Here is a 230686-nt window from a genome sequence, read left to right as displayed (position 1 = left end):
TATTACAAATGGCTACAACGCAAACCTAGTGCTCGTGAACTGGCAAACCAACAACTCACAGAAGCGATGCTCTTGTTGCACGAAAAGGTTGGCGGCATCTATGGATACCGTCGACTAACCCTTCATTTACGCCGACAAACGCAGCAACAGATCAACCATAAACGCATCCAGCGTCTTATGGGACTTAAGGGAATTCAATCGGTGATTCGCAGAAAGCGAAAGAAATATGCACCGTCATCTCCTCAGCACATCGCAGAGAATCTGTTAAACCGTAAGTTCCACGCCGAAACACCAAATGAGAAATGGTTAACTGATGTCACGGAATTCAAATATGGACATGGTCAAAAGGCGTAATTAAGTGCCATTAGACCTGTATGATAATACAATTGTCTCCTACGTACTGGGGAAATCCAATAACAACAGTCTCGTGTTCCAAACCTTAAAATTGGCGATGCAAACGGCCCCAAACAGCACGCCTATGCTTCATAGTGACCGTGGTTTTCAGTATAGTTTTCCGTTAGCTCAATGAACCAGGTTAACTTATTTATCAGATGTGCCTGGCTTCCAACCCACTTCTTGAGACCAGTTATGCGCTTTTTGTATGATATCCCAAACGATCGGACCTTTCCCTTCAACATATTTTGGGCGTTCATTTTTAAATAGTTCCATTAATCGATGTTTCTCCTCAGCGTACCTTAAGCAATCTTGAGGGTGCTCACGCAAATAATCTCTAAAGAGCAAAGTCATTTGCTCAGAAAAACTACCGACTTGTCTAACATGAATATGAGTTCTTCGAGTGCCCGGTAATTCTCGAAAATATCTCTTAGTTTTGTCCGGATTTTCTTCGCGAAATACAAAACCAACGCTCTCAATTTTGGTCTTATAGGATGTAATGTCATCGTAATTTAGAACAGATATTTGGATATCAATGATTGGTTTTGCATCCAGACCTACGATCGATGTAGAACCAACATGATCAATACGAATGGCCAAATCTCCTAATGAATTTCTCAATTTTAAAGCAATATCATTGAACAGAACCTTCCAACCACTATCGTGTTTGGATATCCTCCATTGATCTTCCATTTAATCTAATCCCCTTCAATTTATTGTTTTTATTTATCCTAATTTTACCATAACTAGATTTCCAATCTGATATAAATAATTGCCTCCTTTAAACATAACTGCCATTACTTTAATTAAAAAGCAGCCGATCGTTCTGGTCGGCTGCAGTCGTATCTTGATTCAGCTATCGTTCTCCGTCAGAGCGTAATAAGTTTATTAAACCACTTTAATGTAAATATTAACCGAAATCTTTTAGCCTATTGTCCAGAAGGAATAAATAACTTGGACATGGGGTGGGTATAATAACAATACTATTTGATTTTGACAATTAAGGGGTTGTTATCAATGGTCGGTTCTCATGTTGTTGGATTGTCTTCAACGGAACTATCCGCATTGTGGTCATCTTATATTAGTGACAGTTTAGCGATATGTATCTCCAAGTATTTATTGAAAATAACTGAAGACGACGAAGTAAAGCCACTTGTTGAATTATCGTTGACCTTAGCGCAATCACACATAGAAACCATTCAGCATCTTTTTGAAAAAGAAAAATTCCCTATCCCCATTGGGTTTACTGATGCAGATGTCAATGTTACAGTACCCCCGCTATTTTTCGATACATTCCCTCTGAGTTATGTGTATGCCATGAGCCGAATTGGTCTGACCAAGTATGCCTTGTTTTTATCTAACACAGCTCGAGAGGATGTAAGAAACTATTTTACTCAGTGTTTGCAGTCCACAACTGATTTGTACAACAAATCCGTCACACTTATGTTAACCAAGGGGATCTACGATCGACCTCCAATGATTCCTTATCCGGAGCATGCTACCTTTGTTAAAAAGAAAGAAAACTTTTTGTCTAAATGGTTTGGGCCGCAGAGAACGCTGAATGTAATGGAAGTATCCGAAATGTTCTTCAACATAGAGCGGAATTATTTCGGACTAATCCTTCTTACAGCATTTATGCAGGTAGTTAAGGACGAACATATTAAGCGTTTACTGGCAAGGGGAAAACAACTGTCTATGAATCAAATCAAATTCATCAATGATAAGTTGGTTCAAGATGATTTGCTCGGGACAATCATGGTCAATACAGAAGTCACCACATCAACGGTATCCCCTTTTTCAGATAAATTGATCCTAAATCTACTTAACTTACTTAATTCTTCAGCTCTCACCTATCTTGGAAATGCGCTATCCGTGACGACACGACTTGATTTGGCTGGTGAGTATTCCAAGCTTATGGCTGAAGTAATGAGTTTCGGTAAAGATGTAACTGATTTGCTGATTGAAAGGGAATGGCTAGAAGAGCCTCCGGTTACACCTGACCGGAAGAAACTTGCCGGCGTCTAACTAGCTAAAAGTAGCATCAATGGACAAATCCAACCATCTTTTTTTCCTTACTTTACCACAAAAATTGGGTTTAGTTACGCAATTCTGCCCGTTACTTCAACAGGCTGCCGAGTAAGCCGGCAGCCTGTCATTATTGTGCTATCGTTCTCCGTTAAACCTAATGGAGACTATTTGGCAGCCTCCATATTTGTTTATTTAATCTTTAAGGATGACTTTGTAAAAAAATACGCTGCTGTAAATATTATTACTCCACCAACTGTGTTAATTATTAGATAAGGTTCTATATAGCTGGAACAATAAAAAGGTAGTTCCTCACACAATATGTTATAACCGGATGACGGAAATGCACGTCCGTACCAAGGGAAGCCTTGAGCTAGCAAAGTTGCTAAGAAAGCAATACCTAGCTTATCCACTATTTGAGTTACAAAAAATGTATGTAACAAAATAATGTGATTTTTAGAATTATACCGAACATGATTTATATCAGCTAAGGCAATAACTAATGAACCTAAGTAAGGAATAATTGTAAACAGCACTCCATAATACAACCAAGAGATGGATCTACTTTGATCTGCTGGAACGTTTACCACTGCTGAGTAACTAATTGCTGCAAACATATATGTTAAAAAGTAAAACACAGTATAACCAATAGCTATAAGTAAAGTACGTGATATGACAGGGTATCTAATATTATTCATAGATCTCCTTAGTAGAGTTAAAATATTTCGTTGTTACCATATTTTACCACATTTAAATACGTATTCATATAGTAAATTACCACACAATCCTGCCAGTTAACGTAATGAAGGCCACCGATCATACCGGCAGCCTCGTCCTGGGTGTTCATTCCACTATCGTTATCCGTTAGTTGAATCGTGTTAGACTCCATAGAAATCTTTTAACTTTAGCCATGTCTCGAACCAAAAGGTTTTCACTTTATTGGGTTTCGAAATCTCTATCTCAACATCTTTTTTAATTATATAAACTGTACCATCTCTAGTATTTAAAGTATCGCCAAATCGAAAAGCGATATCTAGGCTGTCTTTTCTAAACTGTTCTTCTCTTGTATCTGACCACTCCGCCTTGCCAACCGAAAATCTCTTTTTCAATATTCCTTATCTCTCCCGTTTCCGATTTGTCTACACCCAGCCTGCTCATTAATTGCTACCGGTAATCTGTTATTTTTTGCGCTATCGTTTCCCGGTAGTTAATAAGGTACTCGAACACACTTACTTAGCAAAAATAACTACACTACTATATAGAAAAGCTACAAAAAAACCGAAGTAGTGAATATGAGAATATCACTTTTATCTTTGTTAAGAATTGCTCGAATTGTAATTAAGAAAAACAACATAAAGAAAAAGGATACCAATAAAGCTAAGGCGACATCCACTTATTTCATCCCTCCATTCTAAGCAAAGATTCTTATAAATATCATAGAGTATATTATTCAAAAAAGCAGCGGACAAGGGGGTTAGCCCCGTAGCCTGACACGGTGTTATCTGAAGTAACCTGACATCCTTGAGTACAATCTAATTCTTGCTCTTGTACGGCACTTCGAACAGGATTTTATTGTTCTTGTCATAAGCATTAATTCTCAATTCATTCATTTCAACTAATCCGTAATATACTCTCTTCCAATTAGTTTGGATAATGTTCGCCTCGATAACCTGATTGTACTTATCGATTATTTCAATTTTATTTATTTCGGGATCATTAATAAAACCATATATTAAATACCTTCTAACATTATCTTTAAAGTTAATTCCTGATTGATCTATTAACAATTTAGTTTCATTATACATTGCATTTGATGAACTCAGTTTCCATCCTTTAACTTCATCACCCTCAAACACTGCCAAGCCAATACCAATATTTCCATTATCAAAAGGGGCTCTAAATAAAATGAACGGTCTTGTCATTATGGAGCCTTGATAAATTATTTCCTGTCCTTCTTTTTTATGTGTTTTATAAAACTCTTCTTCAATTGTCTTGCTTTTACATCCAGAAATAACAAGAGAAATAAATAATAGGATTAAAATAATTCTATAAACTCTCATGTTCCCTCCATAATCTCAGGTTATTTCAGATACCGTCTTTTTGGCGAAATTCGGTTAATAGCCGTGTTAGACAGGTTTGCTTCATAGATAACAAAAGATATTCAATTATTAGCGAACCAATGACAATTCCCTTTAACGCTATACAAGTATTCTGCCCTTAGCGTAACAAGGCTGCCCATCGTTCCCGCGGCAGCCTTATTGATGTTCGTTATTCAACTATCGTCTTCCGTTAGTTTAATCACATACTGGGTTATATTTCTTTATCCTGTCTAAATATTACTTTCTGTCACCTATCCCAATAAGGTTAACATCGGCATTTATTTTTATTTTTATATTCGGATACTGTTCCTCCCATATATTTTCGTCCCAATGTCTAGTTCTGCTTCGTACAAAGTTACCAAGACCCAGTGGATCGATTCCTAGTTTTTGAAATCTATGGATTAAATTCTCTCCTTCATTAACAATTTCTTTACTAAATGTAGCTTCAAGGTGTTGTCTGTCATTATCTGTTATTTCGAAACCTGTACTTTCCAAAATGCTCCCTTCCATTTTAAGTTGAATGTCAATTTCAGGATTAACGGTATTAAATGACACTTTATATCGAAAACTGGATTGTTCGTTCTGTACAGAAACGTATACATCTTTCTTTAATTTCGTTTCATATGTACCGTGATTCTTTTTTTCAACAAGCAATTTAAAAAATTTTAATTCCTTATTGTTTAAGGAATCAACATACTTGTCCTTTTGAAATAAAGCTAGACCCGTTATTTTAAATTTACCCTCTTCTAATTTTACAAGCGGCAGATACGGATCGATCCCTTTACCCAACAAGGCATATTCAAAAGTATGCAAATTTGTCCTTGGTAAATGTCCTTCTTTAAGATTACTATTGAATTGTTGAATCAAATAATTGCCTTTTTCCACAGAATGATTATATTTAGCCTCTAATAACTCTTTAGCTTGTCCATCTACCACTGCTATTTGCAAACGTTTAGATACTCTTGGATTTCTCAAGGTCATATCTATAGCTTTTTCAAGTCCTTCTTTAGCAAGCTGACGACTACAAAGTAGGACGGATAGCTTTCCACTTAATATGGGCATGTTCTCCTCTTCCAGAAGTATTCCTCCTGCATTTATAATGGTTTGACTAACGGCGGTTGCCTCGACATTTGTAATCGTGTCCTTACCCTTGTACTGAGGTTTTGAAATCGTTAATATCATTGTCGTCTCCGGCCCTTTATCCAAACCTATAACAAGAGGGATTGATACTCGATCAATTATTGATTTATTTACGCAACCTATCAGAGCAACGATAGTAATAAAAATAACAATTACAATCAGAGCAAATCGTTTCATCCAGGTTTCACCTTCTTTATCATCACAAGTAAAAACATAATGGGAATATAAGCGTAAACAATCGTCATGCCGGAATAAGACAGCAAAAGATGCGCATAGTCTGTAATTTTAGGATGAGACAGTAAGGTCACAAAAATAAACAACAGCACTACATAAATAGGAACCGTGGTAGTTAATCTGATATTGGTGATTATTTTAGTGATTCGGCTCACGGACCATAAACTTAAACATAGAACAGGTAGAACGCGCATCAACTGAGAAGCAACACCCACAAATTCAAAACGTTCAACATACGGAAGCTGTACGAATTGGAATTGAGATAATGTTGGCCATATTAGTTTAATTAATTGGTCTTTACTAAAAAATGCTAATGATGTTAGTATTTCGCTCAGGTAAAATAAGGTAACGGTTAAATTAGCTAAGTGCACCCAACGTTCAGATTTTTGAGGCTGTTTAAAAAATGGATAACAAATCAATATGACTTCCACGCCAAGGAAAATAAAGGTTGTTTCCCCTAAGCCTTTTGCTATTTCAACTACTTTATGATCCATAATGGGTAAGAAATTGCTAAAATGAAAATAGGGTGCAAGAAATACATAAATAAAAAGTAGCAGATATTGAAATAAACTAAAGAAGCAAACTCCGATAACTATTCTTAAACCGCCATATACGGCATAGCAGGCAAGAGAAAGTAACACCAGATTAAGAATCCATCTCTCCAGATCAGGAAACATCCATACCTGAACGATCTCTATAAATGTTCCAAGCACAGTGCCACCGAAAAGAAGCAGATATCCGATAAGCACCAGGTTCAATAAATTACCAATCCACCTCCCGAAAAAAACTTGGTTGATGGATATAATGTCTTTTTTTTCTGAATTTAATATCCGATACATCATCCAAATGACGAAGTGAAAAATAAGACCGTTTAATATGACAACAATCCACGCATCCTGTCCAGCTATCTTTGTAAGCGCACTTTGGAATGTCAGGAAGCCTACTCCTAATTGCATACAGTGTGCTGCAAAAAATGCCATATAAGGTGAAAGTAAGTATTTTTCACTGATGTTATTGCCCATAATTTACAACCTCATTCTTCATCTAGATCTGAACTTATTCTGGAAGGATTTTGTGTACGTAGGGAGCTTGGTCTCTTAGAAAAACTCGAAAAGGGAAGACGAACCAACGAATCATTTAAATCAGAACGTCGAAACGGGTAAATGGGTGCCAAATAAGGTGATCCCAACGTCTTTAACCTCAAAAGATGTATGAGAATGAAAGCAGAAATGATAAATATACCGAGCAATCCCAGCCATTGTGCAGCTAAAATCAGTGGGTATCGAAGTAACCGAATCGTCGTGCTCATTCTGAAAATCGGAGTAGTGAAAGAGGCCAAAGCAGATAATCCAACAATAATTAACAATATATTGCTGGTGAGTGATGCTTGGACAGCTGCAGTCCCAATTACAATACCTCCTACTATTCCTATGGTTTGTCCAACTCTAGCCGGTAATCTCGCACCTGCTTCTCTCAAAAGTTCAATGGTCAATTCCATAATAATTGCTTCGATAACAGGCGGCAATGGAATCGTTGCCCTTGACGAAATCAGCGTGCTTAATAAAGTAGTAGAAACTACTTCGTAATGATAAGTGGTTACGGCTACATAAAGTGATGAAGCACTTATGGAAAAAATAATTGCAAAAATCCTTATTAGCCTAAAGAAAGATGCGATATTCCAAGGCAAATAATAATCTTCATATGACACAAAAAACCAATTTAACGATACTGGACCGAGCAATGCATCAGGAGAACCATCCATTAAGATAGCAACCTGTCCTAATCCTAAACCTGAACATATACGATCCGGTCTTTCCGTTTCCAACAGCTGAGGGAAAATCGATTTCGTGTTTCCTTCAATCATTTGTGACAACATAGTGGTGTCAAATAGAAAATCATAATCTATACCCTCAATTCTCTCTGTAACAGTTCTCACGTAATCCTCATTAGTTATCCCTTCCAAATAACAAACAACCACTTTTGATTTCGATAAGCTACCTACAGAGAGTTCCTTCATTTTAAGGTTTGGAACAGGCAATCTTCTACGTATCAAATTCAAATTAACTTCTAAGGATTCTACAAGTGCTTCTTTTGGCCCAACTACACTAAATTCAATTTCAGGTTGTTGAACGGATCTACCTTTATTTTCTGCTCCATCTACTAATACAACTTGTTTATCCTTTCCTTTGAAATAAATAACAACGTATCCTCTAAGCAATTTTCCCTCAATTATTTCCCACTCTGCTGTCATCAATTTTTCAGTAAATGGTAATAAAGCATAGAATTCGACTAACGATTGATCCCCGTTTAAATTGATGAGAGGCAAGATTGATTCATGTAAAATAGTTGGATTAATTAAGGTTTTAAAATAGCTAATAGTAAAGGGAAGGATAGATGTACAATTCTCATAAATTATAAAATCAGATGAATTCGCCATTTTTTTTAGGTTATTTATATGTTCATCATTCTTTTCCAGGTTCATTGGTAGAATTTCCTTTCTTAAATTTATAGTGATATTGTTTCAAAATTTGACGGAATTTATCCAACAAGTACTAGTTGTCTCGATTGATCCCGATTGTGAAACATCACCAAGGAAATAGAAATCCTAGAGTGAATAAGAAAAGTAAAAAAGACCAAAGGTAACTTAAAAGTAACTATCTTATTAAATAGTGCCTCCTTGAAGGACCAATCACCTTATTCTATACTTGGTTTCATAACCAGGACGAAAAAATATTGAGGAGGAATAAACATGAAATACAAATCATTCGGTTCACAGAGTTCTTCGGTTTCCGCAATCGGTCTCGGCTTAATGGGAATGTCCGATCTTTATGGTCAGTCAGACAGAGTGGAGAGTATAGCAACTATTCACGAGGCACTTGAACAAGGAATTACATTGTTTGATACTGGTGATTTCTATGGCTCTGGTCATAATGAGCTGCTGCTAGGCGAGGCATTGCAAGGTAAAAAGAGGGATCAAGCTTATATAGCTGTTAAGTTCGGAGCATTGCGTACTCCTGATGGAGGATGGGGAGGATTTGATGCCCGTCCGGAATCCGTTAAAAATTTTCTAGCTTATTCATTAAAAAGGCTAAATGTCGAATATATCGATTTGTATCAGCCTGCACGTGTCGATCCAAACGTACCTATCGAAGAAGTTGTAGGTGCTATTGCGGACATGGTCAAAGCGGGATACGTTCGACATATTGGCCTCTCGGAAGCCGGTGCGGATACCATAAGACGCGCTCATGCTGTACATCCCATTACTTCACTACAAATTGAGTATTCCTTGTTTAGCCGTGGAATTGAAGAAAAGATTCTTCCGACTTTAAGGGAGCTCGGCATATCCTTAACCGCTTATGGTGTTCTTTCCCGAGGACTTTTAAGCGGTAGTTGGTCTAAAGAACGCGCCTTAAGTCCTTATGATTTCCGCGGCTATGTTCCAAGATTTCAAGGCGAGAATCTGGATAAAAATCTGTCTCTTGTTGAAGCTTTACGTGAAATTGCTGAAGAGAAGCAAATAACTGTCGCTCAGCTCGCCATAGCCTGGATCCTCTCACAAGGGGAAGACATTGTTCCAATTATTGGCGCAAGGCGCCGCACATATCTCAAAGATGTCCTGGGAGCGTTAAATGTGAATTTGGCTCCCAAGGACCTGGAAGCTATACAAGCAGCCATTCCTCCGACTGCTGTATCTGGGGATCGATATTATGCTGAGGAGATGGCACATCTCGACAGCGAGAAATAAATACCACAACGAAAAGATCTCAGGGATTTAATCCTGAGATCTTTTCGACTTCATTTCCTTGTAGGTGCTGGCTCATTATTTTTCGGTGATGTCCTCCCCATTCATACATAGCATCAAATAATGAATCCAGCGTTTTACCGTATTTTGTTAATGAATATTCAACTTTTGGAGGCTTATCAGGAATAACCTTTCGCTGCAGCAAACCGTCCTCTTCCAATTCACGCAGTTGCTGTGTCAACATTTTTTGAGAAATTCCCGGCAATGCTCGACGCAACTCGTTAAATCGTTTACTTTCCTCGCTAATTTGCCATAGTAAGGATAACTTCCATTTTCCACCAATAACTCTCAGCGTTTCCATGACGTTAATATCGCAATCATCATCCAGCTGACCAGAAACAACATTACTGCAAGAAAAATCTTGATCCATATAAATGATCTCTCCCTTCAGATAGTACAATACCAGTCTTAGATTATCAGATATTCATTCTTCCAATGCCCTTACCAGTGAAACCTATAATCGAATGCTGCTCTTGAAGCTCTTTTAGTTCATCTTATATTTTTCTTTGTTGTGCCATTCGTCTCCGCTAAAAAGCTTTTCCATACATTTAACCTGGCTTGAAGTACGGAATCGTCGCGGTTTCCGTACGCGCTTACGAGAACGAAAGGGGCTCTCGGCTTCAGTTTATCCTTTATGGATCCAAGCAGCTTCAATTCTCTTGAACATCGTGAAGTGAAGAACCAAAATACAGTTTGCCGCGTCAATCCTAGTTCAACTACTTTATGTTTAGCGATCTTGAGCATCTCTTCCGAAGCATCGACTCCAGTAAATGTCCATCTCGGGTTAGATGGTCCCCACGCAGAAAGTTCATTGCCGCCACCATTTTGGAATTGGATGTAAGATCTTCAGTCATTGTTATGCCCCCCATCGTCTTAAACCAATTTGGTATTTGATGCCCGAAGTATATAACGAAACTTTCATTCGCCCTTGCATCGAATTTTGCCGTTCGCCTGTAAGTTTGATTAACTTCTGCAGCTCGTTTCTTCCTACCATTATTGCACCACCAGTTACCTAAAGAATACCATGAACCTACAGTATTCCACTAATCTGCCCGTTATTTGAATAGGCTGCCCAATAGCCCGCAGCCAGTTTTTATTATTTTCGTTATCGTTCTCCGCTCGCACTTACTGAGCAAAAACAACTACACTAATAAAGAGAATAGCAGCAAAAAAAACTGAAGTCGTGAATATGAGTACGTCACTTTTATCTTTGTTTAGAATTGCTCGAATTGTACTTAAGAAAAACAACATAAAGAAAAAGGATAATAAAGCTAAGGCAATATCCACTTATTTCATCCCTCCGTTCTAAGTATTCCTTCTACGAATTATATAAGGAACTGCTTCCATGTCACTCTTGAACTCTCGTTTCTCGTTAGCTCAATAACTTAATTTATGAACTAATTAACGGCAACAAGTTGACCCTTTTCATATTTATAATGATTATATAACGGCTTCTCTTCCCTGGCTTTACCAATCACAATAAAGTTACCCGCATCTTGCTTCTCTAGTAAGGCAACTTTCGGATTTGCCGCGTCAGTCTTGTCTATTACTCGGGCTGATTCCAGTTTCCCTTCTTCGAATCGGATGATTTCTACATTGGGCGGGTGTAGATGCCCCCCTTCAAAAGAAGCCACAAGTTCACCTCTTCCATCTTTGTCCAAATCAATCCATTCGGGTAGCCCCAACACTTCAAAGGTAACAATCTTGCCACTCTCATAAGCCACAACAGTCCAGGCTGTGAGGTCTGTGCCGATACCAAACAATAACTTAACGCTACCTAACGAACCCTCCAACTTTACATTCTTCACTGTACCCAAATTCCCATAATCGGCTCCGAGATTATAAGATTTACCACCATGTTCGATAAACGCATGAGCATTTGCTATTTGACCATCGGAATACAAGTGTATTGAAGTTCTCTTGCCATCTACTGTACCAAGATCTATGTTTTTGGTTTCCGACCATTCTTGCTTTGACTGCGATATTGAAATTTCGTTAGTGGAAATTGTCTTAAATGAGATTGGAACAGGATTATGTTGAACAGCAGTCACAGGACCACTTTGCTTTTGTTTTGCCGAACATCCTATCATCATAAATACTAAAACCACTAATAATGCAACTGCTGTTTTTGTTCTCATAAATCTTAATGGCCTCCATGGTGTAAACGCAATTTCTGTTAGATTAATTATAGTTTATACACGAGCTGTTTGTTGCAATTCTTAATGGTAGTTAAAAGGAATTCTGTGTATGAGATAATCCCTCTCACTGGAGATTTGAATATTAGACGTAATAAAACTAATCATAGTAGCATTATCCTGCCCGTTGCTTCAATAAGAAAAAAGCTGCATACGAGGCAGCTCATCCGTTTTCAAAGTAAAACTCCATTTACCAGGAATCATCACTCTGGGACTTCTATATAGTCCGATACTCTAGCTTTTAGTATTTCAATTAGCTCTTCATCCATATAACCATAATCGTCAGGTATATCTAGGTTCCAAATTGACTTATCATTAAGCATTGATCCAAATTTATGTTTAAGTCGGCTAAAATGCTTTTTTTCCATTACAAATATGAGATCTGCCCAACCAATGTGTCCACTGGTTACCTTAATCCTAGCACCCTCTTCAGTCCCAGCAGACCTTACATCATAACCATTATATTTATGAAATATTTTTTCGGCCGTTGGGCTTCTCCATTTGTTTCTGCTGCATACAAATAGAATTTTTATGTTATCATCCCCTTATCAAATCCACTGTTTTTTTAATCTATGGTTTATAATACACGATAATTAAACTTTAAGTTAGCATCAACGGTTACGCTAGCCTTCCTGTTAACGGAATAGGCTGCCGATCCATTGCTGTCGGCAGCCTGTTTTATGGTGCTATCGGTTTGCAATAGGTAAGCATTTGATGTGATCTCCAGCTTTTCCCCTGCTCCGCACGGAGCGTGCCTGTTTCCAAGCACTCCGCGTTCCATCTAACTGAATTTATTAAATCATAAGTTCCTCGTTACTCATTGATTTGGGATATGCTAAACTGGTTCTAAATCATATTTTTCACGGTAGTTGTTGATCTTGATCATCATCAATTCCGTTAAACCCAGTTTATTCTTGAGTACGTCAATCGTCTCTTTTTGTGTTTGGAGAATAAGTTTCCCGACCTCTTTGTGGAGGATGCGCAAGTTATTAAACTTGTCGTTTCCACCTAAGACCAACGGGATGTAGTGGTGACAGTGAACATCCGATGCGAAGAGATACATGCCTGTAACTTCGCATATTCCCATCTTCATGCTGTACCGACTAGTCCGATTATCCATGTATTCAACACTTTTATTCGGGATACTAGATTTCGTTAGCAAATGAATTTCCTGACGCAAATCTGGTCGAAGCTTTTTGTATATTTGTTCTCTGCCAACTGTGGTAAAGAGAGATAGCCCTTGACTAAAGCCCATCACATTCTTCGTTTTCACGTTGGCTAGTGGATATAAATAAACATCTGCTACTTTGAACGTCTTGTAACCCAAGCTGTAAAATTTACTGTATGTTGGCGGTGGGTTTGCAGGATGCTCATATTTCCCGATTTGTTTGAGACGATTGTACATGAAAGCTCGCAGATCGTAGGCAAGACGTGAGAACGCAACACTAACATGTGTTGCCCGATTAAAATAATTGTGAATTCCTAAAACAAAACTGTTGAACCGCGCAGCGTTTAAAGCCGTTGGCGAAGTCCTTAATTTGAGAATGTGTTTCTTGGCTTCGCTTTTGATTTTCTGCTTTATGCCCGCTTTAATGCCCGTATGCGCTACTCGTTTTTGACCCTTTTTGTTTGCTCGGATTGTAAATCCAAGAAATTCGGACTCTCGTTTTCGCAGGTTGATAAATTGCGATTTCTCTGGTGAGACGTCGAGTTTCAGACGGTCTTTGAGATACAGAACTACCGCGTGATACCATCTCTGAGCCGATCTCCAATCTCTGCAAATGATTTTAAAATCATCGGCGTAGCGCACCAGATAGCCTTCTTTCAGACTAGACCGTATTTTTGCAGACCTTTCGCCAGTTCTTGATTTGAAAGGTTTCCTCAGCGGAAAGAGTTCCCATTGACCTGCAACCCAGTGATCTAGGTCATTTAGTACAATATTCGAGAGCAGTGTTGACAGTAAACCGCCTTGTGGTACACCTTTTGAAGGTATTCCTTCCCCCTCGATTTCAGCTTTTAGCATTTTTGAGATGCATGCTAGAACCTTTCTATCTTGAATGCCCATGTTCCAAAGTTGCTTCACGAGCAAGGTATGGTTGACGTTGTCGAAGAAACCCAATATGTCGATGTCGACTACATAATGCATCGACGCTTGATTGAGAAGAAATTGGACTCTTGCCATGGCATGATGTGTAGATCGAAGGGGTCTGAACCCGTAGCTATGGTTGTAAAAATGGGCTTCTGCTATGGGCTCAAGGACTTGTTTGAAGCACTGTTGAATGATCCGGTCGAGGATACACGGGATGCCAAGTGGTCTCATTTTGCCGTTGTCTTTTTCGATAAGCTTCCGTCTGACCTTCTCAGGGTGGCAATTTTCAAGTCTGTTTTGGATTTCACTCACTAATTCGTATTCGGGTCGTTGTTCGATGTCTTTGATGGTCAATCCATCTGTTCCTGGTGTCTTTGATCCTTTATTGGACTTCATCGTACGGTATGCCAGCAATATATTTTCTCTGGATGTGACGATCTCGTAGAGATGTGAGAAAGTCTCCTTGTTTGTCGCTCTTGCGTGCAAATCCGTAAAAGATTCCGTCATGCCGTAATACTCCCAATTTCGTAAAGTTTGCACTGTGGCACCCCTCCTAAATGAAGCGATGTCCCCACGTTCCTACCTGATCGGTGCAATTCACGCATGGAAAATGATCGTTCTTTTCAATTAGACTTGGGGCTGTTCCTCCACCTCCATTACAGAGGTTTCTTCGGTCGTGCCCCTACCCTCACAAGGATAAATTCATTTCGGCAAGTGCCTTATTGCAACCGTTTCGGGTAACAGCCCTTGTAGCAACGTCCCTTGTTTTCCAAGTCCCTTACAGCCTAGCTATCTTTTCTGAACTTAGGTGCTTCCTCTGAGCCTGTGAGACCAATGCCACCATTGTTCGGCATAGCGTATTTCAGAGCAGAAAGTTTTACTTTACGCCACTCACCCCATCGTTTGATGGTACATACGTTTCCGCATGCTCTAACTTTAGACCTGTACATTCGGAAGTTCGTCAGATCGCTTCTATGCGAACATTCTCACCATATCCAGTTTTTCAGCCGCGCGACATATCCGCCCGCATACCTTTTCTATTCGAATGGCTACAGCCTTCGTTCTGTCGAATCTACCTGTACTTCACACCTCATTGTTCTGTTAAACATTGACGCGTGCAGGAGTATTGGCGGGATGGTTTCAGGATACATGGTTCCGTCATTCCCATCCTTGGTTGTAAAGTTAAAATTACTGCTGTAATTTCCTGCTTTTCGCACTGTTTGGTGCTTATAGCAGAACTTGTCGTACTTCTGCGTTAGTTCAATAATCCCTGTATGGATACAAATGAAGCAAACAAAGAATCAATAAAGCTCATATACCTCAAATTCCTTTTCTGTCCACTGATAACCAATCCAACACCTGACAGGTATCGGGATTGAATATATTGAATATTTGTTAAAGTGCTACTTATTCTTACGATAATAAAAAAAATAGTATGTTAGTTGTGAAAGTATAAAGATAGTTAAGAAAGTTGTAATATATTTTAAAAAGGTTGCATCCGAGTTAGAACTATAGGTTGAAAAGATAACAACAGGCAGAATCACAAGAAAGTCGAAATAGTATCTCTTCTTTGTTATATATACACGGAAGTATTTGCTCATTTTTCTTATTTCACCTCAATAAAAAATGATGTTCTTATTTTATTGTAACAGTTATTTCCAAATGAGTTTAGGGTATTATTCAAGTAACCTGCCAGTTAGTTTGGCCACCTGCAAAAAGAGGAGGGTGTCCCAAAAGTCATAAAATGACTGAGGGGCATCCTCTCATTTTGTAAACAAAAAGAAACCGTTCTTTGGTAAAATGGAGGTACCACCCAACCACTTACAAAAGGAGACGGTTTCTTTGTACATTCAATATACCATGGATCAACTTTGCCTGCCAATGGACTTGGAGGAAGATATTCCTCAAAATCACCTCGTTCGCATTGTAAACGCCGCCGTGAATCAACTGGATGACGTCATTTTCGAGGCAGCTTACCCTGGAGGCGGAAGAGATAGCTATCACCCTAAGATGCTAACAAAAGTGATCATTTATGCCTACACCCAGCGTATTTACTCCTCCCGACAGATCGCCAAGGCTGTCCGCGAAAACGTCATGTTCATGTGGATTGCAGGCAGACAACGACCCGACTTCCGCACCATTAACCGTTTTCGTTCTGAACGGATGAAAGCCCTGCTGGAGACCGTATTTACCGCGGTTCTTCAATTTTTGGCCGACGAGAAGTACGTTCAACTAGAGCACTATTTTGTTGACGGTACTAAAATTGAAGCGAATGCCAATCGGTATACCTTTGTTTGGGGTAAAGCGGTTGTGAAGCATAAGGCCAAGCTTCAGGAGAAAGTGCAGACGCTGTTTGCCACGATCGAAGAATCTGAGAAGCAAGAAGAGCAGATGCATGTTGGCCAAGACCTAAGCGAACTGGGCGGAGCGTCTGAGATCACAAGTGAAAAATTAGAGATCGCTGTCAAACAATTGGAAGAAAGACTGCAGGAAAACCCGAAGGACAAGTCGCTAAAGAAAGCCGTGCGCACACTTCGAAAAGATCTTCTTCCTCGACTTCAAAAGTATGAAACACATGAAGAAATTTTAGGGAGTCGGAATAGCTACAGTAAGACCGACAAAGATGCTACGTTCATGCGGATGAAAGAAGATCATATGCGAAACGGCCAACTTAAGCCGGGTTACAATGTACAGATCGGCACTGAAAATCAATTTATCCTCGGCTACAGCGTACACCAACGGCCTACCGATACACGCTGCCTCATCCCTCATCTTGAAAAAGTAAAATCGCAACTAGGCAAGCTGCCGAGCACGATCATCGCTGATGCGGGATATGGCGGCGAAGAGAACTACGACTATTTAGAGCAAAATGAAGTCGAAGCCATCGTCAAATATAGCACCTATCACCGTGAGAAAAACAAAGCGTGGCAAAAGGATATTAGTAAAATCGACAACTGGACCTATGACGAAGAACAAGATACGTGGACATGTGCGACAGGACAACCCCTCATTTTCCGCAGAGCAAGCAAAGAGAAAACGGAGAGTGGATATGAAATCGAGTACCGCCATTACCGGAGTGCAAGCTGTGAAGGTTGCCCGCTGAAACCACAGTGTACGAAAGCCCAAGGTAATCGCGAAGTTAAAGTAAGCATGAACTACTTGCGATTAAAGAACCAAGCGCGCAACAAACTCCGTAGCGAAGAAGGTTACGCGCTAGCAGTACGGCGTATGATTGAGCCAGAGCCTGTGTTTGGTGACATCAAGAACAACCGCGGATTCAAAAGATTCCTGCTTCGAGGCTTACCCAAAGTAAGTCTAGAGGTCGGGTGGCTTTCGCTTGCCCATAACTTGCTGAAGAAAGCAGCGATGGACGCTAAAAATAAAGGAGCTAAGCACGTACAAGCCGCTTAGCTCCTTTTTCATTCAAATATTCACTTTTTCTAACGATCTGGAGTGTCCTACACACCAAGACTATCATGGCTTTTGGGACACCCTCCTAAGTTTTATATTTTAAAGGGGGGTCAGGTTTATTAAAGGCTCGATTCATTAATGCTGTTTTCAATTATATTACATTTACTTAACTATCGTTTTCCGTTAGCGTAAGGTAGCTAGGGTTCGATATTTGCAAACATTATCTTTGTTACAGGATTATAAAACAACATTAGATGAGACATATCCCCAAAGATTAGGATATTGTCTGTTACAGTTGCATCCTCGTTGTTAACAACCCTAATTTGTTTATCAGACTTTATAGAGCAAATAAAACGCATAGGTGAATTTGATATTGGGCACTTCGGAACGTGTGGAAATTGATACCATAGAGGTACTCCACATACTAGAGCATCTCCCTTTTTATATTTATTAACGTCAAGTACAGGTGTTGTTTTAAAATTAACTTGCGAATATTCTACTTGGAAATCTTTATATGACTCTGCGAAAAAGTCTACAGTTTCTATAATTGTGGGGTTCAATGGATTACTATAGTCAAGATAAATCCCCGCATTCGGTTCATATAAAGGGAAAACGATATGTAGCTTGTCTATGTTAATCCATTTGAAATAAGGGTCTGTACAATCTAATGTACCAATGTATTGAAAAGGAGAAGTAAGGTCAGGGTGTGTTGGAAGCTGTAAATCTTTAGGTATAGAACCTCCAACTCGGTGAATTCCATTAGGGTCTTTTTCCAATAAGAAAACTTTGTGATCTTCCCAATCTTCTATTGGTAATTCAATGTTTTCCCATTTTAACTCTCTCTCGTCTTTACGGTGCTTGTACCCTTTAATCAACTTCTTTCCCTCAATTTCGAATTCCAGTGCAGATTGGACTTCCTTAAAAAACTTAAACCCGATCAAATCAACACCATGTGTAGATAAAAAATCTATGGTCAGTTCTTTTTTTTCAAAATAAACTTCCCATCCGCCTAAATACCGTATTTTGCTTATGGTCAACTATACCACTCCTGACTATTCCATAATGCAAAGATATTCCCGATTACATTGTAAAATCCTTCCGATTTCCAAATGTAAAAAAAGGATGATAATAGCAACTATACTGCCCGTTAGTTCAGCAAACGAAAAAGGAGCAGCCACGAAGCATGCTCCTCAACTTTAGTTACCGTTAGCTTAATGATATATCTTACCGAAAAGCCTGCCTAGAATTGTCTTCCAAACTGTTCCTTAAATAAGGCTCTGATTGGTTCTCTGAAATCTTTATTGGTCTTGTAATATACATTGTTTACATTCCCTGATAGAAACCCAAATTTTTTAACTTCGCCTTCATATAAAGTAATTCCAAATACGTCCCCAGCCCTTACACCTTGATCCTTTTCAGGTATTAATTAATATCTTTAATTTGGTTAAGCCAGTTTTGAATTATTGTCCGATCTGCTACTATTTTTCTTTCCCCTGAAGAACCATCAAACAATTCGACTCTATTTACATTTGTTAAATTCCCAGGATAAGCTTCTGTTAATGTAATTGATATTAATTGAGTAGGTTTAGTTTGTTCAGAATATTTTTGTTGAGATGAACATGCACTCAGCAAAAACAAGCTTAAAATCGCAACTATTAAAAATTTTCTCATGAAATCCCCTCTTCCTTAATTACTACTAATCATTTAGACGTTAACGTAATAACGGCTGCTTAGCGGCAGCTGTTTCAAGTATCGTTTAATTGTATAATTATAGGTTATACCCGCAAGAAGTTATTGCTCGTAAAGAGTAATTGAAAGACCCAATTCCCCCATTAATCCTTCACCATATTCAACAATAATATTTCTATTTGGAAAGAGTTCTTTCGCCCTTCTTAACCAGTTATATACCAAAATGTTCCCAAACTGTTTCAAAATCTTTTCATTGTCCATAGACTCGCAGTCTTTTCCCAAGAAAAAGTCGCCAAAACTCCAACTATTTACCCATTGTTCAATGTGTTTTTTATCAGAGTTGAATTGTGTCTCTAATCTCAATAACTTATTTATTGCTTCATCCTCTTGAGCCTCAAAGAAATCAGCGATAAAAATATAACCATTAACTTCAATAATATTGGGGCATAGAACATATGCCGCTGAAATAAAGTCCTCAATGTAATTACTATTCGTTGAGTGGTTAAATAACGTAACGCCTCTTTGTTCTTTGAACTCATGAAATATCTGTTCATTTACGATACTTTTGTATAAATTGACATTTTTCATCTTATCACCATCCCTTAAATGGTTTTTTTAAACAAATCTGCCCTTTAATAAACAAGGAGCAAGCTGCCGTGGCAAAACTGCTCCTTGTTTTGTTTCAACTATAGTTTCCGTTAGCTCAATGGCTCATACGTCCTCCGTCAGAACAAACTCCTACATTAAGAGCCAATTAACGGCATCCATTAAATCTTCTGCGATGTAATCTGGGGCAGCATCAAGCCACTCTCCATAAAATTGATTATTTCTAAATTTGGCTAGTTCCCTTTCACCGGAACCAGTTTTCACTAACACTTTTATACATCCTACTCTTTGGGCAGCAATCATAACTGTCCACCTATCACCGATTACAGCACAATTTTTCAGCACTAGTTTATAATCTTGTGCAGCCTGATTAAGCATACCTGAGGACGGCTTTCTGCATAAACACCCCTCGCCATTTTGATGTGGACATATGTAAATTTTATCAAAACCAAATGAGCTAAGTTCATCTACAAAATCTTGAAATTGTGCTTCTCCACGAGATATCCCTGGTTGATTAGTAAACGAAAAGATTGGTATCTGAGCATTCTTTAACATTTCCAAAGACTTGGTTGAGAACTTGAATAATTTAAATTCTCCTGGAATAACCACCTCATCAGACCCACCAATTGTACCATCCCTATCAATAAAAACAGCCTGTATTCTTTTCCAATTTGTCATTTAATCACCCTCCCAGAGGTAATATCCGTTATGGAAAATTGTGTCAGATGTTATTCACATTGTACCATATATTGGGAGTAAACTGCCGTTAACGTAACGAAGCTGCCGATCGTGCCGGCAGCTTCGTCCATTGATGTTTATTCAACTATCGTTCCTCGTTAGCACAATCAATAACACCGTTATAGCAATTGGGGTTCTTGTATTTCTTTAGGCATATAGTTTTTCTTTCAATTTACCAACAGCATTATTAATGGTTAATTCAAGTTCTTGAAGTGTGCTACCAACATCTTTATTTTCTAAAACCATTTTAATAAACGAATCCTTTACATAACCAACCACTTCTTGTTCGAAGATGCTTTTTCCGACTACAGGTGTAGCACCCACATTTACAAACAATGCTTTAATATTCTTATCTTTAAAATGAGGTAGTTCAGAAGCATACGCATCATTAATGACACTTTGATTTAACGAGGAAACCTCTCCTTTTTTAGAGTTATACAATTGATGTTCTTCCGAAACCAAATAAGAAATGATTTCAAACGCTACTTTTTTATTATTGCTAAAAGGGCTTAGTATTAAAAAGGAACTATTAGGTGCTGTTGGTTTTATCAATGGATATTGCCTGAACGTCGGATACGACACTATATCCCAATTTATCTCAGGTTCGTTTAAACAATTCGCACATATTACAGCCATTGCGACATTTTTATCTCTGGAAAAACCACTATTAAATTTAAATAACTTTTGGGGATCGGGAAGGTTTCCATGAATCGTATAGATATCCTTTATAGTTTCCGCAAGCAATTTCCATTTTTCATTATTTACTATGGCGTAATCTGTTACAGGGTCGAGACATGTCAATGATAATTGTTCTCTTAGTAGAACATAGTCAGCTATATCTAGTCCCCTATAAAAGACACCGTCAATTTCACCAGTCACTTTTTTTGTTAATTCAATAGTTTCATCCCAATTCATGCCATTATGTGGGTAAGAAACTCCGAATTTATCAAAAATATCCTTGTTGTAAAATAGTGGATGATCTGTTTTGTTATATGGTAATGCGAAAACCTCTCCATTATTTCCGAAACATAAAATTTGATTGAAGGCTGTTGAATCAAATTGACTTAAATCAAATTGATTTTCTCTTATCAAATCATTTAAATCGTATTGAAAGTTATTTTTAATTATTTGCGGCATTTCAAATCTTGGACCAAACATCAACAGAATATCTGGTGAAGTATTGGTTGAACGCCATTTCTCAATGTTGTTATTGAAAAATGGTTCTTCACTCGCATAAATAAGTTTAACCCATGGGAATTTCATTTGAACTGGTTGTGCGATTCTTTCTTCGAAATACTGTTCTGGATAAAAAGTATTTATTGTAATCGTGATTTGGCTTATACTTTCCATCAATATTCTCCCTTCTTTTATTAAGTGTTTGGTTCCGAGTTAAATAATTCTACTAGTATCTATATTATTCCTACTAAAAAAGAAAATATGTTCGCGTTTTTTAAAAGAAGTACGAACGGTACATATAGAAATTTGTAAAATATACAAATTTTGTTAACTAAAGTTTACTGCCCGTTTACTTTAATAAACAAAAGAGGAGTTGCCGTGAAGCAAGCCTCTCAACTATAGTTCACCGTTAGCTCAACTTCAGGTACGCCTGAAACGGTAGATAAGATAGAAAAGAATTACAATCAGCACGAGCGGCGCAGCGATCCACCACAGATATCCGGCATCCCCAGTCACCCCAGTGGATTGCTTAGGCATTGTATGTACCGTAGAGTCGATAAACGCCTGGAAAGCCTCACGCTCTTTTTCATCATGATGCTGTACTTTTCCGTCTTTGATTCGGACCATCCCGTTCGGCCCAGCGATAGGCGTCGGGTAACGTACTTGCTCCGCTTTCTCCAGTAACAACAGAAATTTTCCGTTTTCCCGTTGATACTCATCCGCCCACCCGGTATCGAACCCGTCAATCCCTGCCACCAAACTAGTCGCAACGTCCCCTCGGTAGACTTTGCTCACTTTGAAGTCGTAACCTACCCACATCATCTTAGGTTCGCCGCGTCTCTTGGAAAAATCGTACGTGCCTTCCACGACGATCGACGCCTTCGAGATAACATCCTCGGCTGGCAAGTCGACCCAACTTGTCGCATAAACGGGTGCAGCAGCGTTTAAACCTAACAACAGAAAAAGTAATACATTACGCATTCCACGTTTTATATGGATACGCATTGTATTAGTTATATCAGTCATTTTATATGCATTCACGTTTTTCAACTCCGTTGACTTTTATTCTCTCTTCAGATATAGACAAAACAAAGTTTGAATTGTTTCCGCTTTGCTGCCCGATAGCTTAATGAGGCTACCACTCGTCTTCGCGGAGGCAGCCTCATTTTGTAGTTTATTGAAGTAACGTATCCGTTAGCTTAGTTGTGCGGAGAAAAATAAACTATTGTACAGGAAGATCGAGTTCTTTACGGAGTTGATTTACGGTCTTCTCATTTTTTTGGTATTCTTCTTTTTTTTCATAACAACAGCGTTGCATCACCAACAGCAATTTCACCAGATGTTTCAACCGTTGCCCACACGCCAAATGTTGCGTCATGATTTTGAGTCAATGCACGGAGAATCCGAGAATCATCACTCAAGGCTTCTTGGGCATTGTTCACCATCACACACCTCTGTAGAGGTGCAACAACCTTTAGGCTAACAGTATTACCAATCTTGATAGTGCGCCCCAACCAGTCATCTTCGATGTACCCTGTTGAATGGATATCTATCAATATGTTTGCTCGAAAACGTCGAGGATCCACAAAATCCCCCAACTGCTTGCTTAACATTCGTAATGATGATGTTGTAATGATACTTACTGGACCCTCGTCAAAATGAGATATTGACTCTTCTCGTGCCAGCGTTACAGGAAATCCGAGCCATTTACTCAATACCTCGTCAACATCTTCACTATTGCCTCGATACTCCACTCCATCAGGTGTCGTTACAATCGGAATAGAACCATCGTATCGTGCTTTATACTTGAACAGCCCGTCCATCTTCTGAAATCGTCTGGTTGTTTTCCCGCTCCCAAACTTCCCACTACTGTTTCGGATTGCCCACATGCGGTCGCCGTAAAGACCACGACGATCAATTAACACATTTGATAATGATTCGCCTAAAACAGATTTTATTGGATACCTACGAATTTCCTTGATTCTCCCTTCAAGGTTGGACCTCACAACTTCACCTCTTTTATATGGGTATCGTTTGTGGCTTCCTGATAAGTTAGCCTGGAAAAGTGGTTTTCCCTCTTATTAACATCGATCCCCTAACTCAATAATCTTAAATTACTATTTTCTATTCGTGGATTAGATTTCCTTTTTTATTGCAGATAACTGCCCTTTAGTTTAATGAGCTTATAATTTCGATTGTATCTTTTAGTGTTATGGACTTAGAAGAATATTGTCCCAACTTATTTATAACCTTCCATGACAGAATTGGCGCGGTAGGCATTGCGCACCATGATATCTTCAATTTTCAGATAAACTATGATTCCGATCATAACCGGAACGGAAAAACTTTGAACTTTTCTCATAAAGTTCTCCCTCTCGAAGGTCATTGCTTAGAAAGCTTGAATGTCATTACACCACACCCTCAATTACCTTCCCATTAACCTATTTCAAGATCCATAGAATGCTAAAGCTAGCATGAAGGTATGTGAGTAAATCAATAACCGCCTTAACCCGATAAACAAGGGTTAGGCGGTTATAGGTAAAACTAGATTGCTCAGGATAAATTATTTAGCAGTTATTTAGAAATTTACATATAGCTGTTTAAGAAATTCTTTACTTACAAGAACAGCTTCCGCAAGTCACCTTCGTGCTACTTCTTTTCATTCAACCGCTCAAGCAATGAATCGAGAGTCTCCTCCGTCAGTCCGCCTCCACTGAATGCAGCTAAGCCACGCAGTGGCAGATACTTCAGGAACGCAGCCATCAGTTCGGACATGCCCTCTTCTCCGCCACCGGAAGCGGCAAACGGCGAATGCTTCAGCAAATCCGTTACGGTTGCAGCAGCTTGCGGATTCTCCATCAAGTCTCCTACCGTCGAATTACGCGTATAGGTTTTAGTGATTTGCACTGTTGAGTTCACCAGTAGTGTCCCTTTGAGCAAGATATCTGAAGAAGACTTACCGATCAATATATCAAATTCACCTGTCTCAACATGCCAGTCATTAAGTTCCGTATTAAAGTATGCAAAGGAACGTTTTTCAAGAGTGAAGGTGACTGTTTTCTCTTCCCCCGGATTGAGAGCCACTTTAATAAAACCTTTCAGTTCCTTTTCCGGACGCGTTACGTTTGAGGCTACATCACGCACATATAACTGCACGATCTCTTTTCCTGCGCGGTTACCCACATTCTTAATGCTAACCGTGGCGTTCAAAGTCTCTATATCGTTCATTGCGTTTTTGTCCAAGACAAGTCCGCTGTATTCAAAGTTTGTATAACTCAGCCCGTAGCCAAACGGAAAGAGCGGACGCTGCTTCTTTTTTTCATAATAGCGGTAACCGACGTAAATACCTTCCTTATATTCCACAAGGTCTCCATCACCCGGGAAATTCAAATATGATGGATTATCGCTCAACTGAATAGGGAACGTCTCGGCCAGCTTACCGCAAGGATTGGCATCGCCGAACAGCAGATCCGCAATCGCTCCACCCAGCGCTTGTCCTCCCAAGTAAGCCTCGAGCACAGCCTTTACGCCGCCGATCCAAGGCATTTCCACCGGAGCTCCATTGCTTAGCACGAGCACGGTCCGTTTCTGCACGGCCGTCACCGCTTCGATCAGCTCCGATTGATTGGCTGGGAGATTCATATGTTCACGGTCGAACCCTTCCGATTCATAACGATCCGGCAATCCGACGAAGAGAATAACGACCGATGCATCTTCTGCAAGCTTGAGCGCTTCCTTCAAAAGCTGTGGATCAGTTTGATCTCCGCTCAACACATAGCCCTGGGCGTACTCAATCTCCGCACCGCTTCCAGCCGATTTGGCAAGCTCCTCGCTGATATCCTCGAGCTTGGTTGGCTTAATATGCGAGCTGCCTCCGCCTTGATATCTCGGCTGCTTGGCAAGTTGCCCGATGACAGCGATTTTGCCGGACTTCGGCAATGGCAAGATTCCGTCCTCGTTTTTAAGTAGCACCATACTTTCACGCGCGACTTCCCGTGCCAGCAGATGATGCGCCTCCTGATCGAAGAAAGCATCCGGCTTCTTGCTGTCGACCGCCTTGAAGACAATGCTCAATATCCGCTCAACAGCCGCGTCGAGCTTTTTCTCTGACAGCCTGCCGCTTTTCACTGCTTCGACGATTTTACAGTCACCGGCGCCGTTACTTGTCGGCATCTCCAGTTCAAGCCCTGCCGACAAACCGTCTGCACGCTCGTTCACTGCGCCCCAGTCAGAAACGACAAAACCCTCATGTCCCCACTCGTCCTTCAAAATGTCCGTAAGCAGACGCTCATTTTCAGCGCAGTACTCTCCGTTAAGCTTGTTATATGCGCACATGACCGTCCACGGCTGACCTTTCTTAACTGCTCCCTCGAAGCTGGCCAAATAAATCTCCCTCAGCGTACGCTCATCCACAACCGCATTGGTCGTCATCCGACGGTGTTCCTGATTATTTACGGCGAAATGCTTTAGCGACGTGCCCACACCCTGGCTCTGTACCCCTTGAATATGAGCAGCAGCCATTTCAGATGACAAATACGGATCCTCCGAAAAATATTCGAAATTGCGCCCGCATAGCGGCGATCTCTTGATATTGGCGCCGGGGCCAAGCAAAATGGCGACGTCTTCAGCCTGGCACTCTTCCCCTAGCGCCACACCGACCTTGCCGATCAGCTCACGATCCCACGAAGAAGCAAGCCCCGCTGCAGATGGGAAGCACGTAGCAGGAACGCTATCGAACAGTCCCAAATTATCTGCCGACGCGCGCTGCTTACGAAGTCCATGAGGCCCATCCGTCATCATGACGGATGGAATGCCGAGCCGCTCAATCCCTTTCGTATGCCAAAAGTCAAGTCCCGAGCAGAGAGATGCTTTCTCTTCCAAAGTCATTTGTGAAATCAATTCTTGAATATTTCTTTTCATGGTTACCCTCCTAATGTAATAAAATTAACCTTTAACAGCACCAATGGTCATACCTTTAACGAAGTATTTCTGGAAGAACGGATATGCGATCAGAACCGGGATCACGGCAATCACCGCAATCGCCATCCGGAACGTTTCGCTGGGCAGCTGCGCAATGCTCTCGCCAGCTTGCGAGCCGATCTCGCTGTTACTAGCCAAGAACTGGATGTCGCTCATAATCCGGTTGAGTACGTTCTGCAGACTAAACAATTTAGGATTGGTAACATAAATTAATCCGTTATTCCAGTCATTCCAGTAAGCCAATCCCTGAAACAAGCCGACGGTGGCCAGAATCGGCAGCGAGAGGGGGAGTACAATTTTGTAATACATTTTAAATTCGCTTGCACCGTCTATGCTGGCCGATTCCAATACCGGAACCGGAATTGTCGTCATAAAGAACGTTCGCATGAGGAGCACGTTAAAGCCATTCATTAAAAGTCCCGGAACAATCAACGCCCACAGCGTATTCTTGATATGGAATAGTTGTGTATAAATCAAGTACGTTGGAACAAGGCCGCCATTGAACAACAAAGTGAAAAACAGCAGAAAGGCGAAGAACGTTCCGCCCGGCAAATCGCGACGCGATAAAGGATAAGCGAGCAACGATGTGATTAATAGACTTACCGTTGTCCCTATTATGGTTATGAGAATTGTAATCCCGTAAGCGTTAAAAACGAGAGACGATTGCTGCCACAAATATTCGTATGCGCTTAAACTGAACTGTTTTGGGAAAAAAGAATACCCATTCTGCAGGATTGTCTTTTCATCCGTTACAGACGACATTGCCAAAAGAACAAACGGGAGCAGGCAACTGAGTGAAAACAAGATCATCACAAGATGTGCGGCCCACTGCCAAACACGATTTTCATTATTCATGTATATCCCCCTTAGAACAGCGCGTTTTCTTTATTGACTTTTCGAACAACATAGTTGGAAACGATAACGAGCACGAATCCGACTATCGATTGATAGAAACCAGCGGCTGATGACATGCCGATGTTACCAAGCTGCAAAAGACCGCGGAACACGTACGTATCGATGACGTTCGTAGTACTGAAGAGGGCTCCTGCATTCATCGGGACTTGATAGAACAGGCCGAAGTCTGAGTAGAAAATGCGCCCGATCGCAAGGAGCGTCAGCATGATGATGACGGGAGTGATCAGCGGTATCGTAATCGTACGGATTTGCTGCCACTTGGATGCCCCGTCCAGCTTCGCCGCTTCGTAATATTCCGGATCAATACCGATGATTGCAGCCAGGTAGATGATACATGCGTACCCTGCACCCTTCCAGGTATGGACCAAGGTCAAAATGGCCGGCCAGTATTTCGGTTCGTTGTACCAGGAAATTGGCTCGATGCCTAGCGCCGGCAGGAGCGTCTTATTCATAAATCCGCTCTCGATGCTTAACATCGAAAATACGAGATAACTGACCAATACCATCGAAATCAAAAAAGGCAAAATAATAATGCTTTGATACAGACGAGAAGCAATCTTGCTCTTGATTTCGTTCAGCAGAATGGCGAAACCAACCGCAACGATAAGGCCGATCAAGATGAATGCCACGTTATAAAGTATCGTATTGCGGGTTATTATATAAGCGTCAGACGTTTGGAACAGAAACTTAAAATTTTGAAAACCGACCCAATCGCTCCCCCATATTCCTTTTGTGAAATTGATGTCCTTGAAAGCAATCGTGAGACCGAACATCGGTAAATAGTTATTGATAATCAAGTATGCTATTCCCGGAATCATCATTAGATAGAGCGGACTGTATTTCCATATTCTCTTCCTGGCATTGCTATGCGTACGTTTTGTCATTCCGAAGTTCCCCTTTCCATTTCTATCGCCTTGTATGGTATCTTGCTGTACTCTCATAGTAATAAAATCCCGTTCGTCCCACTACCGTTTCTACGACTTCTCGTTTGCACTTTGCCGACTAGCCTTCCACCTTTGATTCAAAAAATTGTCCCTGTCAACAGGCAAAGTTGACAGGGACAATACAGTAATCATTTTTTTATCACATTCAGTTCTTTGTTGATGACTACCAACAATTCCGGGACAATGTTAAATTGCACCAGTTGGGACATTTTCTGAATAGACATGACCCCTCTCATCACCTCAAAGAACGGATTATTGGTCATATCTCCGAAATATTTAAGATATACCGCTTTCGCCTCTTCATTGGCATAAAAGTCTTCGATCGTGTCAAATGTAGAATAATACCCGTCTCTCAATTCGATAGGCTCAGCATTGGACAGATCAAACTTTTCGAACCAGTTAACGACATTTTTTGCTTTTTCCGGTTTAACGTGGATATAACTTTGATCTATTTCCGCTGCATAACGAAGCACAATCTCATCCGTATGGATGACGCCATGCTCGTCCGTACCTTCAACTCTTACGCAATTCTCCCCTTCGATAAACGAAACATCCTTCACGATTTTCATCGGTTCGCCGCTGTTTATTTCGGTAAGAAGAGTCTGATTTAGATAAACTTTGACATGAGACACATTAGACAGGATCACGATATCATTGAGCTTTTGGTGTCTATTCACAAATCGGCGGCCGGCTAAATGAACGAAGGGAGCCTTAGACCAGAAAGCTTTGTAAAGATAAAAGGCATCCTTTTTGATTTTCCGGTCAATGGTAACAAGTCCCTTCAAGTTCTTTCCTGTTTCACCGCCTTCATTTCTGTTTGCACTGCCGAAATCAAACATGTTCCATACATAACCGCCTAATACAAACACTCGCTTATCGAAGGTTTCCAGGGCATTATGATGGAATAAGAGCTGGTATTCCTCCGTATAATCTTGGACTTGCGGCGTATAGGAGTGGTACTTTGTATTAGTATCTACACCGTATTCGGATACGAATACAGGAATTTTAGGTTGAGCTTGATGAAACTCATCAAGGCGTACTTGCAAGTCTTTGATTTCACCATAATACCAGCCGTAGTATAAATTGTATCCGATCAGGTCAGTAAAGCTATTTATAATACTTTCATTCTCGACACCGTTAATATTAGCTTGAACTGTTAAGCGACTAGGGTCACACTGTTTGGCCAGAGCCTCCAGTTTTCTGATAGTCTTATAAGTTTGCTCCGTCTCTACGGCAATTGTAATCTCATTTTGGATACCCCAACAATAGATAGAACAATGATTATAGGCCTGCTTAATAAGCTTTTCCAGCTGTTCTTCCGCATTATGATTTTCCGGGTCCTTGGTGGAAGGAATGCTGATAAATGGAATTTCGGCCCATACCAACAGTCCGTAACGGTCGCATAAGCTGTAAAAATAGTCATCATGCTGGTAATGGGCAAGACGAAGGCTGTTCGCTCCGATTTCCCGGATCAAGGCCATATCTTCATCCATATGCTTTTTCGTAATGGCATTGCCCACACCAGCGAAGTCCTGATGTCGGCATACGCCGTTGATCTTGACTGGTTTGCCATTCAAGAGCAAGCCTTGCTCCGTTGTCGCTTCAACCGTTCTAAAGCCGATCGCGACAAGCCGCAAATCGCAGACCTGTCCCTCGATGACGACGGATACCTCTACCGTATACAGATAGGGTTGATCTACGCCGTCCCAAAGAATCGGATTTGCGATTTCACTTCTTATCCTGAAATTTGCTTCATTTCCAAGAGCAAGTTCTGAACTTTCCTCCATGACTGTTTTTCCTACTTCATCCTTGAGCTGTATTTGAAGAATTACCTCTTTGGAGACAGAAGATTCATTCACGATTTGACCATGGACGGCTAATTCAAACGTTTCTGGTGCGATTTTCCGTTGCGTCAAGTAGACACCATCCCGTCCATTGTCCATGACGTCAAAGTGGATATCGTCCATAACAAGAAGTTTCACTTCCCTGTACAATCCGCCATAAAAGGTGAAGTCGGCCATTAGGGGGAACACTGTGTTGTCGTAGCTGTTGTCAACCATAATGGCGATAAGATTTTCCCCCTCCTTCAAGTAGGGGGTTAAAGGGACTCTAAACATGGCATATCCGCACCGGCTGTCCCCGACCGAGCTGCCATTGACATAAACATGACCCATATTCCCGGCAGCGCCGATTTCCAGGTAGATGCGTTTTGTCAAATCCTCTTGGGAAATGTTCAAAATCCGCTGATACCAGCATTGCCCCCGGTAGTACTGTTCACTACCGCCTTGACCGTCGGTATCGTTCCAGGAATGAGGCAGTGTGACAAACTGGCCGTCTTGGATGGACTCAAGTACGTAGGAGGGATTATTATTTTTCGTGAATGTCCATTGATCGTTTAATGGCATGATATTTAGCATCATATTTTACCCCTTTCGGTGTCGATTGAGATGATTGGATCCCAGTCAAAAAATTCCCCGGTCAACTGTGATATTGACCGGGGCAAATGAATAGGAGCCGAACTGATTATTTACTGCTTTTCGCCCACTCGTCGAGCTGCTTTTGCTTCTCAGCGATAATTTTATCAATTCCGGCGGATTTCAGCTTGGAGATAAACTCCGGCAAGACCTTCTCCGGATCGACACTCCCCGTCTCAAGCGGAAGCTTGTACTGTGTAACCACGTTGGTCACCGCGGCATATTCCGCCTTGACCGCATTTGCGTCGAACGTAAAGCCGAGTGCCTTAGATTTCAACGCCGATTTGTTGAATTGGTCCATTTTCTCCCATATTTTCGGATCGTCGCCTTTAAATACATAAGAGAGAAACTGATTGCCGAACATATACCCCATATTCAAGTTGTAGCCCGAAGTTTTGGAGTCAACGCCTTGAGGAAAGTCGATGACATTGTCCGATTTCACATAGTGTTTGCCTTCCACACCCCAATCGAACAGGTTGACGATATCCTTGTCTGAATACATTAGGTTCAGGAAATCCATGGCTTTTTCCGGCGTCTTGGAATTAATCGGAATTCCCCACATGACACCTGTGACGTTCGTTGTTGTAGAAACAGGCTGAAGCAAGTTTGCTGTGACCACCGGAATGCCACTGCTCTTCGTTTCCTGCTGCTCAAACCCTGGCTTCATATTTGAGAAGTAAGCGAATCCTCGATTCGACTTGAGTAAATCGAACTGGGAAGTTTTGTTCGTTGCCGCATCTTTCAGAATCAAGCCAGACGTGTACCAGCCCCTCATCTTCTTAATGAACTCGGCATACTCCTGGGTTTCGTACAAATTGACCACTTTCAGGTTATTGTCGAAATTCGGCAAAACGCCGAGCGAATCCCCGAGCATGTCAAACGTACGGTACGAATCGAGCATCGTTCTGCCGATATTGCCTGGTATCAACGGTGTCACATTCGGTTCTTTGTCCTTAATCGTTTTCAATACCAATTCTACATCATCCAATGTACGGATTTTGTTGACATCGATGTGATATTTGTCAACTAAATCCTTCCGCATTGTCAGACCATTATAGGCAGCAAAGTCGCGGACGGTTGGAATCGCGTAGACCGATCCGGCAATTTTGGCTGCATTCAGATAAGCCGGATCCATCGCTTTTGCTATGTCTTTGCCATGCTGTTCAAGCAGTTTGTTAAGCGCAACAATTTGACCTTTCGCGACATAGCTGCTGTAGCCGTTGCCTCCTACAAACATTAAATCCAGCTTTTCGTTGCTGCTTAGCATCAGGTTCATTTGCTGCTCCCAGCTTCCGAAGCTGATCGGTGTCAATTTCACCGTAGCATTGATTTTCTTCTGTGCGATTTGATTAATGGAATCCTCAACAATGGACAACTCCTTAGGCACTGCACCAAAAATCGGGAAGGCGACATTCAGTTCCGTCGGTTTTTCCTCTGGCTTAACCTCTTTATCCCCGGCCGGTGCCGCTCCTCCGCTACTGCCGCCGCACGCGGATAGAAAGAGCATAGACCCGATGATGAGTGCGCTTGCCGACATGAATCTTTTCTTCATGGTACTCCCCCATTTACAATTTGTTGTTCGCTTATGAAACCGTTTGAGGTAACCTGGAATCTTCAGCGAAGTTATCTTTATTTTACTTTTGCTGCAGATTCGGCTCTGCTCCGCTCACGACTTTTCGCTGTGCATTTGCCGACTACCTTTCACTCTGGACTTGTTGGTGAACCTGTCGGTATTCGACTGGATTCAGATCAGTATGCTTCTTGAACATCCGGGAGAAATGGGAGAAATTCGCATACCCAATATGCGATGCCACAGCGCTGATCGGCATATCGGTTTTCGTGAGCAGTTCCTTTGCAAGCTTAAGACGTTCTTGAAACAGATAATCTGAAACGGCCATCCCGGTTTCCTTTTTAAAGATCCGGGTCAAATAGTCCGGATTCAAAAACACGTGACTCGCAATTTCTTCCCTCGCTAAGTCTTCTGCGATATGCTGCTTAATGTAACTGATAACTCTTTGGACAACACTGAAGGATTGTTCAACTGTATTCGCATACTCCATCGCTTTGTTTACCACGTAATTCATCCATGCGATGAGATCGGTTACAGAGCGGGTCGCGTTTGCAGAAAACTCCAGCGAGATGGTATCGCTAAACAATTGATGAGCTTGAATTCCTTTCGTCTGGAGCATATAGTACATCATTTGTTGAAAATCCTGATAAAACTGTCGAAGCAGTTTCGCATCCAAACCATCCTGCCTCAGCAGCAGGTCCAAAAAAGAGGTTGCTTCCTCTAATACTTTCGCGTATCCCCCCTCCTTCAGCATAATCGACCACGTGCTCATGTCGGGGAGCTGTTTAATCATAGGTTGTTTCTGAAACCTGGTAAGCAGGAAAACCTTATTGTTGTAAGCCACATTGTTATTCTCATAATCACGAAGCCGGGTTACCGTCTCGACCATCTCGTGACCGTGTACTTTTTCTCCGATATAACAGGAAAGATCGCAATAAAAATACTGCCTGCAGGCATCAATGTAACGTTCGCACGATTGCCTCAACGACGATTCGATTTCGGAATAACTTTCGGTAGACAAGACAGCAAGCAATCTTCCGCTGCTCAGCGTGATCAATTGTCCGTTCTGACTGCTGCCCAGTATGATTTCCTCAGCCGAATTTTTTAGTGCATATTCCATGATCTTCTCATCGCGCAGCGTCAGTTGCTTGTGCCATCTCTGAACGCTAATGAGTACCGGAACAAATGTCATTTTATCGGCATAAGGAATGTTGCGTTCTGCCGCGGCTCGACTCACTGACTCCGCTCTGGGAGGAATCGTCTGATTGATGATATCCAGCCAGAATCGCTCAATGAGCATCGGTTGATGCTGGAACCAGAACTGGCCGTATTGGCTGAATTGGGCTAATTCCGATTCTTTATTGATTTTCTCGATCGCTTTTAGGATCGTTTTTTCCAGCTCGCTGAATGGAATTGGCTTAAGAATATAGTCCAAACTGCCCAACTGGAGAGCTTGCTGGGCGTATTTGAAATCGGAATGACAGGTTAAGAATATCGTCGCCGTGCTCGAATATCGCTCCCTAACCCATTCCGCCAGCTCCAGTCCCGTAGCTTGTGGCATCTCGATATCACACAGCATAATATCTATTCGCTCATTTTCGAACAGCTCTTTGGCTTGTTTTACGGTAAAAGCCGAGAATACAGCGGTTATACCAAGCTTCTTCCAATCGACTCCCGACCGGATTCCTTCTACAGCATGAATTTCATCATCTACAATCAATAATTGAAGCATACAAGGGAACCCCTTTCCTATCTTTCCGATTGATATGGAAGTTTGATTTCTATAACAGCGCCGCTAGGGAAACCATTGTAACAGGAAATGTCCGCATGCTCCCCATATAACAGTTGCAATCGCTTACGTACGTTCCAAATACCAATATGCTCGCCTTGTTCGTCGACCACTCGGTTTCCGGAACGAATCTCAGCTAATACATCCTCCGAAAATCCTTTGCCAGTATCGCGAATGATGATTTCGATATAAGGTTCCAATCCGTTTTCCATCAAATCGATAGCAACCGAAATATGCACGGGTTCTTCCAGCGTGACACTATGCTTGATTGAATTTTCCAAAAAGGTTTGAATCACCAAGGGGGGGATCGGAATATTTTCCAGGAAATCGGGTGAATCGATCGTACAAGTTAAGCTGTTTGGAAACCGGAGCTCCTGAATCCGGATATAGTTTCGGACATGCTGCAATTCTTCCCGCAACGTAACGAACGTCAAATTACTTCGAAACATGAATCTGAAATACTGGACAAGACATAACGTCATTTCCTGAATTAATTCGTAGTTTTTCACTTGAGCCAGATTAAACAGGATGTTCAAAGAATTCATGAAAAAATGCGGGTTAATCTGCAACTGCAAGTGCTGAAGCTCCGCTTTGTGCTTGCTAAGCTGTTCTTCGTATACATTGATTTTCAATTGTTCAATTTGCGACATCATTCGGTTAAAGGTTTGGTTGACCAATAGAAACTCATCAGAAGCCGGATATGACTCGATTCGAACGTTAACGTATCCATCATTGATCCTTCTCATAACTGCAATCATCCGTTTAAGCGGTACGAGTAGAATGTGGTGGAGAAAAAATAGACTTATCGGTAAAAGTACAATGGAGGCAAGTGAAATCATTTCTATGACACGTGTCAGAATTGGCAAATTTTGCAAAATTTGTTTGTCCGGAATAACTGCAACCAGGCTAAAGTCGCCTTTCTGAGATGGCTCCCCGACAATTAGCAAGTTATTCTTGCTTCCCGACATATAAAACTGCTGAAAGCTCTTCGTAAAATCAATGTTTTCAACCGGTATTGGATTGGTACTGACCATCAGCTCCCCTTGATTTGTTACGAATAGTGCGCTCCCTTCGCTGCCCAAATCAATCAAATTCAATGGGATGAGAAGCGTTCTAGCGTTCACCCAGGCACCAATATAGAGATCACCCGATTGAATGACGCGCAGCATGTAATAGTCTTGTCCGATTTTTTTAACGAACCAGCCGCTACCGCGGAACTCCGCGAGATTAGTACGTTCGCTCAGCAAACGCTGTAAATATTGCTCAACCTGATCCCTCTCTGGAAATGAAACCGATGCTTTAAAAACGTCTAACAAATCCTTCCTTGACTGTGAATACACAAAAAAAGCATCGACCGATTTATAAAGAACAATATCGTTAGTTAGTTTATCCGAAACGCTATGTTTGGCCAGCTGATATTCGTCCTCCGAATTAGGAGTATTCATGGAACGGACACTATAATCGGAAGTCACCATGCTGATCAAATTGCGATCCGCATCCTTCAGTTGGGTATCGATTTGCCCCTGATACAAAGTGATTAAATTTTTAATTGACGACGCCACCTGATTGTGTACGACATGAATGCTGTAGAAATTATTGTAGATCAGCAGCGTAATGAGAGGAACTATCACAAAGAGCAGCCCGGCTACCAGCTTGAACCGAATGGAATTCCATGATATATGCGGAAGCCGCAGTCCCATCCAATGTTTCTCCCTTCTGGAAGTCTAAAAGGACCGCCGAGAGTCTTCTCTGCAGTCCAACTTCATATTCTTAGTATGCCAACGCAAATCATATAGGATTCCAACCGTCTTCGCTACCGTTTTGACGACATATTGTTATGCATATAACGACTTAAGCCGTCTTTCGCTTCTATGATTAACACCACAAACATATCATAGTAAGCTGCCCTTTCGCTAAATAAAAACCACTGCCAGTAGTTGAGGAAACCAAAAATATGATGCGCAGTTTTCCGAGTTTTACTTCAAGACTTTATTTGTCACTTCAATACTTTATTGTCTACTTCAAAACTTATTTGTAAACCAACAAGGTCTTTGTTGGGAGACAATAAAGTTTTGAAGTGCAAGAAGCCAGCAAATTCAAGGGTTTACTGGCTTTTTTTGTGAAATATAAAGTACAAATAAAGCTCTGAAGTGGTTATGTTGAAAAATTAAGCTAAAATACAATTAAGTTTTGAAGTACTTCTTACAAACATCAATAGATCTCTTTCAACTAACGTTCACCGTTAGAATTCCTGTGGAACGAAAAATTTGGAATTTGAATAAAAAAGAGCGCCTCTATACGATGGGAGTATACAACGGGTCTACAGCCCTTAAAATCCCACATCAGGAGGTCGCTCTACTATGAAATTTTAAGCACAAGCAAAGCAAAATCAACTCATTGAAAACATTACTGCTAATCACCTTGTTATTGGTGTAGATATCGCTCAGGAGACTCATGTTGCCAGAGCTGTTAACTTCCGCGGTATTGCTCTTGGTAATCCATTGGAATTTAGTAATGATGAGTCGGGTTTCACATCTTTCTCTCGCTGGATTAGTGACTTGTTAGCCTCGTACAAGTTAGTTGAGGTAATCGTCGGTATGGAGCCCACAGGACACTACTGGTTCAGCCTCGCCCATTGGCTGAAGGAAAAAGCAATTGAAGCAGTACTCGTTAACCCTCACTTAGTTAAAAAGAACAAGGAAAACCGCGACAATACACCATCTAAAAGTGACAAAAAGGATGCGCTCGTTATCGCAGATATGATGAAAAACGGCTACTATTCCCCTGTCCGCTTCCATTCCACAGAATACGAAGAACTGCGGGTCCTAATGGCAAATCGAGAAACCGTCATTAAACGGCTTGTAAGTGCAGTGAATCAGATCCATCGTTGGGTCGACATTGTGTTTCCTGAACTAAGGCAAGTCTTTAAGATCTTAACTTGTAAGGGTGCTTTGGCAACTCTTCGACTGTTTCCTCTCCCCGAGGATTTATGTAAGCTAAATACGGCTGATGTTATTGCAGGATGGAAGAATTCCATGAAACGGCACTCAGGTGTACGTAGAGCTCAGTCGCTCATCGATCTTGGCAAGCGAACTGTTGGTTCCAAACAAGCAACACACGCTTACAAACTCCACCTTGAACATCTTCTTGAGGAATACGACTTAGCGAATAAACAGCTTCAGAAGATTGAAGATGAGGTCAAAAGCGTTCTCGAACGGATCCCCTATACAGGCAAAATCCTTGCCATTACTGGCATAAGTGCTATTGCTTTAGCAAGCGTTCTAGGAGAGTCAGGTGACCTTAGCGGGTATGCTCACGGGAATTCTCTATCGCGTCACGCAGGTTTAAATTTAGCTGAAGCGAGCTCTGGAAAATGGAAGGGTCAAATGGAACTAAGTAAACGGGGCCGCCCACGTCTTAGGCACTTCCTCTATTTAATCACGATGTGTATGGTTATGACGAACCCTGAGTTTAAGTCGATACATCAACAAAATGTCGAGGTTAAGAAACTTAAAAAAATGAAGTCTATTATGAAGCTAATCGGCAAGCTGGCCCGCCTTTTAGTCGGTTTGACTCGCAGCAACGAAGTCTACAACCCCAATAAAGTCTTTACTTTAGCCGCTTAATCCAAGCACATTCTACGTGATTTGGTGTATTCGCAGGATGACAAAAGAAAGCACGGAGTATCGGGATACGTTACGCAAAAGGGCTCTGACCCGTTCCGTTAGAAAGACCGACCTCCACCCCTTAGATAGGTGTGACGAAGGAATGAAAGGGCTTTGACCCGCCCCGACATGGGAGCGACAATCACTAAGGGCTACGTGGAGAATACGTGCAGCATTTGGAACAATTTGGGTGAGGCTACTTCCACCTCTGTTCCCGCACGCCTTCTAACAGATTAGCCTAGCAATCACGGATGATCCGGTTCTGCATCCGGACACTATTTGTCACCCAAAATTCCCGGTCACTCATTATCGTCCGCAACCTTTGAAAGACGGTAGCCTGTCTTGTGTATTCATAGTAATAGCCTCGACAGACAACGTCTGCGATGACAAGTGCATCCTTAGGATCACTCTTGGAAGGACAATTATCCCGGTTCTCCTTGTTTCGTTTAGTGGTTGCAGGATTCACCATGACAACATTTATTTCCTTGTCTGAAAGCCAATTGGCCAGGTTAAACCAGTAGTGTCCGGTTGGCTCCATACCGATGATTAGGGTCTTCAATTGGTGCTTCTGTTGTAATTCAGCCATCCAACGTTGTAATCTTTCGAATCCTTCTAAGTCGTTTGTAAATGATAGATGTCGCTTGGCAAGAACGATACCCCGAAAGTTAGTGGCTTGCGCTACATGAATTTCCTTCGCCATGTCGATGCCAATTACAAGGTGAGAGGTGGAAATTCGTTCAATACGTTGATTTTGTCCATCGTTTTGTTTAAACTTCATAGTAAGAGCGCCTCCTTGATGGTATTGGGTTTCTAACCCGTGCACAAACCCATCATACCGAGGCGCTCCTTTTTTGACAAAGTCCAAATCTTAGTACTTACAGCATTCCTGTAGATGCTAAGATTTTGGCTTTGAAAAAAGTACAAGCGTCCCTGTATGATGGATCATGTCACCGCCAGTGACTTACAGACCCATATTGAGGAGGACGCTTTACTATGAAGTTTAAACAACGTTACGCGGAAAATCAACGTATTGAGAGAATTACAACTCAGCATCTTGTAATCGGCATCGATATTGCTAAGGAAACACACGTTGCACGTGCGGTCAATTTTCGTGGAATCGAGATTGGACGATACATTTCCTTTAGAAATTCCGATGACGGCTTTACGAAACTGCTACATTGGTATCAGAAACTCCAAGAAAGTCACGGTTACACTTCCGTGCTTATTGGACTTGAACCAACAGGTCACTATTGGTTTAACTTAGCGGATTGGCTGACTGCCAGGCAAATCGAACTGGTGCTGGTGAACCCGCTAACAACGAAGCGAAACAAGGAAAATCGAGATAATTCCCAGTCCAAAAATGATGTGAAAGACGCTCTGGTGATCGCAGATGCCGTATGTCGCGGATTTTACTCTCTCTACGCCCCAAATGAAGCGATATATCAGCGTTTACGCACAATCATGAACAATCGGGAGTCCTGGTCGAAGGACCTTGCCCACATAAAAAATCGAATCTTTCGCTGGATAGACATCAACTTCCCTGAATATGGAAAAATATTTAAGGATTGGACAATTCCGCGTTCGATTGCAACACTCAAGTCTTTTCCCTTACCGATAGATCTCAAGGCTCTATCCGCTGAGGAGATCATTACAGGTTGGCGGAAGCATATGAAACGTGCCGGCGGTTCCAGCAGTCTACAGAAAGCGGCTCTACTTCTTGCTGTATCCCGTCGTTCCATTGGACGTACCACTTGCGAGCAGGAAGAAAGGCAAAACCTGAAGTACCTCCTTGAAGATTACGAGAAGCTTGCAGCAAGGCTGAAAGAGATTGAGCAGGAGATCCTGAAGTTGCTGGATATGATTCCCGACATCACTACTCCTCTACGCTCCATTAAAGGGCTCAGTACGCTCTTCATCGCCGCCATTTTGGCCGGAACCGGAGACCTACGTAACTATACACACGGCAACCAAATACTTTCTCATGCCGGTCTAAATCTTGCAGAGGACAGCTCTGGTAAGCATAAGGGTAAAATCGTTATCTCCAAACGAGGAAGGCGTCAGTTACGCAAGTACCTGTATCTCGCCGTAGTGCATCTAGTTACGAACAATCCGGCTTTCCGGTCATGGCATGACCACAACGTTCAAGTGAAGAAAATGAAGAAGAACCGCTCCATTTTTAAACTCATTGGCAAGCTCGCCCGTATTCTGATTGGGATTTCACGAAGTAAGGATCATTTTGATCCTACAATTGCGATGCCTCTGCAGGAGGCAGCTTAAAGTCGTTTTAATTGCTAAGTCGTCGTAACACATCTTTGTTTTTGCATGTTGGCTCATTCGCAGGATAAACAGCTATAAATAGCGCTGGCAGTACCGAGTGAAACATTCAAAAGGGCACAGACCCGTTGCTTAACAGCATCACCGGCCTCCACCTCTTGGACAGGTATAACGAAGGAATGTAAGGGCATAGACCCGTTGAGACATGGGAGGGTGAACCTCCAAGGGCATCGTGGAGAATAGCGCTCATACTGGATGAATATGGGAGATGGTACTTTCCCTCTGTTCCCGCATGCCTAAATTTCATAGAGTCTAGTAACTATCCTAGAAATTCAATCGGTATCCTCCATAAAAGGGGCAGATATCCTGCGAATGAGCGAGCATTAGCGAGAAAAACCTTTCATACAGAGGGAGGAATGTTTAGCTGAATCATTCAGACTATCTTTGTCAACACCAAATCCTCTGATTCATAATCAAATCTCGGGAAATCTTTGGGGTGAAGTTCTTTCGGAGGGTTGTTTTCTTCCCAGTCAACAGTTCGAGAAACCGCTTCTTCTATAGATACCAGTTCGCTATAGTTTAGTTCATTCCGTATGCACGAAGTGTCCACAACCCAATCTTGTCGTAAATCCAACAACGAATAGATCAGTTGCTCAGGTAAATCGCTTCTGGGAATGCTGTGAACTTTCCCATCCCACTTCATAACCTTTGCAATCAATTGAACCCATTCCTTTTCTGAAAGAGACACTTCTTCACCAACGTTATATATGCGGTTTTTGGCAACTTCATTTGTTGCTGCCAACGCTATAGCATGCGCTACGTTTTCAACATGTCCGCGAGTGCCGCGCCAGTTGGCATATAGATCATCAAGTATAACGGCATTTCGATTATCAAGCATGCGCTTTACGTATTTATATAGTCTATTGGATGAATCACCCTCGCCATATACCATCGGAAGCCTTAGGACAGTACCAGGCAATTGAAGGGGTTTACTTAAGACAGTGTTTTCAACCAATTGCTTTTCATAATCAACGCCGTAGGGATAGAGTTCCGTTCTTAACGGACCGTCTTCATTAAACGGTACTGGAATGGTCGGAACGTTTTCCAGACGAATCAAATTACCATAGGCTTGGTAACATCCATACTGCTGGAAACCACAATCCGATCCGTGATACCCTCAAACGTATTCATTGCCATCCGAGCGTCTTTTTCAGTATAAGCAATCATGTGTACCACGACATGCGGTGCGAAACTTTTAAATTTATCTTTGTAATCCATCAGTTGGCTTGTATCACCAACAAAATAAGTTATCTTGCTCGAGAAAGAAGGATCGAGTTTATTATTTCCGCGACTAAATACAGCAACCTCATGTCCCTTATTAATCAGTTCTTTAATAAGAAAAGGTCCAATAAACCGAGTGCCTCCAATAATCAGAATCCGCATCTTACAATCCCTCCCAACCGAATGTACAGTTTGAGCTCTTGTTCCCGATAGTTCAATGAACGTTCGTTATTTATGATCCTTTAGTGCTGAAGGTTTGAACATACTTATTTAGGTCTTGCCTAAATAATTCCGTGTATCTATCACCCGTGTATTCCCTAATTACATGACGCCAAAATAGAATAGCAGGCTCGTTGGAACTCTTTTGAGCAACTTTCCAATTTGCCTTATATAAATCAAAGGTCCTTACTGCGGCTTCCTTTCCTATTCCGTTTCTTCTAAATTTCCTAAGAACCAGAAAATCATAAATAACGTGTGTAGGATCTGGATCAACATCATAATTTTCAAATAAAACAACAAGGAAACCAACAATTTTGTCTGCACAATAAATAAAGAATGGGTTCCATCTAGGATCTTGCCAGTAGTGTTCCAAACTGATTTCATATAACCCAGAGCCGTTTATGTCTATCGCAGAAAATTGACTAAAATCATAATGATATAACTGATAAAGGTTATAAAGAACTTCCTTATTATCTTCCGAAACAGGGGTTAGTTGAACCACTTATCTTTCCTCCTCGAATTAGATGCCCTGTTATCAATTCGCTAGAACAAGGGATGGTTCCTTGTTTTGCTGAAACCTGCCCATTACTTCAATGAGAAAAGGAGCAGCTGCCGCGATCTGCTCCCCTTGTTTGTTGCGCTATCGTCTCCCGTTAGTTCAACAAATCGTTCCTAATAAGTTAATTGCCCACCGTGAAAAATTTTCAGAATAAATTCCCGTTCAGGAACTTGCAACTGAATATAAGATTGCAGAAACTCCTTATTGTCGTAGGGAACTTCAATTAACTCTTCGCTGATTGCTTTCTCCGTTAACGAAACAATGCCGTATCTAGCGCGCGGTTTATCGTGACAACCTAATGCACCAGGATTAAAATAAGTTCTTTTGCTAGAAACAAAATGGTGAATCATATGATGATGACCAAAGCATACCATCTTATACTTGGTTTCTTTGTAGAGTTGATCTAAATTCTCCGTTGACGGGTTCTTTTCAATAGACAAAAACCAGCCTTCTTGATTGAGATGATAATGAGTGAATAGCAGTACTTTATTGAAATGATTGACGATTAATTGTTTTGGCCATTTACTCATCGCTTCGATGTACTCGGGGTTAATTCTATCTGCCAACCATTGGTGATGGTGCCGTTCATTTTGATGTCCTTTCGGAGCGTCATCTCCATAAAAAGCGGCCAATACCGCTACATCATGATTACCCACGACGAATGAAACATCAGTTCGTGACAATAGTAATTCAAGAACTTCGTTGGAATCGGGTCCAATGCCAACTACATCCCCCAAACAATAAATGTGATCAACACTCTTGGAAGTGATATCCTGAAGCACCGTCATTAATGCAGGGCTATTTCCGTGAATATCGGTTATTACTGCTATTTTTTTCATTAACATACTCCCATTCCATGTCCCTAATAATGAAAATTCGATTGGTGCTCGGCTACTTTCAGGGTTGTTGAATCAGTATCAGCAAGTGATTACACCACAAATTTCTCAAGAGCAACAGCAACACCATCGTTATCATTTGATTCGGTAATGTGTTTTGCAAAATTTTTCAGCTCAATTATTGCGTTTTCCATAGCAATCGGAAATCCGCACTTATGGAATAGTCCTAAATCGTTAAAGTCATCCCCGAATACCATTACATTTTCTGACTTCAACCCGATATCATGAAGCACCCATTGCACGGCTTCTTCCTTTGAGGCTGATTTTTGCATGATTTGAACCAATAATCCTCCATCGGTTGCGATTACGTTCACATGGTCGCCGAATTGCTCGATAACATCCCTCCACGTGCTGTAGCCATGAACCAATATTTTTGTCGGGGATAGTGAACTAATAAAATCCTTATCAACAACTAGGGGTTTAGGATCATTTGAACGGATACCGAAATGACCAAGTTGCGAGTCAGGAATTGGTGTACACGTATACCATGAGTCATTGACCTCGTATGAAATTAACGATTGAGGTGCATGTAACTCGATGAAATTGTTAATTTGTTGGTTAATCTCCATTGGGATACTAATGTGCCGCTGAGTTTGCTTAGACTTGCAAGTTATTAGGGCACCATTGTAATAAACTAAGTAGTCTACAAAAAGAAAACTCTTTACAAATTGATCAGCCGCTCTAGGCGGTCGCGCCGTGGCAACAATAATATGAATTCCAGAATCATAACATCTTTTAACAGCCTGATAATTTCTAGGTGATATGGATTTGTCATTGCCGAGCAAAGTTCCGTCCAAGTCTAAAACAATTGCTTGTATGTCCGACATCTGCATCTCTCCTCACAAGTAATTCTTCCAATATTAACCTAATTTCAGGAGAGATGCTAGACTCACTATTGAATTAATCTGCCCTTTAGCTTAATGACAAAGCGATTATAAAAATGACATATACACACCCTTACCTGGTATTAATTTAAATCCGAGATTTTTATATAAAGTGCTAGTTGGAGTGTTATCATCGTCTGTTTCGAGCTGTAATCGGGTCGCTTTGTTCTCAATAGCTAAGTCAATTGCATACTGCATCAGCTTCCGACCTATACCCTTATTTCTATGTAATGGCGATGCATATAACGCATCTATTCGAAGTACGGGATACCCTTTGGATATTGAAAAGCTCCAGGAAAGCACAATAAATCCCACGTACTCTTGGTCATGCATAGCTAAATAACATTGTGCGAAGTTATTACTTATAAAGCTATTTAGGATTTTTTCACATTTCTCTAACTGCTCGGGCGATGTATCAGCTTCGTCTCACGCATTGGAAGAAAAATTTATGTATCCAGCTATCAAGCCTTTAACATTAGGTACAAGGGACTCATTCAAAGGTAGAATCTCTATATTCATTCACAACGCCCTCCGTACATGATTTCATTCCTCAATTATATTCACGGTATAGAGCGCTATCAGAACGTAAAAATCAAATAGCACAATAATGCACTAAAAAGCCCATTTCAGGGCTTTTTTCAATTTAACGTTGCACTCCAAGGCATATCAACTTCACCAAAGCCTTCTGCACCTTTAATCGGTTTCTGTTTTACAAGCCCGACTTTATTGGCGTAGTAATCCAACATCCCAAAAACAGTAAAACGATGAAACGTAGCGTCGAATGAGGGTTCATTACGGGCATCAGGTCTGATTGGTCTAAGAGAGATTGAAGCCGCACCTACTCCATCTCCATGTTCGTTTACTGGTACAACAAACTTAATGAACTCATTAAACCCATCTGCCACGGTAATAACGGTCACTACGCCCATTTTCTTTGATGGAAAACGCGGATCAATTGGAGGACTAATATTGACGTTCCACTCCCCTTTATTGTCTGTTATTCCATTGGCTACGATATCACCATTACTGTTAATCACAATCAGACGCGCATTAGGTATAGGTTTAACTGATTCATCACTGAAAGGTTTCTCCTTCATTCCGTATCCTTCTAATACATATGAAACTTTAAAATTCATGGTTGCTTCAACCATGCCACTTGCCGGACTTGCTTCAACGTAATCATAAGCAGACAAAATAAGAACTAGCACAATCACGCTGCTTCTAATACAACGAGAAATCAATTTCATCACTCTCCGGTGTTACAAGCTGAAACAGCACCGCTTCTTTCGGATTATCGAGCTTCATATCCACCTTATTTACAGTTAATGCTTGTACGCCATTTATTTGAGGTCTAGCAACAATTACAACTTGATTACCGCTTGTCAGCACCTTTTCAATCTTCGCTTGCATAACAACTACCATGATTTGACCGATAAATCTTTCCCGATCCGCATCTTGAGGTTGAGACTTAACATTAATCAACTCTTCGCTCAAACCAAGATTATGGACGAAATCATAATAATTAGATAACGCGGCTGTCGGAGTAGTAAACAAACGATGTTGAGCGTAGTGCAAACGGTTCGGTACATATGACCATCGACCCGAGACACTACTGTGCCAGTAAGATTTATAAGCCGGACGCTCCCAATCAGGTTTATCAAGCAATACCTTATAAGGAAGCTGTTTTCCGTTTCTGATTAATTCTTGTGGCGACTTTAACTTTGATGGAAACGCTCGTTGCCCAAACGGAGGATCAGCAATATCTTTGGGTTCATCCGGTTCTAAGCGTTTTAAGCGTTCAGCTAACTTATTTGCATCTTGCGTTTGTTCTGGTTTAGCCATGACAACCGTGGGTAGTAACAACAATGTTACAAGCAGCAGAGACAGCAACCGTGACAAAGGATCACCTTCCGTATCTTGGATGCTTTTACTTTTCCTCCAAATCCAATTATTAACCAACAAAAAAGACGATTCATAATGCCATGTAAAACAAAACTAATCTCTTGTTGAAACAGAAAAGCCGTCCAAGAAACTCTCATGAGCATAAGAAAAGCATCATCGAATGATGATGCTTGAATTATTGTACTTTAAGAAGTCTATATATTCCCTTTGAAACGAAGTTAATTAAGGAAATTATTTTCCTAATAACATATCCCAATAATTTAAAGATGCAGTCAATAATGATTTCAAATACTATCCATCCGACGAATCGACCTAATACACCTAGAAAGGTTTCCAATCTACTTCACCAACTTACTTAGGTTCTATTAAAACACGACCTAATTATCACATTATCAGCCTAATCCATGCAATGTGAATTATTGGTTCAAGTTGTAGCTTTCTTCGGTTAATCAAAAAAAGCCGCGTAAACGATGCAGCGGCTTAATCAAACTTCTCTTTCATTTCACTATCGTTCCTCGTTAGTTCAATATCCTACCTTATGTTAACAGAGTCGGATTCACAATTTTTTTAGCATATGGATGTCATAAGGTTCTCTTTCAAATAATTCCTCATCTATTTCTGAGGTAATGGCGGAACCAACTTGAATAAAACTTCACTGCAGATTCAGTTTCAGTTGAAGAAATATATAAGTATTTCGCACCTTTTTCAATCGCTACTTTACTTAGTGAGTCGATAATTTGGCTACCAATTCCTTGTCTTCGATACTTACGTGTCACATACATCAGGTCTATCTGAAGTTGATTATTCTCTCTACCTCTAAACTTATTTGCTAAGACTCCAAACCCAATCAATTTATCTCTATCAAATGCTCCAAAAGCCGTACCGCCGTTAGATAGTTCAAATTCATATCGTGAAATTATCTCCTGATAATTGTCTTCTTTCCAATTTGGACATTCATGCCTTGCTTTTATTTCTTCAAGAACTCCGTCCTTACATTTATAAATCAGCTCGATTGTTTCCGACCGGTCAATATCACGAATTTTATATGAATCATCAAGTTTCATTTGAATTATTGAAACCATTGCTAACCTCCTAAACTATAGTTTCCGATAGCGGAATAAACAATTTTACATTCGCGAAAAGTCCATATCAATATATGGTGTATTATTCAGTAAGTTGAAATAATAGAAGCGTCGAGCTTGTTCATTCCATTCACTCCAATCAGGAGCGTTAAAATCTCTGCTTCTATATAGCGCGGATAAAACTCTGGCTTGTCTTAAATCGATAAATAAAGGTATTTTCTCTAACCATACTTGACTGATAGTATTTTCTTTACAATAGCCGTTCAAGAAGTTGGAAAAAAAGCGCTTTGTTATCTCCTTCCTTATCTCACCATCCACAACCCACGGGATAGGTATTTCGTAAAATAATGGTGTAGCAATATCAGATACAAACCAGCTGTATTCCGCCTCGTCAAAGTCGATAATATGGGCCTTATCCCCATCATTTAGATAATTACCGCAGCTAATATCCCCATGAATAAGGCCGTATGTATATTTATCCTTGGAAAGAGCGCTAACTTCCCCGATTAAACGGTCGAAACTGTTATATAATTCTGACGGACAATATTTCTTGAATGAGGCTAGTAAAGCATTGTTATTCCATTCATAACGTAAATGTTGGGGGGTATAGTGAAGTGAAAGCTTATGTATCTTTCCAACAAATTGACCTATATTCTCATAAAAAGTATTGCTCTCCTCGGCAATTTTTGCATTTCTGCCAGAGACTTTCTCAAAGGCTGTCACAACAAAAGCATCATCAATTGTATGAAGAAGATCACCCGTTAAAGACTGAACCGGTCTAGCTACTTTTACACCGAACTCCGCCAAAAACATGACAAAGTCTAATTCCGCTTTCGTTAATGTTTCATTCCGATGTGTGATATGGGTAATTCTTAGAATAACTTCACGATCTCCGACCAATCCAGAGTAAACGAAGTTTTGAAACCCATTTAATTCGATCATTGAGTCTTCGTGTATACCATAACGTTCCGCGGCTTGTCTCAATATATCTTGATTGAATAGCTGTTTAATCTTCTTATCCATAGTATTCTTCGATCACACTCCAAGAGTAATGTGATCTAATTCTAATCGAAATCAATTAATTGCTGTAAATAAAAAACGTTTTTTAATTAAACTTTCCTGACCATTTCTTCAATGAAAAAGGGAGCAGCGCCGCGATGGTCTGCTCCCTGATCTGGTTGAACTATCGTTCTCCCGTTAGTTCAATCATCCTCAACAAAAGGATGACATTTCTATTCCTGCACTTTAACAATATTTCATGCGCCGGTAACGTCGTGCAGAAGCACTTTCTTTTTATGTTACTTAATATGCCATATTTCAAAAAGAATTTCTCCAGTTTTCATTTGACCATTTTAGAACCACTTTATTTTAAGTGTTGCTTGTTTATCGTTATCAGGTATCCATTGACCACTATCTCTTGTCATTCCATTAGGCTCCATTACTTTTGCCTTAGAATAGAATGATCCTAAATATACTTCAACATTCTCTAATGTAATTTCACTCATATTTATTATACTTAAATCATTTGTCCATTTTTTTACTGATGCATTAAAAACTGGGGTAAATGATATTTTGAAATTAGCTAAATTGGTCTTAGAGACCTCATTTAACTCTATACTTTTTGGTTCATTTTTTTCAGAGCAACTAGTAATAATACTCATGCAAAGTATCAACCACATAAGAACTTTCTTCATTTATTACACCTCCTAATATTTTGAAGCACTCGTTATTTGCCAAAACTAGAAGGTTCATTTTATTTACACAAAAAAGGAAGGACCCTATTCAGCTCGTTGTCCTAACTTCCTCCGAGTACATGGGGTCTAACCATAATTGATACTTAGTACGAGCCATTCCACATTATGCCTCTCACGAAGAAAGCACCTTGAGTGTTTTTTGCGAAAACTACACTATTTATTTTACCATAAATCGGAAATTATTTATTAAGCAAATCTGCCCGTTTAGCGTGGGAAAAGGCCGCCAGTTCAATCCCGCGGCGGCCTCATTATGTTTGCGCTGAACTATCGTTCTCCGTTAGTTCAACAGGCATTAAACCTTATTAACCCTATTACCCCAAAAACTCAAAACTTCCTCCCCCACTGTTGTCTGTCGGCATTGGACCGCAGTGCGTTCGTAAAAATCATGGTCCAGTTCCATCCGCAATCACACGATAACCTAACATATTTTTCTTCACCCAAATAAACGATCGGGATACATCACCTACATAGTACAATTTCGCTCCCCCAAAAGAAGTACTTCCCGTCCCTTTAACTTGAGCACTGAAAACCTTAATCGGATGGAGAGAGAAGAATAAATGCTTCCTAACCGCTAATTCCGCCGTTGGAGTGGGAAAGAAAAACAAATAAATCACTAACAATGTCGTGATAGATATAACCCAATTATGCTTTCTCTTCGACATCGACATTGTATCATCCTCTCGTACATTATTATCCTGGTTTTAAAGTCTGTGCAAGGGTCTGCACGAGACAGCCCTATTGATATTGAACTATTGTTCCCAGTTAGGTTAATGGGTTACCTGAACCGGTTTACTTAACTGCATGTATCGAAAACCATTGAGGAAGGGCTGCCATGGGATTTATTTTCCAGTTACACAAGTCATTTAGTTCTTGTTTTGAGAGCGATTTCCCTTCATCTTTTGACTCATCGATCCAAAATGAGCCATCCTCTGCATACATTTCTTCGATATGCTTAACACATAGACCTGATGAAATAATAGCATTCGCTATATCCTGCATACGCCAATGAAGTCTTGGAACCTCATCTATAAGAAAAGGTCCAATTGAGTCATATGGCTTTACTACAGTTATTTTCTCTTTTTCTATAGCAAAAGGGCGACTAAATGGGTGAATATCAAACATGATATACGCACCATTGCTTTTAAGAGTTCTTCTTATATTGTTGTACATGGAGTTTAAATCATTAATCCAAACATGGACTCCATTCGATGTATATACAAAATCATATTCATCACTTTTAATGTTACTTAGTTGCATAGTATCATCGCATATAAATTCAATGTCCCATCCATTTTTTCGAGCCAACTTCGAGCTGTTTTCTATTTGTCTTTCCGATATGTCGCACGATGTAACCCTTGCCCCCATTAAATGAAAAGCGAAGACTGCATGGTTATCTCCACTTGAAGGAACACATACTTTCTTTCCATCCAAATTCGGCAAGGCCTTATTAATCATTGAATATGTTGTACGATGAAATGCCGATTCAGGGGTTTGTATTATTTTTGCTATCGCCTTATCTGTTCTATACCTTTGATACCATGTTTCAGACCATTCATTCCATATTCCTTTTACATTATCCATTTAGGTACCCACCTTCAATAATTTGTTAATAAGATTATAGCAAGGTCGGAACTTTTTGAATGTTTAATAATCAACTAGAAAATAAATTTTACACAAAAAGTCGCACCGGATCCGATGCGACTTCTAGTATCCATTATTTTTTAGAGTAAATGATTTTTCTTATACTATGGCAAGAAAGACAGAATGTATCTGATAATTCATCAATCGAAGAACCGTTTAAATATCCTTCGCGGATTTCTTCATTTCGATCATCCAAATATTTTCTACTTCCTGAATTTTGCCCCCACTTCTTATGCGTTTCCTCGGGGGAGGGGATATATATTATTCCACCTTTTATATACTTCTGTATTTCCTTTAGTAATTTTTCTGGAAAGACGGTAACTGCATTCGCATATTTCATTTTAGCTCTGCTCCTTAAAAATTTTGGTTTTAAGGGGCAAAGTCTATACTATAAACAAAAGAGAATCATTTCACTATGGCGGCAACTTATTTCCAGCTCCATACAAACAACCGCCGTTGTTCATAGTTTAGACTTTGCACGGAGCCACTTCTTATCGTTTAGATTTTGAACGAAGCCAATCATTATCATCGTACCGCCGTAAACCTCCTTTTACGTGATTAAAAGCTAAACTTCTCTTAACTCTTTATTACTTAATTATTTCGTTAGTATTGATCAACTATCCTGCCCGTTACTTTAACGAAACCAGGGAGCAGCGACGCGTGGCGAGCTGCTCCCTGATTTCTTGCGCTATCGTGTCCCGTTATTCAGGCTATGTAACCAGATGTGACCATCCAGGGTTTGTCTTCATTTCATAGATTTTTTGGAGAGTATGGACATGCTTCGTCTTCTCGTCATCAGCCTGTGTGTGGAGATATCCCTCTACAAGCCTGTACCCGAATACGAGAAGAATTATCTCATAGACACAATGATCGGCGATTTGGGATACATGTGCATACTCCGAAAAGCCTTTGTAATACGCGGGGACGCATCGCTGGTAGTATTCGACCATGTGATCGATATCCGGTTCATCTGCGATCAGGCTTGCGAGATCCTCGCCCAGGTAGCCCCATCCGCTGGTATCCCAGTCGATGAGCGCGATATTCCCTTCAGCATAGATCAGGTTGGTTACCCAAAAGTCCCGGTGGCATAGCACGAGGGGCAATTTTTCGATACGAGCGAATATCTCGTCTGCTTGCTCATCGATGTCGATGAGCATTTGCCGCACGTGCAGCGGGAATTCGCAGTCCTCCGAGCGTATATAATCGTAGACGACCGGCCATGACCGATAATGCAGGTACGTATTCTTCATGAGATCCGCATGGCTCAGGTTGGTCAGGCTCTGCAGCACGGCGGGCTGCTCCGCATACAACTTGCCTTGAAAGCGCCCTAACTCCAGCGCGGCCTTTTCATACATGTCACCGGTCAAGTCTAAACCGGTTACGCCATCGATATATTCCAGCCACAGCTGGTATTCATTTTCTTCGGCATTGAGCTCGGCGTGATAACATGTCGGCCAGCGGAGGGCTTGCGAGAACGTCGCTCCCAAGTCAGACGAATAGAGATCATATTCCCGACGCCATGAGCCCGGATCGCCGTAACGCTCCCATTTATTCTGGATTTTCAGCACTATACGGTACGGCAATTTTTTGCCATCCACGCTTTCGGCGATCCCCGTTACCAGGTACACATTTCCCACAGTTCCGCCCTGTAACGGCATAGTTTGGCAGTCGGCATAGATGATATCCGTCTTGAACCGTTGGTTTAAAGCGTAAATCAGCTTTTCAAGTTCAATATTCATTTATTCCTCCGTTTTCTCCGTTTGCTTACTCCACATGGCGAGAGTTTTGTTTCGAGTTCTCTTGTCGATGAGGTAGCTCGTATTATCCTGGATATACTCGTTATCATGCTGCGGGGCATAGAAACTCATCTATTGAGAAGACGACAGCCGTTAAACCAGCTGCTTAGATGATTATATCAAATGTAATCCCTAATTTTGGGAAGACTTTTGTTATAACTATTCTGCCCGTTAACGTAATGAGGCTGCCAATCTTGCCGGCAGCCTCATCGTTGTAACGCATGCAACTAACGTGTCCCGTTAGCGTAATGACCTCACCTGTCATCTATGGTAAGGATAACCGTAATGTATCTAAGCACAAAGTACAATTTGAAACTTTTCTTAATGAATTAACATTCAAGCGAGAACAAAATACATTGTTAATGATTAGTAAAAAGGGATTATCGACTGCGATGTAGCCATGATCCTTTATGTCTCGTTTTCCAATAGCTGAATCTGAGAAGCGATTGATGTGATCTGCTTTTCTAAAATGCCGCAGGATGCAACTCATTATTTTTGATCTTCAATAACTTAGGATCAAACCTATTGTTCAAGGCATTCATTTGATTATTTGATAGTTTGCCTTCAATCACGATTACTTCCTCTTTTGCATTCCAATAGGCACCGTTTATATCCTTATTGTTCCGTATAGAGAATAAGTAAACACTTATTTCTGTTGCCATATCACGAAGAAATTTCGGTTTATATTTTGCTTTCTTAAAAACTACTTTTTTACCGAATTTTTCTTTTAGCTCTTTGCGAATTTCTATCATTTCTTTTGTATCTTCATTATAAGCAAGGAAGACAATTCTGGGGTTATTTTCGTCTTCATCTTCGTAATAAATCACTGCCTGCTCGGCAAGCGCATCTCCATTCTCATTATTCGGAAATTGTTTGTTTATAGCAGCTTCCAATATTGGCGTAATCTCTCTTTGGAATGCTCCCATTGGACTCTCCTGATACACAGAAGATTCTGTATCAATTTCTCCCCTACAAGCGGTTAGCATCAACACCAACAAGAATATCCATATCGTTCTTTTAAACGTCAATTTTATCTTACCTCATTCCATCCAAATACCTATCAATCGATATTAGACTCAAAACGAATCAATATGTTGCGTAATTACATACTCCAAATAGTGGAAAAGTGTATAAGCATCCTGCCCGTTAGTTGAGCAAAGGCTGCCGATTTTGCCGGCAGCCTTATCTTGATAGTGTATGTAACTAACGTTTCTCGATAGCTCAGTATTCCCCAGAATAGCGTTTCGTGATCTAGGAAGGCTTCATTCAATTCGGATTTCCCTACGATTCCTTATGTTTATAACCGTCAACTATTAAATCCAACTTTCCTGTTTCCGGGTCGATTACAAGGCCATGAACTGGAATGTGTTTTGGCAGGAGGGGATGGTTCTTGACCGTTTGCACGCTTCCTTTGACGGAATCTTCAACACTATCGAAACCGTGTAGCCACTGTTGCAAATTAATTCCGGAGCTTTCGAGGGTGTCGATAGTATCGGAAGATATGCCGTTCTCCTTCATTTTATTAATGGTTTCGCTAGGGTCAATACAGCTCATCCCGCAATCATGATGTCCGACCACAAACACTTCATCGGCATTTAATTCATATACAGCAACAATAACGCTACGCATAACGCTGCCAAATGGATGCAAAACAATCGCTCCAGCATCTTTAATGATTTTGGAATTTCCATCCTTAATATTTAACGCTCGGGGAAGAAGGTCGGTAAGCCTTGAGTCCATACAAGTTACAACAACCATCTTTCTATCTTTGAATCTAGATGCTTTATATTTTTCAAATTCCTTCTTCTCTACAAACTCCGAGTTAAAGTGTAACATATCATAAAGTCGGTCCAAGCTTCTCACCTCAATTTCTCTCTTGATATCTAATAATCTTATCATAACCTACGAAGTACCCTCAACATGCCAAACCTTATTCTTATTAGATGGTTTCGATAAATGAATCTAGTCTTGCAACATCCATGCAAAGCAAAAGAACCATCAGAAGCGCTACCAGTACGCAACTGATGATACTGTCGTAATGATTGGTAATGTATGGTTTTGAAGCCCTGTCCAAGCTGCCAGTTAGCGTAACAATAATGCTCTTACAATGGCTCTGTCGGGAATGAGATCATGTTCTTGTCAAAATCGGGAATGGGATCAAGTTCTTGTCATTGGGTTTTGACAAGAACTTGATCCCATAAAATAAAAAAACCGCGATTTACGCGGTAATTAATGAGATAATGTTCTTGTCACCCGACATCTATTTAGTGTCATACATTATATATCCCTATTTTAATGGGTTGAAAAAATAAGTTATAAAATATTCCCTGCGTTTTTGTTTTTGTGTCGTTGGCGTTTATTTTCTTCGCATTGACGGACGATCTCGTCAACGACGTGCTCGATCGGTGCGGTGGCGTCGATTATAATTCCGTTTTTCGGTATGTCTTCTTTCGTTTGGTGCAATCGCGCAATGAGTTCCCGTTCCGTTTTCTTTCCGCCCCACTCATTTTCCGGTCGCTCGTCAAGCCGCCGATTCAATGTGTCAATGTCGACCTCGAGGACAAACACGCCGTCAAATAGATCTATGAATTTCGAAAAGTTCCTAGAACCACCGCAGAAAAGTGTTACCGCCTCATCCTGGTTGGCGACCAAAGCTTTTACTTTATCTACATGCCAAATGTGGTGCTCGTGCGTGACGCCATCCGTCCGTGTACCAGTTTCCGGATCGCCTTGATAAGCCAATTCACGGTCACCATTAATGGCATAGTAGCCGCGCCGCTGCAATTCTTTGCAGACCGAAGTTTTGCCGGTGCCGGAAACGCCTTCAATCAGATAATTCCTAATGCCCATGGCTAGACCCTCCATTCAACTGGATAAGCACAATATATTGGATATGTCTATCTGTCGCTAAACTCCCGATAGGTGAATGAAAGGCTGCCGATCATACCGGCAGCCACTTCTTGATGTTTATTCAGCTATCCTTTCCGTTAGTCCAACCTTGTTTATATAAATGAATTAACACAAGTTCACTTTATCACACCTATGTGCTTTTCGTACCTTCAAAACGTACGCCTCTCATCGATAGACTATGTAGTCTTATAGACTTCCCGAATAGCATCTTCAATGTTTGGCTCCTTGACGCTCAAGTCCTGAATCGGTAGTTTGCGCGAAAGGTCTGCGATCAACTCAGCGGCAGAGATGCGGTTTTTTTCAAACTGATACCACACCTTCAGCCCTTCTTGATGAATAATGTCCGCAGACGGATGGGCAATGTCTTCCCTAGGCTCCTGCATCTCGATGACGAGCAGCCGACGCGGTGTCAGCTTGCCGATCAACTCATCGATAGGGCCATCCTCGACCACCTTGCCGTGATTGACGATGACCAGCCGGCTGCAAAGCTGCTCCACGTCGTCGAGATCATGTGTAGTCAAGATAACGGTAATCCCGCGCAGACGATTCATCTCTTTGATAAACTTACGAATGGCATGTTTGGCTTCGGCATCAAGGCCTATCGTCGGTTCATCGAGAAACAATATCGAAGGTGCATGCAGCATCGCTGCCGCCAGATCCCCCCTCATCCGCTGACCTAGCGAAAGCTGCCGAACCGGCGTGTCGATGAACTCGCTAAGCTTCAGTACTTCGGTAAGCTCCTTCAAATTTTCCTCGTATGCTGATTTGTCCAATTGATAGATTCGCCTCAGAAGTTCAAATGATTCCCCGAGCCGCAAGTCCCAATACAGCTGTGTCCGCTGCCCAAATACGACACCAAGCTGCTTGACAACCCCTTTGCGGTCCTCTTGCGGTGATACGCCGCATACCCGGATCGAACCGGAAGTCGGGTGCAGTATGCCGGTCAACATTTTGATCGTTGTACTTTTGCCAGCGCCGTTGGGTCCGATATAACCGAGAATCTCGCCGCGCTCAAGTGAAAAACTGATTCCATCTACAGCCCGGACCGTTTTTTTGTCCGGAAAAAGAAGCCCTTTGATCGAGCCCCGTAATCCGCTTTCTTTTTTTGCGACTACGTATTCCTTCACTACATCCTTGACTTCAATTACTGCTGCCATCCCTCATCCCCCATATTCGCTCAGGAGCCCGCGCTCTCGTAATTTTTAAGGCCATATTTGAACAATTGCTGCGATAGAATGAAGCATATAAGACCGATCACCGGTGTCCAGAGTGCCAGATCGAACGGGATTCGAAACCCGCTGCTTTTATCGAGAAATTCAACCGCCGGATAGAAGCTGATAAACCCAATCGGAATGAAGAACGTAAACAAAACCTGAATCGCATAGGGATATATACTCAGCGGGTACATCGTCGCCCGTTCGAGCATCGACAGGGCAAAGCCAACCATGGACGAATTCCGTTTCGTCCAGAATGCAATCGTTCCCAAGCTAATAAATAGCGCCGCACGAATCAGGACGCCTCCGATCAGCACGAGAACGAGCTTGCTGAAATTCGCAATGGACCAGTCAAATCCGACAAGATTGCAGCCATATATGAAGATGATCGTTCCCGGAATGAGATCGATCAGCCCGATGAAGTTGAAGTAGCTGGCTACTAATTGGAAGAACACATTCATCGGCCGAAGTAACAGCCGGTCGAATACACCGTCGATCACCATTCGGTCCATATGCCACGTATTGATGAACAAGACGACAAGAATGCCGTGACTGAGGAGACCCAATCCATAGATGAAGGCAAGATCGGGAAAATCCCAGCCCTTCAGCGGTTGGAATCTATCGACGATAATCTTTAGCATCCAGATGCCGGAGAAGTATTGGATTGGGATCATAATCAGCCAACTGAACAAAAACAGTGGATATTCCAATTGACGTTGAATAGCGAGCCGTGCAAAGCAGACCGCTACCGAGCCGTAATGTTTCAAGGTGGGAATCATCTGTTAGCTTCAGCCTCCTTGGATCAGTGTTTTCTTTTTCGTTACCTTCCAGAAAAGCGCTACTGCCACGATTAAGATGACAACCCAGACGACCTGTACCAGCATTGCCTGCAAAGCCTCGGATGCTCCGCTCTCGCCGATGTATATGCCAATAGGCGTTTGGTAGGTATATTGAAAAGGGAGATACTTCGATACGGACTGCACCGAATCCGGAAAGAACCACAGCGGCACCAAACTGCCCGACAGCACGCGGACGATCGCATCTTTCACCATGCCCATATTGCCTAGCTCCATCACCCAAAAGGCGATCAGTCCCACGAACGCACTAAGCAACCACAAGATGGCGTAACTGAGAAGGCAACTGGGGATAAACAACAGGAGCCCCGTCACGGAATCTGGCAGAGGTACACCGAAAAACAGCGAGGAGAACAGGAAGAGCGGCAGAACTCGGTTGACAAGTGCGCTGAGCATGCTACCGAGGTCATCGGCCAAGTAACTGGCCAGAAGAGGAATCGGACGGTAGAAGTCGGTCACGATCTGGCCTTCGCGAATCTTGGAGTAAATCGTATCCTGAACGCCGCATGCAAAGATGGAGGTCAGCATAATAGATATGACCGTATACGTGATCAGGTCCTGCAGCTCCAACGTGTTCGATTGGACGATTCCGCCACCGTATGCAGCCTTCCATAGAAACACCGAGGTAATCAATAAGATCAGGTTCGTCCCAATCGATGCGAATACCTCGAATCGATAAGCTAGGTTCGTTAGTATTCGCATTTTGGTAATATACAGGTAAGCATGTATCATTCGGCGTCACCTCATCACAAAATCAACTTCTTTAAAGTTATCCGTTAGCTTAACGATGAAAGACTACTACACCTTGATTTCCCACTCACTTTTATTAAGTTTGTAATAATTATATCTCTCCTTATCAATCTCGATAATACTTTGAAAATTTAAATCGCATTTTTGTATTACTCTATTCGACGGTTCGTTACGTAAAAGAGCTATAGCATTAAGCACCTCGACGTTCGTATTCTCAAATAAATACTTGATCATCCCTTGTGCAGCTTGCGTGGTATAACCCTTGCCTCTATGATCCTTTGATATTGCATACATGATCTCTCTATTTGGAGCCGGCAATTTGTCTTTTATTCCCGTACAGCACCAACCGATAAACTCACCCGACTCTTTCGATATAATTCCCATACGAAGACTGAGTTCACCAATGTCCCCACCTTCCGATACAGCGTTTAGAAACTGTTTGTTCCCTTTAATCTCGTAGTTTATAAACCAATCTTTCCGTTGTTCTTTAGATACGTTCCAACCTGGTAAGTATTTATGTATTTCAGGTTGCCAGGTTAGAGAATGAAACCCATCTAAATCATCAATTATGAATTCTCTTAAAATAATATCCTTACAATCAATCGTAAAAATGTTTTCTTCGGAAGTGGAATGTGTATTTGTGTTCTTCATATATCTCCCTTTTACATCTTATCTAACAAATGATCTGGACCACCCATCATCCATTCCAACATATTGACGCTTCTATATACAACGCCTTGAAAATATTGATTTCAACAGTGGTGTATGTAACTCGCTGAATTGGATGATGACGAACATCAACACCAATTGGTATGTTGACCTCAGGAATGGATTTATCATGCGATCGCTTTGCAAAATAATACGTTTGATTAGGGGAGAAACCTTGTTCTACGTAAAATTCTTGGTCGCCATCAAATTCATCCCACCCAACTAACTTCGTTTTCTTTACGGGATTACGAATAGCTTCGCAGATGTCAATTAAAGCAGGATACAAAACCATTCTAATCTCAGAAATTCGATCAAAAGCGTTTTCATTTACTTGCATCAGAATTTCCATTACATCGTAATCATCTGCTATTCCTTGACGCAAATATCCCACAGCGATTAATTTTCCGTCCTCGTTGACTGCGCAAATCATCCTCTGATGCTCATAATCTTTGTTGTGTGCCCTCCCCTGTAAAGGCAAAAAACAATTCCCACATTTAACCAGCATAAGTAATTAATTAAGCCTCAACAAGAGTATTTTCCATTATAACTAATATTCCGTACAGTAATTGAACTATCCTGCTCGTTACTTGAATAATCAAAAAAGTGACCCACAGCAACGGGCTATGGGTCTGAATTTTATATATTTTAAAGGGGGTCAAGTTGTATTATAGGCTAAAATCATTAAAGCCATATGAATATAAGATTTCAATCTTGTTACTTTTACTCAACTAGCGTTTTCCGTTAGCCATCCATGCCCCTATCGGGGCACCACGGAATAATGAAAATTAGATTCTTGGTTGACTACTTTCAGGGTAGTTGAATGTGTTACTTTTCTAATACGACCCAATCATCCAATCGTTGAACTTCAAGCAATAATTGTTCCGTCTTTAACCATTCTATTACTTGAATAACAAGAGGTGAGGAATTACCAGGTGCGATATCATTAATTGACACCCATAAAGCACCTAAAGAATCTTATCCTTCAAATTTCTCTGGATCCTTTGTCAACATTCCATCAATATAGTGAACCAAATAAAAAACAGCTACATGATGAATATGCGTCGTGCCCCTTTTGGGTAGTTCATATGGAATTAAATAATCACAAACACCGACATTCCTTTTAATGTCAACGTTGATTCCTGCTTCTTCAATGAACTCCCTCTTTACAGCATCTGATAACGACTCATTGGCTTCAACTGTACCTCAAGGAAGATCGTACCGCCCAATGTACGGACCACTCCCCTTTTGGATGACTAATAGCTTCTCTTTGTAAAAGCAAATCCCATATGCCCTAAATACCGTAAAACTTTCGTTTCTAATCGAATATCCGATATACCATTCAAATTCCAACTTAATCAGAGGTAAAGTGTAATCAATATCAATTGAGAAAACATCGTTGGTTTCCTTTTCACCGATCTTTATCGTTTCGAGAGTTAATCTTGTCTTACTTCGGCTAAAAGTGAGATAAAGTAATCTCGGGGTTCACTTATGCTATCTCAGTTAGCTTAACGCAAAGCCAACCGAGGTGCTCCTCATAGTGGCTAATTGCCGATCGCTTTGTTCGATTAATAATATTTTAGAAAAAAATGAATGTAATTCCCCATTTGGGGGAAATTGGATATTATAGCTGAGACTACATTTTCCTAGGCGGAGGTTAAGTTAGTGCACTTAGCGATCGCTTTATTCATCATTTATGCCACTTGGAAATGGGCCGACTGGAGAAACTGGAAACAGTATCATGCTTCCATGTTCTTCATCATGGCTGGCGGATTTCTTTATGAATATTTAACAAAAGATTTCCCAATGTGGGTGTTCCACCCAGATTTCCTCTACAATCACGAAATGACAGTAATCGTTTATGCTATTGTTACCATGCCTTTGAATGTGCTTATCTTTCTATCACGTTACCCCCAGCCGTGGAAAAAACAAATTACATTTATAGCCATGTGGATAGCGGTTTATGGCGTGGAGAATGGATATTGGAAATTACAGGAAGAATTTCATATCAAAATGGCTGGTCATTTTGGTATTCTGTCCTCTTTGATGTAATGATGTTTCCCGTGCTGCGCTTACATCAAGTAAAGCCGTTGTTGGCCTATGTACTTTCCGTTGGTATAACCTGCTTGTTGATGTGGTGGTTTAAGGTACCTTTGACTTGATATAAAACGAAGAAAATGCCGTAAAACCAATCGGTTTTACGGCAATATTATGCTTCAAACTTTGGCAAAGAACTGTTTCAAGTTACAGGGATTTACGGTTGGTGCTCTTTTGCTCTATGGAGCTGGGGAAGAGAACTCCGAGGTTCAGTCCGTGTGCAGGAAATGGAGTTCATGTCGAACGGGCACCTCAAGCGTGTCCGTTTTTTCATTTTTCTGTAGGTAGGGTTCCCCATGCAAAGGTTTAGTAGAAGATGCAAAAGCCAATAATATAAATGTGGAATTATAATGACTTTTAAAAAGGGGGGATTACCCTGGTACTTACCATTATGCTTATCCTTGTGTTAGTTATGCTTGTTGTAGTCGTAAAATTTAACCGATTAGATCCGCTTCTCTTCATTTTTCTTTCGCTAATCGCAGCGATTCTTCCAATGGATGCGGTTAGTATCATCTTTTCTAATCTGAATCGAATAAAACTGACTGAGCAACTCCAAATGTTCTGGTGCTCTATGCTGTTCCAAGTAGTATTTGTTCCTGTGATTACTATCGGTTTTATCAATATATATCGCAATGTCACTTTACATGTCAGCAAAGTCGTAGCCAGTGCAAGCGTTATCCTGTTGCTGGCAGGGGCGGAATATGGAGCAGACTGGGCAGGGGTATGGAAGCATGAGCGCTGGGTAATATGGCAAGCACTTCTATTATGGAGTTCTTTTATTGCGGTATGTGTGGCTGCGCAGCATGTATTTGTTAGGTATTTGCCCAGGGAGGTTAAGCATCGATGATTCTCAAACTGCCTGAACATTATAACGCCAACGAATGGTTCGTAAATATCGTTCTCGTTTTTCTGTCCCTAGTTTTTGCCTGCCTTCCTAAAAAGTTGCCGATTCATCAGATCGTGTTGACTATGCTTTTCAACATCATGATTGGAAAAATGGCCGACAAAGTGCTTGGTATAAAATACCCGTATGACCTGTATGATACGATGGATACGCCGAAGTATGATTTGTACGATTTTTTGATCTATACGGTTATTTACGGGATTTACGGGTATATTTTTGCGCATTTTTTTGTGAGATTCGAGCTTAAGCATAAGTCTGCCGCTTTACTTTCATATCTACTAATGTGGGTCGGGATGTCCGTGTTCTTTGAGAGGCTTGCCGTTGTTTTCGAGGTGTTCCAGTATAAGAGTTGGAACCTCGCTTTTTCCGCGCTCGCTTATTTTATTTTCTACTCCCTGCAAACATTTTTTTTTCTCATCGTTGATTACTACACAAAAAAAGGGAGCTCACTTGCCAAACTTGAAGGTCAGCAGTTACGTTCGATTGAAAGAAAAATCCCCCCCCGCTTAATCTGGTGGACGAGACGGGGCGAGCGCTCGGTGACATCAAAACTGTGACTACACCCCGTAGAAGCCTGTGTGGCGGTTTTCGGACAGGTGTTCGCCCCCTCCCCTCCATACTAAAAGCCGCTCAGTGAGCGGGTTTTTGCCTTTCCGAACCTGAAATTGTTTTCCAAATCACCACCGCAAATTTATGCTTCCAAAATGAAAAAGTCCTTGGTATTCAAGGACTTCTTCGCTACAACCATATCTTCTTAAATAAGCTTGATTTGTTCACCCATTGAACTATCGTGTCCCGTTAGCGGAATCACGTAAGTTACGGACTCATCTTAAGGCAATACCTTTAACGGTCTCATCATTTCATTATCCTCATGTTCGAGCATATGGCAATGCCATACATATCCAGGCCCAAGGCTAGGGTCGAATGGAAAGGGACTTCCATCTTGGGACGTAAACCGAACTCTTATCGTCGTTACTTCTCCAGGATTCATTTGTATAGTGTCCTTCCAGCCTTTCTCATTGGGTGGTGGGGCAATAGGCTGACCTTGCAAATACGGGTCAATCGGCGGTACCTTGGGCTTAACAAAATAAGGTGGGGTTCCGGGAGGTGTCGTTTGATTTAGTTTCTGCCAGTCTTTTAAATAATCGTCAGATCGGAATTTCTGGCGGCTAACAAGCAAGAACTGAATGAGATGAAGATGGATGGGATGAGTGTCCGTGGTAAGGTTTGCAACTTGCCAATCTTCTGTGGTTCCTGCCCGAGGCAGTTCAGAAACAGGATTTCCCCACAGTTGGCCATCTAACGTAACTTTCAGGGGACCATTAGGACCCTCCTGTTCGAATAAAGTCAACAATCTCGTTATTGTTGGCTTTAATTGCGGGATGTTGTTCAGAACAGACGGCAATTTTTTTGGCGGTAAGACTGTATCATTTGTGACTGTAAATTGCATAATCTGACCAACCGTTTCCGGGTCCGCCGGTGCTCCATCAGGGAAAGGGGAAGTAGCAGTATTCCTTAAAATAACGGTCGTACCAGGAGCTAAAGATGAGAAATCAATAAGGATATCTGCTCGTTCTGCTGGTGCAATCATGAGTGAGGAAAGTTCTGCAGGTTGAGGCAAATAACCTCCGTCGCTGCCAATCTGGATAAACTTCTGTTGATTGGAAAGCTGTAAATGATAAAAACGTGCGTTTGAACCATTCAGAACACGAAAACGGTATAGTTGAGGCTTGACATTAAGGTTCGGCCACACCTTTCCATTTACCATTATCGTGTTTCCAAAAAACTCTGGTGGCACGTAAGGATGAATACTTGGGTTAGCCCCCACAGGATCATAGAAAAGAGAACCATCAGTATGAAAAGATCGGTCCTGAATGATGAGTGGAATCTCATTTTCTCTTCTAGGAAGAAATGGGGTGATGGGGTCATTCATATCACGGAGCACATATAACCCTGTGAGTCCTGCGTAATTGTTCAAACGAGTGATTCCCATGGTATGGTCATGATACCAAAGTGTTGTAGGCTGTTGTACATTGGGGAAGGTGTAGTTATTCGTTATGAATGCCATGCCAGTTCTTCCATCTGAAGTAAACCAAGCATCAGGATAACCGTCAAAATAAGATGGATTCTCTCCTCCGTGCAAATGAGGGACAATAGGTACAGATTGCTGTGCTAGGGGAAATCCTGGTGGAAATGATGGAAATGGTGGAATAGGAACTGACATGGAATTTGGATTTGCCCAATCGAGTGTCGGATCAACCGGGAGAAAATGGGGACCAGCAATGTTGTTTATCCATTGAACATGTACAGGAATTCCTCGAACGGCTTCAAAAGTGGGGCCTGGAGCGCTTTTATAGTAAACGGTTCTTCCTGTGTGCGGGTCCTGTATCATACCACCGTAACCAAAAACTTTTGTTGAACCGAATCCAGGCGGTAAGATTTGCTGCTGGAATTCACTCGCATTAATTTTATATGCATGCCCTATCACTTGACCAGTTTTAGGCTGTCTTAGGACAGTAGGCATATATACCGGTGTGATAACGAGCTGATTTACGTATTTAGGAATCCTTTTAGGATCTAAAGGTTTTACCATATTCATCGTCTCCTCTCCATGTCATGTATATGAAGGAAAGGAGCATTTCGCGCCCATCTAATTCCACCTTGTTTTATAAGTTGTTTAATAAAAATTAAATTGACCTTATTAAACTAATCTGCCCGTTAGCTGAACGCGCCCTTTTAATCTTGTCGGCAATCGGACAATGTTCTTGTCACAAATCGGCAATCGGATCAAGTTCTTGACATTGCCAATTGACAAGAACTTGATCCGATTAATTAAAAAGCCCGCGATTTACGCGGACTTGATTCGGACTTGTTCTTGTCATCCGACAGGTTACCTTTTTATACGACTCATTTGTTCTATTAGTTGCATGTTCCTGCCTTGGTAATTAAAGGGGACATTTCGTCAAACGTTGTTTAAACTATCCTGCCAGTTAGGTGAACAAAGGCAGCCGAGCGATCTTTGCCGGCTGCCGTTATGTCTTTATTAAGCTATCGTTCCTCGTTAGCGTAATCTATTTTAGGAGACAAAGGTCATCTAACCGACTGGTAAACGAGACCTATGGCTCCAGAATCAAAGGTCTTGTTTTCGATAAGTTTAAGATTGACCTTCTCCTTGAGACCTTGGAATAACGGCAACCCGCTGCCGATCAGGACGGGAGAAACCGTAATTTTATACTCATCGATTAAATCAAGCTGCATAAGGTGGTGTGCGATCCTAGGACTGCCGAGGATGACCATATCCTTGCCTGGCTGCTGTTTGAGGTTCTTGATCTCTTCCTCGACATCTTCTTTCACCAGTCTGGAATTGTTCCATTCGACTTTGTCCAGCGTCGTGGAAAAAACGATTTTGGCTGTCTTATCGATCCACTCGGCATGATTCCGTTCATGCTGCGAAGCTGATGGGTTCGAAGGCACAGATGGCCAATAACCGTGCATTAATTGATAAGTCCCTCGTCCCCAAATGACGGTGTCGGCAGTACTTAGAATTTCTTTCGCGTATTTCTCTAAATCACCATCGTAGGAAATCCAGCCAATGTCCATTGCACCGTTTGGCCCTTCTACAAAACCGTCAAGCGATGCGTGCAAAAATAGAACGAGTTTTCTCATTTTCAGTGCTCCTTTGTTCATGAGGGATGTCTACATTAGTTACATTTTAGCACATTTCAGCTTGGATTGTTTCTTATGGATTGCTAAGCCTGGCCGGGACGTATTATTTTTTTAATTCACCAATGTGGTAACCAGCATTATAGAACCACTGCCACAAGGAAACCAACTCTGACATTATTGATGTAACTATGAGGGTCGATAATATAATCGAAAATAATATAAGTACCCTACGCCTGTCATCAATATTCTTCAATTAAAGCACCTCTTTGTTAAGTGCCAAACGAGCCCTTTTTCTTTACCTTCTCGGCTATCATTCACTTATCATCTTTTTCGTCAAGTTCACTTTCAATCGATGGAGCTAAAAAGAGACATGTCGCTGATAACCGCAGAGAGAATGTATCAATAATTCCTTTCACTTCAATTACGTCTCCACTTAAGTAAACAGTATAGCAACATCATGCTCGGTAATAAATGGAATTATTGCTCTTTTGTGGAGTTTTGTGATTCTAAGCTCTACTGCCAGTTAGCATAACGCGGCTGCCGATCCATGCCGGCAGCCGCTTCTTTGTTGTTTATTAAGCTATAGTCCAAGGATTAATTTTAGTGTTAGCATAGTTGCTTCTTGAGAAGCTATAATATTATCCTTCAACTAATTGATAAATTCTAATGTCTCCTCTTTCTGTTTCAGCTATTAATATGTCATTTCGCTCTTTGACACGAAAGATCTTTGTGCCGACTGCCAGTTCATTTGCTGTTCCGTTATTAAAAGCTTTACCATTATTACTTTGGTTAGTAATTTCAGTTATTTGTATGTCCCTGGTTAATATTAACTCGTCTACCAAACCCGTCAATTAAGTATGAGACGTGGAACTCCTCACGAATGTTGCTGCCTTTTTCAATTATCCTGCCGAATACTTCAAAGTTACGTGGCTGACTTTCCGCCACGCTCTACTGCCCTTTAGTTTTAACAGGCTGTCGATTATGCCGGCAGCCTGCTTACGCTATTAAGTATTGATTATCTATGAGCGGCCCATTTTGAGGTTCTTGCAGCCAAATAAATAGTTGCCGTCTCCACTTATCTAGCTCGTTTAAGTTATATATGCCGCTTAATTCATAAAGTGTTGCAGTTATCACTTGGCTTTCCACAAGATCACGCCATGGAGTTGTTCGTTTTAGGTTGAAATCATACTGATTTTCTTCAATCCATATTTTCTCTAAGATGCTTTTATCTGAACCACTTATTTCACGCTTATATTTAACCCATAGGTCATCTGCAATTATATGACTGATATACCCAAGAAGAAACATTTTATATGTATCATCTCTATAGATATTAACCTTAGCTTTATAAAAGTCGATTAGTCCAGACCAATCGGGGTAATTCCCTCTGCTATTGTGTAAATGTGCTATTGCCTTTGAGGACTTATCGCTCTCCCTGAACTGCACAGCATCAGGAGCAATACTTCCTAGCAGAAAATCTTTGTTAGGATAACCGTCAAACATTCGATAAGCTATCGAGAAATGTATCATGGGCCACAGCATATGAGGAGGCCTCCCTGTTTTGAGTATCATCTAATTTAATTTTACCAGGGCTGCACTTGACAGCCCTTCTGCGTTTAACTATCGTCCCCGTTAGCATTCCTGTAGAGCGTTAATTTTGAGCTTTGCAAAAAAACGAGCGCCTCGGTACGATGGGAGTACGCAACGGGTCATAGCCCTTAAAATCCCATCATCCAGGAGGACGCTCTATTATGAAGTTTAAATCGCAAGCAAGACAAAATCAACTCATTGAAAAAATTACCTCTCAGCATTTGGTCGTAGGGATCGACATTGCTCAGCAAACGCATGTCGCCCGTGCTGTGAACTTTCGCGGCATTATCATTGGAGAACCCTTGTCCTTCTCTAACGACGAAAATGGGTTCGGGAACCTACTTCAATGGATCCAAAGGCTACACTCAGTTCATAACTTAAGTGAGACCATTGTTGGTATGGAACCAACTGGACATTATTGGTTTAACATATCCAGATGGCTTGCAGAACGACAGTTTGAAGTCGTCTTGGTGAATCCTCATCTCGTGAAAAAGAATAAAGAAAACCGTGACAATACGCCCTCAAAGAGCGATAAGAAGGATGCTCTTGTCATTGCTGATATGGTGAAAAATGGGTATTACTCATTTACACATACTACTTCTGAGGCGTTCGAAGAGCTCCGCGTCTTACTTTCGAACCGGGACTTTGTGGTTAAACGAGTCGTAAGTGCGAAAAACCAAATTCATCGCTGGGTTGACGTTGTTTTTCCTGAGCTGCGTCAGGTATTTAATGACTTGATGTGTACCGGTTCCTTGGCCATACTTCGTCTTTTCCCAACACCAGCAGAGTTAGGTAAATTAGAGCCACAAGACCTGATTAGGGGCTGGAAGTCGCTTATGAAACGGCACTGTGGCGAGCGAAGGGCTCGTGCTCTAATCTTGCTGGCTGGATGTTCTGTTGGTTCTAGACAAGCTACGCAGGCTTACAAGCTTCATTTGAAACAACTGCTCGTAGAGTATGATCTTGCTTGTGCACAACTGCAGGACGTAGAACAGGTGATTGTTTCCGTACTAGACCGCATTCCCTTCGCAAAGTCCATGCTTGCCGTCAAAGGTATTAGTGCCATTTCACTAGCTGGTATTCTTGGTGAGGCCGGTGATTTGTGCGGTTTTGTTCACGGAAATGCCCTGTTACGTCATGCCGGACTCAATCTAGCAGAAGCAAGTTCAGGCAAATGGGTTGGGCAAATGAAGATTAGCAAGCGTGGGCGATCTCGCCTTCGTCGCTACATCTTTATGATGACCATGGGTCTCGTGAGGAACAATTCAGAGTTTCAGGCGGTTCATGCACACAATGTACACGTAAGGAAGATGAAGAAAATGAGATCCATCATGAAATTATGTGGCAAACTGGCTCGAATCTTGGTTGGAATGGCACGTACTGGTCAAGCTTACATCCCACATAAAGCTCTGCCCCTTCAGCAAGCGGCTTAACCGTAATACCGTTTCGTTACACGTAGATTGTCATATTCGCAGGATTTGAAAGAAAGCACGGAGTACCGGGTGTATTCAACCAAAGGGCACCGACCCGTACCGTTAGCAAGACCGGCCTCCACCCCTTGGAAAGGCGTAACGAAGGAATGCGAGGGCAATGACCCGTTGAGACATGGGAGTGATAACCTCCAGGGGCGGCGTGGAGAATACGTGCAGTATATGGAAATATATGGGTTGTTTACCTCAGCCTTTATTTCACTGCGTCTTCATGTTGCCAAGGTCTACAGCGGGGGCTTTCTTCCTAACTTTCTTCTCTTCTAACAAGGGTGAAATCCTGCGAATAAGCGAGTATACGTGAGAAAACTGAATCGTACCGAGGGAGTTGAATGCCTTACTTTTTTTCAATATATCTTTGCATCCTGCACTTTGTAGGGCATTATAGGAAGTTCCAATCACTTCTTAGCATGCCATATACAATGTGGTCAATGTAATGGTCATATAACCATTCGGCTTCCCGGATACGACCTTCATTAGTAAACTCTAATTTTTCTGGAATCACCCTGCTTTTTAGGTTTTTAACCCCACATCTTATTTCAACTCTGTTTAATCCTAATTCGTTAAAGCTATACTCAACTAATCTTTTGCAAGATTTTGTCATGATACCATTACCCTGAAATTTTTCACCTAGCCAGTAACCAATACTGGTTTTTTTATTAGCCCAATCAATTGAGTGATAGCCGATACATCCTACGATTTCCCCTTTAAACCATATGCCTGTATTGAATCCATTGTTAGAAGCATGTTGGTTTTGACAGAATTGTATAAAGGAATTCGTATTCTCGACACTTAGAGTCCCATCAACCCAGGGCAACCATTCTCTAAGGTAACCTCTAGAATGACTATAAATACATTTTTCAATTTTAAAAATACCTCCTAACTATCCGATAGTGAATCTGAACACATGTTAGTATAGTTTTACATCATTTCAATATATTTTAAGTAAAATATAATTCCTGCTCTGTCTACATTGGAAAATTGGAGGGGATCCTCATTCATTAGTTGTCTTAATTCATCTACGGTAATCCATCTTGGGTTCTTAGTTTCATCACCTAATTTTAATAACTCACCTTGTACTTTACAACGGAAGTACACACCAACCGAATCAAAGGGTCCACTAATGGTCTGATAAGCCCCGAAGGGTTTTATACATTCCACTTCAAAACTTGGATCGATACCCACTGTATCAATCCTTGTATCCTCACCTTCAATTTCTACTACTTCAAGCCCGGTCTCTTCCTTTACTTCTCTAATAAGTGCTGTTACTAACGATTCGTATTGTTCTATTCTCCCACCAGGAAGTTCAATCCGTTGAGATTCACCAGGTTTATTTCGTGTCTGAACTACAATTTCGATTGTTCCATCCAAAGTTCTTTCAATTATTGCACGAGAATTAACTAAAAACATACGTCATCACAGCACCCTTCCTTTTCTTCCATATAAATTTCTAGATTCTCCCAATAATCCCTCCATAAAAGCTATTAAATCCTCTCGTCATTACAGTAACCTGCCCGTTACTTGAATGAAAGCCAAAAAGAAGCCGCTTCAAGGCAGCTCCTCTTCCACTATCGTTTCTCGTTAGTTGAACGGGCATTTGACAGCAGTTTGTTCGAAAAAATCATGGTCCTCTTCCATCAGCAATCACACGATAACCTAACCAATTTTTCTTCACCCAGATAAATGATTTTGAAACTTCATTAACAAAGAATAATTCAGCTCCACCAAACGATGTGCTTCCTGTCACCTTAACTTGAACACTGAAAGCCTTTACTGGATGAAGAGAGAAGAATAAATGCTTCCTAACCGCTAATTCCGCCGTTGGATTGGGAAAGAAAAACAAATAAATCACTAACAATGTCGTGATGGATATAATCCAAATCTGCTTTCTCTTTGAAATCGACATTGTATCATTCCTCTCGTACATTATTATCCTGGTTACTATAGATATTGAACTTAGTTGAACAACTTATTATTCAATCCACTGTCTTGGTCCCACAGTATGGAAAAGATGCTGTCTTTCATGATTTAATGCATCCTCAATACGCTTACATGTGAAATCACTAATCGGTTTAGGAAGTTCATCTCTTGAGCAGAATCTGCATTCTAAAATTTCAGGCGAGCTTGGCTGAGGTATTTGATTATTATCGTTATTCGCAATGAAAACAAAATGATGCATGTCATAGTTCGGATCGTAATATATACCAGTTAATTGCCCAATTCCGACTTCTAACCCTACTTCTTCATGAACTTCTCTTTTTGCAGTTTCTTCCGCTGACTCATTCTCTTCAGCTTTTCCTCCAGGCAGATCCCAATTATTTTTGCCATAGCTATGTTTTACCAATAATACTCTTCCCTCAGAATCCAAAATAACTGCTGCTGCACCAATTAACTTAGGCAAAGAGACGCTCCCTTATGATTATTGACTACTTAATTATAGACGGAAATAAGTGGAAAAAGTTTATAGTTCACCACGCTAATCTGCCCGTTTGCTGAATTGGGCTGCCGAGTGAATCACCGGCAGCCTAGATATTTCAATATTATGGAGCTATCGTTCTCCGTTAGCGCAATGAACTAAGACTCCTAAACCCATGTATGAGAAAGGAACAATCTAAACTAAGCCTCTATGTAACTCGGTCGTTTAGCAGTTAGACACATCTAAATATTGTTTCTTTATGAGTGTTTGTGTTTCTGAATCAAATATGATAATTCCTTCGGTTGTATCATTAAGCTGATCAACTAAATGTCCTTGATTATTCCATACTGCTGATTGCCCAACACTCTCAAAATTGTCACAAGGCCCTATACAATTTGCCATCAAAACCGTCATTGAATATGTTTTTGCGATGTGCGGGTAATGACTCATTGCTTTGCCGACTCCATTTTGAGACTTAGCTACGCTCGCAAGGTAAACGTCTGCCCTCAGCTTATTTGCTAGTTCTGCATGTTCTATCTGCAGAGACTCATAGCAAATGGCTGGAGCAATCTTTATACCATCAAGAGTCAATATAATTTGTTCATGGCCACCAACGAAGTATGGGAATTCATCGACATGTAATTTTTGCTTCGAATACGTTTGTCTGGATTGGTTCGGTTGAAAGATTATCATGCTGATGAGACTACCTGAGATGGATCTCGTTGGTACGCCGATCCCGATGGTAATAAGATGTTTATCGCTAATGTGCTGGAAATCATCAAATCTAAGATCATGTTGATCTGTTGCTAAATCCTTTGCAAGTTCTGGTTCATAACCCGTCACAGATAGCTCTGGGAAAAAGATTGCAGTTGCTTGGCCAGATATTGCAAGAGAGATAAGTGCTTTATGTTTTTCGATATTATTCAAGATGCTTCCCTTTTGGGGCCTATTTGAGCCACCGCTATTCTCATTGTTATTACCTCCGTAATCACAAAGTACCCATACCAAGGTATTCGCCAGGTGACTACGCTATCCTGCCCATTTAGATCAGAAAAGATAGCCGATCAAACCTGGTAAGCCAGATCGCCAGCAGGCTCTGCGCGCAAGGACGTTGGCTATCGCGCCCGTACATGATACGATAAAAGGGAAAGAGGCAAGAGATCAAGGGACGATAGAGGTCGAAACGTCATGCAAACGATTCAAAACTTGTTCGCTCACATGGATTGGGCGAACCGCCGTCTGCACGATGCGCTGCAAGCCGCGCCAGCAGACGAAGTAGTCAAGGCAGCGACACTGTTCCTGCACTTGCTCCATGCGGAGAGCATCTGGCTGTACCGGCTGCGCGGCGAGAGCAGTGAGGGTCTCGCGCTATGGGTGGATAATGCGGATCTGACCGCCTGTGCTGTGCTGATTGAAGCGAACGGAAACGGTTTCCGTGCTTGGCTTGACGCCCTGCCCGAAGATTGGCTAGACAAACCGATCGCGTATCGTAGTCAGGCCGGAGCACCATTCGAGTCATCCGCGCGGGATATTTTGATACATGTCGCTATGCACGGCCAGTACCACCGCGGCCAGATCAACGCCGCGCTCCGTGAGGGCGGATTCGAGCCAGCCGCCGTGGATTACATCCTATATGCGCGACTCAGCGGATAACAGCTTAATAAAACAAGGGGCAGCTTCCTCGAAGATCTGCTCCTTGTTTTGTTTAAACTATAGTTTCTCGTTAGCCATCCATGCCCCTCACGGGGCACCACGGAATAATGAAAATTCGCATCGTGATTGGCTACTTTCAGGGTAGCTTAGCAATTTAACATTCAAACGATGGGAATGAGAATCTGGATAGTTGAGCATGAAATGTGCTTTCCCATATCTCCCATTGTTCGATTGTTAATTCTCCAACAATTTATCCTCCCGAGCATTTAGCTTATTTTACCTATCTCTTGATGCTTTTCTTAAATATCTTATCATTTCTTGAATTAATAAAACCAACCCGAATACAACCAGTACCATTGCAAGAAAATTGGGTACAACCATTAGTATCCGACTGCCATGATCTGGTCCCCCACTTTCCATCAAAATCGAGTCCCACCAAATGTATACATAACCCCCGAGAATTAAGCATAAAACACCGACCATAATACGTGAAATAGATATAAGCTTTCGCATTATTTTTCCTCACCCCTACCTGTAAAGACGTTTATATGTGAAAAAAGGTAAGCAATTCTGCTCGTAAACGTAACAAAGCTGCCGTTGTCCCCGAGCAGCTTTGTGATGTAATTTATTGAACCATCGTACTCCGTTAGAATTCCTGTGGAACGAATAATTTGGAGTTTGAATAAAAAAGAGCGCCTCTGTAAGATGGGAGTACACAACGGGTCTACAGCCCTTAAAATCCCACATCAGGAGGTCGCTCTACTATGAAGTTTAAGTCACAAGTTAAGCAAAATCAACTCATTGAAAATATTACCGTGGATCACCTAGTTATCGGTGTAGATATCGCACAGGAGATCCCCGTTGCCAGAGCTGTGAACTTCCGCGGTATTGCTCTGGGTAATCCATTGGAATTTAGTAATGATGAAGTAGGCTTCCGATCTTTTGATCGCTGGATCCGTGACTTGCTAGCTTCGTATAAGCTAAACAAGATGATCGTCGGTATGGAGCCGACTGGCCACTATTGGCTCAGCCTTGCTCATTGGCTTAAAGACGAAAAGATTGAAGCCGTGCTCGTTAACCCTCACCTAGTCAAGAAGAACAAAGAAAATCGCGACAATACACGATCTAAAAGTGACAAAAAGGATGCGCTTGTAATTGCAGACATGGTGAAAAATGGCTATTATTCACCTGTCCGTTTCCATTCCGCAGAATATGAAGAGCTACGCGTCCTGATGGCAAATCGAGAAACGGTTGTTAAACGACTTGTAAGTGCAGTGAATCAGATCCACCGCTGGGTAGACACTGTGTTCCCTGAACTTAGACAAGTTTTTAAAATACTAACTTGCAAGGGTGCATTGGTAACCCTTCGCCTGTTTCCCCATGAAGTTATGCGGAAAGTTGGCTCGACTTTTAGTTGGGATTGCACGCAGTCAGGAAGCCTACAACCCAGATAAAATCTTTGCAATGGCAGCTTAAAACTAGACCATATCTCACTTAAGTTGGTGTATTCGCAGGAGGACAAAGAAAGCACGGAGTATCGGGATATGTTACGCAAAAGGGCTCCGACCCGTTCCGTTAGAAAGACCGCCCTCCACCCCTTAGATAGATGTGACGAAGGAATGAAAGGGCGTTTGACCCGTTGAGACATGGGAGTGAAAATCGCTAAGAGCATTGTGGAGAATACGTGCAGCATATGGAATGAATTGGGTGAGGCTACCTCCACCTCTGTTCCCGCACACCTTCTAACGAATAAGCTTACCAAATAAACTCTCTTTCTTTCGTCATCCGATTCTCATGGAGGGTGAAATCCTGCGAATACACGAGCTTGAGTGAGAAAATTAAATCATACCGAGAGAGCTTAACCATGACTATCACATTTCAGCCCTGCTGTCTTCGAAACTATTTCGATTCAAATAAAAATATATTAAATTGTCTCTTGGTTCCAGTGCTCTTTCAAATCCTAATTTCTTCATTAATTTAATGGATTTTTCATTCTCAGGTTCCACAGTCGCATCAATCATAGTTAATCCCATTTTGGTAAAACCAAATTCGATGACTTCTTTTAATACCTGCCGCGGTGGTCTGCTCCCTGTCTGATTGAACTATCGTTTCTCGTTAGCTTAGTATTCTTTTCGATAGAATGACCTTTTAATTATAAGTTGATGCTCAAAAAACTTTTAATTGCATCTTGATAACCGTATGGGTCTCCGTTTCGTATCGTATGTCCACAGCCTGGAAACTGTTTTAACATTGTGTTAGTTCTACACATCGCCATCTTTTGCGCATGTTCCCAGCTTAATATTGGACTTTTTTCACCTTGCATCAGCAATAGAGGACATGATCTGGGCACGCTGAACAAAAAAAATGGAGCTGCCGCGAGGCAAGCTCCTAGTACTCTTTTAGTTCCTATTCCATCCAATGCCGACAACTATTCCAATATTAGTTTGCCATCGAACTTTTTATAATAAGTTTGGGCACTTAAATTCGCTCAAGTTTTTAAATTGGTTATAAAACATGTGATAATAAACCCCTTGCCCGTTCATTAAGGCTTCGTGATCTCCCTTTTCTGCAATTCCACCCCGGTCAATCACCATAATCGTATCTGCATCACGAATGGTATTCAATCTGTGCGCAATGATAAAGCTGGTGCGTCCCTTCATGATATGTAATAAAGCATCCTGGATATGAAGTTCTGTACGTGTATCAATACTGCTTGTTGCTTCATCCAAAATAAGAACGGAAGGTTTAGCGAGGATAACTCTCGCAATTGCCAAAAGCTGTCGTTGTCCTTGACTTAGATTTCCACCGTTCTCAGACAAAAGCGTTTCGTACTGAAGCGGGAGACGCTTAATAAACACATCTGCATTTGCCATAACTGCAGCCTCTTCCACTTCTTCATCCGTTGCGCCGGATTTACCGTATTTAATGTTCTCCATGATTGTACCTGAGAATAAATAAGTATCCTGAAGCACGATACCAAAGCATCTTCTTAAACTGTCTCTTGTATAATTTTTTATATCAATACCGTCAATTAAAATTCTGCCTTCTGTTACATCATAGAATCGTGTCACTAAATTAACGATCGTTGTCTTTCCAGCTCCGGTTGGACCAACGAATGCGGTACTGCTCGCTTTTCTGGATTCAAAGCTTACATCGCTCAGGATAGGAAGGCCGGGTCGATACCCAAAACATACATTTTCAAAAACGACATGACCTTCTGCATTGTCTAATACAATGGCATTAGCTGAATCTTTAGGTTCTTCTTGCTCATCCAGTACTTCAAAAACTCTTTCTGCCCCCGCTAAGCCGGATTGCATCAAATTAAACACGTTGGCCACATCTGTCAAAGGTCTGACAAATTGTCTGGAGTAGCTTAAAAAGCTAGCAATTACTCCAATCGTTATGAGGTTCTTTAGGGCTAGAACCCCACCTATAATAGCCACTGTAGTGAATCCAATATTATTAATTACTCCTAGCAGAGGCATTAGAAATCCTGACCAGATCTGAGCTTTCAATCCAGCCTCACACAATACATCATTCACCTTTTTAAATTCTTGGATTGCCTTTCCCTCATGATTGAAGGCTTTTACCACTAGAATGCCGGAAATTGTTTCCTCGATGTAACCATTAAGCTTGCCAAGCTGCATTTGTTGAGCCTTAAATAAAAGACTGGTTTTCTTGGTAATCGTGCGGGCAAGTAAACCGACCAAAGGTATCGTTATTAGACTTGCCAAAGTAAGCAAAGGACTTAATACAAACATCATAACTATCGAACCGATAATGACGATAGAGCCTGACATTAACTGAGTAATGGACTGAGATAAGGAATTACTTACATTGTCGATATCATTCGTCAGTCGGCTCATGACTTCTCCATGCGGACGAGAATCGAAAAACGCTAATGGCAGCTTTTGCAGCTTTTCAAATAAAGTACGCCTGAGATTCATCACGATGTTTTGCGATGCGCCAGCCATAAGCCAACCCTGCGAAAAAAGGAGAATGCCATTGACGACATAGGAAACGGTTAATGTGATCAAAACAATTTCGAGCAATTTAAAATTAACAGATCCGCTTGCCATGGCGTCAATGGAAATCCCAATTAAATAGGGTCCTGATAACGTAGTAGCTGAATCTATTAAAGCAAATATAAAAATAATCGTTAGCAATTTTTTTTCTTTCCCAATATACATCCATAGTGTCTTTAATGTCCCTTTGAAATTTTTAGGTTTAACGACCGTACCGCCTCTTATTCCCCTGCCCCCAGGTCTTTCTAAACCAGTCATCAAAGGAGCCTTCACTTCAGACATTCTTCTGCAGCTCCCTTCCCATTTGAGACTGAAATATTTCCTGATAAACGGTACATGTCTCCATAAGCACATCATGCTGACCTGTAGCAACGATATAACCCTGATCCATGACCACGATCCTATCAGCATCCATCACAGAGGTAATCCGCTGTGCGATTAGAATACAAGTGAGATTCTTGGCGTATTTTTTTATGGCTCCTTTAATATTAGCTTCCGTTACAACATCAACTGCGCTTGTGCAATCATCTAAAATAAGAATATCAGGTTGTCTGATTAAGGCTCTGGCGATACAGATTCTTTGCTTCTGCCCTCCGGAGACATTGACACCGTCTTGTCCCAACTTCGTTTGATAGCCATCTGGAAAGGAAGAGATAAATTCGTGCGCATCGGCCATTTTTGCCGCTTGTTCAATCTGTTCCATCGTCGCATCTTCTTTTCCCCAGCCTATATTATCTCTGACTGTGCCAGAGAAAAGAACAGTTTTCTGAGGTACGATGGCAATCTTCTCACGCAGATTGCTTGGATTGAATTGTTTAACATCTTCACCGTTCACCTTAACCGTACCAGAAACCGCATCGTAGAAGCGTGGGATTAAACTGATTAAAGTACTTTTTCCAGAGCCCGTTGAACCAATTATTCCTATCGTTTCTCCTGGATTAATGGTTAGCGTAATATCTTTGATCACGGCCCCGTCAGATTGCCCAACATATGAAAAATGTACGTCCTTAAACTCCACTTTCCCGGCAATCTGTGTGTTTTTTCCATGACCCTCTGGCCATTTCATCGCGTTTTCTAATGCGAGCACCTCGCCGATCCGTCCTGTCGAAGCTCTTGCCCTCACAAACATATTGAATACCATGGATATTGTCATAAGCGAAAAAAGAATCTGTGTCATATAATTCGTAAACGCAATAATGTGGCCGACTTGCATTTGACCATTATTGACCCTTATCCCGCCAAGCCAAATGACGGCTATGATCCCAAAATTTACGGTCAACGTAATCGTAGGCCCAAACACAGCCATTGCTCGCATAGCATTCATGGATCTTTCTTGATATTCTTTATTGGCTTTACCGAATTTCTCCACTTCATAGTCAAATTGATTGAAAGCCTTCACAACTCGAACACCGGATAAATACTCCCTCATGATGCTATTAACTCGATCCATTGCCTTCTGCATGTTTAGAAATAAAGGATAGCCTACCTTCATATTCAGTATGATTAACAAACATACAATCGGAACGATCACGGCTAATATAACGGCCAAGTTTGGATTAAGGCGAATGGCCATAATTAAGCTTCCTATACATAAAAGAGGAGCTTTCATAAAAACCCGCATGAGTCCATTTACAAAGTTTTGTACTTGGATAACATCATTAGTTAAACGGGTCACTAAGGAAGCTTTATCAAATTTATCAAGATTCTCAAAAGAAAGAAACTGAATTTTACTAAACAGGTCCGCTCTTAACTCAGCTCCAAACTGTTGGGATACCCGACTTGAAAGAATATTCCGACCCGAAGCTGACACTGCTCCTACTGTTGTAATGAGCAGCATAAGTCCGCCCATCCTTACTACATAATCCATTTGATTGCCTGCCACGCCAACATCCACGATTTTAGCCATTATCGTAGGCAGCATTAGGTCACACATGGCTTCTAACATTAAAAATACAACGGCAAATGAAAAGAGCTTCCAGTATTTTTTTCTATATTTTTTGAAAAATCGCATATGGCTCCCCCCTGTAGTGCTTCCCAAAACCAGGAAACATTATGACGGCTTTTCTGTGGGTTTCGGATCTATACCTATTGTTTTTAACTGCCATTTCATAGAGGTAAACAATGAAAATATTAGCATGGAGACCACTAGAAATCCACCTCCAGTGTAAAAAGCCATGGATAAACCCATTGTTTGTCCCATTACCCCGAACATCGTTGGGCTTATAATTTGTGAGAATCGGTTCACAATCAAGCGCAGCCCCATAAGCTTACCTCGATCGGAATCCTTCGTATCGTTAACAACAATCATGATACTGACGGGCAGATTGATCCCAACTGCTCCACCCAAAACGATAACCAGAACTAACATTCCCACTATATGCGGCCCTGCAAACGGCGTTAATACAACACAAATTGAAGCAATGAAACCTGCCGAAAGGAGGATGCGTTCCATATGGGTTCGCTTCATCAGCCAACTAAGCCCGTATCTGGACAGCATGCCGGACAACCCATTCACGGATATGATGATTGAAACGATGAGAGTCGAATAACCCAGCTGTTTTAAGAATAGCGGCATAAAGCTCATGTACATCGATTGTATATACATAATCAGAAATGTCGCTATCAAACCAAACTGAACAGAACGGGTTCTTGTCAAGTGAATACCACTCATATAGCTATCCGCAATTCCTCTTATCTTAAAAAGATCCCTTGGTTTTACAAGATCTGCATCCCCCTTAAATTGATACCCTTTGGAAATAACAAGCAGCGTTATAAAAAATAAAACGGAAGCTGCAAAAGCTATACCGAAGGTAAATTTATAACCCAAGAGTTGGTTTAGAAATAACGAAGTGATCGCACCGCCAATCAAGGGACCCAGCATCCCTCCACCAGACATCCACATGGAGTATTTCTTTATATTTTCATTCCGTTCGTTTTTAGGACCATCGGAAACCAATACCTGAAATGAAGACGCCATGATGATGATACACACACCCATAAATACTTGAGACAGCGACATTAACCATAAATTCGTCGCTATCATATTGCTGAACAATGACAATATGAGGAATATACTTCCATATTTAAGCATTTTAATCGGACCGACGGAATCAATTAATTGCCCGACTGGCATCGCAATAAAGATAGGAAGTAAAGAACGCATGGTTACCATAAAGCCAATCGCAGCCGTTGAAGCGCCGATTTCTTCTGCGTATAGCGTGAAAAATGGCTGCGCCATTCCAGTTATGGTAAAAAAAAGACCGCCGCCAAAAATGCCGAACTTCCGATAAAATTCAGGAGTAAACATGACAGGAAACCTTTCTAAAACCTAAATAGTTGTTAAGCTTAGGCTTTTCTTGTAAACATCTTTCCTCTGAAAGCGGACAACGCGAGCTAAAAGCACAGCCTGAAGGAGGATTAGCCGGGCTTGGCAATTCGCCTTTAAGTAGTTTGATGTCACGCCTTTCTTCCAACTGTGGATCTGGTATCGGAACTGCAGCAAGCAGCGCTTTGGTATAGGGGTGTGCTGGATCCATGAAAATTTCTGCGGCTGGTCCATATTCGACGATTTCTCCCAGATACATGACGGCAATCGTATCTGAGATATAGCGAACGGTGGATAAATCGTGTGAAATGAAGACAAAGCTGAGTCCCATTTCATCCTTCAAATCACACAGCAAATTTATGATTTGCGCTCGAACAGAGACATCTAGCGCTGAAGTAGGCTCATCTGCTACAACGATGGAAGGATTTAAAGCAAGCGACCTGGCAACACCGACACGTTGGCGTTGTCCGCCGCTCAACTGGCTCGGATATCGATCCAGGAAAGAGGTCTCCAAGCCAACCTTTAGGATCAGCTCGCGCACTTTCTGCTTCCGCTCTTCTTTTGTTCCTATTTTCTGAACATGAAGGGGCTCAGCAATAATATCGCTTATTTTCATTTTAGGGTTAAAAGAGGAGTAGGGGTCTTGAAATATAATCTGGATATTCCCATCCATTTGGATACTCCCTTTCGTGGGTTCATCCAATTGGAGCAGCATTCGTGCAGTTGTACTTTTCCCACATCCGCTTTCACCAACGATTCCTATCGTCTCCCCTTTTTTCAGAATCAAATCAATCCCGTTGACGGCACGAATTTCAGATCCCTTCTTCCAGGGGAGCATCGATGTCTTCTTGAAATGCTTGTGTAGATCACGAATTTCCAAAACAACCTCTGAAACACGATGATCGCCGCTTGTTGAACTCGCCTTGGAGACAGCAGCAAATTCCTTTTCCTGATTACTTAGTGTTGCGATTCTATCTTTATTTTGTCCGGACATTAAGCCCTTTTCCAACCAGCAAGCAGATGAATGACTGCCATCACGAAAGATCAGGTCAGGTGATTCATGATAGCATCGCTCTATGGCAGCCGGACATCGTTCTTTATAAGAACAACCTACAATTGGCACCTTCATATCCGGAGGAAAACCTTGGATTTGCAAAAGCCGTTCCCGATTTTTCCCACTGACGCTTGGAATGGTTTGTAGCAAGCTTTGCGTGTAAGGATGTTTAGGCTGACCGAAGATCTCGTGAACCGTTCCAAACTCAACCATCTTTCCCGCATACATGACAGCAACCTTCTGAGCAAAACGGGCAACTAATCCTAGATCATGGGTGATGAACATCATGGCGGTGCCGGTTATTTCCGTCATTTCCTTTAAAAGCTCGACGATTTGCGCTTGAATCGTAACATCCAAGGCCGTCGTCGGTTCATCCGCAATAATGATTTTGGGATGACAAGATAACGCCATGGCAATCATCACACGTTGGCGCATGCCTCCGCTCAATTCAAACGGAAAAGCTGATATTCGTTTATCTGCATCCGGAATGCCAACGCTGCTTAGGATATCCACCGCATGCTGGCGCGCTTCTTTTGCATTTAACTTAAGGTGCTGGCGAATCGGTGTAACCATTTGATTTTCTATGTTCATAATGGGATCCAATGATGACATGGGGTCTTGGAAAATGGTTCCAATCGAACTGCCGCGAAGTTTATTCAGACTCCCCTCGCTAATTCCAATCAACTCCCGGCCATCCAACTTGACGCTTCCGGAAACGATTTTACCTGGGTAGGCAATAAGCTGAATGAGAGACATGGCCATAGCACTTTTACCAGAACCGCTTTCGCCTACAATCGCTAATCGTTCCCCGCGTTGTAACTCGAAGCTAACTCCGTTCACAGCTTTAACCGTCCCCGACTCTGTAGAGAAATGCGTGTGCAAATCGCGAACTTGCAATAACGGTTCCTTGTTGATCGCTTCCATCTCCATGCATCATCTCTCCTCTTACAATGAAATGCGAATGATGATTAATTCCTTGATCTTGGGTCCAAAATTTCGCGAATACCATCCGATAAAAAATGAAACGAAATTGTAATAAACAATATGACTAAACCTGGGAAAGTGGAAATCCACCAGGCCTGCTGTAAAAACAGTTGCCCATCTTTAATGATATTGCCTAGAGATGGCTCAGGAAGCATGATGCCTAAACCAAGAAAGCTCAAACTTGCTTCAATTAATATCGCATTTGCAGCAGCAATGCTGGCTGCTACTAACAGAGGGGCGATCGTATTCGGAATGATGTGTTTGGTCATCAGCCAGGTTTGCGATGCCTTTACGGTTCTAGCTGCATCAATAAAGGTACGTGATTTTAAGCTGATCACGAGGGAACGCTGAAGACGAATGAAACGAGGGACATCCGCTAAGGTTATAGCGCATATAACGGGAATGGCCCCAGCTCCAAGAATGGCCACCATGCCAATGGCCAGTAATAGCGAAGGGAAAGCAAGCAGAATATCAACAATACCCATAATCAAACGACCGACGAATTTTCCATAAAAACCCGAAATGGTGCCAAATATAATGCCGAAAATCAATGAAATCACAGCTACACTAATACCGATCATTAACGATACCTTCGTTCCCGAAAGTGTTCGGCTGAATACGTCTCTCCCGAGTTTATCCGTCCCAAAAATATGCTCGAACGAAGGGGCGGCCAAGCTTGAACGGACATTACTCTCTAGTGGCGCGTGCAGTGGAAGCCAGGGAGCCAACAAGGTTAAAAGTATCATGGGAACGAGGATGACCATAGCCCACACTATTTTTGGGTTAGCGAAGAAAATTCGCAAATAGGGTGCTTTTATTTTAGACAATAGCGATGATTTCATGCCTGCACCAATCGGAATACTTACAGCTTTTTGCTCCACCCCTAATCCCTCCTTAGATTAAAACTGAACTCTTGGATCCACTTTCTTATAAATCATATCTGTAATAAAGTTAATAGCGACAAATACAAGGGCATAAAACAGAATGACATTTTGAACCAGCGGATAATCTCGGCTATTGATTCCATAGATTAAAAGACTTCCTATTCCGGGTATCGTAAAGATAAATTCCACGATAACCGTACCATTTAGTAACTGCGCAAAACTTAAGCCAATAACTGTAATAATGGGCAGCATTGAATTTTTTAATGCATGCCTGAACACCACAACAATTTCCGACATGCCCAAGGCTCTCGCCGTTCGAACGTAATCCTCATTTAATACTTCTAGAACAGCTGTTCGTGTAATCCTGGCTAATGTGGCCACCTGCGAAATGGCCAGAACAAGGATCGGCAGCAGCAATCGTTTAATCAGCATGGTTGGATGATCGATATTAATCGCACCGCTAGCTGGCAGTATATCCAGACGAAGCGATAGGAATAACATGAGAATAAGAGCCATCCAGAAGGTGGGCATCAGATCTACGGCCATTGCACTCCAGGTTATCGCATTATCCAGCGTTTTCTTTCCTTTGTTCGCAAAGAAAGCCGCCATGGTGCCCAAAGGAATTGCGATCATGACCGAAAGTAAAACGGTAAACACGGCAATGGTTAAGGTGATTGGCAAAGCCTTTAATAGCAGTCCGGAAATGGAAAGCGAAGTGGTGATCGTATCCCCAAAATCGAACCTCAGTATGCTTTTGATATAGTTGATATATTGTTCCCAAAGGGGGACATTCAGCCCTAGCTTTTCACGAATTTCCTCCAAAGCGGCTCCCGATAGACTGTCTCCTCCCATTGCGGCAGCTGGATCCCCAGGGATTAATCGAATGAAGAAGAACACTAGAGTGACTACACCAAACATAGTAATTAGCAATTGAAAGGTTCTTTTGAAGGAATAGCCCAGCATAACGATCACCACCCGTTTTTATTATTTAATGTCTACGGTATAAAAATTAACTTGAGCCAGCTTATTGATAACAATGCCATCTACATTCGGTTTGCTTGGCCAGTAAACATTACTGGAGAAGGTTGGAAGATACGGCAATTCGGTCATGGCGATTTGTTGAACTTCTTCATAGAGCTTTAATCGTTTCGTATTATCAACCTCCGCACGAGCTGCTTCCAATTTCTTAGTTAGCTCGGGATTGTTATAGCTTGCTCCGTTCAACCCTTTAGGAGCTAAGTTGTCGGGATGCAGATAACTAAATAGGATCATATCCGGGTTTATGGCTGGCAGTAATCTTCCTGAAATCTCAAACTCGCCTTTATTTCTTTTGGTGTTCAATGTTGGCGTATCAACCAGATCGTATTCCAGATTAATACCTACCTTTTTTAAATACTCTTGTTCAAGCTGCATCGATTCCGATATTCCCGTTGCCGACGTGCTTAACTGCTTGATGGTAAACCCGTTCGGATATCCAGCTTCGGTCAGCAGTTGTTTAGCCTTCACAGGATCATACTTATACTGCGTTGTGTTTTCGCTGTAGCCTTCCATCCAATCCAGCAAAATGCTTTTTGCTGCTTTTTGTGTTTTTGGCGTCACACTCGCTGAAATCGCATTGAAATCTACGGCATATGCCCAAGCCTGACGAACCTTCACATTAGCAAGGATCGGATTTTTGAGATTAAATACCTTCAAGCTTACGGCATAGTTATCTGTATGATTCATTTTAAAACCCGCTTTTTCCAAAATAGCTAAGTTCTGCTCTAGACTAGAACGCATAACCACATCGACTTCTCCCTTTTGCAGGGCGATGGTTGCCGTTGATTCATCTTTGATAATACTGAAAATTAACTTCTGAATGAGCGCTGGTCCTTTATAATAACCCTCGTGACGAACGAGAATCATTTCCGAGCTCGGATCCATTTTTTCCACTTCGTAAGGACCTGTTCCAATCGGATTCCACTTTAATTTGTCGCCAAATTTTTCTACAACTTCCTTCTTCACGATCTGACCTTGGTGGTAATTGGCCACCTGATTCAAGAAGTTTCCATCCGGTGCCTTCAAGGTAATGATGACTGTATAATTATCAGGAGCTGTGATACTGTCTAAATTGTTAAATTCAGCTGCATAAGGCGATGCTGTCTTGGGGTCTTTAATTCGATTATAGGAATACAAAACATCTCCTGAAGTAAACTCCCCATACCCTTTCTGCCACTGCACGCCTTTTCGAAGCTTAAACGTCCATACTTTATTATCTGTTGTGTTCCAGGACTCCGCCAAATCAGGGATAATTTTCCCACTCACAGACTCATAGGAAGTTAATCCGCTAAAAATGTTAAAGGCTAAATTTTCATTTTCTATTCTAAAAATGCTAGCTGGGTCGAATCCGGCTGGATCGTCATAAAAACGAACTTTAAGAATTTTGGGACTGGTGCTGCCTGCTGAAGTGGTTTTAGCTGTAATTGAGGTAGTGTCCGGTGAGTTTGCAGCGTTGTTTTTTCCAGTTTCACATCCTGCAGCTAAGATACCAAAAGCAAAGAAGATGAAGATGATTAGACCTGTTTTCCAGCTTTTCATTTGGATTCTCCCCCTCTTTTTAAATCACATTTCTTCTGACATTTATACGGGCATCGTTTCTTTTTTTAAGGTACCGATTTGTTTGAAGTATTCCTTGGTATATGCCAAATTCACCACGTCGGCGTACTTGTTGTGCATATCGTATAAATTCAGAAAATGGGATGATTCGGTTCGGTCGAAAACGCACTCTGCGACAACTCCCATTCTGAAACGGTTCGTTGCGCCATCAACGACACTTGCACGGACGCATCCGCTCGTTGTTTCACCAGCAACGATTACGGTGTCAATACCTAAACTAACGAGCTGAAATACGAGAGGCGTTCCGTGAAATGCGCTTGCCGCAGCTTTCTCAATGATCAGCTCGCCTGCAATTGGCTTTACTTCATCCACGATTTCCGTTCCCTTTTGTTTCAGTTCAGCTGACATTTCAACCTGTTTTCGTTTTCTTCTTCCCCAATGATTAACACCTGTATGTAGTCCTTTTACATGAATTACCGGAATCCCATTTTCTCTGGCCGCTTTAAGCAATTCAACTGTTTTATCCACTGCCGCCCAGCCCTCAAGACCTGTACTGCTCGGCCACTGCTTCATAGATTCGAAAATCGGCTCCCGGACCGTTCCCAATACACTGTAATAAATATCAATTAAAACTAACGCTGGTTTTTGTCCGAAACCGTACAGCTCTTTTTTCCCCCAAAGCTCATCGTGTTTTTTGTCCCGTTCACTTAAAAAATTTTCCCATCCAAACATATGACATTCCTCCTATTATTCATCTAATTGGGTCAAGCGTTTACTTTAGCTTTTGCGCCGATTTTTTTGAAATATTCTTTTGTATAATCCAGCATGACTACATCCGAATACTTTTGGTTCAAATCGTATAGATTGATCCAGTGGGTTGATTCCGTTCTATCAAAGACACATTCTTCTACAACTCCCATTTTGAAGCGATACGTTGCGCCATCTACAACAGATGCTCTGATGCATCCGCTTGTTGTTTCACCGCAGCAGATTACTGTATCAATGCCCATACTTACCAATTGAAACGTTAACGGTGTTCCTTGAAATGCACTAGGGGCTGATTTTTCGATAACCAATTCACCGGCAATCGGCTTCACTTCATCGACGATTTCAAATCCTTTTTTGCGGATATCATCGCTCAAGTTAGTAGGCCGAGATTTCCGATGAATCCAAGGCTTTATTTCATTATGCATACCTTTCACATGGATGACAGGGATATTGTTCTCTCTCGCTACTTTCAGTAATTCGGCCGTTTTATCGACAGCCTCCCATCCTTCCAGTCCTGTGCTTCCCGGCCACGTTTCCATCGAATCAAAAATAGGCTCACGCTTCAAACCAAGTACACTGTAGTAAATGTCGATCAGAACTAATGCTGGCTTATCGCCGAAGCCGTTGGGTTCTTTTTTACCTACTAACTTGTAGTGCTCTTTATCCCTTTCTGTAAAATACTTTTCCCAGCCCTTTGAGTTCATTGTTATTCCTCCTAATATTGGTTTTATGCGAGTGAATACATAGTAATGTTATGTAAATTAACTTTATAGGTCATTATTCATAACCTACACTTATCATCATATAGAGAATTAACTCTTGAGTAAATATCCGAAATTGAATGAGTTCATTGAAAATTTTAATGTTGTGGCTTTTTATTCAATTTTCCGGTTGATTTACCGTCTCATGATGATATGATTATGTTATATTACTTAACAAAACTAAAGGGACATGGAGTGATATATGATGAACCTAGATCAGATCATTACTTTTTTAACGGTCTATCAAATGGGAAATTATCAAAAAGCTGCAGACCACTTGTATTTGCCTCAGCCTACGATATCACACCGCATCACGCAGTTAGAAAAGGATTTAGGGAAGTCCTTACTCATTCGAGGAAAAGGTAACGTTAAGCTAACGGAGGAAGGAAAAGCTTTCTTACCCTACGCCCGAAGGATTCTCGGCGCTTTGCAAGAGGGCAAGGAAGCCGTAGAAAAAGTCATGTTGGGTGAAACGGGAAAGCTATCCATCGGATGTACCAATGTATTTGCAGCTCACGTTCTGCCTAATGTGCTTGACTCTTTCTCCCAATTTTATCCCCATATCTCCATCAAAGTTTATAGCTACGCCCCTTCCGAGCTCCTTCGGTTGATGAAACACCAATACTTCCAGCTTGGAATCACTAGATACACAAGCAATGATAACCACATTAAATATCACCCCGTATACAGCGAAGAGACTATGCTCTTCGTCTCCCCCCAACATCACTTTGCAAAAAGAAAATCGATCACATTAGAAGAAGTCTTAAGTGAACCGCTTATAACATATCCTAAGGAAACAGCTTACCGAAAATCGATCGACATGACGTTAAGCCAATTTAATTTAACCTATCAAGCCAAATATGAAACGAATAACTTACAATTGATCATCCATTTTTTGAAACGAAATGCTGGCGTTTATCTTTCAGGCGGTCTCACCATGCAAAAAGAGATTAAGAACAAAGAGTTAATCCAGTTGAGAATTGAAAACAACCCCTTCCCGTTAAGTCAAGTATTTATCGCTTATCCGGATGGAGAACTAAACAGTCTAGAGCATTTATTCATTAAGCATTTTGAAGAACAAATTAACAATCAATCTTTTCAAATTCAAATTTCTTAAAAAAAAAGAGCGCATCCTGTCAAGTACCAGGAGTACGCTCTTCTTTTGCTAATAGTATTTTACACGGTTATACTTTGTTTGTTTTTAGCACCGATAGTTTCGAAATACTCGCATGCAAATTTTAAGCCCACTACATCCGCGTATTTTTGGTGCATATCATATAAATTCATATAATGTGAAGCTTGCGTACGATCAAAAGAGCATTCTTCGACAACACCCATTTTAAACCGGTAGGTTGCACCATCAACAACAGAGGCTCTAACACATCCGCTCGTTGTTTCTCCACAAGCAATAACGGTATCTACACCTAGACTAATCAATTGAAATAATAGCGGAGTGCCATGAAAAGCGCTCGCAGCAGCTTTTTCGATGACGAGTTCACCAGGCAGTGGCTTGAGTTCATCAACAATCTCACGACCCTTTTGTATCATTTCTTCTGTCAAATGACTCGTACTTCTAGCAGATTTAGAACCTCTACCCCAAGAATTAACACCTGAATGCAAGCCTTTTACATGAATGACGGGAATACCATTTTCCCTCGCTGAAGCCAACAGCTCAACCGTATTGTCGACAGCTTCCCAGCCCTCCAAGCCGGTACTCATGGGCCAAGTCTTGACGGACTCAAGAATGGGTTCGCGTTTAAATCCAAGCACACTGTAATAAATATCGATTAGTACCAGTGCAGGTTTTTCGCCGAAGCCAGCCAGTTCCTTTTTCCCCCACGTTGCATCATGCGCCTTGTCCTGCTCCGTGAAAAAATGTTCCCAACTCAGTTTAGCCATTTATGAATCCCTCCGCTTTCTTATTAATTTCAACTTCATCTTACGTCAGGTATATTAACATGTAAATTATCGTTTTTGAATGTGAAAGATCATTTTTTGAATGATAACGAATCGAGCAATGCTTAGTTCAATCTTCGACTTACTTGGTTCGAGGTTTTTTTTGAATCCTTACTACATTCATCATACAGCGGGTGCTCTCCCGTTTCATGAGACATGGCTGGGAAATGCTTAGGGAAGATTATAGGATAAAATCGGGAAGTACTCCGGGAATCGCTGACATAGGTGATAAAATGGAAAACACCTCCCGAATCGCTTAGAACGATTTGAGAGGTGTTTGATGTTAAGGAAATCCTGGAATCGGCTTTATCCTGCGGCGGCGAACACTATGCTCCATGAGGTTAAAACTCCTGGGTATGGTTACCATGTAACCGATGGTTTTAAGTTACTTGACCAAAATAATTGGAGATTACATATCAAAAGTAATTTTGAAAAGTGGAAAGAGCCATGCAAAGAGATTCTCGACTCAAAATTGTATGAAAGATGTATTCTTCACTTTGATGGAGTTTTCTCTGCTTTACCGGATCCTGACGGACCATGCATTGTTCACATGGATTTTAGACCAGGTAATATATTGGTGAAAGGTAACGAGGTTGCTGGCATTATTGATTTCGAGAGTGCCCGTGGTGGATCGTCGGAAATAGATTTCACAAAAGTCAATCGATATATTTGGGAAGTCAATCCGAGAACAAAGATACCGTTTATTGAAGGTTATCAATCGATTAGACCTATGTTGGCTCTGGAAAGAGTGCTGCCATTTTATGATTTTTACGATGCTTTCAACGCAGTTGTTTGGTGTAAAAACAGAGGAATTGAAAAAAATCAAACGTTCCTTCAGGAAAATATTCTTACTTTAAGGAATTCGGTGGGTTATTGAGTATAGTTGTTTAGATTTGATAGGGCAGGCCATCCCACAAAGGATGGCCTTTAAACTTGCCGTTATAGATAGCGTGGAGACCCGATCATAAATTCAAGGTGTATTTGCTGCGTTAAACTGCCTGTTGAACAAAATCAGCCGATTATGGCCGTTCATCTTTTGTATTAGTTTGAGCCTGTTTTTCGCATCGCTATGTTTCAATATTAACATGTAATGAAAGCCGAATTTTAGGATATGAAGATGTATTGTATAATGTTAAATAGACCACTAATCTGTATCGTTTAGCAACTACGGGGAAGGTATCAACTTAGTGTCCTTTATTGGAAAACAATACAACTTCTTGTCTTTTAGAAAAGACAAGAAGTTGTATCCATAAAATAAAAAATCCGCTCAAATCGCGGATTCAAATGGATATATGATCTTGTCCTCCTACAGTTATCCGTTAGCCATCCATGTCCCTCATAGGACACCACAGAATAATGAAAATCCGATTCGTGATCGGCTATTTTCAGGGTAGTTCAATGTCAATCCCCATTCCGAGTAATGGTGATTATTAGGCCCTGTTAGAGCCTCGCGAACGTGATGTAATCGACTTGGACAGGCTCTACCGATTCGATCCGAAGTGCCCGGTTGATCTGTCCCCGGTGATATTGCCCATGTAAGAGGACCTGCGACAGGATGTCCCGGACGGACGTTCGGAACGGAACCCCGCTCTGGTTCGCATAGTCGATCATCTCGTCCAACTCGGATTCCTCGAGCCCTTCGATATAGACGCAATATTGCTCGGCGTTTTCTTCGAACATCGTCCGGATCGTCTTCCGCTTCCTCCCACAACGAATATTGCGCGCTGCCCTTGCCCTGTAATCGGGACAGCCAGACACGTTCCACGACCGCGACGTGCCGAACCAGCTTCAGAAGATCCTTGTTCTTCGTCTTACTATCCTCGAGCGCGTCCAAGATGCGTCCGTCGCCCAGTACAGGTGGTCCATCATGCACTTGATCGTCTTCATTTCGGTTTCCCCCTCTTCGTCTCATCGATTACTTGAACCTACTGTACCGTTAGTTGAATGTTTACAGTGATTCATATTTCCCCCTCTCATTACATCTGCTGCCTTCAAAAAGGGGATATCACTTTGCCTATCTCACTCCACTTTTGAGACGGTAAGTAGACCAATAGTAAGCGCCTTCCCCCTAATGAAAAAGTTTATTCCATCGATTTGAAGGGCCTTCCAGTGACTTGACCTCAATATATCTGTTCTAAACATTTACTTCTGTGACATGCAGAGTGATTAATCAATACTTCATAAAAAGGATAATTAATTCAGATTGCTAAGTATTCATTAATATTTCCCAAACCCTTTTTCGCAAGTAATGTCCAACGTGAGAATGTCATACAGGTTTTGCTTGGATTCATCTAATTTTTTTTGAGCGGCTTCAATTTCCGCAATTTTATTTTGTATCAGGCTTACATGCTCATCCTTCGATATTCCGTTTTTCGAGATCATTGATTTGATATCCTGAATCGAAAAGCCAACTGCCAAACAATGTTTAACAACATTCAGATGATGAATGATGTCTGACGCATAAATCCGATAATTATTTTGATCCCTCAATACATATTCATCCGTGATAATGCCTATTTGCTCATAATAACGGATCGTTGAAATCGGGAGATCAATACTTTTTGCTACTTCACTTATCTTCATGACCATCACCCCGTTTTTAGCGCTTGCTATAAAGTATACTTTATAGTTTACCATCTTAATAGTAATGATAAGCAACATCATTTCCAAACTCAACCAAAAAAGGAGAGAAACCTGCATGAGCATCCTTACAGACAACTACCAGGAAACAAACAACTTCAATAAAATTGCACTGGAACGTCGTTCCGTTAAAGTTTACGATCCCGAAGTGAAAATCAGTCGGGAGGAAATGACCGAAATTTTAGCAAAAGCTTCCCGCGCCCCATCTGCCATTAACATGCAACCCTGGCGTTTCCTTGTGATCGACAGCGCCGAAGGCAAAGAAATACTTGCGCAACTGGCCTCCTTCAACCAGATACAAGTTTTGACATCTTCGGCTATTATTGCGGTATTTTACGACGCTAACAATATTGAATATATGGACGAAATTTTTAATAAAGCAGTAGAACTTGGCTACATGCCTCAGGACATCAAGGATATGCAATTGCAGCAGGCAAGGCCGTATTATGCAAGCCTGACTCCATCCGCCTTGAGAGACATAAACATGCTGGACTCGGGTCTTGTTTCGATGCAACTGATGCTTGTAGCTCGCGCCCACGGCTATGACACCAACCCAATGGCAGGTTATGACAAGGATCGAATCGCGGAGGTCTTTAGCTTGGATAAGGAGCGATTCCAGCCGGTCATGCTGCTTTCGATCGGCAAAGCGAGCAAAGAAGGCTATCCATCCTACCGATTACCTGTAGATACGATTACCACTTGGGCATGATCAGACTTTTGGGAGATTAGTCGTAGAGCAAAAACAAGCGATAATTAAAAAAAATCGCTGTCCAATAAGTCCCTAAATGAAAAGTTGAGCGGAGAAGCAGAATGTTTTCCGCCCAACTTTTTGTACTCTTGTCCTTTTGTATGAAAGCAGCGAGGCCGATGCCGCTACCCTCAGGAAATTGTGGGCCAAAGCCCCACCCCCAAAGTTAGTGAGAACCTCCTTAGCGCCTATCATTAAGAACCGAGGGAACAAGCGATTGCTCTTGATCAGACCGAACGCGCTTTCTACCACCACGCTGAGCATTGAATGGAATAATGCTCTTGTCCCGTCACATATTAGAATCTGACCAATGAAGATTCGTGGCTTGCCCGTAATCCCACCTTGGCGGCAACGTAAAAAAGACCTGTACTTCCCCTTAGATATCTAATCGGTATTTGGTACTTGTTCTTGTCCGTTATGACAAATGGTATAAGTTGTTGCCCCTCGACAGTATCTGCCTTTCTATCCTCTATGCCAGAAGAAGCTGAATTTAAAACAGCTATTATTGCTGTATCAATCAGACTGACTGACAGCAGGAGGCATTGCTGTTGCTTTTCCTAGAATGCTCTAATGTTTAATTCAACTATCCTGCCCGTTAGTTCAATCTGCAAGTACAATGTAGGTTGATTTGTGTCACTGGACGACAATGTAGGCACATTTGTGCATTTTTAGATGACACAAATGTGCCTACATAAAAATAAAAAAACCTGATTTTTCAAGCTTTATAGACTAGTCTGGAAATAGATGGTAAGATGAATCTCGTACCGGAAGCACCGGACAAAGTGAAAGCCCGAGGGAAAGCATCCCCGGGCTTTTTTGTACTTTAGATGTCAAATAATAATATTTGAATCATCAATACCATTTTTGGTGTTTTTCTTACCACTATTTTGATTTGGTTTTTGGTTTTTTTGCTTTTCAGATTTTATACTTTTCTTTTGATTCGTCATGATATTAGCCCACTCCTTTGAGTAATTTAAAACATAAATATTGTACTCATCTAAGGAGTAATATAAGCAGCCACTTTGTGCCTATTATTTATAGATCGGAAGTCCCCCATGGAATTTTTATTCGTCGTCAAGTAATACATAAGCTTCCATGCATGTATCAAAAACGATAATCTGTCCATCATCGCCATAATCCATGTCGTTCACTTCTGTATGACTCAGCGTTCTCTCTTCGCCTGTTTCCTTATGCTTTACACAGTATTCCACGATGTCATCCCCTAAACAATAAATTCCTCGAACACCGGTAGCCTCATTGCTCCCGACTTATACCAGTCCCGATACTTCACTTTGCAACGCACTAATGGTTGCACAAAGACATGATCCTTGCTCTCTCCGCTCTTATACGCCTGAAATACAGGCCACATCGATTGGCGAGCAGACTGGGAAATCCCTAGCTCTAAAGCTCCGATAGGTCGAATACGGCCATCATCTGAATACCCAAGAAGCCAAGAATGCTCCTTCTTGCTGTATCCTGTTATGTAGACCTCTGCCTTCTGGTAGTTGATTACCTTTTGCCATGACCAGGAGCGCGTGTCTTTCTCGTACTTGGAGTTTTTCTTCTTAATGACTATGCCTTCTAATCCATGTTGGCAAACGATGTTAAAGAAATCTGTCGCGCTGCCATTGATTGGCCTGACAATTCTAAAGTGGTCATTTTCTTTTACAACCTCTTCAAGAAATCCCTTGCGAACTTCCAAAGGCAATCCAGTCACATCCACGCCGCGGTGGTACAAGATATCAAAAGCGAAGTAGTAACCTTGTGCTTCACCTTGCTTGACTTGAACCGTGCATTACATGCCTCGAAATCTGCTTTCCCATGTTCATCTAACACCACGACCTCACCATCTAGGATAGTTCCCTTTGGGATCGGCGGATTGTGCAGCTCGGGATATTTGGATGTAGCATTAGTGTTTTTCGTGTATAGATTTAGTTCATCTAAATTAGAAACGATCAATCTTATGCCGTCCCACTTTAACTCGGCAAATGTGGAAGAATCGTCAAACGGTTTATTATTTTTGCATATTGGAGAAGCATTGGAGGAATAAACATTATCTTCATCACCCATAATAATGTTACACCTTAGAGCTTTGCTTGACTAATGGGATTTGAAGGAATGCTCAAGGTTAGGAGGAGATTTATCCAATGGAAATCACGCTTTATAAAGGTGAATGGTATGTATGGTCTCTATTTGTTTTCTGGATTTTAACAGTCTTGCTTATGCCCAAGAAAAATTTAACATGGGTTGGAGTATTAGTAACATTCGGGGTGACTAGTTCAATTACCTGGTTTTGTGATACCTTGATAGGTTCCGCATTTGATCTTTTTGATCTATCTAAAACGAACGCTGTAGAACTAAGTGATTCTATTTTGGTTACCTTTGTGCCAGCTTGTATTGTCACTGTTTACGTTAACTATCTCGATTTAAAAAGAAAATGGGTATATGCATTCTTCTTCACTCTGTTGTCATTTGGATTAGAGTGGGTATTAGTTAAAGTCGGGTATATGAGAAATAAAAACTGGAATACTTTATATAGCATTCCTGTTTATTTTATTTTTTTTGCTTTTTTCTTTCCGTGGTTATTAAGAATGATTTCAAAAAAAGAAGTAAACTTGCGCTAAATGGGACTTGAAGGAAGAAGCCCGAGACTCCTCCCCCAGGCTTTCAAGAGATCAAAGGAATTCAGAAGAAGGTTGGTCTGCACTATGAAAAAGAAGTCATTAATATCGTCACGTTTCATTGCTTGTTCGTTGGGTATTGCAACGGTCGTATCATTTCCAGTTTACTTTGCTATGAAGGGAAGATAAATCCTTAGTGTCAGCAGAAAATAAAGTATTAGACTGGATCTCTTTATTCCACGCGGCTTTTCGAATCGCCATCCGTCAGACTCCATAAAATAAGTATTAGACTGACCCTAGAAATTGAAACAGCGACAGCCAAGGACGAGAAAATAAAGTCCTAGACTGTCGCTGTTTCATTGAACTATCGTTTCCGTTAGTTTAATGCACTTGTATTTAATTTCATCCATTTTTTTCAGTTTAGGCTTCAAATAACTGGTTAAGCATCTTTTCCTTATTATTTATAAATTCTCTCATAATCACGTAATGATCTGTTTCCTCCAAAGAACTGATTTCTATACCATCTGGCTTCAGATTGTATATAATCGAATCCGGATATGCCATAAGAATTGGCGAATGAGTTGAAATACTAAACTGGGAGTTTTGTTGAACCAATTCATGTATTCGAGTAAGCATCGCCATTTGGCGCAGAGGAAGACAATGCGGCTTCGGGTTCATCCAAAATATATAATCCTCTACCTCCAAAACGATGTACGAATGCGAAGAAAAACGACTCACCGTGTGACTGCTCATGTAATGATTTCCCACCATAAGATTCTTTAAGTGGTGGACCAAATGAAAATTGGCTATCGAGATCATCAATATTTGTAGCAAGATTATAATAACTTTCGGCTCTCTTAAGCTGAATTTGCCTTAAGTAGGAGTTATGAAAATTCATTTCTTAACACTCAAGTTCAGTCTTATTTTACTAAGAATTTTGTTTCTTTTTTCAATCTTAACATAAAGAAAACTGTAATTTATAATCACATAACAAAAACATGACTTAGAACTGCCGTTAGCTGAGAAGGCTGCCGATCTATTGCTATCGGCAGCCTTCTTCTGATCTTTATTGAGCTAAAGTTTCCCGTTTAGAGATAAATTTTGTTATTTATTTTAATTATTGTGGTGCTTTCGTCCTCAGTAAATTCGGTCTTCAAACACGCCTTTTACTTTTCAATGAGACAATGTCTATGGATTTGTTTCGTTTAAGCACAATGTCCCTAAATTTGTGCATTTTCTAACGACACAAAAGTCGGGATAATATACAACAAAGCTTGAGAAATAAAGCTTTGTTGCGATCAGTTATGTCCCCACTTTTGTGTCCTTGAACAAAGATGTCAATGTCGGACGGATGACAAGAACTTCATCCCATTTCCCGCATTCATTTTCATCCAAACAAACACACCGCCCTTTTGACGATGTGTTTGTTTTTAGAAATCTTAGTCAAGTTATTTATATAGTTAACCTGCTTACATATTGATCAACGTATTTACCTAAGTGCTTTATTGTCATCTGTTGGATTATCAAAAATTTCTCATCGATACATGGAATTATTGATAAATCAACAAACATTAAAGCCCTATTTCTTGTGAGTTGACCTTTAACTCCCCAGTGAACTCTCTGCAAGTAAAAGACGCCGTTATATTGTACACTGTATCCACATTAGAATATTCATAAAATAACTCTGCTCCAGAGAATACTTTATACGGCTCTAAGATGTTCACTTCCAAACCAGTTTCCTCATAAACTTCTCGTTTCGCTGTCCCTCGATGAAAATCATTTGCGGGGATTCGTGTTTAACATTCAAATCCTCGCAATCTTGTTTGACACCGGACGTGATTCGAGAACTTTGACAAGCGGTCCGCGTTCTGTCGATTTGGCAACTATTTCATTCCATTCGATACAAGTTATAACGAATTGACTGCTTCGGTGCCCTTAAGGCCGTGCTTAATGCACACCGCCGGATGCGCTGATTCTCTCACCCGTCAGCCATGCGGCGTCGTCTGAGGCGAGGAAGACCACTGTCGGGGTTATATCTTCCGGTTTCCCGAACCTGCCGCCTAGCGGCGTAGCAGCAGCAAGAGCCCTTCCGGCCTCGCTGGCGACGAAACCAGCGTTCCCTTCCGTATCCGTAAAGCCCGGTGCAACGGTATTGACGCGGATGTTACGCGGACCGAGCTCCTTCGCGAGTGCCATCGTCATCGTATCTACCGCGCCTTTACTCGACGCGTAAAGCATGGTAGTCGGAACCGGGTTCTTGGTTGCGATCGTGCCGATATTGATAATGCTTCCGCCTTCCGCAGGGAAATGTTTCAACGCTTGCTGCGTGGTCAGAATCGGCCCAAGCACGTTAATGTTATACTGGCGATGGAATAACTCCTCCGTCACGTCCTCTAATGGCTGGAATTCGAAGATGCCGGCGTTATTGACCAAGATGTTCGGCGTACCAAGAGCATTTTTCGTCTCCTCGAACAGCCGCTCGACGTCCGCCGCTTTGGACATATCGCCCTGAACCGCGATTGCTCGGCCTCCTCCTTTGGTAATTTCGGTTACGACACGGTCCGCCCCCTGCCTGCTGGAGGAATAATTGACGACGACGGCCGCACCGGCCTCCGCCAATCCCTTCGCGATGCCGGCACCGATTCCCTTCGAAGCGCCCGTTACTATTGCCACTTTACCTGTTAGATTTGCCATTTTTATATTCTCCTCTCATAATTAAAAAAATATGTTTTTTGTAATTTTCCGTTTAATTCGCCCAATAATCCATATAATACAGGAACTGCCATGTATGGGCTCAATGGATGCGGCCGGAAGCGTTGATTCTCTCGCCTGTCAGCCATGCTTCATAAGAAGAAGCGATTGTACTTTTCTTTCTATTCAACGAAAGGTTATTGGGACAATATAGGTGACATTCTATATCACGAATCGCGACGGCTTGTAAGTAACTAACTTAGGCAAGTTTGGATGTTACTACGATTTATGAAGCACCCGAAATCTGATTTTCCCACGACAACCGTTTCGGTTATCTCAAGCGGTTTTTTAAATAGAAGAGTTACTCCCGGTCGTTCTGAAACGGATCTACCTTCATAGAACATACGAGCCGCATTTCTGCCTTCTCTTTGGCCACCAAAGTGACTGTGCTTAATTTAAAGATGGCGGTTTTGCCTCCTACCCAGGAAACGTACCGTTCCAAATGAGTCCATCCCAGCGGCATTCGACTCGACTAGTTCAATCAGGAACTTCCATCCGATGAGACCTGCCATCAGCGTCCCTGCGGCGTGCACGTAAGATCGATGCCAGCCGGTTTGTGTGCAATATCCGACGCTGGCGCGGCGACGTACTCGGCATAAGCAGCTCTCCCCCATGCTAGGAAAGCGAACCATGCCCAAAACTTCATCGGTCGGAGAAGTCTTGTACATCCATGGCTACCGCCTCGACGACGCCCGACACGTCCGACCCCAGCCGGTTTGGGGGGGATTCCAACTGCGTGAACGCGGACAAGCACCTCACCTGGCTTCAGTTCGGGAAGCTGCGCCTCCTCTCGTAACGCTGTACCTCAGGGCTGCCGAATTCATGCAAACGAATCGCCTTCATTGTATCTGTAGACATCTTGCTTTCTCCTTACATGCAGATGAGTTATACTTACCAGAGCAGTGTTCCACACAAATGGATCACTGTTCCGTTTACGATTATACGGAGCACCGCTCCAATTGTCAAGGAGGAAGAATATGCGAGCCGATGCGAAGAAAAACTATGAGCACATACTGGCAGTCGCGAACGTAGTTGTAACCCAGCACGGCGCCGATGCATCGCTGCGCGATATCGCTCGCAGAGCTGGCGTCGGCCTCGGCACATTGTATCGTCATTTCCCGACCAGAGAGGCGTTACTTGATACATTGCTCCGCGCAGGCTTCGACGAGCTGACGGCAAAGGCACGTGAGCTCGAAACTTCGAATTCACCCGATGATGCACTTGTGTCGTGGCTACACGACGTCGTTACATTCACGGGTAACTATCAAGGTATTGTGGCAGCTATGATTGCAGCAATCGAGGACACGGAGTCCGCACTCCATGCTTCGTGCGTCACGTTGCGAACGGCAGGCACGCGGCTTCTCACTCGCACTCAGGCCGAGGGTCTAGCGCGTATCGACATGAATGGTGATGACTTGTTCTCACTAGCTGCTGCGCTCGCGTGGCTCGGTGACCAGCCCTCGTCCGCGCCACGAGCTGAGCATCTCTTCAGTATTATCGCGAGCGCGATCATAACGAATCGGGCGAGCGGTCGAACAAGCCATTTGTAATCTTGAGAAAGACCTGGCTGTTCACCAACACACCGCGGCGGCGCAAAAGCGAGTGCGACGATCTATAGCGTAATCGAGACCGCGAAGGAGAAAATATAACGACTCGAATTACCTCTTTAAGCAGTTGACGTCGATCAGCTCGATGCCGAATTACTGGAATTGTTCCTGCCCTGGTCAGCCTCGCTCCCCTCCGATTGTCGGATGAAGCAGAATTCATAGACGTATATCCCAAGTCCGCTCCCGCCGCTAGGTGGGGGCTATTTGACGCTCACCATAAACATAGCGACTCCACAATACTCAAAAATTCAGCGTACAAAAAAAAGCAGCTCTGGACATTTTCCTGAAGCTGCGTTGACCGAAATGATTTCTCTACAAAAGGACACCCACCATTTTTTCATTACATATTTTTGCATATATTTATGTGTGGTATCAGCAACGCTGGTACTACCTATTTACGGGAAAGTCTATTTATCGAAGTAACCAGCGAGAATGCTCTTGAATTGTTCGGGCGTTTTTCGTTAAAATGTTGGCGGGACCCCTTAATGACAAACAGATAAGATATCTATATGGACATCTATTAGCGGTATCCACATGATTCCCTCAAAATGCCGCAATGTTAGCGTCCACTCCTTCAATTGTTCCTTTAAGCTGCTTACCATCGTCCATATTAATTGCAACCAACTGCAAGTTTGGCCTATAGTAAGCTTATTCGTACACTTAAAGCCCGGACGCCCCTCTTTATGATTAATTTATGGGCCCGAACCCCACACTCTGCTTGTAAGCAGATAAGTATTCACGTAAAGCTATTTCTACAATATCGACCATCTTCTTATTTTATTTCGATGTCAAATAGAACCATCCCATATTGCCGCGCGACATATCCGTTGGCATACCTTCTTCTTCTTTTTTTCCTCAAAATGACTCTAGCCTTCGTTCTGTCGAATCTACCTGTGCTTCACACCTCGTTATTCTGTTAAACATGAGGCGCGCAGGAGTATTGGCGGGATGGTTTCTTTGACGAATTTAATTTTCAGGCATCGCGCCTTACGCCTCACTTAGACATTTCTCTCATCCCGACGAAATAATGTAGATTTAATGCAGGACCCGCTCAATAATGAAAGCGATCGCATCATTCAAGTCTAACGGTTGACGCAGAATGATACTGAGCCACAAAACGGCTCCGATAGTTGCGATTGAGAGGAAAACTGTAGTCTCTTTGCCGTTGTAAGTGCCGAATTTTCGCATCACATAACCGACTCCGATGGTTAAGGCATAGACGGCGACCAAAATCGTCATGCAGAGCCGTCCTTCTTCATCCGCCGACCGTTATTTCTCCATTTGGCCGCGACGATGAAGAGGACGGGAAGAGCCACGGCGAATAAGAAGTAGTATTCGAACAAATATTTTTTTATCCAATCGAGATTTTCGACGTTATTCATAAACAGCATCGAATACGCAGAAATGACCCACACCATCGGATAAATGACGCTGTTTCGCTTCTCAATTTTGAACAGCTGGCAGACGCCCAAAACAGCGCAATAGAATAGTATGCACAGCTTAATACATACTACCAGCACAATATTCACAGCCAGAATCGCTTCCAAATGCTCGATGAAGCCGGTAAATCTCATTTCGCGGAACATCGAAAAGATTGGGTAAACCAATTGTTGGCCGCGATACACGCCTAGAACCCCAATCGAAATAAAAACGCAAGCGGTCAACATTGCGCCGGCGACAGCGATTCCCGTAATAAACGCGATTTTCACTTTCCTCTGCACGAATGGAATAAGCATCAAGAACGCCACCGTCTCCATAAAGGGGAACGCCAACACATATCGGGTTTGAAAAACGACGTCGCTCAGCTGGAAAGGGTACGCGACGTGAAAATAACGCCACTTCCACTCCCGCAGCATGATGACTATCGGGACCCAGAACGCTGAATAGAGGTAAGGCACCAGAAGTTCGTTCACCAAGGCGATTGATTCGATCCCCTTCGACACGGCGTACGCACTGACGAGCAATATCATGATATGGAATACAGAAATAGGTGTGAGTGGCATGAGGTTAATATGCATGAAATCGCCAAGATTGTGGGTTACCCACGATGCGATTTGGATGAAAAAGACGATATACAGTAACGAGACGAGGCCGCCGGCCCACTTGCCGAATGCCTGCAAGGCGATCTCGACAAGTGTCTTTCCTGGATACAGCTTGGCAAGGTACAAGTAGCCGAAAGCAAGCACCAGCCCATACAAGGTCGCCCAAATGACGACAATCCAACCATATTGTTTTGCGCTCGCGATGATCGGGCCGGGGAGCAAAATAAACGCAGTACCGATGACATAGATTTGCGTCAACAAGTGAAACTGCCACGCGTTGAGCCGGACGGATTCCATATGCTCTTCACCCCTCCTTGCCTTCCTTGGTATAGGGATCACTCTTGTTGCCGGTCGTCGTAACGTCAGATGTAACCGAGAAATTCACCGACGTCCGCCGCCATGAATCCGAAGTAGCCCCTTCATCCTGCAAGCCCAATAGATCCCAGTTATTTAGCCTTCCCAACACAACCATCTTCTCCGCTTTGTCCGCTACGACGCGATTAAACGCCTTTTCGATCTTGTGTACGTTTTGTAACGTTAATTTGGTAATTTGTTGGTTGTTCAATATGCGGAGATCAGCATGAATGAGGATGTTGAGACGGTTAGCGGATCGGTCCCATTTCCGTTTCACTTGGACATTATTCGTCTCGACGTCGACGTAACTTCCGCCTACTTTAACCGTTTCTGTGAATTTCCGATATTTCGTGTTCAGGATGTGATAATAGTATTTATTCTGACTGTCCAAGCGTCCATCCATGCGTCCTTTGAAGAACACCGCGCTGTCCTCAAAAAAGGACGGCGCTTGTTTGCTGGCGTCAATCTGCTCCAATCTCTCGGTAGTTTCCGCCGGTTTGCCGCGGTAGTGGATCATCGGTATAAGTGTCGGCAATTGGAATTCCATACCTGTCACGATGTCTTTGACACGGATCGGCTCTACGCCCCCCGCAAAGGACCCCCGCGAAAGAACGCGAACAAGCGAGGTGGCATGGCGACCGGGCATCTTTTCGAGTGTCGTAAAGCTGTTCATTACAGCCTGTAGAGGGGAATCCGTCACAAACAGATAAGCGTTCATGCGCCATTCGGGAGTCGTTTCCAAGTAGTTGAGAATATCAATGATTCCATGACGGGCCACCTCTTCGGATAATATATAGCAATGCAAATGTGAGGTGAAAAGCAAACGCGGCATCATCGTGCTCGACTTCTGAATGAACCGGCCCAAGCTATATTCCTTGAAACGATACGTGTAAACCGATGCCTTGGATCCGCCACCTTGCCTCGAGGAGAGGGCCGGTGGGTTGATTACTTGATAATAAGCAATATACATGCCAGTCGATGGTTCCCGGTCGATGCCGATTGAGGTGACAATTGCCAGTTCGTTGATTTCCTTCTTGTCCCAGCAACCTGAACAGAGAAGTAATGCGATTAAGCTCAAGAGCCATAATTTTCGCATTGTTCGCCCCCCTATTTTTTAGAGAACATCTGAGGTTTTCGATTCATCCAGAACCGAGGTACGCGCAGGATAGTGTCTTTGAAGTCTGACAGTATCAAAGGCGCAATGGGAGACATGTACTTCACACCGAAGGAACGCAATGAGACTAGATGGATCAAAACAAACAGTGTTCCGCACAGAATACCGTATAATCCCATAAAGCCGGCCAGGAACATGAACACGAACTGGAGGACCCGCTGCGCAATGCCAAAGCCGTAAATTGGCGACACGAAATTGGAGATTGCCGTGATAGAAACGACGATCACCATAGCCGCCGAGACGAGTCCTGCTTCGACCGTAGTCATGCCGAGTACTAGCGCGCCGACGATGGAGATCGATTGACCGGCAATCCGAGGCATCCGCAAACCGGCTTCACGTAAAATCTCGAACGTGACCATCATAATCATTGCTTCCAGGAACGCCGGGAAAGGCACAGCTTCCCGCTGCGCGGCCAGGTTGATCAAGAGCGAAGTCGGTAGTAGCTCCTGGTGAAATGTGACCACCGCTATGTATAAAGGAGGAATAAAGATCGAGAGCATGAAAGCGAACATTCGCAACCATCGCGAAAGTGTGGCGATATCCGGCCTCTGGTAGTAATCTTCTGGTGAAGAGAAGAGTTGAAAAAATGTCACTGGACCGATCAATGCAATCGGAGTGCCGTCGGTGAGAAGCGCTACTTGCCCGTCCAACAGTTTGCCAGTCACCGCGTCCGGCCGTTCTGTCCCGATGAGTTGCGGGAACGGTGAAAACGTCTTGTCTTGGATCCAATCTTCCATATAAGAGCTTTCCAGAATGCTGTCAGCCTGGATGGCCTGCAGCCGACGACGGAATTCTTCTACGACGTCAGTGGGGGCTACGTCGGGCAAATAGGTCAAATACACTTTGGTCTGCGTCTTAGTTCCGATGGTCATCTGTTCAAAAACTAAATGTTCACTTTTGAGCCGTTTACGGATGAGAGCCACGTTCCGACCGATGTCTTCGACGAAACCTTCCCGTGGTCCGCGTACTGTGGCTTCCGACTGAGGCTCGGTTATACTGCGATAGTCACTACGTTTGACGTCAAAGCTTAGGAAATGGTTAACGTGCGTTGGAATAAGCAGGCACTGGCCCTCCAGTAGCAGGCGGACACCCTCATCGGCATCTGTCCATTCCTTGTTTTGGACGAAGGGAATGTGGCGATGAAACCAGCCCAGGTCGTCCAGATCGTATTCCTCTTCCTCTTCGATTGGAACGGCGGCAAGCATGGGTTTGACGACAAACTCATCTACGAGAGCCGATTCCACAATCGAGGATAGATAGAGGCAGGTGAATGCCGAAGATCCACGGAGAGGGAACGGCCGAATGACGAAGTCAATGGCCCCCTTCATACGATTTCGGATTTGCTCCTGCATCGGCTCGGTAACGGAATGTTTATGCACTGTTGAACCCCCCCATCATTGGGTTATTGTGTACAACCATTAGAAAAATATACCACTGAAGCTAGCCCAGATCGTATTCCCTCGAATGACGAAGTCAGGGGCCCCTGCATACGATTTCGGATTTACTCCTGCATCGGCACGGCAACGAAAAGTTTTTGCACTGTTGAACCCTCCATCATTAGTTTTAGTTATTGTGTATAAACATTAGAAAAATATACCACTGAAGAAGCCAGCCCAGATCGTATTACTCTTCGATTGGAACGTCGGCAAGCGCTACGGATCTCCAAGTCACCATGCACCACTCAGAGCAAAGATTTCAATACACAACAAAACACTATAACGAGCGATAAGAAAACTATGGGATGATAGCAAGCCATTCTAGAAGTGGAACTGTCATGACAATACAAAAGGATACATATTCTTGAAATTCGGAATCTCAAGAAAATGTACCCTTTAAATAAAAAAGTGCTAATGTCCATGTTTTTATCGGTCTAATTTCTTAAGAACCGACACTTCTCCAAATGAGACGGAACATCCCTCCTATTGTCGACAATAGGTGGTATTATTTAAATTTGCGCATTCTGAGAGTCTTCTGGAGCGAATTACATTTATAAAAATAGCACAGCATACTGGGTTTACGATCCCAGAAATTGCGGTGTTACTTGAAGGATTTGAAACAATCCCTCCATCGGAAAGATGGGAAGAAATGGCGAGAGAAAAACGCGCTCAGCTTGAAGAAAAAAAGAAACAAATCAATTCGATGATTCAAATTTTAGACGATGGTTTAAACTGCAAATGCCTTACCTGGTCTGAATGTTTTGATAAAATAAAAACTACCGGCACTTGTTCATAGCGAAAGGAGTAAATGATTTTGTTATTAACTATCTTAATTTTTATTATTGCAGGACTTGCCGAAATTGGCGGCGGGTACATGGTATGGCTGTGGCTGCGCGAATCAAAGCCCCTCTGGTATGGTATCATCGGAAGCCTCATCCTTGTCGCTTATGGTATCATTCCAACGTTGCAGAGTTTCCCAACATTTGGTCGCGTTTACGCAGCATACGGCGGCGTGTTTATTGTTCTTGCTGTACTTTGGGGTATGTTCGTCGATAAAAAAAAACCCGATATGTACGATTGGATAGGCGCAGCTGTTTGCGTTGTAGGCGTATCTATAATGCTATGGGCTCCAAGAAGTTAGTAGATTCATAAATATTCAAAATCTCAAGTTACTACCACGCTAATCTGCCCATTAACAACAGGCCACCGAGTTTATCACCGGCAACCTGTTTGATCTTTGTTATGAAGCTATTGTTTTCCGTTAGCTCAATCAGTATCAGCAGATCAATCAAAAAGTCCACTTTTGAGTAGCTCATGAGTGAACTCTGTCCATTTCCTGTTACTTCTCACTGACGCACCTCATGTTGTATTACATATCTTTCGGCATCACTTGATCTGTATTTTTCAGAATCATTGACTTTTTCGTCGGATCATATCTGAAGTGATAAACGTTAATGAAATCCTGTCCGCCCCATATCCACCGGTAACGATAAATTCTCCATTGGCAACCTTTAATGGCCGGTGCGGCAATTGGCTTATAGCAATCCAATTCACTCCGGGTTTTATCTCAAGCGATATCGGAAAAGCCTTCCCATTACTCACTCCGAATAGGTAAGTTTCGAGACCATGACAATCTGTATAACGAGGAACATAGGCAAATATATCCGTATCTTCAAAGGTAAATGACTGCATGATGACTGGCGAATCTTTTTGTTGTACAATATCGAAGTCAATTGGAAATGTCATAATTTGTGTTAAGGTTACCCCAGATTCCCATACAATTTCATAGTCCCCTGACCAACGGAGATCAGTTTCAACCCCATAACAACTAGGTGCCCCTAGAGGGGCTACGCTCGCTTTTTTCGCAGGTTTGACGAGAAGTCGCCCATCCGAATGCGTCCCTATTGCTCTTATTGATTGATCTTCTTTTACTAAGTTTGCCTCTGTAGTTGTTGGAGACGGAACTGGCATTGAGCTGGGAGGAAACTTAGATACAGATGGCATTGGGGTATCCGACAATACTATCGAAGAGGTACCATTATCAAGGTTCGCCATCCTATGACCACATCCCGTAAGCACTAGAACGAGTAATAATACCCCCAGTGGAATAACGTTTTTCACATAGATAGTCTCCTTTTCGCGGCTAGATAGCCTTTCTAACGCATGCGAAATTATAATACTGAATCTATTGATTAATTTGATAACTTCGCACAAATGAAAGGCGTAAAAAATATAATTTTATAGCTAAACTCCCGTTAACTTAACAGGCTGCCGACATTATTGGCAGCCTGTTATCAAGCATTTCAACTGGAGATTTAGGCAGATTTGATAGATTCAACAGGATTTTAGTTATCAATGAAAGGATTCGGGATAAAATCTTTTACCCGAATATACCCAATTTGTCCTCCTGGACCAATAATTTGGTATACAGTACCAATCTTATCTATTTGCGTCTCTGCCTGAATAAAGACCGAATTGACCCACTCTTCACCTTTAATCTGACCGTGTTCATCATAGATGGTCGAATGCACCGCAAGTCTACCCTCCTTGGCATTGGCCAAATGTTCTAAGTGCTCCACTGAAAGAATTGCTTAACTTTTGCATAGTGTAACCCCTCCAAAAAATACTCACTTGATTATTAACTATTTCTAAGTATCATTCGCACTATCCTGCCCTTTAGCTTAACGAAAATGGAGCAGCTGCCGCTGCTGGGTATACTGCTCCATGTTGGGTTGAACTAACGTCTCAGTTAGTTGAATGGCCGACAACTATTCTAATATTAGTTTTCCATCGAACTTTTTATAATCTTTAAATACTCTTTGATGATGTCTTGCAAAAAGCTCATTTGAAGCTTCTGGTAAATTATCCAATGCGTAAAATTCAGCATCTACACTTTCATCTGTCCCTTTTTCAAGAGTACCCGACCACTTATCCACCTGAAATAAATATTCAATTACATGATGCTTGTTCCCCCAACGGTCCGTGAATGTTTGTGTTGTTGGAGAAGAATAAATAGCAATTAATGTTGCCTGAAAAACGTCAAGCCCTGTTTCTTCTTTGACCTCACGTTTCATCGCATCAAACACGGATTCATCTAGTTCCATAGCTCCTGCAGGCATACCCCATTTTTTATCACCATGACGCTTAATAAACAAGGCACGACCTTCATTATCAAGTAAGATTGCTCGTACTGAGTTTACGATTATCTTTTGAGTGCCAACCACTTTGCGAAGTTTTCCTAAATACGAATCATGCCAACTACCGCTCATATTTATCACCCTTTGGATTATTCTGGATGATATTATAATAACGCTTGAAACTTATCTACAAAATAATTTAATTTAGATGGATTCGTTCTAATATTGGTATCAAATGCGTACCAAGGCAAACCTACTGAACTTTCTTACACGATACCTTAACGAAAATAAAAGAGGAGCCGCTCAAAGTAACAGCTCCACTAACCTGCCCGTTAGTTCAATCATAGGTATCCTTTCTAGGTCATCTGTCGGGAATGAGATAAAGTTCTTGTCACCCGACATCAAAAAGGCAGCCTTCGTTTTGCCGGCTGCCTTCATGCTAGTTTTATTGATTGAACTATCACGTCTCAAAGCTCGCTTATCCCTGGGATAATGCAGTAATAGAACCTTTTTTCAAATATATGAAGAAAGAAGAACTGAATCGTACTTCGTTAAAAGAAGTAAAACTGGCTTGTTTCGAATATATTGAAGGGTTTTATACTCCTAGAAGACCTCATTCTGCCATTGTCATGCTTTCTCCAAACATAAAAGAATACATTTTCTGGCAGTCTTCCTAAAGAAACATTCCTTTTTTCTGTCTACTTTATTGGCATTTATCCAAATATGGTAAACACTATAAAAGAGGCACTTCCATCGCTAGGAAGCACCCCAAAAATTAGAAACTTTGGAACAAAAACTACCACAAAAACATAGTTGAATATATTATTTATGCTCCTGGCGTTGGAGTGGCTCTGAATGCATTTACAATCTTGTCCATAACAACCTGTGCATCACTTCCCGAATCAAGAATCGTATTTTGAAGCGATTCTTTTTCTACCAATACTGTTGTTACGGTAAGCGGCTCTGATGCTTCGGTAGTCAACAAAGCGTCTACTTGCGCAGAGAAACAAGAATCACTTATCTTGGCATGAACCTCCGTGGCAACAACATGATTATTAGAAATATAATTTCCATTACCCGAAACAATACGTATGATTACAGGTGTTGCACCTACCGGCTTGATGTTCTGAGTATTAATTCCTTCAGAAAAATGATTAGCAATTACAGAATTATTATTGCCACTGATATATAGGAGACCATACAAATCATCTAAACCATTGTCTATTCCCAGAAAAGGGGTCCAAGGTTCATGGTCACGTAAAAAGTGATTTGAAGAAACCAAGTTTTCCGAACAATTTTCCCTGAATACCACCATTCCTGGATAAAATGAATGAAGTCTATTATTTGTGATACTGGAACGTGTCACACCATCAAAATAGATACTGCTCGCACCTCGTGGAAAAACATTATTCGCTGTAATCAAAAGTCCACCAAAATTTTGAGCGTAAATTGAATATCCTTTAAAACCGGCTCCTATCAAGTTATCGGTTATTTTTGAAGCCTGTCCCCAACCTCGTAGTTCTATACAGTTACCACATTCAGCTATGAAATTATCATGTATAGTCAGTGCATCTGCATGATAAATAGTAATTCCATGCTCTAAATACACAAACCCCATGCCTGTAATCCGAAATGAGTCACAAGCACTTGCAACATAAATACCCGTTTTCCCGTTAGTGTATGTGTTTTCCGGATTTGTTTCTCCTGAACCATCTTCAATAAAATGCAAACCATCAATACAAAAGTCAGAAAACTCTACCGAACTTATTCGGGGATTTCCACTTCGTTCAACATAAAATGCAGCTCCTTTATATTCCTCGTCATTTACTTCTAGGAGAATATCTACGAGTATGCGACTTCCTCCCGGCCACAATTCATGCAAATCCGCCCATTCATTCTCAGAAGTATTAAAACGAATACTCGAAGATGTAAACCCGTGTCCAGAACCCATAATTTTAAGATAACTGATGTCTATAACTACTTGACTGCCAAGATAATAATCTCCCGGTGGAATATAGATAACCGCACCCGGCTTTCCGCCTTTATTCACATCAGTGTCCGTTTGCCTACTTTTAATATCTGCTATAATGCTATTGATTACCTCACCAATATCCTCATACGGATTACCGACAGGCCACTCTGTTACGTCATAATAATTTTTACTAGCCATAAATAAATTCTCCTATCAATTTAGTGTGTTTGTTCATAAACTACTTTTTCCTTGATATAGCTGGAAGTAAAACCTTACGAATTCGTGCTTTTCCTGCCTACGCAAACTGCGCTTGCAGGGCCTAGCCGACGCTTACTTACGGCAGCTTCAAGATCCACGAATGAATGAACTATCCTTGGAAGAACGTTTCGGTTTATTGGTCGATTCCGTAGACTCGGAAAGTTATAAATTCTTATATGGTCAAAAAGATCGCTAATATCCTTGCCAAGAAGGCAGGATGAGGCGATTTTCTTACTTTCACAGAAACAATAGGCCCTTCGGTTTATTCATTAGATGTTTTCAACGCCTTCAAACCAAGCGCCAACGCCCCGCACAGTCCGGCATTATCCCCTAATCCCGGAGGAAGGATGTATTTATCGATATTCGTAAGAATGGCTTCCGCACTAACGTATCCGTTTAAATTTCTCTGCACCTCGGTTCGTATCATCGGAAGCAGTTGCTTCTGTTGCATAACGCCTCCGCCAAAAGTGTGTAAGTATTTTTCTTCGGTGCATCAATGGCCGTTCGAAGCAGACGAAAATCCGGGTTTGAACGCCTTCGGCTTGCAGCTTTATTAAATCCGGCTGTAACCAGTTTCCACAAAGATTACACGGCCATCTAAATTAGCAAACATTACTTGGTTCGTCTCTTTCAAAAAGCGTTTAGTATGAGTCCGATTCAATACCATGCGTGTGCATGCAGCACGCCATTTGATCCAATTTACCACCGACCCGCTTACCATCATCGCCGAGAAGATGGGCTTTCCAAGCATTCATGCATTCAGCAGCAGATTTTTTAAAATGGTAGAAGGAACAACCCCATCCTTCTACCGTACAAAAAGTTAGGTGTTCGCTAACATCCCATAAAAGCTGTCTCACATTGGGATCAGAAGAATTCCATACACATCATACTACTTATGATCACCGCCAAATCGATTCGAGTTTCCAAACGTTTAATGAAAGCATTTTAACCTTTCCTCCACGGCAAAAAATATCAATCCCCGTACTCGCTGGATCAGGATAGATATTGTTTGACATCACGGAGCGCCCTTCATTTGCATAGATTTCTATACATGTAGTATCAACAAAAATTTGCAATGCTACCAAACCATTAGCCGTTGTCTCGAGCGTGCACGTTCGCACGCCTTCACTAAACGAATCTGAACGGGATCTATCAAACCGGAGTACCTTGGAGTTGACATCGTAGGATATCAAGGTTTCTTTACCGTCTTCAGAACATCTCAATCGCAATCCGAATTCTTCCGCATCGCAATCTTCCAATGAAAACTTCACCATGATCTCCAAACAATCGCCATTCATTTCTTTGGGAACGGGTCTTCGTCCTTCCTCAACCAACACATTCTCTACTACGTAATGCTCTTTACGCAAAGTTTGCAATTGTTCAACCGGAAGAAACTTCAAACGTCCGCCTGTATCCAATTCAACCTTTCTCGGAAGAGACATGGCCCCGCACCAGTTTGCTTTTGTCGGACCGAACGACTTAAACCACGGCATCCAATCCCAAGCGTTCAACCAACCTATAATAATTCGTCTTCCATTATCATCAAGGAAAGATTGAGGAGCATAGTACTCGAACCCGCAATCCACTTCTCCACAATAATCCCAAGTAAATTTCCCACTACTATAATCTAATGAACCAGTTAAATAACTCGCTTTTTTTTCACCCATTCCCATTGGGGAGAACATTAGTACATAACGATCGCCAAGCTGAAAAATATCCGGACATTCCCACATCGTACCCATCGTACCGTCACTCTCAGCCAATACACTTACATACTCCCATACATACAGGTCATTCGAGCGATAAAGCAAAGCTCTTCCTTTTCCATCTTTACTTGAACCTACGACCATATACCATTTATCTTCGTGTTTCCATACTTTCGGATCCCTGAAATCAGAGGAACTCCCTTCTGGAGGAACAGAGATAACCGGATTTCCTACATATTTTTGAAATGTCACGCTATCGGTACTGGAAGCTAAACATTGGGTTTGAATGACACGCCCTTCCTTCATAATCGTGCCGGTGTAGATCAAAGTCAATATCCCGTTGTCATCGACGGCGCTTCCGGAAAAACATCCGCCTTTTTGGTCAAGATCATAGACTTCACTTGGCGCAAGTGCAATAGGAAGGTGTTCCCAGTGAACCAAATCTTTACTTTTTGCATGGCCCCAATGCATCGGCCCCCACTCGGCCGAATACGGGTGAAACTGGTAAAACATATGATATTCTCCGCGATAATAGATGAGTCCGTTAGGATCGTTCATCCAATAAGCAGGCGGCATAAAATGAAATTTTAAGCGCAATGGGTCTTTACCCACATGGTCATTCATATTTGCAGCCGATTGTTCGGCTTTAGCCAGCATAAGATTATGAAACGTATGGTGATCGTAAAGCATCCGTCTTTCCTCCACTCTTTTTTGCAGTATTTAGTCTCTATTCTTTAACGGCACCCATCGTCATTCCGCTAACAATGTATTTCTGCATGACGAATGAAAACAGCATGACAGGCACACTAAATAGGGTCGCCGCAGCCGTCATGGGGCCTAGATCCAAACCGTATGCTGTTAAAAACTCTGAAATTCCCACTGGCACCGTCTTAGCCGAAGTGCTTGTTAAAAGTAATGCGAACAAGAAATCATTCCAAGAAAGCATAAAGCTAAAAATTGCGGTAGTTGCTAATCCAGGCAGCGAGATCGGCAAAATAATACGCATAAATGTTCCAAACATCCCGCATCCGTCGACACGCCCGGATTCATCAAGCTCTTTGGGCAAATTGTCGAAAAAACCAATCATCATCCAAATGACAAACGGTATGTTAATGCTGGTGTAGACTAATACAAGTGCTATTTTTGTATCCATTAAACCTAATTGCCCAATAATACGGTACATGGGTATTGCAACGCTGATCAGAGGCGTCATGCGAACCACTAAAGTAAACAACAGAAACATATTCCCGAGTTTTGATGAAAACCTGGTTAAGCCATAAGCAGCTAATGATCCCAGAAAAACACTCAACAATGTACCTGCCAATGCGGTTAAAAGACTGTTAACAAAATATTTGCCGATGGTCAGTTGATGAAACAGGGCATTATAATTGGCTAAAGTAAATACAGAAGGCAACAACGACGGGTTTGTGGAGATCACTTCCCTTGGCGGTTTCAATGAAGACAACACAAGGTACGCATAAGGGAATAAAGTAACTATCAAAAAGATACATGAGATGATGAGGGCAAATAACCCGGCAACTCTGGATTTTTGTCTACTCATGGTTATAACCATCTTGCTGATCTCCTTTCTATCGAACCGCTTTCTTATTTGGATTCCAGAATTGTTTAAAAAAGAATGAACAGATTGCCAGCAAAATAATCATAAAGATTACAGCCATTGCGCTTGCATAACCTTCTTGATTGTATCTGGCTACCGATTTGTAAATTAATGTACTTACTAACGAAGAGGATCCGCTAGGACCACCTTGTGTCATAACCCAAATAATGTCAAATGATTTTGCGGCATCAATAATACGTATGATAACGGCAACGACAATGACCGGTTTTAAACTCGGCAGCGTGATATGCAAGAAGTTCTGAAACTTATTGGCTCCGTCAATGCGCGCCGCTTCATATAAACTTTCAGGAATTCCTTGTATACCCGCTAATAATATCAACATCATAAAGGGTGTGGTAAGCCATACGTCGGCAATCATACAGGAGATTAACGCGTACTTGCTGTCAGATAACCATAAGATACTTTGAGGATTCTTGATCAAACCGATTTTGTATAAAATGACATTTAAAATGCCAAATTGGTCGTTCAACATAAACTTCCATATTAACCCGCAAACTAAAGGCGAGATCATTAACGGACTCAATAGTAAAGTACGAATGATGTTGGCGCCTTTAAACCCTGTACTCAGCAAAAGCGCAAGGATCATGCCCAATATCAACTCAATGGCTACTGCACCAATCACATATTCGATCGTATTAGACAAGGATTGATAGAAGGTATCCGAAGTAAGTGCCTTCGTATAATGCTGTAAACCTATAAATTTGGAAGGGTCGTCATCGTCAAAAAAACTGTCTTTAAAAAGCAACAGCATCGGATAAACAAAAAACAAGATCATGAAAACGAAAGCCGGTAAAAAAAATAGGAAAGAAAGCTTCTGATCCCTTGAAGACATATCCATCATCCTTCTGCGAGAATTGAATGCGGTTAAAAAAGGGGCTTGAACCTCAGCCCCTTATTCCGCTTATCTGCCTTGTATCTCGTTAATTATTGCTGCTGCTCTGTTTAATGCTGCTTGCGGTGTTTCCTTTCCTGAGAGAGCTACTTGAATCGCAGTGACTAATGCTTCATTTTCGATTTCGTTCCAATGAGGCAATATTGGACGATTCTGTGTCTGACTGGCAGCCAGTGTAGTTTCAAGCGCTTTCAAGTGTGCATATTCAGGTTTTTGGCCGTAATTCTCAAAGACCGATTTTCGTGCAGCCACTCCTAATGCTTTCATAAACAATTCATTTTTTTCATAAATAAATTTCACGTATTGTTTGGCGATATCTTGTTTTGTGGACGTGCTCGGGATCACTTGATACCAAGGCCCAGGGACTACTCCTACCCCGGAATCTCCGGCTATCATTGGCGCCGCTCCCACTTTCCCCGCTACTTTCGATTTACCTGGATCGTTAGAAGGGATAAAGAAATGAGCCCACTCTAACATCATCGCCATTTTTCCATTCCAAAACATTTCAGAAATTTCAGAAGAGGCCATGTTCAGAGCACCTTCTGGCGCAGATTTATCTTCCCGCAAAATCTTTGTTTCAAATTCTAGCGCTTTTACATATGGCTCCGAGTTAACTAAGGCTTTATTATCTTTGCCTACAACGAGCGGTTTGGCTCCTGCTTGCGCTGCATGGTCCAACCAACTGGCAACCGAATCACCGTTATTCATTCCTAATATGCCTGTACCATATTGTTCAATTTTCCCATCATTATCTGTATCACGAGTAAAGAACTTAGCGACATCCCTGTATTGCTGCCAATTCGTAGGCGGCTTCAAATCATATCCATATTTAGCCTTAAATGCCTCTTGCTCCTTCGGATCATTAAACAGATCCGTTCGATACAATAAAATTTTTGAATTCGTCCACAGCGGCATACCCAAAATCTTACCGTTTACTTTACCGCCGTCGACTACATTTGGCACAAAATCATTTTTGACCTCGTCCGTCATGATGTCATCCATGGCTACCAAGTTTTTAGCAAGAGCAGGAAACCACAGGATATCAATCGTGGCGACATCATACGCTCCTGAATTCGTTTTCATTTCTATGTTTAATTTGTCGTAGACACCGATGTAGGGAACCGTCTCAATTTTCACATCATATCCGGTTTTTTGTTTGAATTCTTCCGCCGTCTGGGTGGCGACCGTATTAGCCGGACTTCCTCCCTCAACCAGAACCGTAATGGATTTATCCGACGAGTTAGACGCTCCTTTCTCAGAAGTTTGTTGTCCTTTATTGGACGCAGAGCTTTCAGGGTTCTTTTCATTACTAGAACATCCAACCAAAATCGCTGAAAAAGACATGCATAGTACAAGAACACCAGATAATAATTTACCTTTTAATTTCATAAAAAGTTACCCCCTCATTATTATTTAACAAATGGTAGTCCCCCTAAAGGACTATTAGGTTGCCAAGCGTTCATAGTAAGTTCCTCCATCATTTTCATTTGTTTTGTCATTATGCTTTCCAATACCCTCAAATATCCCCAGGCAATCCCCCCAAGTAAACAGAAAAGATTATCCAAAATTGTGTTTCTCGAAAATCGTTTGATTTTCGCAGAAAAACGTTTTCTTTTCTCAGTTAAACGTTTTCTTTTCCACAAAACCAATGATATACTAATAATGAAACATTGTCGTTGGCTTAAATTATGATTAATTTGTCAAATATTTTGGTTGGAGGTTAATACTTGAACATACACAGTTCTTCACCCAGGGCAGTACGGATTTCCCATGATGTACTTACAGTTTTCAAGCCTGAACGCTGAAGCAGCAGATGCATCTCACTCCAAATTAGCCTGTGCTTCTTGTGCTTCTTATTCCAGAAAAGCCTCATTCTCCTAAGGATGTACCAGTCTACCTTGGCTAGGAAGCCATTGGACTTCTTCCGATCGACATCCAGATGAGCGTAATAGTTACGCCATCCCTGAATCATCGGATTAAGTTTTTCCACCATCAATTTTAGTGACCATCGGAGTCGGCCTCTTGGGTACGTCTCTTCTTTCACGCGCAGACGCATCTTCTTCATCGCTTTCTTTGATGGAAAACTTTGAAGCCTATACATAACTCCGTTTTTATGAAGATACGGCATTTTTCGATGGTGAAAACCAAGGAAGTCAAACCCGTCTTCGTTCTTCCAAAGACGTACTAACTTCGACTTGCTAGTATTTATGGTTAGTTCCAGTTTCCCAAAGATGGACTTAAGGATTCGAATTGATTCGAGTGCCTGCGGTTTCAACCTGCATAGAATGACTAGATCATCAGCATACCTAACCAGTTTTCCAAGATGAGAAAACCGCTTTTCCCAAATTGTATCAAGGTAGTTCAGATAGATATTGGCGAGTAACGAAGATATCACTCCGCCCTGCGGACTTCCGATTTCCGTTTTGTGCCAAATCCCTTCCTTCATCACGCCAGCTTCAAGCCATTGCCTAATTAATTTCAGGATGCGCTTGTCACAGATACGCTCTTCTACCAGTCTCATTAGTTTGCTATGCGAGATGTTATCGAAATAGCCCGTAATATCTACGTCGACTACCCAATTTACAATTCCCCTATTGACACTATCCCGAATACATTTGATGGCATAGTGTGCCGACCTCTTCGGACGAAATCCATAAGAGCAATCCTTAAAATCCGCCTCAAAGATACCTTCGATCACCATTTTTGTTGCCATCTGCACAGTTCGATCTCGGATCGTCGGAATTCCTAAAGGACGAGTTTTCCCGTCCGGTTTAGGTATCTCTTTCCGCTTCACAGGGGATGGCTTGTATGCCCCATCCGCCAACTGCTGTCTGATTTCCTCGATAAAGGTTTCTTCTCCGTATTCTTGAACGATGGACTCAATCGTTTGTCCATCTACGCCGGCACTGCCTCGATTCTTTTTCACCCGCATCCATGCTTCCCGCAGGACGTCTTTCCGGAATATTTTATCGTACAGAGCATGAAACTTGCGCTTAGGGTTGGCCTTAGCCGCAAGATAGAGGGTATTTTGGAGTCGTCGAGCGTTTTCATTGGTGGCGTTAGCCGTCTGTTCGGCATTCACTTGCTCTTACCTCCTCAAATTCCCACGAACGAAGTGGGGTATTGCCCTTCCCTCCCCCGGGGGTTATGTTGTCCACCGGATCCACAGTAGTATGGCCCCCTCCGACTCCCTTCCCGCAGCTCGCCACTTCACCTTTGGGGCTTATAGGTCTACCGTTTACGAAAAAAAAACTTCGTGCGGGGGAGGGTCTCCCTAGTTCCAGATACAACTTTCTCTACATGCCGTTCCCCATACACCGGAGGGTTCTTCTGCGCTGCAGTTCCAAGATCTTCGCGCGTTCTATGGCCTTCGCCGAGGCAGACGTGGCTCGGCTCCCTCTTGTCCCTTTCGGGTTCAGTTTCACGATGCGGTAGGATTCACTTATTACGGCCTGCAGATTTGCTTCATCACAATATTTCGTGACTTTTCACAGGGCTTCAGCCGTTGGATTTCGCCAACGTCTGCCTGCTAGCTACGAGGCGGCTTGGTCCTTACCCCGACTGAACTTGCATCAGTTAGTTGTACCTAGCTTGGCTAGGCGCGCTCTGCCCGTTACTTAAATGAACTAAAAAAAGGAGCTGCCACGAGGCAAGCTCCTTCACTATCGTTCTGCGTTAGTTTAAAGATGAGGCAAAATGTCAATAAGTGCTTCAACTTCAAAGATAAATGCTTCAAGGTTTTCGCAGTCAAACCAATTGCTCTTTTCATTTATCTCATATAAAACCTGATAACCATGATAATTAATCAACAAGTTCCAACCTTCTCTTGAAATCATTGCTTCTAATATCTGACAGTAGTCAAACAACACTTCAACAATAGCTCTATTCAATAAATCGGTATACTGATACGTGGTTCCAAATGGCTCAGGATAGATTCGATATGCTAACCATTTCATTTCCATATTTGCACCTCTAAGAGTTTCAAAGCTTTTTTTCTGTCAAATAAGTTATTCGGTGATTTATAAATATTCTCCTCCACTATCCTGCCCTTTAATGAAAATAGAGCAGCCGCTGATCGCAAACTGCTCCATGGTGCGTTTAACTAACGTTCTCCGTTAGAGTTTAGTCGGTTAAGGAAGCTAAGTATTCTAGAAAACCAGTAAATGTGTCAGAGCATTTTGTTATTTCGTCTAGGTCCATACCTATAAAGGGAACTTCAACAATTGTTGTTTCCTCATACCTTGTATCGAAAGCATACGCTGTACCTCCACCATCGGTACCAAATATCACTAACCCATCTGCAAATTCTCTGACGGCATATCCTTCATTTAATTCTTCTAACTCGTCAATTGCCCACAGGTGTATATACGTGTTTCCCACGGTACCTACCGCACCATTATAATGAACAATAAATTCTTTGTAATCCCTCGGAAATTTTGCACCATTCTTGCTTTCCGTTTCCATAACTAAATTCATGTTTGTAGGGGGATTCATCTCTAGTCCATTAATAAAATAGTTCAAAATATTTCCGCCCTTTCTAACCAATTTAGAGTCTACCACTTACCTTATATTACCATGTAACTAATAGTTATTATTACGGAATTTTACCCTTTAGTTGAATAGTAAAAAAGAGACCCACAGCAATGGGCTGAAGGTCTGAGTATATATATTTAAAAGGGGGTTAAGTTTTATTATAGGCTTGATTCATTAATGATGCATGAATATAAGATTTCAATTTTGTTACAATTACTTAACTCTCGTTTCTCGGTAGGTTAATCAATTATATACATATAATTCAAAAGGCACGACTTATAATGACTGCCGTTCTTAGTATTATCTATTGAACTTGAACTATCGTTCACCGTTAACGCAATGAACTGGACAAAAACCTGTGTATCAGGGTGCTATCCACCAACTATTCTTGATCTTTAATAGCAGGGCTTTAACCTATCTAAGGTTCAATATTTTTTTGATATCGGCCATTAACTGCTCTCGTCCAGGTTCCGAATTCTCGCTAAAGTGTTGCAATATATGTTGGAGGAGCAATTGATATGCCTTCTCATAAGCTTCATCACTGTTGCTCTCGATATCCGGTAAAACTCCTATGCCCTCCCAGTTATCTTTGGTTATCGGGTTAATCGCACGTCCATTGGGGATAAAGACCTGAAAATGGTCATTTATGCGATGGATACTGCCTGGATTTGCTTTTCCGCCAGTCTTTTCGCCAACAATCTTAACTCTTTTAATTGCTTGTAGACTATAGGCGAATTCTTCAGCGCCGGACCCTGTTTTTTGACTGGTCAGAAGATAAACAGGCTTACTCGAGCCGAATCTTTTCCCTGGCACAAAGGGCAAACTCCAAAATGATTGTGTGGCATCGTAAAATCGCCAATAAAGATCATTTAAATGCACTGGTGGGGAACCATCCAACAAATAACTGGCGATTAACGTCACCATAAATGAAGAGCCGCCGTTATTATTTCGGAGATCAATGATTAACCCGTCTGTATTCGCTAAAAAACTCATAGCGTGTGCTGCCGTTTCACCTGCAAGCTCTGGATAAACGAATTCATTAATAACGAGATAACCTATATTACCTGGTAATCTCTCTACCCTTTCGAAGCCGTAGTTATTAAGTTTTTGGCGTAATTTGATGTCATCATTAGCGATTGATTCGTGCAATTGAAGAGGTAACGGAAGTTCACTAAAGTGAAGACCCAAATGTTTGTCATTACTTATTTTTTGCATATAACCCGTAATCTTCTGCGATAAGGCTAAGCCGCTCTCCACCTTGTAAAAGTCACCTTCAGAAAGCTTTTCAAGCAGAACCGTCTTCGTGATTTCAGCAGTGTTTGGGAAAACATAATAATCAAGCAACAGGACTGCAAGAGATTCAACAGTATTATTAATAAAACCATCATCCAGTTTAATTGTAGTCAACCCGCATCTTCCTTTCCGCAGCGGCAGTTTATGAAGTACTATTAACGCCAATATCTACCTTTTTTATTATATAATACAGAAAAATATAATGTATATAACAGTTTTGAAAAATCTCCCTAAATACTACGCTTTTATTGATAATGTGCAATGAAACAGATAAGAAATTTTATATAACAGATACAGCCTGATAGACCAAAAGGTAATATCGCCACGCATAACTTGCCCGTTACTTGAATGGACAAAAAAAAAGAGCTGCCGCCAGGCAAGCTCCTTCACTATCGTTCCTCGTTAGTTTAATAAATGGTGCCTGTTTTCAAATTATAGTGTCCAATGAATGCTTTCGATGTTCCCATTCCTCACGAAGAATACCCATTTTAATTGCATCGTAATATTCCCCCCGAACTATACGCGCCTTTCGAACACGAGCTTCTTCAATCATGCCGCATTTTGCAGCTAAGCGAATCATCCGTTCATTCCCTGACCAAGTGCCAATTCCTAATCTTACCGTCTTTAATTGAGTAAAAAGGTAGTCGATCCACATTTGAAAAACTTCCGTTCCGTAACCACCGGACCAATATCGAGAATCAAATATCGCAATTCCTATTTCGAACCAATTGGTGCTCTCATCAACCCAATAACGCCCCGTTATTCCTTTTAATTCTCCATCAATCTCAATGACTAATCGATAGCGGGGCTCTCCAGTTTGGGTAATACCAAGATCGCGTTTATACTTCTCGTAGTAGTCCTCAAGTGTTAGAGGTTCCAACGGCTTATAGGGACCATTCCAATTTAAATGTTCTCGATCTTCAGCTAAATAATCCCAATAATATATACGCTCTATGTCTTGCTCCGTGAGATCGCGTAAAAGAAGTCTACTTCCCTGTATTGGAAGATTCATACTATTAAACATCCCCCCCTAAACATATTTTAATTATATAAGCCACCATTTTTCTCTGCAAGGCCGATCATAATATTAACCTATCCTTTAGTTCAATGAAAAAAGCAGGCTACCTTAGCTGCTTGCCGTATTTCAAGTATCATTTTCTGTTAGTTGAATTAAGAAGTAAATGTGAAGGACTTCCATAACATACGATCAAAAAGTTGGTTATGATGGGCTTAATGTAGAATTAAACCGAAAAATAGCTTTATCCTTCAACGAAGCTCATATAATACTGCTTCTAATGTACTCTCTGAGGCAAGGATACGGACAACCAAAAATATGAGCCATTGTTACGATAAATTTGTGATGTTCCTTCAATTTTTTTTTGGAAATACCGATGCGATTGGCTAGTAATTGTTGAACCGCTAATTCCCTTTCCAAACTTAGTTGGTTTAGTCATTGTTTTGTCCGACCGTTTTGCTTATTTCCAATAAAGTCTGTGTTTCGAAGCCTGATGGCCGATACACCAAATTGGAAAATTGAATGTCGAACTCCTCCAGCCGTCGCTTTAAGTGAAGAATCTCTTCTTGACGTTGTAATGTTTGATCTTTTCGAAAGCATGTTTAATTCCTCCTTTTTTCTCTTGAACGAAAAAAGGAAGCGAGGGAATAGAGCCCTAAAAATAAAGAACCCATTTAATGTTTCTTTCATTTTCTTTCTACGCTGACGAAGTTAGCTGACGGATTCGGGTTGAAAGTTAACCCTAACACTTACAAAGTGTACTCACCCCAGAAAACTTGGTTCCCCCGCTTCTTTAATCTAAAGAATTAAGCGTAGTATGATTCATTCTTATTTTATCAATTTACCCCAATACATATATAGAAACAATAGTAATATTTACTTATAATTATTATGTCTATTTTCAACTAATAGTTCAATTTTACTGTGGTTAACTGATTTATTAATGAAAGCAGCTCGCGATGCGTTCTTCCGAGGAAAGAATCGCCATCGCCAATAAAATCATGAGAATTCTTCCGTCTCGAATCGCCGTCACACACGGATTAGTAACAACTAATAAATCAGAAGCGGAAGCATCCCTGCATACATCCAGTACTGGTACTTGACGATCATATTGCTTCCATAGCCCAACGGGATCTTCAACCACCGCAACGCGAATTCGTTCGTCTCGAGTTCAAGAAATTCAGATTACCGACCTTTTCGGAAATCCCGTTTACAGGCTGATCAGCCTATCAAACTAATGATTGAGTGGCCAGGCGAGATCATGGGGATGGAAAATGGAGATGTGCAGCCTTACAGCTCCAGAGTGAGTAAATATTACAACATAATTTTGGACAACTGCAACCTATTCGAACCGATCTCCGTCTGATGGATTGTCAACATGATTGACGCTAAATTTCAAACATCGGAAGGAGCTTTATGATATGAAGAAGAAACTAACTGTAATATTAACTTTGGCTGGGATACTCGGCACAACAGCTGCAGTCGGAGCTGAGGATTTGCTAGAAAAGGTTACAGGTTACTTACAAAAAGACGTAAAGATTCTTGTTAATGGACAAGACAGCAAGCTAACGCCTGTCTACATCGATGGAAAAGCGTACCTCCCAGTACGCGACGCTGCGACTCAGCTTGGATATACGGTAAATTACGATGAAGCGAACAAAGAGATCGAGCTGGACGAAGCGGCTGACCTGATGCCTGCATCCGGTGTGATCGTAAGCGTACAGGCTAAGGAAGACGGTAATACCCGCATCGAGCTGCTTGGCAGCACATGGGTCATTTTAACCGTAGACAAATCGACTGCCATCAAGAGCCTAGACGGTAAAACGCTAACTGCAGCCGATCTTAAAGCCGGTACTCAAATCGACGCCGAGTTCGGACCAGCAATGGCGATGAGCTATCCGGGCCAAGCGCAAGCTGTAAGCATTAACGTTCACGCAGACCGCTCAGTCAAAGAAGATACAATCAAAGAAGTAAAACATACGGATGATGGCTGGCAAGTTCAATTAGGCGACAATTTGGTACTTAACGGCGGTAAAGAAACTCGCGTCATGACGTCTCAAGGCGAATCCGTGAAATGGGAGGACCTGAAAGCCGGCACGAAAGTAAAAGCCTACTACGGTCCATTTGAAACGAAAAGCCTACCTCCGCAAAGCCCTGTGTTCCTCCTCGTTGTTCAGGCTCAAGCGCCTGTAACAGGCACTCCGAAAATGTCGCCTGAGACAGCGCAGGGATACCGAAACTTGGCATGGGCGCAAGTGAAGGAGCAAGCGTCCCATATTACAACGAAGCAAGACGAAGCAGCCGTTCAAATCGTCTCCTCTAATGAGGTAGGCGTATTGGCTTCCACAGACGAGCAGAAGAAATTGCTCGCAGACGTTCAAGCTGCGAACGGCAATTTCGTGACGGTTACTTACAGCACAGACCAAGATGAGCTGCTTGGACCGTTGACAGTCGTATTCGATTTCAACACAAAAGCTTTTATCGGCTTTAACGCTAGAAGATAAACGATTTCTAATTAGCCATGAAATTCAGCTTCCATTGAATTCCATGGCTTTTTTTTCTAAGGGCATAGAACCCTAACGGACCACTACATATTTGTAGCCCATATAGTAAGGAGCCCCCCCACCTGTTTTCGAATGAAAACAGGCATTTCTGCTTAGCTTACTTCTATTTTAATGTAAATGTGTAATTGCCCGACCCTACAGACTGAATCCAATACGTCTGCCCCCTTCTCTGAATACGATACTCGCTACAATTCGTAGTTAACTCTCCAGAACCTACGATTGGCAAACCAATATCGGCGGCAACTCCAACCGGTATCTTTACTTCCAAACCTATTTCCTCACCATTCCGGCAATACTCCGCACTTATCAAACCGTATTGACTTAATACGCATCCTTTAACCTTTTCAACTGTCTGTGTCAAAGTTGGTTCAATTATAATCTTTCGATACCCTGGTTCTGCCATTCGTATTCCTAATACATTGGAGGTAAGCCACTCTTTTACATGCCCCATCATGGCATGATTTCTTGATCTTACCATACCCATCCATAATTCCTCATAGTTCCAGTATTCAGGCAATGTAGTTAAGTGATTATCAACAAAGAACTTATAGCTTGGCTGAGTATCATTCATAACCATTTTATACACAATATCGTTTTTCCCATACTTCCCAAGCGAAGCAAACACTTGCTTTAAGCCCACTTCGCCTGACGAAAGGTGATAATCACGGATTTGGACGGCTTCTACAAGTCGATTAACCGCAATCTCATTATTTTCTTCTAAAATGATGCCGCTGAATAGAACACATCCATAGCTTGCTTGACTACCATTACCATAAATGCGGCTTTCCGGTTGGTAGCACTCCGCATGCAGATGAAACTGCTCCTTTACTTTTTCAGCCTTAGCGGCGAAATTCATTACATCCCCGAAATGCCCTGTCAATGCTGCAATCTTAGCCATCGTGCTCAGTAAGTAATAGTAAGCGCAATTTTCTACCAGTGTTACTGGGGTGTTTTCATGTAACTGCCCCCAGTCCCCCATTTGGGCGTAGCCCGCTAACAGGCCGTTCTGGGTTTGAGTTTCTAAATACATGATATATTTATTCATCGTCTGGTAAGCCTTTTGTAATATGGAACAATCGCCATAGATCTGATAATATTCCCAAGGTGTCAAGATACAGGCCCCACCCCAGTTCGGGTCACGATTCAAACCGTCGATTCGAAAATATTCAGGTGCAATGGCAGGCATATAGCCAAGCTCTTCGGTATCCCCATTCACGTTATCTGTTTTGTTGGTCTGAGCATCAATCATATCTTGGACGATTTTTGGGATCCATGAACGGATATCATATCCCGCTGACATGGACCGAAACATCAAATGCGTGGTTTCTAGCCAACCTATTTTCTCAATCTGCGGGCAGTCCGTAAATGAGAAAAACATATTGCTTTCAATGGCACGATTGGTGATCTCATCAATTTGATTCAATACCGGATTCGAGGTTTCAAACATCCCTGTTTTCTCATTCGCAACACGTAATATGCAGCAATAAAATTGATCGACTGTTGCATCCCACATAAAGCCGGAAACCTCGACATACCGGAATCCCTGATAGCAAAATGAAGGATGCCATCTCTCATCTCCATCTCCTTTTACCGTATAACTATTCTTAATACTGCAATGATATTTCTGACTCCAGCTCTGTGTGCAGGAGGACTGATCGACGGACGTTTTTTCATCATTCAAGATCTCTGCAGGATACATCTCAATGACAGTTCCTCTGTCTGCCTCTGTCATGCCAGGGAGCATGATTTCGGGGAATCCCGCAACATTGATGCCCATATCCACGAGCAAATTCCCATTCTCCAGTCTTGTGACAGAAGCTGCTGATAATTTCTCTATGATCCGAACAGGAATAAATTCTCTAGCTTTCAAGCTTCCCAGCGGTTGTTCCATGATGACAGCCTGCTGCCAGCCTGTGCGATCAGCAAGAGGCTCGTTCCAACCGCGTATCTCCGCTCTTGCATCATAATCTTCGCCGCCATACCAGTTGTTAAAGGTGATGGGACTGTCTGTTAATTGCCAAGCATCATCTGTCGCTGCAACTATTTCTACACTTCCATCCTCATAGATAACTTCGATCTGAGCGATGACTTTCTTTTCACCGTAAAGTCCTTGTCTGACGTATTTTGAATCATTTTTTTGGTAACGATGTTCAGGAGCCTCGGTTGTTTCATCCAGCATCATCGTAGGGTTAACTCTAAAATTAACATACTGCCCATTCCCAATTAGGATACCGAACGCATTCGTGTCACTCTTCAACTGCTGGGTTATATCATACGTGACATAGTAGACGGTTTTGGAATAATCGCTCTCACCTGGATTAAAAAAAGTATCATCTAATTGCACGCCATTCATGCTTGCCTGAAATAAGCCCAATCCACTCACATAAGCACGAGCTTTGACAACATTTTTCACATCGGATACCTGAAAATCTCTGGCTACTTGTGGTGCTGCTGATTTGTTGCAATCTGCCGTATCTCCCTGTCCAATCCAGTGTGCTTTCCAATCATTCTGTTCTAAAAGCCCCATTTCCCAAGAAGCAATATCGCTCCATTCCGACTCTAGATCGTTCTTATCCCATACCTTCACCTTCCAAAACAGTTCCTGCCTTGATGAAAGTAAAGCTCCACCGTACGCAATGGCGTAGTTATTTTCATGTGATACTTTTCCGGAATTCCACAAGTCTCCAATGTTTTTATGCAGCAACTCTTTCGTTGAAGATACCAAAATACAATACGCGGTTTGAAACTGATTCTGATCTTCTGACTCGAGTGTATAACTCAATAATGGATTTTTTGTTTCTATTCCTAAAGGATTTTTCAAATATTGTACCAACATATTCGTAATATTCATTTGTGAATGCCTTCCTCTCAACAATATATAAAATGTGTCCTCTAGCATAATTATATCTATCTGATTGTAAGAAATACCCGGCAATTCGGTCATAATTACCCTGAAATAATGCCATTTCTTAAAAACATTCATTAGACTCAAACCATTTATTATTTTATAATCATGACTATGACGTTGAAGAGGAGGAACTTTAATGAATAAATCCGTTCAACTTTTTAAAAGTGAAAGTTTCGTTCAGAGTAACTTACATCTACATGTAAATCGCTTTGTTGAAGACTTTAGTGTTCCTTTCCACACTCACGACTTTATCGAATATTGTTATGTGGCTGAGGGAAAGGGCTTCCACCATATTGAAAATGAAACTTTTCCTGTACATAAAGGTCAACTCTTTGCGATCCCTGTCGGGGTGTCACATGTATTTCGGCCGTCCTCTCCCAAATCTTCAGGCGATCAATTGATCGTCTATAATTGTCTCTTTGATACCCAAATGATGGATCATCTATATCTCCTACTTCATGATTCTCCAATCAGGGAACATCTCAGCTCTCTCGCGGACGGTACTTCAACCTATTTCTCTATCTTCGATAGCGATAATTCATTTGAAAACATCATAATGAAGCTTTACCGCGAAGTCTCTGCTCCCTGTATTGGCTCTACTACCATGCTTCAAACACTCTTAGCCCAGTTAGTCGTTGCCGTTTACAGACAGAAGTTCGGAGAAGTAGATAAGCCGACAACAGAAGCTGCCGACTTTTCTAGAGTACTCCAGTACATTGAGAACCATTTATACGAGCCAATTACGCTTTCTGATTTGGCGATATTATCACAGTGGAGCAGTCGAAATTTGCAGCGCATATTCATGCGGCATACCGGCCAATCCTTCGGTTCCTATCTGCAAAATTGTCGCGTCCAAAGGAGCTGTACACTGCTTCGAGACTCCGATTACAAAATCACTGTAATTGCAGAGCAAGTCGGGTACCGTGATATCGATTCGTTCAATACCATTTTCAAAAAAATAGTTGGTCAAACACCAAGCACATATCGCAAGCTTTACCGATAGATCGATCTTTCGATCTATCCCTTTACTGCGCCACCTTTATTTAATTGCTCAGCAATCTCGATGCTCCTTTCTATCGGAATAAGTGGGTATTGCTCTCTAATATCAACCACTTTATCAGACCATGATAAAACCAGGAACGACATTCGGCTTTAGAAAGGGTATGGTGTATCCTTTCCATCGCCTCCCCCCACCCTGCTAAAAAAAGCGCTCACCCAGTAGAGTGAACGCCTTATTACTTCAAAACTTTATTGTTTACTTCAAGACTTTATTGTCCTTCAACAAAAGATATCCTTCTGTTGGGAGACAAATTGGTTTTGAAGTGCAGAAATCCAGTAAACTCAAGGGTTTTCTGGCTTTTTTGGTGAAAACAAAATGACAAATAAAGTTTTGAAGTGGATTTTCGGCCAAATTGCCTCAATTACAAATTAGTTTTGAAGTACTTCCGACAAATTAAATAAAATCAGAAATCAGACGACTTGTTAAACTAATGTTCCCCGTTAGATTAACGAGTAATATAAGTAGCTTATGAATATTTTAATCAGCAAAATGACCAAAACTGCGAGCCATCCGAAAAAGAAAAGACCTAAACACGCACTAAACATTTGTTTCCCGAAACTTCTTCTTTCATCTGATATCTTGAGTAATAGAAAACCTATAAATATTAAAAAGAATAAAGTCCAAAAGAAGCTCTTGAATAGACAGATGGCTCCGCCGAATAAAAATGATGCTAAGATAAAATAAAATATTGATTTTTTCTTGTTCATTTTTCACCTTGATTTTTTTCGGCTTAATACCTCACAGTGTATCTACTTCATTGAAAAAGAGAACAGCTGCCGGCCGCGGCGATCTGCTCCCAGATTACTCAGCTATCGTTTTCCGTTAGCGTAACAATAAAACCCAAAATAAACATCCAAACAATACAGAGGAAGCAATAGTAAGTAGTGTACTATTTTCTTCATCCTTATTTATCAACGCACGAAGTGTGCTTAGGAATAACATCATAAAGAAAAAAACCAGTAAGGAAAATAAAATATCCACGAAAATCCCCTCCTTCTGTTTTGCTAGACTATAAAATCCGTAACGGTTGGCTTCAAGAAGTTTTTCCTGTAACCCTCCCCTACATTCCTGGATTTTACGCTTCTGGAGTTGTCGAAGAAGTAGGGCAAGGTGTAACGGATTTCAAGCCCGGTGATCGCATTTTTGGTAGTATTAGAGGAGCCTACTCAGAATATGGCATTGCGAAAGTCCAGGAATTAGTTAAGATGCCCGATATTCTCACCTTTGAAGATGCAGCAACGATTAAAGCAGGAGCCGAAACGGCTTGGAAAGCGTTGTTCACTGAAGGTGAACTCCGGTCTGGCCAAACCGTTCTCATTCATGCTGCAGCAGGCGGCGTTGGACAGTTTGCCGTTCAGCTGGCCAAATGGAAGGGAGCAACCGTGATCGCTACGGCTTCAACCTCTAACATGGACTTCGTCAAGTCTTTGGGTGCGGATCAAGTCATCGATTATACCATGACGGCTTTCGAAGACGTCGTCAAAGAAGTGGATCTGGTCGTCGATTCCATTGGAGGCGAGACCGAGAATCGATCATGGGCCGTTCTGAAGAAGGGAGGCATTCTCGTCTCTTTGACTCAGGATCCATCTCAAGAGAACGCTCAAAAGTATGGCGTTACAGCTAAATTTAACACCAAATTCCCAACATACGCGAATCTGCAGACCTTAACGGAATTAATTGCCGACGGTACGATTAAAGCAGCGATTGATTCCATATTCCCGCTAAACCAAGCTAATAAAGCACTGGAGAAAAGCGAAGCAAGACATGGACGCGGAAGAATTTTGCTGCACATAAACTCAATCTAACAACAACATGTATGAAATAGAAGTTTGGATATTAAAACACGAGAGCAACACGAGTGTATACCACACTAAGTGTTGTTTTCTTCATTCACATAAAACTATTCTGGCTAGTCGTATTGTTTGGTCACTTCCCCCAAGAAAATTTTTCATCTTCACTTATGGTATGTTCACCGGAATTAATCTTCAACTAAACTGCCCGTTAGGTGAACGAAAGGCTGCCGTTCATGCCGGCAGCCTTGTTCTAGTTGAATATTCAACTATAGTTTCCGTTAGTTCAATCTGGGCATTCAATATGTTATGCATAAACAGCAGTTGTCGCGGTTATACCAATACTGCAAATTAGACCTAGACAAAAATTTTTCAAAATTCACCACTTAAAAGAAGACGAAGCGAAAAGCTATTGCAATTGGAATTTTTTACAAACATTCTTAGATAGTATATACTGATTCGCCTTTCCCCATCCGAGGGTTTACCTGTTAACAAAAAGCATGTATCCACACCATCATCTCATTCATGCACTAGCTACATTAATCGGTTTGCGAAACAAGGAACGGTTGGTTTCACTGTTTTACCATAAATACTCATGATACCTCTGCCCTTCCACTTCTCCATTATTGATAAAAATAATATGGTCCGCGCCAATGATCGATGAGAGCCGGTGTGCGATGATTATAAATGTCTTCTCGCCGGCTAGCCGATCGATCATGAAATGAATCTCTTTCTCCGGTTCATGATCCAACTGTGATGCTGCTTCGTCGAAAACAATGATCGGCGCGCCACATAGAATGACCCGAGCCATTGCAAACCTCTGCTTCTGACTACCGGAGAGTTTAACCCCCTTCTTAAAAAAAGCATACAGCCACAGCAACATGTAATACATTAGGTGATCGTGATCCTACGGTAGGTTTTATTAATTTCTCGCTATACGGTAGAAATAAACCTCTGGTAGCAAAAGATGTTGTGCATTAAATCCTCACGAGCTTAAGAAACTCTCTCATGAAACCGGGAAGATCCGGCCATAATTGTCCTGATACAAGGTTTCCGTCCACATATGGCGTTTTGTTTGTATAGATGGCACCCAGATTTTCCACATCGAAACGGCAGGCAGGATAGGCGGTCATGGTTCGCCCTTCAAAGTACCATTTTTTATTCAACGCAATCAGCACAAGCACAGCGTGACATATCGCGCCAACGGGTTTGTTCATATCGAAAAAATGACTGACGATTCTGGGGATATGTCTGTCCAGTCGGATGTATTCGGGAGCTCTGCCGCCCGGAATGATCAAGCCGTTGTACTCTTCAGGAATGACTTCGCTAAATGAGATATGCGATCCAAGTTGATAGCCCGGCTTTTCTGAGTATGTATCCCATCCCTCGAAATCATGCACGACAGTGCGCAGCACTTTTCTCTTCGGCGAAGCAATTACGGCCTCATAACCTTCTTCCAGTATCCGAAAGTACGGGTAATACACTTCTAAGGCTTCTACCGCATCACCTGTCAAAATCAAGATTTTCTTTGACATAAATGTCACTCCTTTTTAAAAAACTCTCCCTTCAAATTCATACTCCTTCCTTAGGAAGGATATTCTATGTTCATTAAATTACTGAGGTTTTGAATAGAACTATGCTGCCCGTTAGCTCAATCGTTGCCCCTTTCCAGCTTACGTTTTGAATTTCATCTAATTTAACCTGTTGTTGAGAAAGGTTTTCAATTACGCATAACAATACAAGTTCTTGGCATCATTCGGCAAACGATATATGTTCTTGTCATTGACTTTTGACAAGAACATATATCGTTAAAACAAAAAAAGCCGCAACTACACGACTTTTAAGCTTATATGTTCTCTCTGATTCATAACGTTTGTAAGGAACGATACAGTCTGGTAGTTCATGATGGATCTTAAGGCATTGCGAACAATGAAGCCTGCGAATGACCAGCAGCTTCATCCCCGCAGACCATAGCTGCCAGCTTCCGTTGCTTACGGGCAGACCTTCGTCCCAATGACTCGGCACGGTTTGGTAACAGAGCTTGTTTCCCATTGTTATGTCCCCATCCTCTCTTTGGCTACTCAGCAAGCTCGACAATCTCCACCCCGTAAGGCTCCATGACCAACGACGGTCCAACTTGCCTTTCCCAGAGAAGGCTTGTATACTCATGACCGAGAATTACCGACTGTTGCTTTCGTGTGAGATTCAATAAGAACAAAAAACGTTTATCCCCCTTCTTCCGAACCGCAATTTGAACCCCCTCAGGCAGACCAGCGAAACGGTTCACACCGGCACCATCAGCTACATCCTGAAAAAAGTCTAAATAAAAGTTCTCCTCTGCGATGGTCCCCAAAAAATACACTGTGCCATTTCCAAGAGAATGGACGGTTGCGGACGGTTTGCCGGCAAAGAAATCGTCTTCGTACCAAGCGATCGGTTCCGCGCCGGAAGGCTCAAGAATATCGCACCATTGTCTGCACGAATACGTTTTCCCATTTTTTTTCATTCGAATGGTATGAGCATCTTTTCCGATCGGATCATATTCCGACACGTACACTCCTGCCGCTTCAGCCAACGGACCGGGCAACGGTTTAATCCAGCAAACGTTGTTCATGTTTTTTACGCCGGTACGATTCGTCAGAATTAAGGTAGCTCCGTTCCTTACACAGTTCTCCAAATCATTAGTCATGCGTTGATCCAGTAAATAGAGAGATGACGCAACAATAAGTCGATAACCGCTCAAATCATCTGTTGTGTTCACCACATCTGTCATGACGCCTAATTTGGTCAAAGCGCGATGGTACATTTTCAGATTGTCGAAATAATAGGGAGCTCAACAGGCAATGACCTTCCATCGACCATCACAGAAGAGATTGTTAACAATTACTTGTTGTTTCATTTCACCTTGTTGCTTCATTTCACATTGTGGCAATAATACGTTGTACTTGTCTAAAAAATCAGCTAACGATATAAGTTCTTGACTATATTTACGGTAATTGTTATATGTTCTTGTACAATAATTCGGCATAAGATATATGTTCTTAGCACATTTTTTGTTTATTGATTAAATAATACCATATATGGTATTTAATGGTGACCCTATAACACTCCTTTAAAGTGTAATATTATGCCTCTAACTCGACCATGGCAAAGGATGTATGTTCTTGTCCACTATCGGAAAAGGATACAAGTTCTTGTCTTGCGTAAAAGACAAGAACTTGTATCCTTAAAATAAAAAAACCGCGCAGCGCGCGGATCTCTATAGATATATGTTCTTGTCCTTTTACAACACATGACTTACTTAGTGTCGTCGTTGCTCAGGACATGGTCAAAAACCTAGCGTGACTTTCCTATCGGGCGGTGACGAATATCATTATATACGTGTCAGCTCCGAATGTACGACGCGATGTGCCGCTACATATTTGTTTGTAGGACTGACACCCCATACAGCAAACGTTATATCTTTATCGATCGACGAAAATTGCACCTCGTACGCCTTCGTCTTAGAAACATCAATGAATTTAACCGCAGAAGACAACGGGCCGACTATAAAGGAGAGAGAGGCAATCAATCTCCGTCTTCCATTTAATGCATATACTTTGACGTTAACTCTTTCCTGGTCGTTCACACCACGATGATTGGCATTAATAATAATATTTTTCGAAACAATCTTGTTGCCAAAAGTAAGATTATTTATGGGACCGGTTGAAAATTTTTTCATTGCCAAAGGTTCTTCACCCCCTATCTGCAGATGAAATATGATATGTTGTGAATCATAGATTGACACGGCTAACATCTCACCTGTCTTGCATACCGATCATAATGCGGAGTTAGCTAATGGCAAGTTTTTTTAAGATTTGTATAGCTAGCTTAATGTTCGATACACTAACAATTGAAGCGTTCTCCTCACCGTCATAAAAGGCACTTACTTTGACCTTGCGAAATAAGGCTCCATATATGCTTCTTATGACACCCGGTATCCCTGCTACAATATTAAGGATCTGGATCACTTTCTTCTCACGAAACATAATACCTAGGGAACGTAGTACCTCCCGTACAACGTTATTCTCTCTGAAATTTTCGGAATCAGAGGATCCAACGACAAGTTTGACTGAATTCATTTTGTTTTTTTGGGTTTGGCAATATGCTGTAATATTTGCTTTTCCATTGGCAATACCGTTAAGTATACGATTGAGATTATGATCATTAGTATGAAAACTAAATTGAGTTCTTATTTTTAGCTTGAAATTTCCGGACTTCTTCACTAAATGATCCCTTCTTTCGAAATTTAGATACTTTAGATGTATGTTTTGATTTATTAGAGGTCACGGCTACCATCCACTACCCAAATACTTTATATTATAAAGATGCCAGTTGTTTAAATGGTTCAGTTCCCCTGCGGTTTCCCGCTGCAATTAGGGCAAGAATTCTTTTGTTTTCTCGTGTTCGTCTTTAATAGTCATTATTCTTGTTGTAGTAGTAATCAGCGAATATTACCCACTCCATGGATTGTTCACACTGTGTATCCGACACATGTGGAGTGCTATGTGTCGGTAGTGAGAGAGCACTCTCATGAAAAGTGTATTTTGATTGGTTAGGAATAGGTTAAATTCGGACAGTTAGATAAACATGCTAATAAATTCATTCACAGGACGGTGTATTCATGGGATTTGGTTGGCGCAAGAGTTTCAAAATCGCTCTAGGTTACGCTTAAACGCAAGTCAAGGTGGGTTAGGCATAAGTTTTGGTGTTAAAGGGCTCCGCCACAGTGTTCATTCTAGTGGCCGGCGAACAACAACCGCAAGTATCCCTGGCACTGGCTTATATTATCAGTCATCTCACGGCGGTGCAGCAAGATCTTACCGGAGCCCTGCATATCAACGAAAGGCTGGGTGAAACTTGCCTTTAAGGTCTTGAAGGGTGATATTGAATCATATTTTGTCGTCATCGAGCAGTTCGCGCCACTGGATGATCTCACCGAATACGAAGGGTTCGAGTTTTTTGCTGAGAAGTCATATGAACTAGAGGTAGAATTCGACGTTCGTCTAGAAGAAGTGATTCCAAAAGATATCATTTCTCTAACCAAATCCGGAAAAATTTCTACGAAAGAAATGTCCAAAAGCCAATACTATGATCTTCAACAGGAGTACGTGTGCAGCTGCGTTCTAAGGATCGCCCGGGATCTGTTCGCACTCTTACCGCTTAACCAAGTCATCATACATGCGCTGGATGAACGTCTGAATTCAGCAACGGGGCATCGGGAAAGTGTACCTCTCTTATCGGTGAAGATCCATCGCTCTGCCATTCAGGGCCTTAAATTTGATGCCCTTGATTGCTCGGACACCATTAGCAACTTCGATCACCAAATGAAGTTCAAGAAAACAGCAGGCTTCGAACCCGTTAACCGAATATCGTAGATCACATACCGAACCGATATATGTGTCCTCCCTTCCACGACTAATATACATTGAGAACATCATTAAGATACCCCGACCCACCGTCATGAACATTTTGACGGTTTTTATTAAAACCATAACGAAAACACGGCTTATATTTCTAGGCCGTGTTTTCGTAGTCAGAATCTTCATTATTAGCGATTCATCTATCTTTTTTTAATTTCTTCAGGTGTTGTTGGTCTCCTGTTTTTATGTACATAAGAAAATGATATTGATTAATAAGAGCTTTTTTCTTTAAAAGTGCCATATTAACACCTTCCTATGAAAATAGCATTCCCCGAATCTATCATTTTAACATTATGCTGCAATCTAATGTCCGCTGGAATTCTGTTTAGTTAGCGAGTGAAAATCGTATTTAGTACGCTAATATCATATAAAAAAACATGTCCCATTTCATTATTGTTTCTTCTTATTATACCGCATTTTCCAATTGATGGCCCATACCATATTCGCCCCCAAGAGTATCATCGATTTAGGATTCATGAGATTAGATAACCACCTTTATTACGATTTACAAGGAATGAATGCCCCTCGTCTTCGTTCTACAGACTGATTTCAGCCCCGGCCAAGGTCTTGAAGCGATAGAATATTGTGGTTTCAATCGGAGCGATACGGTCATATTTGTTCGTCTGCACCTATTTCCATGATGACAGGCTCCCCCCCCAGACAAAGATCTCCTCGTTTACATATGATATTTAGCAACTATGCAGAGGAGGTTGATTAAATGGCAGTTCAATTAAAAGAAGTAAATGGAACTACCGTTTTTTTTGCGAACACCAGTCTATTTGCAAAAGGTGTAGGTACTCTGAACGAATCTTATTTATCCATCACGAATCCGAATCGCGGGGTGCACCAAAATCTGAGAGATTTCAGGTTGAACGGCCATAGATTGGCGACCATTAGGACGAGGGCGATAAGCGTTAAAACGACAATTATCACCATATCTGCCGGAACTGATATTCGAGGGCTTAGAACGGCCAGATTCCGTTTAACGGTCAATGGAAACCGTGTGAATGTTAGCGGTGTCATCGATGGCAAGCGAATCGTTCCGTTTACCATTCGCTGCCGTAACGGGCAATGCAGCGGCCCGGATTCCATACGTTTTCAGAACGGAGGTATATTAACGGTAACGATCGATCCAAACTTGGAACGAGCTATTCGGCGGGTATCTGCGAAGCTGAGCAGAGAAGTCCGATTGTTTTTGAAGAACAGACCTACGCAAAGTGGTGATTGTCAGGTTAATTGCTCAATAGCTTTTTTTCAATGTAATAACATCTGCTCCATTTTTTTCCCGCCTTGCTTAATTGCCTGTAGCGTTGCAAACGCCATATGTCTGGCTAATTGTTTGCGTTAGAAAATGATAGCTTCTCTAAGAGGAAGAGACCGCAGGGACTAACTTGCAGTCTCTTTGGTTTTCAAGATTGCATTCATTTATTTGCTTGGAAAATGCAGGTATAATGGAAGTGATGTCCGCCCACGCAAACCTCTCGTAGTCGCCCGGATTGACGCCCAGGGCAGCAAATTTCTTCGGGCTTGTAAGAATCGAAATCCGTTTGCGGTAGGACAGCCCCTGCCATGACCTTGCCGCCAAACCGGCTGTAATTGGCCCGATCGGCCGTGATATATTTGCAGGTTTCCGACAGCAGAAAATCCGGTCCGCTCATCGTTCCTCTATGTCCGAAGTCACTCGTATGCAACAACTGATGATCCGCAAGCTGCTGCTGCACAAAACCGACCGCCTCTTTCGCATATTGCCAGTACTCGTCCCACTCGGGACCGCTGTATCTTTGCTCGTTTTGGGACATCGCCATTTCCAGGGATGCATATTGCATTCCCATTCCAAGGCCCACTCTCGCGCCATAAGCAGGGAAACCGGTGAGACCCGAGTTTCGCTCATCCGTGACTTGTTCCGCTCTCATCACTCGTTTTCCGTCGCCATCCAAAGACGAATAACGGACAAATCCGCGGGCATGGATGCTTTTCAGCGCCGCTTTCAAGATTTCGTCATTGATTTCCTCGTCTCCGGCGTGGTTCAAGGTTTTATAGTAATAATTCAGAACATAGTTTGCCGCCTCGCCATAATTGGCGACATAGCCGTTTTCCCTTGTAAGCCCCGCCTCCGTCAAGCCGGTGTAATGTTCATCGTACGGCTTGCGGCGCACCACGTTGCCGTTCTCGTCCAGCTTGCTCTTGGCAAGCCCTTTGCCGACAATGTGGACGAAATCGTCCGTGAACTGCGCCTGCCCGTCATGGTAGAACAGGGAATGATACAGATCCAGCTCTTCGCCGCTGGGACCGACCAACACTTCTTCACCGAGGAATGGCCTAATCCCCAATGATTCAAGCAAGATTTGATGACTTCGCTCTTTGCCTTCAAAGAACGGTGAACCGATCAAACGCAACCCTTCGTGAGCTTCCCATGCGCCTTCGTACGTATAGAGCACCTGGTTATAAATATAGGAAAGCCGTGTGCGGGCAAAGTCGAAATTGGCTTTCAGAACCCGCTCCCACGCTTCGCGGCGCGTCAGCTCGCCGCCGTTCCAGTCCGCGCCTGCCAGGGAGAACTCTCCCGCAACGGTTCCGGTGACGAACGGCTCATCCAGGAACGCGTTGAACGCTGCTTTCCCATTGATGGAATCGTCTTTAATCAGGTTCTTTACGATGTACATCGCTTCCCCGAGCGCGCCGTAGTAGCCGCCCCAGTCGCCTTGGTGTCCGCCCCGCAGCACGAGTCTCGTATTCCCGTAATAATCCTTGACATGGTTGTCGATCGTTTTGAAAATGCGCTGAAGCGCCGCCTTTTTCTCCTCCGGCGTCTTCGCCGGAGACCAGCTGTATTTCAAAGCACTCGCGTAAAATTTCAATTCATCCTGATAACGAATGATCGACATTTTGCCGCCCGCACCGGCGTCCACTTTCGCGGACAAATTGTTGAACAGGTTAATATTACCCTGCGTGTAGCCGTCGATTTTCGCCTTTTTCTCCTCATCCGTCAAATCCGGCGGAAGCATCGTATCCGGATTCTGATCGGCCTTAAATTTATAGCCCTGCTTTTCCCCATCCACGTTGATATCGGCTTGCGTGTGGGTGTAGGCATTGTAATAGCCTCTTGAGGCGGAGCTGCTGTTCCCCCACGTTTTGATTGTAATCTCGACGATTTCTTTCCCTGCCGTCGACTCAAGCGGCAGCATGATCGTATTGTAGTAGAAGCGGTTCGGCAGCATCCAGCCTTTGTTAATGGCTTCATGATCTCCGTACGCAAAAAAACCGACCTGCTCGCCGTTAATGTTGACCATGCTGGTATAGCCCGAGCTGCTTTCTTCTCCCGAGAACTTCACGGTCAGATAGTTGCGGAGAGACGGATCGACCTTCATCGTAAACGTCAAGTCTCCGCCTTGCCCTGCAGCCGGAACCCTCGGATTCGATACCCGGGCAGGCTCGCTCATAAAGCCGGTGATGGTGCTTGTATTGTGACCAATAAAATTATGTGCGCTTTCAGAAGCGGAATTGCCGAAAACAAGCTTGTCCAAATAACCATTCGCATTTGCTGCTGTAGATCCAGCTGTCGCATTCGTCGTTTCAGTCGATTCCGCAATTGCCGACATTGGCGCCACAATCTGAATAATCAATGCGGATATAAGACCGACTGCCAAAGCTCGCTTCGCATGACCGGCGATCTTCATGACTGGCTTAAACAGACCTTTACTCATACTTCTCCTCCTTCAAATCGTCTTAAAATCAACCATAAACAAAGCGGTTTCATTCGGTTCGACTATAGGTAATCCCCCCCCCTAATTAAGGACATCATAGCCCGCTGCCCCACCATATCATATGTCTGTATTTTTATATTTTGGTGTTCATTATTGAAAGGCGCTATATTTTTCGATATTTGCTTGGCGTGTTGCCGTAATGCTTTTTGAACAGCTTGTTGAAATGGAATTAATCCTTATACCCCACGCGCTCCATGATTTCTTGTATGGACAACGATGCGTCGCTCAACAAATCTTTGGCTAAATTCAATCTCTTGCTGACCACATAATCCGTATAGGTTTTTCCCGTTTACTTTTTAATCAGTGTGCTTAATATAACCGAGATTAATATTAAATTGCTTGGATAAAGAGCCGAGTAAAATGTCCTCCGTAAAGCTGGAATCGATATCGTCGATAATCTTCTTCACCGTTTCATTGGAAATCGGCAGCATATCTCCGGCTCGCTGCTCGAATATGGCCTTGATCCTCTCGAACAGCTGTTCGATGGAGCCGTAATGGCGAACGATTTGATAAGTAGCTCAAATATTCGATATCGAGATTAGCATCGCTGTTGCTGTAATATTTACAAATGAGCGAGACGATCTGATTGTAGACCGTGGAAATTTGGTCGATCAGCATGTGCCACGTGCTCTTCCCTCAATAACTCCGGAAGAAACAGGCAGATCAACTATCGCTTCGGCTAGGAGATTTTCTCCAGCCCTATTTTCGGTTACAGTCCTACCAATCTTTGGCATGCTGCAATCGTGTTGAAGCTCCGTTAAGTAACCTCGACGGTTAAGATTGTAAGTTCTTGTCTTTACTCGGGTAACGATGTAAGTTCATGTCTGAGCATTTGGACAAGAACTTTCATCGTTAAAATGAAAAACCCGCGCACCGCGCGGATCCTAATGAATGTATGTTCTTGTCCTCCTATAGTTGTCGAACAATTTTTGTTGTCGGAAAAAAAATCTAACGACGCAAATGTTCCTACATAAACGCGCTTATTTACTTTTAAAACAAACATTTACTTTCTTAATAAAAATACAAAAAAAGGTTGATCTACATTGCATCGGTAGATCAACCTTTTATTATATGATTTGTGAATTGCTCGTATTTTTGAACAGGTCTTACTTTATTCCCGTCCCAAAGCATATTGACGAGCCACTTGCGCCCATCATCGTCGTGAAACAAAGACGGATCGAATCCACTACTGTTTAGGTAAATAGGCTCTGACCAATGCCCACTAATATCTGTAGCTATTACCAAATAGTTATGGGTATCCTTGAAAGCTCCAATTCTGCTTTTTACATCCGTGTAGATCAAATAATAAACACCGTATGATAACTTAAACATGGCGCCCAGATTCCACCGAAATCCAAGATGCCTTCCATATTTATTTGAGACTTTCTTGATAGTGGGTGACGAAGCAGCTGCCAATGTATAATATCCTTTGAATGATGAATTTGAACACTGGGAAACCATTCAAACGTGGATGTGGCAATATAGTAATTATCATCTACCCTAAGAATAGAAGGAACAGGGATTGAATCCGGGCAAAATTGGGTTCGTAATATGGGTCATCTCATCATTCCCCTCCTAATTGTTCTGCACAGCCAATGCTTTTGTACCTGCTTCCAATACAGCGAGAATTCGATCCACATCATAAACACTCCCTGCCCAGGTTCCACCGCTGACAGACTGTAAGGCAGCCCATAAACGAGTATCTGCTGGTAGTTTTTCGTCTGAGGCGAGCTCTGGGTGAGGGTCGCGGGCAGCAAGCACACGGGCTCCTTCTTCTGGGGGCAGCAATTTGCCACCATCGCCTAGAAAATGGATGCTGCCTTCCAAACGATTTCGGTCAACTACGATGTCGATTGTATCTCCATCCCGCAGTTTACCAATCGGACCGCCAGCTAGCGCTTCAGGTCCAACATGACCGATGCAGGCACCTGTGGATACGCCCGAAAACCGGGCGTCGGTAATTAAGGATACGTATTTGCCGAACGGCAAATGCTTTAGTGCTGAGGTTAATTGATAGGTCTCCTCCATCCCGGTACCCAATGGTCCGCGCCCAATCAACACCATAATATCTCCGGCTTGAATGCCGCCTTTCTTTATTGCCGAGATAGCCGCTTTCTCCGAGGTAAACACCTTGGCATTGCCCCGATGACGGTATACCCCATCCTCTCCAATAGTTGACGGGTCAATCGCCGTCGATTTAATCACTGAACCTTCCGGAGCCAGATTCCCAGTAGGAAACGTAACCGTCGAGGTCAACCCCCTTTCTTTGGCACGTTCTGGACTCATAATTACGTAGTCCGGATCGATGCCATCCATTTCCATAAGCAGACTTCTCATTCGTTGACGGCGCTCGCTCGTTTCCCACCAATCCAATACAGTACCCAGCGTTTCACCGGTTACGGTCAACGCATTTTCTTTCAGTACCCCCAAACGTCGGAGATGCAGCATCACTTCCGGTACCCCTCCGGCCAAAAACACGCACACAGTCGGATGATATTCCGGACCATTCGGCAATACGCTGACTAGCCTTGGTACGGCTTTATTGATACGAATCCAATCTTGAACAGACGGAATGGGCAGCCCTGCCGAATGAGCGAAAGCAGGGATATGCAGCAGTAAATTGGTCGATCCGCCGAAGGCCGCATGAACAACCATCGCATTGTGGATGGACGCTTCGGTCAATATATCCTTCATCCGGATTCCCTTTTCCTCTAGCGTCATCATCGCGCGGGCCGACTGCCTGGCCATCTCTTCCCATACGGGCTGTCCTGATGGTGCAAGCGCAGCGTGAGGCACCGTCATGCCCATAGCCTCTGCAATAACCTGCGAAGTAGCTGCCGTTCCAAGAAACTGGCAGCCTCCGCCCGGTGTGGCACAAGCTCGGCAGCCGAGGTCGGCAGCATCTTCTAGGCTGATTTCGCCATTAGCATACCTTGCACCTATAGTTTGGATTTTCCCGGCATCTTCGCCCTCCGTGGGAGGTAATGTCACTCCGCCGGGCACAATTACGCAAGGGAGTTCGTGCATCCCGGCGAGAGCAATCATCATGGCAGGCAGTCCCTTGTCGCAGGTCGCCACACCGAGCACTCCTTTGCGAGTAGGCAAGGAGCGGATAAGTCGCCGGAAAACGATCGCTGCATCGTTGCGGTAAGGAAGAGAGTCAAACATGCCTTCCGTGCCCTGGGACCTACCGTCGCAAGGGTCGCTCACATATCCGGCGAAAGGAACCCCTCCGCTTTCTGTGATCACCTCTGCAGCAGCCTGCGTCAGCAGGCCAACCTCCCAGTGACCGGTATGATAGCCGAGCGCAACTGGACTCCCGTCTTCCTTACGTATGCCTCCTTGCGTGCTTAACAACAGATACTGTTTACCCTTCAGGCGAGACGGTTTCCACCCCATCCCAACATTTTGGGTAAGTCCGAACAATTCTCCGCTTGGAGCATGCAATAACATTTCTTTTGTTAGTGGCAATGAGCCTTTTGGGCCCTGCGTGTGCGTACGGATAGTAAACAAATCGTTATTTTCATTTGCCATAATCGATTTTAATTGCTCTGTCATCAACCCTCACCCTTCCGAATTAGGTTTCATAGCAAAAGTGATACGCTTACGCTTTGAGAAATACCGTTTTTATCGATGTGAAAAATTCAATGGCCGCCTGGCCTTGCTCGCGCGAATGAGAGCTAGACTGCTTCATTCCGCCGAACGGAGCCTGCAGCTCCACCCCGGCTGTCTCGGAATTAATTCTTACTAAACCGGCGTCCATATCTTGAATAAACAAAAGAATGTTGCTTATGCTTTGCGTGTAAATAGAAGCGCTCAGACCATAATCCGAATCGTTAGCCAGTTGAATGGCTTCTTCCATGGATTCGACCTGAATTAGCGCGAGTATCGGGCCGAATATTTCTTCCCGGGCAATCGCCATTTCCGAAGTTACTTTATCGAACACGGTGGGCTGAATGTAGAAGCCTTCGGCGAGATCTGGGTGATCCGGTGATGCTCCGCCGAATATAAGCTCCGCTCCTTCCTCTATCCCTTTCTGAATGTAGGACTGCACCGTTCGCAGCTGATTTTCGTTGGCGCATGGGCCCAGCCATGTACCGGCATCCAGACCGTGACCAACTGTTATACCTTTTAATTTGATCAGAAGTTTTTCTTTAAAAGCTTCATACACAACACGCAATACAATGACACGGCTTGTTGCCGTGCATTTCTGTCCTGTCGAACGGATTCCACCACTGATCGTCGCGTCGACAGCCAAATCCAAATCGGCATCCTCAGCGATAATGATCGGATTTTTCCCGCCCATCTCAAGCTGATATTTCGCCCCTCTGGCTAGTGCCGCTTGACCGACCCGTTTGCCAACTTGATTGGAGCCGGTAAACGTAATTCCGTTTACATCCGGATGCTCTGCAAGACCTTGCCCGATCACAGATCCGCTGCCTGTCACCATATTTAATACACCTGCAGGAAGTCCCGCTTCAGCGATGCATTCCACGACTTTGGCAGCCGTTACGGCTGTCTCCTGAGCAGGCTTCAGCACAACCGTATTGCCATAGATTAAGGCTGGCGCCATTTTCCATATCGGAATCGCCACTGGAAAATTCCAAGGTGAAATAACTCCGACAACCCCAAGGGGCACACGGGTCGTAAACATCAGCGCTTCGCTATCCGTGGAGGGAATCACGTCCCCGATTTTCCGCATCCCTTCCCCCGCATAGTAGCGCAAGATTGCGATCCCTCGTGCAGTTTCGCCCTTTGCTTCCGGCAATGTTTTGCCCATTTCCCGTGTCATCGTCTCGGCAATTTCATCGATGCGTCTCTCAAGTGCATTGGCCGCTTTAAACAAATAATCCCCTCTCGCCGATCCCGATAGCTTTCTCCAACCTTGCTGCGCCGCTTTGGCGGAGGCAACGGCTTGGTTCAATTCCTCCAATGACGACAATTGGACATAGCCCACGACTTCAGTTCTTTTAGCTGGGTTTATGCTGGGAACAGTTTGCCCAGCGCCGGCTGCACACCATTCACCGTTTATATAATTTAAATAAGTTTGCCCTCCAACAAATACGGATGTCATATATATTCCTCCTTAAATGTATGTTATCTACCAATCGGATAATTATAGATTAGCTTCCTGCACCTACAACATGATTAACAAGTTTCCCAATACCGCTAATCTCAATTTCGATCCGGTCTCCGTGAGCAAGTGTAAACTCGTTAGGCGGCACAATACACGTTCCCGTCAGAAGCACGGTCCCGTCAAACAATTCATTATCCCGAATTAAAAATTCGGTCAATTCGTCAAGCTTTCGTTTTAGCTGATTGGTATTAGCCGTTCCCTCGACAGCTTTTTCCCCATTGCGATATATTCGGCTTGTAATCTGCAAGTTGTAAGGGTCGTCTACCGTTTCGGCTAAACGGATCGCTGGTCCCAGGGAGCAGGAACGCTTCCATACTTTGGCCTGAGGCAGGTAGAGCGGATTCTCGCCTTCAATATCCCGACAGCTCATATCATTGCCAATGGTGTATCCTACGATTTTCCCCATAGCGTTTAGAACAAGACCTAACTCCGGTTCTGGCACCTGCCACACGGAATCGCTTCGGAGTTGTACTTCGCCGCCTGGACCTACCGTTCGGGCAGCCGTCGATTTGAAAAAAATCTCCGGGCGCACAGCGTCATAAACTTTATCATAAAAGGTCAAGGCATCCAGTCTGCCTTCGGTCGCCTCATAATTCCGTGCGTCTCTGCTTCGCTCATAGGTAACCCCAGCAGCCCATACTTCTGGCGCTTCAATTGGAACGAGTAGCTCCAGCTGATCTACTTGACATGCTAGCGCTTCACGGCCTTCGATCATTTTCAAAACCAACTCGAGAGGTGAAATCTCTTTTTCGTCAGCTTCTTGAATCAAAGCTAAAAAATCGCTTTGCAGCAATTCGAAAATTTGCCCTTCGTCATTAACTGCAGCTAGCTGTGAAAGCCCTTCATTTATAAAACGGATAATTTTCATAAATTGCTCACTCCTCTAAATTTGTTTTATATTATAAAACAGTGTTCTCAAATAATAGTGTAAAAAATGCCTGGACTCGACATGCTTTACAAAACTTGCCGAAACCCCAGGGTCTGTGAAATCGTTTCTGCTTCTTTCTTAAGTAAGGCAATATACTGTTTAAACAATAAATCATCTACCGTTGAAATCAATGATGATATGCTAATCGCTGCTACAACCGAGCCATTATGCTCGAAAATAGGTGCTGCAGCGCATCGTACGCCCGGTTCGTTCTCCTGATTGTCAATGGAATACCCTTGCTCCCTTACCAGATTCAGCTCGTTAAGGAATGCCTCAATCTCCGTAATCGTCGCTTCTGTAATCTTGGAGAAATGGTAATTCCGAAGGAGCTTATCGATCTCTTCCTTTGTTCTAAAGGCAGCCAGCACCTTTCCTACCGCGCTACTGTGAAGTGAAATTCTGCGGCCTATTCGGGAATAACGGATCGCAGCCTTTTCCCCTTCCACTTTATCCAAATACACGCCTTCCTTCCCATCAAGAATAACAAGATGGGTTGTTTGACCTGTCTGCTCCGACAAAGCAGCCAGGTGCTTTCGGGCAACTGTACGGATATCTAGGCTTTGCAGCATAAGCTGTCCCTTTTCCAGGAGCTTTAACCCTAACTTGTACCTTCCCGTTTCTATATCCTGATTGATGTAACCGTGTAACTGAAGAGTTTTCAATAAGGAGTGTATCGTACTCTTGTGAAGCTCCATTCTTGCGCTGATTTCTGTAATTTTCAGCTCAGTCGTATGCTCGTCGAATAAGTCCAATATTTTCAATGCTCTGTCCAGCGCTTGAATAATAGGCATGGTATCACTCCTATCTACAAGTCCATAATAATCTTTTACAACCATACAATCAAGATTAAGTTATTATTTATCACTAATAAATGCTTTTGCATTTGAAATAATTGTGTGAAGCCATTTCAGATGATCTGGATTTCCTTTCAGATCGTATTTGTGGGCTACATGCTGGAAGCCTTCCTTGGCCAGGTTAAGCACGTATTACGAGTAACGAAGAGAGCTTAGGGAGTCGAGGCCATTGAAGAACCTGTAGTTTTTAAGAGCAATCTAAAAGATACGCATAAAAAAATGACTTTCATTCCCAGTTTTTATTGGGGCGAGGGTCGTTTTTTCATTCTGTTCAGGCTTTGTCGCGCCAATCAGCGCTGAGCTTACACATGGCTGGCGAAGCACCCATGCAAGGGCAAGTTGAACGAGCGTGATGTCTAGTCCAAGTGCAATTTGCTCTAGCTCATGAACAGTAAGCAGGACGCTATTGTTAAGGTAGCTGTTGATGACGCCATTCACGGAGTTGTTGGCTGCACGGCTATCGGTAGGAAGCGGTTGTCCTAGCTTGTATTTACCGGTTAAGATTCCTTGGGCTAACGGGGAGAAAACGACCTGCCCCAGTCCATTTTGCCCAGAGACGGGAAGCACCTCACGCTCAATATAGCGCTCAAGCATATTGTAGATCGGCTGATTGGAAGTCAGCCGTCTTAGGCGCAATCGACCGCGCAAAGCTCGATCAGTTTTTCCAGTCCTTGAAATGCTATTTCTTAGAACGCTAATCGTGCATTCAAGCTGATTACTTAAATTTACAAAGCAAAAGAAAACACCCTGGCAAATAAAAGAATATACCGGAACACGGAAATGGATGTGTTAGAAATGAAATGTAAAGTATTAAACGGTTATGCACAAATCGGTGATATTATAACAGTTGTTAGTTACTGGGACCAAGAACCATTTTTATATAAAGTTATAGGATTTCAGAATTAGGAGGGGTGAATGAGGATTTCCCAGGCCTTCTGCGGTCCTTCTAAATTTGGACATATCCTTCGTCCAATTCGACGTCCGGCGTAACACATTAAAAAAACGACTGCCCTCAAACAAATCATTCGCTTTTAAAAAAATAAGTGTTATATCAAAAGAATCATACAAACGTATATTTTGTATGATTCTTTTTTTCACTACTACTCCTCGAAGAGTTGTATTTCTCACGTTTTGATGGGATTTTCATGCCGCAAGAATTTATTCGGGGTAATTACTTGTAAGAAACCTTTGACTTATCAAGGTTTCTTAATAGGGAACTTCATGTCGTTGTACTTCAACTTTTTTTAACGACAAGAAACTATACCCATTAGCGACAAGATTATCTCGACAATGCACATTCATTTTATTTATTGGACATGAAAATACCTCTAATATAAGCAGCTAGTAATGTGACCATGTGTCGCTCGCAGCGATGCTACCGAAGCTTAGCTATTCTTTCGAATAAATGAAAAGAGCAGTAGCCGCCACTGCTCCCTAATTCAATGATTTAATAGTTCAATATATTTTTGACAAATAACAAGACAGTACCAAACTCTCCGTGTCAAATGGAGTCGTATGTTACTTGGGAAAAAACATTTGGAAAAGGTTGTACGAAATCATAGATCGGAAAAAATCAGTAATATCTATATAAGAAACCTCATTATACTTCATCTCGTGTGTATGTGAAGATTTATGCCAAACTTGACGAATCAAGCTGTCGACACCAAGATGTGGTGTGCCGACACCGAGTGTAAAGGTGAGCTTAGGAAACGTTGATCACCACCTGCGCCTCTTTCATAATCGTATAGGTGCGTTGCTTCACTTCTTCTAGCATCAGCTGCTTACTCGGATATTCGTTCGATAAAACATCCCGATTTTTAAAAGGAAATTAGTTGTACCGAAATTTTACCGCCCAGATGGCCCAAAAATGTTCGGTATGGACGCCTCGAGGTTATAAACTCCTCCAACAACGGTCTCGAAGACGACGACTCCATTCTCCTGCCAGACATCGACCGGTGCTCCGTTAGCCGTTACCGATACGTTGATGCTGCTACGCACCTTGCATAGGGCAGCGGCTTTACAAGAAACAACCCGAGCGAATTTTAGAGTTCCTTCCGCCCACTCAATGTCGACCGAGAAGCCGCCTCTGGCACGAAGACCTGTCACCTTCCCCGAATGCCACACCTGTGGTAGCGAAGGCAAAAGATGTATCTCGCCGGCATGGCTCTGAAGAAGCATTTCAGCGATCGCAGCCGCACCGCCAAAATTTCCATCAATCTGGAAAGGCGGATGATTGTCGAAAAAATTTGGTAGCGTTGAATGCGTGAGAAGCGCGATAAGATTGTTCAACGCTTCCTCGCCGTTCCTAAGTCTAGCCCAGAAATTAATGATCCATGCTCGACTCCATCCGGTATGGCCTCCACCGTTCACCAACCGCCTCTCCAGCGTGCGAAGTGCCGCTGCCGCCAGTTCGGGTGTGCCATCGGGCGTGATCTGGCTGCCGGGATACAAGGCAAATAGATGGGAGATGTGGCGATGACCCGGCTCCGCCTCTTCATAATCTTCATACCATTCCTGAAGTTGGCCGTGCCGTCCAATTTTCTCCTGAGGAAGCTTCATCAGTACCCGTTGCAACTCCGGTCCTAGAGCCTCACTTTTTTGAATGCCGAGTATCCGTTCGGACTCTTGTACTGCTTTGAATAGTTCACGAATGATCTGCGTGTCCATCGATGGTCCGGCGCATAGTACGCCCGATTCTCCGTTTGGAAGGATATATGTATTCTCCGGTGACACAGATGGGCAGGTAACCAACTCACCGCCCGGAGTTTCCACGACGTAATCGATCAAGAACAACGCAGCTTCCCGCAAGGTTTGGTATGCGCTGCCGAGAAACTCCACATCCATTGTAAATTGGTAATGCTCCCATAAATGCAGCGAGAGCCATGCGGCTCCCATCGGCCAATAGGTGGAGGGTAGCCATGTATCCTGTGGAGCAGTATCCGCCCAGATATCGGTATTATGGTGAGCAGTGAACCCCCTGCAGCCGTACATGACGGACGCCGTATGCCGGCCGGGCTCGCGCATCCGGTCCAGCAACTCAAAGAGAGGCTCGTGACATTCGGAAAGCGCGCACGATTCCGCCGGCCAGTAATTCATCTGCGCGTTGATGTTGATCGTATATTTGCTGTCCCACGGCGGAAGGAATTGCTCGTTCCAGATGCCCTGCAAATTAGCGGGCAGCGAGCCAGGCCGACTGGAGGATATGAGCAAGTAACGGCCGAACTGAAAATAGAGCGCAAAAAGGTCGGGATCAGATTCTCCACCGCTGAGCCTGTCCATGCGTTGTGATAGGCTCATGCGTCCGATTTCCACGTTTTTCGTAACCATCGACAGCGATACTCGTCCGAACAGTTCGCAATAGTCGTCTATGTGGTGCCGATATAGCGCTGCATAACCGAGAAGAACGGCACTCTCCGCTTTCTCCCTTGCTTCCCCCAGCGGATCAAGGAAACGGAATGTAGTTGCGGCGGACAGAACAAGTGTCACACTACTTGCATTCTCCACGACCAGGTGCTCGCCGACTGCTTTTACCGTGCCGTCTTCAGCTGTTGCTCTCAGCACTACACCATACTGGCTGCCCCCTTCACCACCGCAATTCCCGCTCATCCAGATCGCGTTGTTTCCCTCTCGTCCGGCATTGTCAGCGTACCGCCAACGGCCACGCTCCAGACGTGAGGTGAAACCGATTGCACCAGACCGATTTGCTGTAAGCCTCATAATGATTGCCTGATCAACGTAACTGGCAAAGAACTCGCGTCTAAATAAAACGCCGCCCTGACTGAAGGTGACCGAAACGGTGCCTTTTTCCATATCAAGTGTACGTTCGTAATTATCCGGTTCGCCGTCTGGAAGAGAGAAGTCAAGAAAAAGGTGACCGAGAGGCAAATAATGCCGCTGCGATTCCGGCAAACCGGACAACGCCAAGACAGCGAGCCTCTCAGCTTCCTTCAACTTTCCTTCAAATATCAAACGTCGGATTTCCGGAAGATTTGCCTTTGCATCCGGGTTATTACGGTCCCGTGGTCCGCCGTACCAGACGGAGTCCTCGTTTAATTGCAATCGTTCCAGTTGAGTCTGTCCATACACCATCGCTCCCAGCCTGCCGTTACCGATCGGCAGTGCCTCATCCCATTTCGTAGCCGGACTCTTAAATAACAACTTAAGATCTGTCAACAACTATCCCCTCCATCGGTAGATTCAGTCACTCCATCCTCACGATATGCTCCTGGAGTGATACCCGTATATTTTTTGAAAACCTTCGTAAAGTAATGCTTGTTCTCAAACCCAACCCTCTGTCCGATCACATTTACAGGAAGATGCCAGCGAGCTTTCAGCAGTTTCTGCGCTTCTCTGATTCGCAGTGTGTTTAAATAATTTACAAAGTTATCGCCTGTTTCCTTCTTGAACAATCTGCTGATATAGTGCGGATGAAGATTCATTAAATCCGCAAGATGCCCCAACGAAAGGTCTTGCATGTAATGGCTTTCCATGTAAAGAAGGATCCGTTTGGAATGAATAGTGTAATCCGAATCCGAGTCGGGAGGTAGATCCTCTGCAATTCTCGCCAGTAGATTCGCAATTTCATTCTTGTCGATCGGTTTCAATAAATAGTCCACGACGCCTACGCGCAGCGCTTTACGAACATAATCAAAATCTTCATATCCAGTCAAAATAATAAATCGATCACACAATCCGCCTTTTCGAGCTTCCTCGATCAATTCAAATCCGTTCCTCTCCGGCATATTCAGATCCGTAACCGTGACATCCGGCAAATATGCCTGCATGACCACAAGTGCCTCAGACACGTTATTTGCCACACGAACTTTCGTACCAGGAGGCGCCACTTCATTAACAACCTTCATAAGACCCTTCAGAATCAGTGGCTCGTCATCGACAATCAGTATTTTCATCGTTTACTCGCCGTCCCTTTTATCAATTATGATGGTCAGGCATGTGCCTTTACCCTGTTCGCTTGTAAGTTCCAGCCGAGACGCGCCACGATAGAAAGATTTGATACGCTCGCTGACATTATAGAGCCCTAGTCCTCCTCCCTCACTCAATGGTTTCGTCTCAATGTCGCGATACAATTTACTTTGGATGGTGTGCAATCTCTCTTGTGGGATGCCTGCCCCATTGTCAATAATGTAGATCCGGGTTTCATCCACGGTTTCTTCTGCTTGAACCTGAATATGAACGGGCCGAATCACAGTTGACGCTCCGTGAACAATACTATTCTCAATAAGAGGCTGAAGCATGAATCTCGGACATGCAATTTTATCTGCATTCACATTAACATTAATTTCGTAGGTCAGCCTGTCAAGAAGCCGCATTTTATGAATGTTGAGATAAAAGGTTACCGTCTCAATTTCCCTCGCGAGCACCGTTTCTTCCTTTTGAGAAGACAAGCTGTAGCGCATCAGTTTCCCGAACCAGAACGAGATGTTCGCTACCTCTTTGTTATTGGCGATTTCGGCGAGCATCCGGATCGTTTCCAGGGTATTATACAAGAAATGCGGCTTGATCTGCGCCTGAAGCACTTGATAGGCAGCTTCTTTATTTCGTAATTCAGCGCGATGGACGTTGTTGATAAGCTCATCCATTCGGTTGATCATGTTATTGTATGTGTTGATGAGAAATCCTATTTCATCTTGATTGTCATGGCGGTTGACAATCAACTTCATATTATCGTCACCAAGATTGCGCATATGTCTTGCAAGCCGAAGGATGCGCTTTGTGATGGTTGATGCAAGCAGATAGTAAGCAAAGGACAAGGCTGCCAGAAAAGCGAATATTGTTAAGATCAGTACAGCTTCCTTTTCTTTTACAGCGCGAAATACTTCTTCTACCTTCCCCATAATGACGATTCGAACCCCAAGTTCCTTGATATCCAGTTGATTCACGATCGTTTGCCTAGTGATAACGTAAGCATTGCTTTCATTCGCTTCTAGCAGTTTCAGTGTTTTATCATCAAGTCTCGATGTAGCTTCTCCATTGACCAATGGCTTGCCGATCTCAGACAGTAAAGAGGACTTCCAGTTCCCTTCAACCCCTGCTGCTTTATAGAACCTATGAATCAAATCGCAGTTGATACGTATCTCTAGAAGTCCAAGTTTCTCGGTTATATTGTTATTATAAATATTCTGATAATAGATTAGCTGTGGTTCCGGAGCTTGTGGCTCGAGCAGTGTCCACTTTCCATAACCCGGCTTCAACGAAAGGGAAATCTCGTCAGCTTCTCCCCCTTGCAAGGATGTGTCGATAAACCGATCGGTGATTGTGAGTACCTGTTGCTTTATCTTATAAATTCTCAGCGATTCTATCTCCGGGTTGGAAAAAAAAGATTGTGTGAATATCGGATTGATATAACGCGTATAAGCAAAGATACTCTCGGCGTCCGATTCATAAAGGCCATCCAGATAATCAGTCACATATGGATTGTATTGTAGGAGACGATGGATGGATTGTATTCGTGTTAGATCTGCTTTCATATTTGCGTATGCTTGTTCCAGTATCTTTTGCCGGCTTTCAACGAATTGCTTCGTCAGATTTCCATAGATTTGATTGTAGTAGTAGTATCCAAAAACGATGACTGGAATAAAAATCAGTACGATGTAACCAACAATAATTTTGCGGACTATGCTCATGATCACAGATACCTCTGCCTTCAGAATTTCCTTATAACCATATCATGAGCAACCAAAATCCGGTAGAGGCATAATTGCCCCTACCGGTTACCGTTTGCTTACTTGAATAAATCTTTCCTTTTCTGGTAGGTCTCATTAGCCCAATCAACGAGTTTTTGCAGTCCGAGCTGCTCTGCATTCTTGACCATGTTCTCGTAGTTGGCCATCGCTTCCTCTTCGGATTTGGCTAGATATACCTTGACCTTCTCGTTTTTGATCATTTCATCAATCTTGGTCCTCATTGTTCTCTCTTTTGAGTCCGGCCCTGCCTGAATCAGGCCAAGCTCCGGCTTATACTTGGTAATTTTCTTGATTTCCATGAGCGATTGGGTCGTCATCGTACCCGGTACGTAGCTCCATAGCCCTTCCGTTATGCCATCGTTATACAGATACCACCATTTAATCCCATTGCTTTCGACAAATTGGGCGTTATTCGGATTATACTTCAGATTCGGATAACCTTCTTCGTTCCAGGTCCAATGTTCTCCCTCGATTCCGAACATCGTGAGCTTCTTACCTTCGTCGGTTGCCAAGTACTGCAGCAATTTGATCGACTTCTCAGGATTTTTATTTTTCTTCGTAATGAACGTACCTGCGAAGCCAACCCCTCCGCTGATAATTTTCGCATCACTCGACAGAGAGGTCGGCAGCATCTTGAATGTGAAGGCGCCCCCTTCGCGCTTGACCACGGCATTGTCGCTGTCGGCGACACTCACCGTATACATGTGGGCAAACGCTTTACCGCTTGTCGCGTACTGATCGTCGATCTTATCGTTGGCGTGTGCGAAGTTTTCCGCCATGATGTAGCCGCTTCGGTATAGCTTGTTCATAAACTTGAAATATTCCTTCATCTTCTGATGGCGAATGAAAAAGTCTACTTTGCCTCCTTGTTCGAACCAGGGACTGCCAAAGGTCGCATCCACGCCAAACTGCATCAAAAAGTATTGCTCGATCCATTCCTTGTCCATAATAAGCGGTACCATGTCTGGATACTTGTCCTTAACCATGCCCAGCACGTTGACGAAATCGTCCAGCGTCTTAATGGGTGGGTTCCCGAGTTGCTTCAAGATATCCTCACGTACGGCAATGCCCGGATTGCCGTTGTTGCCCAATGCGTATTTATTTGCCGCCCATTCTTCCTGAGTTGCGAAAGCATTGCGGATCGTGTAGAAGTTGCCGTCATCCATCGTATGGATTGCAATCCGCGTCTTATCAATCTTAAAGTCAGGCGCATACTTTTCGATCAGCTCATTCCAGGGATAAGACAGTTTCGAGTCAGACAGCCGGCTAACATTTCCATACGTAAACACTAAGTCCGGTAAATCTCCCGATGCAATCATCAGCGGCAATTGCTTGTCGTCCGTTGCTACTGTCACCTTCAACTTAACTCCCGTCTTCTCGGTGATTTTATCAGCGATCGGACCTTTCCATTCCTTGACAGGGTACCATGGTGCATCGATAAACAGTGTTAGCTCCTCCGCCGAATTCCCCACGGAAGACGCGTTGTTCTTTTCGGCTCCCTGGTTTGTATTCGAGCCACTGTTATTGACCTTACTGCAGGCGGACAACAGCATCAGAACGAGTACAAATGCCAGTGCCGTGACAAGTACTTTGTAACCTTTTGTTCTTTTCAAGACGACCCCTCCAATGTTGTTGATTTGTATATTAAAGCAAATGCTTTAATATCGATGCAAGCTTTCATCCTTTGACAGAGCCAAGCATGATTCCTTGGACGAAGTACTTCTGCAGGAACGGGTATATGCACACGATAGGCGCTATCGAGACAACCATCGCCGTCACCTGAAGCGAGAAGCTCGTTACTCCCGACGAGGAGCCGTTCGCGACTGCGAGCGCATCCATCGGCGAATTGAACTTGTTGATGATTTCCATCATGCGGTATGTGAGCGTTCGCAGGCTCTCCGATTGTACAAAGTAAGCCGAATCCAGCCATGAGTTCCATTGACCTACGCCCATGAACAAGGACATCGTCGCGATGAGCGGCATCGAAACCGGCAGGACGATCCGGAAAAAAACGACAAATTCGCTCGCGCCGTCCATGTGAGCGGATTCCATCAGTTCGCCGGGTATCTCACGGAAGAACGAGATAGCAATAAGCAGGAAGAAAGTACTGAGCATGGACGGGATGATATATACACCGAACGTATTCAGTAAACCGATCGAGCGTAGCAATACGTAGTACGGAATGAGGCCGCCGGAGAAATACATCGCGAAAATAATAACCGTGAAGTAAAATTTGCTGAATAACAGATTCCGATGTGAAAGACCATAAGCAACCAGACATGTAAATAGAACGCCCAGCGTAGTACCCAGCACCGTTCGGGAAACCGTAACCAGAAAAGCGCGAAACCATTTTGGATCTGCCAAGAATGTTTTGTAATTTTCTAAAGTAACACTTCGGGGCCACAAGTATACGCCTCCGAGAAGCGAATCGGATCCCCTGTTGAACGATACGATCAGAACGTAGTAGAACGGATACAACATGGTGAGCATGATGATGAGTAGAACCACGTAAATCATGCTGTCTAGAAGAATGTCCTTCTGTTTTTGGTTATGGAGCACGAACGTTCCTCCTTTCACTAGAATAGGCTTGAATCCGACTTTCGCTTGGCGATGTAATTGCTGGAGAAGATCAACAAAACCGAGATGAAGGATTGGATCAGGTCGATGGCTGCTGCGTATGAGAAACGACCATCCCGTAGGCCGACTTTAAACGCATAGGTCTGAACAATCTCCGAGGTTGGATTGTTGATGGTGTTCCCAAGAAGATACGCCTGCTCGAAGTTCGAGCCGACCAGACCACCGCCGAGAATACTGCCAATTGTGAGAATAAGGACGACAATGATCGTTCCCTTCATGCTTGGAATCGTAATGTGGCGGATACGTGCCAGTCTCCCGGCACCGTCGATTTGCGCCGCTTCGTATAGAGCCGGATTGATGCCCGTGATGGCCGCCAGGAAGATAATAGTCCACCAGCCCATCTCCTTCCACATAGCACTTCCGACCGCCAGTCCCCAGAAGTAGTTCGCATTGGTCAGAACATCGAGCTGCTTGTCTATGAGACCAAGTCCCAATAGCGCCTTGTTCACAAGTCCGACGTCTGCTGATAGGAAGAAGAAGGCGAGGCTGACGACGACAACCCATGAAATGAAGTGAGGCAAGTAGCTGACGGTTTGCACTAATCGTTTGAAGGCCATGTGTTTCACTTCGTTAAGCATGATCGCAAAAATGATCGGTGCGGGGAAGGTGAAGATTACCTTCAGCAAGCTCAACATGAGCGTATTGCGAACGATGGTTCCGAATTGGTAATCATTTACGAATTCGTCGAAATATTTTAAACCGACCCATTCGCTGGTGAAAATGCCCTTAATGCCGGATGAGATGCTGTAATCCTTAAACGCCATGATGATGCCGAACATAGGCGTGTAGGAAAAAATCAGTAAGAAAATCATCCCTAGCCCAACGAATAAATGAAGCATCTTTTGCTGTTTAAACCGCTTCCATAAAAGCGCTTTCTCACCTACTTTGGCTGAAGGTCTTGCTAGCTGCGTATCTAGTTCCATGTTCGTTCCTCCCTTAATCCCATACTACATCCCTGCAGTACTCACCGGTAAGCCAAAATTTTTGAGAAAGCGTTGTCAATTTTTGATCTGATCTCATCAGGTATATATAACGGACTTTGCGGAGAAATAATAACATGGCCAAACTTTTGGAACAGCTTGGCCATGCTGAAGTTGTCGGAGTTACCCGGATTAGCTGACATCGTCTTGCCTGATTGTGAGTGGCTCACCATGGTAAGAGATCGTGCATTGACCGGCTTCGCCAGCAATCCATAAGCCTCGTTCCATTGGATCTCAATTGTGACAAAAGCTCCTTCCTCGTAACCATAACTGTCTCCCTCATCCTCATAAAAGATGAATATAGCATCCTTGCCGGGATAAACCTTCAAACGAATATCCCCTGCCGGATGTTCGTCAGCATACTGGATATTCGTTCCCAGCGGAACGATGGATCCTGCACGGACATATAGCGGCATCGTCTCTAGGTTGGCTTTGGATTTTATTGTCCTTCCGCCCTCCGTACGCCCGTCCGTCCAATAATCGTACCAATCGCCGACGGGAAGGTAGACGTTGCGGTACTTGCTTACGCCGTGAAGCTTACGGGATTCCGGACCGTAATACATCGCTGTTGTGACTGGGCAAACTAGAAGTGCTGGTCCGAACATGAATTGATCGTCTACGTTATGCGATTGCACATCTTCCCGGAAGTCAAATGCCTCTATGAGAAATAGCGCCTCCAGAGAATAGATGTACGGCATTAACTTGTATCGAAGCTTTAAAAATTTGACCATGATATCGTATATCGGCATGCTCGGGGCAGATCGCAGGGTCGGCTATGATGTTACGAAGATTGAAGACGTATACGGACGCAAGCACGCTCTTTACTTGGCTTATGTTGGATGGCGGAAGGTGCAGACCGATACGAACACATATTTCCCCGCTCGGACTGCCGAAAGAGTGAAGGCGCTTGACGGTGCACTCCAGATTGGTTGGGAACCGCGCTACGGCATAGATGACGTGCAGGATGACGAATACGTCCGCCGTTTCGCACGTGAAGCCAAGGCCTCCGGCATTCCGATCTTCCTACGGTATGCTTCGGAGATGAACGGAGCATGGGTGCCATGGCACGGAGAACCCCAGAAATATATTGAGAAATTCCGTCTTATTCACGACATTATGGCCGAAGATGCTCCAAATGTAGCTATGGTGTGGTCTCCTAATTTCTGGCCGCCGGATACGATCGATGACTACTATCCAGGGGACTCTTACGTGGACTGGGTCGGTTTTCCCTTGTATAGCACCCCCTTCTCAGCAGGTCAAGAACAGCTAAAGGGCACCGTTATCGATACCTTCGCCCCTCTCTACGACCGCTATCGTCATAAGCCTATTATGATTTCAGAGGGAGCTATTGCTCACACGTATTTACCCACTAACAAAGCTTACTGGAGCTGGGCGGAAAGCCAGTTGGGGTACATGTACGGTTTGCTGCCGCGATTGTTTCCTCAGGTTAAAGCCATCACATACTTTAACTTCAGCCGATCACAGGCGGTTCGAACGAACGGAAATTACGTGTACGATATCGGGGAGAATCCATTCATGGACGGGTTTTATCAAAGACTGATAGCATCAGATTGGTTTTTAAGTAAAATCGAGCCGGGTGTGGATCCAATTCAATACCGCTATACGCCATTCCTAGGTCGTTCTCTTCCTACTGGGAAACAAAACGTTCTTGTATATCCTACGCTTGAGAATGAGCTGGGTGAACCCCCATTTGCAATCGCCATTTACCAAGGCAATCAGTTTCTTGGCGTCAGTTATGAGGCTCCTTGGGAAATAGAAATTCAAGTAAGTACCTGCTATCAGCACGGGTGCTTACAAATAGTGCAAAGTGAGACAGGGCCTTCATGAATAGCGATCCCCCTGATAAGAAAACAATAACAAAAGGTCAGTCTGCAAAAGCAAACTGACCTTTTGTTATTCAGCCTATAGTTCTCCGTTAGCGTAACGAATCATTGATTCATTCATCGAAAGCTTACAGGTTCTTTCGTTTAACGTATCGAACGACCCAGAAAATTGCTGCATAAACCGTGAAAGTAATCACAACCAAAACCGGATACACGTATGGATCAATATGTATCACGACGAAGTAAGTGCTGATTAACCAACTACGTTTGTTACTACTTCGATATTGCCACGGGTTGCTTTAGCATATGGGCAAACCAGATGGGCTTCCGCGACGATTTCCTCAGCCACGCTTGTTTCTACGCCACTTATAGTGATGTCCATATTCATGGCTAGTACATAGCCGTCGCTCGCATCCTTGCCAAGCGTAACATTAGAAACGATTGTTATACCTTCCGCTTTAATATTCTTTTTTCTAAGAATAGTACCCATCGCACCTTCAAAGCATGCGGCAAATCCTGCAGCGAAGAGTTGTTCTGGATTTGTTCCAGCTCCGTTACCCCCTAATTCCTTAGGATATCTCAAGTCCAAGTTAAGATTGCCATCATTGGAAACAGCTTTGCCATCTCTTCCGCCTTTAACGTTTACAGTAGCCGTATACAATTTCTTTTCCATTTTTACCATTTCCGAAACTCTCCTTTTATTACTGGATTATTTTATACTTTTTGTGCGCTGATAAACCAACTGCGTTCGGTACTAATTCGATATTACCACGGGTTGCTTTGGCATAAGGCAAACTAGATGGGCTTCCGCGAACGCTTTCCACAACCACTCTGATTTATATGCCCTCTGATAGCGATGCTCATATTCATGGCTAGTACATAACCACTCGCATCCTTAAATATAGTACCCATCGCACCTTCCAAGCATGCGGCAAATTATGCGGCGACAGTTGCTCTAAATTTGTTCCAACTCCAATAGCTGGTTTAACTACTCTACCGTAAATGGAGTAAATCAAATTTCGAAAGCTGTTTTTGGTTTATGAAAATCGAACTCATCATGACTGTTCATCAAAAAGCTGGACATACGCACCGTAGCCTCTTTCTTCAAGTTCATGCTTCGGTATAAATTTTAAAGCCGCTGAATTAATGCAGTATCGTACTCCCGTTGGTTTGGGACCGTTATTGAACTTGTGGCCAAGAAATGAATCGGCATTCTTGCTTTTAACCTCGGGAGCTACAGACACAAAGCCATAGCTATTTTTCACAATCAGATTGTTGGGCTCCAGTGGTTTTGTGAAATTTGGCCAGCCTACACCTGCATCAAATTTGTCCTTCGAGCTAAACAGCGGCTCGCCGGAAACGATATCCACGTAAATGCCTTGCTCGTTGTTGTCCCAGTATTCGTTGTTAAATGGCTCTTCGTCCACCCCATGTTGAGTGACCTCATATTGGAGTTTGGTCAGCGTTTTCAGCTTTTCTTCCTTATTAAAACCTTTTTGAATGTTCACGTTTCTGTCACTCCCCCAGATTCTTTCTAAGCTTGCATCGCGGCCGGAGCCGAGCAAATTGATTTTGAAACTGATCGGGTTATTCTTGAAAAAGTTTTGATGCTCTGCTTCCGCCTTGTAAAACGTCGATGCAGATTCAATCTTCGTTATAATCGGTTTTTTGAACCTTTCTGAAGCTACTAAAGCATCTCTGGACGCCTCAGCCAACTCCTTTTGTTCATTGTTTTTATAAAATATGGCGGTTTGATATTCGCTGCCGCGATTAGCAAATTGTCCCTCTGCGTCCGTTGGATCAACGTTTCGCCAGAAAATTTGCAGTAGTTTATCATACGAAATCTGATTCGGGTTATATCGAACTTCCACCGATTCGAGATGTCCCGTAGTTTGAGACCCCACTTCTTCATAAGTAGGATTTTCTTTATGGCCTCCCGTATAGCCGCTTTCAACGCCTAACACACCATCAAGCTTCTCAAATACCTCTTCCATCAACCAGAAGCAGCCACCTGCAAAAATAGCCGTTTCGTCTGGCGTGTTCGAAATTTCATTCGTTGTTGTCATCGCATCTTGAGCTTTCACGATGTCTTTTTTGTGATTTGAACTGAAAAAGGAGTAACCAAGAAAGACAAGTAGAATTATGGACAGCGCCATTAATTTGCGGTTTGTTACCTTCATGTTCCCTTACACCTCCGCGGTACATATTTGGATAGCGTACACCCTAGTCTCTTAATAGTTCAGAAAACAAATTACTTCATACAAAGTTCCAACCACTAATGTAATAACAACAACCACAAGGACGAATCGAACCGTTAAGCCAAGTATTTTCACGCCTATCCTTCTTTTGTTTTCATTACTTAGATTTTAACAAGAATAGCGCGCATGCAAACCTGTGGAAAGTCATGTCTTTACATCAAAAAGAGCACAACATTTGATCGCTAAAGCATGATAAATTTCATGCTCTATGCCAAAAGTCATGCTCTTTCAATTATAATAGATGGCGAACTGAGAATAGCGCAGCTTGCGTTCTAAAATACTCGTATTGTACATCAGTATCAATAAAGATTTTACATAAGAAATTGTTTAGATCCATGACTTTACTCACCACTCTTTAGAGAAATTCCAGCAAGATTCCATAATAATAAATTCACTAACTTACCGTATTATCCTGCCCGTTAGTTCTGAAAAGGCCACCGATCAATTCCGCCCGCTATCGCCAATTGCAGGAATGGCTATAACACATGTTAAGTCGTCAAACAAAAAAACAGGCTCTCCCACTAACTCGGAGTGCCCAATCATATAAACAAAAGGTTAGAATTACAGCAGAATCAAGATAGCGAACGCAGCGCTTCAGGGGTGAAAGGCTTCAGCTCGTCAAGCCGGCCATCGCGGACCTTAGCCGCCCATGCCGGATCAACCAGCAGCGCACGGCCGACTGCAACCAGATCGAACTCTCTATTGTTAAGCTTGTCGGTCAAGGTATCCACGTTCGCCGTACCTGCGTTTTCCCCTCTAAACGAAGATAGAAACTCATTATCCAGACCTACGGAGCCCACAGTGATTGTAGGTTTGCCGGTTAATTTTTTAACCCAGCCTGCGAAATTCAGGTGGGAACCGGCGAACTCCGGTTCCCAGAAGCGGCGGGTCGAGCAGTGAAATACATCAACACCCGCTTCTACAAGCGGCGCAAGGAATTTGGCCAGTTCATCCGGATTGGCTGCCAATTTCGCCTCGTAATCACTTGATTTCCATTGCGATATCCGTAGTAGGATAGGGAAATCGGGTCCTACCGCGCGACGGCAAGCCGCAATAATTTCAGCCGCAAAACGGGTTCTTTTCACAAGGTCTCCGCCATAGCTGTCGGTGCGCTGGTTCGTTCTCTCCCAGAAAAACTGATCGATCAAATAGCCGTGGGCGCCATGAAGCTCAATCCCGTCAAAGCCGATCCGTTTGGCATCCGCCGCCGCTTGTGCGTAAGCGGCAACAACGGAATCGATCCTTTCCTGACTCATCGGCTCATTGACTTTTTCCCCGGTCGCGAGATCCAAGCCTGAAGGTCCGATCGGCAGCTCCTCCGGGTTCGGAACGGCTCCTACCTTACGGTCCGTGCCGATATGCCATAGCTGCGGCATAATCAGCCCGCCGGCTTCATGTACTTCCGCGACGACGCGAGCCCAACCCTTTAGCGCTTCCTCCCCATGGAAATTCGGAATATTCGGATTATTGGTGGCAGCCGGATCATTGATCAGAGTACCCTCCGTAATAATAAGCCCAACACCGTTATCAGCACGGCGACGGTAATAAGCGGCCACATCAGGACCCGGCACTCCTCCTGGAGAGAAAGCTCTCGTCATTGGAGCCATGACGACCCGGTTCTTTAGGTTCAAAGTTCCAAGCTTGGAGGACTCGAATAAAGGTCCTAGCTTGGAGGCAGGTTGGATTTTTTGATTATTCATTTTAGCATTACCTCCATTATGAATAAATTCTGATTTCATAAGCCTTGCCACTTAAACTGTCATGTAAAATATTACAGTTATTGAATTTACTATACCATACTTTCTCCAAAAGCACTACTTTTTACTTACTGTTTTCTGCATACCGCAGCCGCGGTTCTTGCGTCGGTGTAGAAGGAAAACAAAGTATTAGACTGACCTTGCCGATCCTAGGCGGCCATTTTAATATTTAGAACGTAAGGTCCCGTAAAATAAGTATTAGACTGACCCTGAAATAGAAACAGCGACAGTTATGGACAGGAAAATAAAGTCCTAGACTGTCGCAGTTTTATTCAACTAACGTTCTCCGTTAGCTTAATCGACTTCTGGCATCTAGGCCCGAATGGACCGATGCGTGAATACAGTTCCGTATAGTTAACTCTTGGTTTGAGCCAGCATTTTATCAACGGTTTTACTCATCTGATTTAAAATAAACTGAGGTGCAACACGACTCATAAACTTCAGCGCACTGCTCTGGCCCGGCAGGATCTCAAAGCGATCCTTTTCCAAACCCTTGATTGCGTACCTAACCATCTTACCGGCATCCATTGGCTTTACGCCTTTGATCTCGTAACCATCAAGAGCTTTAATTAAAGGGGTCTGAATAGTTGGAGGCGCTAATTCAAACACTTTAATATTCGTATTTTTTAGCTGCATTCGCAGTGATTGTGTAAAAGAATGAATACCGGCTTTCGTCGCACAATATACCGGCAATACCGGATAAGGAACAAATGCAAGTGCGGATGAGACATTCATAATCGCAGAGGATTTCTTCGCCTTTAAATGCGATAAGAATTGGTTCACCATCCGGATCGAACCGCTGAGGTTAATTTCAATCTCGCTACTGATATCCTCTAAATCAACCTCTTTGGTATGAAAGTTCAATTTACGCATAACCCCAGCGTTATTGATCAGAAAATTCAGTTCTGGAAATTGACTGGTTACTTTTTCAAAAAGGTCGGAAATGGCCTTTGGATCACTTACATCACACTGAAATGTGTAAACGTATGGAAGTTTCTTTTTTGCTAGATCCAGCTTGGACTGATCCCGCCCGGTAATAATTACGGTGTTCCCAAGCTGAACGAGCTGAGTAGCAAGCTCGAATCCAATCCCGGATGTTCCACCCGTTATAAGAATTGTGTTGGAATCCATTTTCATAAAAATCAATCCTTTCTCTATAAATGATTGATTCCGCTCGAACGAATGTGCCCGGCGTGGTTCAAAGCGTCGATCGACAACCTTCAACTTAAATCATATCGATCGCTAATTGATCAATGGTTTGTGAGATAGGCATATCGTTCGCCGCCTTCGGTTTTGAATGTTTTTTCATGCTTCTCATCGAACCACCAATGATTGCCTTCTTTCTCCAATAATGCATCGGATTCAATCCCACTATGCATAATAGTGTATACACACTCTTATTAAGCAAAGCATTTCTCAAATTTCATCAACAATTTGGGGTTCCCTTTGATCCGAAGTTTTCTTGTCAACAATGCCGCAGCCACATTTTTTTCCTTCGCCACGATCTTAAGCCACGTTTTGCTATCCACCGTAATCTGAATATCCGGCTTGCCGTGAAAACCGTCCCTAATCTGGAGCTTATTGTCACGGATGTCGATTGTTGTTTGTTTCGTTTCATCTCCGGTGAAAGTAAAATGATAGGTGCAGTTTAAACCCGACGCCTGCTTCGGCTGGAATGCATGAGGCATCAGGGTGATCAAAAGGCGGATCGTGTTCGGCCTGAGTCCATTCCCGACGCGTTTTACCGTTTTATGGGGAAAACGTTTCATGACATACGCTTCCGCATCGGAGCCCGGGGTTACATAGATCGTCTCCTCTTTGGCCTGCAACGGCTTTAATATATCATTCATGAACCCTTTACGGTCTTTCAGAAACGGCCCGATCACATCATCGCCCGCCGGACAAACCGATAAACAATAAGCCGCTTTGTAGTTAGCCCCGAAACTCAAACTTTGCCACCAGGAAGTCGTTTCGGTTATCGGTACTTCATTCCGGTACTCTTTGAAGTTCTTACTGTCCACGACCGTTTCCACAAAGTCGCTGAAACCGCCCATAAACTCACGATAATTGTGCGTAGCGCATGAAGAAAAATTAAATTGTCCGTCCGCACCGATCGCGCCCACAGGGCAGGCAGATACGCAAAGCTTGCATTCCAGACACGGGTTGTAGTCAATCGGCCGGTCTTCCTTGTTGACCCGGGCATCGATCATAACGGCGCCAAGCAGAATGAAGTTTCCGAATTTCGGATGAATCACGTTGCGATGGATGCCCATATGGCCTAACCCTGCCGCAACGGCAACAGGCTTGAGCGATACGACCCAGGTCTTGCCGGGAAACTTATCCATCTCCATCGGGAAACCCATTGCTGCATTTAAAGCCCGTATTCCTCTCGCTTCCAACGCGGACACGATATGATGGGCTGTCTCAGCTACCTTATCGCCGGTATGATGAAATTCAATATTGGCAAGGGATCGCGCTGGTGTGCGGATCGGTTCTCGATTCATTCTGGCAACGAAACTGATCATCGTCTTAGCATGCGGAAATACGGACAGAATGTCATCACGCTGATCATCCAATTCGGAGCGTTCAATGGATATAACCCCGACATCGTCAGCTCCGGCCTCAAGACACAATTCACGTATCCACTCATAATCAAGCGTTTCGTTGTCAAGAGTGGCGGATTGCGCAGAGGATTCGTAGTAACGCACAACTGTTGGATGTTTTTTCATATCGGCCACTTTCATCTATCCTTTCTCATTAAGTGTATATACACCTTTTAGGTGAAAAAAAATTAATCTCGCCTATTCAGCTTAACGATATCAGACAATTGACCAAGCAAACCTTTATAAGGGTCATCGCCCATATAGTCTCGAATACGGATTTGCGCCTGTTCCCATAACGGCAGCGTACGCTTAAGCAGGTCCCGGCCGTCGGGTGTCAGAGCAATAAATCGTTTCCTGCGATCCTCCCCTTCCGTGATCGACACCCAGCCCTGTCTCTCAAGCGGCTTGAGATCCCGTGGCAATGTGGTCCTATCCATCAGAAGTATTTCGGAGAGAGATGTAATGGTGACAGACCCGGCCTGTTCAAGTGCCATAAGGACAGACAATTGGGTTGCCCGAAGCCCGACTGGTCTTAAATATTCATCATATAAACTGGTAATGAACCGGGACGCTTTTCTTAAATTCAAGCAAGCGCACTCTGCTGTATAATCGGTCGTCCCTGAAAAATCTGAAGTTGAATTATGTTCTCTCATAAATATGAGTATATACACATATTGTGTCGACGTCAATCTTTATAATCATCTTAAACCTGAACGTATCCTTTTTTATTATGTACAAAGAAGCGGCTGGAAATATCCCGCCGCTTTCTTCTTTTACAATTTGTTTATGAAGCATCGTACCCGTTAGCGCAATGTTTGCTATTCGTACCCTTAACCTTTTTTCTTACTTGCTCTCATGAAACGGACAGCGATCACTACGAACACTAATGCAACTACAACAATGTACACATCAATATCCTGTTCAAACATAAACCACATCTTGTGTTCTACGTTTACTTGTAGTATTGGTCGTAATCCTTCACCGAACAGTTCAGTTACTTGCGTAGGGTTGCCTTATTTCAATTGTCGTGCTGCACGAACTGCTGCTTAATTCGCCATCCACTTCGCTAATGTATATTAAGTATTTATTCCCTTCCTTGAATTCATAGCCCCAGGTGTAATCAGTTGCTACAATAATTTGCGAATCAACTTCAGTAATCCAACTTCGTTCAACTTCAACTAAAATATATCTAATTTTCTCTTTTGTCCCCGAAAACCCCTCTTGCTTCAAGTCCACCTTTATTTGCTTAACTTCACCGTAAACAGCTCCACCAAACATTTCTAAAGCTGCTTGGGGACTTCCCACATCAACGCACGACAAAGCTTTAACATCTTGTTCATTTGAAAAAAAGAAGACCATTGTAAAAGCCATTATCAGGGAGAGTAAACGTTTCAAATTATCCACCTGCTCTGATGATCTCTATTTCTTAACATCTTTATTGACTCCTCCAGCAGTCAGAAAGTTGCGTTAAACTTGCCCGTTACTTGAATGAACAAAAATAGGAGTTGCCGCGAGTAAATTTCGGTTTACAAAAACCTTTCTTCAGCGTATATTAAAATCATCAAAAGTTTCCCTAATGCAAAAATGTGTACCTATGTTTAAAGTTATTCCATAGGGAAACATAGGGGGAGTGGTTTAACAAAGTTGCAAACAGTGCACAATTCTTTTCTGGTCGAATAATGATGACCAAATACGTATTTTGGAGGGATTTTTCATGATGAATTGGTTGCGAAACAGTATGACGGCGGCAGGACTCTTGACTGTGTTACGGCTGTATGTGGGATGGAAATTCATCTCAGCCGGGTGGGGAAAATTATCCAGCGACAAGCCGTTCGATGCTTCCGGATTTATGAAGGGAGCGATTGCCAAAGCGGGTGGAGAAAAGCCTATTGTTCAACAATGGTACGGGGACTTCCTTCAAGATTTCACCCTGACGAATGTGGATGTTTTTAATTTCCTGATCCCATGGGGCGAGTTTCTCGTTGGTCTTGGCTTGATCACAGGTACTCTCACCACGTTCGCGGCATTCATGGGCATCTTCATGAACTTCAATTTTTTGTTTGCCGGGACGATTAGCCTCAATCCGAACCTGATCCTCATCCAATTTTTCCTCTTGGCAGCGGGGATGAACGCGGGTCGCTTCGGCGGGGATTACTGGGTTATTCCTTGGGTTAGGAAATATGCCCGAAAACTTTCTCGGAACGGGCAATCTTCCATACAATCCCAAACCACTTAGACTAAATAAGCTGCAAAAACTTTACCTTTATCCTAAAATATTAATACTTACTTTCTGTAATTGATCTCCAATTTCAATTATTTCATTTCATTCAGATGTATCAGGAGATTGACGTATAGGATAATAAGTTAAAAAGCCTAATCGATATAGGCTTTTTTTACTTCCTTATTTATACGCACAAGCACTCTCCTTTTGGTAAGTAAATGATATAAATATGCATACTTTAAAAACTTGTTAAATAGAGATTTCACGGCAGGTAAGCCGAATGACAAATGGGTTACCGACGTCACACCGTACCGTGTGGGAGATCAGCGACTATATTTGTCGGCCATCAAGGATCTATACGGCAACGACATAGTCGCATTTCACATCAGCCATCGTAACGACAACGAGTTAGTGTTAAAGACGTTTGACAAGGCCTTTAAACAACACAAAGACGTGACTGGAGTGATCGTTCATAGCGATCAAGGATTACAGTTAGCTAAACAAGCTGACACCGATAGAATATCGGCGCCAGCTTGCAGCATAGGGCTTTTTTTCATTGTCTACAATTTGGGGTCTTTGACCATCTTGTACAGGGGGCTTTCTTAATTATGATTTAACAGCTTGATAGATAAATCTCTGATTACCGCCGGTCGGCTTTTTTTCATCGTCAAAATCTGCGAAAACGATTACATTTGAAAACCCAACGCTCTCAAGGACGTATTTAAATTCCTCAACTCCATACCAGCGCAATGCAAAACGCTGCAGTTCCGTTTGGACTAATGTCCCATTACGCCACTTTTTATATTTCAAGTAACTTACTCGGTATTGATTAAAGAATAAATCAGCTTCAATGCACTTGCTTTCCATCGTGATTATATCACCGTTAGGCAAGTGGTATGTTACGAATCCTCCCCATCTTCCAAGCTCGGAATTGTTGTATTTGTTGTCTGGCAAGAACAAATCGAGGATCAACTGCCCGCCTGATTCCAAATGATCGTACAATCGGTGTAAAACCTGCAACGACTCTTCCCGTTGTTCAATCAACAAAAATGAGCCCGCGGGAATGATGATTGCCTCATACTTGTGCGGCAAAGAAAGTTCTTGTAAGTTTGCCTCATATAAGTTGGGAGTTAGTCCGCGTTCTTCACAACGACTTCGGCATGAAGCCAACATTTGCGGGGAATAATCCACGCCGTCTACAATCAAGCCCAATTCAAGAAGAGGAATGATCACACGTCCAGAGCCAACCATGGCCTCCAGAATGCGCCCATTGCAATGCTTAAGCTTTTCGCGATAATACTCAATGTCTCCGCCTAATGATTGCCCAATTTTCTTGGTTAGGTCATAGACCTCTGTGCATAGTTCACCGTAATTACTGAAAGACATATATGCTCTCCCTCCGTAATTTGGGCTTTGCACGGAAGAGAACACTGCTAGTGATTATCCCTTCCGCACCTCAAAAATAATTGCGTTGCCAACATATTTAATATTTTTCACGATAATCACTCGCTTTCTAAAGGATACCTTTAGAATACATCGCAGAAAAAAACTGGACAACGGAAAGTTTCTGTTTATTAAAACATTCTCCCGTAACTTCAACGAGGCTGCCGTTTTAATCCCGCAGCAGCCTCGTCTTGATGTTATGGAGCTATCGTTTCCGTTAGTTGAATGGTCAAGTTTGTATAATTCGTTTTACAACAGTTTTTAACTTCGTTTCCAAGTCCTCACTGAGTTCGTTATAGAACTGATTGTCTAGCGTTTCAAATAATTCAAATAAGTGATCGTGTTCTCCATCATTCCATGAATTAATTACTTCATTTCTTTCATCAATATTTTGGGGTGTTTTGCCATTTGGAAATAATAAATTCACTTTTTTTAATTGGTCAACTACTTGTGAGGCGTTAATTTTATACAGGTCTTCCAATGTATCTTCCATTGTATCAGCACCAGAATTGTAATAAAAACTAATGATTCCACCGTCGCTGATACTATCAATGACACCTCTTACGTTGTACCAAATTCTTTCATCAGTGGTCAAATTACTATAGCTTTCCTTATCAAGTTTTTCAAATAACTTTTGCCAATGCGGTTGCCAATCTTCATACTGTAATAAGACCATTAAAGCCCCTCTTTTCATTTAAGTTACATATAATTTCAATAAATATTTCCATCTACCTTCTTTAAGAATTCTGCTCGTTAGCGGAGCAAAGAGCCACCTCTTGGCAGCCCTTATTGATTGAACTTTCGTTCTGCATGATCCCAAAAGTTACAAACAATATAAAATGAGCAAGATCATTCAAGATTATCATCCTTTCTTTCTTTTTCCATGGTATATTCAGCACTCAACAATGGGAAAGAGATCAGAGTTTCAACAGGTACTTGAGCTAATTCTAATTGTTATAGCAAGAAGTACAGAAGTATTTCTAAACTCAATATTTTTTTCAAACACTCACCTTCACTTCTATAAAATTGCTCTTTTATTGAACTATAGTTTCCGTTAGTTCAACCATTTACCTTAATGGATACATCTGAAATTGTTATAGTAGTTCATATTTCCGTTTTGAGTTCTTCTAAAGAATTACACGGTTTTATTATGCCTCATCTTTAAAATGGCCAAAAAGACTCTTGTAGAGCGTTATCCCAAAAGTTTCCTCTTGGTTGACATTGATTGTCCTAGCCCTAGTTTTTTACGTGCCGCTGAAAAGTGGGACTAGTATAGTGTACTCCTTGATCTGAATGAATAAAGGCTCCTTCTGCAAACTTTAATCGTCTATTTTTCTTTAATTCTATCAATGTATCCGTAGCTAAATCTAGCGTATGTCCATTTGAAACGTTATAAGCCAATATTTCATTCGTTGAACTATCCTTAATAGTGGACAAATAAGTCTTTTGTCCCTTTCCGCAATATAAATAAGTAATGTCAGTAAGTAGTACCTTACCTGGGATATCTTGTTTGAATTCTCGGTTTAGTAAATTTGATAGGGACGAGTGTTCTTGGGTAGCTTTCAACATTTTTTTATAAGGGTTGCTCTTCTAGTAGGGCATTTACTTTCCAAAATTTCTTTTTTACATTTTCTTAACTGATTGATTACTGGAGTTTTACAAAACTCAGGTTTTTCTTTAACAATTGCCATTTAAACTATTACTAGATTTAAAAAATTATTGGTGAGGAGACATGTACTTTATGAGTAGTCAAACATCTAATAATGGCATGAATAGGAGAGATTTCTTAAAAGCGGGAGGAATGGGCACACTTGCTCTTACCCTTGGATCGACTGGAGTATTAGCACTCGGTTCAAAAACATCTGCGGATACAACCAATAATCCAACCAGCGGCTTTGGCGGGTATGGTCCTTTAGTACCGGATCCAAACGGTATTCTTGATCTTCCAGAGGGTTTTCATTACAAAATTATTTCCGAAGAGGGTGGTCAGCTGACAAACGGCGAAAAAATCCCTGGAGCCTTTGATGGAATGGCAGCTTTTGAAGGACCTAACAATACAACCATTCTTGTTCGCAATCATGAATTAGGGACAAGCGGAGCCAATCCGGTAGTTGGAATCAACCCTTATAATCCTGCCGCTATAGGTGGTACAACAGCTATAGTTGTTGGTCCAAATCGAGAAGTCATCAAAGAATATGTAACCTCTTCAGGTACAATCCGAAATTGTGCCGGAGGAGCGACACCTTGGGGTACCTGGCTGACTTGTGAAGAAACACGTTCCGCGACACATGGATACGTATTCGAAGTGGACCCGCAGCAGCCGGAGAACGAAATGTCCAGAACCCCAATCAAGGATATGGGACGCTTTTCTCATGAAGCCTGCGCGATTGACCCAGCGACAGGATTTGTATACTTAACCGAGGATGCTAGCCCAAGTTACCTATACCGTTTTATCCCAAATGACAAGAGCCAAAATCCGGGTGCGTTACAAAAAGGCGGAAAGCTTTATGCGGCAGCGATTGAAGCGGTAACTGATCCAGCAGCAAGCACATTTAAAACAGGACAAAAATTTCAGATTGTTTGGAAGGAACTAGATCCTCATCTCTGCCGCGAGGATGCCAAGGCACAAGGCTGTATTGAATTCAGTAGACTAGAGGGAGCGTTCTTCCAAGCGGGTGTCTTCTGGTTCGATGACACCTCTGCCGGTGACAAAAAACTTGGACGCGTTTACCGCTATTTCCCAGCAACCAATACCTTGGAGCTTTTCTATGAGGGAAGGGATGCAAATGACATGGAATATCCAGATAATATTTGCATGACTCCGTGGGGCGACCTTTGGTTTGCAGAAGATGGTTCAGGTGATGATCGAATTATGGGGATTACACCAGAAGGCAAAATCTATCCTTTTGCCCACAACCGTCTAAGTGGATCTGAATTGGCAGGACCTATCTTCTCACCTGACGGAAACACTCTTTTTGTCAATATTCAAAGCCCGGGCAAAACCTTTGCTATCTGGGGACCGTTCCAACGCAGAAACTCTGCGCGCGCAAGGGAAATGTCTTATGCTGCTCCTGCGAAGCATTTTGCACCGCAAGTTTCGGACAAACTGGCTCAAGTTGCCGAGAGTCAAGGGATGTCAATTCTAGAAGCTGCAGCATTTGAGCGCCACGGAGTGAAGATGATTTAAACTGTTTTACAGGATTCAATTAAAAAAAGAGTAAGCCAATACTTTGTATGGTTTACATCTTTTCTTTTTACTAATTTCATTTAAAAGTAAGTGGCTGGGAGAGTTTCATAGAAAACCCCCAGACCTCTTTTTATACTTCTGCTTTAAATACAGCTGTCTCGTCGGTTATACCACCTGTCAGTACCACAATCGTCATTGTAAAAACGGTTTACTATATTTTATAAAATCAGTGAAAAAACGTTTTATTTAAAAAGTAGATGTTGTGTCTGAAAAAATAGAATCTGCTTCTTAATAAAATTTTAAGTCATTGCGCTGTTTAATGTACAGCTACAGTTTTTCTTTCTGATACTTTTCAAAGTCTATTTCGGGCTGGTTTATGTTAAGTGAAGCATATTTTATAGAAGATGTTTTTGTTTCCGCGTGAAATGATAATGTATTGTAACCGATAAGATAAACAATATAATGGTTCCCGTCAGTATCTAATTTGTCTGTATTCGGTTTACCGAGCATATTAATTACATCTGTTAGTGAATATGGTAATACATTCCCAGATATTTCCATTCTATACGCTCGTTCATTTTGATTGTCCAGCTTTAGGTAATGGTACTGGTAATTTTTCCAACGGTAAGCCTTGTCATTAGGTTCAAAGCCCAATATTCTTCTCTCTTGCGGTTCTCCCCATTTGGATTTTATATTGTCTAAATTGGTAGTTAGCCCAAACTCTATTCCTGGAATATATCCTTTTTTAACGTTTTCCAAAAATTCTGCATCCAGCGTTAAGGGCTTTTCTACTGGTTTTACAGTAACTTGCTGATCCAATGCTGTAGTCTTGATAATTTCGTTTGGTTCATTAATTGCATCAACTTTGCCTTCATAACATCCTGTAAGTAACAAACTTAGAGTACAAAAAAGTAATATACTAGATTTTAGTTTCATTTTTTCCCCTTATCTTCCTTTTCTACTGCTCGATTCTTTATTGATCAATTTCTAATTAGACGAATATATTGAGATATTGTTTCAAAATAATATTAATGTAATTTAGGCAGATTGTTATCCATTATCCTGCCCGTTAACATAATGAATCGGTATAAATAGTGATGACACTCTTGTTGTATTTTTAATTCCCGCTTTCCAATTGCTCATTCCATGCCATCAGTTCAGTGCAAACCGAATGGGAATGCACGAGTGTATTGATACATTATGATTGCTTCATAAACAGATACATCTATTTACTTTAATTTCCGACAACTACTCCTTTCCGCGTCAAACTCAAAAAAAAAGAGTGAAATGACCCACTCTCCCCATGTGTGTATTCACTTGTATGATTCACTTAGTAGAGTCGTTTTGCCGTAGCCCGTCGGTTTTAGGACTAGAAAATGTTAATACCGAATAGTGAATTATGATATATTTTTGTTGTTTCGATGTAGTAGCGTTTAGGGGGTTGGGGGATAAATATTAAATTCCAGCATGTAACTGTCGCATTTTGATAATAAACACTATTTATTAACATTCATAACGTGCTAAGCCGTAGCTCATAAAAATACTGCACAATTGGATGCTTTAACTTCATCTTCTCGGTCATGTTTAAAATTCGCTTTTTTCCAACTCTTCTGTCCACCAAAGCTAAAATATTCAATAAGATATCATTGCTCTCTAGGCTTTCCTCTATAGAAATAGATAAAAACTTATTTGCTACAACAATAAAATTAGATTTACTTAATGCTGACTGTTCTAATAAAAGCTCCTTTGCATATTCTGATATTTTTCTATTTCTTGCAATTACTTTGAGACGATCCTCCGGAACTATCCCCTTGGTATCTTTTCTGACAGCTTCAATTTCTTCATTGTTGATAGGAATTTGGATATCTGGATCATTCTTTATTTCCAGCTCCGTATGATACCATCTGATTAAGGTAGTTATATCACTCATATTGAGTACGTTCTTTTTATCTACCGCAATATAACAAAGTCCTGCTTTATCAGGTAAATAACGGTAGCTGGTTGCGCGGTATTCAAACCTTCCATATAGCGCAGGACAGAGAAAGCTTTCCAGAAGTTGTTTCAATTTGCTCCAGGCCATGTAATCCTCCTATTTAATGAGTGAACTTGCCATCTAACACCTCGAATTCCATAAAGGCTTCTATATCCTATTGAGGCAAGTCGTTCTATTATCCATAATACAATAACCAACACTTCGATCATAGTGAACCTCCCCCATTTACTTATAGCACAAGTTGAAATCGGGGCTTCTTACCATCAACATCCAACTCCTATAGAAGCGGGTTTGCCACGTCTATTCCTAAAACCCTTTATGGGGTGTCATCGAAACTGCCTAAGTTGGTGTTGAAAGAAAATAAAGTATTTAGACTGGATGAGTTGATCCCACGCGTCTTTTCGAATTACAATCTCGTCAGACTTCGTAAAAATAAGTATTAGACTGACCCCAATAAAAGAAACAGCTGCAGCATGGATGAGAAAATAAAGTCTAGACTGCCGCTGTTTTATTGCTATCGTTCTCCGTTAGTTGAATGATGAATGTGTTTTGAAGTATTGATATACTACCTTTATTCCATCCTCAATTTCTTCTTTTTCATAAGGAACTACTCCATATGCTACATAGACAAAAATTTTACGGCTGGAGTGTTGGTTTGTGCCTGACTAATTGCAAATCTACTGAATTCGGATAAGTCGTGTAAATAAAATGTCATTAAATTTTTCAATATTTCTTTCCTATCGGAATTTACCTTATCTATGAGTAACTCCATGTTTGGACAAGGATGCTTTCGTTCAAGCTTTCTTAACTCGTACAACCCCTCCGGTAGACGATAAAGATCATGCTCAAAAATTTCAAGATCCCGCATCTCTGTAAGATCGCGGATTCATTCAGGTAACTCAGTCAGCCGAATGCCCACTGATGTATATTCGCATTGGTTATCCCTTTGACTTGCTTGCCAAAGGAAGCGGTGAGCCTGCTCTGCGTAGGGTTCAGCGACCGAAGCTTAATCGTGGCCAAGTTGCATGCGTTTTGCGTAATGTTCAGCAGAAAATCAAACACGCCGCGCTGTTGATTAACCACCAGTCCCAACGTTGCGCTTAAAATGCCCGCCTCTTTGTACTTCAAGCTAGCTGCGGCCGTCATGGAAGTCGTTCCACCGATCGTTCGAAATAAACCCGGCATGATCATGCTCCTTTAGCACTTTGATGGTGTATACACCATCAAAGTGCTAAAGGAGTGTTCGGAGTGGACAAATACCTATGTCGTCGAAATTTCACATCCGGAAACAGCCAAGAAGGCTTAATTTACTGGCCCCTCTAGTTATTCCCCCACTCCAAGTCTATCGGTTCCGAATATGTTGTGGGAGATCACACATTATTCGTATTGAGGGAGTGATAGCTATGCCCGGACTGTTACGCACAGTCAACGGAACGACCACCCTTTTCGCAACGGCAAGCTTGAGATCCAAGCAAGCAGGCATTTTAAGCGCGAACATCGAATTGGTCACGAATGCCAGCCGCGGCGTCTCGGACTTCTTCCTGAACATCACGCAGAATGCATGCAACCTCGCAACGATCAAAATCCAATCGCTGACGCGCACAAGCAGCAGACTCACCGCTTCCTTCGGCAAACCAGTGAAGGGCGTCTCCGACGCCAACATCCTTCTCCAAGATAAGAACGGCAAGCTCACCGCTAGAGGATTCATTAATAAAAAAGCCATCGTTCCCATTAAATTTCATTGCGGCTGTCAAAACGGGTGCTCTTGCACGGGTACGAAAAAAGTACGATTCAAAGACGGCACAACGTTGAAGATCTCCATCGACAAATCGCTTGAGTTTGCCCTGAAGAGACTATTCACGAAGCTTGAGCGTGAACTAAAGAAGCTGATTCCACGTAGACGCAGAGGCGCTGCCGATCCCGATTGCAGAGCAAGATGTGTTCAGATTGGAAACAATTGCCGGGCTGCATGCGGCATCTTCGCTGCCTTATGCGCTCCGATCTGTTTCACCGCGCAGACGGTTTGTATCATACAGTGTGGTTTCTAAGTGGATTCGATGGCATAAAAAATACAGAGCAACGGTGGTTATCCCGCCATGCTCTGTATTCGCCCTTTGCAAGCTGCTATACGTTTTTCCGGTTATCTTCATCCCCTACCACACTTGCCTACCAGCGTATGCCGCTTCCGGTCTCCCGCCCGTTACTTGAACTAGAGTAAAGGGCTGAATATTCAGCCCCTCCTCATCAAACCGTACATGAAGTTTTCCCTCATACGGCTTTCCGATGTTCTTCAATCATGAGCATGCGGATTACAACAATGGTTTAAGCCCCATTTGTCTGGCAATATATTTAACTTCTTGAAATGAACCTATCCATCTATTTCTTTGTCTTTTCTTAGCATACCAACGGGTTAACCTTTGCAGTATGTACCAGTCCAACTTCGCTAATTTCCTATGGCTGTAGGTCGTGTGGTAGTAATTTCTCCATCCTTGAATTTTAGGATTGAGCCATCCTACCTGTTCCTCAAAAGAGCGTGAACGTGAACTCGGTGGTGCAAGTCTTTCTTTAACCACTTCCCGTATGCGTTCTTCTGCCTTTTTCGTTAACCACTGTTGCGTTGTGAAATACACGTTGCCTTGGGATGTTTCTGCTTTTGTTTTCCGATGGTGCATGCCTAGAAAGTCGAATCCTTCGTCTCCTATCCACAAGCCTACTATGCGTGTTTTGGTGGGGTGTAAGGTGAGTTCTAAACGCTCCATAATTGTAACGATGAGTTTGTACGCATGGTCCGCTTCTTTCTTCGTCTTGCAAACTACAACCATGTCGTCTGCGTACCGTGTCAACTCACCTACTCCTTTTCCATGTTTCTCCCACATTTGGTCGAAGTAGTTGAGGTAGATATTTGCCAGTAACGGCGAGATGACGCCACCTTGTGGTATGCCTAAGTCGGAGCGTCTTACCGATCCTTCTTCCATAACTCCCGCTTGTAGCCACTTCCTAATTAACTTCAATATCCGCCTGTCATTGATGCGCATTTGCACCAGTTTCATTAGCTTGTCTTGGTTAATGTTGTCGAAGTAGCCTTGGATATCGATGTCGACCACCCAATTCCCTTTACGGTTGCAGGCTTTACGGATTCGGTCTAGTGCTCCCTTTGCACCACGTTTCGGGCGAAATCCGAAGGATGTTTCATGAAAATCCGCTTCAAAGATGGGTTCAATCATTAGTTTTGTTGCCATTTGTACGACTCGGTCTCGAACCGTCGGTATTCCGAGCGGTCTTTGTTTTCCATCCTTTTTAGGAATGTATCGACGTCTCACTGGATCAGGATGGTATGTACCTTCTTGTAGCTCACGCTGACATTCCTTGATGAACGAAATCTCCCCGTGCTTTTCGATGTCTGCAAGAGTAACGGCATCAATACCAGCCGCGCCTTTGTTAGCACGCACTCTTTTCCATGCTTCGCATAGAACGTCCCATCTGTGAACCTTGTCGTACAAGGAGTGGAACTTACGTTTCTTGTTTTCCTCGGCTGCATGACCTAGCTTTTCTCGGAGTTGTTGAACTTTTTCCTTTGGTGTCGTTAGCCGATTGGCATTCACTCACTCGTACCTCCTTAAAAAGCATAAACAAAGCAGGGCTCCTTCCCTCCCGAAGGTTATGTTGTCCTTCGGTTCTTTGGTACTATGAGCCCCTCGGACTCCCTTCCTACAGACGGCTCACTTCGCTTTTCGAGCTTATAGAGTGTCTCTTTACGGTTTCTAAAAAAAAAACGTGCAGGGTAGGGTCTCCCCAGTTCACTGCATTATCTTTCATACCATGCCGATCCCTTTACACCGGAGGATTCTTCACTGCTGTTCCAAGATCTACGCAGCTTCCTTGGCCTTCGTCTATGTTCACGAGACTCAGCTTCCTCTTGTCCCTCTTGCGAGGCCTCTTTGACGATGCGGCAGGATTCACTTGATGTTACGGCCTAGTATGTTGCTCGCCCTGCCTCTGACAAGTACTTTTGTCGATGCGCTTTTACGCACAGATTTCGCCATACGCAAGCATCCTAGCTACAAGGGTGGCTTGGTCCCTCCCGTGGTTGGACTTGCACCAACTAGATAATGCGTGCCTCTGGGCACGCTGAACAAAAAAAGAGCTGCCGCAAGGCAAGCTCCTACACTATCGTTCTCCGTCCCTCGGTTTAGCTTAATGCATTTGCCCGTTAGTTAAGCTATTGTTCTGATTCAATCGTTTCCCATAACGAATCCTTTGAAATATTTATGTATTTCAATTGCTTCATACCATTGAGGAAATCGGGTTTTTGACTGATCATACACATTCCTAAGTCCAAGATTCGCAGGTTCTTAAGCCTCTCTAACTCGAGCGGTAGTTCATGGATCGAGGTGTATTGAATCGTAAGCTGCTGCAGTTGCTCCAGCTCCCCAATCTCCGGTGGGATGCGGTTTAGGCTGATCTCTTCTTTCGGCTTGGCCCGCCACCCGGGAGTCGGCCGATCCGAGCTCGCACACTGGATGCAAAGCTGCCTCAGATTCTTGAGCCTGGCAATGGATGCAGGAATACTCTCCAAATCAGCCGTCAGGATGCTTAAGCGTTCAAGCTTTCTTAACTCGAACAACCCCTCTGGTAGACGATAAAGATCCTGCTCAAAAATTTCAAGATCCCGCATCTCTGTAAGATCGCGGATTCGTTTAGGTAACTCAGTCAGCCAATGCCCACTGATGTATAGCCAGTCGGATTTATGCTTTATGGCATCATCCAGTAGACGATAGTTCATCGAGCAAGACAAATACGATTAGCATAAAGGCTCGCCGTAAAATACATGAAAATGAAGATGTTTTGAGTCTTGGTATTTCCCCAAATTAGTCAGCACCCTACATGCTCCATGCTCAGACAGCACCTGCGATGCCACCTTTTTAACGACGTCAATCAACTCAATTAAGAGTTCATTGTCGCGTTCTTCCAGTGTAAGAAGTGATGAGATATGCTTCTTAGGAATCGTAACAATGTGAACGGGATAAAAAGGCCGAGTGTGATGATATGCAAGAACGTTATCCGTCTCCAATACCTTTTGTACAGAAGTACGACCACTTAATACCTCATCGCAATAAAAATCCTCAGTCAAACATATCACCTCCGCCTCTCATTCTCCTTGTTTTAAAATTCGTAAAACTTTGACAGCATCCTGCCCGTTAGCGCAACAAAGCTGCCCATTATTTCGGCAGCCTCGTCGTGGTGTGTTTTTTGCGCTATCGTTCTCCGTTTAGCATAATCCCCTAATCACTACTTCGCCAAACAATTTTGGCCTATTAATTTCAAACTGATGAATTAGATCTCCGCCAAAGATACTTATTGTTTGTTCCCATGGATGCCCTAAATAACCCCATAAGAAATCTTTATTTATAAAGAGATAATAATCACCATCTGGATAAAAGGAAATTGTCCTCGGTGGACCCAAATGAGGATTGTAATGAAACGATTCAGTCTTCAATCGGTCCTGTCCAGCGTAAGCTGTCACAACTGCCGTTCCAAATACAAGTTGCTGATGATCGGGAAGTGGTCGGATGCTTGCGTCTGAATAACGCGGGCATTCTCGCGTTCGCCGAGCATTACGTCGCTGGAAGCCAAAATATAATCAATCGTGGTGTACGGGTTGATCGAATCAAAGGTAAACGCGTTTGGTTGGTCTGCGAATTGATTCTGAAGTTCCTTCGTGAATTTGGTCATTTCCGGAACATACGGTCTCGCGTTGAAGTCCCCCACGAGAATTTTCGGCCCGCTTCGCTTCGCCATAATGGCTAAGATTTCATTCGCATGGGTATTGCGCTGAACGACATCCAGCCCCATATGAGTGGAATAGAAGCTTAGCTGAACCCCTTGAATGTCAATGGTCGTCTCGAGCACCCCGCGCTGCTCCTGGCCATAGCTCGTAAGCCAGTAGTTTTGATTCTGCACGATGGGGTACTTGCTCAAAACAGCTGTGCCATATTGTCTTCGAGGCTGCCCCGGTTGTGACGGCGGACGGTCCAGATTAGCCCCGTACGCGAACTGCATCCCAAGCATATCGGACAATCTTTGAATCGTATCTTCGTTGTTGCTGCGGCTGGAATAATAGCGGTCCACTTCCTGCAGTCCGACGATCTCCGCGCCGGACTGCCTAATGACATCGGCAATTCTTTCCAGACTGTAATTTTCAAACGCGGTCGGCACCGTGATGAATGTTATACGACATCACTTTAATTGGAAAATGCAAGTCTGTTTTCTCCTCTGTGAAATGAACTCGATATTCTTTGGTGGTCAATCCGTCATCCGCGGTGGCCGTCACATATATATGTGTTGTCGTGAAGTACGGACTAGGGTGCCATTCACTTCGATATCTGCTTCCAGAAGCTCCCTTTTCTCGGTTCCCAAATTGGAGAGCGGTTGATTAAAGGATGAAACGATAGGATATTTACTTAGCTGGTTTTTTTATTACTTTTTGTAACGATCGTATGCGGCTTGGTAAATCTTCAAATATTCGTCGAGACCCATTTTCTTGATTGTATCGACAAACTTGTTCCAATCGGATAATGGAACTGCGCCGGTAATAAACTTGGTTGTCATTTCATCCACATATGCGGTAATATCGGTGTTCAACGCCTGCATTCTATCTGTTTCTTTGTCAGTGTAGCTGAATGCCGGCCAAACTTCCTTAGGCAGCTCCGCTGCAACTTTCTTCGCGGCTTCCAGAGATTCCGGCAAGCTTTCCGCTCCCTTGAAATATTTCTCTCTCACGATGCCCGGATAACCGCCGCCCGGCCAAGTCACGTATTTGACAAGAGCCTGTTCAAAGGTCAAGCCCTGCGGGTTCTTGTTAATTTCATCCGTATATTCGACGTTTCCATCCGGCTTTTCGATGTAGCTTTTGTCTTTGAAGCCCATGAAGAATAATTTGTTGCCTTCTTCGCTGAAGAAGTAATCCATCCAACGAACGGTCGCTTCCGGATTTTTGTTTTTGTTCGTAATTACGAACGCGCCTGGATTCGCAACGGCCGGACGGAATTCGGAGTGCAGTTTGTCGCCTCTTGGACCTGCAAGTGAAGGAGCGCCGAAATATCCGGTTTGCTTCATCAGAGTGAACGGGCTGCTTACGCGAATTGCGCCAAACACGCCTTCGGCCCCTTTGGCGAAAAATTTGTTTTGATCCTTTTCGTTTACCAGGATATCCTTATCGATCAACCCTTCGCTCCACAGCTTATTGAAATAAGTGAGCTGTTCCTTATAGCGGTCGTCTGTCGGAATAAAGCGCAGCTGGTTGTTCTCTCCCATGTCGACGAAAGAATGGCTTGATCCACGGTTTTGAAGGCCGAAGTATCCTTTGAAGTGGAGAAATATATCCTTCAGTTTAGGCGCGCTCAATGGAACTTCATCCTGCTTGCCGTTTTTGTTCAAATCGGTGTTTTTGACCGCTTTCAGATAGTTGTAAAATTCCTCGGTCGTGTTCGGTTCCTTCATCCCTAATGCATCAAGCCATTCCTTCTTCAGCCAAAGCTTGGCGCCCATACGAACAGACGGGAAATCAGGAGAGAGCATGTTCGGGAAGCTGTAGATGTTGCCGTCCGGCATCGTGATCGCCTTTTTAACTTCAGGATTTTGATCCATGATCTTCTTGAAGTTAGGCGCATGCTTGTCGATCAGGTCGTTCAGTTTGATTAACGCGCCTTGGCTGCCGTACTTCATTAAATCGTCGGTGTTAAATCTTCCCAGGTAAACCGCATCGGGGTAATCGCCGCCTGCCATCATCAAATTTCGCTTCTCCGTCAGCGCGTCAAAAGGTACGAGCTGGAAGTCTACATGAATGTTGGTCATTTTGGCGTATTCCTGCCACAGCATTGTTTCATTCCAATTGTTGGCCGTTGTTGGAGCTTTACCGGCCATCATCGTCAGCTTAATCGGCTCTTTCACAATCGGAAACCCGGTAGCACTAACCTTGTCGTTCCCGGCGGGAGCCGACGAGTTCTTATTGCCTGATCCGGCGTCGCCGTCCCCACAGCCTGTGACAAGTCCGGCGGATACCGCCGTTGTCAGGATCAAATATACCCATTTTTTCGATTTCATAGATAAACCTCCCTGTTTTTAATGAAACATGATTTATCCTTTAAGGGCTCCTATCATTACACCCTTAACGAAATACTTTTGTAAAAGCGGATATAGCAAAAGCACTGGCAAATTGGCGATTACGACGACGGCGTACTTGATGACTTCGACTTCCATGAGCTTCTTCGCTAGTGAATCATCTGCCATATCAATCATGGCCGCCATTTGCCCCTGAATTAATATTTCTCTCAGGATGAGCTGCAGCGGGTATTTGGCACGATCTGATAAATAGATCAAGGCGTTAAAGAACGCATTCCAGTGTCCGACCGCGTAGAACAGAATCATGACCGCAATGATTGGCATAGACAACGGCAGTACCACACGCAGTAAAATCCGGAAATTATTGCAGCCGTCTATCGAAGCTGCCTCTTGTATCTCGTGAGGAATGCTGCTTTGGAAAAACGTCCTCATGATGATCACGTTATATACCGAAATCGCATTCGGAATAATCAGCGCCCAAATGGTGTTGAGCATGCCCAGATTTTTCACCAGCAAATACGACGGAATCAATCCGCCGCTGAAAAAAATCGTAAATACGATAATAGCGGTAATAACGTAGCGTCCACGGAAGTCCGGTCTCGATAGAGGATACGCTGCGCATATCGTTAGCACGAGGTTGATCGCCGTACCGACCAGGGTGTATACAATCGTATTCATGTACCCGGTCAATATCTCCTTATTTTGAAATACGCGCTCGTAACCGATAAAGTTGATACCCTTGGGTAGCAGCCAAAGCTGGCCTCTAGCTACCACGGAGGGTTCACTGATGGACGCGCTTAGTACAAACAAAAGAGGATACAAAACAATAACGGTAATTAGTACAAGCAATAGGGTATTAATGGTATCGAACACCCGGTCTCCCCGGCTATTATCCATGTGGTGTCCCCTCCATTACCATAGGCTGGTTTGATTCATTCGTTTAGCTGCAAAGTTCACGAGTATGAGAAGAATAAAGTTGATGATCGAGTTAAAAAGGCCGATTGCTGCGGAGAAGCTGTACTGCGCCTGGATGATACCGCTTTTGTACACGTAAGTGGAAATGACTTCGGAGCTTTCTAAGTTAAGATCATTCTGCATGAGAAAAACTTTTTCGAAGCCAACACCCATGATCGATCCCATGTTTAGAATCAGCAATATGACAATCGTTGGCATAATCCCCGGCAAATTGACGTGCCAAATGCGCTGCAGCCGCGTAGCCCCGTCTACCTTGGCCGCTTCGTGAAGCTGAGGATCGATGCCTGCCAGCGCCGCAAGGTAAATGATTGAGCTCCACCCCATTTGTTGCCACACACCCGATCCGACGTAAATCGTTTTGAACCAAGCCGGCTCCGTAATAAACGAAATAGGCTGTCCTCCGAAAAGCACGATTAACTTATTGATCATGCCGGTTTCCGGAGCGAGAAACATAACGACTATGCCGACGAGCACAACCGTGGAAAGAAAATGCGGCGCATATGTAACCGTTTGCACTATTTTTTTGAAAAATATCCTCGATTGCTTTACTTCATTAATCATTAAAGCAAGAATGATAGGCACCGGGAACCCCACCACCAGCTGATATAAGCTAACTCCCAGCGTATTGGTAATGAGCCGCCAGAAGAAATAGCTGTCGAAGAAGCGCTCGAAATGCCTCATGCCTATCCATGAACTGCCCCATATTCCTTTGGTGGCGACAAAATTTTTGAAAGCGATTTGAACACCGTACATCGGAATATATTCAAAAATGATAAAGTAAGCTAGAACTGGGGAAATGAGCAAATATAGCTCCCAGTTTCTAAGGTAAGGCTTTAAGATCGTCCGCGTTCTCGATTTGGGCTGAACAACCTTTTGCGGCTGCAATGAAGTGTCCTGCAAAAACATTCACCTCTTCCTAAAGCACAGTATAGAACATATCGTACCCTTGTCTTCATCAGGGTGCTGGAAGATCAGTAATGCTTTACCTGTATCATCTTGCCTTGCTCGACAGATTCATAAGCGGACCATGCCACCTCGGCGGCACGCAGTCCATCCAAGCCGGTGATGCTGGACTGGCGGTTTTCACGAATGCTGGCGATAAACTCCGCAACCAGAGCAGTGTTGGACTTATCGCCCCAGTTCACATTTTTATGTGAATTGGTTGATCCGTTTTCCCATAAGCTGCCCGCCTGCGCGAACGCGTCCAAGTGAATGGCGCCTTCCTTTCCAATGATCCTCATGGTTACGTCGCCCCAAGTGGAGAACGATTCAGGCCTTGACCAGCTCGTATCCAAAGTAGCGATTACGCCGTTATCAAAGATCATTGAAAGCAGCCCGCAATCGTCGACCGGGATATCATGCAGGAGAGTATCGGCCTCTGCGTATACTTCCCTCACTTCACTCTGGAGGAACCATCTCATTAGGTCTACAACGTGGACTGTATGGTCGAGAACCGCACCGCCGCCGGACAGAGCCTTGTCGACAAACCAGCCTCCCGGCATTTTTCCGTGATTCGTTGCCGCAATGGCAACAATATCGCCGATATCTCCGGAGTCGATTTGGTGTTTGACTAATTTCACCGATTCGTTCTCACGTACGGGAAAGGCGGTTTGCAGCACGAGATTTTGCTTAGCGCACAAGTCAATCAGCTCACGGGCCTCCCCCCCATTTGTCGTGATCGGCTTTTCGACCAGAATGTGCTTTTTCGCTGTAGCCGCTGCGATGGCCAAAGGAAAGTGCTTTTTATTCTCGGAAGAGATGACGACCCCGTCGATCTGCTGCAAGAGCTGTTTATAGTCGGGGTAAAAGGTTGTGTTGAAGCGTTTGGCAGCTTCTTGTCCGCGCTGCGGGTCATCATCGAAAACTCCGGTAATTTCTACGCCTTCAATAGTCTGCAGCCCCGCCGCATAGCTATTAGCATGGCCTATATGGGCGAAACTGATCATTCCGATCCTCAGCTTGTTCATCGATTGACAACCTCCAAATCGACCGGTTTGTTGCTCTGTGCGGAGTGCAATGCTGCGAGACCTATCTTAAGCGACTCCAAAGCTTCCTCGCCTGAGGTAAGTGGAACTTCCTTATTCTTTACGCAGTGAACAAAATGTTCCAGTTCAAGTGCATAAGGGCTTTTCGCGAGCGGGCTATCCGGCACGCCAGCTGCCGCTGTAGTGGCGCTGAACTGAACGACGGAATTTGATTTATCTCTATCGTATTGAACCATTCCTTTGGTGCCCGCGATCTCCAGTGAAGTCTGGAAAGGCGCGCCCTGCGGGTAAGCCCAGCTTGCTTCTACGTGCGCCATAACGCCACTCTCGAAGCGAATCAGCGTAAGCGAATGATCGAATTTTTCGTGTTTCCCGCCGAGCGTCCGGCTGAATACCCGGCGGACCGGCCCGAAGCACCAACGCAAATAGTCAATATCATGAATGGCGAGATCGATAATCGGTCCCCCGCTTCGCGCATAATCGCCGAACCAGGTTGACCATTTGGGAAATGCGCCGGAGCGGATCGTCCGAACAACGCCCGGCTTGCCTAGCCTCTCGGATTGCAGCAGCTCTCTCGCCGAGCGATATTCCGGGAAAAATCGAACGACGTGACCCACCATCAGTGTCACATCTGCCTTTTTGCAGGCTTCGATCATGGCCGTAGCGTCATCCACTGTAAGCGCAATAGGCTTCTCGCAGAAAACATGCTTGCCATATGCAGCTGCAAGCTCTACCGCCTCACGGTGAAGATCGGTGGGCAGACAAATATCGACTGCATCGATGTTAGCATTTTTCAACAAATCCTCCAGACTGCTGTATATATCGGCGTTCCATCCGCCAGCAATCTTCTGCGCCTTTTCTGTGACTACATCGCAAACCGCTTCAATGGTTACGTCAGTTAGCTGCCTATACGCCCGATGGTGCGTATTGCCCATCGTACCAGCTCCCACCAAGCCTATTTTAATCATGATGCGCCCTCTCCGTTCTGTCTCCCATTTCGAAACTGACATTTTGAAAAAAATGGTTCAAGGCTAGCGACCCCGCGCCAATAATCCCGGCGTTTAAGCGGGTCAAACATTCCTCAATTTGTACGTGCTCTGAAAACACTCGCATGTTGCGTGTTTTCACTTGCTTTTTAACCTGATCGAACAAACGCTCGTTATTTAATGCAAGCTCACCTCCTATTAGAATTAACGAAGGATTAAACAAATGTACTAGAGTCACAATCCCTCTTCCCAGCATCTCTCCCACATAATCCATCAAGCGTAATGCATGGAACTCCCCCTCGTTGCTAAGCCGAGCGAGCTCCGCTAGTGAGGGAACATCCTCACTGCCAGTCCAGCTACGCCATTGGTCCATCAACATCTCGGCCCCAATCAGCTTCCCAAGGCACCCAATGTTGCCACAATGGCAAAGGGGACCGGATTCGTCAACGGAAATATGCCCGAATTCCCCGGCGCCTCCAGCACCTCCGGTAAACAAGTTACCTGAGAGAAACAGTCCAGCTCCAACCGCTTTGCCCACGTGAAGGTAAAGAAAATTCTGTACATTCTGGCTTCGGCCATAAAGAAATTCTCCATAGGCGGCTGCATTTGCATCGTTCTCCAATAGAGTCGGAACTTGAAAATGCCTCTCCAGCTCCTCTTTCAGCGACAAGTGGTTAATATTCAAGCTTGAGGCGGTTATGACCCTGCTCTTATTCGGATCGATGATGCCCGGTACGGCAATGCCAATACCAAGCAAGCGCGGACCTTGAATTTTCCGGACCATTTCGTGAATAACCTCAAGCAGGATCGCGATAAGGTCTCCTTGCTTGATGGCAGGAATCGGTTTAGTGATCAGGAATTCGGCATTCAGATTGAGGATGGCGGCACGGCTTTGCTCCAGATCTATGGCGACCACCATTCCGGCATCCTTTGCCAGCTCGACCAATATTGGCTTCCTTCCTCCACTGGAATCTCCCTTACCTACTTCTTTTACGAAACCAATGGCAATGAAATGATCGACGATCACTGTTGCCGTGCTCGGGCTTAACCGCAAATCCTTTGCTAATTGGGAACGGGACAAAGGCCCTTTCTCCCGAATGGCATTAAATATCAATGCCTGGTTAATTTCTTTCATTAGCTGGAGATTCCCGGTCCGAGCCATTTCCGTATTCATCAATAAATTAGCCCCTTCCCATTCACAGTCACTTTTTCCAATGAACAAATTAAGTATTTTAAAGATATTCAATGAATTTTTGAAAATTCCTTCACACATTATTCGAATTTTATAATATATTTTGAAAATTATAAAAATTTGAAATAACGTCATCAACCATGGTGATAGTCACGGAGATGGACGAGTCGCGGCTCCCGTAATTACCTGTCGCCGTGTGGATGCCGTCAACATAGGTAGATTCTTTACCTATTTTGAACTCGAACCACTGTAACCGGCATTTGAGGGAAACGGCGATTGCCTGACTGCCATATCCTTCGTCGAGCATGATGCCATGACAAAAGACAAGGAAATCCCTAAGATCGTCGTTACTTTAATCCTTTTGCTCAGCTTAGTCATAATCAATACCCTCTCCTTTCCTTGCGAATTGGGCTTTCTAGGGTGTATCCTGTTGGAGCATCCCACTTTCACGAGAAAAGCTCATCCTTGTAGTGTTCTGCGAGATCTCAGCGCGGCAGGCAAACATCCTTGCGTACGAGAACCGGAAGACCTCCACTGATGAAGAAGAAAGAACTTGATCCCATTAAATATAAAAGCCGCGATTTACGCGACTATTAATGAGAATATGTTCTTGTCACCCTACATCTAATGACACAAAACTCCCTGCATTTTTGACACAAATATCCATACATTTTCCCCATTGCTGCTGCTACTTTTTTTTGGATCATAATTCATGGATCTTCTTCTTCGTGCCCATTACTCGTTATTCATTCTACATCGTGTTGATGTCGATCACGAAGCGATACCGGACATCGGAAGCTAATACGCGCGCCCAAGCTTCATCAATCTGCTTAGCAGCAATAACCTCAATCTCAGGAGCAATGTGGTGTTCAGCGCAGAAATCAAGCATTTCCTGCGTTTCGCGAATGCCGCCGATCATTGAGCCGGCAAACGACCGACGCTGAAGGATAAGCGGAAATACGTTAACCTCCATCGGCTCGGCTGGGGCACCGACATTGACCAGTGTACCGTCCAGCGCCAGCAACGAAAGGTAGGCACTAATATCAATCTTCGCGCTTACTGTATTGACGATAAGGTCGAACGAACCCGCCAATGTCTTAAACGTCTCTGGATCGTTCGTGGCATAATATTGGTCCGCACCAAGACGCAAACCGTCTACTTTCTTCTTCAGGCTCTGTGATAAAACCGTAACCTCTGCCCCCATGGCATGAGCGAGCTTTACTGCCATATGGCCAAGCCCACCAAATCCAACAACGGCTACCTTCTTGCCAGGGCCAGCTCCCCAGTGGCGCAGCGGCGAGTACGTTGTAATACCGGCGCACAGCAGCGGAGCGGCAACGTCAAGCCCAAGGCTGTCAGGAATTCGGACCACGAAGTCTTCGGTTACGACGATATGAGTGGAATAACCGCCCTGCGTATATTGCCCGTACCTATCGATCGCGGCGTAGGTGCCGGTATTTCCACTGAGGCAATACTGTTCATCTCCCTTACGGCAGTGTTCACATTCTCTGCAGGAGTCAACCATGCAGCCTACCCCTACTCGGTCGCCAACGGCATACTTTGTAACTTCCGAACCAACCTGGATGACTATTCCGGCAATCTCGTGCCCTGGAACGAGAGGATAGTTTACCGGTCCCCACTCGCCGCGGGCTGTATGGATGTCAGAGTGGCAAATACCTGCGTACTTAATTTCAATAAGGACATCATGCGGCTCAAGATCCCTGCGCTCAATCGTGGTCAGTTTGAACGGACCCTCTGGGCTGAATACAGCACGTGCATTAGCAATTATCATCGTATTACCTCCTACAATTCATGAACTATTTGTTATTTCATTCGTATTGGTTAGATTTGTTTAAAAAATAGAGGAATTCCTTATCTTGAAACTTGTCGAGTGGGAGTAAACATGTAGTTTCTTAGTAAAATGGTTATAAAACTCAATACTAATGATAGTAGTCCCACTAATACGACATATTGTGTACCCATTTCCTCTATAAATAACCCACCTACAGCAGCACCAAATGTTACCCCTAAGTTAGCAGATGTTAAAAATAGTCCATTAGCAAAATCAGGTGCTTCAGGAGCCGAAGACATCATCAAATATTGATTCATATTCGCCCCTATACCAGCTAATATACCCCAGATTAAAGTAATGATCGCCATTGGTAGGCTAAACTGTCCTGTGAAGAATAATATGGTGTAAACAGCTCCTAATATAAAAGGAAAAGATACGACAGATTTGCTAGCATTATTAGTGAGTAGCTTTCCTGCGACTACGTTTCCAATAATATTGGCACCACCGTATATAAACAACATTGAACTAATTGTATTCGAAGACATATTCGTAACAGTTTTCAGATACTCAGCAAGATAACTATAAACTCCAAATATTGCTGAGTTGATTAAAAGAATAGCCACGATGGAAAGCCATGTAATTGGTTTTTTTAACACGGATAATTGTGCTCCGTAAGAAAGTCTTTCCTCAACAGGTATAGATGGTACAAATAGTAATGTAGCAATGAATACCATAATATTTACAGCAGCAAAGAATACCATCGCCATTTGTAAAGTAGTTACACTTGCAATGAAACTGGCGATTGGTACACCGATTACCATTCCGGCAGATACTCCAATAAAAACTTTTGAAACAGCTTTTGGAGCTTCTTCTTTATTAACCGAGGCCGCAGCTACAGTAAATGCCAATGAACAATAAACTGGATGAAAAATCCCTGGTATTACACGAGCAATTAATGCAACAGTAAAGCTAGATGTAAATATGGAGACTATATTCCCCAGAACGAAAACACCAAGTACCAGTAACATGACCTTCTTCCGATTCATACCCGAAAACAATAATGGCAAGATTGGACCAGACACTGCAACTGCAAGGGCAAAAGAACTTACCAACCATCCTGCAGTGGATACACTCACATTAAAGTGATCAGAGATGGAAGGCAATAATCCAATAACCCCCATTTCGGTATTTAAAATGCCGAAGACTCCTACGGTTAAAATGAAAATCAACAAATTATTGCGTTTAACCAAAATACACCTCGATTTATGTCCAAATAGGCTATTATAAATGTCTTCTTCTTAGCACATTGATCCCAGCTAGTGTCGGCTTTCTTTGATGTAGCACATATGTCTATATATTAAACATGTATAGGACTTCTTCAATTGTTAATTACGCTTAATCTGTCAAGTATTGAACATTCACATTAAAAGTGTTAATTATTGTGCTTCAACCACCTTAAAAAACGCTAATCAGTCATTTTTTCGTTGATGGCTACCTTCTGCTTCCGCATAAATATTAACGAATAATGAGTCCCGCCGATATAGATTCCCATGATCTCTAGTTGATCTCTAATAAAACTTAAAAGAGAACCATTACCGCCCCAACCAAAAGGATTATATATAAATAGCTTGGAACCCATATTCCCCTTAACGGAAGCTTCCACACCATAGATAACAATTAACACCACAAGTATACGTAGGATAATGAGGCGTTGGCGATTTTCAGCAGTTATTCCTGTCATTTTTCGTACCGTTTGAATGATTCTTCCCCAGGATATTCCAATATGAACAGCCATAAGAATAAATCCCCAGTATGCAGATAGAACATGAGTCTGTCTAGCGAGCATATCATCATTGGTAGAAATAGAGTCGAATAGATCACGGGATATAGGCACGGCACTAATCAGCGCCATAGTCATAGTCATCAGAAATAACAGATTTATCGCTATACCGATAATTCGCTATACATTGTACTTGCCTTTAAGGATCGCCTTATACCAGCGCCGGTTTAAGATATTGTGGACAATAAACAAGATAAACAGGAATACTCCGACTATTTCGTGGGCCCGATTTCCAGTAATCGAATAAGCCATTGCGACTATCGTGAAAATCAGCATCATAAAATCAATGACAAGCTTACGTGAAATCATTAACTTCCTGGCCTGCGTGGCAGGAGATACAGCTTGGAATGCTGCGCTGTTCATTTACCGACCTGTCGGGATTGAATGCTTGATAACGCCAATCCCCGTTTTTCTCCCCTGAGGGCTCATCGTTCCAGTCGTTGCGCTTTTCCGCTACGAGAGTTTCATCAAGCTTTCCATCTTTATATATCACAAGAGTGAGTACTGTTCCATCAGGAAAAGGCTCTCCGTTTTTCGCAGCCTCAATCGCTTCCCGACTTGTATATAGCGGTTCTGTGATATTTCCTCGCTTTATAGTTGAATAGAGAATACCATCCTCGTAATTTCCAGGAAATTTAACAGGATTATCATAATTTTTTTGATAGTTCTCGACTTTAGCTTCCAGCTGTCCAGTCATGCTCATCATGTCATTATTTTTGCTTCCACATGAGGTGACTACTAAAATTGGCACTAATCCGAGAACAAGCCAAAATATTCTTTTCACCGTTTTCCCTCCTTCGAAACATCATTTTTTTCAAATGAAGCTTTTTTCTATGCAGCAAGTGCTTACAACTGCCGCCAACTTACTAATGAATTGTTTGAAATGTCTAATGAGCGTGCTAATCCTCCTTTCTTGGTCGTTGAAAACATAACCAATAGTAGACCTTGATGTATTATTAAACATTCGTCTATAATTATATACGTGTATGGGGAGCACGCAATGGTTAAGTTGGTGTGTTTTGTCAATTATTAGACAGTTGCACGATTATAGTTTATTAACGTTAATTAATATAGAAAGTTTGGTGAATTTTGATGCCGAAAGTTGATCGAAGAATTAAAAAATCCCAACAAGCATTAAAGAAAGCGGTTCTTGAATTGATGGCTGAAAAAAACTTTGACGACATTACTATTCAAGATCTGTCGGACCGAGCGGATGTAAGCCGTGGGACCATTTACCTTCATTACATGGATAAATATGATCTGCTTGATAAGCTGATTGAAGGACACATAGACGAAATGAGAGAAATGTGCGTTGACCATGCGGACATGGATCATATTGAATGTTCTTTCATTTGCACCGAATACTTAGATAATAATTATGATTTCTTCGCCACGATGTTAGCGAGTAAGGGAGCTCCTTATTTTCATAAGCGATTCATGGACTATCAGATCGAAGAGTTTGTTAAAGACATAGATGTTACAAATGGAATAAACAAGGGATTCGATAGGGATGTTACTGTACGTTTTATTGCATCTGCTTACGTAGGTGTAGTGGAATGGTGGTTTAAGAATGACCGACCAATCCCCCACCAAGAATTAGCCAAGCAGTTAGGGGAATTGATAGTGAGGAATGTGTAGACCCATCAAGTACACAGCATAAATATTACAAACTGTTAGGCAGCCTTGCTCCTGAACTCCATCGGAATGAGGCCGTCTAATTTTGCTTGTCTTTCTGGATTATTCGATGCCTTCTACAAAGGGATAAACCAGCAAAGTATAACCATCCAGGATTTTATATTTTGTCGCACATTTTTGAATAAGGAAATTTAAATTCAACTGCTAAGCCTGTCTTCTGACCCATCCTAAAACGTACTTCTCTGTTACACTCCTTCACCCTTTCTTCTAAATTCAACAAACCAAAGCCCATCTTAATGGAACTTAAATAGTTGCGTTAACCTGCCAGTTCAATCATTAGGTATCCTTTCCAGCTATTTCTATATCCACCTCATTCACTCCCAACCATCTGTCGTGAATGAGATAAAGTTCTTGTCAAAATCGGGAATGGGATAAAGTTGATTGATGAATGAATGAATGAATGATTGAATCCAATCCACATCAACACACCTCTATATTGCTTCTTCGCTCTGATGGGAATGAGAAAAGCATCATCGAATGATGATGCTTTTCTGGTTACTTAATGCACTAACGTTGGGTTATGGAAAACGGCTCTTGACTCCAATCTTCTTAACCACATTTCTACTAATTGTGTACCTTCTATTAGTTCGATATTAAGTCCTTCTGCGTAGTCACGTGCTTTTTCTGTAAAACTGCTGGTTGTTACTACATAACCACCTTTTGCACCTTGTTTTATCATCTGAGAGTGGATTATTGCTATTGGTTCATATTTTAAAGGTTTGTCATAACACTTAACTTGTCCAAGGTATAAACCGTCTTCCCGATACTCTTCAATATCAACACCAAAATCTCCAGATTTTTTTGTGACATAGGTTCGACTATCGTGTATGTGTTCCATAATTTCTGCTACAAAATACTCAAAATCAAAAGGGTCTTCTTTATCAGGATTATCCTCATCCTTCTTAAACCTCTGGTAAATACCATGTTTTAACGTATCACGTAATTCGTGATTGATTTTCAACATTCCGATAATGTTTTCACGTTCTTGGTTTAACTTTTCTCGGAAATAATAATACATCATTGGTATTAAGCTTATTACTAGCACAACAACTACGGTCTGAAAACTCATAAACATCCCTCCATCCATACATTATTGACAAAAAGTAAGATCAAAAAACTCTAACTTAAACTACAATAAAGATAAGATGGGGAATCGCATCACTTACCCTCATGCAACATTAAAGTCAGAAAGATAAAATACTTCCAACTTATGTCCACCAAAGTCCTCACACTCAATTTCCCATTTTTGAAGTACTTACTACCCCAGTCTTTTTCTTTAAGTGGTGCTAGGTCCCTCCATCCCATTTTCCAAGAATCCAGTGCGTCGAGAATAGCCTCATTATAAGCAAGATCAACTGCGTTAGCGATCCTTTTCGGGAGACCATCGGGGCCTTGTTCGATTTCACGAAAGCCAACGCCATCACGATAATATTCAACAATGGCTTTTCCTTTCTCCTGCTGCCCCCTCCGCTATCTCAAGTCGACTTTAGCTGTTAGCTCTGTCTCGAATTTTGCTTCTAGCCTAGCTAGTCTTTCACCGTCAATAAATTCGTTTGCCATGTTTCTCCTACCTCTACAAAGTTAAAAGAGCCTATTTCTAGGCTCCGTTCATGCAAGAATTAAATTAAATTACTGACTTCAAAACTACATAATGGTATAATTTTCCTATTAATTATAGGGAGATGATGATATTATGCCTGATGACATCCAGCTCTATATTCCAGTAAAAAAAGAATCTGTTGAAAAATCCTTTAATACACTCGGCGACTTAACAGAAGACGACACCAATGAAGAACTTGTTCCCTTTACTCAAGAAATCGTTGAAAAAATCGCAGCCAAGTTTACCAACTTTGAATTAAATAATCTTCAAGTATCTGTGAGTGCAAAAATAGGATCAGGCAACGCATTAAAATGGGTTGTAAGTCTAGAAGGCACTGGTGGACTTGTTCTTAACTTTAAGAAATTGTAGAGTTAACTACCTTCGGGTAGTTTTTTTGTATTACTTAACAGTGTGAATCTAATAGGGCCTATCCATCCTTTCGAGAAATACATTGCGTCATCCCCATCAAAAGGTCAAAGTACTCCACAATGAATCTACAGGAGTAGTAAATCTTACTCTTGAACTAATTACAAGAAAGCGATAATGAGGGTTTGTTAAGATTTGCAAAATCTTAAAGGTTTAGTCCATTTTCATCCAAAAGTTTTCCTAAGAGTAAACCCTTCACCTTTTCAGGCATGGAAGCAAAACCGGTTCGCATTCCCCTTTTGTGAAGCAAAAGTAGTTGCAATCAAAATAAAGCCCTGAGTACCTGGCTTCGACCCTCAGCTGCTCCGTGATGTCGTGTAAAACATTTGGCTATTAATACAAAATATAAGCCATGCGAGGGAAATCGGCGCATGGCTTTCATTATATGTATTATTAATATTGTAAACTAATTGCCGGGCAGTTGGATGCCACGCCAGCCGCTTACTTCGCATTGGCCATATTCATTATCACCCACAGCAACCACCGTGCCGTCCGATTTAAGGCCGAGAGTATGAGCGCAACCCGCCGCAACCGCCACAATATCGCGCCAGCCACTTACATTGCATTGGCCATGCTCATTCCAACCCACAGCCGCCACCGTGCCGTCCGATTTAAGGCCGATGGTATGATTACTACCCGCCGCTATCGCCACAATACCGCGCCAGCCGCTTACATCGCATTGATCACGCTTATTCCAACCCACAGCCGCCACCGTGCCGTCCGATTTAAGCCCGACGGTATGAAGGTAACCCGCCGCTGCCGCCACTATGTCGCGCCAGCCGCTTACATTGCATTGGCCATACCGATTATTACCCACAATCGTCGCCGTGCCGTCCGATTTAAGCCCGACGGTATGCCAGTCACCCGCTGCTACCGCCACCATATCACGCCAGCCGCTTACATTGCATTGGCCTTCATTATTTCGACCCACAGCCACCACCGTGCCATCCGATTTAAGCCCGACGGTACGACGCCAACCCGCCGCAACCGCCGCAATATCGCACCAGCCGCTTACATCGCATTGGTCATGCTTATTCCAACCCACAGCCGCCACCGTGCCGTCCGATTTAAGCCCGATTGTATGAGCATTACCCGTATGAGCATTACCCGCCGCAACCGCCACAATATCGCGCCAGCCGCTTACATCACATTGGCCATATTTATTATCACCCACAGCTGTCACCGTGCCGTCCAATTTAAGCCCGACGGTATGACGATAACCCGCCGCTATGGTATCTTTAGGCCACCTTTTCACCTTTAACGCCGCTTCTTTCGGTGAAATGCAATCCATGTTTTACCTCCTCGTATTCTTTTCTTTCCATCCGATCATATTTGATCATATAACATTCATGCAAGATTTCGTTTCATATTCCTTGAACCCTTGCGCAGAAACCAAATATTTCGTTTAATATTGTTGTAGAAGTTTAAGGTTTAACTTAAAGGAAAGGTGATCAACAATGGAAATCAATTATACGCCGAAGCAGATTGCCAAGAAACTTAGCGTTAGCACGACCAACTTGCGACGATATGAAGAACTCGACTTGGTACCCGACGTACCTCGAACAGCAAGTAAAAGAAGATGTTACACATCGTTCCATGTTCAAGCATTCGTTGCCTTACATGTTTAAATTAAGGGATACGATATTCCTGTCGTCTACGATGTCATGAGGTTATTAAAGAAAGGCCACAGAGAACAGGCTCTATGGGTAGTCAATCTACAGAAATATAACATTCAAACAGAAAAGCAACGAATCGAAGAGGTCATAAGGCTGATTCGAAATACTGCAGAAGCTAAATGAGCAATTGGCAAATCAACTGTATGCATTACTGTTTAAATCCATTAACTCCTTTAGCCAAATCTCAATCAATTTCCTAAACTCAACAGTTTCTATCATTGACTCATATGGGATATCTAAATACGTTCCCGTACCAGACATGATACTCTTCTTACCCAGATAAAATCTTATCTATTTCCCTAGTTACAAGTTCATTCCTGGCGATAACGAGGCGTATCGCCATCGCCCGAGCGTAGGCAGGAGATCCTCTTCGGCCTCGTGTTCTAATAGACACATCACGAACGTACGTGCTATAATTGGAAGATTCTGAGTGTCAATTTAGATTGGAGATTAGGTATGAATTATTCGTTACTTCGGAATCGGACATTTGTTTTCATGATGATCGGAGAAGCCATTCAGGGCGCAGGTATTTGGACAAGCGTCATTGCCAATTTGCAATTTATGCAAAGCCACGTCCCGTCTGATTTAGGCAAGAGCTTGATCTTGATGTGCGGTTTATTTCTCGGTGTTCTCATTTCGCCTCAAGCCGGGGTGTGGGCAGACCGCTATGATAAGAAAAAAATATTGCTTATATCAGGGATTGTCCGCTGTCTGGCTCCGATTGTCATGTTTGCGGCCATACAGTATCAATCTGTCGCCATCATGCTGTTGTCCGTCGTCATCATGCAAGTAGCGGCTACTGTTTATATGCCTACCGTACAAGCAGCGCTGCCTTCCGTCGTTCCAGCCTCCGAACTTCTTAAAGCGAACAGCGTAAATTTTAACGTGATTACTATAGCGAGAATTGGCGGCACTGCAGCAGCAGGTATATTGGTATCCATGATGAATTTGTACACAGTCTACGCGCTATCGCTTGCTTTTTACGTCATCCTCGTGATGCTCATTACACAGTTGAGGATTCCCAATACTGCGGATACCTTGGCTGCAAGAAAGAAGGAGAAAATCCGCTTTACGGAGTTGTTTCCACTTATTCGATCAGAACCGTCTATATTCATCGCACTTATCAATAGCGGGGTTATTACTTTGTTTCTAGGCGGTTTTAATTTGCTTGTACTGAAGTTTAGTCAAATCCAGCAGAAACCGGAACTGATGGGCTGGATCTATTCTTTAGAAGGCACTAGCATTTTGATTGCAGGTCTATTCGCAAAGCGTGTGATCGGCATGCGGAATCTGGTAACCAGCTCTACGCTGTTTATGTTATATTTGCGCTTTCTTTTGCAGGAATGTCCTTCAGCGAGAGCAGTTTTGCGGTTCTCGGCTCTTTCGTTATGTTCGGTTGCGCAGTCGCTTTTTTCTTTCCGATGGTATCTACACTATTCCAAATCAAAGTGCCGAAAGAAGCACAAGGCCGCTTTTTCTCATTTCGTGGAATGCTTGACCGCGTCATGTTCCAGATTTCGCTGCTTGCGACCGGTGCTTGTCTCGATTGGTTTGGGATCTCCACATTTTTACTGACGCTCGCCCTCATTACAATATCAAGCGGGATCTTAACGTTGTTCATTGCCAAACGAAAATTAATGGACGTCCGGCAACCGATCACTGTAGACACAGTTGCGGGCGGGAAATAAATGAATCTAGAGAACGAACAAGCCCCGATCCTTGTAGGAATCGGGGCTTGCTTTATTAGTAGTGAAAAGGACTACGAAATTACCACTAATCAACTAACCCGAACCGAGACTCCTAACAAACCAAAGTCTAGAAATAAAGTCCTAGACTAACGCTGCGCTAATTGACATCAATAAAAATCACATTGTTTCACTTGCAGTTTTTAAAATTGTCTTCAATAATTTATTCAACTTTATTACCTGCTTATCATTTACCAAAACCTCTGCTACTGCTTTAGCTATCACTTCCCGATTTTCATCGATAAAATCAGAGATATGCTGTTCAATGACCATTCGCATCAAATCATCGTGACTATACTGGGGACCAACGATTAAATCCTCTTCGGAACATTTAAAGCATTCGCAATTCTGGCGATTGTTGATTGACGTGGAAAAGTGACTAATCTCATATTCCGCAAGCGGCCATCTGTCAGTGTTAATTCACCGATAGATGGTCTTTTTCATTTTCAGAGACGATAGAAGCCGGAAAATCTAAAGGAACGGTGTAAGAATTTGAATCAATCATATTAACCTCCAATGCGCTTACACATACAAAAGGGGACGCAGCAGCTGTATACCTCGTCCCCTCGCTTCTTACTTCTGGCTAGTTTGCTGCTTCAGTATTTCATACATATCTTTTGCCAAGAAGGCATTCTTGCTGTCCTTTTCATACCATTGTCTAAACCATTCCTCAATCTTCTTCCCGTTGCCTTTCTCCCATACCTCCTTTGCATCCTTCGTCGCTTGTTCAGCCGTATACGCCTTCCCACCCAAAATTCCTTTGACGAACATGTCATCAATAGGCTTAACAAGCGGGCCGGAGATAGCTTCAATATCCTTCGGCAGCTGCGGCATGTGCTCCGGGTGCGTAATTTCCACATACGGCTTATTCGGGTCTGAATAGATTTGCATTGCTTTCTTGTACATCTCGAAGCCTTCCTTCTGAACCGGTTCGCTTAGGTTGAAGCTCATCTCCAACTTGCCGCACTTCATATCGAGAACGGGGCTGCTGAGCATCTGGGTGTCGGTGTTCCACGCCACCTCCGTTTTCCGTTTCTCTGCGCTGATGGGCTCGGGGCATCCATTCGTTCCCTGCTTCCAATGCTCGCCCTCAATCCCATTCTTCAGCGTGCTTGCCGTCTCATGCTTCACCAGGAAGTCAACGAACTTCATCACAGCATCCGGATGCTTCGTGCTAGCGTTCACGACTGCCGTTGCTTGCACCGGGTTCGCGTAGGCCGGGTTGAACTGACCCGCCGGGCTCTTCGGATACGCAATCGGAGTCACGATAGCGTCCGGAACATTCTTCTTAAGTGAGGTCAATTCGTTTTGTGCGAAGCTGACCCAGTTAATCTGCAGCGGATAAATGCCGACCTTGCCATTCACAAAGTCCTGCTTCGCCTTCGCCCCATTCTTATCGTTCAAGAAATCCTTATCCACAATGCCTTCATCAAACAAGCGCTTCTTAAAATCCGTTACGGCTGTGAAGTTATCCCAATTCCGTGTCACTGTGCCGTCCTTCACGACCCAGCGTGTAGCTTGGAATATTTGATCCACAACCTGACCGGATTGCAAGCTGATAGCAATACCGTGCGTATCCTTCTTACCGTTGCCGTCCGGGTCGTTCTCTGCGAACGCTTTCGCTACCTTGTACAACTCTTCCGTCGTTTGTGGAGCCTGCAGATTTAGCTTCTTCAGCCAGTCCTCACGGATCAGCAGGGCATGTATCGGATATACCTCCGACAGCCGGGCGAACTCATAGATTTTGCCGTCCGACTTCATGCCGACCTTTTTCAGCGCCGGATACTGCTGCAGCATTTGCTTATAGGTCGTGCTGTGCTTCTCAATCATTTCATCAAGAGGCATGAGCAGCTTTTGATCGATCAGCGGATTTTTAATATGCGGGGCATATTCAAAAATCAAGTCAGGCGCGCTGGCAGACGCAAAGAGCACATTCAGCTTCTGCTGAGATTCGAATCTCGGCACGGCAACAAACTTTACATTGGCCGGCCCCTTGTCATTCAGCCACTTAGTCCATCGGTTATTTTCAATCGAGCCTTCTGCCGCCGGAACGGATCCCCGGTCATAGATCGTTGCGGATATATCTTTACGCACATCAGCCTGCTTGTTGTCGGTGTTCATCGGCGCAGTAGTACCGCTCTGTGAGCAGCCAGCAACAATCAGTCCTGAGGTCATCAGCAGCGCAGCTCCGCCTTTTAACCATGCTCTTCCAACTTTCATATACAATCCCCTCTTTTTCTTCATTGGTTTGTTCATTCGTTGTTCGATAGCCATCCCTTATTAACTCATTCACATCCCTCCCGCTCAAGGTAAACGAGAAGCTCTAGCCTTTCACAGAGCCCAGCAACGCGCCCTTCACAAAATATTTTTGGAGAAACGGGTAAGCCATCACCATAGGTGCCATTAGCGTGATAATCCCTGCAGCCTTAATCCCCTCGGGAGTAATCTGAGCGGAGTCATCGGCTTGAATCAGCTGTGAAGCAACGACCTCCTGCAGTACGGATTGGCTTTGAATCATGTTCTGAACGAGCACCGTCAGATTATATTTGTGTGTGTCATTGATGTAGATCAGGACAGACAGGAATGCATTCCAGAAACCTACCGCATTGAATAAGGTTAATGTAGCGAGCACGGGCAGCGACAATGGAATAATAATTCTGCCCAGCAGCCTCCATTCGCCGCACCCGTCAATTCGTGCCGCATCCTCGATTTCCTCAGGTATTCCAAGGAAAAAAGAACGCAGTATGAGCAGGTTATAGGTGTTGACGAGCGCCGGCAGCCAAAGAGCCCAGTAGGTGTTAATGATTCCAAGAGATTTTAAGACCAGATAGTTCGGAATGGTGCCGCCGCCAAACATCATCGTAAACAGAAACGCCAGCATGAAAAATCGTTTGCCGATAAAATATTTCCTAGCGAGCGGATATGCGGTCAGTACCGTAACGATCATGGATAGTAGCGTGCCTACTAGCGTAATAATGATGCTATTCTTGAACGAATCTACCATTCGGGTCCCTTTGAACAACGACTGGAACGATTCCAGCGTAAATCCTACAGGCCATAAGGCTACGTGTCCCGACATGATAGCGTGAGCATCGCTGAAGGATAAGGCCAGGATGTGCATTAGCGGCAGCAGACAGCTTAAACCCAGCAAGAGCAGAATGAAATAGTTAACTCCATAAAATACTTTTTCTCCCAAGGTTGCTTTCATTTTTGCTCCTCCTTACCATAAGCCTTGATTGAATTTGCGGGCAATATAATTAGCCGAGAGCACGAGAACAAAGCCGACAAGATTTTCAAACAAGCCCATCGCTGCCGTCAAGCTGTACTGTCCACGCTGAATCCCGATTTGGTAAATATAAACGCTAATCACGTTCGACACATCGGAGACAACCGAATTTTGCAAATTGTAAATTTGGTCGAAGCCCACATCCATCACCTTTCCCACGGACAGGATCAACAGCAAAATGATCGTCGTGCTAATGCCGGGAAGGGTAATGTGCAGCATCTGCTGCCATTTGTTGGCCCCGTCGATGCTCCCTGACTCGTACAAGTGAGGATCGATTCCGGCCAAGGCCGCCAAGTAAATAATCGCTGCAAAACCCATTTCCTTCCATATTCCTGAACTGAAATAGATGATGAGCCAGGAGAGCTTCTCATACATGAACGGATACGGCTCCCCGAGTATGCTTTCCAGCCAACGGTTGATGGTGCCGGATTCGAGCGCGAATAACGAGAGAACGATACCGCCTACGATAACCCATGAAAGAAAATGCGGCAAGTAAACCAACGTCTGAACTACCCGCTTGAACCACATTTTTCGAACCTCATTGAGCATAATCGCCAGAATGATCGGAACGGGGAACCCTACAACGATCCCAACAATACTGATTAGCAGCGTGTTTCGAATAATTTGAAGTGACTGTACCTGATTGAAGAGCTGGACGAAATTGTCCATTCCAACCCAAGGACTTCCGAATACGCCCTCTCGAAGGTTGAAGTCCTTAAAGGCGATGATCACACCACCCATCGGAGCATATTTGAAAATCATGTAGAACATGAGTCCGGGCAAAAACATCAGCATGAGCGGAATGTTCTGCTTGATTCGCTTAATGGTGCTAGCTTTCAGCCATCGGTTTGTATCGGTATGGGGCACCGGATCCGTCTGGCTCGATTGGACAGCCACCTACATCACCTCATCTGCATAATTGAGCTGTCGTTGTAGCCCTTGTAGTTCTATCTTACGGAGTTTTCCAAACGGAAACCTTGAATTTCAAGCACACAATCTGTAATTTTTTGCACAGAAAGAAAAAAACCGTCTCAAGGTTGTCCCTTGAAACGGCTTCGTTCAACTCTTGAGTTGCTTTCGGTAATCACTCGGCGACATCTTGAATAACATGCGAAAAACGTTCGTGAAATAATTCGGATCATCATAACCGACAGAGGACGCGATCTCGAACACCTTCATATCTGAATGTACAAGCAGCAGAACCGCCTTTTGCATCCGGAGCTTGGTCAAATAAGTGCTGTAATTATCTCCTGTTTCCTTCTTAAACAATTTGCTGAAATAGGCGGGGGTCACATGAACCCGATTCGCGAGATCCGTCAGCGTGCAGTCTTCCATATAATGCTTGTCCAAAAATTCCAGCGAGCGTCGGATGATGCCCTCCTGGTTATGCAGGCGCCATGCATCATATAGTTCGAGGAAGCGTCCTGCCTGCTCTTTCGTCCATTCCTTGATAGCCTTCTCTGTGGATAATCGCTGCAGCCGATCGATTTGCTCCGCCAAACGCGGGCTCTTCTCAGCATGCTCCAGCTGCTGCTTCGCTACCTGGTGCATAGCGAAGGCCAGCCCCAGCGCTTCCATCTTCGCATCCTCGAGCGGGAGAGCGTCATGCTTTTCTGCCAACTCATTTACTATCTGCACCAGCTTGTCCGGATTTCCAAGGAGAATGGCACCGGTTAGCTGTGTCTGCAGCTCCTTCACACGATGCCCGCTCGCGGCTGGAATCGCTGCTGCTTCTGCCTCTAATCTGTCTTTTCTTGCAGAGTCTTCTTTCCCTATCATTTTAACAAATGAATCATATAAGAAAGAGAGCTCCTTCTGATTAGCAATCCGTTCGGAGCAGTGCAGTATAATCTTGATCGCCAAATAGCTTTCCACCATTTGCTCCATAAGCTGCATAATCATCTCCTGATCTTGATCACCCTCCAGCAGGATGCAAAAGCGGTCATATTCCAGCGAAATGAAGGGACCGTGCAGCTGCTGCTGCTGAAGCAACTCTGTCAGGATATTGATTATGGCGAATTGCAGCAGGCTAAGGTCGCTCGGACGATATTTTTTATGGGAAGGAATGTAGTCCGTTACTGCAATTAACAACAGCTTATTTCCCGCTACGTTAGGCAATATTTGCTTCTCATCATGTGAAAAGCCCGGCAATCTCAGAAGCAGTGCTCGCAGCTGATCCTCTTCTCTCCTGCGCTGATCGGCCTCCCGTTCCTCCTTTTGTCGAAGCAGGTCCTCAAGCCGTACGTAAGCCTTCTGCAGCACTTCCATAAGGGCTTGATCGTTGCAGGGCTTGAGCAGAAAGTCAATGACCCCGAAACGTACAGCAGCTTGCGCATATGAAAAATCATCATACCCTGTCAAAATCACAACGTCGATGCCCGAGCGCTGGCCGTGCAGCTTCTCGGCCAATTCAATGCCGCTCATTCCCGGCATCCGAATATCAGTTAGCACCAGATTCGGCTGCAGAACTTCAATTAGCTCCAGTGCCTCACTCCCATTTTCCGCCTCTCCAACGACCTTCCAGTCTAAGGAGTGCTCCTCTATCATTTTGCGAAGCCCTTTGCGAAAAAAAGCTTGATCCTCAACAAGCATCAGCTTACCTGTCATTTGTATTCGCCTCCTCCTTGCCAGTCTGTGCCAAGGGCAAGTATACATGCACTACCGTTCCCTGTGCAGGAACACTCACGATATCCAGATGATAGGGAGACCCATAAACTAAGCTAATCCGTCTCATGACACTCTGAACACCTAGGGAACCTCGCTCTTCCGCACTCTCAGATGCTGGTGTGAAGAGTCTTTCCACCTCTTGCTTACTCATCCCGCGACCATTGTCCTTAATCTCAATCTTTAGAAGATCTCCCAGTCGATATGCTCGAATTTCGAGCAGCTTAGGGGCAGTCTGGTCTCGAAAGGCATGTACAAAAGCATTTTCCACCAGCGGCTGAAGAAGCAACCGCTGAATTTCACAGTCATATACATCGTCGTCCGCATGAATGCTGGCGTCGAAGTCATTTTCCAGGAAGGCCGCCTGGATACGCAAATAATTGTCGATCTGTGCAAGCTCCTCGCGAAGGGTAGTTCTTTTCTTGAGGCGCTCCAAGGAATACTTAAGCAGATTGGACAGCGAGTACACCAGATTCGCTGTGTCCAGATCATTCTGCAAATACAGCTTCCAGTACAGTCCATTTAACGTGTTGTATAGAAAATGCGGGTTCAGCTGTGCCTGCAGCGCCCTCAGCTCCGCCTCCCGCTCACTAAGTTGGCTGATATATACCTTCTTGATCAGCTCCTGCACATTAGCCGCCATCGAGTTGAAGCTCTCACCTAGAAATGCCCATTCGTCATTCGTGCGAGGGGTAATCCTGATGTCAAAATTCCCCTCCCGCATCATTCTCATCGCCTGGACCAGCTCCTTCAGTGGAGCCAGCAGCCTGCTGCTAAGCAGCACGATAAGCAGCCCGCTGAGACATATACTGAGCAGCCCTAGCCATAAGCTAGTGTTCAGAATGAATCGACTTTTTCGGAAAATATCGGATAACGAAACACGGCTTACCAACGTAAACTGAATATTTTTGGAATGGACGGATGTATACAAATAAGTTGCTTTCCCGCGTTCTTCCATCATGCTTGTAGTGTTGCCATGCAGGAAATGTTCAAGCTTTTCATCCTCGCCTCCATCAGGCTCATTCGTATAGAGCTGTTTCGCTTGAGGATCAAATAAATACACACGGCCTCCGTCGCCTCCACCAAGCTCTTGGAACGATCGGTTAATAAATTCCTCGTCAATGACCATAACTAGAAGTCCATAAACCTCATTTACGTTATTCTTCATCCAGCGTGATCCGATAATGACTTTCCGGTAGCCGCTCTTCTCGATTTGACTGGGGATCGATTTCCGGGTCCAGACCAGATCACCTTTGGAGGAAGCAACGCTGCTCTGGATTTCGTCGAACACCTTCTGGCTCAGCGGCTCCACTGTTTCTTTCATCAGGTTGTGATAATAGTTGGTGCCAGATCGATCGTATAAGTATAGAGACAGCAACTGCGGCGCATCGAATTTGACCTGCCGCAGCTGCTCGGCTATTTGCTCTTGCTCAAAGTGCCGATCGGCGTACGACGTCTCCCGGCCGCCTGTGGAAAGATTCGCGATGATTCTCTCAATGGTCGGATTAAACACAATATAATTCGAAATCCGGTACAGTTCCTGAATACGAAGCTCCAGTTGCGTCATGGCCTGCTCGCTTGCCTTCACATACTGATCCTTGACCTCCTCCTCGAATAAACGAAGATGCGTTTGGTAGGAAATCAGCCCGGTGAGGTTCACGGTAAAGAAAATGATAGCGGAAATACCTATCAACAGCTTGCTCTTAAAACTGGCCTTCTTTACCCACTGTCTCCACACGCAGGCAGCCCCCACTTTCTTCTCATACGATGATGACTTGCAGTGTTGACAAGTATTTCTACACCCGTGAGAAATTTCCTTCATATAACTGACTGTTACAATTGTCTAAAGCCAATACGCTGTGGCCACCAGTTTTGATTGAATCCGACATCCGACATCATCTTTTTATGTGGTTTACAAAAAGTTACAATGAATAGAAAGAGGAATTATTCCCTTTATGTGGAAAGGTTAATTGAGTGAACAACGGACATTTTCGAGTCCGGATTGAAGGAGGAACATTATGCCCATCCATCCCTACGGAGTACTCAAATGCAAAGTACACGATCGGCGTCTCGGCACAAACGAGAACCCACATTATCAGGTGCACGCTAGCGCAAATAACGAACACTTCCGAATAGCGATCAATGTCAAGTCGCAGTTGAGTCCATCCGAGCTGTTGTACTGTACGATTGAACATTTTCAGCATGTCATGACGGCCGAATTGTCTGCTATGCCATTTGGTTTTTCGCAGCTGGCAAGCAAGCCTGACGGACAGGCACTCGATTATATTCGCAGCAATCTATTCGATCGCCTCAACATGCTACCGCTTGCCTTCAATATACCGGGAAGAGACAACGATTTGAACGAGAAGCTTGACTTCTACATCAGACGCGCGATGGAAACAGATGATGCTGTTATGTACGCATTCGGTGAAAGATGGGGTCCTGAACACGGCAAGGCGGACAAAATTTTTGGATTCGAAATCGGCAACGGCATTCACAATATTCATATGAATCAAGGTAATAGTGGCACATTTACGAAAGACGACGGTGTCTACCAGGACGGGGGGTTGCTGATTCACTTCCCGTCGGAAGACAGGTGGATCGCCGTATTCCTCGCTTTTCAGTCCCAGTCATGGCACACCGACGATAATTCGGGACACGTAATTACTGACCCTGCGGAGGAACCAGTTCAGGTGGAAGTCGGCGGCATTCTAATCGCAGGGGTCATCGTACAGAATGAAGATGGCAGTTACGAAACGGTCACACTGCTGAATGCTTCCAATCGGTCAGTAGACTTGACAGGTTGGGTAATCGCAAACAAGGCTAAGCAAAAGTATAAGATTCATGGCATCATCGAACCCGGACAGTTTATGTCAATCCCAGTAGCCGAACCTGCATTCTTCCGAGACAAGGGTGATATTATTACACTACTCGACCGTAGCGGCCTAAAAGTCGCCGGAGTCTCATATACAAAGCATCAAGTGAAACCTGGCTGGACGATACTCTTTTGAGTTCATACAAATAGAAGAACCGCCTTCCAATTAATTGTTTGGAAGACGGCTCTTTATTTTTTTGCGGTTTTTTTTTCGTTATAGAAATGTCATCCTATGAAACAGTTGGAAACCTTAAAAATAGCTGCGATCGTGGTCACTATCTGCGTCTGGGTAGATTAAGGTGCTCGCAAACGCTTCGAACTCACATTAGCGACAGGCATGGCGAGTAACAAAAAATTCATCGCAAGAAAGTTAAGTGACAGTAACGCCCAACTTTTTCTCCTACTGCTTCGAAAATAGAAGAATAACGGCAAGCTTCCAATGATGCTAATGACCACATTTGCTAAATAACTGAAATGGGGGCTCCCATAATTAATTGCAAACATTCCGCCAACGATGATGAATTGCAAAAACAGGGCATTGCGAAGTGTAAAAGTTTTCATTAGCACCATTTCCCCATTCCTGACCGTTACTTGAATGAACAAAAAATGGAGTTGCCGCGAGGCAAGCTCCTCACTATCGTTCTCCGTGTGCTTAATGACTAATTTCCTTAAATGTTTGTTATTCTTAGATGCATTTAATATAACACTGATTCAGCAGGCCGTATTCCCCTAACTCCTGAATTTTCTCATCCATACCTTGAACTTTGTTCGCTGGCATGAAAAATGCACCCCCTAGAATTCATCGGATTAACAATGGGAGTTCCTATGTCTATTCTTAGGGGTGACTTCACATATGACCTAATCTCTGTTTAAAAACGATTAACTGCCCTTTCTTTCGGCGCTTGGATTATTGTCCCTGTTATCGTGATCCATTTTAATCGTGACACTTGGACCGGAAAGACTCAAGTTTCCAGTTGCATCAACCGCTTTGATCATAAACTTGTAATTCGTATCTTTTTGCAAATTGGCGACATTGTAAGTTGTGACGTTGCCCAAAACAGCGATTTCCTTAGCAGAAGTATCGTTCACTAGATAAACCCTATAACCGGTCACGCCGATGTTATCAACTGCTGCATTCCATTTTAGGGTCAAGTCGGTTTTCGTTACATTGGTTAAGGTCAAATTGCCGGAGTTCCAAAGTGGTGCAAAAGTATCGCCCGCCTGTGTATTTTCTGCACCTGCTTGATTAAGAACGATAGCTGGAACATCAGCCGTTTGATTCGTATACGTGTACAGTCTAGGCGTCCAATTTACAGGCTGCAAAGTAGCGCTACTCTTGGCAATTTCAACATTTTCGCTATTCAATACGGAGCCTTTGTCAGTGAATGCAGTTCCGCCGGATACTTGAATCAGGGATGAAGGCAGTAATCCTGCATCATTCGCAAAATAGTTATTTTCAGCATAGACCTGCGATTGGAATCCTACCCCGATTGCATAGAGGTACGGGTTATTCGGATGGTGCGCTGTTCCTTCGTAATAGTTGTTGTACACATGAACTTGACCGTAACGTACACGTGGTGCACGCTGACCTACGTTCCGATAAACGTTGTGATGGAAAGTAATTCTTTCCTTGCCGGCATCGCCGCTAAAGCTATCGCTTCCACCTACAAGCGTAGTCTTGTCATGATCATGGAAGTAGTTGTAGGATACAGTAATCATGTCGGATGCATTCGTCATATCTACGGCACCGTCGTGTTGTTGATACTTGCGTCCAAAATATTTATGATTCGGATCATCAATGCCGCCTAAGTCATTAAATGTGTTATGGTCGATCCAAACATGAGTGGATCCTTTAACCGAGATGTTGTCATAAGCGGAGTTCCAATTGCCCGAATCTCCATCCGTAGGATCCCACTGCGGGAAATAATCGAATGTGTTCTGGAATTCGACGTTCCGGATGATTACATTATCCACATTCTCTAGGTTCAGGTTGCCGCCGAGAATCTTCGCATTGGTTCCGGGCAAACCGACGATCGTCGTATTTGAACCGACATTTATTTTGATTTGTTTGCTTTGATTACTAGCCGATCTTGTACGCGCCTCTTCCAAAGCGCCACTAGGCAATGTTTTACCCCAAATGGCCGGGTCGTATGTCTTGAGATAAGCGTCAAAATCATAAAGCGGATCCTTGTAGAATTCCAGACCTATCTGGTTGTCGTTATTATCCACATTCATATTCATCGAACCATTAATGTAGATAATCTTCGGCGTACTGCCGGCCACTGCTTTCAACAGTTCACTCCGCTTACTCACGATGAAAATATGATCCGGATTAGCCGTCGATCCGCCGATTGTTCCTGTGGTATGGGATCCCCATCCGTCATTAGGCGCCAGTACTTGTCTGCCAATGTCGTTATCTCCGCTATCGACCACATTTACGGTCAATGGCACGGCGATGTCTCCGAAGTTAAAGACCAGTATTGTTGATCCCATTGGCAGTCCGGAAAGGTAATCTTTCTTGAGCGTATATACGCTGCCGGTAACGGTGTAGTCCAACGATCCAAGAACTTCTGTGCCATTCGTGATATTCGTCAACGCAAATCCGTTGCTCCTTACACTTACGTTAATATCCGCATTATTTGCCGGGTTCTTATCAAAGCTGGAGGATGTAACCACAACTTCTGGCGTATAGTTTACTTTCGGCATGATAACTGGAATGGATGGATCCCAGCCACCTAAAATTTGCGGAATCGTCAAACTTGCTTCCTGTCCTGTGAGCTGAGTGGAAATTTGACGTGTGGTTGCATTCGCTCCGAATCCATAGCTGTTATATTCCGAAAAATAGCTGGTTTTACAGGAACCCGCACAGGAAGCCGCCCAGCCCTCCGGAAGAAACTTTTTCGAATCGATTAAAGTGTTGATAAATGTAGCTCTTGCGTAATCCTTCCAAGCGCGCCCCAAGTCGTAAATCCCTCGTGCAGAAGGGCCGTCAACCACTTGAGAATTTAAAATTACATATCCCATGTCCGCCGTATTTCTCTGCGCTCCTGCCGTAATATGTCCTCCTGCACTCGCTCCGGCCGGGACATTACTCACAAGCACTATTCTCACATTGTCCATGACGACAGCGGGAGCTTCACCGAAGATGAAATCGACGTCTCCTTCAATAATGCTGTTGTGGATATAATGACGTCCCTGATTTTTGGAATTTAAGCCGTTGTACAGCGTATCCTGATAGCCTTTCAATCTCACCGCTTCCAATACGGCCATATCGCTTTTGAGCGACAGTGCTACCGCCTGTGCCACTTCATTGCGCGGTCCGGCGCTGTTCTCGATCGTCAGATTGGAAGCGTTAAAGAAGTCTGCAGTTACGTCCACCGTCTGGCTTAGGAACGTGTTTCCTGTGTGACCGGGCTTGCCCTGTGTTGCCGCTGTCCCTGCGTAATCGCCATACAAAATAGATGTTTTATCCATGCCCGCACCGACAAGACTTACATACGGACGATCAACCTTAAGCTTTTCGGTATACGTTCCGGGAGCGATAGAAATGATCGTTCTTATGGTGTTATTTGTCGGAACCCTATTAATAGCGCTTTGAATAGTATTGAATACTCTTACACCATCAGCTGCTACATTCTTATCTACCGTCAGCATAACCGACGGGAGTACAACAAGTTCATCCGAATCAGGGCTCTCGCCGTTCGAATTTACAGCGGAAACAACATAATAATAAGTTATCCCGTTTATCACGCTCGAATCGTCAAATGTTGAATGGTAAGTTGAAGAGATTACCGTATATGATCCGTCATCGGAAATAGCTCTCTTTACATTGTAAGAGGAAGCGCCATTAACCGCATCCCAGGAAAGGCTTACGCTGCCTTCTTTCGCGACTGCTTTGAAGCTTGTAGGTTTAGCCGGTGCACCCAAAACCGGAGCATTTGGCTTTGCTTTTAATTGATTTGAAATCATGCTTTCTTGCCTATCATTTACAGCAGTAACTACGTAATAATAAGTCTTGCCGTTTTCCGCTGAGGTATCCAAGTAACCGGTTTCGTTAACATTGGCCAGAGCTATGTATGGTCCACCGTTTACCAAACTTCTTTTTACGCTGTAAGTAGATGTCTTCGTTACTGAAGTCCAATTTAGCTGGACCTGGTTATTTCCAGGTTCGACGCTCAATAACGTCGGAGCACTTAACGGTGTTGCAGGGGATACCTTTTCGAGCAGTTTTGGCTGCCCTAGACCGCCGACATTCCCGGCTGTAAGTCTGTAATAATACTCCGTATCCGACCTCAAGTTCGTATCCAAATAGGAAGTGCTGGTAAGCTTTGGTTTCCCGTTCATCAGTAATGGGACAAAAGGTCCTTCCGGTGTTGTGCTTCGCTCAAGCGTATAGAAGGTCGCTTTATTAACAGGATCCCAGGCGACCGAAAGTTGCCCGTCTCTGACGGTGGCGTAAAGGCTTGTAATCTCGTCTGATGGGGGTTCCACGTTGTTAGGATAGCCGGATGCATAATACGAATACTCACTTTCACCAGACGTGTTCATCGAAGTCACCTTGTAATAGTAGTATTTATCGTTAATCAGACCGGCAGTATCCGTATAGCTGTTAGACGGCACACCTTCAGCAAGTTTTACATAGGTTCCATCCGGGGATTCGCTGCGATACACATTATAGGAATCCGCACCGCTGGTAGCATCCCAGCTCAGCTCAACCCTGCGGTTTGCGCCTTCGGCTGTCAAATTTAGCGGTGTCACCGCTTCTTGTGGATAAACGATGATGTTGTCAACATACGCATTCCCTGTCGACGTACCCGCCATTCTAAAATTTATAGAGGCGATATCTGTAACCGGGCTGGCGAATTTGAAATTTCCGGAGAATATGCTATTAATATAAAGATCTGCCGTATTTGCTTTTATATCGGCAACGTACTTCACCGTATACCAGGTTTTCGCCTGGAATTTTTGTGTGCCGCCTGTTTGAGGATTCGGAAAGGCGAAATCGGCCTTTAAGGAAAGCGCTAATTTCTTATTGCTATCTAGCAATTCCAATACATATGAATCGCTTACTATAGCGCCTTCCATAAATTCGAGCTGGGCGGTAATCCCTTTGTTGCTCGCTGCGGTTACAGGTGTAAACGCTTTATTGAAGCCGCCTCTGCCAGCGCCGTCACTGATCCATAATACGTTGGTTGTGTTTCCGACTAAAGTAGTCGATGTTTGGCCATAGCTGTTTCTAAGATTACTACTATTAATTATTGTAGAATTGTTCGTAGCCGAAAAAGCAGTAATCACACCGCTGCCAAAAGGCGGGGTATACCCTTCAGGTAATACTCCTAACGTACTCCCTTCAAAATCATCATTGACAAGTGATGTAACCGGCGCCGCCGCCGCCCTGACTTCAGAAGTACCGATGAGCGGCATGTAGGAAAAAAGAAACAGCAGACACAGAATAATTCGAAGCGCTTTCATCATGTAGTTTTTCAACCTCCTAATCTTCTTTGAAAAGATAACCAAAGTATATTAGCAGCACGCTTAGTTCCGCAATAATCATTTGCTCAGATGATGAATGATTATTGACAACGCTCGCACTTTTCCGCCGGAAGTGAAAGAGAAACCTCAGGTTAAACTTGTCATATTGCCGGTTTATTTCTCGCGATGCATTTTTTCTCGCCGCTGGTTGTGCCATTTTCAATTCTTTTCGATATGTTCGCTGGCGTTCATACATTGCTTAATGAAGAGGTTTATGCGGACTTTCTTAGTAATTCGGGTTACTACTATGTTGAAACCGGCATGACCGGGCGACATTTATTTGCAAAAGAATTCGCAGATGAGCGAACGCATCATTTGCATTTCCTGCCGATCGTGGGATTTCACGAAAGAAAAGAATTGCTATTTCGCGACTACCTCCTGAACATATCATTCCGATCCTGAGGGCTACACACGAGCAAAAACTGCCTTTATTCAACGAGTTGATGACCTGGCTCGAACAGAACGTGGACTCCCTCTATGTTAGATAGACTTGTCCTCAAGTATTCACTTCCACTATGCTGCCCTTTAGTTTAATGAGGCCGCCGGATCGATTCTGCGGCGGCCTCATTATGTTTGTGTCGAGCTAACGCTCCCCTTGTTTAAGAAACCATAAACCATTATCGGAATGGATTTATCAAATCATTGTTCACCATCACACACCTCTGTAGAGGTGCAACAACCTTTAGGCTAACAGTATTACCAATCTTGACAGCTGTTCAAGAAGGAGGTCGGCGTATACGTATAGCGCTTTCTATCAACATCCCCAGGAATTGTAGGTTGATTTGTGACACTGGATGACAATGTAGACACATTTGTGCAGTACATTTGTGTCATTGGACTGTACAATTGGCTCCACCAAACACAAATAATAGATACGCCAATTTTGCCGTGTTCAAACCTGTCGAGAAAGTCTCGACAGTCTTCTTTTATACCAAATCAAATTAACACGATCACCGCGTTAATTGGGCGACGTAAAGCCCGATGCGTGGTACGCCGGTGCCTTTACCGAACTTGTATAACTTGCATGAGCATGGGCCGTTTCAACTACATCAGAATAATTGCTTTACAGGACACCTTATGGTGTTATATTATAAAGTTATGAATTAGGACACTTATCGGTGTCGAATACAAAAAATTTAAAAAGGAAGAGGTTTCAAATGATTATACTAACCATCGTTCTTCATAGTTGGCTGCTTTTCTCCATGGCCTTCTTTGGCGGAAGCAAGATTGCAGGAGCCAAGCATCAGGTCGAGCTGTTCGATTCGATTAAACTTCCTCAGTGGTTCCGCCTCATTACAGGCTATATTCAAATTGTTGGATGCATAGGCCTCATTATCGGCTACTGGTATCCAGGGATTGCCGCATGGACTGGAATATTGATAGGCATTATGATGTTAATTGCGATCCTCTCGCATTTTAGAGTCAAACATCCGTTTGGGAAAGTGATGCCTGCCTTCCTGAATATCTTGATTGCTATTGCCGTAGTAATCTTATATGCAGATGAACTGTCCCATCCGTTTGGGTAAGTTCATAACTATGGTAGTGAAATACCCAATGGTGGAGAGCGCATCGCTGGCAGCGATGAAGTCATGGGTTCGCCCGCGCGAACGGAGCGATAGCGAAGGACAATGCTTGACATATCCTTTCAATAACGATTTATGCCGACTTATTAAAAGGTGGAGATGTTTTAATGAAATACTATTACTTCCAAAGTTTATTCCCTAAAACTATTATCGAATCTCCCCCTATTGTTGCTATTTATGGTGTTTATGACCATAAGCCCTGACCTCATAAAAGCCCACGCTCCCTCCCCGAAGGAGGTGCGTGGGCTTTTATTTTGTAAAACGTCTACGAACGAATAGCCTCTATACGCAACCGACCTTCTGGTTCACCAGGTATCCTTATTTCTATAGTACCGTCTGAAAGGCTGGTCACCTTTAATTCTTGACCATTCCATGAAACCCTATATCGGTGGCCGAAATTCATACATACAATTACGGAATGTTCTCGGGTTGGATCTCCAAAATAACGGATTTCCGCATTCAAGGAGGTATTGCCTTCGGTGAATTCGGATTTATTCACCCAAACATCATATCCGCAGGTCAATGTACCAGGACGATAATAAGCAGCAAACCAGCTCAGCACTGGTGTTGACAAGCCTCCGAAATGGTGCCATCCAGCGCCTCTCCCCGATTGAACGATAAAATGCTCGTAGCAATTGTAGGTTTGCTCAACTTCTTGCTTCCAGAGTCCTAATGCCGTAGATGCAATTCGGTGTGCTCCCTCGGTTCTGCCATGACTGAGCATCGCCTTCCAGATAAACCATTGATGCGGCATCCATACCGCACCGTTCCAGTAACCCTCTGCCCGGTAATAAGGTGCGCTTTGGTCAACCGTTGATAAACCAATTGGGCTCCATAGCCGTGAGGCATCTAGCACTGCCGCTTTTGCCTGTACAACTCCTAATTGCTAAATCATGCTATATACGATAAAATGACCGTGGTCATAAATGACTTCGGTCATTTTAATGGGGTGAATAGGTTGTCAAGAGAAGTTAAAAAAAAGAAAACGAAAGAAGATATCATTCGCAATGCAATTGAATTGTTTAAAGAAAAAGGGTATGCAAATGTCACCGTTGAGGAAATAGCGTTCAAAAGCGATATTGCCAAAGGAACATTTTTTAACTATTTTCAAAAAAAGGAGCATTTACTATTACATTTGTCTAACTCATACATGCAGCTTATGAGCCAAATTGTTGATCGACACAAGGAAGGCTCGATTAAGGAGCGGCTACTGCATATTCAAGGCGACTTGCTGAGAATTTATTTACAACATGCAGACTTACTCCGTCTAACTTTGGTTGAAACGATCAAATCAGCATTCGAATCACCGGAATCAACAACTAACATCTCGCTATTTCAAGAAACGCTCGGCACCATAATTGAGAATGCTAAAATAAGCGGCGACCTCCGAAGTCGCAGAGATTCGAATGTGAGTGCCGCCGTGTTAGTCGGTCTGTTTATCAATTTACTTATTACCTGTTCATCAAAACTTAATGAAGAAGAAATGTTCCAAGTGCTGCGGCAACAGTTGGATGTGGTGTGGGAGGGGATTGCAGATGAATAGGTTTAAAAAAATACTAAGAAGCAAAATCGTGATATTTCTCGCTGTACTATCTGTCTTCACTTATTTGAATAACAGTTCTCTCCTTACGCAACAAAGGAAAGATGCTCCACTTCTACTCGCCCATCGAGGACTTGCCCAGACCTTTACAATGGAGGGCATTACGAATGAAACCTGTACGGCTGAGCGGATCTATGTACCGGACCATCCTTATCTGGAAAATACAATCCCCTCCATGGAAGCAGCGTTTCAGGCAGGTGCGGACATTGTTGAATTCGATATAAAACCAACAAAGGACGGACAGTTCGCTGTATTTCACGATTGGACACTCGATTGTCGAACGAATGTAAAAGGCGTTACCAAGGATTACACAATGACAGAATTGAAGAATTTGGATATTGGCTATGGATATACAGCCGACCATGGACAAACCTACCCGTTTCGCGGTCATGGAATAGGATTGATGCCATCGCTGGATGAAGTGCTGAGCTATTTTCCTGAACAGTCTTTATTAATTCATATAAAAAGCAATGATCCCAATGAGGGAGAAATGCTGGCCCAATTTCTCTCGGCTTTACCGCAAAATCGTTTAAATCAGCTTACCATCTATGGAGGAGATGAACCCATTGCTTCTTTAAAGGAAAATCTTCCTACTATCCAGGCAATGTCTAAATCAACCATGAAAAGCTGTTTACTCCCATACATAGCTGCCGGCTGGGCTGGATATGTTCCGCCAGCATGTAAAAATACGGAACTTCACATTCCAGAGAAAATCGCACCATGGCTATGGGGTTGGCCAGACCGTTTTATTAATCGGATGGATAAGTCGGGGACTCCTGTCATCGTGGTCGGTGGCAATGGCAGCGACTTTTCAAGTGGATTTGATACTGCTGACGATATAACACGTCTGCCAAAAAACTTTACCGGCGGGATATGGACGAATCGAATTGATCGGATTGCTCCTTTATATCTTAAACGGTAGGTTTAAAGAATGAGCCTAGAACGTGCAATTTTAAAAAACTGAACGATTAGTTTAATCGAGACTTAATTAGACTTGTTAATTTTCAACTGGGATCAAGGAGCTGCTGCCGCGGCAAACTTACTCCACAAACTCGATTTTTATAATTCCATTCTGTCTGACCATGTCTCACAACATATAGTTTCAAAAAATCATCTCCATAATATTGAAATAACTTACTGGAAATATCGACGGACAGATCAAAGTAAACTGCCCGAAAGTGAAAAAAGGCTGCATTGTCGGCAGCCTCAAGCGAGCTATCGTTCCCTTTAACGAGAACCAAACTTCATCGGGATAATAATTGTCGGGGTTCATTGGCAGATGACACTATTCTAAATCATTTCGGGGATGTGGATTAATCGGGGGATATAAGAATTGATTATCGAATTGATTATCTTTTTTCGGATCATGATCATCAGGATTTTCGCTTTCATTTGGCATCTCAGCAGCAGTTATAGCCGACATAGCTTCAAAGCTCACGAAGTCTTCGACTTCATCAAACTGGTTGTTTTCAGTCATTGCAAACCTCCTTAAGGTGGATTTCATTACTAGGCAATTATTCGCCTTATCTTTACTTTTTATTCAGGAATTCAAGGAAGCAAAGTCCCCCGTTTAGAGGGACCCGAGGATGACCTATGTTGGCAACCTTTGATGAGCTCTAGATATCCGTTGAAAACCCACTAACCATTTATTTCAATCATTGCCCGCGTAAGTGTTATTTGTTTTTTCTTTTCTTCTCTGTAGTGTCCCCAGGTAAGGAGCGCTATTATAACGTCATAAAGGGAAATAAATAATGTCCCATAGAAGAATACCGACAAATCCCATTTATTTCACCGTCCCGGATGCACAATAATTTTGTTTATTATTACCACTTGATTCCTTTTTCACTAAACTGCTAACGAAACGAGGCTGCCGTATGTGTCGGCAGCCTCGTTTCGTTCTTTTGAGCTATAGTTCTCCGTTGTTCAATGATGTAATGTTCATCAAACTTAAAGGTGACTTGGAACGCTTTATCTTAGTTTCCCGGTTCCTTATCATTATGAAAAATCTGCAGTCGGCTACAATCTTCCAAACTTTCCACGTCGGCGTTGTAAAAATATAGTGGCTACGGTTTCGTCCCCCGAACGGAGTACTAAACTGTTTTCGCCGTTCAAAGGGGCAAACTCGAAGTGAAGACTTCCCTGAAAATAGGACACTATGCCCTTGAACCGATCGAACAGGACTTGGGCCACGAAATCGCGCGTTTGTACCGGATGCTTGAACGCGATTACTTTTCCGCCTCCGTCGGCGACGAGCATGACGTCTTCGGTCAGCAAAGACAGCACATGATCGACCTTGCTCGAGAGATGTGAGGAACCGGCTAACCCAATCCAATTCTACCGCTTCGACCAGGACCGTCTCCTCCTCGGATATTCCCATCTTTACCCATTTGTAATCATCCCTTTACTAGTCAATTTATAATCGTATTATTCTCGATATTCTTCAACAATCCTGCACAATCGCTCAACGACAATTTCAGTACATAACTTATCTTATGAACTGAAAAAACCAGCCCGTAAAACGGACTGGTTTACACTCCATTCATTCAACTATCGTTCCCCATCCCTCGGTTTTAAGGGTTTATCTCACGTATACTCACTCATTCGCAGGATTTCATCACCTTAAAAATCAGTATTGTTCAGAAAGTTAGTTGATTAAAACCGTTGATTCATATTTTGGGCATACGGGAACAGAGGAACATATGGAATAATTCCCCAAGACCTATTCTACTGCACGTATGCTCCACTATTTCCTTAGAGGTTCACCCTCCCACGGCTCAACGGGTCTATGCCCTTACATTCCTTCGTTATACCTGACCAAGGTGTGGAGACCGATAGCGTTTAGCGGATGGGTCTGTGCCCTTATGGAGAACGAACTCGGTCCTCCGTGCTTTCTTTGTGAAAATCCTGCGAATGAGTCAATCTACGTTATCTACAATAAGTCTCAGGCAGCCTGAGCGTAGTTGGACGTAACTTTTTCTGGTAGAAATGATTCTCCTCTTTGAACAATACCAATCAGGATTCGAGCCAATTTCCCAAGCAGCTTAAATATTGATTGTTGTTTCTTCATTTGCTTGATTTGAACATTATACTCATGCATCTGTCGAAAGACTGGATTCGTTCCTACGAGTGTGATCGTCGCCAGATACATATATTTGCGCAACGTAGCATCTCCTCGTTTCGAAAGCTTGATTTGTCCCTTGTGTTTTCCTGACATTCGTTCAGCCAAATTTAGACCTGCTTTACGCAATAACTGACGTCCATGTGCATACTGTCTTAGATCGCCAGCACATGATAGTATAGCTGCTATGAAGATTGGACCCAGGCCTTTGATCGATCGAAGCTGATTGGCCATAGGAATTTCACTAAGCAATGCTAGAATGTCCTTTTCAATCTTTTCTAGTATTTCAATGATACGTTCAAACTCTTCTAATAACCGCTCTAAATCTTGCTTGGCTTCATGAAGAGCTGTCTTGTCTCCTACACTCTGCTTGGCTTGTGAAATAAGCTGCGCAGCTTTCTGAGTACCCGTAGAACCCCCCGCTCGTTTCATATGCCTTCTCCAACTTGTAATAACCTCGGATACGGACAGTGACTGAAGATCTAGCGGTGAGGGTAACTCTTTAAGAGTAGCCAAGGAACGTTTGCAGGTCCAGTCTTTGAACACCGAGGTATACTCGGGGAACCGAATATCTAACCAACGGATGATCCGGTTCTGCATCCGGACACTATTTGTCACCCAAAATTCCCGGTCACTCATTATCGTCCGCAACCTTTGAAAGACGGTAGCCTGTCTTGTGTATTCATAGTAATAGCCTCGACAGACAACGTCTGCGATGACAAGTGCATCCTTAGGATCACTCTTGGAAGGACAATTATCCCGGTTCTCCTTGTTTCGTTTAGTGGTTGCAGGATTCACCATGACAACATTTATTTCCTTGTCTGAAAGCCAATTGGCCAGGTTAAACCAGTAGTGTCCGGTTGGCTCCATACCGATGATTAGGGTCTTCAATTGGTGCTTCTGTTGTAATTCAGCCATCCAACGTTGTAATCTTTCGAATCCTTCTAAGTCGTTTGTAAATGATAGATGTCGCTTGGCAAGAACGATACCCCGAAAGTTAGTGGCTTGCGCTACATGAATTTCCTTCGCCATGTCGATGCCAATTACAAGGTGAGAGGTGGAAATTCGTTCAATACGTTGATTTTGTCCATCGTTTTGTTTAAACTTCATAGTAAGAGCGCCTCCTTGATGGTATTGGGTTTCTAACCCGTGCACAAACCCATCATACCGAGGCGCTCCTTTTTTGACAAAGTCCAAATCTTAGTACTTACAGGAATGTTTAGTTTAGCTTCTCAGGTTTTACCGTCCAAGCTGAAAATCACCGAATTTATTATCGCTTTTTAATTCCCAAATCTTCATTGTTAATGCTCCTTTGCATTACAATATTTCGATATACCCTTCTGTTCCATGCACGCGAATTCGTTGCCCATCTTTTATCAGTTTGGTAGCATTCTCCACTCCGACAACTGCTGGTAAGCCATATTCACGTGCGATAACTGCTCCATGGGTCATCAGTCCACCAACTTCGGTGACTAGACCTTTTATGGATACAAATAATGGTGTCCAGCCAGGGTCAGTAAAGGCAGTGACTAGTATATCTCCATCTTCCAGATCCGCATCTTCCATGTTTAAGATGACACGCGCTCGTCCCTCGATCACTCCGGAAGAAACAGGCAGACCGACAATAGCTTTGGCCGGGATATTTTCCCGTTTGTACGCACCTGCAACGATTTCACCATCAGACGTGATGACACGCGGGGGAGTTAATTTTTCAAAAAATTTGTAATCGTCTTTTCGTTTGCTGATGATCTGATAATCCAGTTTGTTTGTGCGTACGACTTCGTGAAGTTCTTCAAAAGTGAGATAGAATATATCTTCCTTCTCACGAATTACGCCAGCTTGTACGAGCTGTTCCGCTTCTTTCAGTAAAGCCTGCTTATAAACGAAATAGCGGTTAATCCAACCGTATTTTGGATATTCACGATAACCGATGAAATTCCGAATTCGGCGGATCATTCGTTTTGTCTCTTCAGCTTTTTGTTCACCATCCGGCAATTGGATTAATCGAGCTAATAACTCTTGTTCTTTTTCCAAAGCTTCCTGGCGCCCTTGCTCAAATTTTCGATGACCGGCATTAGGCTCAAAGGCTTTGATGTTACCCAGAATCATGGGAACCAGCATAATTGGTTTTTCACTCCAACGCGTTTTAGAAATATCGATTTCTCCGGCGCATCGCATTCCGTATTTATTGAGATAAGCATAGATTGCGTCATGAGCTTCCTGTCCACCCTCGAAATTAACCAGTTCATCCAAAAAGTTATCATCTTTTACATGCTGTAAATAATCAATGACTTCCGGATAAGGGCGAATCACATCGGCGACACCCATTAATGCCAGACCCATTTCTGAAGTAATATTGTTGGGTACCGATTGAGAAAGCGTATCTACTGCGTTTTTTTCACCTAACCACTCGTTCATTTTTTCATTGATCCATAATGAAGCATTTATGGCAGCCATAAACACAGCCGTACTTTGTGGGTCAAATAAGATCTTCTTTAATTGCTGGATATCTTCTAGAATAAAATCTAATAAATCCGATCCTGATTTCGTCTGGATGTTTTGTTTTAACTCTTCTACCGATGCGTGATTACTCTTAATCAAATCAGAAACGATGTTCGGATTGTTTTCAATTTGTGCCAGCATATCTGTATTACTTCTGCCCGGAATCGATGCTGTTTGATCATTTGGTAACAATTTTATAAAATCTCGCTCTATTATGGTCATGAGTGCGCCTTTTATGAGCGGATCGGATCCCACGGTATTTAATAAAGTTTCCCGGCCGACAGGTGTAGCCAGCCTAGGTGCAACATCAACAAACAACCTCCCACCAGCTTTACGCATAGGTGCAGGAGTAATTAACAGGTAAAAAGACAATCCCAATGGTTTTATGGGATCTGTCATCATTTGTTGATGACCAACAGATAGATAGACGTGATTTTCTTGATCATTCGCTTCAGGGATCGGGTATAAAGTAGTGATCGGCCGACTCTGGACAATATAAAATGTATCATCAGCCAAACACCATTCGATATCTTGCGGGCAGCCAAAATAAGCTTCGATCTGTCTTCCGATATGTGCCAGCTGTAAAATTTGTTGCTCAGTAAGTGTTTGAGTCGTTTGCTGATCAGGATCGATCTGCTTTGTCTCTGTTCCGCCTTCTTTTCGTCCATAGATCGCCATTTTTTTGGTTGCTATTCTCTTATCGACGATTTCCCCTTCTTGTACTTTATAACAATCGGCAGATACCAAGCCTGAGACTAGTGCTTCTCCAAGTCCAAAACCGGCATCGATGGATAGCGACTTCCGGTTGGAGGTAATCGGATCAGCGGTAAATAAAATCCCTGAAGCCTGTGGGAAAACCATCCTTTGAACGATAACGGATATATAAATTTGACTGTGGTCAAATCCATTGTGCATACGGTAGATTATCGCGCGATCCGTAAATAGGGAAGCCCAACATTTGCTGATATGCTGTATGATTGCTTCTTTGCCGATAATATTTAAATAAGTGTCTTGTTGACCAGCAAAAGAAGCATGCGGTAAATCTTCCGCAGTCGCACTAGAGCGCACTGCATAAGCATGTTCATCACCAAACTGGGAGAGATAGTGAGTAAATGCATTCACAACATCGGAAGGAATTTCTACTTCCGTAATGATTTGTCGAATCTTTCTGCTGATTTCACCAATTTGATCTCGATCTTCTACTTTTAGCATTGTTAGTCGATCCAACAAAGTACGATACGTTTCGTTTTGTTCGATGGCTTTTTGATATCCCACTGTTGTAACACAAAATCCTTCTGGTACTTGTATTCCTTCAATTTTTGATAATTCCCCTAAATTTAATCCTTTTCCGCCAACGAGCAAAAGCTGCGTTTTTTCCATTTCCTGAAAACCGAGAACCAAAGAACTCATTCAACATCTCTCCTAATCATTAAATTGAGAAAAAACATTTGACAAGAGCTTCACCGGCATGGTACACTAAAGTTGTAAGATGCAATAATTATTTTCGTGTAATCTGCGAGAGTCGTAATCAGATTATATCATCGTGTCTGTTTATATGCAATATAAAAGAACCTGATAAAACTATCCAGGTTCTTTTTTGATTTCCCGCTATCATTAGTCACATCAAAAATCATGGTTCGAGCCGAACTCCGTCACTGCATAATTCCCTAGCCGTCCTATGCAGCCTAAAGACTGCTGCTGTCTTGTTCAAGTAACGTTCTTAGTTAGCGCAATGCCGATTTCTATTCCAATATTAATTTTCCATCGAACTTTTTATAATCTTTAAATACCCTTTCGTGATGGTTCGCAAAAAGCTCGCTTGAAGCTTCTGGTAGATTATCTAATGGGTAAAACTTTGCATCTACGCTTTCATCTGTCACTTTATCAAGCGTCCCCGTCCACTCATCCACTTGAAATAAATATTCTATTATGTGATGCTCGTTTCCCCAACGGTCTATAAATGTTTGCGTTGTTGGAGTAGAATAAATAGCAGTTAATGTTGCCTTAAGAACGTCAAGCCCTGTTTCTTCTTTAACTTCACGCTTCATCGCATCAAACACTGATTCATCTAGTTCCATGGCTCCTGCAGGTATACCCCATTTTTTATCACCTCTACGCTTTATAAACAAGGCACGACCTTCATCATCGAATAAGATTGCCCGTACTGAGTTTACGATTATCTTTTGTGTGCCAATGACTTTGCGAAGTTTGCCTAAATAAGAATCGTGCCAACCACCGTTCATTTTTCTCACCCTTTGGATTATTCTGTATGAGATTATAATAATCTTAGTATCTTATCAATAAAATAATTTAATTTAGATGGATTCGTTCTAATATTGATATCAAAATTTGTACCAAGCTACTGGTATTAGTATCAATTATCCTGCCCGTTAGTATTATGAGGTCACCAGATATTTCTGTTCGACCTTTAGGGGTTGCCGGTGAAAATACTTCAGGAGTGATGTTATAAATCCAGTCATTGGTTTGGATGTATCAAAGGGAGAGAGCCATGCACAAGCTTTTTTAGACCGTGGAGTACATCATGGGAAGACCTTTAGGTTTAATCATGATCTTGAAGGGTTAGCGTCTTTTCTAAATTATATGAGAGGAGTGGAATCAGCTGCAGGAATGCGTCCCTCCATCGTTATGGAAGCAACTGGCCATTATCATAGCCCTATTGTTCAGTTTCTGGATGAGCACCAGTATTTGAACATCGTCATTAATCCTTTAATCTCACATAACGCCAAGAAAACCAATTTGCGACGGTTGAAGACGGATGCCGCTGAAGCCCATCTGTTAGGGTCGCTGTTCTATAAAGAAGAGTTTGAACCCTATAAAAAGCGGGGTCAGCATCTCATGAATTTACGCTATCTAACACGCCAACATGAATCTTTAACGGGTATGTATGTCCAAGCAAAACTACTTTTCAGGCTATTCTGGATCAAGTTTTTCCTGAATATCATGGCGTGTTTGGTGACCTTTATTCAAAGGTTTCCCTTCGATTTCTGGCTTTACACCCTACGTCTAAAGAGGTTCTGGAACTGGATGAAAGGGAGATTGCTGCAACAATCGGGTCGCCTTACAGGACGTGGCAAAACGGCTTTATGGTGTCCAGAGCGCGCTCAAATCTTAGTAGCAGCAGCAAGGCGAAATCACTTTAAGGAGACGGCTTTTCCAGGTCATCTGATCTCCATGCAGCTGCTCATCAAATTGCTTCTTCAATACAAGGACCATCTAGCAGACCTTAATAAATCGATAGAGGCCCTAGCTGAAGCGTTACTTGAATATGATTTAATCCAATCGATACCTGGGATTTGCACTAAAATTGCTGCAGAATAATAAATCAATTAACGATAAACTTCAACTCTCATTGCGTTCATTTTTACGGAGTGAGATGGAATGCTCCCCCACCTTTAACAATTGAATCAGAATGGGTTCCAAGCTTCTACCAAATTCGGTCAATTCGTATTCAACTTTCGGTGGTATCGTTAAGTATGCAGTGCGTTTAACGATACCATCTTCTTCTAGCAAACGAAGCTGTATCGTCATAACATGTCTTGATACACCAGGAATTAGTCGCAAGAGCTCACCAAATCTCCTGGTTTGTTGAAGCAATTCGTACATGATTTTCGGTTTCCATTTTCCGCTAATCATTTGAAGCCCCACCTCTACAGGACAACCAAATGATTCATCTTGATAGGGCATATTTACCTCCATTGGTTAAGTTTTTATGACTATGTAACTATTTTCTGCGTACTTAAATTATTGTGAGAAATCAGATATGCTAACAACTGTATACATCATACAGAAAGAAGTGATCTTATGAAATCCCCCATTTCAAGAAACTCAGTCATGAATCCGGAAGATATGAATGCTGCATTTGCTCAAGCTTATAATTCCGGCGACATAGACAACTTACTTGCTTTATATGAACCAGGTGGCATTCTGATTAATCTGACCGGCAATAAGGATGAAGGACTTGAACCGATTCGTAAAACCCTTGAGGAACTATTACGATTTAAAGGCACAATGGTATCCAAAAATATTTACTGCATAACATTTGAAAACATCGCTTTGCTTCGAGCACACTTTATCCTCGAAACCGTTGGAGAAGATGGAAGCCCGTTACAAATTCAAGGCCATACCTCAGAAATTGTAAGAAAGCAGCTTGATGAAAGTTGGCAGTATATTGTAGATCATCCATTTGGTGCAGATCTCCTAAAAGAAACGGAGCGTGCAGCCCCCCTACACTTTGATGACCAGCCAAACCTTCAAAGCCGTTAGCATCAATCACGCCATTAAGCTATTCTTATTGCTCTACCCCACTTTTATTCACTACCCATTTTAGCTTCGATGCGTTCTCCAGCCAGTCTTCACGGATCATGGCAACGGTAACGTCTGCTGGCCCCAGATTTTTAGGGGCCACTGAGTCATAAGCGACTATTGTCGCGATTTAACGACCAGAAGAATTTCGTTCTTAGATATTCTGATCTCGTTATACTTTCTTTCGTCCAAAAAGGAGTCTCCCGTGCGGCATGAGGTGTTGTCCCATTTGGGCTACAAGCGAAGTGGAGATGATGTCTGAAATGGGCTAACCGCTTAAGTTTGCGGATGATCCGTTGCCTGCTTACTTATAAATTTGTCCATATTCTCATTCTTGATGCCTTGCGCATCCAGAAGTTCCTTGAGTCGCTGTAAATGCATGTCGCCAAGTCCATACAGCAGGTACCCGTCACTCTGGGCTTTCTTGATATGCTGATACATCGAGAAATCACGGGCTTTTTCCGCTTTCATAATATCCGAGCCATCTTTATCGTAATCATCTTTGGCAACATGCCAGTTCTCTGCGAAGGCATCTTTATCTTTAGCCGGCGCAGCAGCTTGTTCCTGTTGAATTTTGCTGTATGCGTATTCGGATAAATCTCTGATAAAATCCGTAAACAGTTGGCTGCTGCCTGCCTGTTTCATCGCGGTAACGAGCGGTGTCTTATACATGCTTGCGCTACTTGCCGTTGCCGCCGTTTGTTTCCACATCTCTTCGTTGGCCATATAGGTCTGATAAAGAGCGGAGCCCTCTTGGGCACTTGACGCCAAACGGATCGCCATGGCTAAATAGGTAATTTCCGTCGGTGATCCTTGTACTTCGTAAAAAGGTTCGTTGACGGTAACGCCTTGCAAAGCCCTTACGATCTTAGGATAAAAGCTTTCGCTTCTGTGACTTTTACTTTCTGGGCCGACGCCAACACCGCCGAATTTATCGGTAACTTGAGCGTCTCGGTTCTGCATAGCCAGCTCCAGCTCCGGATTATCGCTTGCCTCAGGCGGATGCTCGGTGAACCCCTCATACATAAACTTATCCGTACCTACAGCCTTTACGACGTCAGCAATCGTTGTTTCCGTGTGGTCTTCGCCAATCACCGTCAGCTCGCTCGGAATCCGAATCCAGGTATTCGTTTTCTCGACATAGCCGACTTTATCGGTGGTGCCTGCGGCGTACTGGGTCATTTCCCTCTTTGCTGTCAAAATAGCGCGATTTCTCGTCACTCATCATCGAATCGACGTTTCGCTGCCCTTTGCCTTCACTTCCATGGCTGGATTTCGTCTTATTGCGGTACCCGGGGAGCAGTGTGCGTTTGATGTACACCTTGCGCTGAATACCAGGCACGGAAGATGAGCTCTCCGGCTTGCTGCTGAGCGTCTGCTGCGAGCTCTCCGACTGCGGTTGTATGGATTCTGCGGTCTCGCGTCTTTGAATGTCAGTGTTCGTACTCGCATCGCCAGTCCTCGGTGTGCTTTGATTGAACAATGCGCTGACCGAGCGGTTGCCGATGGTGCGTTGAAGGTGCATCAGATGAGCGGGGCTCAACGATTGAACACTCATTTTCTTCCTTTGAACAGCGCTTCCTGTCAGGAAGTCCTGTTCAGACGTCTTCTGTTGGTACGCTTCCTGCGGACTGGTAGTGACCGTCTGATTTTGTACGGCGTGAGTCTTTCCTGCGTGTTGTGTTTGCATCATTATGCCATTCCTGCTTTCGATCTAAAATGATACCTAAATTGTACCATCTCCCCTCGTGATAGAGAATAGGTTGCTAGGAAAAATGTCGATTGTTGTCGCCAAAAGAAGGCTGTCTCAGTAGCAGCTAAGCCACTTCTGAAACAGCCTTCCCCATTACCAACCGAAATCCAGCGTGTTCCTGTCTCCGCCAGCGTCTTGATGTTGCTCGGAAGCACCTCTTGGCTAAGATCACCGGCACCTGAAAGAATAGCTGCCGTACAGATTGGGCCAAGACTCTTGATAGATCTTTGAAGCTGATCACCCATAGGAATTTCACTGAGCAAGGTCCCCAACTCGAACTTCTCCCCCAGTTAGCACGATAGCCATTACACCAGCTTTTCGGATTAGATTCCCGTTCTCATCGTGGTCCAACACCGTACTTAATAGACCCGACTGGAAATTATAAGATTCTATTTATCATTGTTTTTGCTCTTCATCAATATAAGGTAACTGTAACTGAAAAAACTTAAACCCTACGATTTCTAGGCATAGGACTAAGCTTCCTTTGCGTCAGATTATAGGTACGGTGTATTTTGCTGATTCGATCCAGGTCTGATTGGAAAATTCTCGGCCACGAACAACTACTTCGTTGTTGTAGATCTGAACGTACATGCCTTGGGCTATATTCGGATTGTTAGCATTGCGTGTTTTGCCGACGGAGGCATTATTGAACCAGTGAAATGAGTTCTGTGTATTATAGTGATTTTCTGTCGCGAAGTTACGATGGGTGTGCCCGGACAGCACAAAAACATTCTTATAGGGCTTCAAGATTGCTCGAAACTCCTTCGCCCTGATCAACTGGTGCGTTCTCCCGTCCATATCCGGCGCCGGCAGCGGCTGATGTATAAAGACGAAGGCGGGCTTTCCGTCCTCATGGGCTTTCATAATATTCTCGAGCCAGGCTAGCTGCTCATCCGAATACCAAGCGCCCTCCCCTACCTCCGGTTTTTCCTCCACATATGTCTCCTGAGACATCATAATTAAATGAACATCATTGATCCAGACATCCTTATAAGGCTTATCCTTGTAGCCGAAAAACTTCATGAAGCGTTCACGGGCCATCGCATCAGTGTTCCCATTGGGCTTCGTTTCGGTGGACCATTCGCCCTTACTGTTGATCCAAATGCCGTAATAGTCGTGATTGCCCATATTTGCATAAAGTGGCGGCAGTTTGTAGTCGTTCAATATTTTTCGAAGCAGCTTGTAATCCTGTTCCCGACCAATGTCCGTGACATCCCCTCCGAAAACAATCGTATCTACCGGCAATTCGAAGCTACTGATATCTTTCAAAGCCGAATGTAGCTTATCGGTCATAGTAGAGACTCCGTTGGAAATATGTGCATCGCTGAGAAGGAAAAAGGATAGCAATAGCCGATTACTGCCGACCGTTTCCGGTTTTAAGGATCCTTGCGGGATTGCTTTCTGCGCCGAGGCTTCGGCTACCGCTCTGTTCGTCTCTCCGCCCTTTAGGGTTTGCATGATCAGAGCACCGCCACCGGTTAATGCGAACGCGGCTACAAGCAATCTTTTAACAAACTGTCTTCTAGAGATCATGAATCTATTTCCCCCCACTTTCTGTTATTACGTTTATTTAGTCATTCCAGAGGATCGATCATCAGTTTGTTAGAAATATTCATCTCGATCGATATCGAGAAAGCCGTACCTTCACCTATTCCAACTCCGAAAAAGCAAGTCTCGAGAGCATGACAGTCTGAATAACGCGGAACATATACGAATATTCCCTCTTCTCCCAGGGTAATCCTCCTAAAGCGAACCCATTTTTTCAGTTAAGGTTAACGACTAATCTCGGGCTTTAGTTCAAATGATTCTGTATTTCCATTCCAAGCTACCTGCACCTTAACCAAGGAATTTTGGGCTGCTATAGAGCCATTGCCTCCAGAATGACCTAGATAATAAATTCCAGCTTCCGACATATCACCTGGCAAAGTTCCATTTCCACTTCCTCCACCTTCAGTTTCATAAGCATACCTTAATTCTCCTGTTGGTTCTGGCTGCTTTCCAATATACTTTAAAACAAGTCTCGAAGTGTGTTCATCGACATTATTTTTACTCTTGTATACGTGATAAGTTGCTGCCCAATGATCGGTATGCCCTTTGTATTCGTAAACAAACTCTATATTTTTCGAATTAGATATATCTTCAATGTCATTTTTCTCAATACCCGAATAAATATTGCTATTCTCTTTACACCCGCTAAGTATAATCGCACATAACGAAATTATTCCGATAATACGCTTCATTTTCACCATTCCTCTTATTAAACAACGTATAAATGAGTCCATCAGTATTAAAACGTGTCGTCAGCAGAAAATATTTTCAATTTTATATCCATATTATAATATTTTGTTATTATAACAAGGGGATTTATTGAGCTATGTTGCCCGTTACTTTAATGAACAAAAAAAGGAGATGCCACGAGACAAGCTCCTTCACTATCGTTCCTCGTTAGCCATCCATGCCCCTCGCAGGGCACCACAGATGAATGAAAATTAGATTCTTGGTCGACTACTTTCAGGGTAGTTTAATACAATGCTTTATGAAACTTTGATTTTAAGAGGCTGTGATTCGATTTCAAATTCATAGTATTTATCAACATGTTTAATTCTGAATTTTGCCTTTGAAACGACATCATAGTTTCCTGCTTGTAATATGAATTCGTTATTTTTTGGATTAACATGCCCTTCTCCATCGTATTTATATGTCGCATCTGGCTTCAAAGACATCATTAATCCGATGTCATTAACGACTCGTAACTTTACATCTTGCAGAACAGGTTCACCATTATGATAAACAACATAAGTGAACATATCTGCACCATGTTCTACTTCCCATGAACTGTCGGAATTATTAACCAAAGTACCTTTTACAATAAAAAGTTCATCCGCTTGTAAATCTTTAGGAGCATCAACATTAATACTGAACATCTTAGCATTTGGTATCGTCTCTATATTACTTTGACATCCAACAAGTGTAATTATTATGACTAATAAACTTACTAAAACATAACGTTTCATAAACATAATAACCTCCTTCTCATGAATATATTAAACGAAATATTTTTAGAAAGTTGCTACATTCGCATTTTCTTTTTTCACTATCCTGCCCTTAATATACCAGTCCAATTGATTGACTGCAGGGATTGGTCAGAATGAGCGTATCGGCTCAAATCTTCGTCGATTTACCCAGTTCATAGAGACCACTTCCTCAGATATTTGTATTTAAAAGAAATATTCTCCAATTTAAACTGGATAATTGTTGCCGCTTGTCGGGTGCCAATATCCTGACTAATCCGGAAATTGGCTACTCCTTGCAGTGTAATACAGGCTCCGCCTAAAAAGGCAAATACAATCCCTCTCAAGTTTTCTCTCTCCTTCATTTGGACTTATCCATTATTAAATAATAATTCAGGTACTTGGGGAAGGACAGATGTCCTCAGCTAGTCAAAGATTGTGTTCTTCTTCTCAATGTGTTGATTTTGTCCGTCTGATTGTTAAATTCATAGTAAGAGCGCCTCACTGATGGTGTTGGGTTATAAATCCCCTGACAAGCCCATCATACTGAGGCGCTCCTTTTTTGATAAAATACTATTTCTTAGGCCCTATAGGAAACAGAAATCAAGGTCATTCAAATAAAATAATTCCCGTTAAAATTCCCGTAACTCCAATAATAAGGTGTTTCATAAAATTCCCCCCATCTAGTTACCGTTATCCTAATATTACCATATATCTATTAAACTAAGCTGCCCGCTAGTTGAGCGACTGGTCATTTAAGAAGAATTCCTGTGAATTTAACATGGCTTTATCTCATAAATAAAAAAAACCGCAATTTAAGCGGATTAACTTCCGTGAATCAAACGGAGTTTCATTATCTAGGGATATAATATCGGCATTCAATTCCCGAATAAAGTATCTCCACTCTTCTATGCACAGATGTTTTTGGGTGTCAGAATCTGATCGAAAGTTAGTGTCCGCGGCTCCGGGATCAAGCAGTATAAAAGCAGGCCACCGATGCGGCCTGCTATATGTCTTATACCCGATTCTGTGCTTAAAGAATAATGGGGAAAAATCCGTCTTTTATATATTGAACAAATGGAATATGTCCTCCGGTCTTTTCATTACCAATCAGTGAGACCCCTGCTTCTTGGATTTCCTCTTCAATTTCGTGGAATCCAGAACAAGCTTGGCATCCGCCTTTAATGATCCCCGACTTCATAACTTGCTTATATAACGCGTTAAAAGGATGATCCGCCTTACTGAGTTCATTTGGCCATTCAGTCCCAGCCCCGTCAAAAAGGATTTCTACTTCAAAGCCCTCATCATGCAGCTCTTGTCCATACAATAATCCATGAACCGCTTTGCCTACATCCTGTTGATTCGCTTGAACGATAATCACATACTTGTTTACTGTTGCCATCTTCAATTCCTCCTCAAATTTTAATTATTACGCTGCAACGTTGGATTTGCAGAGGAAAACTCGATAAAATCCCAACGGATTGGCGTGCCGTTTTCCGTATACAGAACCTCATCGATCTCAAATCGAACCAACCGTTCCGCCCCCGAGAAACGGGAAATTTCGTTCTCATCCCATATGATTTGGGATCGTCCGGTTAGCTGCAAGGAGTGGCCGGCATCAAAATCAATAAATAAAAGACCGGTGCTCGGATTGCTATAAATATTCCCGAGGGT

General features: G+C 42.9%; 207 protein-coding genes, 20 pseudogenes and 1 riboswitch (2 of these 228 only partly in view). Of the genes and pseudogenes, 47 read left to right on the top strand and 180 right to left on the bottom strand.

The annotated features are described in order from the left end of the window. On the top strand, positions 1-354 hold the 3' portion of the coding sequence (locus QFZ80_RS15415; protein WP_307559770.1) for an IS3 family transposase. Its footprint begins 42 nt before the window's first position; only the last 354 of its 396 coding nucleotides appear in the window; its start codon lies beyond the left edge, outside the window; its stop codon occupies positions 352-354. Between the two features lie 186 nt (positions 355-540). Here the strand turns inward: QFZ80_RS15415 and QFZ80_RS15410 are convergent, their stop codons facing one another. Continuing rightward, positions 541-1086 carry a GrpB family protein gene (locus QFZ80_RS15410; RefSeq protein WP_307559768.1) on the bottom strand — a complete coding sequence of 182 codons (546 nt, stop codon included), beginning with the start codon at positions 1084-1086 and terminating at the stop codon, positions 541-543. Positions 1087-1410: 324 nt separating this feature from the next. Here QFZ80_RS15410 and QFZ80_RS15405 point away from each other — a divergent pair, with 324 nt between their 5' ends. Then, entirely contained in the window at positions 1411-2418 is a 1008-nt protein-coding gene (locus QFZ80_RS15405; RefSeq protein ID WP_307559766.1) for a DUF3231 family protein, read from the top strand. Between the two features lie 191 nt (positions 2419-2609). Here QFZ80_RS15405 and QFZ80_RS15400 read toward each other — a convergent pair whose 3' ends face one another. The 7 genes from QFZ80_RS15400 to QFZ80_RS15370 form a co-directional block, all read right to left on the bottom strand. After that, the gene (locus QFZ80_RS15400; RefSeq protein ID WP_307559764.1) at positions 2610-3116 is read right to left on the bottom strand and encodes a hypothetical protein; all 507 of its coding nucleotides are present in this window, start codon (positions 3114-3116) and stop codon (positions 2610-2612) included. A gap of 17 nt (positions 3117-3133) precedes the next feature. After that, entirely contained in the window at positions 3134-3307 is a 174-nt protein-coding gene (locus tag QFZ80_RS15395; RefSeq protein WP_307559762.1) for a hypothetical protein, read from the bottom strand. After that, positions 3297-3527, bottom strand: a complete 231-nt coding sequence (locus QFZ80_RS15390) for a hypothetical protein (protein WP_307559761.1) — start codon at positions 3525-3527, stop codon at positions 3297-3299. Before QFZ80_RS15390 ends, QFZ80_RS15395 begins: the two co-directional genes overlap by 11 nt. Before the next feature lie 423 nt (positions 3528-3950). Then, positions 3951-4478, bottom strand: coding sequence for a hypothetical protein (locus tag QFZ80_RS15385; RefSeq protein WP_307559760.1), 528 nt, complete (start codon positions 4476-4478; stop codon positions 3951-3953). A gap of 276 nt (positions 4479-4754) precedes the next feature. Beyond that, entirely contained in the window at positions 4755-5834 is a 1080-nt protein-coding gene (locus QFZ80_RS15380; protein ID WP_307559758.1) for a Ger(x)C family spore germination protein, read from the bottom strand. Continuing rightward, a complete protein-coding gene (locus tag QFZ80_RS15375; protein WP_307559756.1) occupies positions 5831-6913 on the bottom strand; it encodes a GerAB/ArcD/ProY family transporter in 1083 nt (360 codons plus the stop codon). The genes QFZ80_RS15380 and QFZ80_RS15375 overlap by 4 nt, the downstream gene beginning before the upstream one ends. Before the next feature lie 11 nt (positions 6914-6924). Further along, on the bottom strand, positions 6925-8373 hold the full coding sequence (locus QFZ80_RS15370; protein ID WP_307559754.1) for a spore germination protein: 1449 nt from the start codon (positions 8371-8373) through the stop codon (positions 6925-6927). Between the two features lie 267 nt (positions 8374-8640). Here QFZ80_RS15370 and QFZ80_RS15365 point away from each other — a divergent pair, with 267 nt between their 5' ends. Then, positions 8641-9636 (top strand): aldo/keto reductase, encoded by a 996-nt coding sequence (locus QFZ80_RS15365; RefSeq protein ID WP_307559752.1) that lies wholly within the window; start codon positions 8641-8643, stop codon positions 9634-9636. A gap of 19 nt (positions 9637-9655) precedes the next feature. On the opposite strand, the gene QFZ80_RS15360 is transcribed toward QFZ80_RS15365, so the two are convergent. The 5 genes from QFZ80_RS15360 to ltrA (QFZ80_RS15340) form a co-directional block, all read right to left on the bottom strand. Beyond that, positions 9656-10063, bottom strand: coding sequence for a winged helix-turn-helix transcriptional regulator (locus tag QFZ80_RS15360; RefSeq protein WP_307559749.1), 408 nt, complete (start codon positions 10061-10063; stop codon positions 9656-9658). 486 nt (positions 10064-10549) lie between these two features. Next, entirely contained in the window at positions 10550-10687 is a 138-nt protein-coding gene (locus QFZ80_RS15355) for a hypothetical protein (RefSeq protein ID WP_307559747.1), read from the bottom strand. Between the two features lie 403 nt (positions 10688-11090). After that, the gene (locus QFZ80_RS15350; protein WP_307559745.1) at positions 11091-11831 is read right to left on the bottom strand and encodes a hypothetical protein; all 741 of its coding nucleotides are present in this window, start codon (positions 11829-11831) and stop codon (positions 11091-11093) included. 260 nt (positions 11832-12091) lie between these two features. Then, the gene (locus QFZ80_RS15345; protein ID WP_307564131.1) at positions 12092-12421 is read right to left on the bottom strand and encodes a low molecular weight protein tyrosine phosphatase family protein; all 330 of its coding nucleotides are present in this window, start codon (positions 12419-12421) and stop codon (positions 12092-12094) included. Positions 12422-12723: 302 nt separating this feature from the next. After that, positions 12724-14517 carry a group II intron reverse transcriptase/maturase gene (gene ltrA, locus QFZ80_RS15340; RefSeq protein WP_307559743.1) on the bottom strand — a complete coding sequence of 598 codons (1794 nt, stop codon included), beginning with the start codon at positions 14515-14517 and terminating at the stop codon, positions 12724-12726. 1302 nt (positions 14518-15819) lie between these two features. On the opposite strand from ltrA (QFZ80_RS15340), the gene QFZ80_RS15335 reads away from it, so the two are divergent. After that, complete coding sequence (locus QFZ80_RS15335; protein WP_307559741.1) at positions 15820-17388, top strand: IS1182 family transposase; 1569 nt, start codon at positions 15820-15822, stop codon at positions 17386-17388. A gap of 197 nt (positions 17389-17585) precedes the next feature. On the opposite strand, the gene QFZ80_RS15330 is transcribed toward QFZ80_RS15335, so the two are convergent. From QFZ80_RS15330 to QFZ80_RS15260, 15 genes are all read right to left on the bottom strand, one after another. After that, positions 17586-18425, bottom strand: a complete 840-nt coding sequence (locus tag QFZ80_RS15330) for a hypothetical protein (RefSeq protein WP_307559739.1) — start codon at positions 18423-18425, stop codon at positions 17586-17588. 385 nt (positions 18426-18810) lie between these two features. Next, positions 18811-19059 carry a hypothetical protein gene (locus QFZ80_RS15325; RefSeq protein WP_307559737.1) on the bottom strand — a complete coding sequence of 83 codons (249 nt, stop codon included), beginning with the start codon at positions 19057-19059 and terminating at the stop codon, positions 18811-18813. A 120-nt stretch (positions 19060-19179) separates the two neighbouring features. Continuing rightward, complete coding sequence (locus QFZ80_RS15320; RefSeq protein ID WP_307559735.1) at positions 19180-19665, bottom strand: hypothetical protein; 486 nt, start codon at positions 19663-19665, stop codon at positions 19180-19182. A gap of 150 nt (positions 19666-19815) precedes the next feature. After that, complete coding sequence (locus QFZ80_RS15315) at positions 19816-20361, bottom strand: HAD-IIIA family hydrolase (protein WP_307559733.1); 546 nt, start codon at positions 20359-20361, stop codon at positions 19816-19818. Positions 20362-20568: 207 nt separating this feature from the next. After that, positions 20569-21771, bottom strand: a complete 1203-nt coding sequence (locus QFZ80_RS15310; RefSeq protein ID WP_307545725.1) for an extracellular solute-binding protein — start codon at positions 21769-21771, stop codon at positions 20569-20571. A 246-nt stretch (positions 21772-22017) separates the two neighbouring features. Beyond that, positions 22018-22638 carry a hypothetical protein gene (locus QFZ80_RS15305; RefSeq protein WP_307545728.1) on the bottom strand — a complete coding sequence of 207 codons (621 nt, stop codon included), beginning with the start codon at positions 22636-22638 and terminating at the stop codon, positions 22018-22020. Between the two features lie 257 nt (positions 22639-22895). Further along, on the bottom strand, positions 22896-23603 hold the full coding sequence (locus QFZ80_RS15300) for an MOSC domain-containing protein (RefSeq protein ID WP_307545730.1): 708 nt from the start codon (positions 23601-23603) through the stop codon (positions 22896-22898). Positions 23604-23836: 233 nt separating this feature from the next. Next, on the bottom strand, positions 23837-23959 hold the full coding sequence (locus tag QFZ80_RS15295) for a hypothetical protein (RefSeq protein ID WP_307545732.1): 123 nt from the start codon (positions 23957-23959) through the stop codon (positions 23837-23839). A 287-nt stretch (positions 23960-24246) separates the two neighbouring features. Continuing rightward, positions 24247-26517 carry a beta-glucosidase gene (locus QFZ80_RS15290; RefSeq protein ID WP_307545734.1) on the bottom strand — a complete coding sequence of 757 codons (2271 nt, stop codon included), beginning with the start codon at positions 26515-26517 and terminating at the stop codon, positions 24247-24249. A 24-nt stretch (positions 26518-26541) separates the two neighbouring features. Next, positions 26542-27432: a carbohydrate ABC transporter permease gene (locus QFZ80_RS15285; RefSeq protein ID WP_307545736.1), complete on the bottom strand. Its 891-nt coding sequence runs from the start codon at positions 27430-27432 to the stop codon at positions 26542-26544. 11 nt (positions 27433-27443) lie between these two features. Continuing rightward, on the bottom strand, positions 27444-28376 hold the full coding sequence (locus QFZ80_RS15280) for an ABC transporter permease (protein WP_307545737.1): 933 nt from the start codon (positions 28374-28376) through the stop codon (positions 27444-27446). A gap of 188 nt (positions 28377-28564) precedes the next feature. Then, a complete protein-coding gene (locus tag QFZ80_RS15275) occupies positions 28565-30856 on the bottom strand; it encodes a glycoside hydrolase family 2 protein (RefSeq protein WP_307559731.1) in 2292 nt (763 codons plus the stop codon). Between the two features lie 103 nt (positions 30857-30959). Continuing rightward, positions 30960-32462, bottom strand: a complete 1503-nt coding sequence (locus QFZ80_RS15270) for an ABC transporter substrate-binding protein (RefSeq protein WP_307545741.1) — start codon at positions 32460-32462, stop codon at positions 30960-30962. Between the two features lie 142 nt (positions 32463-32604). After that, positions 32605-34212 carry a response regulator gene (locus QFZ80_RS15265; RefSeq protein ID WP_307545743.1) on the bottom strand — a complete coding sequence of 536 codons (1608 nt, stop codon included), beginning with the start codon at positions 34210-34212 and terminating at the stop codon, positions 32605-32607. 17 nt (positions 34213-34229) lie between these two features. Next, on the bottom strand, positions 34230-35969 hold the full coding sequence (locus QFZ80_RS15260; protein WP_307559729.1) for a sensor histidine kinase: 1740 nt from the start codon (positions 35967-35969) through the stop codon (positions 34230-34232). A 696-nt stretch (positions 35970-36665) separates the two neighbouring features. Between QFZ80_RS15260 and QFZ80_RS15255 the strand changes: the two genes are divergently transcribed. After that, positions 36666-37895, top strand: a complete 1230-nt coding sequence (locus tag QFZ80_RS15255; protein ID WP_307564129.1) for an IS110 family RNA-guided transposase — start codon at positions 36666-36668, stop codon at positions 37893-37895. A gap of 286 nt (positions 37896-38181) precedes the next feature. On the opposite strand, the pseudogene QFZ80_RS15250 reads toward QFZ80_RS15255, so the two are convergent. Then, positions 38182-38712, bottom strand: a pseudogene (locus QFZ80_RS15250) (IS110 family transposase); the annotation flags it as partial. A gap of 215 nt (positions 38713-38927) precedes the next feature. On the opposite strand from QFZ80_RS15250, the gene QFZ80_RS15245 reads away from it, so the two are divergent. After that, positions 38928-40211, top strand: a complete 1284-nt coding sequence (locus QFZ80_RS15245) for an IS110 family RNA-guided transposase (protein ID WP_307545751.1) — start codon at positions 38928-38930, stop codon at positions 40209-40211. Between the two features lie 430 nt (positions 40212-40641). Here the strand turns inward: QFZ80_RS15245 and QFZ80_RS15240 are convergent, their stop codons facing one another. The 24 genes and pseudogenes from QFZ80_RS15240 to QFZ80_RS15125 form a co-directional block, all read right to left on the bottom strand. Continuing rightward, positions 40642-41325 (bottom strand): NAD-dependent epimerase/dehydratase family protein, encoded by a 684-nt coding sequence (locus QFZ80_RS15240; protein ID WP_307559727.1) that lies wholly within the window; start codon positions 41323-41325, stop codon positions 40642-40644. Next, on the bottom strand, positions 41322-41651 hold the full coding sequence (locus QFZ80_RS15235) for an NAD-dependent epimerase/dehydratase family protein (RefSeq protein WP_307559725.1): 330 nt from the start codon (positions 41649-41651) through the stop codon (positions 41322-41324). The genes QFZ80_RS15240 and QFZ80_RS15235 overlap by 4 nt, the downstream gene beginning before the upstream one ends. Before the next feature lie 70 nt (positions 41652-41721). Next, positions 41722-42210, bottom strand: a complete 489-nt coding sequence (locus QFZ80_RS15230; RefSeq protein WP_307545759.1) for a GNAT family N-acetyltransferase — start codon at positions 42208-42210, stop codon at positions 41722-41724. Positions 42211-42380: 170 nt separating this feature from the next. Continuing rightward, positions 42381-43106, bottom strand: a complete 726-nt coding sequence (locus tag QFZ80_RS15225; protein WP_307559723.1) for a metallophosphoesterase family protein — start codon at positions 43104-43106, stop codon at positions 42381-42383. An 89-nt stretch (positions 43107-43195) separates the two neighbouring features. Then, the gene (locus tag QFZ80_RS15220) at positions 43196-43990 is read right to left on the bottom strand and encodes a Cof-type HAD-IIB family hydrolase (RefSeq protein ID WP_307559721.1); all 795 of its coding nucleotides are present in this window, start codon (positions 43988-43990) and stop codon (positions 43196-43198) included. A 105-nt stretch (positions 43991-44095) separates the two neighbouring features. Next, a pseudogene (locus tag QFZ80_RS15215) lies at positions 44096-44449 on the bottom strand (GNAT family N-acetyltransferase); the annotation flags it as partial. Positions 44450-44685: 236 nt separating this feature from the next. Continuing rightward, positions 44686-45294: a carboxypeptidase-like regulatory domain-containing protein gene (locus tag QFZ80_RS15210; RefSeq protein ID WP_307559719.1), complete on the bottom strand. Its 609-nt coding sequence runs from the start codon at positions 45292-45294 to the stop codon at positions 44686-44688. Further along, positions 45269-45946, bottom strand: a complete 678-nt coding sequence (locus QFZ80_RS15205; RefSeq protein WP_307559717.1) for a hypothetical protein — start codon at positions 45944-45946, stop codon at positions 45269-45271. The genes QFZ80_RS15210 and QFZ80_RS15205 overlap by 26 nt, the downstream gene beginning before the upstream one ends. Positions 45947-46557: 611 nt before the next feature. Further along, the gene (locus QFZ80_RS15200; RefSeq protein ID WP_307559716.1) at positions 46558-47031 is read right to left on the bottom strand and encodes a GNAT family N-acetyltransferase; all 474 of its coding nucleotides are present in this window, start codon (positions 47029-47031) and stop codon (positions 46558-46560) included. A gap of 45 nt (positions 47032-47076) precedes the next feature. Next, complete coding sequence (locus QFZ80_RS15195; RefSeq protein WP_307559713.1) at positions 47077-48054, bottom strand: phosphotransferase enzyme family protein; 978 nt, start codon at positions 48052-48054, stop codon at positions 47077-47079. A gap of 329 nt (positions 48055-48383) precedes the next feature. Beyond that, entirely contained in the window at positions 48384-48725 is a 342-nt protein-coding gene (locus QFZ80_RS15190; protein ID WP_307559711.1) for a hypothetical protein, read from the bottom strand. 443 nt (positions 48726-49168) lie between these two features. Continuing rightward, positions 49169-49447: a hypothetical protein gene (locus QFZ80_RS15185; protein ID WP_307545761.1), complete on the bottom strand. Its 279-nt coding sequence runs from the start codon at positions 49445-49447 to the stop codon at positions 49169-49171. 127 nt (positions 49448-49574) lie between these two features. Further along, positions 49575-50366 (bottom strand): class I SAM-dependent methyltransferase, encoded by a 792-nt coding sequence (locus tag QFZ80_RS15180; protein ID WP_307559709.1) that lies wholly within the window; start codon positions 50364-50366, stop codon positions 49575-49577. A 133-nt stretch (positions 50367-50499) separates the two neighbouring features. Beyond that, entirely contained in the window at positions 50500-50766 is a 267-nt protein-coding gene (locus tag QFZ80_RS15175; RefSeq protein WP_307545766.1) for a CD3324 family protein, read from the bottom strand. Between the two features lie 370 nt (positions 50767-51136). Next, the gene (locus tag QFZ80_RS15170) at positions 51137-52165 is read right to left on the bottom strand and encodes an aminoglycoside phosphotransferase family protein (protein ID WP_307559707.1); all 1029 of its coding nucleotides are present in this window, start codon (positions 52163-52165) and stop codon (positions 51137-51139) included. A gap of 521 nt (positions 52166-52686) precedes the next feature. Beyond that, positions 52687-53250: a hypothetical protein gene (locus QFZ80_RS15165; protein WP_307559705.1), complete on the bottom strand. Its 564-nt coding sequence runs from the start codon at positions 53248-53250 to the stop codon at positions 52687-52689. A gap of 253 nt (positions 53251-53503) precedes the next feature. Then, entirely contained in the window at positions 53504-54076 is a 573-nt protein-coding gene (locus QFZ80_RS15160) for a beta-class carbonic anhydrase (protein ID WP_307555484.1), read from the bottom strand. A gap of 459 nt (positions 54077-54535) precedes the next feature. Beyond that, positions 54536-55072 carry an AAA family ATPase gene (locus tag QFZ80_RS15155; RefSeq protein WP_307559703.1) on the bottom strand — a complete coding sequence of 179 codons (537 nt, stop codon included), beginning with the start codon at positions 55070-55072 and terminating at the stop codon, positions 54536-54538. Positions 55073-55308: 236 nt separating this feature from the next. Further along, the gene (locus QFZ80_RS15150) at positions 55309-56289 is read right to left on the bottom strand and encodes an ABC transporter ATP-binding protein (RefSeq protein WP_307545774.1); all 981 of its coding nucleotides are present in this window, start codon (positions 56287-56289) and stop codon (positions 55309-55311) included. Between the two features lie 20 nt (positions 56290-56309). After that, positions 56310-57125: an ABC transporter permease gene (locus QFZ80_RS15145; protein WP_307545776.1), complete on the bottom strand. Its 816-nt coding sequence runs from the start codon at positions 57123-57125 to the stop codon at positions 56310-56312. 9 nt (positions 57126-57134) lie between these two features. Continuing rightward, a complete protein-coding gene (locus tag QFZ80_RS15140; protein WP_307545777.1) occupies positions 57135-57932 on the bottom strand; it encodes an ABC transporter permease in 798 nt (265 codons plus the stop codon). Between the two features lie 66 nt (positions 57933-57998). Continuing rightward, entirely contained in the window at positions 57999-58601 is a 603-nt protein-coding gene (locus tag QFZ80_RS15135; protein ID WP_307559701.1) for a GNAT family N-acetyltransferase, read from the bottom strand. A 46-nt stretch (positions 58602-58647) separates the two neighbouring features. Beyond that, the gene (locus tag QFZ80_RS15130) at positions 58648-59088 is read right to left on the bottom strand and encodes a hypothetical protein (protein ID WP_307545781.1); all 441 of its coding nucleotides are present in this window, start codon (positions 59086-59088) and stop codon (positions 58648-58650) included. Positions 59089-59633: 545 nt separating this feature from the next. Continuing rightward, positions 59634-59849: pseudogene (locus tag QFZ80_RS15125) on the bottom strand (NUDIX domain-containing protein); the annotation flags it as partial. 471 nt (positions 59850-60320) lie between these two features. On the opposite strand from QFZ80_RS15125, the gene QFZ80_RS15120 reads away from it, so the two are divergent. The 3 genes from QFZ80_RS15120 to QFZ80_RS15110 all read left to right on the top strand — a co-directional run bounded on the left by QFZ80_RS15120 (position 60321) and on the right by QFZ80_RS15110 (position 62213). Continuing rightward, entirely contained in the window at positions 60321-60707 is a 387-nt protein-coding gene (locus tag QFZ80_RS15120) for a CBO0543 family protein (protein ID WP_307559698.1), read from the top strand. A gap of 436 nt (positions 60708-61143) precedes the next feature. Then, a complete protein-coding gene (locus tag QFZ80_RS15115; RefSeq protein ID WP_307559695.1) occupies positions 61144-61599 on the top strand; it encodes a hypothetical protein in 456 nt (151 codons plus the stop codon). Continuing rightward, entirely contained in the window at positions 61596-62213 is a 618-nt protein-coding gene (locus QFZ80_RS15110; RefSeq protein ID WP_307559693.1) for a hypothetical protein, read from the top strand. Before QFZ80_RS15115 ends, QFZ80_RS15110 begins: the two co-directional genes overlap by 4 nt. A gap of 272 nt (positions 62214-62485) precedes the next feature. Here QFZ80_RS15110 and QFZ80_RS15105 read toward each other — a convergent pair whose 3' ends face one another. From QFZ80_RS15105 to QFZ80_RS15095, 3 genes are all read right to left on the bottom strand, one after another. Next, a complete protein-coding gene (locus QFZ80_RS15105) occupies positions 62486-64249 on the bottom strand; it encodes a multicopper oxidase family protein (protein WP_307559691.1) in 1764 nt (587 codons plus the stop codon). Between the two features lie 497 nt (positions 64250-64746). Beyond that, positions 64747-65322 carry a dihydrofolate reductase family protein gene (locus QFZ80_RS15100; protein WP_047685646.1) on the bottom strand — a complete coding sequence of 192 codons (576 nt, stop codon included), beginning with the start codon at positions 65320-65322 and terminating at the stop codon, positions 64747-64749. 996 nt (positions 65323-66318) lie between these two features. Further along, positions 66319-66864, bottom strand: a complete 546-nt coding sequence (locus tag QFZ80_RS15095) for a zinc dependent phospholipase C family protein (RefSeq protein WP_307559688.1) — start codon at positions 66862-66864, stop codon at positions 66319-66321. A 209-nt stretch (positions 66865-67073) separates the two neighbouring features. Here QFZ80_RS15095 and QFZ80_RS15090 point away from each other — a divergent pair, with 209 nt between their 5' ends. Then, the gene (locus QFZ80_RS15090) at positions 67074-68345 is read left to right on the top strand and encodes an IS110 family RNA-guided transposase (protein ID WP_307559686.1); all 1272 of its coding nucleotides are present in this window, start codon (positions 67074-67076) and stop codon (positions 68343-68345) included. Positions 68346-68781: 436 nt separating this feature from the next. Here QFZ80_RS15090 and QFZ80_RS15085 read toward each other — a convergent pair whose 3' ends face one another. The 5 genes from QFZ80_RS15085 to QFZ80_RS15065 form a co-directional block, all read right to left on the bottom strand. Further along, positions 68782-69216: a GNAT family N-acetyltransferase gene (locus tag QFZ80_RS15085; protein ID WP_307559683.1), complete on the bottom strand. Its 435-nt coding sequence runs from the start codon at positions 69214-69216 to the stop codon at positions 68782-68784. 104 nt (positions 69217-69320) lie between these two features. Then, the gene (locus QFZ80_RS15080) at positions 69321-69809 is read right to left on the bottom strand and encodes an NUDIX hydrolase (protein ID WP_307559681.1); all 489 of its coding nucleotides are present in this window, start codon (positions 69807-69809) and stop codon (positions 69321-69323) included. Positions 69810-70020: 211 nt separating this feature from the next. Further along, a complete protein-coding gene (locus tag QFZ80_RS15075; RefSeq protein WP_307559679.1) occupies positions 70021-70305 on the bottom strand; it encodes a hypothetical protein in 285 nt (94 codons plus the stop codon). Between the two features lie 66 nt (positions 70306-70371). Further along, positions 70372-70800, bottom strand: a complete 429-nt coding sequence (locus QFZ80_RS15070) for an NUDIX hydrolase (protein WP_307559677.1) — start codon at positions 70798-70800, stop codon at positions 70372-70374. Positions 70801-71040: 240 nt separating this feature from the next. Next, positions 71041-71742 carry a carbon-nitrogen hydrolase family protein gene (locus QFZ80_RS15065; protein ID WP_307559675.1) on the bottom strand — a complete coding sequence of 234 codons (702 nt, stop codon included), beginning with the start codon at positions 71740-71742 and terminating at the stop codon, positions 71041-71043. A 261-nt stretch (positions 71743-72003) separates the two neighbouring features. Here QFZ80_RS15065 and QFZ80_RS15060 point away from each other — a divergent pair, with 261 nt between their 5' ends. Together QFZ80_RS15060 and QFZ80_RS15055 are read left to right on the top strand one after the other, a co-directional pair. Continuing rightward, entirely contained in the window at positions 72004-72468 is a 465-nt protein-coding gene (locus tag QFZ80_RS15060) for a DinB family protein (protein ID WP_307559673.1), read from the top strand. Positions 72469-73232: 764 nt separating this feature from the next. Beyond that, positions 73233-73856: pseudogene (locus tag QFZ80_RS15055) on the top strand (IS110 family transposase); the annotation flags it as partial. 483 nt (positions 73857-74339) lie between these two features. Here the strand turns inward: QFZ80_RS15055 and QFZ80_RS39035 are convergent. The 10 genes and pseudogenes from QFZ80_RS39035 to QFZ80_RS15010 form a co-directional block, all read right to left on the bottom strand. Then, positions 74340-74525: pseudogene (locus tag QFZ80_RS39035) on the bottom strand (GNAT family N-acetyltransferase); the annotation flags it as partial. A 402-nt stretch (positions 74526-74927) separates the two neighbouring features. Beyond that, entirely contained in the window at positions 74928-76775 is a 1848-nt protein-coding gene (locus QFZ80_RS15050) for an ABC transporter ATP-binding protein (RefSeq protein WP_373460092.1), read from the bottom strand. Continuing rightward, a complete protein-coding gene (locus tag QFZ80_RS15045; RefSeq protein WP_307559671.1) occupies positions 76768-78504 on the bottom strand; it encodes an ABC transporter ATP-binding protein in 1737 nt (578 codons plus the stop codon). The genes QFZ80_RS15050 and QFZ80_RS15045 overlap by 8 nt, the downstream gene beginning before the upstream one ends. 39 nt (positions 78505-78543) lie before the next feature. Then, the gene (locus tag QFZ80_RS15040) at positions 78544-79800 is read right to left on the bottom strand and encodes an MFS transporter (RefSeq protein ID WP_307559670.1); all 1257 of its coding nucleotides are present in this window, start codon (positions 79798-79800) and stop codon (positions 78544-78546) included. Further along, positions 79787-81802: a dipeptide ABC transporter ATP-binding protein gene (locus QFZ80_RS15035; RefSeq protein ID WP_307559668.1), complete on the bottom strand. Its 2016-nt coding sequence runs from the start codon at positions 81800-81802 to the stop codon at positions 79787-79789. Before QFZ80_RS15035 ends, QFZ80_RS15040 begins: the two co-directional genes overlap by 14 nt. A 38-nt stretch (positions 81803-81840) precedes the next feature. Beyond that, positions 81841-82737 carry an ABC transporter permease gene (locus QFZ80_RS15030; protein ID WP_307559666.1) on the bottom strand — a complete coding sequence of 299 codons (897 nt, stop codon included), beginning with the start codon at positions 82735-82737 and terminating at the stop codon, positions 81841-81843. 18 nt (positions 82738-82755) lie between these two features. Then, positions 82756-83703 carry an ABC transporter permease gene (locus QFZ80_RS15025; RefSeq protein ID WP_307559664.1) on the bottom strand — a complete coding sequence of 316 codons (948 nt, stop codon included), beginning with the start codon at positions 83701-83703 and terminating at the stop codon, positions 82756-82758. Positions 83704-83724: 21 nt separating this feature from the next. After that, entirely contained in the window at positions 83725-85317 is a 1593-nt protein-coding gene (locus tag QFZ80_RS15020) for an ABC transporter substrate-binding protein (RefSeq protein WP_307559662.1), read from the bottom strand. Between the two features lie 42 nt (positions 85318-85359). Further along, the gene (locus QFZ80_RS15015; protein WP_307559660.1) at positions 85360-86067 is read right to left on the bottom strand and encodes an isochorismatase family protein; all 708 of its coding nucleotides are present in this window, start codon (positions 86065-86067) and stop codon (positions 85360-85362) included. Between the two features lie 32 nt (positions 86068-86099). Continuing rightward, positions 86100-86807, bottom strand: coding sequence for an isochorismatase family protein (locus QFZ80_RS15010; protein WP_307559658.1), 708 nt, complete (start codon positions 86805-86807; stop codon positions 86100-86102). 259 nt (positions 86808-87066) lie between these two features. Here QFZ80_RS15010 and QFZ80_RS15005 point away from each other — a divergent pair, with 259 nt between their 5' ends. After that, the gene (locus QFZ80_RS15005) at positions 87067-87981 is read left to right on the top strand and encodes a LysR family transcriptional regulator (RefSeq protein WP_307559656.1); all 915 of its coding nucleotides are present in this window, start codon (positions 87067-87069) and stop codon (positions 87979-87981) included. A 59-nt stretch (positions 87982-88040) separates the two neighbouring features. Here the strand turns inward: QFZ80_RS15005 and QFZ80_RS15000 are convergent, their stop codons facing one another. Continuing rightward, positions 88041-88763, bottom strand: coding sequence for an isochorismatase family protein (locus QFZ80_RS15000; protein ID WP_307559654.1), 723 nt, complete (start codon positions 88761-88763; stop codon positions 88041-88043). A 337-nt stretch (positions 88764-89100) separates the two neighbouring features. Between QFZ80_RS15000 and QFZ80_RS14995 the strand changes: the two genes are divergently transcribed. After that, entirely contained in the window at positions 89101-89697 is a 597-nt protein-coding gene (locus QFZ80_RS14995) for a phosphotransferase (RefSeq protein WP_307559651.1), read from the top strand. Between the two features lie 459 nt (positions 89698-90156). Here QFZ80_RS14995 and QFZ80_RS39320 read toward each other — a convergent pair whose 3' ends face one another. Then, on the bottom strand, positions 90157-90732 hold the full coding sequence (locus tag QFZ80_RS39320; protein WP_483874720.1) for a hypothetical protein: 576 nt from the start codon (positions 90730-90732) through the stop codon (positions 90157-90159). Between the two features lie 305 nt (positions 90733-91037). Beyond that, positions 91038-91403 (bottom strand): MerR family transcriptional regulator, encoded by a 366-nt coding sequence (locus QFZ80_RS14985; RefSeq protein WP_307559649.1) that lies wholly within the window; start codon positions 91401-91403, stop codon positions 91038-91040. Positions 91404-91518: 115 nt separating this feature from the next. On the opposite strand from QFZ80_RS14985, the gene QFZ80_RS14980 reads away from it, so the two are divergent. Next, the gene (locus QFZ80_RS14980; protein ID WP_307559646.1) at positions 91519-92169 is read left to right on the top strand and encodes a nitroreductase family protein; all 651 of its coding nucleotides are present in this window, start codon (positions 91519-91521) and stop codon (positions 92167-92169) included. Positions 92170-93272: 1103 nt separating this feature from the next. Here QFZ80_RS14980 and QFZ80_RS14975 read toward each other — a convergent pair. From QFZ80_RS14975 to QFZ80_RS39025, 3 genes and pseudogenes are all read right to left on the bottom strand, one after another. Further along, a complete protein-coding gene (locus tag QFZ80_RS14975; protein ID WP_307545812.1) occupies positions 93273-93419 on the bottom strand; it encodes a hypothetical protein in 147 nt (48 codons plus the stop codon). Positions 93420-93430: 11 nt separating this feature from the next. Continuing rightward, positions 93431-93622 carry a hypothetical protein gene (locus QFZ80_RS39030; protein WP_373460403.1) on the bottom strand — a complete coding sequence of 64 codons (192 nt, stop codon included), beginning with the start codon at positions 93620-93622 and terminating at the stop codon, positions 93431-93433. Between the two features lie 156 nt (positions 93623-93778). Continuing rightward, positions 93779-94278, bottom strand: a pseudogene (locus QFZ80_RS39025) (ATP-dependent DNA ligase); the annotation flags it as partial. A gap of 77 nt (positions 94279-94355) precedes the next feature. On the opposite strand from QFZ80_RS39025, the gene QFZ80_RS14965 reads away from it, so the two are divergent. Continuing rightward, positions 94356-94832, top strand: coding sequence for a hypothetical protein (locus QFZ80_RS14965; protein ID WP_307545816.1), 477 nt, complete (start codon positions 94356-94358; stop codon positions 94830-94832). Between the two features lie 417 nt (positions 94833-95249). Here QFZ80_RS14965 and QFZ80_RS14960 read toward each other — a convergent pair. The 3 genes and pseudogenes from QFZ80_RS14960 to QFZ80_RS14950 all read right to left on the bottom strand — a co-directional run. Then, positions 95250-95685 (bottom strand): annotated as a pseudogene (locus tag QFZ80_RS14960) (AAA family ATPase); the annotation flags it as partial. Between the two features lie 1091 nt (positions 95686-96776). Beyond that, a complete protein-coding gene (locus QFZ80_RS14955; RefSeq protein ID WP_307545818.1) occupies positions 96777-97523 on the bottom strand; it encodes an SDR family NAD(P)-dependent oxidoreductase in 747 nt (248 codons plus the stop codon). Between the two features lie 452 nt (positions 97524-97975). Next, the gene (locus QFZ80_RS14950; RefSeq protein ID WP_307559645.1) at positions 97976-98248 is read right to left on the bottom strand and encodes a hypothetical protein; all 273 of its coding nucleotides are present in this window, start codon (positions 98246-98248) and stop codon (positions 97976-97978) included. 291 nt (positions 98249-98539) lie between these two features. On the opposite strand from QFZ80_RS14950, the gene QFZ80_RS14945 reads away from it, so the two are divergent. Together QFZ80_RS14945 and QFZ80_RS39015 are read left to right on the top strand one after the other, a co-directional pair. Then, entirely contained in the window at positions 98540-99130 is a 591-nt protein-coding gene (locus tag QFZ80_RS14945) for a TetR/AcrR family transcriptional regulator (protein WP_307559643.1), read from the top strand. Further along, positions 99094-99349, top strand: a pseudogene (locus QFZ80_RS39015) (IS66 family transposase); the annotation flags it as partial. The gene QFZ80_RS14945 and the pseudogene QFZ80_RS39015, both read left to right, overlap by 37 nt. An 873-nt stretch (positions 99350-100222) precedes the next feature. On the opposite strand, the gene QFZ80_RS14940 reads toward QFZ80_RS39015, so the two are convergent. Genes QFZ80_RS14940 through QFZ80_RS14925 form a run of 4 tightly spaced genes read right to left on the bottom strand, consistent with a single transcriptional unit; the run spans position 100223 to position 104136 of the window. After that, positions 100223-100426, bottom strand: coding sequence for a hypothetical protein (locus QFZ80_RS14940; protein WP_307545826.1), 204 nt, complete (start codon positions 100424-100426; stop codon positions 100223-100225). After that, a complete protein-coding gene (locus tag QFZ80_RS14935; protein WP_307559641.1) occupies positions 100423-101526 on the bottom strand; it encodes a GerAB/ArcD/ProY family transporter in 1104 nt (367 codons plus the stop codon). The genes QFZ80_RS14940 and QFZ80_RS14935 overlap by 4 nt, the downstream gene beginning before the upstream one ends. A gap of 7 nt (positions 101527-101533) precedes the next feature. Then, positions 101534-102679, bottom strand: a complete 1146-nt coding sequence (locus tag QFZ80_RS14930) for a Ger(x)C family spore germination protein (RefSeq protein ID WP_307545830.1) — start codon at positions 102677-102679, stop codon at positions 101534-101536. An 11-nt stretch (positions 102680-102690) separates the two neighbouring features. Continuing rightward, positions 102691-104136 (bottom strand): spore germination protein, encoded by a 1446-nt coding sequence (locus QFZ80_RS14925; RefSeq protein WP_307559639.1) that lies wholly within the window; start codon positions 104134-104136, stop codon positions 102691-102693. Positions 104137-104692: 556 nt separating this feature from the next. On the opposite strand from QFZ80_RS14925, the gene QFZ80_RS14920 reads away from it, so the two are divergent. Both QFZ80_RS14920 and QFZ80_RS14915 read left to right on the top strand, forming a co-directional pair. Then, positions 104693-104989, top strand: a complete 297-nt coding sequence (locus tag QFZ80_RS14920; protein ID WP_307545834.1) for a MerR family DNA-binding protein — start codon at positions 104693-104695, stop codon at positions 104987-104989. Positions 104990-105001: 12 nt separating this feature from the next. Then, positions 105002-105334: a YnfA family protein gene (locus QFZ80_RS14915; protein WP_373460088.1), complete on the top strand. Its 333-nt coding sequence runs from the start codon at positions 105002-105004 to the stop codon at positions 105332-105334. Positions 105335-105603: 269 nt separating this feature from the next. On the opposite strand, the gene QFZ80_RS14910 is transcribed toward QFZ80_RS14915, so the two are convergent. The 3 genes from QFZ80_RS14910 to QFZ80_RS14900 form a co-directional block, all read right to left on the bottom strand. After that, positions 105604-106314, bottom strand: coding sequence for a hypothetical protein (locus tag QFZ80_RS14910; RefSeq protein ID WP_307559635.1), 711 nt, complete (start codon positions 106312-106314; stop codon positions 105604-105606). A 224-nt stretch (positions 106315-106538) separates the two neighbouring features. Further along, on the bottom strand, positions 106539-106724 hold the full coding sequence (locus QFZ80_RS14905; RefSeq protein WP_307559633.1) for a hypothetical protein: 186 nt from the start codon (positions 106722-106724) through the stop codon (positions 106539-106541). A 237-nt stretch (positions 106725-106961) separates the two neighbouring features. Continuing rightward, the gene (locus QFZ80_RS14900) at positions 106962-107462 is read right to left on the bottom strand and encodes an NUDIX domain-containing protein (protein WP_307559632.1); all 501 of its coding nucleotides are present in this window, start codon (positions 107460-107462) and stop codon (positions 106962-106964) included. A 320-nt stretch (positions 107463-107782) separates the two neighbouring features. On the opposite strand from QFZ80_RS14900, the gene QFZ80_RS14895 reads away from it, so the two are divergent. Beyond that, the gene (locus tag QFZ80_RS14895; RefSeq protein ID WP_373460087.1) at positions 107783-108007 is read left to right on the top strand and encodes an integrase core domain-containing protein; all 225 of its coding nucleotides are present in this window, start codon (positions 107783-107785) and stop codon (positions 108005-108007) included. Between the two features lie 149 nt (positions 108008-108156). On the opposite strand, the gene QFZ80_RS14890 is transcribed toward QFZ80_RS14895, so the two are convergent. After that, positions 108157-109500, bottom strand: a complete 1344-nt coding sequence (locus QFZ80_RS14890; protein WP_307545869.1) for a NosD domain-containing protein — start codon at positions 109498-109500, stop codon at positions 108157-108159. A 322-nt stretch (positions 109501-109822) separates the two neighbouring features. Further along, positions 109823-110023, bottom strand: a pseudogene (locus QFZ80_RS14885) (fructokinase); the annotation flags it as partial. Positions 110024-110225: 202 nt separating this feature from the next. Here QFZ80_RS14885 and QFZ80_RS39010 point away from each other — a divergent pair. Further along, positions 110226-110384 (top strand): helix-turn-helix domain-containing protein, encoded by a 159-nt coding sequence (locus QFZ80_RS39010; RefSeq protein WP_373460085.1) that lies wholly within the window; start codon positions 110226-110228, stop codon positions 110382-110384. Between the two features lie 75 nt (positions 110385-110459). Here the strand turns inward: QFZ80_RS39010 and QFZ80_RS14880 are convergent, their stop codons facing one another. The 10 genes from QFZ80_RS14880 to QFZ80_RS14835 form a co-directional block, all read right to left on the bottom strand. After that, positions 110460-111956, bottom strand: coding sequence for a glycoside hydrolase family 32 protein (locus QFZ80_RS14880; RefSeq protein ID WP_307559631.1), 1497 nt, complete (start codon positions 111954-111956; stop codon positions 110460-110462). A 37-nt stretch (positions 111957-111993) separates the two neighbouring features. Beyond that, complete coding sequence (locus tag QFZ80_RS14875; RefSeq protein WP_307545873.1) at positions 111994-112839, bottom strand: carbohydrate ABC transporter permease; 846 nt, start codon at positions 112837-112839, stop codon at positions 111994-111996. Positions 112840-112855: 16 nt separating this feature from the next. After that, entirely contained in the window at positions 112856-113737 is an 882-nt protein-coding gene (locus QFZ80_RS14870; RefSeq protein ID WP_307545876.1) for a carbohydrate ABC transporter permease, read from the bottom strand. Positions 113738-113806: 69 nt separating this feature from the next. Beyond that, positions 113807-115186 (bottom strand): ABC transporter substrate-binding protein, encoded by a 1380-nt coding sequence (locus tag QFZ80_RS14865; protein WP_307559630.1) that lies wholly within the window; start codon positions 115184-115186, stop codon positions 113807-113809. 331 nt (positions 115187-115517) lie between these two features. Next, positions 115518-116879, bottom strand: coding sequence for a group II intron reverse transcriptase/maturase (gene ltrA, locus QFZ80_RS14860; RefSeq protein ID WP_307559629.1), 1362 nt, complete (start codon positions 116877-116879; stop codon positions 115518-115520). A 598-nt stretch (positions 116880-117477) separates the two neighbouring features. After that, on the bottom strand, positions 117478-117759 hold the full coding sequence (locus QFZ80_RS14855) for a hypothetical protein (RefSeq protein WP_307559628.1): 282 nt from the start codon (positions 117757-117759) through the stop codon (positions 117478-117480). Positions 117760-117919: 160 nt separating this feature from the next. After that, positions 117920-118318, bottom strand: coding sequence for an SMI1/KNR4 family protein (locus QFZ80_RS14850; RefSeq protein ID WP_307559627.1), 399 nt, complete (start codon positions 118316-118318; stop codon positions 117920-117922). Between the two features lie 426 nt (positions 118319-118744). After that, a complete protein-coding gene (locus QFZ80_RS14845) occupies positions 118745-119737 on the bottom strand; it encodes a S41 family peptidase (protein WP_307559626.1) in 993 nt (330 codons plus the stop codon). Between the two features lie 313 nt (positions 119738-120050). Further along, on the bottom strand, positions 120051-120635 hold the full coding sequence (locus tag QFZ80_RS14840) for a GNAT family N-acetyltransferase (RefSeq protein ID WP_307545884.1): 585 nt from the start codon (positions 120633-120635) through the stop codon (positions 120051-120053). Between the two features lie 689 nt (positions 120636-121324). After that, positions 121325-121461, bottom strand: a riboswitch (cyclic di-AMP (ydaO/yuaA leader). 117 nt (positions 121462-121578) lie between these two features. Continuing rightward, positions 121579-121782, bottom strand: coding sequence for a hypothetical protein (locus QFZ80_RS14835; protein ID WP_307545886.1), 204 nt, complete (start codon positions 121780-121782; stop codon positions 121579-121581). A gap of 277 nt (positions 121783-122059) precedes the next feature. Between QFZ80_RS14835 and QFZ80_RS14830 the strand changes: the two genes are divergently transcribed. Beyond that, positions 122060-123142 (top strand): stalk domain-containing protein, encoded by a 1083-nt coding sequence (locus tag QFZ80_RS14830; protein WP_307545888.1) that lies wholly within the window; start codon positions 122060-122062, stop codon positions 123140-123142. Between the two features lie 163 nt (positions 123143-123305). Here the strand turns inward: QFZ80_RS14830 and QFZ80_RS14825 are convergent, their stop codons facing one another. Next, positions 123306-126053 (bottom strand): family 78 glycoside hydrolase catalytic domain, encoded by a 2748-nt coding sequence (locus QFZ80_RS14825; RefSeq protein WP_307559625.1) that lies wholly within the window; start codon positions 126051-126053, stop codon positions 123306-123308. Positions 126054-126246: 193 nt separating this feature from the next. Here QFZ80_RS14825 and QFZ80_RS14820 point away from each other — a divergent pair, with 193 nt between their 5' ends. Next, positions 126247-127113 (top strand): AraC family transcriptional regulator, encoded by an 867-nt coding sequence (locus QFZ80_RS14820; RefSeq protein WP_307545891.1) that lies wholly within the window; start codon positions 126247-126249, stop codon positions 127111-127113. A gap of 879 nt (positions 127114-127992) precedes the next feature. Here the strand turns inward: QFZ80_RS14820 and QFZ80_RS14815 are convergent. Beyond that, positions 127993-128151: a hypothetical protein gene (locus tag QFZ80_RS14815; protein ID WP_307559624.1), complete on the bottom strand. Its 159-nt coding sequence runs from the start codon at positions 128149-128151 to the stop codon at positions 127993-127995. A gap of 20 nt (positions 128152-128171) precedes the next feature. Between QFZ80_RS14815 and QFZ80_RS14810 the strand changes: the two are divergent. Both QFZ80_RS14810 and QFZ80_RS14805 read left to right on the top strand, forming a co-directional pair. Further along, positions 128172-128372: pseudogene (locus QFZ80_RS14810) on the top strand (alcohol dehydrogenase catalytic domain-containing protein); the annotation flags it as partial. Between the two features lie 3 nt (positions 128373-128375). Beyond that, positions 128376-128975: an NADP-dependent oxidoreductase gene (locus tag QFZ80_RS14805; protein WP_307555488.1), complete on the top strand. Its 600-nt coding sequence runs from the start codon at positions 128376-128378 to the stop codon at positions 128973-128975. Between the two features lie 565 nt (positions 128976-129540). Here QFZ80_RS14805 and QFZ80_RS14800 read toward each other — a convergent pair. The 6 genes from QFZ80_RS14800 to QFZ80_RS14775 all read right to left on the bottom strand — a co-directional run bounded on the left by QFZ80_RS14800 (position 129541) and on the right by QFZ80_RS14775 (position 133225). Beyond that, on the bottom strand, positions 129541-129852 hold the full coding sequence (locus QFZ80_RS14800) for a P-loop NTPase family protein (protein ID WP_307545893.1): 312 nt from the start codon (positions 129850-129852) through the stop codon (positions 129541-129543). Positions 129853-129937: 85 nt separating this feature from the next. Beyond that, positions 129938-130495 (bottom strand): DJ-1/PfpI family protein, encoded by a 558-nt coding sequence (locus tag QFZ80_RS14795; RefSeq protein WP_307545895.1) that lies wholly within the window; start codon positions 130493-130495, stop codon positions 129938-129940. Positions 130496-130739: 244 nt separating this feature from the next. Beyond that, positions 130740-131012, bottom strand: coding sequence for a DUF6431 domain-containing protein (locus QFZ80_RS14790; RefSeq protein ID WP_307559622.1), 273 nt, complete (start codon positions 131010-131012; stop codon positions 130740-130742). 25 nt (positions 131013-131037) lie between these two features. Further along, positions 131038-131772, bottom strand: a complete 735-nt coding sequence (locus QFZ80_RS14785) for a beta-galactosidase trimerization domain-containing protein (protein ID WP_307555491.1) — start codon at positions 131770-131772, stop codon at positions 131038-131040. Between the two features lie 561 nt (positions 131773-132333). Continuing rightward, the gene (locus QFZ80_RS14780; RefSeq protein WP_307545899.1) at positions 132334-132687 is read right to left on the bottom strand and encodes a hypothetical protein; all 354 of its coding nucleotides are present in this window, start codon (positions 132685-132687) and stop codon (positions 132334-132336) included. A 103-nt stretch (positions 132688-132790) separates the two neighbouring features. Continuing rightward, positions 132791-133225 carry a hypothetical protein gene (locus QFZ80_RS14775; RefSeq protein WP_307545901.1) on the bottom strand — a complete coding sequence of 145 codons (435 nt, stop codon included), beginning with the start codon at positions 133223-133225 and terminating at the stop codon, positions 132791-132793. A 364-nt stretch (positions 133226-133589) separates the two neighbouring features. Between QFZ80_RS14775 and QFZ80_RS14770 the strand changes: the two genes are divergently transcribed. The 3 genes from QFZ80_RS14770 to QFZ80_RS14760 all read left to right on the top strand — a co-directional run bounded on the left by QFZ80_RS14770 (position 133590) and on the right by QFZ80_RS14760 (position 135770). Next, on the top strand, positions 133590-133856 hold the full coding sequence (locus tag QFZ80_RS14770) for a DUF4236 domain-containing protein (RefSeq protein ID WP_307559619.1): 267 nt from the start codon (positions 133590-133592) through the stop codon (positions 133854-133856). Next, on the top strand, positions 133853-134377 hold the full coding sequence (locus tag QFZ80_RS14765) for a hypothetical protein (protein ID WP_307559616.1): 525 nt from the start codon (positions 133853-133855) through the stop codon (positions 134375-134377). Before QFZ80_RS14770 ends, QFZ80_RS14765 begins: the two co-directional genes overlap by 4 nt. Before the next feature lie 763 nt (positions 134378-135140). Continuing rightward, positions 135141-135770: a hypothetical protein gene (locus QFZ80_RS14760; protein ID WP_307559614.1), complete on the top strand. Its 630-nt coding sequence runs from the start codon at positions 135141-135143 to the stop codon at positions 135768-135770. A 73-nt stretch (positions 135771-135843) separates the two neighbouring features. Here the strand turns inward: QFZ80_RS14760 and QFZ80_RS14755 are convergent, their stop codons facing one another. The 17 genes and pseudogenes from QFZ80_RS14755 to QFZ80_RS14685 form a co-directional block, all read right to left on the bottom strand. Continuing rightward, the gene (locus QFZ80_RS14755) at positions 135844-138126 is read right to left on the bottom strand and encodes a hypothetical protein (RefSeq protein ID WP_307559612.1); all 2283 of its coding nucleotides are present in this window, start codon (positions 138124-138126) and stop codon (positions 135844-135846) included. Between the two features lie 471 nt (positions 138127-138597). Beyond that, positions 138598-138804: a hypothetical protein gene (locus tag QFZ80_RS14750; protein ID WP_307545914.1), complete on the bottom strand. Its 207-nt coding sequence runs from the start codon at positions 138802-138804 to the stop codon at positions 138598-138600. 5 nt (positions 138805-138809) lie between these two features. Next, a pseudogene (locus tag QFZ80_RS39005) lies at positions 138810-138881 on the bottom strand (PEP-utilizing enzyme); the annotation flags it as partial. Between the two features lie 415 nt (positions 138882-139296). Beyond that, positions 139297-139746 (bottom strand): annotated as a pseudogene (locus QFZ80_RS14745) (family 43 glycosylhydrolase); the annotation flags it as partial. Between the two features lie 15 nt (positions 139747-139761). Next, positions 139762-141744 (bottom strand): YjhG/YagF family D-xylonate dehydratase, encoded by a 1983-nt coding sequence (locus tag QFZ80_RS14740; RefSeq protein ID WP_307559609.1) that lies wholly within the window; start codon positions 141742-141744, stop codon positions 139762-139764. 46 nt (positions 141745-141790) lie between these two features. After that, a complete protein-coding gene (gucD, locus tag QFZ80_RS14735; protein WP_307545918.1) occupies positions 141791-143260 on the bottom strand; it encodes an alpha-ketoglutaric semialdehyde dehydrogenase GucD in 1470 nt (489 codons plus the stop codon). 49 nt (positions 143261-143309) lie between these two features. Then, a complete protein-coding gene (locus QFZ80_RS14730; RefSeq protein WP_307545920.1) occupies positions 143310-144191 on the bottom strand; it encodes a fumarylacetoacetate hydrolase family protein in 882 nt (293 codons plus the stop codon). Between the two features lie 86 nt (positions 144192-144277). Continuing rightward, positions 144278-145042, bottom strand: coding sequence for an IclR family transcriptional regulator (locus QFZ80_RS14725; protein WP_307559606.1), 765 nt, complete (start codon positions 145040-145042; stop codon positions 144278-144280). 75 nt (positions 145043-145117) lie between these two features. Beyond that, positions 145118-145225, bottom strand: a pseudogene (locus tag QFZ80_RS39000) (IS1595 family transposase); the annotation flags it as partial. Between the two features lie 78 nt (positions 145226-145303). Then, a pseudogene (locus QFZ80_RS14720) lies at positions 145304-145744 on the bottom strand (aldo/keto reductase); the annotation flags it as partial. Positions 145745-146950: 1206 nt separating this feature from the next. Beyond that, positions 146951-149278, bottom strand: coding sequence for a glycoside hydrolase family 95 protein (locus tag QFZ80_RS14715; RefSeq protein ID WP_307559604.1), 2328 nt, complete (start codon positions 149276-149278; stop codon positions 146951-146953). Continuing rightward, positions 149275-150015: a response regulator transcription factor gene (locus QFZ80_RS14710; protein ID WP_307545926.1), complete on the bottom strand. Its 741-nt coding sequence runs from the start codon at positions 150013-150015 to the stop codon at positions 149275-149277. The genes QFZ80_RS14715 and QFZ80_RS14710 overlap by 4 nt, the downstream gene beginning before the upstream one ends. 3 nt (positions 150016-150018) lie before the next feature. After that, positions 150019-151749 carry a sensor histidine kinase gene (locus tag QFZ80_RS14705; RefSeq protein WP_307545928.1) on the bottom strand — a complete coding sequence of 577 codons (1731 nt, stop codon included), beginning with the start codon at positions 151747-151749 and terminating at the stop codon, positions 150019-150021. A gap of 98 nt (positions 151750-151847) precedes the next feature. Next, the gene (locus QFZ80_RS14700) at positions 151848-153422 is read right to left on the bottom strand and encodes an extracellular solute-binding protein (protein WP_307545930.1); all 1575 of its coding nucleotides are present in this window, start codon (positions 153420-153422) and stop codon (positions 151848-151850) included. Between the two features lie 64 nt (positions 153423-153486). Then, positions 153487-154326, bottom strand: a complete 840-nt coding sequence (locus QFZ80_RS14695) for a carbohydrate ABC transporter permease (protein WP_373460401.1) — start codon at positions 154324-154326, stop codon at positions 153487-153489. Between the two features lie 59 nt (positions 154327-154385). Then, complete coding sequence (locus QFZ80_RS14690; RefSeq protein ID WP_307545934.1) at positions 154386-155369, bottom strand: ABC transporter permease; 984 nt, start codon at positions 155367-155369, stop codon at positions 154386-154388. 41 nt (positions 155370-155410) lie between these two features. Beyond that, complete coding sequence (locus tag QFZ80_RS14685; protein ID WP_307559602.1) at positions 155411-156157, bottom strand: DUF5110 domain-containing protein; 747 nt, start codon at positions 156155-156157, stop codon at positions 155411-155413. On the opposite strand from QFZ80_RS14685, the gene QFZ80_RS14680 reads away from it, so the two are divergent. Then, positions 156156-157274, top strand: coding sequence for a glycoside hydrolase family 26 protein (locus tag QFZ80_RS14680; RefSeq protein WP_307564123.1), 1119 nt, complete (start codon positions 156156-156158; stop codon positions 157272-157274). The genes QFZ80_RS14685 and QFZ80_RS14680 overlap by 2 nt on opposite strands. Positions 157275-157523: 249 nt before the next feature. Here QFZ80_RS14680 and QFZ80_RS14675 read toward each other — a convergent pair whose 3' ends face one another. The 8 genes from QFZ80_RS14675 to QFZ80_RS14640 form a co-directional block, all read right to left on the bottom strand. Continuing rightward, positions 157524-157952, bottom strand: a complete 429-nt coding sequence (locus tag QFZ80_RS14675; protein ID WP_307442810.1) for an organic hydroperoxide resistance protein — start codon at positions 157950-157952, stop codon at positions 157524-157526. A gap of 373 nt (positions 157953-158325) precedes the next feature. Further along, positions 158326-159336, bottom strand: a complete 1011-nt coding sequence (gene msrA / locus QFZ80_RS14670) for a peptide-methionine (S)-S-oxide reductase MsrA (protein WP_307555495.1) — start codon at positions 159334-159336, stop codon at positions 158326-158328. Between the two features lie 764 nt (positions 159337-160100). Then, complete coding sequence (locus QFZ80_RS14665) at positions 160101-161228, bottom strand: NADH:flavin oxidoreductase (protein WP_307545938.1); 1128 nt, start codon at positions 161226-161228, stop codon at positions 160101-160103. Between the two features lie 411 nt (positions 161229-161639). Beyond that, on the bottom strand, positions 161640-162422 hold the full coding sequence (locus QFZ80_RS14660) for an SDR family oxidoreductase (RefSeq protein ID WP_307545940.1): 783 nt from the start codon (positions 162420-162422) through the stop codon (positions 161640-161642). An 88-nt stretch (positions 162423-162510) separates the two neighbouring features. Further along, positions 162511-162642, bottom strand: coding sequence for a hypothetical protein (locus QFZ80_RS14655; protein WP_307559600.1), 132 nt, complete (start codon positions 162640-162642; stop codon positions 162511-162513). Positions 162643-162685: 43 nt separating this feature from the next. Beyond that, positions 162686-164029 carry an SCP2 sterol-binding domain-containing protein gene (locus QFZ80_RS14650; RefSeq protein WP_307545944.1) on the bottom strand — a complete coding sequence of 448 codons (1344 nt, stop codon included), beginning with the start codon at positions 164027-164029 and terminating at the stop codon, positions 162686-162688. 47 nt (positions 164030-164076) lie between these two features. Beyond that, positions 164077-164475, bottom strand: coding sequence for a MarR family winged helix-turn-helix transcriptional regulator (locus QFZ80_RS14645; RefSeq protein ID WP_307545946.1), 399 nt, complete (start codon positions 164473-164475; stop codon positions 164077-164079). A gap of 403 nt (positions 164476-164878) precedes the next feature. Continuing rightward, complete coding sequence (locus tag QFZ80_RS14640; RefSeq protein WP_307545947.1) at positions 164879-165283, bottom strand: hypothetical protein; 405 nt, start codon at positions 165281-165283, stop codon at positions 164879-164881. A gap of 319 nt (positions 165284-165602) precedes the next feature. On the opposite strand from QFZ80_RS14640, the gene QFZ80_RS14635 reads away from it, so the two are divergent. Further along, positions 165603-166124 (top strand): DoxX family protein, encoded by a 522-nt coding sequence (locus QFZ80_RS14635; RefSeq protein WP_307545948.1) that lies wholly within the window; start codon positions 165603-165605, stop codon positions 166122-166124. Between the two features lie 231 nt (positions 166125-166355). Continuing rightward, positions 166356-166715, top strand: a complete 360-nt coding sequence (locus tag QFZ80_RS14630) for a DDE-type integrase/transposase/recombinase (RefSeq protein ID WP_307545949.1) — start codon at positions 166356-166358, stop codon at positions 166713-166715. Here the strand turns inward: QFZ80_RS14630 and QFZ80_RS14625 are convergent, their stop codons facing one another. The 3 genes and pseudogenes from QFZ80_RS14625 to QFZ80_RS38995 form a co-directional block, all read right to left on the bottom strand. Beyond that, on the bottom strand, positions 166716-167495 hold the full coding sequence (locus QFZ80_RS14625; protein ID WP_307559598.1) for a class I SAM-dependent methyltransferase: 780 nt from the start codon (positions 167493-167495) through the stop codon (positions 166716-166718). Positions 167496-167781: 286 nt separating this feature from the next. Further along, entirely contained in the window at positions 167782-168228 is a 447-nt protein-coding gene (locus QFZ80_RS14620) for a DMP19 family protein (protein ID WP_307545951.1), read from the bottom strand. Between the two features lie 396 nt (positions 168229-168624). Then, a pseudogene (locus tag QFZ80_RS38995) lies at positions 168625-169142 on the bottom strand (DDE-type integrase/transposase/recombinase); the annotation flags it as partial. Positions 169143-169293: 151 nt separating this feature from the next. Between QFZ80_RS38995 and QFZ80_RS14615 the strand changes: the two are divergent. Then, a complete protein-coding gene (locus QFZ80_RS14615; RefSeq protein ID WP_307559595.1) occupies positions 169294-170739 on the top strand; it encodes an alkaline phosphatase PhoX in 1446 nt (481 codons plus the stop codon). Between the two features lie 327 nt (positions 170740-171066). Here the strand turns inward: QFZ80_RS14615 and QFZ80_RS14610 are convergent, their stop codons facing one another. The 3 genes from QFZ80_RS14610 to QFZ80_RS14600 all read right to left on the bottom strand — a co-directional run bounded on the left by QFZ80_RS14610 (position 171067) and on the right by QFZ80_RS14600 (position 173917). Continuing rightward, positions 171067-171675 (bottom strand): DUF4309 domain-containing protein, encoded by a 609-nt coding sequence (locus QFZ80_RS14610; RefSeq protein WP_307545953.1) that lies wholly within the window; start codon positions 171673-171675, stop codon positions 171067-171069. A 574-nt stretch (positions 171676-172249) separates the two neighbouring features. Next, positions 172250-172819, bottom strand: coding sequence for an SF0329 family protein (locus QFZ80_RS14605; protein ID WP_307559593.1), 570 nt, complete (start codon positions 172817-172819; stop codon positions 172250-172252). A gap of 816 nt (positions 172820-173635) precedes the next feature. Next, a complete protein-coding gene (locus QFZ80_RS14600) occupies positions 173636-173917 on the bottom strand; it encodes a hypothetical protein (RefSeq protein WP_307545954.1) in 282 nt (93 codons plus the stop codon). Between the two features lie 218 nt (positions 173918-174135). On the opposite strand from QFZ80_RS14600, the gene QFZ80_RS14595 reads away from it, so the two are divergent. Beyond that, positions 174136-174780 (top strand): hypothetical protein, encoded by a 645-nt coding sequence (locus QFZ80_RS14595; protein WP_307545955.1) that lies wholly within the window; start codon positions 174136-174138, stop codon positions 174778-174780. Positions 174781-175041: 261 nt separating this feature from the next. Here QFZ80_RS14595 and ltrA (QFZ80_RS14590) read toward each other — a convergent pair whose 3' ends face one another. The 15 genes from ltrA (QFZ80_RS14590) to QFZ80_RS14520 all read right to left on the bottom strand — a co-directional run bounded on the left by ltrA (QFZ80_RS14590) (position 175042) and on the right by QFZ80_RS14520 (position 190407). Then, positions 175042-176334 carry a group II intron reverse transcriptase/maturase gene (gene ltrA, locus QFZ80_RS14590; protein WP_307559591.1) on the bottom strand — a complete coding sequence of 431 codons (1293 nt, stop codon included), beginning with the start codon at positions 176332-176334 and terminating at the stop codon, positions 175042-175044. 617 nt (positions 176335-176951) lie between these two features. Next, positions 176952-177515 (bottom strand): leucine-rich repeat domain-containing protein, encoded by a 564-nt coding sequence (locus QFZ80_RS14585; RefSeq protein ID WP_307559589.1) that lies wholly within the window; start codon positions 177513-177515, stop codon positions 176952-176954. An 18-nt stretch (positions 177516-177533) separates the two neighbouring features. Further along, positions 177534-177863, bottom strand: coding sequence for an HIT domain-containing protein (locus QFZ80_RS14580; RefSeq protein WP_307559587.1), 330 nt, complete (start codon positions 177861-177863; stop codon positions 177534-177536). Positions 177864-178001: 138 nt separating this feature from the next. Further along, a complete protein-coding gene (locus QFZ80_RS14575) occupies positions 178002-178256 on the bottom strand; it encodes a DUF2716 domain-containing protein (protein WP_307559585.1) in 255 nt (84 codons plus the stop codon). Continuing rightward, the gene (locus tag QFZ80_RS14570; protein ID WP_307559583.1) at positions 178253-178948 is read right to left on the bottom strand and encodes an endonuclease/exonuclease/phosphatase family protein; all 696 of its coding nucleotides are present in this window, start codon (positions 178946-178948) and stop codon (positions 178253-178255) included. Before QFZ80_RS14570 ends, QFZ80_RS14575 begins: the two co-directional genes overlap by 4 nt. 261 nt (positions 178949-179209) lie before the next feature. Continuing rightward, the gene (locus QFZ80_RS14565) at positions 179210-180835 is read right to left on the bottom strand and encodes an extracellular solute-binding protein (RefSeq protein WP_307559581.1); all 1626 of its coding nucleotides are present in this window, start codon (positions 180833-180835) and stop codon (positions 179210-179212) included. 33 nt (positions 180836-180868) lie between these two features. Continuing rightward, positions 180869-181750, bottom strand: coding sequence for a carbohydrate ABC transporter permease (locus tag QFZ80_RS14560; protein ID WP_307545960.1), 882 nt, complete (start codon positions 181748-181750; stop codon positions 180869-180871). A 15-nt stretch (positions 181751-181765) separates the two neighbouring features. Beyond that, positions 181766-182734, bottom strand: coding sequence for an ABC transporter permease (locus QFZ80_RS14555; RefSeq protein WP_307559579.1), 969 nt, complete (start codon positions 182732-182734; stop codon positions 181766-181768). A 65-nt stretch (positions 182735-182799) separates the two neighbouring features. Continuing rightward, positions 182800-183795: a Gfo/Idh/MocA family protein gene (locus tag QFZ80_RS14550; RefSeq protein WP_307559577.1), complete on the bottom strand. Its 996-nt coding sequence runs from the start codon at positions 183793-183795 to the stop codon at positions 182800-182802. Next, positions 183792-184781, bottom strand: coding sequence for a Gfo/Idh/MocA family protein (locus QFZ80_RS14545; RefSeq protein WP_307559574.1), 990 nt, complete (start codon positions 184779-184781; stop codon positions 183792-183794). The genes QFZ80_RS14550 and QFZ80_RS14545 overlap by 4 nt, the downstream gene beginning before the upstream one ends. Then, positions 184774-185973 (bottom strand): ROK family transcriptional regulator, encoded by a 1200-nt coding sequence (locus QFZ80_RS14540; RefSeq protein WP_307559572.1) that lies wholly within the window; start codon positions 185971-185973, stop codon positions 184774-184776. The genes QFZ80_RS14545 and QFZ80_RS14540 overlap by 8 nt, the downstream gene beginning before the upstream one ends. Positions 185974-186742: 769 nt before the next feature. Then, positions 186743-187783, bottom strand: a complete 1041-nt coding sequence (locus QFZ80_RS14535) for an NAD(P)-dependent alcohol dehydrogenase (RefSeq protein ID WP_307559570.1) — start codon at positions 187781-187783, stop codon at positions 186743-186745. Positions 187784-187863: 80 nt separating this feature from the next. Next, entirely contained in the window at positions 187864-189033 is a 1170-nt protein-coding gene (locus QFZ80_RS14530) for an MFS transporter (protein ID WP_307545968.1), read from the bottom strand. Between the two features lie 215 nt (positions 189034-189248). Beyond that, positions 189249-189578 carry a hypothetical protein gene (locus QFZ80_RS14525; RefSeq protein ID WP_483874718.1) on the bottom strand — a complete coding sequence of 110 codons (330 nt, stop codon included), beginning with the start codon at positions 189576-189578 and terminating at the stop codon, positions 189249-189251. Positions 189579-189918: 340 nt separating this feature from the next. Next, positions 189919-190407, bottom strand: a complete 489-nt coding sequence (locus tag QFZ80_RS14520; RefSeq protein ID WP_307545969.1) for a cytochrome P460 family protein — start codon at positions 190405-190407, stop codon at positions 189919-189921. 308 nt (positions 190408-190715) lie between these two features. On the opposite strand from QFZ80_RS14520, the gene QFZ80_RS14515 reads away from it, so the two are divergent. Next, positions 190716-191261: a TetR/AcrR family transcriptional regulator gene (locus QFZ80_RS14515; protein ID WP_307559568.1), complete on the top strand. Its 546-nt coding sequence runs from the start codon at positions 190716-190718 to the stop codon at positions 191259-191261. A 556-nt stretch (positions 191262-191817) separates the two neighbouring features. Here the strand turns inward: QFZ80_RS14515 and QFZ80_RS14510 are convergent. Then, the gene (locus tag QFZ80_RS14510) at positions 191818-192387 is read right to left on the bottom strand and encodes a restriction endonuclease (RefSeq protein WP_307545971.1); all 570 of its coding nucleotides are present in this window, start codon (positions 192385-192387) and stop codon (positions 191818-191820) included. 624 nt (positions 192388-193011) lie between these two features. Between QFZ80_RS14510 and QFZ80_RS14505 the strand changes: the two genes are divergently transcribed. Then, positions 193012-193287 (top strand): hypothetical protein, encoded by a 276-nt coding sequence (locus QFZ80_RS14505; protein ID WP_307545972.1) that lies wholly within the window; start codon positions 193012-193014, stop codon positions 193285-193287. Between the two features lie 463 nt (positions 193288-193750). On the opposite strand, the gene QFZ80_RS14500 is transcribed toward QFZ80_RS14505, so the two are convergent. Continuing rightward, on the bottom strand, positions 193751-194635 hold the full coding sequence (locus tag QFZ80_RS14500; protein WP_307545973.1) for an RCC1 domain-containing protein: 885 nt from the start codon (positions 194633-194635) through the stop codon (positions 193751-193753). Positions 194636-194801: 166 nt separating this feature from the next. Between QFZ80_RS14500 and QFZ80_RS14495 the strand changes: the two genes are divergently transcribed. Continuing rightward, positions 194802-194972 carry a MerR family DNA-binding transcriptional regulator gene (locus QFZ80_RS14495; RefSeq protein WP_307545974.1) on the top strand — a complete coding sequence of 57 codons (171 nt, stop codon included), beginning with the start codon at positions 194802-194804 and terminating at the stop codon, positions 194970-194972. A gap of 504 nt (positions 194973-195476) precedes the next feature. Next, entirely contained in the window at positions 195477-196595 is a 1119-nt protein-coding gene (locus QFZ80_RS14490) for an MFS transporter (protein WP_307559566.1), read from the top strand. A 290-nt stretch (positions 196596-196885) separates the two neighbouring features. Here QFZ80_RS14490 and QFZ80_RS14485 read toward each other — a convergent pair whose 3' ends face one another. The 6 genes from QFZ80_RS14485 to QFZ80_RS14460 all read right to left on the bottom strand — a co-directional run bounded on the left by QFZ80_RS14485 (position 196886) and on the right by QFZ80_RS14460 (position 204453). Further along, positions 196886-197038: a hypothetical protein gene (locus tag QFZ80_RS14485; protein WP_307545976.1), complete on the bottom strand. Its 153-nt coding sequence runs from the start codon at positions 197036-197038 to the stop codon at positions 196886-196888. Positions 197039-197338: 300 nt separating this feature from the next. Next, positions 197339-198985 carry an extracellular solute-binding protein gene (locus tag QFZ80_RS14480; RefSeq protein WP_307559564.1) on the bottom strand — a complete coding sequence of 549 codons (1647 nt, stop codon included), beginning with the start codon at positions 198983-198985 and terminating at the stop codon, positions 197339-197341. 103 nt (positions 198986-199088) lie between these two features. After that, positions 199089-199973 carry a carbohydrate ABC transporter permease gene (locus QFZ80_RS14475; protein ID WP_307545978.1) on the bottom strand — a complete coding sequence of 295 codons (885 nt, stop codon included), beginning with the start codon at positions 199971-199973 and terminating at the stop codon, positions 199089-199091. A gap of 12 nt (positions 199974-199985) precedes the next feature. Continuing rightward, positions 199986-200846, bottom strand: a complete 861-nt coding sequence (locus tag QFZ80_RS14470; RefSeq protein ID WP_307555501.1) for an ABC transporter permease — start codon at positions 200844-200846, stop codon at positions 199986-199988. Between the two features lie 264 nt (positions 200847-201110). Next, positions 201111-202658, bottom strand: coding sequence for a response regulator (locus tag QFZ80_RS14465; RefSeq protein ID WP_307559562.1), 1548 nt, complete (start codon positions 202656-202658; stop codon positions 201111-201113). Next, entirely contained in the window at positions 202648-204453 is a 1806-nt protein-coding gene (locus QFZ80_RS14460; RefSeq protein ID WP_307545980.1) for a cache domain-containing sensor histidine kinase, read from the bottom strand. Before QFZ80_RS14460 ends, QFZ80_RS14465 begins: the two co-directional genes overlap by 11 nt. Positions 204454-204733: 280 nt before the next feature. On the opposite strand from QFZ80_RS14460, the pseudogene QFZ80_RS14455 reads away from it, so the two are divergent. Together QFZ80_RS14455 and QFZ80_RS14450 are read left to right on the top strand one after the other, a co-directional pair. Further along, positions 204734-205375, top strand: a pseudogene (locus QFZ80_RS14455) (DUF2278 family protein); the annotation flags it as partial. A gap of 33 nt (positions 205376-205408) precedes the next feature. Beyond that, on the top strand, positions 205409-205726 hold the full coding sequence (locus tag QFZ80_RS14450; protein WP_307564120.1) for a lamin tail domain-containing protein: 318 nt from the start codon (positions 205409-205411) through the stop codon (positions 205724-205726). A 158-nt stretch (positions 205727-205884) separates the two neighbouring features. Here the strand turns inward: QFZ80_RS14450 and QFZ80_RS14445 are convergent, their stop codons facing one another. The 4 genes and pseudogenes from QFZ80_RS14445 to QFZ80_RS38980 all read right to left on the bottom strand — a co-directional run. Further along, positions 205885-206151 (bottom strand): hypothetical protein, encoded by a 267-nt coding sequence (locus QFZ80_RS14445; protein WP_307545981.1) that lies wholly within the window; start codon positions 206149-206151, stop codon positions 205885-205887. 318 nt (positions 206152-206469) lie between these two features. After that, positions 206470-206763 (bottom strand): annotated as a pseudogene (locus QFZ80_RS38990) (fibronectin type III domain-containing protein); the annotation flags it as partial. A gap of 60 nt (positions 206764-206823) precedes the next feature. Then, positions 206824-208083, bottom strand: a pseudogene (locus QFZ80_RS38985) (pectate lyase family protein); the annotation flags it as partial. Further along, positions 208063-209244, bottom strand: a pseudogene (locus tag QFZ80_RS38980) (pectinesterase family protein); the annotation flags it as partial. The pseudogenes QFZ80_RS38980 and QFZ80_RS38985, both read right to left, overlap by 21 nt. A gap of 2004 nt (positions 209245-211248) precedes the next feature. Between QFZ80_RS38980 and QFZ80_RS38975 the strand changes: the two are divergent. Both QFZ80_RS38975 and QFZ80_RS14435 read left to right on the top strand, forming a co-directional pair. Continuing rightward, a complete protein-coding gene (locus QFZ80_RS38975) occupies positions 211249-211524 on the top strand; it encodes a GrpB family protein (protein WP_373460083.1) in 276 nt (91 codons plus the stop codon). Positions 211525-212279: 755 nt separating this feature from the next. Continuing rightward, on the top strand, positions 212280-212648 hold the full coding sequence (locus QFZ80_RS14435; protein ID WP_307559558.1) for a DoxX family protein: 369 nt from the start codon (positions 212280-212282) through the stop codon (positions 212646-212648). Between the two features lie 322 nt (positions 212649-212970). Here the strand turns inward: QFZ80_RS14435 and QFZ80_RS14430 are convergent, their stop codons facing one another. Continuing rightward, positions 212971-213561, bottom strand: coding sequence for an MGH1-like glycoside hydrolase domain-containing protein (locus QFZ80_RS14430; protein WP_307559556.1), 591 nt, complete (start codon positions 213559-213561; stop codon positions 212971-212973). Between the two features lie 102 nt (positions 213562-213663). Between QFZ80_RS14430 and QFZ80_RS14425 the strand changes: the two genes are divergently transcribed. Both QFZ80_RS14425 and QFZ80_RS14420 read left to right on the top strand, forming a co-directional pair. Then, complete coding sequence (locus tag QFZ80_RS14425) at positions 213664-214248, top strand: TetR/AcrR family transcriptional regulator (protein WP_307559553.1); 585 nt, start codon at positions 213664-213666, stop codon at positions 214246-214248. Beyond that, positions 214241-215227 carry a glycerophosphodiester phosphodiesterase family protein gene (locus tag QFZ80_RS14420; RefSeq protein ID WP_307559551.1) on the top strand — a complete coding sequence of 329 codons (987 nt, stop codon included), beginning with the start codon at positions 214241-214243 and terminating at the stop codon, positions 215225-215227. The genes QFZ80_RS14425 and QFZ80_RS14420 overlap by 8 nt, the downstream gene beginning before the upstream one ends. Positions 215228-215590: 363 nt before the next feature. On the opposite strand, the gene QFZ80_RS14415 is transcribed toward QFZ80_RS14420, so the two are convergent. Further along, positions 215591-215782 (bottom strand): hypothetical protein, encoded by a 192-nt coding sequence (locus QFZ80_RS14415; protein ID WP_307545994.1) that lies wholly within the window; start codon positions 215780-215782, stop codon positions 215591-215593. Between the two features lie 650 nt (positions 215783-216432). Here QFZ80_RS14415 and QFZ80_RS14410 point away from each other — a divergent pair. After that, positions 216433-216615: a hypothetical protein gene (locus QFZ80_RS14410; RefSeq protein WP_307559549.1), complete on the top strand. Its 183-nt coding sequence runs from the start codon at positions 216433-216435 to the stop codon at positions 216613-216615. Between the two features lie 631 nt (positions 216616-217246). Here QFZ80_RS14410 and QFZ80_RS14405 read toward each other — a convergent pair. From QFZ80_RS14405 to QFZ80_RS14395, 3 genes are all read right to left on the bottom strand, one after another. Next, complete coding sequence (locus tag QFZ80_RS14405) at positions 217247-218533, bottom strand: IS110 family RNA-guided transposase (protein WP_307559547.1); 1287 nt, start codon at positions 218531-218533, stop codon at positions 217247-217249. A 207-nt stretch (positions 218534-218740) separates the two neighbouring features. Further along, the gene (gene ppsA, locus QFZ80_RS14400) at positions 218741-221335 is read right to left on the bottom strand and encodes a phosphoenolpyruvate synthase (RefSeq protein ID WP_307559545.1); all 2595 of its coding nucleotides are present in this window, start codon (positions 221333-221335) and stop codon (positions 218741-218743) included. A gap of 332 nt (positions 221336-221667) precedes the next feature. Then, positions 221668-222168 (bottom strand): NUDIX domain-containing protein, encoded by a 501-nt coding sequence (locus QFZ80_RS14395; RefSeq protein ID WP_307545997.1) that lies wholly within the window; start codon positions 222166-222168, stop codon positions 221668-221670. Positions 222169-222409: 241 nt separating this feature from the next. On the opposite strand from QFZ80_RS14395, the gene QFZ80_RS14390 reads away from it, so the two are divergent. After that, on the top strand, positions 222410-223264 hold the full coding sequence (locus tag QFZ80_RS14390; protein WP_307559543.1) for an IS110 family transposase: 855 nt from the start codon (positions 222410-222412) through the stop codon (positions 223262-223264). Positions 223265-223285: 21 nt separating this feature from the next. Here the strand turns inward: QFZ80_RS14390 and QFZ80_RS14385 are convergent, their stop codons facing one another. Continuing rightward, positions 223286-223630 (bottom strand): winged helix-turn-helix transcriptional regulator, encoded by a 345-nt coding sequence (locus tag QFZ80_RS14385; protein ID WP_307545998.1) that lies wholly within the window; start codon positions 223628-223630, stop codon positions 223286-223288. Between the two features lie 147 nt (positions 223631-223777). On the opposite strand from QFZ80_RS14385, the gene QFZ80_RS14380 reads away from it, so the two are divergent. Next, positions 223778-224209: a YybH family protein gene (locus QFZ80_RS14380; RefSeq protein WP_307559541.1), complete on the top strand. Its 432-nt coding sequence runs from the start codon at positions 223778-223780 to the stop codon at positions 224207-224209. Between the two features lie 315 nt (positions 224210-224524). On the opposite strand, the gene QFZ80_RS14375 is transcribed toward QFZ80_RS14380, so the two are convergent. The 9 genes and pseudogenes from QFZ80_RS14375 to QFZ80_RS14335 form a co-directional block, all read right to left on the bottom strand. Next, a complete protein-coding gene (locus tag QFZ80_RS14375; protein WP_307559539.1) occupies positions 224525-225448 on the bottom strand; it encodes a hypothetical protein in 924 nt (307 codons plus the stop codon). After that, positions 225399-225941, bottom strand: coding sequence for a hypothetical protein (locus QFZ80_RS14370; protein ID WP_307559537.1), 543 nt, complete (start codon positions 225939-225941; stop codon positions 225399-225401). The genes QFZ80_RS14375 and QFZ80_RS14370 overlap by 50 nt, the downstream gene beginning before the upstream one ends. After that, positions 225941-226273, bottom strand: a complete 333-nt coding sequence (locus tag QFZ80_RS14365; protein ID WP_307559535.1) for a hypothetical protein — start codon at positions 226271-226273, stop codon at positions 225941-225943. The genes QFZ80_RS14370 and QFZ80_RS14365 overlap by 1 nt, the downstream gene beginning before the upstream one ends. Positions 226274-226490: 217 nt before the next feature. Beyond that, positions 226491-227534, bottom strand: coding sequence for a metallophosphoesterase family protein (locus tag QFZ80_RS14360; protein WP_307559533.1), 1044 nt, complete (start codon positions 227532-227534; stop codon positions 226491-226493). Positions 227535-227773: 239 nt separating this feature from the next. Further along, positions 227774-228241 carry a hypothetical protein gene (locus QFZ80_RS14355; RefSeq protein WP_307546003.1) on the bottom strand — a complete coding sequence of 156 codons (468 nt, stop codon included), beginning with the start codon at positions 228239-228241 and terminating at the stop codon, positions 227774-227776. Between the two features lie 294 nt (positions 228242-228535). Then, complete coding sequence (locus tag QFZ80_RS14350) at positions 228536-229015, bottom strand: hypothetical protein (RefSeq protein ID WP_307559531.1); 480 nt, start codon at positions 229013-229015, stop codon at positions 228536-228538. Between the two features lie 230 nt (positions 229016-229245). Continuing rightward, a pseudogene (locus tag QFZ80_RS14345) lies at positions 229246-229359 on the bottom strand (DMT family transporter); the annotation flags it as partial. 686 nt (positions 229360-230045) lie between these two features. Beyond that, positions 230046-230414: a hypothetical protein gene (locus tag QFZ80_RS14340; protein WP_307546005.1), complete on the bottom strand. Its 369-nt coding sequence runs from the start codon at positions 230412-230414 to the stop codon at positions 230046-230048. A 20-nt stretch (positions 230415-230434) separates the two neighbouring features. Then, positions 230435-230686, bottom strand: the end of a protein-coding gene (locus tag QFZ80_RS14335) for a pyridoxamine 5'-phosphate oxidase family protein (protein ID WP_307559529.1). It continues 669 nt past the right edge of the window; 252 of the gene's 921 nt are visible here — the last part of the coding sequence; its start codon lies beyond the right edge, outside the window; the stop codon is at positions 230435-230437.

Origin of the sequence: Paenibacillus sp. V4I7 (assembly GCF_030817275.1) — a bacterium.
Lineage (GTDB): Bacteria > Bacillota > Bacilli > Paenibacillales > NBRC-103111 > Paenibacillus_E.
This window is presented reverse-complemented; position numbering and strand designations above follow the sequence as displayed.

What these genes read in the sequence shown, in the direction of transcription:
- QFZ80_RS15410 (WP_307559768.1), bottom strand. Translation starts at nt 1,086, where the DNA reads ATGGAAGATCAATGGAGGATATCCAAACACGATAGTGGTTGGAAGGTT.
- QFZ80_RS15405 (WP_307559766.1), top strand. Translation starts at nt 1,411, where the DNA reads ATGGTCGGTTCTCATGTTGTTGGATTGTCTTCAACGGAACTATCCGCA.
- QFZ80_RS15400 (WP_307559764.1), bottom strand. Translation starts at nt 3,116, where the DNA reads ATGAATAATATTAGATACCCTGTCATATCACGTACTTTACTTATAGCT.
- QFZ80_RS15395 (WP_307559762.1), bottom strand. Translation starts at nt 3,307, where the DNA reads ATGGAGTCTAACACGATTCAACTAACGGATAACGATAGTGGAATGAAC.
- QFZ80_RS15385 (WP_307559760.1), bottom strand. Translation starts at nt 4,478, where the DNA reads ATGAGAGTTTATAGAATTATTTTAATCCTATTATTTATTTCTCTTGTT.
- QFZ80_RS15380 (WP_307559758.1), bottom strand. Translation starts at nt 5,834, where the DNA reads ATGAAACGATTTGCTCTGATTGTAATTGTTATTTTTATTACTATCGTT.
- QFZ80_RS15375 (WP_307559756.1), bottom strand. Translation starts at nt 6,913, where the DNA reads ATGGGCAATAACATCAGTGAAAAATACTTACTTTCACCTTATATGGCA.
- QFZ80_RS15370 (WP_307559754.1), bottom strand. Translation starts at nt 8,373, where the DNA reads ATGAACCTGGAAAAGAATGATGAACATATAAATAACCTAAAAAAAATG.
- QFZ80_RS15365 (WP_307559752.1), top strand. Translation starts at nt 8,641, where the DNA reads ATGAAATACAAATCATTCGGTTCACAGAGTTCTTCGGTTTCCGCAATC.
- QFZ80_RS15360 (WP_307559749.1), bottom strand. Translation starts at nt 10,063, where the DNA reads ATGGATCAAGATTTTTCTTGCAGTAATGTTGTTTCTGGTCAGCTGGAT.
- QFZ80_RS15355 (WP_307559747.1), bottom strand. Translation starts at nt 10,687, where the DNA reads ATGGTAGGAAGAAACGAGCTGCAGAAGTTAATCAAACTTACAGGCGAA.
- QFZ80_RS15350 (WP_307559745.1), bottom strand. Translation starts at nt 11,831, where the DNA reads ATGAGAACAAAAACAGCAGTTGCATTATTAGTGGTTTTAGTATTTATG.
- QFZ80_RS15325 (WP_307559737.1), bottom strand. Translation starts at nt 19,059, where the DNA reads ATGAGAAAATTTTTAATAGTTGCGATTTTAAGCTTGTTTTTGCTGAGT.
- QFZ80_RS15320 (WP_307559735.1), bottom strand. Translation starts at nt 19,665, where the DNA reads ATGAAAAATGTCAATTTATACAAAAGTATCGTAAATGAACAGATATTT.
- QFZ80_RS15315 (WP_307559733.1), bottom strand. Translation starts at nt 20,361, where the DNA reads ATGACAAATTGGAAAAGAATACAGGCTGTTTTTATTGATAGGGATGGT.
- QFZ80_RS15310 (WP_307545725.1), bottom strand. Translation starts at nt 21,771, where the DNA reads ATGGAAAGTATAAGCCAAATCACGATTACAATAAATACTTTTTATCCA.
- QFZ80_RS15295 (WP_307545732.1), bottom strand. Translation starts at nt 23,959, where the DNA reads ATGAGAAAAGTTCAAAGTTTTTCCGTTCCGGTTATGATCGGAATCATA.
- QFZ80_RS15290 (WP_307545734.1), bottom strand. Translation starts at nt 26,517, where the DNA reads ATGAAAAGAAATATTCAAGAATTGATTTCACAAATGACTTTGGAAGAG.
- QFZ80_RS15285 (WP_307545736.1), bottom strand. Translation starts at nt 27,432, where the DNA reads ATGAATAATGAAAATCGTGTTTGGCAGTGGGCCGCACATCTTGTGATG.
- QFZ80_RS15280 (WP_307545737.1), bottom strand. Translation starts at nt 28,376, where the DNA reads ATGACAAAACGTACGCATAGCAATGCCAGGAAGAGAATATGGAAATAC.
- QFZ80_RS15275 (WP_307559731.1), bottom strand. Translation starts at nt 30,856, where the DNA reads ATGATGCTAAATATCATGCCATTAAACGATCAATGGACATTCACGAAA.
- QFZ80_RS15270 (WP_307545741.1), bottom strand. Translation starts at nt 32,462, where the DNA reads ATGAAGAAAAGATTCATGTCGGCAAGCGCACTCATCATCGGGTCTATG.
- QFZ80_RS15265 (WP_307545743.1), bottom strand. Translation starts at nt 34,212, where the DNA reads ATGCTTCAATTATTGATTGTAGATGATGAAATTCATGCTGTAGAAGGA.
- QFZ80_RS15260 (WP_307559729.1), bottom strand. Translation starts at nt 35,969, where the DNA reads ATGGGACTGCGGCTTCCGCATATATCATGGAATTCCATTCGGTTCAAG.
- QFZ80_RS15245 (WP_307545751.1), top strand. Translation starts at nt 38,928, where the DNA reads ATGAAGTTTAAACAACGTTACGCGGAAAATCAACGTATTGAGAGAATT.
- QFZ80_RS15235 (WP_307559725.1), bottom strand. Translation starts at nt 41,651, where the DNA reads ATGCGGATTCTGATTATTGGAGGCACTCGGTTTATTGGACCTTTTCTT.
- QFZ80_RS15225 (WP_307559723.1), bottom strand. Translation starts at nt 43,106, where the DNA reads ATGAAAAAAATAGCAGTAATAACCGATATTCACGGAAATAGCCCTGCA.
- QFZ80_RS15220 (WP_307559721.1), bottom strand. Translation starts at nt 43,990, where the DNA reads ATGTCGGACATACAAGCAATTGTTTTAGACTTGGACGGAACTTTGCTC.
- QFZ80_RS15210 (WP_307559719.1), bottom strand. Translation starts at nt 45,294, where the DNA reads ATGAAATTGATTTCTCGTTGTATTAGAAGCAGCGTGATTGTGCTAGTT.
- QFZ80_RS15200 (WP_307559716.1), bottom strand. Translation starts at nt 47,031, where the DNA reads ATGGTTTCAATAATTCAAATGAAACTTGATGATTCATATAAAATTCGT.
- QFZ80_RS15195 (WP_307559713.1), bottom strand. Translation starts at nt 48,054, where the DNA reads ATGGATAAGAAGATTAAACAGCTATTCAATCAAGATATATTGAGACAA.
- QFZ80_RS15190 (WP_307559711.1), bottom strand. Translation starts at nt 48,725, where the DNA reads ATGAAGAAAGTTCTTATGTGGTTGATACTTTGCATGAGTATTATTACT.
- QFZ80_RS15185 (WP_307545761.1), bottom strand. Translation starts at nt 49,447, where the DNA reads ATGTCGAAGAGAAAGCATAATTGGGTTATATCTATCACGACATTGTTA.
- QFZ80_RS15180 (WP_307559709.1), bottom strand. Translation starts at nt 50,366, where the DNA reads ATGGATAATGTAAAAGGAATATGGAATGAATGGTCTGAAACATGGTAT.
- QFZ80_RS15175 (WP_307545766.1), bottom strand. Translation starts at nt 50,766, where the DNA reads ATGAAATATGCGAATGCAGTTACCGTCTTTCCAGAAAAATTACTAAAG.
- QFZ80_RS15170 (WP_307559707.1), bottom strand. Translation starts at nt 52,165, where the DNA reads ATGAATATTGAACTTGAAAAGCTGATTTACGCTTTAAACCAACGGTTC.
- QFZ80_RS15155 (WP_307559703.1), bottom strand. Translation starts at nt 55,072, where the DNA reads ATGGGCATTAGGAATTATCTGATTGAAGGCGTTTCCGGCACCGGCAAA.
- QFZ80_RS15150 (WP_307545774.1), bottom strand. Translation starts at nt 56,289, where the DNA reads ATGGCAGCAGTAATTGAAGTCAAGGATGTAGTGAAGGAATACGTAGTC.
- QFZ80_RS15145 (WP_307545776.1), bottom strand. Translation starts at nt 57,125, where the DNA reads ATGATTCCCACCTTGAAACATTACGGCTCGGTAGCGGTCTGCTTTGCA.
- QFZ80_RS15140 (WP_307545777.1), bottom strand. Translation starts at nt 57,932, where the DNA reads ATGATACATGCTTACCTGTATATTACCAAAATGCGAATACTAACGAAC.
- QFZ80_RS15135 (WP_307559701.1), bottom strand. Translation starts at nt 58,601, where the DNA reads ATGAAGAACACAAATACACATTCCACTTCCGAAGAAAACATTTTTACG.
- QFZ80_RS15130 (WP_307545781.1), bottom strand. Translation starts at nt 59,088, where the DNA reads ATGATTTGCGCAGTCAACGAGGACGGAAAATTAATCGCTGTGGGATAT.
- QFZ80_RS15115 (WP_307559695.1), top strand. Translation starts at nt 61,144, where the DNA reads ATGCTTATCCTTGTGTTAGTTATGCTTGTTGTAGTCGTAAAATTTAAC.
- QFZ80_RS15110 (WP_307559693.1), top strand. Translation starts at nt 61,596, where the DNA reads ATGATTCTCAAACTGCCTGAACATTATAACGCCAACGAATGGTTCGTA.
- QFZ80_RS15105 (WP_307559691.1), bottom strand. Translation starts at nt 64,249, where the DNA reads ATGGTAAAACCTTTAGATCCTAAAAGGATTCCTAAATACGTAAATCAG.
- QFZ80_RS15100 (WP_047685646.1), bottom strand. Translation starts at nt 65,322, where the DNA reads ATGAGAAAACTCGTTCTATTTTTGCACGCATCGCTTGACGGTTTTGTA.
- QFZ80_RS15095 (WP_307559688.1), bottom strand. Translation starts at nt 66,864, where the DNA reads ATGCTGTGGCCCATGATACATTTCTCGATAGCTTATCGAATGTTTGAC.
- QFZ80_RS15090 (WP_307559686.1), top strand. Translation starts at nt 67,074, where the DNA reads ATGAAGTTTAAATCGCAAGCAAGACAAAATCAACTCATTGAAAAAATT.
- QFZ80_RS15080 (WP_307559681.1), bottom strand. Translation starts at nt 69,809, where the DNA reads ATGTTTTTAGTTAATTCTCGTGCAATAATTGAAAGAACTTTGGATGGA.
- QFZ80_RS15075 (WP_307559679.1), bottom strand. Translation starts at nt 70,305, where the DNA reads ATGTCGATTTCAAAGAGAAAGCAGATTTGGATTATATCCATCACGACA.
- QFZ80_RS15060 (WP_307559673.1), top strand. Translation starts at nt 72,004, where the DNA reads ATGCAAACGATTCAAAACTTGTTCGCTCACATGGATTGGGCGAACCGC.
- QFZ80_RS15050 (WP_373460092.1), bottom strand. Translation starts at nt 76,775, where the DNA reads ATGTCTGAAGTGAAGGCTCCTTTGATGACTGGTTTAGAAAGACCTGGG.
- QFZ80_RS15045 (WP_307559671.1), bottom strand. Translation starts at nt 78,504, where the DNA reads ATGCGATTTTTCAAAAAATATAGAAAAAAATACTGGAAGCTCTTTTCA.
- QFZ80_RS15040 (WP_307559670.1), bottom strand. Translation starts at nt 79,800, where the DNA reads ATGTTTACTCCTGAATTTTATCGGAAGTTCGGCATTTTTGGCGGCGGT.
- QFZ80_RS15035 (WP_307559668.1), bottom strand. Translation starts at nt 81,802, where the DNA reads ATGGAGATGGAAGCGATCAACAAGGAACCGTTATTGCAAGTTCGCGAT.
- QFZ80_RS15025 (WP_307559664.1), bottom strand. Translation starts at nt 83,703, where the DNA reads ATGCTGGGCTATTCCTTCAAAAGAACCTTTCAATTGCTAATTACTATG.
- QFZ80_RS15020 (WP_307559662.1), bottom strand. Translation starts at nt 85,317, where the DNA reads ATGAAAAGCTGGAAAACAGGTCTAATCATCTTCATCTTCTTTGCTTTT.
- QFZ80_RS15015 (WP_307559660.1), bottom strand. Translation starts at nt 86,067, where the DNA reads ATGTTTGGATGGGAAAATTTTTTAAGTGAACGGGACAAAAAACACGAT.
- QFZ80_RS15010 (WP_307559658.1), bottom strand. Translation starts at nt 86,807, where the DNA reads ATGAACTCAAAGGGCTGGGAAAAGTATTTTACAGAAAGGGATAAAGAG.
- QFZ80_RS15005 (WP_307559656.1), top strand. Translation starts at nt 87,067, where the DNA reads ATGATGAACCTAGATCAGATCATTACTTTTTTAACGGTCTATCAAATG.
- QFZ80_RS15000 (WP_307559654.1), bottom strand. Translation starts at nt 88,763, where the DNA reads ATGGCTAAACTGAGTTGGGAACATTTTTTCACGGAGCAGGACAAGGCG.
- QFZ80_RS14995 (WP_307559651.1), top strand. Translation starts at nt 89,101, where the DNA reads ATGTTAAGGAAATCCTGGAATCGGCTTTATCCTGCGGCGGCGAACACT.
- QFZ80_RS39320 (WP_483874720.1), bottom strand. Translation starts at nt 90,732, where the DNA reads ATGAGACGAAGAGGGGGAAACCGAAATGAAGACGATCAAGTGCATGAT.
- QFZ80_RS14985 (WP_307559649.1), bottom strand. Translation starts at nt 91,403, where the DNA reads ATGAAGATAAGTGAAGTAGCAAAAAGTATTGATCTCCCGATTTCAACG.
- QFZ80_RS14980 (WP_307559646.1), top strand. Translation starts at nt 91,519, where the DNA reads ATGAGCATCCTTACAGACAACTACCAGGAAACAAACAACTTCAATAAA.
- QFZ80_RS14965 (WP_307545816.1), top strand. Translation starts at nt 94,356, where the DNA reads ATGGAAATCACGCTTTATAAAGGTGAATGGTATGTATGGTCTCTATTT.
- QFZ80_RS14955 (WP_307545818.1), bottom strand. Translation starts at nt 97,523, where the DNA reads ATGGCAAATCTAACAGGTAAAGTGGCAATAGTAACGGGCGCTTCGAAG.
- QFZ80_RS14950 (WP_307559645.1), bottom strand. Translation starts at nt 98,248, where the DNA reads ATGTACAAGACTTCTCCGACCGATGAAGTTTTGGGCATGGTTCGCTTT.
- QFZ80_RS14940 (WP_307545826.1), bottom strand. Translation starts at nt 100,426, where the DNA reads ATGACGATTTTGGTCGCCGTCTATGCCTTAACCATCGGAGTCGGTTAT.
- QFZ80_RS14935 (WP_307559641.1), bottom strand. Translation starts at nt 101,526, where the DNA reads ATGGAATCCGTCCGGCTCAACGCGTGGCAGTTTCACTTGTTGACGCAA.
- QFZ80_RS14930 (WP_307545830.1), bottom strand. Translation starts at nt 102,679, where the DNA reads ATGCGAAAATTATGGCTCTTGAGCTTAATCGCATTACTTCTCTGTTCA.
- QFZ80_RS14915 (WP_373460088.1), top strand. Translation starts at nt 105,002, where the DNA reads ATGATTTTGTTATTAACTATCTTAATTTTTATTATTGCAGGACTTGCC.
- QFZ80_RS14900 (WP_307559632.1), bottom strand. Translation starts at nt 107,462, where the DNA reads ATGAGCGGTAGTTGGCATGATTCGTATTTAGGAAAACTTCGCAAAGTG.
- QFZ80_RS14890 (WP_307545869.1), bottom strand. Translation starts at nt 109,500, where the DNA reads ATGGCTAGTAAAAATTATTATGACGTAACAGAGTGGCCTGTCGGTAAT.
- QFZ80_RS39010 (WP_373460085.1), top strand. Translation starts at nt 110,226, where the DNA reads ATGCGTGTGCATGCAGCACGCCATTTGATCCAATTTACCACCGACCCG.
- QFZ80_RS14880 (WP_307559631.1), bottom strand. Translation starts at nt 111,956, where the DNA reads ATGCTTTACGATCACCATACGTTTCATAATCTTATGCTGGCTAAAGCC.
- QFZ80_RS14875 (WP_307545873.1), bottom strand. Translation starts at nt 112,839, where the DNA reads ATGGTTATAACCATGAGTAGACAAAAATCCAGAGTTGCCGGGTTATTT.
- QFZ80_RS14870 (WP_307545876.1), bottom strand. Translation starts at nt 113,737, where the DNA reads ATGTCTTCAAGGGATCAGAAGCTTTCTTTCCTATTTTTTTTACCGGCT.
- QFZ80_RS14865 (WP_307559630.1), bottom strand. Translation starts at nt 115,186, where the DNA reads ATGAAATTAAAAGGTAAATTATTATCTGGTGTTCTTGTACTATGCATG.
- QFZ80_RS14855 (WP_307559628.1), bottom strand. Translation starts at nt 117,759, where the DNA reads ATGGAAATGAAATGGTTAGCATATCGAATCTATCCTGAGCCATTTGGA.
- QFZ80_RS14840 (WP_307545884.1), bottom strand. Translation starts at nt 120,635, where the DNA reads ATGAATCTTCCAATACAGGGAAGTAGACTTCTTTTACGCGATCTCACG.
- QFZ80_RS14830 (WP_307545888.1), top strand. Translation starts at nt 122,060, where the DNA reads ATGAAGAAGAAACTAACTGTAATATTAACTTTGGCTGGGATACTCGGC.
- QFZ80_RS14825 (WP_307559625.1), bottom strand. Translation starts at nt 126,053, where the DNA reads ATGAATATTACGAATATGTTGGTACAATATTTGAAAAATCCTTTAGGA.
- QFZ80_RS14820 (WP_307545891.1), top strand. Translation starts at nt 126,247, where the DNA reads ATGAATAAATCCGTTCAACTTTTTAAAAGTGAAAGTTTCGTTCAGAGT.
- QFZ80_RS14805 (WP_307555488.1), top strand. Translation starts at nt 128,376, where the DNA reads ATGCCCGATATTCTCACCTTTGAAGATGCAGCAACGATTAAAGCAGGA.
- QFZ80_RS14800 (WP_307545893.1), bottom strand. Translation starts at nt 129,852, where the DNA reads ATGTATTACATGTTGCTGTGGCTGTATGCTTTTTTTAAGAAGGGGGTT.
- QFZ80_RS14795 (WP_307545895.1), bottom strand. Translation starts at nt 130,495, where the DNA reads ATGTCAAAGAAAATCTTGATTTTGACAGGTGATGCGGTAGAAGCCTTA.
- QFZ80_RS14790 (WP_307559622.1), bottom strand. Translation starts at nt 131,012, where the DNA reads ATGGGAAACAAGCTCTGTTACCAAACCGTGCCGAGTCATTGGGACGAA.
- QFZ80_RS14770 (WP_307559619.1), top strand. Translation starts at nt 133,590, where the DNA reads ATGCTAATAAATTCATTCACAGGACGGTGTATTCATGGGATTTGGTTG.
- QFZ80_RS14760 (WP_307559614.1), top strand. Translation starts at nt 135,141, where the DNA reads ATGGCAGTTCAATTAAAAGAAGTAAATGGAACTACCGTTTTTTTTGCG.
- QFZ80_RS14755 (WP_307559612.1), bottom strand. Translation starts at nt 138,126, where the DNA reads ATGAGTAAAGGTCTGTTTAAGCCAGTCATGAAGATCGCCGGTCATGCG.
- QFZ80_RS14750 (WP_307545914.1), bottom strand. Translation starts at nt 138,804, where the DNA reads ATGCTGATCGACCAAATTTCCACGGTCTACAATCAGATCGTCTCGCTC.
- QFZ80_RS14740 (WP_307559609.1), bottom strand. Translation starts at nt 141,744, where the DNA reads ATGACAGAGCAATTAAAATCGATTATGGCAAATGAAAATAACGATTTG.
- gucD (WP_307545918.1), bottom strand. Translation starts at nt 143,260, where the DNA reads ATGACATCCGTATTTGTTGGAGGGCAAACTTATTTAAATTATATAAAC.
- QFZ80_RS14730 (WP_307545920.1), bottom strand. Translation starts at nt 144,191, where the DNA reads ATGAAAATTATCCGTTTTATAAATGAAGGGCTTTCACAGCTAGCTGCA.
- QFZ80_RS14725 (WP_307559606.1), bottom strand. Translation starts at nt 145,042, where the DNA reads ATGCCTATTATTCAAGCGCTGGACAGAGCATTGAAAATATTGGACTTA.
- QFZ80_RS14710 (WP_307545926.1), bottom strand. Translation starts at nt 150,015, where the DNA reads ATGAAAATACTGATTGTCGATGACGAGCCACTGATTCTGAAGGGTCTT.
- QFZ80_RS14705 (WP_307545928.1), bottom strand. Translation starts at nt 151,749, where the DNA reads ATGAGCATAGTCCGCAAAATTATTGTTGGTTACATCGTACTGATTTTT.
- QFZ80_RS14695 (WP_373460401.1), bottom strand. Translation starts at nt 154,326, where the DNA reads ATGATTTACGTGGTTCTACTCATCATCATGCTCACCATGTTGTATCCG.
- QFZ80_RS14690 (WP_307545934.1), bottom strand. Translation starts at nt 155,369, where the DNA reads ATGGAACTAGATACGCAGCTAGCAAGACCTTCAGCCAAAGTAGGTGAG.
- QFZ80_RS14680 (WP_307564123.1), top strand. Translation starts at nt 156,156, where the DNA reads ATGATATCGTATATCGGCATGCTCGGGGCAGATCGCAGGGTCGGCTAT.
- QFZ80_RS14685 (WP_307559602.1), bottom strand. Translation starts at nt 156,157, where the DNA reads ATGGTCAAATTTTTAAAGCTTCGATACAAGTTAATGCCGTACATCTAT.
- QFZ80_RS14675 (WP_307442810.1), bottom strand. Translation starts at nt 157,952, where the DNA reads ATGGTAAAAATGGAAAAGAAATTGTATACGGCTACTGTAAACGTTAAA.
- msrA (WP_307555495.1), bottom strand. Translation starts at nt 159,336, where the DNA reads ATGACAACAACGAATGAAATTTCGAACACGCCAGACGAAACGGCTATT.
- QFZ80_RS14665 (WP_307545938.1), bottom strand. Translation starts at nt 161,228, where the DNA reads ATGAATAATCAAAAAATCCAACCTGCCTCCAAGCTAGGACCTTTATTC.
- QFZ80_RS14660 (WP_307545940.1), bottom strand. Translation starts at nt 162,422, where the DNA reads ATGAAAATGGATTCCAACACAATTCTTATAACGGGTGGAACATCCGGG.
- QFZ80_RS14655 (WP_307559600.1), bottom strand. Translation starts at nt 162,642, where the DNA reads ATGCATTATTGGAGAAAGAAGGCAATCATTGGTGGTTCGATGAGAAGC.
- QFZ80_RS14650 (WP_307545944.1), bottom strand. Translation starts at nt 164,029, where the DNA reads ATGAAAGTGGCCGATATGAAAAAACATCCAACAGTTGTGCGTTACTAC.
- QFZ80_RS14635 (WP_307545948.1), top strand. Translation starts at nt 165,603, where the DNA reads ATGATGAATTGGTTGCGAAACAGTATGACGGCGGCAGGACTCTTGACT.
- QFZ80_RS14625 (WP_307559598.1), bottom strand. Translation starts at nt 167,495, where the DNA reads ATGTCTTTCAGTAATTACGGTGAACTATGCACAGAGGTCTATGACCTA.
- QFZ80_RS14620 (WP_307545951.1), bottom strand. Translation starts at nt 168,228, where the DNA reads ATGGTCTTATTACAGTATGAAGATTGGCAACCGCATTGGCAAAAGTTA.
- QFZ80_RS14615 (WP_307559595.1), top strand. Translation starts at nt 169,294, where the DNA reads ATGAGTAGTCAAACATCTAATAATGGCATGAATAGGAGAGATTTCTTA.
- QFZ80_RS14610 (WP_307545953.1), bottom strand. Translation starts at nt 171,675, where the DNA reads ATGAAACTAAAATCTAGTATATTACTTTTTTGTACTCTAAGTTTGTTA.
- QFZ80_RS14605 (WP_307559593.1), bottom strand. Translation starts at nt 172,819, where the DNA reads ATGGCCTGGAGCAAATTGAAACAACTTCTGGAAAGCTTTCTCTGTCCT.
- QFZ80_RS14600 (WP_307545954.1), bottom strand. Translation starts at nt 173,917, where the DNA reads ATGCCGGGTTTATTTCGAACGATCGGTGGAACGACTTCCATGACGGCC.
- QFZ80_RS14595 (WP_307545955.1), top strand. Translation starts at nt 174,136, where the DNA reads ATGCCCGGACTGTTACGCACAGTCAACGGAACGACCACCCTTTTCGCA.
- QFZ80_RS14585 (WP_307559589.1), bottom strand. Translation starts at nt 177,515, where the DNA reads ATGAACTATCGTCTACTGGATGATGCCATAAAGCATAAATCCGACTGG.
- QFZ80_RS14565 (WP_307559581.1), bottom strand. Translation starts at nt 180,835, where the DNA reads ATGAAATCGAAAAAATGGGTATATTTGATCCTGACAACGGCGGTATCC.
- QFZ80_RS14560 (WP_307545960.1), bottom strand. Translation starts at nt 181,750, where the DNA reads ATGGATAATAGCCGGGGAGACCGGGTGTTCGATACCATTAATACCCTA.
- QFZ80_RS14555 (WP_307559579.1), bottom strand. Translation starts at nt 182,734, where the DNA reads ATGTTTTTGCAGGACACTTCATTGCAGCCGCAAAAGGTTGTTCAGCCC.
- QFZ80_RS14550 (WP_307559577.1), bottom strand. Translation starts at nt 183,795, where the DNA reads ATGAACAAGCTGAGGATCGGAATGATCAGTTTCGCCCATATAGGCCAT.
- QFZ80_RS14545 (WP_307559574.1), bottom strand. Translation starts at nt 184,781, where the DNA reads ATGATTAAAATAGGCTTGGTGGGAGCTGGTACGATGGGCAATACGCAC.
- QFZ80_RS14540 (WP_307559572.1), bottom strand. Translation starts at nt 185,973, where the DNA reads ATGAATACGGAAATGGCTCGGACCGGGAATCTCCAGCTAATGAAAGAA.
- QFZ80_RS14535 (WP_307559570.1), bottom strand. Translation starts at nt 187,783, where the DNA reads ATGATAATTGCTAATGCACGTGCTGTATTCAGCCCAGAGGGTCCGTTC.
- QFZ80_RS14525 (WP_483874718.1), bottom strand. Translation starts at nt 189,578, where the DNA reads ATGGCTGTTCATATTGGAATATCCTGGGGAAGAATCATTCAAACGGTA.
- QFZ80_RS14515 (WP_307559568.1), top strand. Translation starts at nt 190,716, where the DNA reads ATGCCGAAAGTTGATCGAAGAATTAAAAAATCCCAACAAGCATTAAAG.
- QFZ80_RS14510 (WP_307545971.1), bottom strand. Translation starts at nt 192,387, where the DNA reads ATGAGTTTTCAGACCGTAGTTGTTGTGCTAGTAATAAGCTTAATACCA.
- QFZ80_RS14505 (WP_307545972.1), top strand. Translation starts at nt 193,012, where the DNA reads ATGCCTGATGACATCCAGCTCTATATTCCAGTAAAAAAAGAATCTGTT.
- QFZ80_RS14500 (WP_307545973.1), bottom strand. Translation starts at nt 194,635, where the DNA reads ATGGATTGCATTTCACCGAAAGAAGCGGCGTTAAAGGTGAAAAGGTGG.
- QFZ80_RS14495 (WP_307545974.1), top strand. Translation starts at nt 194,802, where the DNA reads ATGGAAATCAATTATACGCCGAAGCAGATTGCCAAGAAACTTAGCGTT.
- QFZ80_RS14490 (WP_307559566.1), top strand. Translation starts at nt 195,477, where the DNA reads ATGAATTATTCGTTACTTCGGAATCGGACATTTGTTTTCATGATGATC.
- QFZ80_RS14485 (WP_307545976.1), bottom strand. Translation starts at nt 197,038, where the DNA reads ATGGTCATTGAACAGCATATCTCTGATTTTATCGATGAAAATCGGGAA.
- QFZ80_RS14480 (WP_307559564.1), bottom strand. Translation starts at nt 198,985, where the DNA reads ATGAAAGTTGGAAGAGCATGGTTAAAAGGCGGAGCTGCGCTGCTGATG.
- QFZ80_RS14475 (WP_307545978.1), bottom strand. Translation starts at nt 199,973, where the DNA reads ATGAAAGCAACCTTGGGAGAAAAAGTATTTTATGGAGTTAACTATTTC.
- QFZ80_RS14470 (WP_307555501.1), bottom strand. Translation starts at nt 200,846, where the DNA reads ATGCTGATGTTTTTGCCCGGACTCATGTTCTACATGATTTTCAAATAT.
- QFZ80_RS14465 (WP_307559562.1), bottom strand. Translation starts at nt 202,658, where the DNA reads ATGACAGGTAAGCTGATGCTTGTTGAGGATCAAGCTTTTTTTCGCAAA.
- QFZ80_RS14445 (WP_307545981.1), bottom strand. Translation starts at nt 206,151, where the DNA reads ATGAAAACTTTTACACTTCGCAATGCCCTGTTTTTGCAATTCATCATC.
- QFZ80_RS38975 (WP_373460083.1), top strand. Translation starts at nt 211,249, where the DNA reads ATGCATTTTTTCTCGCCGCTGGTTGTGCCATTTTCAATTCTTTTCGAT.
- QFZ80_RS14435 (WP_307559558.1), top strand. Translation starts at nt 212,280, where the DNA reads ATGATTATACTAACCATCGTTCTTCATAGTTGGCTGCTTTTCTCCATG.
- QFZ80_RS14420 (WP_307559551.1), top strand. Translation starts at nt 214,241, where the DNA reads ATGAATAGGTTTAAAAAAATACTAAGAAGCAAAATCGTGATATTTCTC.
- QFZ80_RS14415 (WP_307545994.1), bottom strand. Translation starts at nt 215,782, where the DNA reads ATGACTGAAAACAACCAGTTTGATGAAGTCGAAGACTTCGTGAGCTTT.
- QFZ80_RS14405 (WP_307559547.1), bottom strand. Translation starts at nt 218,533, where the DNA reads ATGAAGTTTAAACAAAACGATGGACAAAATCAACGTATTGAACGAATT.
- ppsA (WP_307559545.1), bottom strand. Translation starts at nt 221,335, where the DNA reads ATGAGTTCTTTGGTTCTCGGTTTTCAGGAAATGGAAAAAACGCAGCTT.
- QFZ80_RS14395 (WP_307545997.1), bottom strand. Translation starts at nt 222,168, where the DNA reads ATGAACGGTGGTTGGCACGATTCTTATTTAGGCAAACTTCGCAAAGTC.
- QFZ80_RS14385 (WP_307545998.1), bottom strand. Translation starts at nt 223,630, where the DNA reads ATGCCCTATCAAGATGAATCATTTGGTTGTCCTGTAGAGGTGGGGCTT.
- QFZ80_RS14380 (WP_307559541.1), top strand. Translation starts at nt 223,778, where the DNA reads ATGAATCCGGAAGATATGAATGCTGCATTTGCTCAAGCTTATAATTCC.
- QFZ80_RS14370 (WP_307559537.1), bottom strand. Translation starts at nt 225,941, where the DNA reads ATGATGCAAACACAACACGCAGGAAAGACTCACGCCGTACAAAATCAG.
- QFZ80_RS14360 (WP_307559533.1), bottom strand. Translation starts at nt 227,534, where the DNA reads ATGATCTCTAGAAGACAGTTTGTTAAAAGATTGCTTGTAGCCGCGTTC.
- QFZ80_RS14355 (WP_307546003.1), bottom strand. Translation starts at nt 228,241, where the DNA reads ATGAAGCGTATTATCGGAATAATTTCGTTATGTGCGATTATACTTAGC.
- QFZ80_RS14350 (WP_307559531.1), bottom strand. Translation starts at nt 229,015, where the DNA reads ATGAAACGTTATGTTTTAGTAAGTTTATTAGTCATAATAATTACACTT.
- QFZ80_RS14340 (WP_307546005.1), bottom strand. Translation starts at nt 230,414, where the DNA reads ATGGCAACAGTAAACAAGTATGTGATTATCGTTCAAGCGAATCAACAG.